This is a genomic window from Brevibacterium siliguriense, from assembly GCF_900105315.1.
GTDB lineage: Bacteria > Actinomycetota > Actinomycetes > Actinomycetales > Brevibacteriaceae > Brevibacterium > Brevibacterium siliguriense.
The window spans coordinates 575256-805941 of sequence record NZ_LT629766.1 but is presented as its reverse complement, the minus strand read 5'-3'; the positions used below and the strand labels follow the sequence as shown (position 1 = coordinate 805941).

General features: G+C 64.4%; 203 protein-coding genes, 3 tRNA genes and 4 pseudogenes (2 of these 210 only partly in view). 108 read left to right on the top strand and 102 right to left on the bottom strand.

Translation table 11 applies throughout. The annotated features are described in order from the left end of the window. The 7 genes from BLU88_RS03465 to BLU88_RS18070 form a co-directional block, all read right to left on the bottom strand. Positions 1-945: the 5' portion of a dihydrolipoamide acetyltransferase family protein gene (locus BLU88_RS03465; RefSeq protein ID WP_092010030.1), read on the bottom strand. Its footprint begins 480 nt before the window's first position; the window shows 945 of its 1425 coding nt (coding positions 1-945); the start codon lies at positions 943-945; its stop codon lies beyond the left edge, outside the window. 18 nt (positions 946-963) lie between these two features. Continuing rightward, positions 964-1941, bottom strand: coding sequence for an alpha-ketoacid dehydrogenase subunit beta (locus BLU88_RS03460; RefSeq protein WP_092010027.1), 978 nt, complete (start codon positions 1939-1941; stop codon positions 964-966). Continuing rightward, on the bottom strand, positions 1941-3095 hold the full coding sequence (gene pdhA, locus BLU88_RS03455) for a pyruvate dehydrogenase (acetyl-transferring) E1 component subunit alpha (RefSeq protein ID WP_092010025.1): 1155 nt from the start codon (positions 3093-3095) through the stop codon (positions 1941-1943). Before pdhA ends, BLU88_RS03460 begins: the two co-directional genes overlap by 1 nt. Before the next feature lie 421 nt (positions 3096-3516). Beyond that, positions 3517-5034 (bottom strand): hypothetical protein, encoded by a 1518-nt coding sequence (locus BLU88_RS03450; RefSeq protein ID WP_092010023.1) that lies wholly within the window; start codon positions 5032-5034, stop codon positions 3517-3519. Beyond that, entirely contained in the window at positions 5031-5834 is an 804-nt protein-coding gene (locus BLU88_RS03445) for a hypothetical protein (protein WP_092010021.1), read from the bottom strand. The genes BLU88_RS03450 and BLU88_RS03445 overlap by 4 nt, the downstream gene beginning before the upstream one ends. Continuing rightward, positions 5831-6076, bottom strand: a complete 246-nt coding sequence (locus BLU88_RS03440) for a hypothetical protein (protein ID WP_092010019.1) — start codon at positions 6074-6076, stop codon at positions 5831-5833. The genes BLU88_RS03445 and BLU88_RS03440 overlap by 4 nt, the downstream gene beginning before the upstream one ends. A 107-nt stretch (positions 6077-6183) precedes the next feature. After that, complete coding sequence (locus BLU88_RS18070; RefSeq protein ID WP_157688953.1) at positions 6184-6348, bottom strand: hypothetical protein; 165 nt, start codon at positions 6346-6348, stop codon at positions 6184-6186. Here BLU88_RS18070 and purB point away from each other — a divergent pair. Next, positions 6347-7780, top strand: coding sequence for an adenylosuccinate lyase (gene purB / locus BLU88_RS03435; protein ID WP_092010017.1), 1434 nt, complete (start codon positions 6347-6349; stop codon positions 7778-7780). The genes BLU88_RS18070 and purB overlap by 2 nt on opposite strands. A gap of 163 nt (positions 7781-7943) precedes the next feature. On the opposite strand, the gene BLU88_RS03430 is transcribed toward purB, so the two are convergent. Both BLU88_RS03430 and BLU88_RS03425 read right to left on the bottom strand, forming a co-directional pair. Beyond that, positions 7944-8747 carry a hypothetical protein gene (locus BLU88_RS03430; protein ID WP_092010015.1) on the bottom strand — a complete coding sequence of 268 codons (804 nt, stop codon included), beginning with the start codon at positions 8745-8747 and terminating at the stop codon, positions 7944-7946. A gap of 154 nt (positions 8748-8901) precedes the next feature. Further along, complete coding sequence (locus BLU88_RS03425) at positions 8902-10272, bottom strand: MFS transporter (protein ID WP_092010013.1); 1371 nt, start codon at positions 10270-10272, stop codon at positions 8902-8904. A 212-nt stretch (positions 10273-10484) separates the two neighbouring features. Here BLU88_RS03425 and BLU88_RS03420 point away from each other — a divergent pair, with 212 nt between their 5' ends. Next, positions 10485-11375 carry an alpha/beta hydrolase family protein gene (locus BLU88_RS03420; protein WP_092010011.1) on the top strand — a complete coding sequence of 297 codons (891 nt, stop codon included), beginning with the start codon at positions 10485-10487 and terminating at the stop codon, positions 11373-11375. Between the two features lie 55 nt (positions 11376-11430). On the opposite strand, the gene BLU88_RS03415 is transcribed toward BLU88_RS03420, so the two are convergent. Beyond that, positions 11431-12819, bottom strand: a complete 1389-nt coding sequence (locus BLU88_RS03415) for a D-arabinono-1,4-lactone oxidase (protein ID WP_231939568.1) — start codon at positions 12817-12819, stop codon at positions 11431-11433. Beyond that, positions 12816-14015 (bottom strand): amino acid deaminase/aldolase, encoded by a 1200-nt coding sequence (locus BLU88_RS03410; RefSeq protein ID WP_092010009.1) that lies wholly within the window; start codon positions 14013-14015, stop codon positions 12816-12818. The genes BLU88_RS03415 and BLU88_RS03410 overlap by 4 nt, the downstream gene beginning before the upstream one ends. A gap of 49 nt (positions 14016-14064) precedes the next feature. Here BLU88_RS03410 and BLU88_RS03405 point away from each other — a divergent pair, with 49 nt between their 5' ends. Beyond that, positions 14065-15666, top strand: a complete 1602-nt coding sequence (locus tag BLU88_RS03405) for a succinic semialdehyde dehydrogenase (protein WP_092010005.1) — start codon at positions 14065-14067, stop codon at positions 15664-15666. Between the two features lie 94 nt (positions 15667-15760). Here BLU88_RS03405 and BLU88_RS03400 read toward each other — a convergent pair whose 3' ends face one another. From BLU88_RS03400 to BLU88_RS03385, 4 genes are all read right to left on the bottom strand, one after another. Further along, positions 15761-17704: a penicillin-binding transpeptidase domain-containing protein gene (locus BLU88_RS03400; RefSeq protein WP_092010003.1), complete on the bottom strand. Its 1944-nt coding sequence runs from the start codon at positions 17702-17704 to the stop codon at positions 15761-15763. A 69-nt stretch (positions 17705-17773) separates the two neighbouring features. After that, positions 17774-18508: a response regulator gene (locus BLU88_RS03395; protein ID WP_092010001.1), complete on the bottom strand. Its 735-nt coding sequence runs from the start codon at positions 18506-18508 to the stop codon at positions 17774-17776. 112 nt (positions 18509-18620) lie between these two features. Continuing rightward, entirely contained in the window at positions 18621-20516 is a 1896-nt protein-coding gene (locus BLU88_RS18895) for a sensor histidine kinase (protein ID WP_092017123.1), read from the bottom strand. A gap of 115 nt (positions 20517-20631) precedes the next feature. Then, positions 20632-22575: an MOSC domain-containing protein gene (locus BLU88_RS03385; protein WP_092009999.1), complete on the bottom strand. Its 1944-nt coding sequence runs from the start codon at positions 22573-22575 to the stop codon at positions 20632-20634. A gap of 113 nt (positions 22576-22688) precedes the next feature. Between BLU88_RS03385 and BLU88_RS03380 the strand changes: the two genes are divergently transcribed. The 3 genes from BLU88_RS03380 to BLU88_RS03370 all read left to right on the top strand — a co-directional run bounded on the left by BLU88_RS03380 (position 22689) and on the right by BLU88_RS03370 (position 25483). Next, complete coding sequence (locus BLU88_RS03380) at positions 22689-22982, top strand: metal-sensitive transcriptional regulator (RefSeq protein WP_092009997.1); 294 nt, start codon at positions 22689-22691, stop codon at positions 22980-22982. A gap of 87 nt (positions 22983-23069) precedes the next feature. Then, positions 23070-23282 (top strand): heavy-metal-associated domain-containing protein, encoded by a 213-nt coding sequence (locus tag BLU88_RS03375; protein ID WP_092009995.1) that lies wholly within the window; start codon positions 23070-23072, stop codon positions 23280-23282. Further along, positions 23282-25483: a heavy metal translocating P-type ATPase gene (locus tag BLU88_RS03370; protein ID WP_092009993.1), complete on the top strand. Its 2202-nt coding sequence runs from the start codon at positions 23282-23284 to the stop codon at positions 25481-25483. Before BLU88_RS03375 ends, BLU88_RS03370 begins: the two co-directional genes overlap by 1 nt. A 188-nt stretch (positions 25484-25671) precedes the next feature. Here BLU88_RS03370 and BLU88_RS03365 read toward each other — a convergent pair whose 3' ends face one another. After that, on the bottom strand, positions 25672-25953 hold the full coding sequence (locus BLU88_RS03365; protein ID WP_092009991.1) for a hypothetical protein: 282 nt from the start codon (positions 25951-25953) through the stop codon (positions 25672-25674). Positions 25954-26462: 509 nt separating this feature from the next. On the opposite strand from BLU88_RS03365, the gene BLU88_RS03360 reads away from it, so the two are divergent. From BLU88_RS03360 to BLU88_RS03345, 4 genes are all read left to right on the top strand, one after another. Beyond that, the gene (locus BLU88_RS03360) at positions 26463-27008 is read left to right on the top strand and encodes a hypothetical protein (RefSeq protein WP_092017121.1); all 546 of its coding nucleotides are present in this window, start codon (positions 26463-26465) and stop codon (positions 27006-27008) included. Then, complete coding sequence (locus BLU88_RS03355) at positions 27008-27967, top strand: response regulator transcription factor (protein ID WP_092009989.1); 960 nt, start codon at positions 27008-27010, stop codon at positions 27965-27967. The genes BLU88_RS03360 and BLU88_RS03355 overlap by 1 nt, the downstream gene beginning before the upstream one ends. 4 nt (positions 27968-27971) lie before the next feature. Beyond that, positions 27972-29258 (top strand): sensor histidine kinase, encoded by a 1287-nt coding sequence (locus BLU88_RS03350; protein WP_092009987.1) that lies wholly within the window; start codon positions 27972-27974, stop codon positions 29256-29258. A gap of 224 nt (positions 29259-29482) precedes the next feature. Next, the gene (locus BLU88_RS03345) at positions 29483-30532 is read left to right on the top strand and encodes a M15 family metallopeptidase (RefSeq protein ID WP_092009985.1); all 1050 of its coding nucleotides are present in this window, start codon (positions 29483-29485) and stop codon (positions 30530-30532) included. Positions 30533-30616: 84 nt separating this feature from the next. Here BLU88_RS03345 and BLU88_RS03340 read toward each other — a convergent pair whose 3' ends face one another. Beyond that, a complete protein-coding gene (locus BLU88_RS03340; protein WP_092009983.1) occupies positions 30617-31243 on the bottom strand; it encodes a DUF1990 family protein in 627 nt (208 codons plus the stop codon). A gap of 168 nt (positions 31244-31411) precedes the next feature. On the opposite strand from BLU88_RS03340, the gene BLU88_RS03335 reads away from it, so the two are divergent. After that, entirely contained in the window at positions 31412-31864 is a 453-nt protein-coding gene (locus BLU88_RS03335; RefSeq protein ID WP_092009981.1) for a MaoC family dehydratase, read from the top strand. Between the two features lie 94 nt (positions 31865-31958). On the opposite strand, the gene BLU88_RS03330 is transcribed toward BLU88_RS03335, so the two are convergent. From BLU88_RS03330 to BLU88_RS03320, 3 genes are all read right to left on the bottom strand, one after another. After that, positions 31959-32855, bottom strand: coding sequence for a hypothetical protein (locus BLU88_RS03330; RefSeq protein WP_157688951.1), 897 nt, complete (start codon positions 32853-32855; stop codon positions 31959-31961). Positions 32856-33336: 481 nt separating this feature from the next. Further along, positions 33337-35982, bottom strand: coding sequence for a trehalose-phosphatase (gene otsB, locus BLU88_RS03325; protein WP_092009977.1), 2646 nt, complete (start codon positions 35980-35982; stop codon positions 33337-33339). Positions 35983-36017: 35 nt separating this feature from the next. Further along, a complete protein-coding gene (locus tag BLU88_RS03320; RefSeq protein ID WP_197678183.1) occupies positions 36018-36866 on the bottom strand; it encodes an HdeD family acid-resistance protein in 849 nt (282 codons plus the stop codon). Between the two features lie 128 nt (positions 36867-36994). Here BLU88_RS03320 and BLU88_RS18500 point away from each other — a divergent pair, with 128 nt between their 5' ends. From BLU88_RS18500 to BLU88_RS03305, 4 genes are all read left to right on the top strand, one after another. Continuing rightward, positions 36995-37339, top strand: coding sequence for a hypothetical protein (locus BLU88_RS18500; RefSeq protein ID WP_231939567.1), 345 nt, complete (start codon positions 36995-36997; stop codon positions 37337-37339). Beyond that, positions 37330-37623 (top strand): ArsR/SmtB family transcription factor, encoded by a 294-nt coding sequence (locus BLU88_RS18495; RefSeq protein ID WP_231939566.1) that lies wholly within the window; start codon positions 37330-37332, stop codon positions 37621-37623. The genes BLU88_RS18500 and BLU88_RS18495 overlap by 10 nt, the downstream gene beginning before the upstream one ends. A gap of 87 nt (positions 37624-37710) precedes the next feature. Next, positions 37711-38835 (top strand): serine hydrolase domain-containing protein, encoded by a 1125-nt coding sequence (locus BLU88_RS03310; RefSeq protein ID WP_092009975.1) that lies wholly within the window; start codon positions 37711-37713, stop codon positions 38833-38835. Further along, on the top strand, positions 38832-39206 hold the full coding sequence (locus tag BLU88_RS03305) for a hypothetical protein (protein ID WP_092009973.1): 375 nt from the start codon (positions 38832-38834) through the stop codon (positions 39204-39206). The genes BLU88_RS03310 and BLU88_RS03305 overlap by 4 nt, the downstream gene beginning before the upstream one ends. A gap of 3 nt (positions 39207-39209) precedes the next feature. Here the strand turns inward: BLU88_RS03305 and BLU88_RS03300 are convergent, their stop codons facing one another. Beyond that, on the bottom strand, positions 39210-39665 hold the full coding sequence (locus BLU88_RS03300) for a Rieske (2Fe-2S) protein (RefSeq protein WP_092009971.1): 456 nt from the start codon (positions 39663-39665) through the stop codon (positions 39210-39212). 214 nt (positions 39666-39879) lie between these two features. Here BLU88_RS03300 and BLU88_RS03295 point away from each other — a divergent pair, with 214 nt between their 5' ends. Together BLU88_RS03295 and recQ are read left to right on the top strand one after the other, a co-directional pair. Next, positions 39880-41091 (top strand): MFS transporter, encoded by a 1212-nt coding sequence (locus tag BLU88_RS03295; RefSeq protein WP_197678182.1) that lies wholly within the window; start codon positions 39880-39882, stop codon positions 41089-41091. Between the two features lie 108 nt (positions 41092-41199). Further along, positions 41200-43035 carry a DNA helicase RecQ gene (recQ, locus tag BLU88_RS03290; RefSeq protein WP_092017117.1) on the top strand — a complete coding sequence of 612 codons (1836 nt, stop codon included), beginning with the start codon at positions 41200-41202 and terminating at the stop codon, positions 43033-43035. Positions 43036-43166: 131 nt separating this feature from the next. On the opposite strand, the gene BLU88_RS03285 is transcribed toward recQ, so the two are convergent. Both BLU88_RS03285 and BLU88_RS03280 read right to left on the bottom strand, forming a co-directional pair. Next, on the bottom strand, positions 43167-43592 hold the full coding sequence (locus BLU88_RS03285; RefSeq protein WP_092009969.1) for a VOC family protein: 426 nt from the start codon (positions 43590-43592) through the stop codon (positions 43167-43169). Between the two features lie 192 nt (positions 43593-43784). Next, positions 43785-44345: an OsmC family protein gene (locus BLU88_RS03280; protein ID WP_092009967.1), complete on the bottom strand. Its 561-nt coding sequence runs from the start codon at positions 44343-44345 to the stop codon at positions 43785-43787. A 125-nt stretch (positions 44346-44470) separates the two neighbouring features. On the opposite strand from BLU88_RS03280, the gene kynU reads away from it, so the two are divergent. After that, positions 44471-45874: a kynureninase gene (kynU, locus tag BLU88_RS03275; RefSeq protein ID WP_231939565.1), complete on the top strand. Its 1404-nt coding sequence runs from the start codon at positions 44471-44473 to the stop codon at positions 45872-45874. 75 nt (positions 45875-45949) lie between these two features. On the opposite strand, the gene BLU88_RS03270 is transcribed toward kynU, so the two are convergent. Both BLU88_RS03270 and BLU88_RS03265 read right to left on the bottom strand, forming a co-directional pair. Next, positions 45950-46702 carry an MOSC domain-containing protein gene (locus BLU88_RS03270; protein WP_231939564.1) on the bottom strand — a complete coding sequence of 251 codons (753 nt, stop codon included), beginning with the start codon at positions 46700-46702 and terminating at the stop codon, positions 45950-45952. Between the two features lie 67 nt (positions 46703-46769). Beyond that, positions 46770-47944, bottom strand: a pseudogene (locus BLU88_RS03265) (MFS transporter). 235 nt (positions 47945-48179) lie between these two features. Here BLU88_RS03265 and BLU88_RS03260 point away from each other — a divergent pair. Both BLU88_RS03260 and BLU88_RS03255 read left to right on the top strand, forming a co-directional pair. Next, positions 48180-48749 carry a cysteine hydrolase family protein gene (locus tag BLU88_RS03260; protein WP_092009963.1) on the top strand — a complete coding sequence of 190 codons (570 nt, stop codon included), beginning with the start codon at positions 48180-48182 and terminating at the stop codon, positions 48747-48749. A 43-nt stretch (positions 48750-48792) separates the two neighbouring features. Continuing rightward, positions 48793-49215 (top strand): OsmC family protein, encoded by a 423-nt coding sequence (locus tag BLU88_RS03255; RefSeq protein WP_092009961.1) that lies wholly within the window; start codon positions 48793-48795, stop codon positions 49213-49215. 5 nt (positions 49216-49220) lie between these two features. Here BLU88_RS03255 and BLU88_RS03250 read toward each other — a convergent pair whose 3' ends face one another. From BLU88_RS03250 to BLU88_RS03235, 4 genes are all read right to left on the bottom strand, one after another. After that, a complete protein-coding gene (locus BLU88_RS03250; RefSeq protein ID WP_092009959.1) occupies positions 49221-50081 on the bottom strand; it encodes a polyphosphate kinase 2 family protein in 861 nt (286 codons plus the stop codon). 59 nt (positions 50082-50140) lie between these two features. Next, positions 50141-51046: a hypothetical protein gene (locus BLU88_RS03245; RefSeq protein ID WP_157688949.1), complete on the bottom strand. Its 906-nt coding sequence runs from the start codon at positions 51044-51046 to the stop codon at positions 50141-50143. A 104-nt stretch (positions 51047-51150) separates the two neighbouring features. Beyond that, positions 51151-51837 carry a trimeric intracellular cation channel family protein gene (locus tag BLU88_RS03240; RefSeq protein ID WP_062860326.1) on the bottom strand — a complete coding sequence of 229 codons (687 nt, stop codon included), beginning with the start codon at positions 51835-51837 and terminating at the stop codon, positions 51151-51153. Between the two features lie 247 nt (positions 51838-52084). Continuing rightward, positions 52085-52588 carry an OsmC family protein gene (locus BLU88_RS03235; RefSeq protein ID WP_092009955.1) on the bottom strand — a complete coding sequence of 168 codons (504 nt, stop codon included), beginning with the start codon at positions 52586-52588 and terminating at the stop codon, positions 52085-52087. A gap of 108 nt (positions 52589-52696) precedes the next feature. On the opposite strand from BLU88_RS03235, the gene BLU88_RS03230 reads away from it, so the two are divergent. From BLU88_RS03230 to BLU88_RS03180, 12 genes are all read left to right on the top strand, one after another. Beyond that, entirely contained in the window at positions 52697-54298 is a 1602-nt protein-coding gene (locus tag BLU88_RS03230; RefSeq protein WP_092009953.1) for a molybdopterin-dependent oxidoreductase, read from the top strand. 198 nt (positions 54299-54496) lie between these two features. Continuing rightward, positions 54497-55189: a fasciclin domain-containing protein gene (locus tag BLU88_RS03225; protein ID WP_092009951.1), complete on the top strand. Its 693-nt coding sequence runs from the start codon at positions 54497-54499 to the stop codon at positions 55187-55189. Between the two features lie 130 nt (positions 55190-55319). After that, the gene (locus BLU88_RS03220) at positions 55320-55982 is read left to right on the top strand and encodes a sigma-70 family RNA polymerase sigma factor (protein WP_092009949.1); all 663 of its coding nucleotides are present in this window, start codon (positions 55320-55322) and stop codon (positions 55980-55982) included. After that, on the top strand, positions 55979-56830 hold the full coding sequence (locus BLU88_RS03215; protein ID WP_092009945.1) for an anti-sigma factor: 852 nt from the start codon (positions 55979-55981) through the stop codon (positions 56828-56830). The genes BLU88_RS03220 and BLU88_RS03215 overlap by 4 nt, the downstream gene beginning before the upstream one ends. 47 nt (positions 56831-56877) lie before the next feature. Next, positions 56878-57468, top strand: coding sequence for a class I SAM-dependent methyltransferase (locus tag BLU88_RS03210; protein ID WP_092009943.1), 591 nt, complete (start codon positions 56878-56880; stop codon positions 57466-57468). Between the two features lie 113 nt (positions 57469-57581). Then, positions 57582-59006, top strand: coding sequence for a sensor histidine kinase (locus BLU88_RS03205; RefSeq protein WP_092009940.1), 1425 nt, complete (start codon positions 57582-57584; stop codon positions 59004-59006). Further along, positions 59003-59674, top strand: a complete 672-nt coding sequence (locus BLU88_RS03200; protein WP_092009938.1) for a response regulator — start codon at positions 59003-59005, stop codon at positions 59672-59674. Before BLU88_RS03205 ends, BLU88_RS03200 begins: the two co-directional genes overlap by 4 nt. Before the next feature lie 102 nt (positions 59675-59776). Then, on the top strand, positions 59777-60664 hold the full coding sequence (locus tag BLU88_RS03195; RefSeq protein WP_092009936.1) for an ABC transporter ATP-binding protein: 888 nt from the start codon (positions 59777-59779) through the stop codon (positions 60662-60664). Then, the gene (locus tag BLU88_RS18490; protein ID WP_231939563.1) at positions 60661-61194 is read left to right on the top strand and encodes an ABC transporter permease family protein; all 534 of its coding nucleotides are present in this window, start codon (positions 60661-60663) and stop codon (positions 61192-61194) included. The genes BLU88_RS03195 and BLU88_RS18490 overlap by 4 nt, the downstream gene beginning before the upstream one ends. Continuing rightward, positions 61182-61802 carry an ABC transporter permease gene (locus BLU88_RS18485; protein WP_231939562.1) on the top strand — a complete coding sequence of 207 codons (621 nt, stop codon included), beginning with the start codon at positions 61182-61184 and terminating at the stop codon, positions 61800-61802. The genes BLU88_RS18490 and BLU88_RS18485 overlap by 13 nt, the downstream gene beginning before the upstream one ends. Before the next feature lie 178 nt (positions 61803-61980). Next, positions 61981-62556, top strand: coding sequence for a GNAT family N-acetyltransferase (locus BLU88_RS03185; protein WP_092009933.1), 576 nt, complete (start codon positions 61981-61983; stop codon positions 62554-62556). A 174-nt stretch (positions 62557-62730) separates the two neighbouring features. Then, positions 62731-64203 carry an amino acid permease gene (locus tag BLU88_RS03180; protein WP_092009931.1) on the top strand — a complete coding sequence of 491 codons (1473 nt, stop codon included), beginning with the start codon at positions 62731-62733 and terminating at the stop codon, positions 64201-64203. A 73-nt stretch (positions 64204-64276) separates the two neighbouring features. Here the strand turns inward: BLU88_RS03180 and BLU88_RS03175 are convergent, their stop codons facing one another. From BLU88_RS03175 to BLU88_RS03165, 3 genes are all read right to left on the bottom strand, one after another. After that, positions 64277-65011 (bottom strand): ABC transporter permease, encoded by a 735-nt coding sequence (locus BLU88_RS03175; RefSeq protein WP_092009929.1) that lies wholly within the window; start codon positions 65009-65011, stop codon positions 64277-64279. Then, positions 65008-65847, bottom strand: coding sequence for an ABC transporter ATP-binding protein (locus BLU88_RS03170; protein ID WP_092009927.1), 840 nt, complete (start codon positions 65845-65847; stop codon positions 65008-65010). Before BLU88_RS03170 ends, BLU88_RS03175 begins: the two co-directional genes overlap by 4 nt. Positions 65848-65956: 109 nt before the next feature. Then, on the bottom strand, positions 65957-66592 hold the full coding sequence (locus tag BLU88_RS03165) for a TetR/AcrR family transcriptional regulator (RefSeq protein ID WP_157688947.1): 636 nt from the start codon (positions 66590-66592) through the stop codon (positions 65957-65959). A 161-nt stretch (positions 66593-66753) separates the two neighbouring features. Here BLU88_RS03165 and BLU88_RS03160 point away from each other — a divergent pair, with 161 nt between their 5' ends. The 6 genes from BLU88_RS03160 (at position 66754) to BLU88_RS03135 (ending at position 74252) form a co-directional block, all read left to right on the top strand. Continuing rightward, positions 66754-68034, top strand: a complete 1281-nt coding sequence (locus tag BLU88_RS03160) for a pyridoxal phosphate-dependent aminotransferase (protein ID WP_092009923.1) — start codon at positions 66754-66756, stop codon at positions 68032-68034. 119 nt (positions 68035-68153) lie between these two features. Next, positions 68154-70052 (top strand): helix-turn-helix domain-containing protein, encoded by a 1899-nt coding sequence (locus tag BLU88_RS03155; RefSeq protein ID WP_092009921.1) that lies wholly within the window; start codon positions 68154-68156, stop codon positions 70050-70052. A gap of 140 nt (positions 70053-70192) precedes the next feature. Continuing rightward, positions 70193-71467: a hydroxymethylglutaryl-CoA reductase, degradative gene (locus tag BLU88_RS03150; protein WP_092009919.1), complete on the top strand. Its 1275-nt coding sequence runs from the start codon at positions 70193-70195 to the stop codon at positions 71465-71467. Further along, on the top strand, positions 71464-72399 hold the full coding sequence (locus BLU88_RS03145; protein WP_092009917.1) for a hydroxymethylglutaryl-CoA lyase: 936 nt from the start codon (positions 71464-71466) through the stop codon (positions 72397-72399). The genes BLU88_RS03150 and BLU88_RS03145 overlap by 4 nt, the downstream gene beginning before the upstream one ends. A gap of 48 nt (positions 72400-72447) precedes the next feature. Beyond that, positions 72448-72870 (top strand): hypothetical protein, encoded by a 423-nt coding sequence (locus BLU88_RS03140; RefSeq protein ID WP_231939561.1) that lies wholly within the window; start codon positions 72448-72450, stop codon positions 72868-72870. After that, on the top strand, positions 72867-74252 hold the full coding sequence (locus BLU88_RS03135; protein ID WP_092009913.1) for a tripartite tricarboxylate transporter permease: 1386 nt from the start codon (positions 72867-72869) through the stop codon (positions 74250-74252). Before BLU88_RS03140 ends, BLU88_RS03135 begins: the two co-directional genes overlap by 4 nt. Positions 74253-74287: 35 nt before the next feature. Here the strand turns inward: BLU88_RS03135 and BLU88_RS03130 are convergent, their stop codons facing one another. Then, positions 74288-75292, bottom strand: coding sequence for a LysR family transcriptional regulator (locus BLU88_RS03130; protein WP_092009911.1), 1005 nt, complete (start codon positions 75290-75292; stop codon positions 74288-74290). Between the two features lie 91 nt (positions 75293-75383). Between BLU88_RS03130 and BLU88_RS03125 the strand changes: the two genes are divergently transcribed. The 3 genes from BLU88_RS03125 to BLU88_RS03115 all read left to right on the top strand — a co-directional run bounded on the left by BLU88_RS03125 (position 75384) and on the right by BLU88_RS03115 (position 80594). Beyond that, a complete protein-coding gene (locus tag BLU88_RS03125; protein WP_231939560.1) occupies positions 75384-76928 on the top strand; it encodes an aminotransferase class I/II-fold pyridoxal phosphate-dependent enzyme in 1545 nt (514 codons plus the stop codon). 259 nt (positions 76929-77187) lie between these two features. Then, entirely contained in the window at positions 77188-78822 is a 1635-nt protein-coding gene (locus BLU88_RS03120; protein ID WP_231939559.1) for a hypothetical protein, read from the top strand. A 233-nt stretch (positions 78823-79055) separates the two neighbouring features. Further along, positions 79056-80594: an MFS transporter gene (locus tag BLU88_RS03115; protein ID WP_092009907.1), complete on the top strand. Its 1539-nt coding sequence runs from the start codon at positions 79056-79058 to the stop codon at positions 80592-80594. Between the two features lie 293 nt (positions 80595-80887). On the opposite strand, the gene BLU88_RS03110 is transcribed toward BLU88_RS03115, so the two are convergent. Beyond that, positions 80888-81601, bottom strand: a complete 714-nt coding sequence (locus tag BLU88_RS03110) for a GntR family transcriptional regulator (RefSeq protein WP_092009905.1) — start codon at positions 81599-81601, stop codon at positions 80888-80890. A 208-nt stretch (positions 81602-81809) separates the two neighbouring features. Here BLU88_RS03110 and BLU88_RS03105 point away from each other — a divergent pair, with 208 nt between their 5' ends. The 8 genes from BLU88_RS03105 (at position 81810) to BLU88_RS03075 (ending at position 90175) form a co-directional block, all read left to right on the top strand. Continuing rightward, positions 81810-83930, top strand: coding sequence for an oxidoreductase (locus tag BLU88_RS03105; protein ID WP_092009903.1), 2121 nt, complete (start codon positions 81810-81812; stop codon positions 83928-83930). Beyond that, positions 83927-84985, top strand: coding sequence for a proline racemase family protein (locus BLU88_RS03100; protein WP_331712457.1), 1059 nt, complete (start codon positions 83927-83929; stop codon positions 84983-84985). The genes BLU88_RS03105 and BLU88_RS03100 overlap by 4 nt, the downstream gene beginning before the upstream one ends. A gap of 125 nt (positions 84986-85110) precedes the next feature. Continuing rightward, positions 85111-85581, top strand: a complete 471-nt coding sequence (locus tag BLU88_RS18065) for an ABC transporter permease (RefSeq protein ID WP_157688943.1) — start codon at positions 85111-85113, stop codon at positions 85579-85581. Continuing rightward, positions 85578-86048: an ABC transporter permease gene (locus BLU88_RS03095; protein WP_157688941.1), complete on the top strand. Its 471-nt coding sequence runs from the start codon at positions 85578-85580 to the stop codon at positions 86046-86048. The genes BLU88_RS18065 and BLU88_RS03095 overlap by 4 nt, the downstream gene beginning before the upstream one ends. Positions 86049-86059: 11 nt before the next feature. Next, positions 86060-86989 (top strand): ABC transporter permease, encoded by a 930-nt coding sequence (locus BLU88_RS03090; protein WP_157688940.1) that lies wholly within the window; start codon positions 86060-86062, stop codon positions 86987-86989. Between the two features lie 2 nt (positions 86990-86991). Further along, entirely contained in the window at positions 86992-87822 is an 831-nt protein-coding gene (locus BLU88_RS03085; RefSeq protein ID WP_092009897.1) for an ABC transporter ATP-binding protein, read from the top strand. Beyond that, complete coding sequence (locus tag BLU88_RS03080; protein WP_092009895.1) at positions 87819-88634, top strand: ABC transporter ATP-binding protein; 816 nt, start codon at positions 87819-87821, stop codon at positions 88632-88634. Before BLU88_RS03085 ends, BLU88_RS03080 begins: the two co-directional genes overlap by 4 nt. Continuing rightward, on the top strand, positions 88634-90175 hold the full coding sequence (locus BLU88_RS03075; RefSeq protein ID WP_092009893.1) for an ABC transporter substrate-binding protein: 1542 nt from the start codon (positions 88634-88636) through the stop codon (positions 90173-90175). The genes BLU88_RS03080 and BLU88_RS03075 overlap by 1 nt, the downstream gene beginning before the upstream one ends. Positions 90176-90184: 9 nt before the next feature. Here BLU88_RS03075 and BLU88_RS03070 read toward each other — a convergent pair whose 3' ends face one another. Together BLU88_RS03070 and BLU88_RS03065 are read right to left on the bottom strand one after the other, a co-directional pair. After that, positions 90185-91459 carry a hybrid-cluster NAD(P)-dependent oxidoreductase gene (locus BLU88_RS03070; protein WP_092009891.1) on the bottom strand — a complete coding sequence of 425 codons (1275 nt, stop codon included), beginning with the start codon at positions 91457-91459 and terminating at the stop codon, positions 90185-90187. Beyond that, on the bottom strand, positions 91456-92817 hold the full coding sequence (locus tag BLU88_RS03065; RefSeq protein ID WP_407922847.1) for an aromatic ring-hydroxylating oxygenase subunit alpha: 1362 nt from the start codon (positions 92815-92817) through the stop codon (positions 91456-91458). The genes BLU88_RS03070 and BLU88_RS03065 overlap by 4 nt, the downstream gene beginning before the upstream one ends. Before the next feature lie 154 nt (positions 92818-92971). On the opposite strand from BLU88_RS03065, the gene BLU88_RS03060 reads away from it, so the two are divergent. After that, positions 92972-93898: a LysR family transcriptional regulator gene (locus BLU88_RS03060; protein WP_092009889.1), complete on the top strand. Its 927-nt coding sequence runs from the start codon at positions 92972-92974 to the stop codon at positions 93896-93898. Here BLU88_RS03060 and BLU88_RS03055 read toward each other — a convergent pair. Beyond that, positions 93834-94226, bottom strand: coding sequence for a hypothetical protein (locus BLU88_RS03055; protein WP_092009887.1), 393 nt, complete (start codon positions 94224-94226; stop codon positions 93834-93836). The two genes, BLU88_RS03060 and BLU88_RS03055, sit on opposite strands and share 65 nt — an antisense overlap. Before the next feature lie 146 nt (positions 94227-94372). Between BLU88_RS03055 and BLU88_RS03050 the strand changes: the two genes are divergently transcribed. Then, on the top strand, positions 94373-95782 hold the full coding sequence (locus BLU88_RS03050) for an APC family permease (RefSeq protein WP_092009884.1): 1410 nt from the start codon (positions 94373-94375) through the stop codon (positions 95780-95782). 52 nt (positions 95783-95834) lie between these two features. Here the strand turns inward: BLU88_RS03050 and BLU88_RS18480 are convergent, their stop codons facing one another. Continuing rightward, positions 95835-96740 (bottom strand): flagellar basal body-associated FliL family protein, encoded by a 906-nt coding sequence (locus tag BLU88_RS18480; RefSeq protein WP_231939558.1) that lies wholly within the window; start codon positions 96738-96740, stop codon positions 95835-95837. A 173-nt stretch (positions 96741-96913) separates the two neighbouring features. Between BLU88_RS18480 and BLU88_RS03040 the strand changes: the two genes are divergently transcribed. Beyond that, entirely contained in the window at positions 96914-100165 is a 3252-nt protein-coding gene (locus BLU88_RS03040; RefSeq protein WP_231939557.1) for a hypothetical protein, read from the top strand. Positions 100166-100204: 39 nt separating this feature from the next. Here the strand turns inward: BLU88_RS03040 and BLU88_RS03035 are convergent, their stop codons facing one another. Together BLU88_RS03035 and BLU88_RS03030 are read right to left on the bottom strand one after the other, a co-directional pair. Then, positions 100205-101560, bottom strand: coding sequence for a D-serine ammonia-lyase (locus tag BLU88_RS03035; protein ID WP_092009882.1), 1356 nt, complete (start codon positions 101558-101560; stop codon positions 100205-100207). 31 nt (positions 101561-101591) lie between these two features. Further along, positions 101592-101918, bottom strand: a complete 327-nt coding sequence (locus tag BLU88_RS03030; protein ID WP_407922846.1) for an ABC transporter substrate-binding protein — start codon at positions 101916-101918, stop codon at positions 101592-101594. Between the two features lie 555 nt (positions 101919-102473). Between BLU88_RS03030 and BLU88_RS03025 the strand changes: the two genes are divergently transcribed. Next, positions 102474-103346 (top strand): siderophore-interacting protein, encoded by an 873-nt coding sequence (locus BLU88_RS03025; RefSeq protein WP_331712472.1) that lies wholly within the window; start codon positions 102474-102476, stop codon positions 103344-103346. 44 nt (positions 103347-103390) lie between these two features. Here BLU88_RS03025 and BLU88_RS03020 read toward each other — a convergent pair whose 3' ends face one another. Beyond that, complete coding sequence (locus BLU88_RS03020) at positions 103391-104344, bottom strand: DMT family transporter (protein WP_092009877.1); 954 nt, start codon at positions 104342-104344, stop codon at positions 103391-103393. An 82-nt stretch (positions 104345-104426) separates the two neighbouring features. Here BLU88_RS03020 and BLU88_RS03015 point away from each other — a divergent pair, with 82 nt between their 5' ends. After that, the gene (locus tag BLU88_RS03015; RefSeq protein WP_167356855.1) at positions 104427-105311 is read left to right on the top strand and encodes a LysR family transcriptional regulator; all 885 of its coding nucleotides are present in this window, start codon (positions 104427-104429) and stop codon (positions 105309-105311) included. 2 nt (positions 105312-105313) lie between these two features. Here BLU88_RS03015 and BLU88_RS03010 read toward each other — a convergent pair whose 3' ends face one another. Both BLU88_RS03010 and BLU88_RS03005 read right to left on the bottom strand, forming a co-directional pair. After that, a complete protein-coding gene (locus tag BLU88_RS03010) occupies positions 105314-106750 on the bottom strand; it encodes an FAD-binding oxidoreductase (protein WP_231939556.1) in 1437 nt (478 codons plus the stop codon). Positions 106751-106880: 130 nt separating this feature from the next. Beyond that, positions 106881-108245: an MFS transporter gene (locus tag BLU88_RS03005; RefSeq protein WP_092009873.1), complete on the bottom strand. Its 1365-nt coding sequence runs from the start codon at positions 108243-108245 to the stop codon at positions 106881-106883. Positions 108246-108440: 195 nt separating this feature from the next. On the opposite strand from BLU88_RS03005, the gene BLU88_RS03000 reads away from it, so the two are divergent. Further along, a complete protein-coding gene (locus BLU88_RS03000; RefSeq protein ID WP_231939555.1) occupies positions 108441-109466 on the top strand; it encodes a DUF2332 domain-containing protein in 1026 nt (341 codons plus the stop codon). Positions 109467-109565: 99 nt separating this feature from the next. On the opposite strand, the gene BLU88_RS02995 is transcribed toward BLU88_RS03000, so the two are convergent. After that, a complete protein-coding gene (locus BLU88_RS02995) occupies positions 109566-110747 on the bottom strand; it encodes a PucR family transcriptional regulator (protein ID WP_092009869.1) in 1182 nt (393 codons plus the stop codon). Between the two features lie 190 nt (positions 110748-110937). Here BLU88_RS02995 and BLU88_RS02990 point away from each other — a divergent pair, with 190 nt between their 5' ends. The 3 genes from BLU88_RS02990 to BLU88_RS02980 all read left to right on the top strand — a co-directional run bounded on the left by BLU88_RS02990 (position 110938) and on the right by BLU88_RS02980 (position 115496). Beyond that, the gene (locus tag BLU88_RS02990; RefSeq protein WP_092009867.1) at positions 110938-112269 is read left to right on the top strand and encodes an MFS transporter; all 1332 of its coding nucleotides are present in this window, start codon (positions 110938-110940) and stop codon (positions 112267-112269) included. A 94-nt stretch (positions 112270-112363) separates the two neighbouring features. Continuing rightward, complete coding sequence (locus tag BLU88_RS02985; protein WP_092009865.1) at positions 112364-114112, top strand: thiamine pyrophosphate-binding protein; 1749 nt, start codon at positions 112364-112366, stop codon at positions 114110-114112. Positions 114113-114230: 118 nt separating this feature from the next. Next, positions 114231-115496, top strand: a complete 1266-nt coding sequence (locus BLU88_RS02980; RefSeq protein WP_092017101.1) for a M20 family metallo-hydrolase — start codon at positions 114231-114233, stop codon at positions 115494-115496. Positions 115497-115525: 29 nt separating this feature from the next. Here BLU88_RS02980 and BLU88_RS02975 read toward each other — a convergent pair whose 3' ends face one another. After that, positions 115526-116113, bottom strand: coding sequence for a hypothetical protein (locus tag BLU88_RS02975; protein ID WP_092009863.1), 588 nt, complete (start codon positions 116111-116113; stop codon positions 115526-115528). A 505-nt stretch (positions 116114-116618) separates the two neighbouring features. Here BLU88_RS02975 and BLU88_RS02970 point away from each other — a divergent pair. Genes BLU88_RS02970 through BLU88_RS02960 form a run of 3 tightly spaced genes read left to right on the top strand, consistent with a single transcriptional unit; the run spans position 116619 to position 117982 of the window. Then, complete coding sequence (locus tag BLU88_RS02970; protein ID WP_092009861.1) at positions 116619-116849, top strand: hypothetical protein; 231 nt, start codon at positions 116619-116621, stop codon at positions 116847-116849. A 24-nt stretch (positions 116850-116873) separates the two neighbouring features. After that, positions 116874-117557, top strand: coding sequence for an NAD(P)-dependent oxidoreductase (locus BLU88_RS02965; protein WP_092009859.1), 684 nt, complete (start codon positions 116874-116876; stop codon positions 117555-117557). After that, positions 117554-117982, top strand: a complete 429-nt coding sequence (locus BLU88_RS02960; RefSeq protein ID WP_092009857.1) for a MarR family winged helix-turn-helix transcriptional regulator — start codon at positions 117554-117556, stop codon at positions 117980-117982. Before BLU88_RS02965 ends, BLU88_RS02960 begins: the two co-directional genes overlap by 4 nt. A gap of 36 nt (positions 117983-118018) precedes the next feature. Here the strand turns inward: BLU88_RS02960 and BLU88_RS02955 are convergent, their stop codons facing one another. From BLU88_RS02955 to BLU88_RS02940, 4 genes are all read right to left on the bottom strand, one after another. After that, positions 118019-119395 carry an NAD-dependent succinate-semialdehyde dehydrogenase gene (locus BLU88_RS02955; RefSeq protein ID WP_092009855.1) on the bottom strand — a complete coding sequence of 459 codons (1377 nt, stop codon included), beginning with the start codon at positions 119393-119395 and terminating at the stop codon, positions 118019-118021. A gap of 339 nt (positions 119396-119734) precedes the next feature. Continuing rightward, positions 119735-121672, bottom strand: coding sequence for a selenocysteine-specific translation elongation factor (gene selB / locus BLU88_RS02950; RefSeq protein ID WP_092009852.1), 1938 nt, complete (start codon positions 121670-121672; stop codon positions 119735-119737). Next, a complete protein-coding gene (selA, locus tag BLU88_RS02945) occupies positions 121665-122996 on the bottom strand; it encodes an L-seryl-tRNA(Sec) selenium transferase (RefSeq protein ID WP_092009850.1) in 1332 nt (443 codons plus the stop codon). Before selA ends, selB begins: the two co-directional genes overlap by 8 nt. Positions 122997-123059: 63 nt before the next feature. Next, positions 123060-123154: transfer RNA gene (locus BLU88_RS02940), tRNA-Sec, on the bottom strand. Between the two features lie 123 nt (positions 123155-123277). Between BLU88_RS02940 and selD the strand changes: the two genes are divergently transcribed. Next, positions 123278-124264 carry a selenide, water dikinase SelD gene (selD, locus tag BLU88_RS02935; protein ID WP_092009848.1) on the top strand — a complete coding sequence of 329 codons (987 nt, stop codon included), beginning with the start codon at positions 123278-123280 and terminating at the stop codon, positions 124262-124264. Here selD and BLU88_RS02930 read toward each other — a convergent pair. After that, on the bottom strand, positions 124236-124877 hold the full coding sequence (locus BLU88_RS02930; RefSeq protein WP_092009846.1) for a TetR/AcrR family transcriptional regulator: 642 nt from the start codon (positions 124875-124877) through the stop codon (positions 124236-124238). The two genes, selD and BLU88_RS02930, sit on opposite strands and share 29 nt — an antisense overlap. A gap of 167 nt (positions 124878-125044) precedes the next feature. On the opposite strand from BLU88_RS02930, the gene BLU88_RS02925 reads away from it, so the two are divergent. Continuing rightward, positions 125045-126310 carry an MFS transporter gene (locus BLU88_RS02925; RefSeq protein WP_092009843.1) on the top strand — a complete coding sequence of 422 codons (1266 nt, stop codon included), beginning with the start codon at positions 125045-125047 and terminating at the stop codon, positions 126308-126310. After that, positions 126307-127953 carry an amidohydrolase gene (locus tag BLU88_RS02920; protein ID WP_092009841.1) on the top strand — a complete coding sequence of 549 codons (1647 nt, stop codon included), beginning with the start codon at positions 126307-126309 and terminating at the stop codon, positions 127951-127953. The genes BLU88_RS02925 and BLU88_RS02920 overlap by 4 nt, the downstream gene beginning before the upstream one ends. A 77-nt stretch (positions 127954-128030) precedes the next feature. Here the strand turns inward: BLU88_RS02920 and BLU88_RS02915 are convergent, their stop codons facing one another. From BLU88_RS02915 to BLU88_RS02880, 7 genes and pseudogenes are all read right to left on the bottom strand, one after another. Next, positions 128031-128249 carry a hypothetical protein gene (locus BLU88_RS02915; RefSeq protein ID WP_231939554.1) on the bottom strand — a complete coding sequence of 73 codons (219 nt, stop codon included), beginning with the start codon at positions 128247-128249 and terminating at the stop codon, positions 128031-128033. Positions 128250-128461: 212 nt separating this feature from the next. Next, complete coding sequence (gene nrfD, locus BLU88_RS02910) at positions 128462-129754, bottom strand: NrfD/PsrC family molybdoenzyme membrane anchor subunit (RefSeq protein ID WP_092009836.1); 1293 nt, start codon at positions 129752-129754, stop codon at positions 128462-128464. Further along, positions 129751-130878 carry a 4Fe-4S dicluster domain-containing protein gene (locus tag BLU88_RS02905; RefSeq protein WP_092009833.1) on the bottom strand — a complete coding sequence of 376 codons (1128 nt, stop codon included), beginning with the start codon at positions 130876-130878 and terminating at the stop codon, positions 129751-129753. Before BLU88_RS02905 ends, nrfD begins: the two co-directional genes overlap by 4 nt. A gap of 386 nt (positions 130879-131264) precedes the next feature. Then, positions 131265-134450, bottom strand: a pseudogene (gene fdnG / locus BLU88_RS02900) (formate dehydrogenase-N subunit alpha); the annotation flags it as partial. Positions 134451-134623: 173 nt separating this feature from the next. Continuing rightward, a complete protein-coding gene (locus tag BLU88_RS02890; RefSeq protein ID WP_092017099.1) occupies positions 134624-135280 on the bottom strand; it encodes a class I SAM-dependent methyltransferase in 657 nt (218 codons plus the stop codon). A gap of 41 nt (positions 135281-135321) precedes the next feature. Beyond that, positions 135322-135759 carry a thioredoxin gene (trxA, locus tag BLU88_RS02885; RefSeq protein ID WP_039211761.1) on the bottom strand — a complete coding sequence of 146 codons (438 nt, stop codon included), beginning with the start codon at positions 135757-135759 and terminating at the stop codon, positions 135322-135324. A gap of 117 nt (positions 135760-135876) precedes the next feature. Continuing rightward, positions 135877-136968, bottom strand: coding sequence for an LCP family protein (locus BLU88_RS02880; protein ID WP_231939553.1), 1092 nt, complete (start codon positions 136966-136968; stop codon positions 135877-135879). Between the two features lie 624 nt (positions 136969-137592). Here BLU88_RS02880 and BLU88_RS02875 point away from each other — a divergent pair. Further along, a complete protein-coding gene (locus BLU88_RS02875) occupies positions 137593-137796 on the top strand; it encodes a cold-shock protein (protein ID WP_025776564.1) in 204 nt (67 codons plus the stop codon). Positions 137797-138299: 503 nt separating this feature from the next. On the opposite strand, the gene BLU88_RS02865 is transcribed toward BLU88_RS02875, so the two are convergent. Beyond that, a complete protein-coding gene (locus tag BLU88_RS02865; protein WP_092009824.1) occupies positions 138300-138944 on the bottom strand; it encodes a GNAT family N-acetyltransferase in 645 nt (214 codons plus the stop codon). A 98-nt stretch (positions 138945-139042) separates the two neighbouring features. Between BLU88_RS02865 and BLU88_RS02860 the strand changes: the two genes are divergently transcribed. Next, positions 139043-139669: an HAD family hydrolase gene (locus tag BLU88_RS02860; RefSeq protein ID WP_092009822.1), complete on the top strand. Its 627-nt coding sequence runs from the start codon at positions 139043-139045 to the stop codon at positions 139667-139669. Positions 139670-139691: 22 nt separating this feature from the next. Here the strand turns inward: BLU88_RS02860 and BLU88_RS02855 are convergent, their stop codons facing one another. Both BLU88_RS02855 and BLU88_RS19105 read right to left on the bottom strand, forming a co-directional pair. Then, entirely contained in the window at positions 139692-140285 is a 594-nt protein-coding gene (locus BLU88_RS02855) for a MurR/RpiR family transcriptional regulator (RefSeq protein ID WP_231939552.1), read from the bottom strand. 33 nt (positions 140286-140318) lie between these two features. Next, positions 140319-140534 (bottom strand): annotated as a pseudogene (locus tag BLU88_RS19105) (MurR/RpiR family transcriptional regulator); the annotation flags it as partial. A 111-nt stretch (positions 140535-140645) separates the two neighbouring features. Between BLU88_RS19105 and BLU88_RS02850 the strand changes: the two are divergent. From BLU88_RS02850 to BLU88_RS02840, 3 genes are all read left to right on the top strand, one after another. Continuing rightward, a complete protein-coding gene (locus tag BLU88_RS02850) occupies positions 140646-141563 on the top strand; it encodes an isoaspartyl peptidase/L-asparaginase family protein (protein WP_092009818.1) in 918 nt (305 codons plus the stop codon). A 55-nt stretch (positions 141564-141618) separates the two neighbouring features. Continuing rightward, a complete protein-coding gene (locus BLU88_RS02845) occupies positions 141619-143175 on the top strand; it encodes an AbgT family transporter (protein WP_231939551.1) in 1557 nt (518 codons plus the stop codon). 160 nt (positions 143176-143335) lie between these two features. Continuing rightward, the gene (locus tag BLU88_RS02840; RefSeq protein ID WP_092009813.1) at positions 143336-144559 is read left to right on the top strand and encodes an amidohydrolase; all 1224 of its coding nucleotides are present in this window, start codon (positions 143336-143338) and stop codon (positions 144557-144559) included. A gap of 45 nt (positions 144560-144604) precedes the next feature. Here BLU88_RS02840 and BLU88_RS02835 read toward each other — a convergent pair whose 3' ends face one another. Continuing rightward, positions 144605-144826, bottom strand: a complete 222-nt coding sequence (locus BLU88_RS02835) for a hypothetical protein (protein WP_092009811.1) — start codon at positions 144824-144826, stop codon at positions 144605-144607. 394 nt (positions 144827-145220) lie between these two features. On the opposite strand from BLU88_RS02835, the gene BLU88_RS02825 reads away from it, so the two are divergent. Further along, positions 145221-145778 (top strand): GNAT family N-acetyltransferase, encoded by a 558-nt coding sequence (locus BLU88_RS02825; RefSeq protein ID WP_092009809.1) that lies wholly within the window; start codon positions 145221-145223, stop codon positions 145776-145778. On the opposite strand, the gene BLU88_RS02820 is transcribed toward BLU88_RS02825, so the two are convergent. The 7 genes from BLU88_RS02820 to BLU88_RS02790 all read right to left on the bottom strand — a co-directional run bounded on the left by BLU88_RS02820 (position 145759) and on the right by BLU88_RS02790 (position 153348). Beyond that, positions 145759-146589: a uroporphyrinogen-III synthase gene (locus BLU88_RS02820; RefSeq protein ID WP_092009808.1), complete on the bottom strand. Its 831-nt coding sequence runs from the start codon at positions 146587-146589 to the stop codon at positions 145759-145761. The genes BLU88_RS02825 and BLU88_RS02820 overlap by 20 nt on opposite strands. 23 nt (positions 146590-146612) lie before the next feature. Next, positions 146613-147518: a LysR family transcriptional regulator gene (locus tag BLU88_RS02815; protein WP_092017095.1), complete on the bottom strand. Its 906-nt coding sequence runs from the start codon at positions 147516-147518 to the stop codon at positions 146613-146615. A 63-nt stretch (positions 147519-147581) separates the two neighbouring features. Continuing rightward, positions 147582-148253 (bottom strand): hypothetical protein, encoded by a 672-nt coding sequence (locus tag BLU88_RS02810; protein WP_092009806.1) that lies wholly within the window; start codon positions 148251-148253, stop codon positions 147582-147584. Further along, positions 148253-149590 (bottom strand): replicative DNA helicase, encoded by a 1338-nt coding sequence (gene dnaB, locus BLU88_RS02805; protein WP_092009804.1) that lies wholly within the window; start codon positions 149588-149590, stop codon positions 148253-148255. The genes BLU88_RS02810 and dnaB overlap by 1 nt, the downstream gene beginning before the upstream one ends. A gap of 196 nt (positions 149591-149786) precedes the next feature. Continuing rightward, positions 149787-151169, bottom strand: coding sequence for an FtsX-like permease family protein (locus BLU88_RS02800; protein ID WP_092009802.1), 1383 nt, complete (start codon positions 151167-151169; stop codon positions 149787-149789). A gap of 11 nt (positions 151170-151180) precedes the next feature. Next, on the bottom strand, positions 151181-152599 hold the full coding sequence (locus BLU88_RS02795; RefSeq protein ID WP_092009800.1) for an FtsX-like permease family protein: 1419 nt from the start codon (positions 152597-152599) through the stop codon (positions 151181-151183). Further along, complete coding sequence (locus BLU88_RS02790; RefSeq protein WP_092009798.1) at positions 152599-153348, bottom strand: ABC transporter ATP-binding protein; 750 nt, start codon at positions 153346-153348, stop codon at positions 152599-152601. Before BLU88_RS02790 ends, BLU88_RS02795 begins: the two co-directional genes overlap by 1 nt. Positions 153349-153519: 171 nt before the next feature. Here BLU88_RS02790 and BLU88_RS02785 point away from each other — a divergent pair, with 171 nt between their 5' ends. Then, on the top strand, positions 153520-153858 hold the full coding sequence (locus tag BLU88_RS02785; protein ID WP_197678181.1) for an ArsR/SmtB family transcription factor: 339 nt from the start codon (positions 153520-153522) through the stop codon (positions 153856-153858). Further along, positions 153855-154247: a VOC family protein gene (locus BLU88_RS02780; protein WP_092009796.1), complete on the top strand. Its 393-nt coding sequence runs from the start codon at positions 153855-153857 to the stop codon at positions 154245-154247. Before BLU88_RS02785 ends, BLU88_RS02780 begins: the two co-directional genes overlap by 4 nt. Before the next feature lie 62 nt (positions 154248-154309). Here the strand turns inward: BLU88_RS02780 and BLU88_RS02775 are convergent, their stop codons facing one another. After that, positions 154310-155626, bottom strand: a complete 1317-nt coding sequence (locus BLU88_RS02775; RefSeq protein WP_092009794.1) for a DUF445 domain-containing protein — start codon at positions 155624-155626, stop codon at positions 154310-154312. Positions 155627-155929: 303 nt separating this feature from the next. Between BLU88_RS02775 and BLU88_RS02770 the strand changes: the two genes are divergently transcribed. The 5 genes from BLU88_RS02770 to BLU88_RS02750 all read left to right on the top strand — a co-directional run bounded on the left by BLU88_RS02770 (position 155930) and on the right by BLU88_RS02750 (position 159355). Next, entirely contained in the window at positions 155930-156142 is a 213-nt protein-coding gene (locus BLU88_RS02770) for a hypothetical protein (protein WP_092009792.1), read from the top strand. 76 nt (positions 156143-156218) lie between these two features. Beyond that, positions 156219-157088 carry a class I SAM-dependent methyltransferase gene (locus BLU88_RS02765; RefSeq protein ID WP_092009790.1) on the top strand — a complete coding sequence of 290 codons (870 nt, stop codon included), beginning with the start codon at positions 156219-156221 and terminating at the stop codon, positions 157086-157088. 222 nt (positions 157089-157310) lie between these two features. After that, complete coding sequence (gene argE / locus BLU88_RS02760; protein ID WP_231939550.1) at positions 157311-158486, top strand: acetylornithine deacetylase; 1176 nt, start codon at positions 157311-157313, stop codon at positions 158484-158486. Positions 158487-158546: 60 nt separating this feature from the next. Next, positions 158547-158765: a hypervirulence associated TUDOR domain-containing protein gene (locus BLU88_RS02755; RefSeq protein ID WP_092009786.1), complete on the top strand. Its 219-nt coding sequence runs from the start codon at positions 158547-158549 to the stop codon at positions 158763-158765. Continuing rightward, a complete protein-coding gene (locus BLU88_RS02750; protein ID WP_092009784.1) occupies positions 158762-159355 on the top strand; it encodes a DUF488 domain-containing protein in 594 nt (197 codons plus the stop codon). The genes BLU88_RS02755 and BLU88_RS02750 overlap by 4 nt, the downstream gene beginning before the upstream one ends. A 175-nt stretch (positions 159356-159530) precedes the next feature. Here BLU88_RS02750 and rplI read toward each other — a convergent pair whose 3' ends face one another. The 8 genes from rplI to BLU88_RS02710 all read right to left on the bottom strand — a co-directional run bounded on the left by rplI (position 159531) and on the right by BLU88_RS02710 (position 168727). Beyond that, the gene (rplI, locus tag BLU88_RS02745; RefSeq protein WP_092009782.1) at positions 159531-159989 is read right to left on the bottom strand and encodes a 50S ribosomal protein L9; all 459 of its coding nucleotides are present in this window, start codon (positions 159987-159989) and stop codon (positions 159531-159533) included. Between the two features lie 16 nt (positions 159990-160005). Beyond that, positions 160006-160245, bottom strand: a complete 240-nt coding sequence (rpsR, locus tag BLU88_RS02740) for a 30S ribosomal protein S18 (RefSeq protein WP_025779604.1) — start codon at positions 160243-160245, stop codon at positions 160006-160008. Positions 160246-160291: 46 nt separating this feature from the next. Further along, complete coding sequence (locus BLU88_RS02735; protein ID WP_092009780.1) at positions 160292-160894, bottom strand: single-stranded DNA-binding protein; 603 nt, start codon at positions 160892-160894, stop codon at positions 160292-160294. Positions 160895-160928: 34 nt separating this feature from the next. Next, entirely contained in the window at positions 160929-161219 is a 291-nt protein-coding gene (gene rpsF / locus BLU88_RS02730) for a 30S ribosomal protein S6 (RefSeq protein WP_025779601.1), read from the bottom strand. Positions 161220-161327: 108 nt separating this feature from the next. Continuing rightward, on the bottom strand, positions 161328-162653 hold the full coding sequence (locus BLU88_RS02725) for a hypothetical protein (protein WP_092009778.1): 1326 nt from the start codon (positions 162651-162653) through the stop codon (positions 161328-161330). Positions 162654-162669: 16 nt separating this feature from the next. Further along, complete coding sequence (locus BLU88_RS02720; protein WP_231939549.1) at positions 162670-165069, bottom strand: transglycosylase domain-containing protein; 2400 nt, start codon at positions 165067-165069, stop codon at positions 162670-162672. Positions 165070-165436: 367 nt separating this feature from the next. Then, on the bottom strand, positions 165437-167143 hold the full coding sequence (locus BLU88_RS02715; protein ID WP_092009776.1) for an AMP-binding protein: 1707 nt from the start codon (positions 167141-167143) through the stop codon (positions 165437-165439). Between the two features lie 108 nt (positions 167144-167251). Further along, positions 167252-168727 (bottom strand): CCA tRNA nucleotidyltransferase, encoded by a 1476-nt coding sequence (locus BLU88_RS02710; protein WP_092009774.1) that lies wholly within the window; start codon positions 168725-168727, stop codon positions 167252-167254. 139 nt (positions 168728-168866) lie between these two features. On the opposite strand from BLU88_RS02710, the gene BLU88_RS02705 reads away from it, so the two are divergent. From BLU88_RS02705 to BLU88_RS02675, 7 genes are all read left to right on the top strand, one after another. Then, positions 168867-169355: an NUDIX domain-containing protein gene (locus BLU88_RS02705; RefSeq protein ID WP_092009772.1), complete on the top strand. Its 489-nt coding sequence runs from the start codon at positions 168867-168869 to the stop codon at positions 169353-169355. Continuing rightward, entirely contained in the window at positions 169352-171640 is a 2289-nt protein-coding gene (locus tag BLU88_RS02700) for a DUF6049 family protein (protein ID WP_231939548.1), read from the top strand. The genes BLU88_RS02705 and BLU88_RS02700 overlap by 4 nt, the downstream gene beginning before the upstream one ends. A gap of 3 nt (positions 171641-171643) precedes the next feature. Then, entirely contained in the window at positions 171644-173263 is a 1620-nt protein-coding gene (gene murJ / locus BLU88_RS02695) for a murein biosynthesis integral membrane protein MurJ (protein ID WP_092009770.1), read from the top strand. A gap of 22 nt (positions 173264-173285) precedes the next feature. Further along, positions 173286-175730, top strand: a complete 2445-nt coding sequence (locus BLU88_RS02690; RefSeq protein ID WP_092009768.1) for a protein kinase family protein — start codon at positions 173286-173288, stop codon at positions 175728-175730. A 135-nt stretch (positions 175731-175865) separates the two neighbouring features. Then, on the top strand, positions 175866-176852 hold the full coding sequence (gene trxB / locus BLU88_RS02685) for a thioredoxin-disulfide reductase (RefSeq protein ID WP_092009766.1): 987 nt from the start codon (positions 175866-175868) through the stop codon (positions 176850-176852). A 122-nt stretch (positions 176853-176974) separates the two neighbouring features. Continuing rightward, positions 176975-177292, top strand: coding sequence for a thioredoxin (gene trxA, locus BLU88_RS02680; RefSeq protein WP_039211718.1), 318 nt, complete (start codon positions 176975-176977; stop codon positions 177290-177292). Between the two features lie 104 nt (positions 177293-177396). Further along, complete coding sequence (locus BLU88_RS02675; RefSeq protein ID WP_231939547.1) at positions 177397-178533, top strand: N-acetylmuramoyl-L-alanine amidase; 1137 nt, start codon at positions 177397-177399, stop codon at positions 178531-178533. 2903 nt (positions 178534-181436) lie between these two features. Here the strand turns inward: BLU88_RS02675 and BLU88_RS02670 are convergent. Continuing rightward, positions 181437-182753, bottom strand: a complete 1317-nt coding sequence (locus tag BLU88_RS02670; RefSeq protein WP_231939546.1) for a ParB/RepB/Spo0J family partition protein — start codon at positions 182751-182753, stop codon at positions 181437-181439. Here BLU88_RS02670 and BLU88_RS18475 point away from each other — a divergent pair. Further along, positions 182704-183588, top strand: a complete 885-nt coding sequence (locus BLU88_RS18475; RefSeq protein ID WP_231939545.1) for a hypothetical protein — start codon at positions 182704-182706, stop codon at positions 183586-183588. The two genes, BLU88_RS02670 and BLU88_RS18475, sit on opposite strands and share 50 nt — an antisense overlap. On the opposite strand, the gene BLU88_RS02665 is transcribed toward BLU88_RS18475, so the two are convergent. The 7 genes from BLU88_RS02665 to rpmH all read right to left on the bottom strand — a co-directional run bounded on the left by BLU88_RS02665 (position 183505) and on the right by rpmH (position 187627). Beyond that, positions 183505-184401 carry a ParA family protein gene (locus BLU88_RS02665; RefSeq protein WP_039211713.1) on the bottom strand — a complete coding sequence of 299 codons (897 nt, stop codon included), beginning with the start codon at positions 184399-184401 and terminating at the stop codon, positions 183505-183507. The two genes, BLU88_RS18475 and BLU88_RS02665, sit on opposite strands and share 84 nt — an antisense overlap. Before the next feature lie 67 nt (positions 184402-184468). Continuing rightward, positions 184469-185149 carry a 16S rRNA (guanine(527)-N(7))-methyltransferase RsmG gene (rsmG, locus tag BLU88_RS02660; protein WP_092017083.1) on the bottom strand — a complete coding sequence of 227 codons (681 nt, stop codon included), beginning with the start codon at positions 185147-185149 and terminating at the stop codon, positions 184469-184471. Continuing rightward, entirely contained in the window at positions 185142-185687 is a 546-nt protein-coding gene (locus BLU88_RS02655) for a Jag family protein (protein ID WP_092009764.1), read from the bottom strand. Before BLU88_RS02655 ends, rsmG begins: the two co-directional genes overlap by 8 nt. 8 nt (positions 185688-185695) lie before the next feature. Next, entirely contained in the window at positions 185696-186649 is a 954-nt protein-coding gene (gene yidC / locus BLU88_RS02650) for a membrane protein insertase YidC (protein WP_092009762.1), read from the bottom strand. Between the two features lie 132 nt (positions 186650-186781). Then, positions 186782-187138, bottom strand: coding sequence for a membrane protein insertion efficiency factor YidD (gene yidD / locus BLU88_RS02645; protein WP_231939544.1), 357 nt, complete (start codon positions 187136-187138; stop codon positions 186782-186784). Then, positions 187122-187487: a ribonuclease P protein component gene (gene rnpA, locus BLU88_RS02640; protein ID WP_092009761.1), complete on the bottom strand. Its 366-nt coding sequence runs from the start codon at positions 187485-187487 to the stop codon at positions 187122-187124. The genes yidD and rnpA overlap by 17 nt, the downstream gene beginning before the upstream one ends. Before the next feature lie 2 nt (positions 187488-187489). After that, positions 187490-187627 (bottom strand): 50S ribosomal protein L34, encoded by a 138-nt coding sequence (gene rpmH, locus BLU88_RS02635; protein WP_039211706.1) that lies wholly within the window; start codon positions 187625-187627, stop codon positions 187490-187492. Between the two features lie 416 nt (positions 187628-188043). Between rpmH and dnaA the strand changes: the two genes are divergently transcribed. The 9 genes from dnaA (at position 188044) to BLU88_RS02590 (ending at position 199277) form a co-directional block, all read left to right on the top strand. Beyond that, complete coding sequence (gene dnaA / locus BLU88_RS02630) at positions 188044-189717, top strand: chromosomal replication initiator protein DnaA (RefSeq protein ID WP_092017081.1); 1674 nt, start codon at positions 188044-188046, stop codon at positions 189715-189717. 546 nt (positions 189718-190263) lie between these two features. Next, positions 190264-191403: a DNA polymerase III subunit beta gene (gene dnaN / locus BLU88_RS02625; RefSeq protein WP_197678180.1), complete on the top strand. Its 1140-nt coding sequence runs from the start codon at positions 190264-190266 to the stop codon at positions 191401-191403. Next, on the top strand, positions 191404-192540 hold the full coding sequence (gene recF, locus BLU88_RS02620) for a DNA replication/repair protein RecF (protein WP_092009759.1): 1137 nt from the start codon (positions 191404-191406) through the stop codon (positions 192538-192540). It abuts the gene before it with no gap. Further along, the gene (locus tag BLU88_RS02615) at positions 192537-193049 is read left to right on the top strand and encodes a DUF721 domain-containing protein (RefSeq protein ID WP_092009756.1); all 513 of its coding nucleotides are present in this window, start codon (positions 192537-192539) and stop codon (positions 193047-193049) included. The genes recF and BLU88_RS02615 overlap by 4 nt, the downstream gene beginning before the upstream one ends. A gap of 219 nt (positions 193050-193268) precedes the next feature. Further along, positions 193269-195266 (top strand): DNA topoisomerase (ATP-hydrolyzing) subunit B, encoded by a 1998-nt coding sequence (gene gyrB, locus BLU88_RS02610; protein ID WP_092009754.1) that lies wholly within the window; start codon positions 193269-193271, stop codon positions 195264-195266. A gap of 140 nt (positions 195267-195406) precedes the next feature. Next, the gene (gene gyrA, locus BLU88_RS02605) at positions 195407-197974 is read left to right on the top strand and encodes a DNA gyrase subunit A (protein ID WP_092009752.1); all 2568 of its coding nucleotides are present in this window, start codon (positions 195407-195409) and stop codon (positions 197972-197974) included. Continuing rightward, positions 197971-198801, top strand: a complete 831-nt coding sequence (locus tag BLU88_RS18470; RefSeq protein ID WP_231939543.1) for a DUF3566 domain-containing protein — start codon at positions 197971-197973, stop codon at positions 198799-198801. Before gyrA ends, BLU88_RS18470 begins: the two co-directional genes overlap by 4 nt. Positions 198802-198961: 160 nt before the next feature. Beyond that, positions 198962-199035: transfer RNA gene (locus tag BLU88_RS02595), tRNA-Ile, on the top strand. Positions 199036-199205: 170 nt separating this feature from the next. Continuing rightward, positions 199206-199277, top strand: a tRNA-Ala gene (locus tag BLU88_RS02590). Positions 199278-199377: 100 nt separating this feature from the next. Here the strand turns inward: BLU88_RS02590 and BLU88_RS02585 are convergent. Then, on the bottom strand, positions 199378-199905 hold the full coding sequence (locus tag BLU88_RS02585; RefSeq protein WP_092009750.1) for a CHAP domain-containing protein: 528 nt from the start codon (positions 199903-199905) through the stop codon (positions 199378-199380). Between the two features lie 453 nt (positions 199906-200358). Here BLU88_RS02585 and BLU88_RS02580 point away from each other — a divergent pair, with 453 nt between their 5' ends. From BLU88_RS02580 to BLU88_RS02560, 5 genes and pseudogenes are all read left to right on the top strand, one after another. Next, on the top strand, positions 200359-201807 hold the full coding sequence (locus tag BLU88_RS02580) for a DHA2 family efflux MFS transporter permease subunit (protein ID WP_092017075.1): 1449 nt from the start codon (positions 200359-200361) through the stop codon (positions 201805-201807). An 86-nt stretch (positions 201808-201893) separates the two neighbouring features. Next, positions 201894-202274: pseudogene (locus tag BLU88_RS02575) on the top strand (excinuclease ABC subunit A); the annotation flags it as partial. A 236-nt stretch (positions 202275-202510) separates the two neighbouring features. Then, the gene (locus BLU88_RS02570; RefSeq protein WP_092009748.1) at positions 202511-203818 is read left to right on the top strand and encodes a sodium:proton exchanger; all 1308 of its coding nucleotides are present in this window, start codon (positions 202511-202513) and stop codon (positions 203816-203818) included. A gap of 10 nt (positions 203819-203828) precedes the next feature. Further along, on the top strand, positions 203829-204503 hold the full coding sequence (locus BLU88_RS02565; RefSeq protein ID WP_092009746.1) for a metal-dependent transcriptional regulator: 675 nt from the start codon (positions 203829-203831) through the stop codon (positions 204501-204503). A 231-nt stretch (positions 204504-204734) separates the two neighbouring features. Continuing rightward, the gene (locus tag BLU88_RS02560; RefSeq protein ID WP_092009744.1) at positions 204735-205181 is read left to right on the top strand and encodes a MarR family winged helix-turn-helix transcriptional regulator; all 447 of its coding nucleotides are present in this window, start codon (positions 204735-204737) and stop codon (positions 205179-205181) included. 29 nt (positions 205182-205210) lie between these two features. Here the strand turns inward: BLU88_RS02560 and BLU88_RS02555 are convergent, their stop codons facing one another. Next, a complete protein-coding gene (locus tag BLU88_RS02555) occupies positions 205211-205366 on the bottom strand; it encodes an ATP-binding cassette domain-containing protein (protein WP_407922843.1) in 156 nt (51 codons plus the stop codon). 138 nt (positions 205367-205504) lie between these two features. On the opposite strand from BLU88_RS02555, the gene BLU88_RS02550 reads away from it, so the two are divergent. After that, positions 205505-205711 carry a hypothetical protein gene (locus tag BLU88_RS02550; RefSeq protein ID WP_092009742.1) on the top strand — a complete coding sequence of 69 codons (207 nt, stop codon included), beginning with the start codon at positions 205505-205507 and terminating at the stop codon, positions 205709-205711. A 231-nt stretch (positions 205712-205942) separates the two neighbouring features. On the opposite strand, the gene BLU88_RS02545 is transcribed toward BLU88_RS02550, so the two are convergent. Continuing rightward, positions 205943-207316: an aldehyde dehydrogenase family protein gene (locus BLU88_RS02545; RefSeq protein WP_092009740.1), complete on the bottom strand. Its 1374-nt coding sequence runs from the start codon at positions 207314-207316 to the stop codon at positions 205943-205945. A 101-nt stretch (positions 207317-207417) separates the two neighbouring features. Between BLU88_RS02545 and BLU88_RS19100 the strand changes: the two genes are divergently transcribed. Beyond that, on the top strand, positions 207418-207510 hold the full coding sequence (locus BLU88_RS19100) for a VOC family protein (protein WP_407922842.1): 93 nt from the start codon (positions 207418-207420) through the stop codon (positions 207508-207510). Between the two features lie 18 nt (positions 207511-207528). On the opposite strand, the gene BLU88_RS18275 is transcribed toward BLU88_RS19100, so the two are convergent. From BLU88_RS18275 to BLU88_RS02530, 4 genes are all read right to left on the bottom strand, one after another. Further along, positions 207529-207705 carry a hypothetical protein gene (locus BLU88_RS18275; protein WP_167356830.1) on the bottom strand — a complete coding sequence of 59 codons (177 nt, stop codon included), beginning with the start codon at positions 207703-207705 and terminating at the stop codon, positions 207529-207531. Between the two features lie 168 nt (positions 207706-207873). Continuing rightward, positions 207874-209160, bottom strand: a complete 1287-nt coding sequence (locus BLU88_RS02540; protein WP_092009738.1) for a Cmx/CmrA family chloramphenicol efflux MFS transporter — start codon at positions 209158-209160, stop codon at positions 207874-207876. Beyond that, entirely contained in the window at positions 209157-209816 is a 660-nt protein-coding gene (locus tag BLU88_RS02535; protein WP_092009736.1) for a TetR/AcrR family transcriptional regulator, read from the bottom strand. Before BLU88_RS02535 ends, BLU88_RS02540 begins: the two co-directional genes overlap by 4 nt. 190 nt (positions 209817-210006) lie before the next feature. Further along, a complete protein-coding gene (locus BLU88_RS02530) occupies positions 210007-210459 on the bottom strand; it encodes a DUF488 domain-containing protein (RefSeq protein ID WP_092017073.1) in 453 nt (150 codons plus the stop codon). Between the two features lie 185 nt (positions 210460-210644). Here BLU88_RS02530 and BLU88_RS02525 point away from each other — a divergent pair, with 185 nt between their 5' ends. After that, positions 210645-211895, top strand: a complete 1251-nt coding sequence (locus tag BLU88_RS02525) for a Dyp-type peroxidase (protein ID WP_092009734.1) — start codon at positions 210645-210647, stop codon at positions 211893-211895. Beyond that, positions 211892-212692, top strand: a complete 801-nt coding sequence (locus BLU88_RS02520) for a family 1 encapsulin nanocompartment shell protein (RefSeq protein WP_092009732.1) — start codon at positions 211892-211894, stop codon at positions 212690-212692. The genes BLU88_RS02525 and BLU88_RS02520 overlap by 4 nt, the downstream gene beginning before the upstream one ends. A 63-nt stretch (positions 212693-212755) precedes the next feature. Here the strand turns inward: BLU88_RS02520 and BLU88_RS02515 are convergent, their stop codons facing one another. The 6 genes from BLU88_RS02515 to BLU88_RS02490 form a co-directional block, all read right to left on the bottom strand. After that, on the bottom strand, positions 212756-213391 hold the full coding sequence (locus tag BLU88_RS02515) for a TetR/AcrR family transcriptional regulator (protein WP_092009731.1): 636 nt from the start codon (positions 213389-213391) through the stop codon (positions 212756-212758). Further along, complete coding sequence (locus BLU88_RS02510) at positions 213381-215075, bottom strand: AMP-binding protein (RefSeq protein WP_092009729.1); 1695 nt, start codon at positions 215073-215075, stop codon at positions 213381-213383. The genes BLU88_RS02515 and BLU88_RS02510 overlap by 11 nt, the downstream gene beginning before the upstream one ends. A gap of 86 nt (positions 215076-215161) precedes the next feature. Continuing rightward, positions 215162-215926: an SDR family NAD(P)-dependent oxidoreductase gene (locus tag BLU88_RS02505; RefSeq protein WP_092009727.1), complete on the bottom strand. Its 765-nt coding sequence runs from the start codon at positions 215924-215926 to the stop codon at positions 215162-215164. Positions 215927-215998: 72 nt separating this feature from the next. Beyond that, positions 215999-217144: an acyl-CoA dehydrogenase family protein gene (locus BLU88_RS02500; RefSeq protein WP_092009725.1), complete on the bottom strand. Its 1146-nt coding sequence runs from the start codon at positions 217142-217144 to the stop codon at positions 215999-216001. Between the two features lie 62 nt (positions 217145-217206). Continuing rightward, positions 217207-218040 carry an enoyl-CoA hydratase-related protein gene (locus tag BLU88_RS02495; protein WP_092009723.1) on the bottom strand — a complete coding sequence of 278 codons (834 nt, stop codon included), beginning with the start codon at positions 218038-218040 and terminating at the stop codon, positions 217207-217209. 412 nt (positions 218041-218452) lie between these two features. Beyond that, entirely contained in the window at positions 218453-221785 is a 3333-nt protein-coding gene (locus BLU88_RS02490) for a S41 family peptidase (RefSeq protein WP_231939542.1), read from the bottom strand. 87 nt (positions 221786-221872) lie between these two features. Here BLU88_RS02490 and argS point away from each other — a divergent pair, with 87 nt between their 5' ends. Together argS and BLU88_RS02480 are read left to right on the top strand one after the other, a co-directional pair. Continuing rightward, entirely contained in the window at positions 221873-223612 is a 1740-nt protein-coding gene (argS, locus tag BLU88_RS02485) for an arginine--tRNA ligase (RefSeq protein ID WP_092009719.1), read from the top strand. Positions 223613-223641: 29 nt separating this feature from the next. Next, positions 223642-224892: an MFS transporter gene (locus BLU88_RS02480; RefSeq protein ID WP_092009717.1), complete on the top strand. Its 1251-nt coding sequence runs from the start codon at positions 223642-223644 to the stop codon at positions 224890-224892. A 70-nt stretch (positions 224893-224962) separates the two neighbouring features. Here the strand turns inward: BLU88_RS02480 and BLU88_RS02475 are convergent, their stop codons facing one another. From BLU88_RS02475 to BLU88_RS02465, 3 genes are all read right to left on the bottom strand, one after another. Further along, on the bottom strand, positions 224963-225829 hold the full coding sequence (locus BLU88_RS02475; protein WP_231939705.1) for an IS3 family transposase: 867 nt from the start codon (positions 225827-225829) through the stop codon (positions 224963-224965). 8 nt (positions 225830-225837) lie between these two features. Beyond that, positions 225838-226407 carry a helix-turn-helix domain-containing protein gene (locus BLU88_RS02470; protein ID WP_092009028.1) on the bottom strand — a complete coding sequence of 190 codons (570 nt, stop codon included), beginning with the start codon at positions 226405-226407 and terminating at the stop codon, positions 225838-225840. Between the two features lie 190 nt (positions 226408-226597). Continuing rightward, complete coding sequence (locus tag BLU88_RS02465; protein ID WP_092009715.1) at positions 226598-227338, bottom strand: hypothetical protein; 741 nt, start codon at positions 227336-227338, stop codon at positions 226598-226600. Between the two features lie 176 nt (positions 227339-227514). Between BLU88_RS02465 and BLU88_RS02460 the strand changes: the two genes are divergently transcribed. Continuing rightward, positions 227515-228057 (top strand): peptidylprolyl isomerase, encoded by a 543-nt coding sequence (locus BLU88_RS02460; protein ID WP_092009713.1) that lies wholly within the window; start codon positions 227515-227517, stop codon positions 228055-228057. Between the two features lie 36 nt (positions 228058-228093). Next, positions 228094-228789, top strand: coding sequence for a rhomboid family intramembrane serine protease (locus BLU88_RS02455; protein WP_092009711.1), 696 nt, complete (start codon positions 228094-228096; stop codon positions 228787-228789). Between the two features lie 346 nt (positions 228790-229135). Here the strand turns inward: BLU88_RS02455 and BLU88_RS02450 are convergent, their stop codons facing one another. Further along, a complete protein-coding gene (locus tag BLU88_RS02450; RefSeq protein ID WP_092009709.1) occupies positions 229136-229855 on the bottom strand; it encodes a cell division protein CrgA in 720 nt (239 codons plus the stop codon). Positions 229856-230250: 395 nt separating this feature from the next. Here BLU88_RS02450 and BLU88_RS02445 point away from each other — a divergent pair, with 395 nt between their 5' ends. Then, positions 230251-230686, top strand: the 5' portion of a protein-coding gene (locus BLU88_RS02445; protein WP_092017071.1) for a class E sortase. 608 nt of this gene lie beyond the right edge of the window; only the first 436 of its 1044 coding nucleotides appear in the window; its start codon is at positions 230251-230253; the stop codon falls past the right edge of the window.

The following is a 230686-nucleotide window of genomic DNA, read 5'->3' as shown; positions in this document are numbered from 1 at the left end:
CCACGCCACGGCCTTGGCGACGATGAGCAGCGGTGAGACCTTGACGTCCTCGCCCAGGAACTTCGTCGACTTCAGGCGGCGGACCATCGCCATCGTCTCGGTGACGTCCACGTCGAGGAACTCGGTGACATGCGGCATCGTGAATGCCGAATCGACCATGGCCTTGGCCATCATCTTCGTCACGCCCTTGAACGGGATCCGCTCTTCGAGCGCTCCCTGATCACTCGCCGAGGCGGTCGCCGGTGCCGTCGCACCCGCCGTGGGAGCCGTCGCCTGATTGGCGGCGGCGTGCACATCGTCGCGGGTGACGTCCCCGCGGGGACCGGTCGGAGTCACCTGGGACAGGTCGACGCCCAGGTCCTTCGCAAGCTTCCGCACGGGCGGTTTCGCCAGCGGCTTGACCGGTGAGGCAGATGCCGATGCAGGCTGCGCCGGCGTGGCCGGAGCTGCTGCTGGTGCGGGCGGGACCGCCTCCGCAACAGGGGCCGCCTCCGCAGCCGGAGCGACGGCAGGAACCGGCGCTGCGGCAGCGGCAGGAGCCGGGACGGCGGCACCCTTGCGGGGACGACGCTTCGACGACGTCTCTTTCGCGCCATAACCGACGAGGGTGGCTCCGCCATCGGAGTCGCCGGACTCCGCGGCCGGCTTCTCAGCCGAATCGGAAGCCGGCGCACTAGCGGAGGCGGGGGCCGCCTCGGTGCCGGAATCATCTCCGCCGAACCGGATTATCGGGGTGCCGACCTCGATGGTCTGACCCTCCTCGACCAGGAGCGCACCGACGGTGCCGGCCTGCGGGCTGGGCAGCTCGACGAGCGACTTCGCGGTCTCGATCTCGACGAGGATCTGGTTGACGGTGACTGCGTCGCCGGGGGCGACCTTCCACGCGACGATGTCGGCCTCGGTCAGGCCCTCACCGACGTCGGGAAGAGGAAATTCGAATGACATTCTTAACTCTCCTCGAAATCAGTAGGACAGGGCCCGATCGACACCGTCGAAGATGCGATCGAGATCGGGAAGGTAATGCTCTTCCATCCGCGAACCGGGGTACGGGGTGTGGTAGCCGCCGACCCGGATGACCGGGGCTTCGAGGTTGAAGAAGCAGCGTTCGGTGATGCGCGCTGCGATCTCCGAGCCCAGACCCAGGAATGTCGGAGCTTCGTGGGCGACGACCAGCCGGCCGGTCTTCGTCACGGACTTCTCGATCGTGGTGAAGTCGATCGGATTGAGGCTGCGCAGGTCGATGAGTTCGACGCTTTTGCCTTCCTCGGCGGCCGCGGTGACCACATCCTGCGCGGTCGGGACGAGCGGGCCGTAGGCGACGAGAGTGACATCGGTGCCTTCGGATACGACGCGGGCATCGTGCATACCCAGCTCACCGCGGGCGGTGGTGTCGACGTCCCCGCGCATCCAATAGCGACGCTTGGGTTCGAAGAACATCACCGGGTCTTCGCTCTTGATAGCGTCCTGGATCATCCAGTACGCGTCGTGAGCGTTCGACGGGGAGACGAGCCGCAGTCCGGCGTGGTGGGCGAACACGGTCTCGGGGCTCTCCGAGTGGTGCTCGGGTGAGCCGATGCCGCCGCCGTAGGGCACGCGGATGACCAGCGGGATGTTCTCTTTGCCCAATGTGCGGTTGTACAGCTTCGCCACCTGGGTGACGATCTGGTCGTAGGCCGGGAAGATGAATGCGTCGAACTGGATCTCGATGACGGGACGGTAGCCGCGGATGGCCATGCCGATCGAGGTGCCGACGATGCCGGACTCGGCCAGCGGGGCATCGATGACGCGTTGGGGACCGAAGTCCTTCTGCAGTCCCTCGGTAACGCGGAAGACGCCGCCGAGTTTGCCGATGTCCTCACCGATGAGGACGACTTTCGGATCGTCCTCCATGGCCTTGCGCATTCCGGCGGTGATCGCCTTTGAGAGGGGCAGTTTCTCCATCAGGCCTCACCCGCATCGGCGAACGAGGCCTGGTATGCCAGGAATTCGGCACGTTCCTCGTCGACGAGGGAGTGGGGTTCCGCGGTGACGTGGGCGAACATCTCGACGCCGTCGGGGTTCTCCATGCTCATGCAGTTGTGGCGGATGCGGGCGGCCAGGGTGTCGGCCTCAGCGTCCACCTCGGCGAAGAATTCGTCGCCGGTTTCGGTGTGCTTGTCGAGGTAGGCCTTGAGGCGGGTGATCGGGTCGCGGTCCTCCCAGATCTCCTCTTCGGCCTTGTCGCGGTACTTCGTCGGGTCGTCGGCCGTGGTGTGGGCGCCGCGACGGTAGGTGAAGGCTTCGATGAGCATCGGGCCGTGGCCGGCGCGCACGGAGTCGAGGCTGGCGCGGGCGACGGAGTACATCGCGATGATGTCGTTGCCGTCGACGCGGATGCCGGGGACTCCGAATCCTTCTCCGCGCTTGGACAGGGGTGCAGCGGTCTGGACATGGGTGGGTTCGGAGATGGCCCACTGATTGTTCTGGCAGAAGAACAGGACCGGGGCGTGGAATGCTCCGGCGAAGGTCAGTGCTTCGGAGACATCGCCCTGCGAGGTCGCACCGTCGCCGAAGCACGCGATGGAGACGGTGTCGCGGTCGATGTCGCCGGTGCCGACGTCGCCGTCCATGGAGATGCCCATGGCGTAGCCGGTGGCGTGCAGAGCCTGCGAGCCGATGACGATGGTGTAGGTGTGGAACCGGTGCTCCTGTGGGTCCCAGCCGCCGTGGTTCTGACCACGGAAGATGCTGAGCAGGGTTTCGGGTTCGACGCCGCGGGTGTAGGCGAGGCCGTGCTCACGGTAGGTGGGGAAGACGAAATCTTGGGGGCGAGCGGCCCGGCCCATGCCGATCTGGGCAGCTTCCTGTCCGAACAGAGGCGCCCACAGGCCCAACTGTCCCTGACGCTGCAGGGCTGCTCCTTCGGCGTCGATGCGGCGAACCAGGACCATGTCCCGGTAGAAGCCGCGCAGATCCTCATCGGTGAGTTCTGCGGCGAAGGCATCATACTCACCGGATTCGACGCGATTTCCGTCCTCGGTGAGCATCTGGATCATTCTGGGTTCCGAGGACTGACTGTGGGCAGCGCCGGTTCCCACTGAAATGTTGGAGGTCATTTCAGTTCTCCTTTGTTCGAGGTCCATCTTCACCGGAGGTGACCAGTGGTGGACCGAGTCCGTCGGGCAGGCCCTCGGATGTGAGAACTCGCCCTCGAGTGATCTGATTCACAGGTGGTATCACAATACCGAATCCACTCACTGCTTGCCACTCTCCCCATGCGGTTCGAGTATCAAAAGTGCAGGTCAGGAACAGACTATGGCCCGAGCTCGACACATGTGGCCGAGTTCCAAAGCGTTCCGTGGACAATTGTCGATCACGGCAGAGATGCTCCATCGTCCGACCAATGCATGTCCGAGCACCGAAGCGGCCCTCCGTCGGTTGGTCGAGTGCAGGCTCCGTGACGTCCGTTCGTCACCGAGGTGGCTCTCCGTATCGATGGCGAGCGCCGTATCCGCGTGACCCTCCGCGTGACCGGGTTCAGCGGCGTTTGCGCTTGCCCTGGTAGTCGCGCGTCTTGGCGAGATCCCCGTTGAAGAATCCCGAGTTCTTCGAGGTGAAGCGGTCGAAGCCGGGATTCCCGGCCCTGAGAAGCAACCCGATCGAGGCGGCATAGGCGACGGAGGAGTGTGCCGCTCCGGCCGAAGCGAACATCTCATCGAGCTCGGCATCGGACTTGTCCGCGAGCTCGGGGACCTTGCGCAGTTCGTCAGGGTCGTAGTCGACGGTGATCGTCGACCAGTTCTTCGTCGCCGGGTTCTCGTTGCCGTCGAGGTCGGGCACGAGGTCCTGTTCGTGTTCGATCGAGAGCACGTCGATTTCCGAGTCGATGGCGAAATCGGAGACCGGAGCACCGACAGTCATCAGGGCTGTGACGTTGACATCGTCGAGGAATGCCGGGTCAGCGGCCAGGGAGCCGGCGGTGATCCCGCCCTGCGAATATCCGACGAGCATGACCTCTGCATCGCGTCCGATTCCGGCATCGGCGATTGCCTGGCGCACCATTTCGCGCATCACGGTGTCGTTGCCGGCCATTCCCTGCACGTTCGTCGTCAGGTCCGTCGTGTTGTCTCCGGACTTCGGAGACCAATCGGTGGTGGCCGGGACGTAGACGATGTAGCGGGTCGTCCCATCGGGTCCGACGACCTCCTCGATTCGGACCTGTCCGGAATCGGCTCCGCGGTGGCAGTTGGCTTCGCGGTTGAAGAGATCTTCGACGTCCCGGGGCGGCTCCTTGTGCGGTGGAGTCAGCCCTTTCGCCCTCCGCACCTCGACGTCGGAGGGCAGCAGCAGTCCGAACGCGTTGGCACCGGCCAGGACCCAGATCGTCATCGAAGTCGAGTCGTGCGGCCAGAACGCGTGGTCGCCATCTGCGCTGAGGACGAACGGAGGCAGTCCCACGAACCCGACGACGATGCCCGGCAACACGTGCTCGATGATGGCGCCCGAGACGTCGGATTGCTCGAACACGAATGTGATCAGCGCTTCCTTCGCTTGCGCCTTCGTCTTGCCCAGGTCGATGCCGAACTGTTTGGTGATGACATCGTCGAGTCCGGTGACGTCGAGGATCTTCGTGACCACGATGACCTGGGCGCCGATGACGAGCGCGACGGGAATGACGACGGGCAGGCTGAGTGCGATGATGCGCCCGGTCGCGTAGCCGAGAACGTCGAGCAGTCCGCCGAAGACTTCGCTGATGCCTTTCTCCGCCTGACGGTAAGCGAAGGCCGCGGCCCGAACGGCGAGCATTGTGGCCTCGAGCTCGAGCACCGAGGCGGTCAGCTGGCTGTGGAATCGGACCCGGCAGGCGTCGAGGTTGAGCGCTGTCACGGGGGCCGGAACCTGGGTGAGCAGGGTCGCGAGGTCGAAGTCTCCGACGGCTGCCTCGACGGACAGATCGCCGATGCCGGTGATGACTGCCTGCAACGCGTCTCCGCTGCCATCGGCGCGCTCGTCCACGGTGATCCGCCCGCCGCCGCGCGTCGTCGAATCGATCATCGCGGATCTCCTCTCATTTCCCGACCCCCGTCGCCGTCAATTCGGGCCCCTGTCGTCAGCGTCCGTGTGAGCACGGCGCTCAGCAGTCTTCGCACAGCTGCGTCTCCTGCGGCGACGTCGTCATCGACGGTGACGGAATCGCCGGCCCGCTCGATGACCGGACGCAACCAGGCCCCGCCCTTTCTGCGGAGGAACTCCAGTCCCGTGGAGCCCTTTCCGGACGCCCAGCTGAGCGTGAGCACGCAGTCCTGTTCGACGAGTTCGGCGAGATCCTCGACGACCTGCCCGATCCGCCCGGGTTCGATCCGGCGCAGCAGCTGGTGCTGCGCGAAGTCCTCAAGCCCCTCCCCCTCCAGCGCGAGGATCGCGAGCCCGACTCCCGGCCCCAGGCACAGCGCCAGGTGAACGGTTTCGACCCCCGAGGACACGACGACGCTGATGCGCGTGCTCACCCGGCCGAGTTCGGAGGCGAAGCCGCGCAGCCATGCGGTGAGCACATCGAGGTCCCGTTTCGCGCCTCCGCCCGATTCCGGAGCTGCCCTGTGAGGCTCCGGGGCGGCCTTGTCCGTTTCCGAGGGAGCACTGGCAGTTTCCGAGGCAGCGCTGTCAGTCTCCGAAGCCGCACTGGCCCGTCCCACCTTCGCTGAGGCGGCTCGAGAATCCCGTTCGACCCGGCGAGGGAGCAGATCGGGCGGCCAGAGTCGACACAGCCGTTCTGGCAGCTTGATAATCCGGTCGAGGTCGACGACGATCCAACTGTCGATTCCGGCTGTCTCGCGGGCGGCGGGTCGAGCGTTCACAGTTGGATCCGCCCTCCCACGGACACGACCTGCAGGTGGAGGTCATACGCCTCGGCGAGCTTTTCCGCTCGTTCACCCAACCGGTCGATCGATTCCGCGCACGAGGCCACCCGGTCATCGAGCAGCTTTCCCGCCGGGGAATCCCAGCCGTCGATCTGGCGGCAGCTCTGCGCCAAGGAGTGCAGCACCTCCGCACGCCGTCTCCACTGCTCGCGATTGCGCTCCAACTCGTCCGTGATCATGCCTCAGCCCTCCCACCTGTCTGTCCGGCATCCGAGCCCGAACCCGGCATTCGTGCCCGAATCATTCGACCGTAGGAGGGCGCGAGTCGGGGGTGGAAGCCTCGATCTCAGGGCTGGGGAAGAGCCTTGAGCATCCACAGGGCGCTGATGTCGAAGTCACCGTCGAATCCACATGCGGCAACGCCCGAGTCCCACTCATCTCCCGCACCTACCGCCCGGTAGCCGCGGACAGGTGCCGCCCCGTTTCTCCTCCCATGAGAAAATGAGGGCATGCCGACTGTTTCCCTTGCCGAAATCTCGCCCACCATCGCTCTCGGACCGCTTGATGGTCGCTACCGCAAAGACACCGCTGACCTCGTCGATCACCTCTCCGAGGCGGCTCTCAACCGCAATCGCATCACGGTGGAGATCGAGTGGTTCATCCACCTCGCCCAGAACTCGGTGATCGAAGGCGTTCGCACCCTCACCCCTGACGAGGTCGTCGGACTGCGTGCCTTCGCCGCCGACTTCGACGCCGACACCATCGCCACGCTGGCCGCCCATGAAGCCGTCACCGTCCACGACGTCAAGGCCGTCGAATACACAATCAAAGAAGCCTTAGTGAAGATCGGCGCCGAGGATCTCGGCGAGCTCGTCCACTTCTGCTGCACGTCCGAAGACATCAACAACCTCTCCTGGGCGCTGGGGATCAAGGGTGCCACCGAACAGGTGTGGCTGCCGCGAGCGAAGGCCCTCATCGACGCTCTCGCCGAATCCGCCGCAGAGCTGGCCGAGGTTCCGATGCTCGCCCACACCCATGGCCAGCCGGCCACCCCGACGACGATGGGCAAGGAACTCGCGGTCTTCATCCACCGCCTGCGCCGCCAGTACGAACGCATCGCCGCCACCGAGTTCCTCGGCAAGATCAACGGCGCCACCGGGACCTATTCGGCTCACCTGGCTGCCGTGCCGGGTGCCGATTGGCCGCAGATCGCTCGCACTTTCGTCGAAGACCGCCTGGGGCTGAGCTTCAATTCTCTGACCACGCAGATCGAGTCCCACGACTGGAACGCCGAGCTGTTCGCCGATGTCGCTCGGTTCAACCGGATCGCCCACAATCTGGCCACTGATATGTGGACCTACATCTCGATGAACTACTTCAAGCAGATCCCCGTCGCCGGTGCGACCGGTTCGTCGACGATGCCGCACAAGGTCAATCCGATCCGGTTCGAGAACGCCGAAGCGAACCTCGAACTCTCCTGTGCGCTGCTCGATTCCCTCGGCTCGACGCTGGTCACCTCGCGGATGCAACGCGACCTCACCGACTCGACTTCGCAGCGCAATATCGGTGTCGCCTTCGGCCACTCGGTGCTCGCGCTCAACAACCTGGTCAAGGGCCTCGGTGCCCTCGCGATCAACGAGGATGCTCTGGCCGCCGACCTCGACGGCAACTGGGAGGTCCTCGGTGAAGCCGTCCAGTCGGTCATGCGTGCAGCCGGCCTGCAGGGCGTTCCGGGAATGGACAACCCGTACGAAACCCTCAAGGAGCTCACTCGCGGCAAGCGCATCAACCAGGCCGATCTGCAGACATTCGTCGACGGTCTCGGTCTGCCCGAAGAGCGCGCCGAGCTGCTCAAGGCGCTGACACCTGCCACCTACACCGGTGTCGCGGCCCAGCTCGCCGAAGCCGAGGTCTCGGACTGGAAGGCATTCAGCGAAGGCTGACCAGAAACACTGACGACGCATCGAGGCCGGACTCCGATTTCGGAGACCGGCCTCGATGCGCCATTCGCTGATCGGCCGACACCGCCCGGCCGCAGACCTCATTGGTCACAATCTCAGCCCTCGCCGGCCGCAGCTGCAGTCCTCGTCGGGTCGGCCTCGAGGATCAGATGTTGGGGATGTCGAAAGTCTTCGTGTACTCCGGGACCTTCTCGTCGGTTCCCATCACCTTGCCGGGTCCGCGTTCGTAGCGGATCGTGTAAGTGTCCTGCTTCTCATTCGGAACATAGGCGAGCCAGCCCGTATGTGTTCCGCCGTCACGGCGATTGATGTCTTCGAAGGGCTCGAATCCGGCGACCCTCATCTCTTCTTTGAGGCCGTCGGTCTGGTCGTACCGGAAGTCCGAACCGCCGTCCTCGGAGATCTTCAGGGCTCCGGACTGGATGAGACCACTGTATTTCTGTCCCGGGGTGATCTTGACTTCGAGGAGGACGACTTCTCCTCCGAGCTCGATCGTCGTAGCCTTCTTGGACGAGTCGAAGTTCCTCACTGCCGAGAGCACCTCGATCTTGTCCTGCATCTCCGGGTCTTCGAAGCTTTCACCGATGTTGACCTGGCCCTGGCTGCCTGACGACGCTCCCGAGCCCGAACCGGACGACCCGTCAGAAGACGAGGACGAGGAGTTCGGGGCCGACTGATCGGAACTCGAGTCCTGACCATTCTGGTCGCCCTGGCCCTGACCGTCCTGGTCGGCGTTCGACTGCTGTCCGTTCTGGTCGGCGCTCGACTGCTGACCGTTCTGGTCGCCCTGGTCCTGGTTGCTCTGGTCCTGTCCGTCGGCGTTCGCCTGTTCGCCGGCAGTCCCGTCTTGGTCCGGAATAGCCTGGCCGATGAGCGAGCAGCCCGAGAAGGCGAGGGTGCAGCTGAGCAGAGCCGCAGCGGTGAAGGTGGCACGCTTCATGCGTTTCATGATGACTCCTTGATCGATCTCTCACACCCGGATACAGGTCGCCCGAATGCGTGTTCTGAAACCAACCTATGAGCTCAGCACGGTCGAGATGTGCGCACCGTGTGGCAGAACGGCAACGTCTGTCACCGATCCGCCGCAGACTTCGGCCACGTCATCAAGCGGGCACGAGATGCTTGTCTGCGTCCACCTCGGCGAGGGTCTTCTTGCCCATGCTGCGAGCGAGGATGAGGGTCGGGACTCCGGCGACGACGATGACGACGGTGGCGTAGATCGCCGGCGCCAGCGTGATTCCCGTCGACGACATGAGTGCCGTGGCGATGAGCGGCGAAAGCCCGCCGAAGAGGACGGTGGCGAGGTTGTAGCCGATCGCCATGCCGGAGAAGCGGCTCGTACCGGTGAACTGCTCGGGCACCATGGCAGCGGCCACCGCGCTCCACCCGGCCGCCGGAATCGCGAGGAACGCCGACCCTGCGATCGCGATGCCGGCCGACTGGTTGGACAGCAGCACATAGGCGGGAATCGTCGTGAAGACGAAGACGACCATGAGGGCCGCCAGGGCGGGTTTGCGCCCGAACTTGTCCGAGGCGAGGCCGAAGAACGGGGTGACGATGATCGCGACGACGGCCGCCACGGTGCCCAGGGCCAGTGAACCGGAGTTCGGAACCTTCGCCACTTCCTCGATGTAGGTGGGCACGTAGGTGATGTTGAGGAAGTAGCTGACCGAGCCGATCGAGGAGATGAGGAAGGCGACGAGGATCGCCCGCGGCTGCTCGAGGATCGCAGTGATGAGCGGAGAGCGTTCGAGACCGACGTCTTTCTTCTCCTTCTCCGCCTGCTGCAGCCGCTTGAAGGTCTCGGTCTCCTCCATCATCGACCGCAGCGGAACCATGAGGATGGCGAGCACCGCGCCGAGGACGAACAGCAGCCGCCAGCCCCAGGAATCCATCGCCTCGGGGCTGAGCGTATTCGCCAGAAGCGCACCGGATCCCACCGCCAGAAGCGCGCCGACCTCACTGTTGGCCGCAGCCCAGCTCGCGGCCAGGCCACGGCGCCCCGGGCCCGCCGATTCCATGAGGAAGACCATGATTCCCGTGTATTCCGCGCCGACGGAGAACCCGGACAGACAGCGCAGGGCGACCATGAGGACGCCCGCCCAGATGCCGATCGTGTCGTAGTTCGGGATCACCGCGATGCCCAGCATGGAAATGGCCATGAGGACTGCGGAGATGATGAGCGTGGATCGCCTCCCGATCCGATCGCCGAGGTGGCCGAAGACCATCGCACCCAGGGGCCGGAAGAGGAATCCCGCCGCCCCTACACCGAGGGTGAGCAGCAGCGAATCCGTCTGATCGCCGAAGAACTCCTTGGTCAGGGTCGTGGCGACGTAGAAGAAGATCGAGAAGTCGTACCATTCGACGACGGTGCCGAAGGCCGCGACGAACATCGACCTGCGCCGACCTCTCTCCCGCTCTCGGCTGGCTGCCTGGGCGGGTGATGCGGGATGGTTCCGATCCGACGCGGTCATGGCCCGAGCGTACCAGCACGCTCGGACATGGAAAGCTGCCGAGGATTGCTGTGAGCTGATGCCGAGGGGCACGCGGGGAGGGTGGGGACGAACCCAGTGATGATGGCGCCGAATACCCCGGCGGCAACGACAGCGACCAGAGTGCCGACAGCGACCAGAATTATATTACCGACCGGTAGAATCCTGGCACCGTGGTGATTATCCTGAATGCTATGGACTCACTTCTCCAGCAGGACGTGCGCATTCCGGTGCAGAGCCGGTACGGTTCCAGCGAACTCGACGGACATCTCCTCCTCCCCGCGGTCGAACCACACGCGGTGCTGACGATCCACCCGGCCACCGCGACTCCCGAACGCTTCTACTTCGCCTTCGCCGAGGCGGCCGCCGCGAGGGGATTCGCCGTGCTCACCTACGGCTTCCGCGGTGTGGGCGATCGGGCGGCGGCGCGCACCCATCGGCACATCCGCATGCGCGACTGGATCTCCGAAGATGTGGCGGCCGCGGGCACCTGGGCCGAAGAGAGATTCCCCGATCTTGCGCATACAGCGTTGGGCCACAGCGTCGGCGGGCACGCCCTGCTCCTGGGATACGGCGGTGGCCGGCTGCGCGGAATCGTCACAATCGCCACAGCGATGGTGGCGGCCCGCGATATCGCACCCCGCAGCGAACGCTTCCGAGTGGAAGTCGGCCTCGGGGTCTTCGGCAGGGTGGTCACGCGGCTGTTGGGATATATGCCCGGCAGTCGAGTGGGGCTCGGCGAGGACATCCCCGCGGCCGCCCTCTATGAGTGGACGAACTGGCTGCGCCGTCCCCACTTCTTCTTCGATGATCCGAGCTTCGACGCCGAAGCTCGCGCCTCCCGGCTGCGCACACCTGTACTCTCCGTCGGCACTTCCGACGATCCCTGGGCGACAGAGGCGTTCATCGACGCTCTCACCGATCGCCTGCGGCTGGCCCCGGTGACCCGCCGCACCTTCACTCCTGCGGAGCTCGGCACCGAGCTCATCGACCATCATGGCCTCTTGCGCCGATCCATCGCGGAGGCGGCCTGGCCGGAGATCCTCGACTGGCTCGAAGCGAAAGCAGCCACCGACATCCGCTAGGGCCCGCTTCTCGACAGCAGACCCGCGTCTCCGCTGCCCGCCCGGCGCCCGGCGCTCAGCGACCAGTGACGCCGAACAGCGAATCGGTGAAGCGGTTGCCGAACATGGCCTCCGGGTCCAGACGAGACCGCAGGTCGCAGAAGTCCGCGAAACGGGGATAGAGCTCATTCAGCTCAGCGGCCGTGCGTGTGTGGATCTTGCCCCAGTGCGGTCGGCCGCCGTGCCGGCACAGGATCTCCTCGACGACGCGGAAGTACTCGGCGAAGTCCTCCTTGATGAAGCGGTGGACGGCGATGTACATCGTCTCCCGCCCCATTGCCGTAGACAGCGGCACACCATCGGCAGCGGCACAACGGACCTCGAGAGGGAAGGAGATCGCCCACCCCTTGGCCTCGATGACATCGCGGATCTCGCGAATCGCCTCGGGCCCGGAGTCGAAGGGCAGGGCGTATTCCATCTCGTTGAACCGCACTCGCCGTGGGGTGACGAACACGTCGTAACCCGGCGCCCGGTACGTCCGATCGGCCACGACGGACTGGGCGATGCGATTGATCGCGGGCACCACGGCCGGGACCTTCGCCCCGAGCTCGACCGCCAATCGCAGCGCCCCGTTCTCCACCACTTCTTTGTCGAGGAGGTTGAGCCACCGATTGCGCACTCCCGCTTCGGCTAGGTGGCCCGGCCCGGCCTGCCCCGGCTCCACCCGGGTGTTCGTCTTCGTCAGCGCCGAATCGGTGTGCGGAAACCAGTAGAACTCGAAATGATCGGCCCCGCGCATCCGGTCGGTCAGCCCGTCGAGGAGTTCGTCGAATCCAGCCACCTTCTCCTCGGCGATGAGATCGAACGCCGGCACACACTGGAGTTCGACCTCGGTGATGACACCGAGGACGCCGAGGCTGACCCGCGCCAGGTCGAAGACCTCCGGTTCGGCCTCTGCCGACAGTTCCCGAACCTCCCCGTCGGGTCCCATCAGGCTCAGCCCGGTGACGGTCCCGGCGAACCCCGTGAACCCGATTCCGGTGCCGTGCGTGCTCGTCGAGATCGCACCGGCCAAAGCCTGCGGGTTGACGTCGCCCTGATTCTCCAGGGCCAGGCCGAAGGGTTCGAGCAGTGCGGGCATGTCCCGCAGCCGGGTGCCGGCGGCAAAGCGCACCCGCCTGCGCACCTCGTCGACGGCGATGATCCCCGACAGACCGTCGAGGCTGACCATGACATCATCACCGGCGGCAACGGGAGTGAAGGAATGCCCGGCCCCGACGACCCGCAGCCGGTCCCCCGCCGCTGCGGCTGCCGTGACGATTCCCGATAGTTCCTCCGCCGAGGCGGGACCTGAGAATGTGTGCGGATGCGCATGGACGTGCCCGCCCCAGTTCCGAAACGCGCGCCTGCCCTTCGCTGCCCCGCGACCGCTCCGTTCGCTGCGTCCCGTCTGCACTTCTCTCACAGGACGACCCCCTCTCCTCGATAGGTGGTCCAGGAATCGCCGATGCGGTCCTGGGACACGATCTGGAATTCGTTGAAATGTTCAGCCAACTCACCGGCTTTGGCGTGCCTGAACCACACGAGGTCCCCGATGCGCAGCGAGTCCGTGCCGGGTCCGGTCAGCGGAGTCTGCACCTCTCCGGGACCTTCGAGACCGGAGTACTCGAGGCCCGGCGGCCATGCGATCGTCGGCAGACGGTCGGGACCGGGGACTCCGGAGGCGATGAATCCGCCCTTGAAGACCGTCACCCAACCGGGAGCGGGCCGGCGCACGACGGGAGACACGAAGTACGCGGCCGGCTTGTGCCGGAAATGCGTATAGCCGTCGAAGAGCCCTGGTGAGAAGAGTCCGGATCCGGCGGCGAGTTCGGTCAGAGTGCCTTCGACGGAACTGGATTCGAAGGAGCCGGTTCCGCCGCCGTTGACGAATTCGAGGTCGGCGATCTCACGGACTGCGGCGATGACGGCGGCCCGTCGTTCGGCGAGTTCGGCGATCGAGGCCTTCTGCATGGCTCGCACGATAGTCTGCCGCACCGAGCGTCCCGCGTCGGCGGTGCCGGCGATCTGCCCTTCGTAGAACATCATCCCGACGAGCTCGAAACCGGGCCGCGCCGCAACCTGCCTGGCGAGCGCGACTGCTGATCGGGCATCACGGATCGGTGAGCGCCTGGCCCCGATGTGGATTCGGTCGCCCAACCATTCTTCGGCCGGGCGGAATGAGGAGTCGACGTCGATGCACACCCGCACCGAGGCGGCTCCCGCCTCGGAGACGCCCCGACGGACCTGCTCGATGACGTCGAGATGCTCCACGGAATCGATCATCACGGTGACGTTCCCACACGCTCCCGCCTCGTCGAACATCCGGGTCAGGGAGGGCCGGTCGAGGCTGGGATAGCCGATGACGATATCGCGGATGCCGCGGTCGTGGAGGAACAGCGCCTCGGGGACGGAATAGGCGAGCACACCCGAATAGGCGGGATGGGCGAGCGCCCGGTCGATGGCGGCGGGTACGCGCAGAGATTTCGTGGCGAGGCGGATCGGGAGTCCGCGAGCGCGCTCGGCCAGGGCGTCGAGGTTCGCGTCGAAGGCGTCGAGATCGATGACGGCGGTGGGTGCACCGGTGCCCTTCAGTGCACTCCGGAGACCATTCGAAACCATATTCGGTAGTCTAGCCTGCGATGACCTGCGTCACATGGATAGGAAACCGATGACAACAGAGACCACCGCCGACACCTCCGAAACAGTCGCTGCCGGGACCGCATCCGTGCATGTCACCGCAGCACTGCGGGACTTCCTCGGCACCGATCCGTACGCCGATGCCTCCGGCTCGGGCGAGGTGATGCGCGGCGTCGAACCGTTCACCGGGAAGGAGGTCGTTCGGTTCGCCCGAAACACTCCTGCCGATATCGAAGCCGCCTACTCCACTGCCCGCATCGCCGGCAGCGCGTGGGCCGCCCAGTCGATTCAGCACCGGACGAAGGTGCTGAATCGTCTGCATTCCGCACTGGTTCGGAATGAGGACCTGCTGCTCGACATCATCCAGTACGAGACCGGCAAGGCTCGTATCCACGCCTATGACGAAATCCTCGATACCTTCAATGTGCTGCGCCACTACGGGGTGATGGCTGCCCGTTATCTGCGGCCCGAACGTCGGCGCGGCGCGATCCCCGTGCTCACCCGCACTGAGCTCACACGCACTCCGCTGGGCGTCATCGGGTTCATCACCCCGTGGAACTACCCGCTGACCTTGGGCGCAACCGACCTGTTCGCGGCCCTGACTGCCGGCAACGCCGTCGTCCACAAACCCGATTCGACGACGACGCTGACCTCGGTGTTCATGCGCCGGCTGGCGATCGCCGCCGGTCTGCCTCCCGAGGTATGGCAGCTCGTGCCCGGCCCGTCCTCCGAGGTCGGGCCCGCGCTCATGGCCGGTGCCGACGGAATTTCGTTCACCGGTTCGACGGCCGCGGGCCGGTCGATCGCCGCCGAGGCGGGACAGCGTCTGCTTCCGGCCGCGCTCGAGCTCGGGGGAAAGAATCCCCTCATCGTGGCCGCCGACGCGGATCTGGACAAGGCCGTCGAAGGCGCCGTGCGCGGGTCGTTCTCCTCCGCCGGTCAGCTGTGCATCTCGATCGAGCGCATCTACGTCCACGACGACCTGTATGAGGACTTCTGCGCGCGTTTCGCCGAGGCGGCCCGGGCCTGCCATCTCGGAGCCGAGTTCGAGTACGGACCGGACATGGGCACTCTGGCAGGGCCGAAGCAGCTCGAGACGATCACAAACCACGTCGAACAGGCACGCAGCGTCGGAGCCACGGTGCTGGCCGGCGGACACCCGCTGCCGGATCTCGGCCCCTACTTCTACGCGCCGACAGTGCTCACGGACGTTCCCGCTTCGGCGGAGCTGCATCGCGAGGAGACCTTCGGTCCCATCGTCTCCATCTATTCGGTGCCGTCTGATGCCGCTGCGATCGCTGCTGCCAATGACAGTGACTACGGACTCTCGGCTTCCGTGTACTCCAGGTCCCATGGGCGTGAGATCGCGCGACAGGTCGAAGCCGGCATGGTCAATGTCAACGAGGTCTACCCGGCCACCTGGGGATCCATCGACGCCCCGGCCGGCGGAGTCAAGGCTTCGGGCCTGGGCCACCGGCACGGGCCCGAGGGCCTCTATCAGTTCATGTACTCCCACACGATCGCCGAACAGCGCCTCCACCCGATCGCGCCGACCGGCCCGCTCGATCAGAAGACGTTCGCGAAGGCCATGACCGGGGCGCTGACAGCCATGCGCTCCCTGCGCATGAAGTAAGGGGCACGTCCAAGTCGAGGCGCGGCAACTGCAGGGAACTGCGGTTGCCGCTGCCCTCGGCTGGGCCGCCTGGGTGGCCCAGCCTCGGTGGGGGTCAGTTGACGTTGTCGAAGAATTCGTGCGCCACCGGCACGGCCGCCTCGGCGCCGAATCCGCCGTCTTCGACTAGGACGGCCACGGCCAGATCCCCCTGGAATCCGGCGAACCACGAATGGGTGCGTGGAGGGGTCTCGTCGCCGTATTCGGCCGTTCCGGTCTTGCCGTGGACGGGATCGCCGGGAACGTCTTTCAGGTCGGTGGCGGTCCCCTCGGTGACGACCTTGCGCATCATCTCTGAGATCTCCTTCGCCGCGTCTGTGTCGAGTGTCGGGGCGTCGCCGTCGCTGCCGTCGTCTGCGCCCTGGTCGCCGCCCTTCGCCTCATCGAGGGCATCACCGAGGATGAGCTGCGGGGTGACCGTCTCCCCCGCCTCCACCGAGGCTGCCATCGTCGCCACGGCCAGCGGGCTCGACTGCACCTTGCCCTGACCGATCATCTGCGCGGCGTGCGTGACTTCGTCATCGTCGGCGGGCACCGAGGCCATCTTCGCGCCGATGGCCGAGGCGTCGCCGAGCATACCGAGCTGGGCGGCGGCGTCGGCGACCTCATCGCCGGTGACCTTCTCGGCGGAGGAGACGAATGCGGTGTTGCAGGAGTGTGCGAAGTCGTCGGCGAAGCTGACGTTGCCGAGCACTTCGTCTTCGGCGTTCTTGAAGCTCTTGCCGCCGATATTCACGGTCTTCGGGCAGTCGATGTCATCGTCGGGCTTCACCCCGGAGTCGAGGAGGGCCAGCCCCGAGGCGATCTTGAATACCGAGCCGGGAGCGTATTGGCCGCTCAGTGCTCGGTCCCAGGCCGCTCCTTCCGGGTCGTGGTTGGCCACGGCGAGCACGTGACCGTCGCTGGGGCGGATCGCGACGACGGCGGCGGGTTTCTTCGCAGTCGCAGCCGCCTTGTCCGCGGCGGTCTGGATGTCGACGTCGAGGGTGGTCTCGAGGTCTTCGCCGTCCTTCGATTCGAATGCGTACAGGCTGGTCAGCTTCGTCTTTCCGCCCTTGTCATCGGTCGAATCGCCTTTGGCGAAGACTTCGACGCTGCCGGGTCCTGCGAGGCGGGAGTTGAAGGTCTTCTGCAGTCCTGTGCGGCCGACGACGTCACCGGCGATGACCTTGCCCTTGGACTTCTTGATGTCATCGGCGCTGGCGGGCCCGGCCGAACCGAGCGTGGCCTGAGCGAACCCGCGGGACCGGGTCAGGGTCTGGGTGTCCTCGGTGAAGAGGACTCCCGGCAGATCGTGGATGGCGCTCTTGACCTCTTTGTAGTCGTCTTCGCGCAGGGTCACGACGGGCACGAGCTGGTTGCCTTCGGCGCCATCGACGGACTTCTCGAGGTCATCGGCGTCGAGGCCGAGGGAGTCGACTCCGTCGTTGAGCCCCTTGACGAGTCTGCTGATGGTGTCGGGTTCCAGGCGGTTCGGATGGATGCCGATATCGATGACCTTCCCCTCTTCCATGAGCACTTCGTCATCGGCGCCGAGGATCTTCCCACGTCCACCCGGATTCGCGCGCAGTGCGAAGCTGCCGCCCTCGCCGAGCTTCGGGTGGATGGCCTTCTCCGAGAGGTCCGCCCACCAGAAGAGTCCGTTCTTCTCCAGGGGCAGCTGTGAACTGTATTCCCAGGACTCACCGTCGTTGTTCGCCCAGGTCCAGTCGAGTGTGGCCACGGTCCGACCGTCGGCCTCGGTGATGTCGTCGACGGTGACCGACCGCAGGTCGACTCTCTTGCGCAACGACTTAGTGACCCGGTCGAACAGGCCCTGGGCGAGGTCCTTCTCGTGCCAGATGTCCGAGCTCAGCTGCTCTTCGGCGAGGTCGTGGGCGGCTGCCTCGGCGGCGGATGATTTCGTCATCGGCAGCCGGAAGAGAGCGAAGACTCCGGCTCCGGCGAGCAGCACGAGGACGAGTGAGACGGCCAGCCAGACCCGGGATTTCTTAGACATGGAACCATCCTCTACCGAGGGTTCCGCAATGTCCATTGCCGTGCGGCGAGGGCAGAGCCCTCAGCACGGTCAGCCGGCGTCGGCGACGACGGTGTATTCGAGGACGGGGCGTCCGGCCGAACCGTACCGGGGACGACGTTCGAGCAACCCGGCGTCGGCCATGGATTCGAGGTAGCGACGAGCGGTGACTCGAGAGACTCCGAGCCCCTCGGCCAGCTCTGCGGCAGACTGTCCGGGATTCTCATTGAGCAGGCTCTTCACCTCGGCCTGGACCGCATCGGGAACGCCCTTCGCGGTGGCCGCCACGGTGTGGGTGCGCAGGGCTGAAATCGCCTTGTCGACCTCGGTCTGCGTGACCTCACCGTCGTTCGAGTCCCCGCCGAGGCGGTTGCGGAAGGACGAGTACGCCTCCAGTTTGGATTTGAAGACGGGGAAGGTGAAGGGCTTGATGATGTACTGGGCGACGCCGTAGGACAGAGCCTCCTGCACGATCTGCATGTCACGGGCAGCGGTGACGGCGATGATGTCGACGTCGACGCGCTGACCGCGGATGGCGCGGCAGACCTGGAGCCCGTGCCCGTCCGGAAGGTTCATATCGAGGAGGACGAGGTGGATGCCGGAGGGGTCGAGGCCGTAGATCTGACCCGTGAGAGCGGCCATCGCCTGGGTGGCGTTCTTCGCCACTCCCGCGATGTGATAGCCGTCGATGCGGTCGATGTACTTCGCGTGAGCACGGGCGGCGACCACCTCGTCCTCGACGACGAGCACACCGATGCTCGATTCAGGCGCAGTTGTTTCCGACATGCCGCCAGTCTATCTTCACCCGCTTGACAGCGCCCCGAATCGTGTTGCAGTCCCGTCACATCCCGGTCTGGTCGACCTGACCGGAACCGGCCTGAGCGGCGACGCCCCGGCCCTATCCGGCTTGCCCGGTGCCGGTCTGCCCGCCACCCGAATGACCCGGACCGCTCGGGTCCGGCAGCCACACCGTGAGCACGGCGCCCTTGAATCGATCGCCTTCCTCTCCGTGGCCCTGCACGTCGACGGCTCCGCCGAGGCGGCGGATCGCCTGCACGACCAGGGACAGTCCGACCCCGCGGGTGCCCGTCTGCTGGCGTCCCAGCCCCTGGTCGGTCTCGACGCCGTCGTGCTTCGTCGACCAGCCGCGTTCGAAGATCGCGTCGAGGTGCTCCTCATCGATGCCCGGACCGTCGTCGCTGACTTCGATCGTGAATCCGCCGGGACCACCGGAACCGGAGAGCTCGACGTGGACCCTCTTGTCGTCGGACAGAACATCCTGCCTGCTCAGAGCGTCGAAGGCATTGTCGACGAGATTGCCGAGGATCGTTGCGAGGTCGCGATCGTCTCCGCCGAGGTTGCCCGTGAGGTCTGCGGTGTCCACCGTCATCTCGATTCCCGCCTCGCCGGCTTGGGCGATCTTGGACAGCAGCAGTGCGGACAGGACGGGGTGGTCGAAGGTCATCGACCCGTCCCCGTTGACCCGGTTGAGATCGTCGATGTCCTTGGCCGCGAAGTCGATGGCCTCATCGACGTGCCCGGTCTCGAGCAGGGATACGACCATGTGCAGCCGGTTCGCATATTCGTGGGTCTGTGCGCGCAGGGAATCGGAGAAGGACCGCACTGAGACGAGCTCGCCGGAGAGTTCGGCCAGCTCCGTGTGATCGCGCATCGTCACGACCCAGGTATCGCTGGCCGCCTCGGTCGGCTGCTGGTTGACGACGAGGACGCGGTCGTCGGTGTAGTGGATCTCGTCGCGGGCCCACCGCCCGGAGGCGAGCAGATCGTGCAGCGCCTTGGGCAGGTCGCGTTCGCGCAGCGGCATCTCCTCCGCCGAGGTGGGGCCCGGGTCCTCATCATCACCGACGGAAGGCATGCCCAGCAGTTCCCTGGCCTCGGTGTTGATGAGCACGATCCCGCGAGCTCGGTCGACGAGCAGCAGACCTTCGGACACCGCCGTGAGCACGGAGGAGTAGAAGTCGAGCATGCTGCGCAGCTCGTCGGCACCGTAGTCACCCGTGACTCGGCGCAGGCCGCGCGATGTCACCCATGAGGATCCTATGCCGAGGATGAGGGTGAGCACGGCAATGCCGATGAGCCATTTGCCCTGCGCCAGGAAGCCTTCGCGGACCGAATCGGCGGAGCTGCCGACGATGACGGCGCCGACCACCGTGTCGGACCTCATCCCGTCGACGCCGACGTGTTCGGCGTAGACCGGGGTGAGGACGTACATGGTGCCGTCGGCCGGGCCGCCGTCGTTGATGAAGCGCACGATCGATCTGCCCTCCTGCAGGGCCTTCCCGTCGATGGCCTGGGCCAGTTGGTCGATCGAATCCTCGGGGATCTTCCCTGAATCCGCCGAGGCGGTCTTCTCCTCCAGCGCCTGCTGCCGTCCGGGCGAGCCCAGGGTGGGCGGAGTGAGCAGGAAGTCGATGGGCACGACCGCGGCGATGTCGAAGCCGTATTGGCTGATGACGTTGTTCAGAAGCGTTTGGACATCGTCGCGGGATTCGGAGTCGAGGTAGTCGTCGTGGCTGGCCTCACCGGTGCCGACGAGGCCGAGCGACATCGAGATGTTGTCTGCCGCCGACCGCAGCAGGTCCTGTTCGCGTTTCGTGTTCAGCTGGGAGAGCTGAAGATAGAGCAGACTCGTCGTGAGCACCATGATGCCCACGAGCATGATCGAGTTCGCGAACATGATCCGCCCGGCCGCGCTGAGGCGAACCCACCGACTCAGGCGACCCACCGGTCCGGCGGGTCCCTTCGACAGCACGGTGCGCTTCTTCTTCGGCATGGAAACCATTGTGCCACCCGGTCAAGGGCCGCCCGCCGGGTCAGTCTGCCGGGTCAGTCTGCCGGGTCAATCAGGCGGGTCAGGCGGTCAGCCTGCCGGATGCAGAGAGCCGGGTTCAGAGCGCCAGACTGATGGGTCCGGCGGGGACCGCGGAGCACACGAGCACTTCGTCGTCCTCGACACGGGCGGCCGGTTCGATCGGGTAGAGCACTGACCCGGAGGCCAGGGACACCGAGCAGGTTCCGCAGGATCCGCCTCGGCAGGAGCTCGGGGATCGGAATCCGCGCGCTTCCAAGGATTCGAGCAGAGTGCCTTCCTGTGGTTGCCAGACGAAGCTCGTCCCCGATTCCTCCAGGGTCACCTCGGCAGGCGAACATGCTGCGATGGCCTCGCTCATTCCCGTGTTCGGCGAGGCGAAGGTCTCCTGGTGGACGGCGGGAACGCCGGCCTCGTCCGCGGCGGCGAGCACGGCCGCCGTGAAGTCGCGGGGTCCGCAGACCATGACGTTGTCGCAGCCGGCCACCCAGTCGACGAGGTCGCGGTGGCCGGGTCGGCCCGCCGTCGCGGTGTCGCGATGGTGGGTCTCGACGGGCACGGCACCCGAGTGGGCACGGTCCTGCAGTCGGTTCCACAGGCATGCGGTGCGGTGGTCGCGGTCGACGTGGAAGAGTCGGATCCGGTCCGTGGCGGGCAGGTCGGCCAAACCGTCGCTGCGCAGCAGTCCGAGGCTCGGAGTGATGCCGATTCCCGCGGTGATCAGGGCTGTTGTGCCACCGAAGACGCGGGAGGCGGTCATGGTTCCGTGCGGACCGGAGGTGAGGATCCGCTGCCCTTCTTCCAGCGAGGCCACGGCGCGGGAGCCCTTGCCCTGGGTGCGCACGGCGATGCGGACGATGTCGTCGTCGACGTCGATGATCGTATAGGTCCGCCAGAACGGTGCGCCGAGGTCGAGGTGGACGCGTAGGTTCGTGCCCGGTTCGTCGAACTCGCGGATCCATCCGAGGTCGTCGCGCAGGGCCACCTCGACGATGTCGTTGCAGATCTGCCGGCGGCCGACGACGGTCATGAACCGCGGGGTGCGCGCGACCTTGACCAGTTCGCGTGGGGCCAGGCCTTCGACGGTGATCTCGTCGCCGACCGTGACATCGCCGGTCTCGAGGATCTGCCCGTAGATTCCGCAGTGCAGGTGCCCGCAGGCGGAGTTGAGCAGGCGAGGCACATTGACGTCGACTTCGGTGGTGGTCGGGTTGATGGTCGTTGCCGGGCAGCGTTCGATCGTCGAGCGGATCGCCAGGCGCACGCCGCCGAGGCGGATGACCGAACCGATGAGTGCGAATTCCTCGAATGGGGCGAGTCCATCGACGAGGATGTTGCCGCGGAATCGCAATGGGTCGAGCTCGGCGGCAGGTTCGGTCGAGTCACCCGCAGCGGCCGCAGGATCGGCCGAAGTTGCCGCATCGGCCTTGGGATCGGCCAGGGCACCTGCATCGGCCGGCGTCGGGCCGGTCTCCTCGGCGCTCAGACCGAGGGCCGCGCGTCCTTCGTCCGTATCGGCGATGGCGGCGACCGTCGCGGGGTTGATGAGCGAGATCCCCGAGCGCTGCGAGTCGAACATCCCCTGATCCGCGACGGCCAGGCAGCGCGGGAATGTACCCTGAGGGGGTATACGTTCAGAGAGGAAGCTCGCCGAGGCGGCTCTGCCCTCTTCATCGCCGGTGGAGAAGGTCGTCGACTCCCCTGTCGGAGCCGTGAGAGTCACGGTCGCGGAGCCGACATCGGCTGCACCGTCTTGGTCGGCCGCCTCGGGGATAGCGCCGGAGTCGTCGGACGCCTCTGCGAGGGAGACGCCCACCTGCCATTTCTGCAGGTCGGTGTCGTTCTTGAGCACGGTGAAGGCGGAGTACGAGTGCCAGGCGTCGGCGGGAACGTCGAGGCTGCCGTTCGTGAACGCCGCGATCCGGTCGCCGCGGATTCCGCGGCCCTTGACCACCCGAGCTTCGGTGAGCTCCTCGGCGGGGAATCCCTTGACCGGGAACCGGAACAGTCTGGCAGCACGCATGATTCGATTGTAGGAGCCGGAGAACACGGACGGGGCGGGGTGAGAGCAATCGCACAGCCGCCTCGGCGAGGCTTGATCTTGATTTATACCCTATGGGGGTATACGGTGTGACCATGACTGAGCAACATGGATACACCCCGCAGAAGGACGCTCTCGCGCGGAGGATGAAGCGGATCGAAGGTCAGGTCCGCGGCATCGGGAAGATGATCGATGACGACAAGTACTGCATCGACATCCTCACCCAGGTCTCCGCCGCGACAGCCGCGCTGCACGCGGTCTCCATCAACCTCCTCGAAGAGCACATCGCTCACTGCGTGGTCGACGCCGCCGGGTCCGGCGACGAAGAGGAAGCGCGGAAGAAGGTCGAGGAGGCATCAGCCGCCATCTCCCGACTCATCAAGAGCTGAGCCGGAAGGCCGCGTCCGCCCGATCGGGGTGCGACGACGCCTGAGACTCGAACGTCGGGAAAATCTCACAGCTGATAGGAGAACACAATGACGACCACCACCATCACCGTTTCGGGCATGACCTGCGGACACTGCGAAGCCGCCGTCAGAGAAGAGCTCGGCGCGCTCAGCGGCGTGACCGAGGTCGCGGTCGACCTCAACGCCGGGGGCGATTCCCCGGTCACGATCACGTCGTCGGCCGAACTCGACGACGCGGCGATCCGTGCCGCAGTCGATGAGGCCGGCTACGAGGTGAAGTGATGCCGCGCGAGCTCGAACTCGACATCACGGGCATGACCTGCGCGTCGTGTTCGGCTCGGATCGAGAAGAAGCTCACCCGGCTCGACGGGGTCACGGCGGAGGTCAACCTGCCGCTGGAGACCGCGCATGTGGTCATCGACTCCGAACTCAGCGACGACGACATCACCGCCGCCGTCGAGAAGGCCGGGTACGGCGCCACGGTGCGCAGCCCCGGCACCGGCGGCGATGGCCCGCAGATCGTCGACTACGATCCCCGCCATCTGCGGCCGCGCTTCATCGGCTCGCTCATCCTGGCGGTGCCGATCGTTGCGATCTCGATGGTCATGAGCTGGCACTTCACCGGCTGGCAGTGGATCGTCGCGACCCTCGCCCTGCCCGTCGTCACCTGGGGCGCATGGCCGTTCCACTCGGCGGCGTTCAAGGCCGCGCGCGGCGGGTCGACGACCATGGACACCCTGGTCAGCGTCGGCATCATCGTCGCAAGCCTGTACTCCTACTTCACCTTGGGCCGGGCCGTCGCTGATGGCTTCGGCTGGTCGGTGCCGGCCGAATACCACGTGTGGTTCGAAGCGGCCGCGGCGATCACGGTGTTCCTGCTCATCGGCAAACTCACCGAAGACCGGGCGAAGAACCGGGCGACGGCCGCGCTCAAGGCACTCCTCGACCTCGGCGCGAAGTCCGCGACCGTGCTGCGCGATGGTGGTGAAGTGCAGGTGCCGACCGACGAGCTGGTGGCAGGCGATGTCTTCCTCGTGCGTCCCGGCGAGAAGATCGCCACCGACGGCGAGGTGCTGACCGGTCATTCGGCCATCGACGAGGCGATGCTCACCGGTGAATCCGTTCCGGTCGAGGTCGCCCCAGGCGATTCCGTCACCGGAGCGACGATCAACACCTCCGGCGTGCTCGAGGTCCGTGCCACCCGAGTGGGTGCGGATACGACGCTGGCGGCCATGGCTGACCTCGTCAGTCGTGCACAGAACGGCAAACCCGCAGTGCAGCGACTGGCCGACCGGATCTCGGCGGTGTTCGTGCCGATCGTCTTCGGCATCGCCGTCGTCACCCTGCTCACCTGGGCCTTCGTCACCGGAGACTGGGCGGCGGGACTGCATGCCGCGCTCACCGTGCTCATCATCGCCTGCCCCTGTGCACTGGGGCTGGCCACGCCGACGGCCCTCGCCGTCTCGTCGGGGCGCGGCTCCCAGTTGGGCATCCTCGTCTCCGGGCCAGAGGCGCTGGAGTCGACGCGGTCGATCGATACGGTCGTCCTCGACAAGACCGGCACCCTGACCACCGGAGTGATGCGCCTGACCGGGACCGAGCTCTCACCCGCGGACTTCGATTTCCTGGCCCGATTGGAATCGCGCAGCGAACACCCGATCGCCCGTGCCATCGTCGCAGCCGCTCCCGAGATCAACGGGGCGGATTCGACCGGGGCCGCCTCGGCGAATCAGGTGGGTACCGCGGCCGGGTCACCGGTCACGGATTTCGAGAACATCGCCGGCGGCGGGCTGCGGGCCACGATCGATGGCGCCGAGGTGCTCGCCGGTCGCCCGGACCTGCTCCGGGAACGCGGAATCACGGTCGACTTCGAGGCCGATTCGGTGCCGCGCGGGGCCACGATCGTCGCGCTGGCGATCGACGGTCAGTTCCGTGGACTGAGCTTCGTCTCCGATGAGGCCAAGCCGACGGCTGCGGCAGCGATCGCCGAGCTGCATTCGCTGGGACTGAGCACCGTGCTGCTGACCGGGGACAATGCCCGGGCCGCCGAGGTGGTCGCCGAGGCGCTCGGGATCACCGAGGTCCGGGCGGATGTCCGCCCGGAAGGCAAGGTCTCCGTGGTCAGCGAACTGCAGGGTCAGGGACGGGCAGTGGCCATGGTGGGTGACGGGGTCAACGACGCCGCCGCTCTGGCCGGTGCGGATCTCGGCATCGCGATGGGTTCGGGCACGGATGCGGCGATGGCGGCATCGGACGTCACCATGGTCAAGTCCGACCCGCTGCAGATCCCGCAGGCGATCCGGCTCTCGCGCCGGACCTTGGGGCTCATCAAGGGCAACCTGTTCTGGGCTTTCGCCTACAACACTGCGGCGATCCCGATCGCGGCGTTCGGACTGCTCGACCCGATGATCGCCGGTGCTGCGATGGCGTTCTCGTCGGTGTTCGTCATCCTCAACAGCCTCCGGCTGCTCCGCTTCAAGTAAGCGGGGGCGCTGACGGCTGACCAGTTCGCAGCAGAAACCAACGAGCCGCACGTCTCGACCGGGAGCATCCCTCACTGATAGCGCCATAACCCCCTGCCGGAACAGGGAGCTATGGCGCTTTCGGTGTCTGGCGCCTCAGCAGCTGCAGGAAAAGAGAGCCACGCGAGGTTATGCCGCGAAAGGTGGAGTCAGCGCATGACTGGGTAGGACTGGTTCTGGTTCTGCGTGTCCTTGCGCATCACCCAGTTGAGGTAGCTCGTGAAGCCCGACACCAGCACAAATGCCGCTCCGGCATAGATGAATGCGTAGCCGAAGGCGCGGCCGTCCTGCCACGCTCGGGTGACGATGATCGCGAGAACGAGGGTGACGATTGCGCAGACGACGCCGACTTTGATCGCGTCCTTGTAGGACACCGTGCTCGTGGGCTTGCCGCCTGTGGACTTCTTCTTCGGGGTGTTCGTGGGCGCCATGCCCCTCACTCTACCGGTCGGACCTGAGAGCCGACCCATCCTGTGGCCGAGATCAAACCCCATACGGCCATGCCTGGAACCTCGGCACCACCGTCACCGAGCCGGCCCAGACCAACCGTTGGCCCCACCGTCACCGAGCCGGCCCCAACCGACCGTCACCCCGCCGCACGGAGGTTGCCACAAGATGCCTTGAAGCCGACGGGAAGCGCGATACCCGGCCGCTCCGGGGACGGCTCCGAGCCGCCTGAGCCGATGACCAGGTGGACTACGGACTCCGAACAGGCAAAAATGAGAGTGTGCCCGTCACCATCCGACGCGCCTCCGGGGAGGCGCTGTGCTCGTTTCACTCCAGCCAGGCCCCGCCTGGCCGTGAACCATGCGCAGACGCCGCGGTCCCAATGACCACGGCAGGCAGCACAGTTCTCAGCCCAACTCCTCTCGGCAGTCCCCATTCGACATCGCTCCGTCGCACAGTCCGCACCTTCACGGCGATCCTCCTTGCGGCAGTCATGGCTTTCACTGTCACAGCATGCGGTCCCGATCGCGGCCTCAAAGTCTCGCCCGAGGGCAACCCCTCCCCTTCCCTCTTCGCCCCCAATACCGAGGCCGCCGGGGAGCCGAACGAACCGTTCTCCCTCGACGAGGTCCGCAAGGCCATCGAATCGTCGTCGGGATACGCCGTCACCGGCAGCGGCACGGAGGCGGCCAAGGTCGTCGCCGACTGCAAGGACTGCCTGAAGTTCTCGTCGCCGTTCCTCAGCGGCAAACAGAAGTTCCAACTCGTCACGGTGGCCAACCCCGAGCAGCGAGATGAGACCATCGCCGGCGCGGTCATCAGCGAACACAACGGCGAGCCCCGACTCGAGCTCATCGCCACCGGCAATCAGCTCAAGGTCGATCCCGGCAGAAATGGGACACTGGTGGTGCAGGAGGCTATGTTCGCCGACGGGGACAAAGCATGCTGCCCCTCCGGCTGGTCGGTGCAGGTGTATCGCATGCACGACGGTAGGTTTGAACCAGGTCAACGCTTCACGCGGCTTAATGGAGAAACGTAATGCATATAGTTCTGGTCGAGGATGACGAGGTCATCCGCGAAACGACGCAGATCGGACTCGAACGCTTCGATTACACGGTCTCGGCATTCGCCGACGGCCGCGAGGGGTACGAGTTCGTCTCCGCCAACGGCGCCGACGTCCTGCTGTTGGATCTCATGCTGCCGACGATGAACGGCGCCTCCATCTGCCGTGCCGTGCGCGAGCGTTCGACGATCCCGATCATCATCATCTCCGCTCGCTCCGATGCCATCGACATCGTCCAGGCCCTCGAGGCCGGAGCCGACGACTACCTCACCAAGCCCTTCGACATGCAGGTGCTCAACGCCCGCATCCGCGCGGTCGTCCGCAGATTCATCACCACCGGCACCGACAGGTTCGGCTACTCGCCCGCCCCCGAGGCGGATGAGCACCACGAAACCGTGATCGGTCCCGGCGGCATGGTCACCGGCGACGGCATCCCCGAAGTCCTCGGCGCCAGCCCCGGAATGGACACTCGGGATCGACTGCGAGCGCAGCTCGAATCCGATGACACCTACCTCGGTGCCGGGGGGAAGTTCACCACCGCCCCCGAGGCGGACGACGACGAAGAGGCCATCGGCGGGGTTCCGCCCCGCCCGAGCGGATCCCCCACGGTGGCCGCGGAGACGTCCGGCTCCGACAGCGGGCTGGGTCCGTTCCGCACACGACTGGGGTCCCTCGTCCTCGACACCGGACGCCTGACCGTCGAGGTCGACGGGGAGGAAGTCCACCTCACGCCGACCGAGCTGCGTGTCCTCCTGCTGCTGACCGAGCAGCCTGAGCACGTGTATTCGCGGGAGAAGATCGCGTTCACAGTCTGGGGTTACGAATGGGCCGGTGACTCCCGCGTCGTCGACGTCCACATCCAGCGCCTGCGGAAGAAGATCGGGGCGAACATGATCGAAACCGTTCGCGGATTCGGTTACCGTTTCGCAGGCTGATCGCATGTCGCTGCGCTGGAAGATCTCTCTGCTCATCGTCGCCTCGGTGATCATCGCCGTCCTGTCGTGTTCGATCGTGCTGCGCCAATCCGCGGCCCGGGCCGAGGACGACCGGATGCGGTCGACGGTGACCGAGCAGCTGACGAATGCGACGGCCATCTTCTCCGAGACCGGGGTACTCACCCTCAACGCCCGCATCGACGATCCGCAGCTGCCCCAGGAGGCGCGCAAGTCCGCCCTCAAAGGGCAGAGCGTGACGATCCGCTCCGAGGTCGACGGTGAGGAGATCGTGTGGGCGGCGGCTCCGATCGAGGTCGGCTCGCACACCCAGGTGATCTCCGTGCGAGCTTCGACGAAGGACAGCCAGGAGCTCATCGGCCGCATCGATCAAGCGCTGCTGGTCGGAATGATCGGCTCCGCACTCGTCGTCGGCGGTGTCGGATCCATCGTCGCCGGTCGCATCTCCCGCCGGCTGACCCTCGGCGCGCAGGCGGCCCGGAAGATCGCCGCGGGAGACACGACGACGCGCATCGCCGATGTCATCGACGAATCCGACCAGGAGGTGTGGGCCTTCGCCACGGCCGTCGACACCGCGGTCGCCCGACTGACCGAGCGCATCGACTCCGAACAGCGCTTCACCGCCGACCTCGCTCACGAGATGCGCACTCCGCTGACCGGGCTGGTCAATGCCGCGAATCTGCTCGAGGAGGATTCCCGCCCCGCCGAACTCGTCAAGGACCGAGTCGTGCGCATGCAAGTCCTCGTCGAGGATCTCCTCGAGGTATCCCGTCTCGATGCCGGCCGCGCCAATCCCGAGTTCACCCGCGTCGACGTCGATCAGACGATCCGATCCCTGCTGGGCACGATGGAGGCCTCGGGCGCCCTGGCCGGTCACCAGATCGACACTCACTTAGCGGCCCTGAACTCGACGCTGGTCACCGATGTCCGCCGCTTCGAGCGCATCGTGTCGAACCTGCTCGTCAACGCGATCAAGCACGGCGGGGATCCCATCCGTTTGGAGACGAGCACGCGCAGCATCGTCATCTCCGACTCCGGTTCCGGCTATCCGCCGGACATCGTCAACACCGGTCCGACCCGCTTCGTCTCCGCCGGCGGCGGCGGAATGGGCCTCGGTCTCGTCATCGCACAGGGGCAGGCCCGCCTGCTCGGCATCAAGCTGATCTTCAGTAACGATCCCGTTACAGGAGGCGCGCGGACCGAAGTGGTCTTCCCCGACGAAGAGGCCCAGGAACGCGCGCTCCGGCAGTATGTCGAGAGCCGTTCCGAATAAACTCGCCGAGGCGCGGCCTTGCTGCCCGTAAGGCGCTGACCTCGTGCAATGCCAGACATCTGGGGTTCCGCTGAACCCGATCTGAGCGTCGGCTGACCGGCCATGGGTGCGACTCGTCACTTAAATATGACAGGTTCTATATATTCCCGTTACACTTTTGTGATGTTGTATTGAAGTCGTCGAAACCTCGGCGGTCTTCGACGAGTCACACCACACGGAGAGTTATGTCAGAGTCATCATCGGCCACAGAACCGCAGGTGCGTCGACGGGATCTGCACAGGCGCCGCTCATCGTCCCCGTTCTCTCGCGCTCGCACCTCGACGCGCGAGACCGGGACACCGACCGTCCCTGCAGCCGCTGACTCCACAGCCGAGAACCTGTCGCCCAGGCGCTCAGCTATGGCCGCCGAAGCCCGGGCAGCTGAGACGTCCCCGCGTCGGGCCGCGATGGCTCGTGAAGCCGCCGCGGTTCCGCCGACCTTCGGCTCATCGTCTGCCCGCCGGGTCAGCGCAGGAGCCGCCGAGAGCCGCGGGTCCGATGGTGCGCTGCTCAAGTCCGTGCGCAAGCGGAAGCTGCGGACCGTGTCCACCCTGGCGGCCGTCTCCGTGGCCGGTGCCGCCACCGCTGTGACCATGCTGGTCAACAACCTCGGCGGAGGCGCCGAGGTCAAGACCGACCCGACCGCTGCCAGCGAACCCGCTGCCATCAACCCGGAGAAGGTCAACGCCGACATCCCCGAGGCCAAGGGGAAGTCGTCGATGGAAATCGGCGTGCCGAGCGCCAAGCAGAAGAAGGTCGAAGCCGCCTCCCGTGCGGTCGAGAAGAGTGCTCTGCCCGGTTGCGATGAGAAGCAGAACTTCGATCAGTCCGCCGGCAACGGCGAGCTGCCCGATGAGTGGTTGTGCGACCTCGGCAAGGAAGACCACCGACTCCGTGCGGACGCCGCCGTCTCCTTCGCGAAGATGAACGCCGCCTACAAGAAGGACACCGGCAAGGAACTTGAGATCACGGACTCCTACCGTGACATGGCCGGCCAGCTCTCTGTGGCCAGCCGAAAGCCGGGACTGGCCGCCAAGCCGGGAACCTCACTGCACGGTTGGGGAATCGCCCTCGACCTCGGCGGTGGAGTCGCCAACAAGACCGGAGCATGGAACTGGCTCGTCGAGCATGGTGACGAATACGGCTGGGAGAACCCCGACTGGGCCAAGGCGAGCATGTACGAGCCGTGGCACTGGGAATACACCCCTGCTCGGAGCTCGATCCCCGGCAAGTGACCCGCCACCTGAACGCGCGCCCGCGGCGATGCACCCGCATCCGGTTTCGGAGTGAGGTGACCTCACTGTACGAGCGCTTCTCGCTCAGCTGCGTCGGGTGCGCAATGCCCTGCTGTAGCGGCGTCGGTAGATGATCTGAGCGAGCCGGACGAAGGGTTCGCCGAGGCGCCAGATTCCCAACCCTGCCCGTGAGACCGACCTCAGAACGAGGAACACCCGGTCATCGGCGGTGCGGATGAGGATGAATGACTCTTCTCCAGTGATCGGATGTCCCGGCTTCGTTCCGTAGGTGAAACCGCACCGATCTTCCGTTTCGAAGACGTCGATGACGCGTGAGGGCTCAGGCAGTCGAAAGGGACCGAGACGCACTCGAATCGTCGGTTCCTGCCCCTGCCGCACACGAGGCGGTCGACCAGATCTCACTCCGTCCGCGCGAGCGTCGACATCGGCCGTCGACTCCGCTCCAGCCGCTCGACTGACCGCGTCCGCACTTCCGACGAGAATGGCGTCGACGTCCACATCGATGTCGAAGCCGCTGCGGATCTTGACCTCCCAGTGCAGGAGCTCCTCGGCGCAGCGGTCGAACGTCTCCTTCCCGCGGCCGACGAAGTACGCGGATTCGAAATGACGATAGCCGTCGGGACGCTCCAGCCACCTCGGTGAGAGGGGATGTGTCAGCGTCTCGGGACGGTCCTCGGAATAGCCTGCCATGCCTCCAACCTAAAGGAGTCGAACCGTCAACCTCACGGACTCGGATTTTGGGACTCACAGTCCGGACGGCGGGGTGGCGTCGCACGGCCGTACACGTATGATGCCAAGAACGGCGAACATCAATCGAATGTCCGCTCAGCATCTGATTCAGGATCAAAGGAGAACCACGTGCGCACAATCAACGGCATCGACGAGATCGAATCACTCATCGGCCAGGGGCTCGGCTCCTCCGAGTGGATGACGATGGATCAGGACGCCATCAACACCTTCGCCGACGCCACCGGCGACCACCAGTGGATCCACGTCGACGAAGCGCGCGCGGCCGAAGGCCCCTACGGTGCGACGATCGTCCACGGGTTCTTCACCCTCTCCCTCATCCCGAAGTTCTCCACGGAGGTCTTCACCATCGAAGGCGTGTCGATCCGCGTCAACTACGGACTCAACAAGGTCCGCTTCCTCCAGCCCGTCCTCGTCGGCTCCCGACTGCGCGGAATCATCAACGTCAAGGACGTCATCCGCGGCGAGAAGGGCACTCAGGTCATCCTCGAACACACGATCGAGATCGACGGACAGGATCGCCCCGCCTGCGTCGCTGAGGTGGTCACCCTCCTCGTAGAGTGAGGGTGCAACTACCGGCGACATTGAGTCGATAGTGGCGAAAAGTCTGAAATTCACGGTAGTTTCGGACTTTTCGCCACATTCAAAGAGACCCGACTCACAACAGACCCGCTCGGCGGAGGCGGTGTTCGACGATTCGACGGATGTCCGCCCAGTTCGAGCGTTTCGAGACTCTGAGAACGAACCACCCTTCGGCCTCCAACGCGGCGTTTCGCCGATTGTCTTCAGCGAACTGCGCCGGTGAACTGCGATGATGATCGCCTTCGTACTCGATGGCGAATCGGATGTCCGGGTATCCCATGTCCGGATGCAGCACCGAATCGATCAGGCCGCAGTACACGGCCGGATGCACGGACGGCTCGGGAAATCCGGCCGCGATCAACTGCAGGCGAAGGCGCGTCTCCGGGGGCGAGTCCACATCCTCACGGACCAATTCGATCGCTTTCTGTGCAGTCCGTCGTCCGACCAGCCGCGACCGAGCGGCCAGTTCGGCGCGGATCTCAGCAATCGTTGTGAGTGGGCCACAATGCCACCTGCCCACAGCAGCGTCACCGAGCTCGACCAGCTGCTCGGTCGTCAGCACTCCGGCGAGTTCCGCGAATAGTTGGGGCACTGAGATGAGCGGCAGGCCGAAGAAGTCATCTGCCCGTAGCCGGACATACCGGTGCAGGACCGCATCCCGCCGTCGCCGGGAAGCATTCGCCTCGCCGACCGCCACGTGCAGACGCCTATCGGCCGACCCCGGCAACGGCAGCCCGTACAAACGGGCTGCAGTGACATTGCATCCGACTGATCTGGGATCGACCCCGATGCCCGCAGTGAGCCTGACCTGGTCCCGCGCCCAGTCATCGTCTGCCCAGATCGGGGCGATGATGTCGGTTTCGGGTTCCGTGTCTATCCACATTCCATGTGTGATCTGCACATACCGTGAGCTGGTCAGCAGTTTGTAACGGGTCACCCCGCGCGCGGCCGCCTCGGTACGAGAGAAGGGCACAGGCGCCTTCATCAGCATCCGCGGCTTCTCAGTCCAGGGCAGGATGGGCCATTTCCGCGCAGGTTCCCTACCCGTCGGTGCCCGTCCCGATACCAGTCCGGACGTGGCCGCTGTCTTCTGCAGTCGTCCTGAGTCCATGACGAATGATCGTGCCTGTTCGGGCTGCCTCGCGGCCAGTGCAGAAGAAGTGCCTGTGGACAGCGGATATGCGTCCACAGGCACCAGCGCACGAGTGGAGAGCGGTGGCCGAATGGCCTACGGAAAGCGTGACCGACCCACTTCTCGCCGCGGATTTCTACGTCCGGTGCCGGCTCAGGGCCTGAAAAGTCTCACCAATCCCCGCTCCGGCAGAAGATGAGTGTGGCGAAAAGTCTGAATCCGCCAGGAATTTCGGACATTTTGCCACTATCAACAGGGCAGCGCGAGCAGGTGAGTCCACAGCCGCCGCGCGCCAAGTGCCTCGCCCGACCAGGTTCTGCGCTCAGCTGGGGCGGTGGGCGTCGAGCTGCTGGGCGACGCGGATGTAGCCGAGGTGTGAGTATGCCTGCGGGTGGTTGCCCAGGTGCATCTCGGCGACGGGGTCGTACTCCTCGGACAGCAGTCCGGTGGGCCCGAGCAGGTCGTCGACCTGCCGGAACAGGTCCCAGGCGTCGTCAATGCGGCCGACCTTGATGAAGGCTTCGATGAGCCACGTCGTGCAGATGTGGAACCCACCCTCGAGACCGGGCAGCCCGTCATCGTAGCGGTAGCGGAAGACGGTCGGACCGACCCGCAGCTCACGCTCGATCGCGTCGACCGTGGACACGAATCGCGGATCGTCGACCTCGAGCAGCCCCGAGAGCCCGACGAACAGCGCCGCCGCATCAAGGTCCGTCTCTCCGTAGGCGACGGTGAATGCCCCGACCTCCTCGTTAAAGCCGTGGGTGAGGACGTCGTGGGCGATCTCCTCACGCAGCTGCCGCCACGCACCGGGCGGCTCCCGATCAAACCGATCCGCGATCCGCAGCGCCCGATCGACCGTGACCCAGCACATCACCCGCGTGTACACGTTGTGCTTCGGGGCGCGCCTGGCCTCCCAGATCCCGTGATCAGCCTCGAACCAGCGTTTGCCCACGGCCTCGACCATCTGACAGGTGAGCGTCCAATAATCCTCGGGCAGCTCGCCGAGGTGGTCGCTGAGTTCATCGAGGAGCTCCGTGACCGGGCCGAACACGTCCAGTTGGACCTGATGTTCAGCGGCGTTGCCCACCCGCACCGGCCGTGATCCGGCGTATCCGGGCAGGTGGTTGAGCACCGCCTCGGTGGTCAGTGCCGAACCGTCGACGGCGTAGAGCGGGTGGAGCTGCTCGGGAGAGACCGTGCGCTCGAGGATGCCCGAAAGCCAGGTGAGGAATCCTTCGGCCTCGCCGGTGGACCCGAGGGCGAGCAGTGCGCGAACGGTCATCGATCCGTCGCGCAGCCACGTGTACCGGTAGTCCCAGTTGCGGACGCCGCCGATGCCCTCGGGCAGGGAGGTTGTGGGGGCGGCGAGGACTCCGCCGGTGGGCTCGTGGCACAGGGCGCGCAGGGTGATCGCGGAGCGGATGACCTCTTCGCGGTGGTGACCGGGCAGAGTGAGCGAGTCGACCCAGTTCGTCCAGAAGTTCAGGGCGCGTTCGCGCACATGATGCTCTCCGCCGGTGGCCATATATCCGGCGTCGCCCGTGCCTGATCCGCAGGCAAGGACGAGGACGACGGATCCGCCGGGCGCCTGCGAGGGAACGACGGTCGCCTCGGCGGTGTGGGAGTCGCCGTTCTCGACGATGTCGAAATCGATTCCGGGGGCGTGGAGTTCGATCGGCTCCGCGGTGCCGAGCACCGCCACTCCGTCATCGGTCCTGGTCATGCGGGTGGGAACCGTGGCGTAGTCGAGTCTGGGGGCGAAGCGAATACGGGTCGGGGCGTCGCCAGTGAGCACGCGGACGACGATTGTGTCGTCGCTGTGTCCGTCGACAGGAGCGAGGTAGTCGACGCAGCTCAGCCCGGCCCACCGGGTCTCGAGCAAGGTCGAGTTCCCGAGGTAGCGCTGTGTCAGCGGTGCGGCACCGTTGTCGGAGGCGACGGCGAAGAATCCGGCCGCCTCGGAGCCCAGGACCTCGGAGAACATCGACGCCGAGTGCGGCAGCGGGTGAGGCATCCAACAGATGCTGCCGGCGGGGTCGATGAGCGCAGTCGACTGTCCGTTGCCGATGAGGCTGTGCCGCTGAATCGGGGTGGCGCGGCGGCCGAAGAGCCAGGATTTGCGCAGTTCGAACAGGGCACTGAGGACGGTGGAGACCTCGGCAGGTGAGTCCAGTCGGAAGTCGGCGTGCGTGGGCGCGGCTTCGGCACCGACCTTGAGTCCGAGGTCATCGGCGCCGAGCGTCTCGAGCGCGAACTCGTCGGCGGTGTCGTCGCCGATGAAGACGACAGCTTCCGCTCCGGTCTGGCTGCGCAGTCGGGTGAGCGCGTCGGCTTTCGAAGAAGGCACGACGGAAAGGTCGATGACCTGTTTGCCGCGAGTGGGGTGGATCGGGTGGGCGGCGGCGAGCTTCTCGACGGCGGCTTCGATCTCGCTCCGGTCGGTCTCGTCGAATCCGCGCAGGTGCACAGCCGCGCCCGTGGTCTTGTGCTCAATTGCATCGCGCGGCAGGGTGCGGGTGAGGTCGGCTCGGAAATCTGCGAGGACCGCCCGCTGTGTTTCGGTGAGGGTGTCGATGGTGAATGTGTCAGTCTCACCGCCGTGGGACCCGAAGAGGTGGACCTCCCGGGGCAGGCGCGACATCGCCGCGAGGTCGCGCAGGCTGCGACCGGAGATCACCCCCGCCGAGGTGGACGGCAGCAAGGCGAGCGCGCGCAGTGAGTCGACCGAGCTCTCCAAGGGAAAGGCTTGGCTGGGGACGTCGACGATGGGGGCGATCGTCCCGTCGTAGTCGGTCGCCACCAGCAGCGAAGGGGAACGGGAAAGTTCGAAGAGACGCCGGAAGAGATCGGGGTCGAGGGCTCGGCTGGCTTCGGCCAGATCACCCAACAGCTCGGAGGACCTCACCGAGGCGGCGATGGTGGCCAATCGGGATTCGGTTGCGCTCTCGTGCTCGACAGTGCTCATCTCACCTCTGATGTCTCGGTTGGCTCAGATGCCGGTCACGGCTCTTTCTTCACTGGGGTATCACTGTCCGGATCGCCGGGATCCTCGGAATCATCGGCGTCGGCAGCGCGATCGGAATCGGCAGCGGCCTCGGCCGTTTCGACCGAGTCGGCATCGGCCGCTTCTGTGTCAGAGTCGCTGGAGCCGGCGGCATCGGAACGATCGACGGCTTCGGCGGGGTCGGCCGCCTCGACGGGGGTGTCGATCTGCTCGGGCAGGGCACCGAGCTTCGCCAGTTGGCGGCCCTTGCTCAGGCGGGAGTAGCCGCCGATGATGAAGATCACGCCGGCGATGAGGGTCGCGGCACCGGTGAAGCCGAGGATCGACAGCGCCTCCATGCCGTCACCGAAGACGAGGATGATGCCGAGCAGGACGTGGACTCCGGAGGCGATGAGGAAGTCCGAGGCCATGGGCTGGGAGCGCAGCTGTCGGTAGGCCCAGAATTCGAGAGCGCCGTGCAGCAGGGCCCAGATGCTCAGGGCCGCGCGCAGTTCGGCGGGCTGGTCGGCGAGGAAGAGGAAGACGATGGCCGGGATCGCGATGACTGCCTGTCCGAAGATCGCGGTGCGCACGTTCAACGGCGAGCGCACGGCCTGGAAGACCAGGGCCACGGCGAAGAGGATGAGGTAGGCGATGGCGAGGTGGTCGACGACCTCGGTCGGCAGGCTCAGCTGCAGAGGGTTGCTCGAATCGCGGGGCCAGAAGACGGTGACGATGCCGAAGACGACGCCGAGGATTCCGCGTACGACCATGGGCCAGCCGAGTCGACTCGCTGCGGCAATGGCCTGCGGGGCGGCTTCGTTACGCGGGGCTGTGGATTCGGTGCGCGGATCTTCGGTACTCATCACGGCACCAGTCTAGGTCGCCCGCCTGAGTCTGTCCGGTCAGCGTCGGCTCAGGGACGGGTGAGCGGGTGGCGCCACTTTGCATTTCATATATTTACGTAATTACGTATTTTCTGTATTATCGAGATATGGAATCGACACCCTCGGCAGAAGATCGACTCTCCGCTCTCGAACAGCGAGTTGCCGAACTCGAGACTGCGGCCGCAGAATCCTCCGCATCGCAGGAGCCTGGCGCGGCGCAGCAGAAGGCGGACAGAACGTCATCGATCAGCGCGGAATCACCGGCGCCATCCGGTACCCCGGAATCGTCAGTCCCACCCGACGCCCGGAACACAGCCCTGCCGGGCGACGCGGAGACGTTCTGGGCGCTGCACGGACTCGTCGACCACCTCGGCGAGGAGGGCGGAGTGACCTATACCGGGTACACGACCCCCCGGGCGGCAGCGGTCCCGTGGCGTGGCAGATGGGTCTGAGCAGCGCGGGGCTGGCGCAGATCGATTTCGCCGAGGCGGCCGGATCCTTGGCAGCTCTCGGCCACCCGGTCCGCCTGCAGCTGCTCCAGGCGATCTACGAGGGCACGAGCACCGTGGCCGAGCTGGGCAAGGATGAGCGGTTCGGCACGTCCGGCCAGATCTATCACCATGTGCACGCCCTCGTCGGGGCCGGCTGGTTAGAGAGTGCCCGCCGCGGACATTGGCGCGTGCCTGCTCAGCGAGTAGTTCCGCTGCTCACCCTCGTCCTCATCGGCACACACTGACAGAACCTCTCGCCCGTGTGCCACTCGCACACCGCGCAACCTGGCTCCGACCACCACCCATTCCGCCCCTGCTGACCAGGAGGAACGATGACCACCTTCGACAATCACCGCACATCTGTGGCTGCGGGAAGGCCGCCTCGGCGAATGTTGATCGCCGTGATCGCGGCAACCGTCACGGCCGCCGTGCTCGCGGCGATCACCCCGTGGCCGCGCGGATTCCAAGGTGCGCCGACGGGAGATGCCGAGCTCATGACCGAACTCGAGGACGCACTCGGCAGCCAGCATTGGCAGCATGTGGCCGCGGCCCGCATCGATGGCGACGAGGTGACCTTCGCGGGCACCGGAGCCGATGAACACACCGAGTTCGAGATCGGCTCGATCACGAAGACCTTCACGGCCGCTCTCTTCGCCGATGCGATCGACCGGGGCGAGGTGAAAGCGGACACCCGCCTCGGCGAGGTATGGCCGGAGCTGGAGGGAAAGGTCGCCGAGGTGACGCTCCAGTCGATTGCGATGCAGCGGTCGGGGCTGCCAGCCCAGGAACCCGCCCCGAGCTTCAGCGACGGGGTGATGAGCGTCCTGTCGAACTACCTCCACACCGACCCGTACCGCGGTGATGCCGCCGCCATCGTGGCCAGCCTCAGCAAAGTGGAGGTCGGCGATCCCGAACCCGAGTACTCGAACTACGGGTTCGCTGTTCTCGGCCAAGCCCTCGCCGAGGCGGCCGACCGGGACTATTCCGATCTCGTCCGCGACCGCCTCACCGAACCCCTGGGAATGAAGGAGACGTTCGTCCCGGAGTCCGTGGACGGACTGTCCCACGGGTTCACGGCATCGGGGCTGCCTGCCGCACCGTGGACTCTCGGCGGATCCGCGCCAGCCGGGGCGATCCGGTCCACGACGCATGACCTGACGATCTGGCTGCGAGCCGTGAGCGACGGAACCGCGCCGGGCGCCGAGGCGGCCGAACCTCGAACCGACTTCGAAGACGACCGCATCGGCTGGGCGTGGTTCACGACGACGCACGACGGCTCGACCATCACCTGGCACAACGGCGGCACCGGCGGCTATCGGTCGTATCTCGGCTTCGACCCGAAGTCCGGAGACGGCGTCATTGTGCTCAACGACTCCGCCAACGACGTCGATGCGGCCGCGGCGCTCATCGGTGCCGCATCCACGGACGCCCGCTCGATGGAGGGAGAACGCTCATGAGTCCGGACCTCGTCTCGACTGTCTTCGGGGCGCTCCTCGTGGCCTGGGGTGCGTTCACCGCGTGGCGGGCGCCCCGCGCGACGTCCCGGATCGGACTGCTCTCGGGGATGGTCACGGCGGTCGTGTTCGTGCTGCTCATCCGCCTCATCACACCGTTCGGAGGCTGGGAGACCTGGTTCATCTACGTCTGGCTGGTCGGAATGCTCGTCATCGTCGTCTCCGTCTTTCGTACCGCACTCGTGTGGCCGGATCTGCCGTGGCGTTCGGACGATGCGAAGGCGCGCCGGAACGAGGCGAGCGGGCTCGGCTTCTCCGCCCTGCTCGCACTGCTGTGTGCCGGAACCCTGGTCCTGCCCGGATTCTTTCTCTGAGCTCTACTTGCCCTTGACGGTCAGTGTGCCGCCGCTTTCGGTAACCTCGTACTTCGGCAGCGGTTCCTCGGCCGGACCGGACATCACCTCTCCGGTCGTGACCGAGAAGTTCGAGGAATGGCACGGGCAGATGATGGCTTCCTCGGTGATACGAGTGACCTGGCAGCCCTGGTGGGTGCACACCGATGAGAACGCGAAGAACTGGCCTTCCTTCGGCTGAGTGATCACGTAGGTGTCCTCGATGACGGTGCCGGAACCGACGGGAACGTCGGAGGTCGGCAGGCTCGAGTCCTTCGTCGGCTCCGCCTCATCCTCGGACGAACACGCCGAGGTGGCCGCCACGGAGCCGCCGATGACCGCCACCGTTCCGGCCACGCCCGCCGTCTTCATCACACGGCGCCGGGTCGGCTCCGCCGGTGCGTTCGGGTCGGCTTCGGCGGGGCTGTTCTGGGCCGTCATCGGAATCTGCTCCTTCTCGCGGGTGCGCACAATCCGCCATGTGCTCACGCAGGCATGGACTTTTCAGTTCCAGCGTACAATCGCAGTCGGTTCACCGCCTGCAGGCACCTGTCAGGATCAAGTGGCACCGGACCTGTCCTCGGACAATCGGGTCAACGGATACGGTGGACCGCCTCGGCGAGGGACGATTGCGGACAGAGAAAGGGGTGCGGCAGTGGCCGACGAAACGGCGGCAGCACACCGGCGGCGCCCGGAACCGCGGGTCGCGACGGGATGGGGTCTGGCCGCCTCGGTGTACGTGTTCGCCGTCGTCATGATGGGCACCACCCTGCCCACGCCCCTCTATCCGCTCTATGAGGAGCGGTTCGGGTTCGGCACCGCATTCACCACTCAGCTCTTCGCGATCTACGCGGTCGGGGTCATCGGCGCGCTCGTCGTCTTCGGTCGCCTCTCTGACTGGCTGGGGCGTCGGCCGGTGCTCAGCCTCGGGGTGGTCTTCTCGATCGCATCGGCGGTGCTCTTCCTCATCGGCTCCCACATCGGCCTGCTGTTGGCCGGCCGGGTCCTGTCCGGGCTGGCCGCGGGGATCTTCACGTCCACGGCCACCGTCACCGTGCTCGAGAACGCCCCGGCCGGTCGCGAACGGCTCGCCGGGTCCTTGGCGACGGCGGCGAATATGGGCGGGCTGGGACTCGGGATCCTGTCCTCCGGACTGCTCGCTCGCTTCGCTCCCGCTCCCCTGCTCACACCGTTTCTCGTCAACGCGCTCATGCTCGTCATCGCCGGCTTGGCGCTCATCTTCGTGCGGGACCGAATGCGGGGCGGGGCGACGGCTGTGCAGTTGCAGCTGCCGGGGATTCCCGCCTCGGCGAAGCGCATGTTCCTGGCCGCCTCACCTGGGGCGATCACCGGCTTCGCGGTGTGCGGGCTGTATTCGGCGATCGCGCCGAGCTTCATCGGTCAGACCCTGCACGTGACGTCGACCGCGGTCACCGGCACCGTCGTGTTCCTCCTCTTCGGCGCCTCGGCGACTGCGCAGGTGCTGCTGCGCGGGTTCAGCGACCGCCTGCTCATCGTCGGCGGGACCGTGACCATGATCGTGAGCATGGGTGCACTCGTCTTCGCACTCATAGCGGGATCGCTGCCGGTGCTCATCGTCTCCGCAGCGTTGGCAGGGGCCGGGCAGGGGCTCGTGTTCATGACCGGGATGCGCGCGATCACCGCGGTGACCGCGCCCGAGCACCGCACCGAGGCGACCACCTCATACTTCATCCTCGCCTATGTGTTCATGTCGGTGCCGGCGATCGGTGCCGGATTCCTCGCCGCCACGGTGGGACTGGCGAACGCGACCATGATCTTCGCCGTCGCTGTGGCTGTGGTGTGCGTGGCCGGGCTGGTCGGTGCCCGGAGGTTCGCGGCGCGGTAGGGCTGTCGGGTTGGTTCGGACGGTCGTGCCCGCAGTCGGTGCGGCAGTCGGTCCCGCGGTCGCACGGTGCTGAGATTCGAGTCAGTGAGGTGAACTAGGGTGGGTCTCATGACCTCCGCAGCCACGGCCTCCGCCCTCGATGTCCTCCACGATGTCTTCGGCTATGAGGAGTTCCGGGGTCAGCAGGCGGCCATCGTCGACCAGGTTGTCGGCGGTGGGGATGCGGTCGTGCTCATGCCCACCGGCGGCGGCAAATCCCTGTGCTATCAGATCCCGGCCCTGGTCAGGCCCGGTGCCGGGGTGGTCATCTCCCCGCTTATCGCACTCATGGCCGATCAGGTCGCGGCACTGGAGAACCTCGGAGTGCGGGCCGCCTATCTCAACTCGTCCCTCGACTTCGAGACTGCCCAGCAGGTCGAACAGCAGCTGCTCGCCGGAGAGATCGACCTGCTCTACCTCGCGCCCGAGCGTCTCGTCCTGCCGCGGACGATGCGGCTGCTCGAGCAGGCACAGATCTCCCTGTTCGCCATCGACGAAGCCCACTGCGTGTCCCAATGGGGCCATGACTTCCGCAGCGACTATCTGGGGCTCGGCGTGCTGGCCGAACGATTCCCCGATGTCCCGCGCATCGCCCTGACGGCCACGGCCACTCCGGCCACTCACGCCGAACTCACCGAGCGCCTCCACCTCCAAAATGCCGAGCACTTCGTCGCAAGCTTCGACCGCCCCAACATCACCTACCGGATCGAACCGAAGGCGTCGGCCAGGTCGCAGCTGCTGAACTTCATCACCACCGAACACCCCGGGGATTCGGGCATCGTCTACTGTCTGTCCCGGCGCGGGGTGGATCAGCTGGCCGAAGCACTCGTCGCCCGCGGCCTCACGGCCCTGCCGTACCACGCAGGGCTGCCCTCCGAGGTGCGGGCGGAGAATCAGGCGAGGTTCCTCCGGGAGGACGGCATCGTCATGGTCGCCACCATCGCCTTCGGCATGGGCATCGACAAACCCGATGTCCGCTTCGTCGCCCACCTCGATCTGCCCCGCTCGGTCGAGGGCTACTATCAGGAGACCGGTCGCGCCGGCCGTGACGGACTGCCCGCAGACGCGTGGATGGTCTACGGCCTCGGCGATGTCGTCTCCCAACGCCGGCTCATCGAATCCGGCGAAGGCGACCAGGTGTTCAAGCGCCGCCAGATGAGCCACCTCGACTCGATGCTCGCCCTCTGCGAGACCGTCGACTGCCGACGTGTGCAGCTGCTGCGGTACTTCGATGAGGAATCCGCACCGTGCGGCAACTGCGACACCTGCATGACACCCCCGGTGACCTGGGACGCGACCGTGGCCGTGCAGAAGCTGCTGTCGGCAGTCATCCGCCTCGACCGAGAACGCGGGCAGCGTTTCGGTTCGGGCCAAGTCATCGATGTGCTGCGCGGCAATGACAATGACCGGTCCCGGGCCTCGGACCATGAGAGCTTGAGCGTCTGGGGCGTCGGCGACGACCTGTCCGAGAGCCAGTGGAAGACCGTCATCCGGCAGGTGCTCGCTCGCGGCCTCCTCGAATCCCATGGTGATTACGGTGTGCTTGTGGTCGGTGAGAACGCCGGCCCCGTGCTGCGCGGAGAAGAGGAGATCTCACTGCGCGTCGACCCGGTGAAGAAAGCCGGAGGCAAAAAGGCCGGATCAAGTCGCCGAGGCGGCCCTGAAATCGAACTCGACCCCGCCGATGCCTCCCTGTTCGAGGCGCTGCGCGCCTGGCGAGGAGAGCAGGCGAAGGAGCAGGGCGTGCCCGCCTACGTCGTGTTCCCCGATGCCACACTCTATGGCATCGTCGAGGTCAAGCCGACGACGATCAGCAAACTCGGCCAGGTCAGCGGTGTGGGCCTGAAGAAGCTCGACCGCTACGGGGATGCTGTGCTCGAGGTGCTCGCCGCGCACGCAGGCTAGACCGCTTCGGCCCCTCAACCTCCCCATTTGCTACCCTACGGCGGCCCAGCAACCTCGCGCCAGGTTGCTGGGCCGCCGTCACGTAGTTCGGCGTCCCGTCTGGCCCCGGAGCGGCTTCGGGCTGATCAGGCTCAGTTCTGTTCGAAGGCCTCGGGCCCTTGTTCGGCTGCCGCCGGGTCCATCCACATGAACTCGAGGATGTTTCCGTCGAGGTCGGTCATGCTGATGCCGTACATGAACCCGAGATCCTGCGGTTCTTTGTTCTCCCCACCCCCGGCGTCGAGGATCGAGGCGCGCATCGCATCGACCTCGTCGCGGGATTCACGGCTCATCGCAGTCAGCGCCTGAGCCGCGGTGTGCGGGTCGACGATCGGCTTGTCCGTGAAGGTCGCGAGGTAGCCCCTGGTGAGGATCATGAAGAAGATGTCATCGGTCCATTTGATGCACGACGCATTGTCATCAGTGAACTCGGGCACCACCTCGGCGCCGATGGCTTGGTAGAAGGTCTTGGCACGATCGAGGTCGGTGGTCGGAAGGTTGACGAATATCTGGGTCATGACTGCTCCCTTGCAGTGACGGCGACGGATCGGGAGACGCGACACCGGACGGTCCACGACAGCCGGATGGCTGGACGCTGGGAATTCGATTCTTACCGCGCCCAGACCCCCTGTCAACACCCATTGCTACCTGACGGCGGCTGTGCAACCTGGCGCCAGGTAGCTGAGCCGCCGTCGGGTAGTCCTGGGACGTCAGTTGGTCTTCGTGACGGTGACGTCGATCGAGGTCGGGTTGGTGAAGATGTCGAAGACAGGGCAATGAGCGTCCACGGTCTCCTGCAGATTCTGGTAGTCCTCGTTGCTGTCGGGTCCGGCGATGTTGACGCTCACGCGCACGGACGAGAATCCGGGGCGCACGGTCTCATCGGCGCCGAAGAGTCCCCGCACATCCAGGTCGCCTTCAGCGCTGACATCGAGTTCGTCGATGGTCAGTCCGAGGTTCTGGGCGTAGAGGCGGTAGACGACGACCTGGCAGGAGATCAATGCGCCGAGGGCGTACTCGACGGGATTCGGGGCGGCGTCGTCCCCGGCCAGTGGGGTCGGTTCGTCGACAGTGAAGGTGTGGCGGCCGGCGGTGATGACCGAGGATACCGAACCGCGGGCGGTACCCGAGGCCGAGAACGTCAGCTGCCCGTTCTTCTCCGAGGCGGCCAGTCGTTCGCTCCATGCCTCTCCGGCCGTGGTCAGTCGCGTTGCGCGTTCTTCGTCGCTGATGGCGATGGTCGTGTCGAACTCGGTGGTGGCTGCAGTCATGAGGGTGGTCTCCTGATCGAATGGTCGAGCGTGTGGTCGAGATCGTGCGGGTCGGTGCTGATCTCAGACTAGAAACGATCGCCTGGCGGCGTCCTCCCCACCGTCGGCTGCCGTCGTCTGGCGTCATGAGCAGAACACAATTCGTCATCAGCCGACGCACGGTAGCCTGGAAGGCAGACGAACCCACCGGTTCCCTCACCACGCGGAAGGCGACGATGACGACCTCTGACCGAACAGCCACCTCGGCGAACTCAACTGGCTCCCCGAGGTCAATCACCCGCACAGACTGCGAACAACGCGATGCGAACGATCCTCTGCGTGATTGCCGCGAAGAGTTCCTGCTCCCGGAAGGCACGATCTACCTCGACGGGAACTCTCTCGGCCCCCGCACAAAGGGAGCCGCAGAGCGCGCCCAGGAAGTCATCACCGACGAATGGGGCACCGGCCTCATCGGGTCATGGAACACCGCCGACTGGTGGGATCTGCCAGCGGAATTGGGTGAGAAGGTCGCCGGACTCGTCGGCGGCGGGGCCGGGTCGACCGTCGTCACGGACACAACGTCGATCAATCTGTTCAAGGCCGCCTCGGCCGCGCTGAAGAGGCAGGCCGAGGACTCCCCGAACCGACGGGTCATCCTCACCCAGCGGGAGAACTTTCCCTCCGATATCTACATGCTCGAAGGATTGGCCGAGCAGCTCGGTGACGGATACGAAGTCCGCCTCGTCGACGATGAGGAAGTCACCGCAGGGTTCCCGACCACGATGACAGACGAGGTGGCCCTCGTCGTCCTCACCCATGTGAACTACCGGACGGGTCGGCTCTTCGATATGGGCACGACCACCTCGGCGATCCATTCCGGCGGAGCCATGGTCATCTGGGACCTGTGCCATTCGGCCGGTGCTCTGCCCATCGATCTGGCCGGAACCGGTGCGGACATGGCGATTGGCTGCACGTACAAGTTCCTCAACGGCGGTCCCGGTTCTCCCGCATTCATCTGGGTCGCCGAGGCGCTGCAGAACCGATTCAGCCAACCTCTGTCGGGGTGGTGGTCGCATGCGCAGCCCTTCGATATGGCCCCGGACTACCGGCCAGCCAACGGTATCCGCCGATACCTCACCGGAACGCAGGGAATCCTGTCGATGTCAGTGGCGGAGCTCGGCCTCGACATCCACTCGCGGGTGGACATGGAACAGATCCGTGAGAAGTCGCTGGCTCTGTCCGATCTGTTCATCGAGCTCGTCGATGCGCGCCTGTCACATCATCCCGTCGAAGTCGTGACCCCGCGCGAGCACGCGCAGCGCGGTTCGCAGGTCTCGATCACCCACCCTGAGGGATTCGCGGTGATGAGTGCGCTCATCGGCCGCGGCGTCATCGGCGACTACCGTGAGCCGGAGGTGCTGCGGTTCGGACTGACCCCGCTCTACATCGGTTTCGCCGATGTCTGGGACACCGTCGAGGCCCTGCGCCATATCCTCGACAACCGCCTCTGGGACACCCCGGCGCACAAGGTCCGCGGCGCCGTCACCTAACTGCTGCCCGACAGCGGCGCAGCAACCTGGCGCCAGGTATCCGGTCCGCCGTCACCTGCGTTGGGACGTGACCGCTCAGGTGTCCGGAGCCGCCGAGGTTTCGATGACCTCGGCATTGACTCCGAAGTACGGTTCACCCGCCTCATTTCGCGGGCGGCTGGCGACAAGCGTCTTGAGCAGATTGCTGCCCCGCTCCCCAGTGATCGGGTCGAGATCGAGGACAGCACACCTCGCAATCGGATCCCCGATCCGCACACGCAGCGCGCCGGCGTCCGGCACGTTCACCGTCACATCCCGGCCTCGCCAGGTCTCTTCGATGAAGGGTTCGTCCGTGTCGAGGACGAGGGTGGCACGAAAGCGGGCGGCCTCATCAAGCAGCTCATGGTGACCCGACCGATCGGCGAGTTCCCTCATCGAAGCGGTCGTGACTATCGACAGACCAGCACCGTAGATCACGTCTCCACGACGTGCGCGGGCCAGCCGAACCGGCTTTCCCAGCCACGCGGAGGCGAGCGCCGAATGCGGACCGTCAGTGAGTTCGAGGTCGACCGGTCGCTTCCAGTAATAGCAGGTCAGACTCTCACCCGAGCCGACTGGCACCCCAGATGCAGAGCGCCCGTCGGGCAGGGTGATCGTCAGCGTTCCGTCGACGAGTGAGGTGGTCATGCTGATGAGCCGAGGATTCTGCACGGTCTTGAGCACCTGCCGTCGCTCGACATCGATGAAGCAGAACACACGATCGCCGACCGGACCGTGAGCGTCGACGGCTGCTCCCGGTCGGGCCTCATGTCGTGTGCCTTTGACGTGGGCGAACCCGAGCGATGGCACACCGAATTCCCGCGCAGAAGCAGGTGACGGCGGCCCAGATACCTGGCGCCAGGTTGCTGCGCCCCCGTCAGGTAGCAATTGGGGCATGGGGGTTGTGTCTTCCTGTGACGGCGTAGGTGCCGATGGCCACAGCTCCGATGGCCAGAACCGTGCCGCCGATGATAACAGCTCCGGGGATCGTGGCGATCGTGCCGAGCACTCCCACGGTGACTCCGGAGAAGGTCTGCATCCCCGGCCCGAATGTCGCATAGGAGCCGATGACGCGGCCGCGGATCTCCGGCGGCGCTTCGAGTTGGATGATCGCCATCTCCGTCGACTCGGCGGTGATCTTCGAGACTCCGGCGATGACGAGCATGATGACCGCCACCCACAGGTGCGAGGTCAGGGCGAAGAACAGTGCGCTGAGGCCCATCGCCGCGGCGGCCAGAGCCGCCGCGGCCGGGACGGCCTTGATCCACCCGGTCGCCTCGAGTCCGAAGCCGCCGAGCACCCCGCCTGCACCCATGGCGAAGAGCAGCACGCCATAGGTGAAGTCGCTGTCGCCGCCGACCGGATTGAGGATGTCACCGAACACCGGCATGGCCGTCTGCAGCACCGCCCCGATCGTCGTCGAGGCGAGCGCGGCTAACAGCAGCATGCCGACGATCGCGCGATTGTGGCGGACGTCGATGAGCACCCGCAGCGACTGCACGAGGGTCGTCCGCGCGGTGCGCACTCCTCCGCTGCGCAGATGACCGGTGAAGGGGGTGCGGATGAGGAAGATCGTCAGCGGCAGATAGAAGACGATGTTGATGAAGATGCCCCAGGTGGCGCCGACCCGAGCAGCAGTGCAGAACCGACGACGGGGCCGAATAGAATGCCGAGGCTGCGGAACGTCGCATTGAGGCGGACCGCGCTCGGCAGCTCCTTCCGATCGACGAAGTCATGGAGCATCATCTGCTCGGCCGGACCCCACAGACAGCCGGCGAGGCCGTGGATGACGAGCAGCACGCAGGCCTGCCACAACTGCAGTGAGTCGGTGAGGAAGAGGATTCCCCAGCACAGGGACACGACCATGAACATGATCTGCCCGATCTGGATGAGGCGGCGGCAGTCGAAGCGTTCGGCCAGGGATCCGGCATAGACGGACAACAGCAGGAACGGCAGCCAATGGCTGATGAGCTGGAACCCGACGAGCGCCGGGGATTCGAACTTCTGCCACAGCACCCAGTAGGTGATGACGTGCTCGATGTTGTCGCCCATCATCGCCGTGCCCGACCCGATCAGGTAGGGCGCGGTCTTCCAACTGCGCAGCACGCTGAAACGGCGCGGACCGGACGCTCCACCAGCGCCTGCGCCGCCAGCGCCCGCCTCGTCGCCGGAGTTCTGGGGGTCATCGCTCACTCCCCCATTCTCACACCCGCGGAACTGACCGGCGTCGACCTCTTGTCTGCTGGGATCGAGGCGAGGACAATGATCCTCGATCAAGGAGGATCATATGTCCACAGCTCAGCCGCCGTCGTCCGCTCGCCCGAACTCCGCCCTTATCGTCATCGACGTCCAGAATGGCGTGATGCAGGCCAGCTGGAACTCCGAATCCGTCATCTCCACGATTTCCGATCTCGTCGACCGTGCCCGCAGCACCGGCACCGAGGTGGTCTGGGTTCGGCACAGCTCCGGTGAGCTGCCGATCGATTCCCCGCAATGGCAGATCGTCGACACGCTCTCCCCCGTCGACGGCGAATCGATCATCGAGAAGACCCACGGCAATACCTTCGAGGACACGGACTTCGAGGAGGTGCTCGCCGAAAAGGACGTCGGTCATCTCGTCGTCACAGGCGCCCAGTCGGATGCCTGCGTACGTTCGACCATCCACGGCGGATTCGCCCGCGGCTACGACGTCACCCTCGTCACCGACGCCCACACCACTGAGGATCTCACCGAATGGGGTGCCCCGCCGCCGGAGCACGTCGTCTCCCACACGAACCTGTATTGGCAGTTCGAATCCGGTCCCGGCCGGCAGGCTCGGGTGCAGGAATCGAGCGAGGTCGACTTCGCGAAACCGTGATCGCTGCCGCTCCGGCAGCTCAAGAGTCTGACATCATGGACTCATGAGTGAAGACATCCGCAGCATCGAACTGACCCGAATCGCCGAAAACCACTACCGCGCCACCGCTCCGAGCGGAGCGAGCATCGAATTCGGTCGCGGCGAAGGCCTCATGACCCCCGTCGAACTGCTCTTGGCCGCGGTCGCCGGCTGTTCGTCGATCGACGTCGACACCGTGACCAGCCGTCACACCGAACCGACGAAGTTCGACGTCTCGGCAACCGCGGACAAGATCGACGAAGACGGAGCCTCCCGTGTGGACAACGTCCACCTCGACTTCGACCTCGAATTCCCCGGCGATGAGGAGGGCCGGAAGGCCGACGCCCGCGTCGAACGCCTCGTCGGGCTCTCCCACGACAAGTACTGCACGGTCTCGCGCACCGTCGAACACCCCACGAAGGTCGACTTCAGCATCCGCCGCGACTGAGAATCTCAGCTCTCGGCGAGCCGCCTCTTCTCGACCTCGACGTCGAAATCGGCGGTCGGCCACCGTGGGTCGATGTCGCGCAACGTGTCGAGCAGCAGTCGCTGCACGGCCAGCCTGGCGTACCATTTCCGGTTCGCCGGCACGACGAACCAGGGTGCCGCCTCGGTGGAGGTGCGGTCGAAGACGGCTTGGTAGGCGTCCATATAGTCCGGCCACAGAAGTCGTTCGTCGACGTCGCCGGGGTTGTACTTCCAGTACTTGTCGGGTCGGTCAAGGCGTTCGGCCAGACGTTCTCTCTGCTCGTCCGGAGAGATGTGGAGCATGACCTTGATGATCCGCACTCCGGCCGCGACCAGTTCGGCTTCGAAGTCGTTGATGGCCGAGTAGCGGCGGTCGAGCTCGGAGTCGTCGGCGAGTTCACGGACGCGGCCGATGAGCACATCCTCGTAGTGGGAGCGATCGAAGACACCGATCATGCCGGGTCCGGGCACGCGCGGGCGGATGCGCCAGAGGAAATCGTGGGCGAGTTCCTCGTCGGTCGGCTTCTTGAAGGCGGCGAGTTCAACGCCCTGCGGATCGACGGCTCCGACGACGTGGCGGACGATTCCGCCCTTGCCGGCGGTGTCCATGGCTTGGAGGACGAGGAGGACGGCAGGGCCGGAATCATCGTCGTGGTGGGCGGCGAAGAGTCGTTCCTGCAGGTCGCTCAGTTCAGCGGACAGCGCCGCCAGATCGCTCTTCCCGCTCTTCTTGTCACCGTCGTAGCCGGGTGTGGAATCGGGATCGACCCCGCCGAGGCGGAATCCCTCTCCCACGCTCAGAAGTGGGGCAGGGTCGGTCGTCCAGTTGCTTCTCGGCTCACTCATGCGTTCATTTTTCCAGGTGGGAAAGGCCGCGTCCATACCGACGAGTCAGCTGCGAGCATTCACCGCTGCGGGCCGTGGGGAGTCTGCGGAGGAGAGGGAGGCTGCCGAGACGGATAGGACGGGCCCTGCCGAGGCGGCTGCCACGGCGGCTGCTGGGGTCCGTCGATGCCCGGCAGCGGATTCTCGTTCGTCAGTCCGCGCCGGCGTCGATCCGCCAGGTACCCTTGATAGGCCACATCGCGTTCAGCCGCGGTCATCCGGGCCTTCGGCTTGTCGATGACATTGCGCAGTGCCGCGAGCACTGTCAATGCTGCCAGACCGGTCAGCGCAATGGCCACCCAGAACAGCGTGGTGAGCAGGCTCGGCGGATTGTCGAAGACTCTCACACCGGCGAAGCCGATGAGGAAGACGAATCCGAGATACGGCAGCAGGAGCCACAGGGCGACCTTGTAGCCGCCGATCATCATCGGCATCATCAGGCACATGCTCCACGCCATTCCGCCGATGAAGAAGAGCAGGACGAGGAAGAAGCTCGCCGGATCGGCATTGAGTTCCGCCGCAACCGTTCCGGGAACGGCTCGCTCACCGAGGAAGAACGGCCAGACCAGCGCCACCAGAGAGCCGATCGCTGCGGAGGCGAGAACGTTGAGCAGAGCCAGCGGGATGAGGCCCTCACGCCGGAATCCGTCGTCCGGTCGCTTGTGCTTCATGAACAGGAATGGGAAGAAGAAGGCCAGAATTCCGGCGCAGATCCCCATCCAGACTGCGTTCGCTTCGATGACTTCGAAATTCTGCTGCAGCATCAGCCCGGTCGAGGCGAACCAGATGAGAAAGGTGAAGAAGAGCGCACCGACGAAGTTGAGGCCCAGGACGCGCAGAAAGTCGCGTGTCCACGTCGGGACCGGTTCCTCCTCGTGCAACGGAAGCGGCCCCGGTGGCGGTGGTCCGGGCGGTGTCTCACTCATGATTTCATCCTCGCACAAACACGGGCGACTGATACCGGTCTCGATGTTTCAGATCCGACACCGCGGACCTCAACCGGTCAAGCACCATCCCACAAGCCACACCCTCAGTCCGGTTTCCGGAAGACGGATGGCAGCTTCTTCTTCACCCGTTGCCCGGTGTCCCGGTACGACCATTGCCGCATCGGCTGCGGCACCCGCCATTGCAGCTTCCAGGCGAGCATGCGGAAGCCGAAAGCGGCAGCCGCGATGATGAGTGAGGCGATGGCACCCAACAGTCCGGTCACCTCGGCGATGATCGTCAGCCCCGAGCCGAACAGGGCGGGGATGAGGTAGAGGTCGGTGCCGCGGAAGATCGCCGGATCCTCACTGGCCACGGCATCGCGCATGAGTCCGCCGCCGCACGCGGTCAGCGCACCCATGAGCAGCGCCGCCGGATAGTTCGTCCCGGCGGCGAGCGCGATCGTCGTGCCGGTGACGCTGAAGAGGCCGAGGCCCATCGCGTCGAAGGCGACGATCCAGATCCGTGCCCGGGAGATGTGGGAGCCGATGATGTAGATGAGCAGGGTCGCAATCACCGGCGGGGCGAGGTAGATCGGTTGGCCGATGGCGTTGGGCACCCGGTCGAGAAGCACATCGCGGATCATGCCTCCGCCGATGCCCGTCATCGTGCCAAGCACCAACCCGCCGGTGATGTCGAAATTGCGTCGCGCTGCCAGCAGCACTCCGGAGACTGCGAAGACGAAGGTGCCGGTGAGATCGAGCGCGAGGAACAGGAACTCCTGCAGGTTCATCTCCACCTCGGCTCGTCTCGTCGATCCGTGCCCGGCTCGGTGCCGAACGTCCTACCAGCCACTGTAATCCGGTACAGCGGCAGGCTGGCCATTCACGGGCGAACCGTTCCCCCTCGCCGAGGCGGCCGTTCAGTTGGCGCAGATCTCCGCCGACGTTGCCGTGGAGTCCCGCAGGCAAAGCGCAAGTGCCGACGGAAGAGGCCCCGACCAGCGACAGTTGGGGCCTCCCCATTTCCGCTCAGCTGATTCAGCTGAGCTGGAAGTTGTCCGGGTTCTTGTACGGTTCGATCTCGACGACCGGGGTGCCCTTGCCCATGAGCAGTTTGGAGATGGGGCAGCGAGCGTGGGCGCGGGCGGCGTACTTCTCGGCGTCGGTGTCCGAGACCCCTTCGATGGAGATGAACGCCTTCGGAGCGAAGTAGAAGCCGTTTCCGGACGGTTCGTTATGCAGTTCGACCTCGACTCGCACGCGTGAAAGCGCCTCGATCTCATTGACCGCGAGGACGACCTTGAGCGTTTCGCCGAGGCACGTCGACCAGGCCATGGCGAGGAACTGTTCCGGGTTGTTGCCCTCTTCGACCCGTGAGGTCGGGGCGGTGGGCAGGGTCTGGCCGTCTTCGACGCGCACCTCACCCGAGGTGCCACCGAGGTTCTCGACCTTCGCGGTGTAGATCGGCGCACTCGAGCTCTTCGGCTCGTCCGCATCTCCGGTCGGAGCCTGCGGCTGGGCGTATCCGGGTTTCTCAGTCATTGCACCATGCTACGACAGGCACGCAACAAGGTCACTGGCGTTTCAGTGAATGGTCAGTAACGAATGCCGCAGACCCATCCGCCGTCCCTGTGGCTCCGAATGATCACTATGAATCGGAAAACCCGTCCAGCTCACCGTTTCCGCGGCGCCGTGTCAGGCATCGTCGCCGCAGTCATGATGTTCGGTCTCGCCGACCTCATCGCGCGTGCTTTCACCCCGAGCGCAGCACCTCTGCTCACCCTAGGTCAGGCGATCATCCCACTGGCTCCCCCGGCGGCTATCAAACCCGTCATCGCCCTGTTCGGTGACAACGACAAGCTCGTCCTCGTCCTCTCCACCGGCCTCGGTGCGATCGTCGTCGCGGGCCTCGTCGGAGTCCTGGCCGCCTCGCGCCGGCGTCTGGCCACGACACTGCTGGTCGTCGCCGGGCTCGTCCCAGTCATCGTCATCATCATCCGCCCCGAGGCGGGTGCCTTCGACGTCATTCCCACGCTCATCGGCATCGCCGTCGGCATCACGGTATTCATCCTGCTGCTGCGTCTCGGGGTACCGGCAACCCCCGCCGAGGAGGACGACCGTGCCGATGTCGCGCACAGTATTGCGCACGATGACGCGCGTAGTTCGCGAACCTCGGATCCGCTCAGCCGCCGCCGTTTCTTCGGCCTGGCCGGTGTCGTCGGTGCCATCGGGGCCGTCACCATCGCCACCGGCCAGACCCTCGTCTCCCTCACACAGGAGGCCGGAGCAGCGGTGGCCAAACTGGTTCTGCCCACCCCTGCGAAGAAGGCGGCCGCGATCCCTGTCGCCGCGAGCACCGACATCGAGGGGACGGTCCCCTTCGTCACCGAGGCGAAGGACTTCTACCGCATCGACACGGTGCTCTCACCACCGGTCATCGACCCGGAACAGTGGTCCCTGCGCATCCACGGCATGGTCGAGGAGGAGGTGACCCTGACGATGGCCGACGTACTCGATCTGCCGCTGGAAGAACACCACATCACGCTCACCTGCGTGTCCAATCCCGTCGGCGGGGACCTTGTCGGCAACGCGACCTGGCTCGGCTATCCAGTGCGCGAACTCCTCACCCGAGCACGCCCGAGCTCGCAAGCTGATATGGTTCTCTCCCACTCCTTCGACGGATTCACCGCCTCGACTCCGATCGGTGCGCTGACCGATGATCGCGCCGCCTTGTTGGCGGTGGGAATGAACGGCGAACCGCTCACCCCGATCCATGGATTCCCCGCCCGTCTCGTCGTTCCCGGACTCTACGGTTTCGTCTCCGCGACGAAATGGGTGACCGAACTCGAGGTCACCCGCTTCGATGAGAAGACCGCCTACTGGACCGACCGCGGGTGGGATGCCAAGGCCCCCATCCTCGTCGCTTCCCGCATCGAGGTGCCGGGGCCCTTGGCCAAGGTCCCTGCCGGCGACATCCGGGTCGGCGGCACCGCCTGGGCGCAGCGTTCAGGGATCGACCGCGTCGAGGTCAAGCTCGACGACGGCGAATGGACGCAAGCGGATCTGGCCGAGGAGGTCACGATCGACACCTGGCGACAATGGCGGGCCGAATTCGCCGAGGTGGCAGCGGGCTCACATACCCTCACCGTGCGTGCCACGGACAAGGACGGGACCGTGCAGACAGCGAAACGTCGGGATTCGATCCCGAATTCGGCCACCGGGCACCACCACATCCAATTCCGCGTCGAATGACGACCCCCCACGGAATCGTCTGGACGGAAACTCCCGGCTGAACCGCCAGGGCAGCCTCGGCGAAGAAACTCTTAAGATTTCCTCCCCATCCACCCATCCGAACCGGGCACCGCACCGAATACCCAGTACACAGCGAGCAATGGAGATCACTTCACAGCTGTGCGCGAATACGCATCACTGTTGATTAGGAGAAGAACAATGAAGACACTGCTTCGCACACGCACCGCCACCATTCTCTCGGCCGGCGCCATCGGCCTTCTGGCTCTGAGCGGCTGTGGCATGGATTCCGGCTCCGGAGGCGAGGAGTCCGGCTCGGATTCGGGCAGCTCCGAATCTCAGCCCGCTGACTCGGGCGAGTCCGAGATGCCCGAGGAATCCGGCGACGCCTCCATGGCCGATGCCGACCTCGTCGGCAAGGGCTGCTCGGCCTACGCCAAGGAGAACCCGGACGGGGCCGGATCAGTCGAGGGCATGGGCCAGGACCCCGTCGCCACTGCCGCCTCGAACAACCCGATGCTCACGACCCTGACCAAGGCGGTCTCGGGCAAACTCAATCCCGATGTCGACCTCGTCGACACCCTCAACGGCGACGAGTTCACGGTCATCGCCCCGATCGACGACGCCTTCGCCGATGTGCCGAAGGACGACCTCGATGCCCTGGCCAAGGATTCGGACCAGCTGACGAAGGTACTGACCTACCACGTCATCCCCGGACAGCTCTCCCCCGATGAGATCGCCGGTGAGCACGAGACCGTCGAAGGCTCGAAGGTGAAGATCTCCGGTGAGGGCGAGGACATGAAGTTCGACGATGCCGGACTGGTCTGCGGCGGAGTCAAGACCGCCAACGCCACGGTCTACATGGTCGACGCCGTGATGATGCCGGAGAAGTGACGACGACACACCGAACGGTGGTGGCCGGGGAACGATCAATGCTATCGCGATCGGGCCCTGGCCACCGTCTTCTTCCCCCACCCCCTGGACGGTCCACGACGCGAAGTCCGAGGGATGACATGATTGATCAATGAGCTCAGACGATCCGACGGCGTTTCGGCACGGGCCCCCAGGGTCCGATCGGCAGGAGAACCACCCACCGGCCTCCGCCGACGCCGGAATCGCCTCGGCGGAGGCGGCCACCGCATCGGACCCCAGCGGTGACCTGCTGCTGCGGATCGCCGCAGGCGATCGGTCCGCGTTCGACGAACTCTTCACCACCCAATCGCGCATCCTCATGGCCGTGATCCTCCGGATAGTCAGGAGCCGAACACTGGCCGAGGAGGTCCTGCAGGAATGCTTCACCGAGGTGTGGACGCGGTGTTCGGGCTTCGACCCGGCCCGAGGAACAGGCAGGGCATGGCTGGTCACCCTGTGTCGCAGACGGGCCATCGACTGTGTGCGCAGCGTTCAGTCCCAGCAGGACCGTGACTTCGCCGACGGGCTGCGCACCTCTGCGGAAGCGGTGGAGGAAGTCGAGCAGACCGTGATCGACCGGGCGGAGTCGGACCGCACGCTCTCGGCGTTGAAGATCCTCCCCGAGGAGCAGAGCAGGCCAATTGTCATGGCCTTCTATCAGGGTCTGACTCACGCTCAGATCTCGGAGGACCTCAAGGTGCCGCTGGGTACCATCAAGTCACGGATCAGGGACGGAATGAAGAAGCTGCGAGACGAGTTGGAGGCGAGTCGATGAGCACCGATCGTGATTATCTGGCCGCCGGCCTGGCCCTCGGCGGGCTCAGCGACTCCGAACTCGCCGAAGCTCGGGCACTTGCCGAGTCCGATGCCGACTTCCGCGCCGAGGTCGCCGCCTATTCCGACGTCATGGCCGAAGCAGCCGCGTCCGATGAACCGGTTGAGGTCAGCTCGGCGACTCGAGACGCGATTCTGTCGATCCCTGAGAACCACGCACAGGAGTCGGCACCGGAGACCTCACCCACTGTCGAGCCTGAGACTTCGTCGGTCGATGCGGATGCCCTCACCGATGAGCCGGCCGCTCCGGCATCGCTTGCCGAACATCGGGAGGCCCGCCGGTTCAATGCCCGCGCAGAAGGCGCTGGTGAGCCGCAGTCCGGCCGCAGTTCCTGGCTGCCCTGGGCGGCAGCTGCGGCGGCGATCGTTGTCGCCGCAGGACTCGGCGCCACCGTCTGGCAGCAGAATCAGCGACAGAATTCCTTGGAAGAGGACTTGGCCGCGACTCAGCAGCAGCTCGATGACTCGGCTCGCCTCATGGAAGCCAGCGACCTGAAGACGAGCACCTCAGACTTGCCGGAGGGCGGGTCCGTCACAGTGCTCTCCTCCGAGAGCGAGCAGCTCATCCGTCTCAGTCCGAAAGACATCGGGCAGCCACCGGCCGGAAAGTCGATGCAGATGTGGGTCATCGGCGCCGACGGCCCGGAAAGCGCCGGCCTGATGTCGGGCAAACCGGTGACCATCACCGGCGAGACGTTCGCCTCGGGCAGCGTCTTCGGCATCACCGTCGAGCCCGAGGGCGGCTCGAAGCAGCCGACCACGGATCCGATCGTCGCCATCGACCTCTGACAGGCGCGGGGAGTAAGCTTCCTGGCATCGGCGGCGAAGGGGCTGATATGTCCGATTTCGAGTGGGACCCGGAGACCTACTTGGCGCTCATGGCCGAAGAGATCCCCGACTACCCGCGCCTGCAGACCGAGGTGGCCGCTGCGGCGGTCACCGGAGCACCTGCGTCGATCCTCGATCTGGGCATCGGCAGCGGGCTGACCGCACAGCGCGTTCTCGAAGCCCTGCCGGAGGCGAAACTGCTGGGTGTCGACGCGAGTTCCGAGATGCTCGCAGCCGCCGAGGCGACTCTCGACCCGGAACGCACCCGACTGCAGTCGGGTCGCTTGGAAGAACCGCTGCCGGACGGGCCGTTCGATCTGGTCATGTCCATGCTCGCCGTCCATCATCTCGACGGCACCGGAAAGGCCGGCCCCTTCGCCCGCATCGCCGCGGTGCTCGAGCCCGGTGGGAGGTTCGTCCTCGGTGACCTCGTCGTACCCGCCGATTCGGCGGACGTCGTCACTCCGATCGACTGGATCGATGACACTCCCAGTTCCCTCGATGAGCAGCTGACCTGGCTCGCCGAGGCGGGACTGACCACCCACGTGCACTGGCAGCACCATGATCTGTCAGTCATCGTCGCTGAAAAGCAGAGTTGAGAGACAGCGCTGAGGTCTCGGTTCCCCTGCTCCACCACCGGTGGGAGCACCACTCCGCGAATTCCCCACTGCGGCGGATACCGGCCGGGCGCGGCACTGTCTAGGCTGGAAGGATGACGGAGGACAAGACGAGAGAACCACGGACCTCGGCATGCTTGTCGGCCGCGGCTCGCAAGCCGAACCGGTCCGACCTCTGGCTCGTCGCGGCGCTGGCCGCCGGCTCGCTCATCTTCGCCGTCCTCTATGAGGGAAGCGGGTTCTGGGAGTTCAAAGCACCGCTGTGGGTTGTCTGCGTGCTCTCCATCGCAGTCACCGTTCCCCTGCTGTGGCGTCGTCGTTTCCCGAATTTCGTCGCATGGTTCATCACCACGCTCTACGTCACCGCGCAGATCCTACAGATGATGGAACCCGGCGTCTCTCAGATCGTCCTCTTCACCTCGGTCTATGCGATCGGCGCGTTTCGCTACAGTCAACGTGCCGCGTTCATTTCACGCTGTCTGCTGTGCCTGGCCATACTCATCTATGTCATCGTCTCGGCGGCCCTGCAGTTCCAGGATCTCGGCGACCTGACTTTCGTCCAGTTCGCCGCGGCTACCGGGGTGACTTTCCTGATCAACACGGTCTTCTTCGGTGGAGCGTGGCTATTCGGCAACCGGGCGTGGAAGCAGCGGCGACTGCTCGAGGAACTCCGTGCGGCCAACGAAGAGGTCCGTGAACAGGAGCAGCAGTTGACTCGGCAAGCCCTCGACCTCGAACGGGTGCGCATCGCGAGGGAACTCCACGATGGAGTCGCCCACCATATCGCCGGGGTCGGCATCCACGCCGCCGCTGCACGTCGCAGCCTTGAGAAGAACCCCGACAAGGCCAAGGAATCGCTCCAGGTCATCGAATCCTCGACTCGCGAGACCGTCGACGAACTCCGAGCTCTCGTCTACACTCTGCGCGACACAGACTCGTCGACCGACGTCACCGCCGCCACAGGCGGCACAGCCGCGCCCGGCGGCCAAACGGCTGAAAATCTGGCCGACGCCGCTACGGCGGCATCGACGAAAGGCAACCCCAGCCTCGGCGACCTTCCGGAACTCATCGAATCGGCCAGGCGATTCGATCAAACTGTCGAGTACGCGACGATCGGGGAACCTCGCCCGCTCACTCCGATCACCGAAATGTCGATCTACCGCGTGATTCAGGAATCCCTGACCAACTGTTCTCGTTACGCGGGTGCCGGCGCCGAGGTGGATGTGCGACTGCGCTATGGCAGCACCGATCTTGAGGTGGAGATCAGCGATGCCCGCTCGGTCGGTGGCGCCGTCCGATCTGGTTCAACTGAGATCCCATCCGGCACCCAGGGACGGCCCAAGAGCGAAGGGCTCGGCCTGGGCATCGTCGGGATGAGGGAACGCATGAGCGCTCTCGGCGGCAACCTCGAGGCAGGACCGAAGTCCCGCGGCGGTTGGCTCGTCCGCGCCCGCATCCCCTACCCGCGCAGCACCGCAGATCACTTGTCCTCTGATACTCCAGCAAAGGCAGCCACATGATCCGAGTCCTCCTCGTCGACGACCAGTCGATGGTCCGCACCGGCTTCCGTACGATCCTTGAGTCCGAAGACGGCATCACAGTCGTCGGTGAGGCCGAGAACGGGCAGGTCGCCATCGATAAGGCGCTCGAACTGTCCCCGGATGTCATCTGCATGGATGTGCAGATGCCGGTCATGGACGGGCTCGAGGCGACAGAGGAGATCGTCCGCCGCGGCTCGGGCGGAGCCGTCCTCATGCTCACGACTTTCGACCGCGACGACTTCCTGTTCCGCGCACTCGCTGCCGGCGCCAGTGGGTTTCTGCTCAAGACCGCCGAGGCCGAGCAGCTCATCGACGCAGTCACCGCTCTGGCCGCCGGGGACGGTCTGCTCTCCCCCGAGGTCACCCGACGGGTCATCGAACGCTCCGTGTCCACCCCGGAACCGGCTGCACCGACCGCCCCGGACCTCGAGCAGCTCACCGAACGGGAGCTCGAAGTGCTGAGACTGGTGGCGACCGGGGCGAGCAACTCCGAGATCGCCGGGAGCCTCTTCGTCGGTGAGGCGACCGTGAAGACACACGTGTCGAACCTGCTGTCGAAACTCGGCATCCGCGATCGCATCCACGCGGTCATCTGGGCGTACGAGAACGGAGTCATAGCCATCGGTGAGCAGGACAGAACACAATAGGATCGCCCATCTGCCCATCTCTGTCCCCTCCCCCGCAATGAGGGCCCCGAATTCACCCTTAAGACTGATCCGCTCGCACCGGTCTCCGCATAGCGTTGAGACATGATCACCCTGGAGAACATCAACCGCAGCTTCGGCGACAAGCAGGTGCTGCACGACCTCAGCTTCGACATCGGCGACGGTCGGATGACCGGCTTCGTCGGCTCGAACGGCTCCGGCAAGACCACGACCATGCGGATCATCCTCGGCGTGCTGGCCGCAGATTCCGGGCGCATCCTCGTCGACGGCACCCCCATCGCCGCGGACCACCGCAGCGCGATCGGCTACATGCCCGAGGAACGCGGTCTCTACCCCAAGATGCCGATCATCGATCAGCTCGTCTACCTCGCCCGCTTCCACGGACTCACCCGCCAAACGGCGAAGAAGCGCGGACTCGAGCTCCTCGAACAGCTCGAGCTCAAAGGCGAACCCACCGACACCCTCGAATCGGTCAGCCTCGGCAATCAGCAGAAGGTCCAGATCGCCGCGGCCCTCATTCACGATCCGCAGGCGCTCGTCCTCGACGAACCGTTCTCCGGTCTCGACCCCGTAGCCGTCGAACGCACCCTGAACGTCCTCTCCGACTTTGCCTCCTCGGGTGCCCCGGTCCTCTTCTCCAGCCATCAGCTCGACCTCGTCGAACGCCTCGTCGATGATCTCGTCATCATCAATGACGGCCGCCTCGTCGCAGCCGGCACCACCTCGGAACTGCGCCGTCAGCGCAGCATGCCCGAGTGGACGCTGCAGACGGATGCCGACCTCGGCTGGGTGCGTGGCCTGCCCGATATCTCCGTCATCGAACTCGACGGCAACTGGGCCAGGTTCACGGCTCCTGATGCCGATTCTGCCGAGGCGGTTCTGCGCAAAGCGCTCACCGTCTCCTCAGTGTCGTCCTTCGCTCCGCACGAAGTTGCTCTCAATCGTCTCTTCCAGGAGGTCACGCAGGCATGAGCACCATCGATACGACCACGACCGCCGACAGCCCACGCACTCCCACCGCCGGCACGAACCGCGCCGGATTCACCACCGCGATCGGGCTCGTCATCGAACGCGAGATCATGGTGCGGCTGAAGTCGAAGGCCTTCATGGTCTCGACTATTCTGAGCATCATCCTCTTCGGTGTCCTCGTCGGGGTCTCCGGAGCGCTGCCCTCATTGTTCTCCTCCACGGACAAGGTGGCGGTCACCTCGGCGGGGGCGAAGGCGATCGAGGGGATCGAGGATATCGAAGCCGTCGCCGTCGATGACATCGACGAGGCGAAAGCCCTGATCACCTCCGAAAAGGTCGAATCAGCAGTCGTCGAATCGCAGAATTCGCCGACCGGGGTCGCGGTGCTGTCCCTGCGCTCGGCACCGGAATCACTCATCGGGGCGCTCAGCCTCACCCCGAGGTCGAGCTCCTCGATCCCGACGCCCCTGACCCAGCGCTCACCTACTTCATCGGGCTCGGCCTCGGTTTGGTGTTCTTCATGGCCGCGATGACGTTCGGGAACACGATCGCTTCGTCCGTAGTGGAGGAGAAGCAGTCGCGGATCGTGGAGATCCTGCTCGCGTCCACCTCGGCGCGGGTGCTCATGTTCGGCAAGGTCATCGCCTGTACGATCCTCGCTTTCGCGCAGATCGGACTCACCGCGGTCGCGGTCCTTGCAGGCGCCGCCATCAGCGGAAACGACCTCGTACTCGGCAAGGTCGCAGAGCCGATCGCCTGGTTCGTCCCGCTCTTCATCGTCGGCTTCGTCATGGTCGCCGCCCTCTACGCGGCCGCGGCGTCGATGGTCTCGCGCACCGAGGATCTGCCGTCGACGAGCACGCCGATCATGATGCTCATCTTCCTGCCGTACATGGGCGTCATCATCTTCTCGTCGAATGAAACTGTCATGGCGGTGCTGTCCTACATTCCGTTCTCCGCAGCGGTGGCAGTGCCGATGCGAGTCTTCCTCGGCACGATCGCCTGGTGGGAACCGCTGGTCTCCCTGCTCATCCTCATCGTCACCACTCTGCTGGCCCTGCTGCTGGCCACGCGGATCTTCGAGCGCTCGATTCTGAAGTCGGGACCGAAGCTGACGTGGGGGCAGGCGCTGAGGAAGTGACGACGCTCGGGCCGGACGGAGATTTGACTCAGGTGTCACGTTCTCTCTGCCCGTCTTGTGTGAGGACAGAGCAGCTTGGAGACCGTCCGCTCGCTCACCTCATCCACGCACCCGCGAAATCGTGCCATTCACCGGCATCGTTCGTCGTCTCCACAGGTCGACCTGGCAGAGTAGGCACATGGACCCACTTGATCTCCCGCTGACCACCGACCGACTGCGGTTGCGCACCTATGTCGAATCCGACGCCGAGGAGCAGCTGCGGATCTTCTCCCGCGAGGACGTCTCCCGGTTCCTCCTCGAAGATCCCTGGACCGCCGAGGTGGCCCGGACCAAGGTCTCAGAACGCATGCGGCGCACGGGGCTCGATACCGAATCGCGTGCCCTGGCCCTGGTCATCGAGACCGCCGACGGTCTCGACTTCCTTGAAGGCTCGCACGTCATCGGGGACATTGCGATCTGGCTCGAAGACGGCAGTGACGAGAAGGCCGAGATCGGCTGGATCCTCGACCCGGCGGCCAGCGGCCATGGATTTGCCACCGAAGCAGCCATCGCGGTCCTCAACGTCGCCTTCGACCATTACGGCCTCCACCGGGTGTTCGCACAGATGGATTCCCGGAACATCGCCTCGGCGAATCTGGCTCGCAGGATCGGGATGCGGGAAGAAGCGCACCTGCGCAAGGACTGGTGGTCGAAGGGCGAATGGACCGACACCCTCATCTTCGGGATGCTTTCCAGCGATCGGCAGACAGCCTGACTCTCGGCCGCCGGTCCGACCCGATTTTCTGAGATCTCGGACTCTTTGTGCCAGCTCCCGTATTGTCCCGCCACCTCGGTGTGAGAATCTGAGGTGGCCGTGGAGCCGGGTACGTCGATCGCATCGAGGCCGAGGCGGCCGCGGGCAGTCGAGAGAAGAGGACAGCAGACACCGATGGCTCCAGCCGACAAGGACCGCAACGAGGCGCTTCCCAGCGACGCAAACGCTGACGGACATGAAGAGAACGCCGGCCTGCACAGGGGCCTGACCGCCCGACATATCCGCTTCATGGCTCTCGGTTCCGCCATCGGCACCGGCCTCTTCATGGGCTCCTCGGAGTCGATCCAAGCCGCAGGACCGGCTGTGCTGCTCGCCTACATCATCGGCGGTGCCGCCGTCTTCATGGTGATGCGCGCCCTCGGCGAACTCGTCGTCCGCCACCCCGTCTCCGGCTCCTTCGGCCAGTATGCCTCCCGCTATATCCACCCCTTCGCCGGCTTCCTCGTCGGCTGGACCTTCGCCTTCGAAATGGTCCTCGTCGCCGTCTTCGACGCCACCGCGATCGGCGTATATATGGGCTTCTGGTTCCCGGGAGTTCCCCGCTGGATCTGGGTGCTCGCCGTCGTCTTCTTCATCGCCGCGATCAACATGATCGGCGTCAAGGTCTTCGGTGAGCTCGAATTCTGGTTCGCTCTCATCAAGATCGTTGCAATCATCGCCCTCATCGCCGCCGGGGTGGCCATCATCATCTTCGGCTTCGGCATTGCCGACCACGATCAGATGGGCCCGCAGGCCCTGTTCGACCACGGCGGCTTCTTCCCCAACGGGTTCTGGGGTCTGCTCTCATCATTCACCATCGTGATGTTCGCCTTCGGCGGTATCGAGATCATCGGCGTCACCGCCGGAGAGGCGCAGAATCCGAAGCAGGTGCTGCCGAAAGCCATCAACTCGGTGCCGGTGCGCATCCTCCTCTTCTACGTCCTCACCCTCGGCGTGATCATGTGCATCCTGCCGTGGAACCAGATCACCTCCGAGATCAGCCCCTTCGTCGCGATCTTCGACTCGGTCGGCTTCACTGCGGCGGCCGCCATTCTCCAGGTCGTCCTCATCACGGCGGCCCTGTCGGCCATCAACGCCGACATCTTCGGCGCCGGCAGGATGCTCCACGGTTTGGCCGAACAGGGGCAGGCTCCGCGGTCCTTCGCCCGCACCTCGCCGGGCGGCGTTCCCGTGATGACCGTGGTGACGATGATCGTCGCGCTGCTGGCAGGCGTCGTCCTCAACTATCTCTACCCTGATCAGGCTCTGTTCCTCCTCGGAGCGTTGGCCACCTTCGCCACGGTGCTCGTGTGGCTGATCATCCTCGCTTCCCATATCCGGATGAAGAAGGTAGTCGCCGAGGAGGCTCGCCTGCCCAGCGAATTCCCCATGCCGCTGTGGCCGGTGGGATCGTGGATCACCGTCGGGTTCATCGTCTTCGTCGTCGTCATGGTTGGCATCGTTCCCGACTCACGACCAGCCCTGTGGGTCGGTCTGCTGTGGGTCGTCGCGCTGTGGCTGTGCTATTTCGCCTTCATCCGCGGCCAGGGCCGCCGGCCCTACGCGCTCACCGACCGCACCGAGCCCATGGGGTCCGGACGGAACTGACGCCCCGGCTCCAGACAGCCGACCACACTGGACAACCAGCTGAAGAGTTAGGCAACCTAAGCGTCGTCACGCCTCACGGCGTCCGGCGACGCAGGGTGAGCGATCCGACGATGACGGCGCCGACGATCCAACAGGCGATGAAGAGCACCCGCAGCCAGATATAAGCGTCATCCTCATTGCCGGTCGACACCGCATCCAGGGCATCGATCGCGTGAGAGAGCGGCAGCCAGTCGCCGATCACCTCGAGCGCATCAGGCAGCTGATCACGGGGCAAGAAGATCCCGCCGAGCAGGATCTGCGGGAACACGAACACCGGCATGAACTGCACGACCTGGAACTCCGTGCGGGCGAAGGCGCTGGCCAGCAGGCCCAGGGCCGTGCCGAGCAGGGCGTCGGCGATCGCTACGACGAAGAGCAGTCCGACGGACCCCTCGATCTCCAGACCGCACACCAGAGTCGCGTAGCCGACGGCCACGGCCGTCTGAATGACGGCGAGCAGCCCGAATGCCAGGGTATATCCGAGGATGAAGTCGCCGCGGCCCAACGGCATCGACAGCAGCCGCTCCAGAGTTCCGCTGCGACGTTCGCGCAGGGTCGCGATGCTCGTGACGAGGAACATGACGATGAACGGGAAGAGCGCGAGCATCGCCGGGCCGATGTCGGAGAAAACCTCGGTCTCGTCGAAGATCCATGCCACCAGGCCGATCAGCAGGCTGGGCACGATGAGCAGCAGGGCGATCGTGCGCGGATCGTTGCGGATCTGTGTGAGCACACGCCCCGTCGTGGCCAGGGTGCGCATCGGGTTCATCGCCGACCTCCCTTCGTCGTCCCGCGGCCCCGCCGATCGTGGCTTGACCGACCGTTGCCGTTCACGTCTCGGGAGAGCAGATGGGTCCCCGACAGACGTCCGTGCCCGGCAGGTCGTTCATCGGCTGTGTCTTTCTCGATGATGTCGAGGAAGGCTTCCTCCGCCGAGGCAGCCCCTGTACCGGCGAGCAGATCGTGCGGTGTCGTATCGGCGATGATCGCGCCCTCGCGCATGAGCAGCAGCCGGTCACAGCGTGTGGCCTCATCCATGACGTGGCTTGAGACGAGCAGCGTGGCCCCCTCTTCGGCGAGCCCACGAAAGAGATCCCACAGATCATTGCGCAGCACTGGGTCGAGCCCCACCGTCGGCTCGTCGAGGACGAGCAGGTCCGGAGAACCGAGCATCGCCGCGGCCAAGGACACTCGATTAGCCTGACCGCCAGAGAGTGTCCGGGCCAACTGATCGCCCTGCCCGATGAGGTCCGTGCGTTCGAGCACCCGGTCGACATCGGCCTTCGGAGCTCCCTGCACCCGTGCGAAGTAGCGCAGATTCGCCCGCACGCTGAGGTCCTCGTAGATGCTCGCCGACTGGGTCATATAGCCGACCCGATGCCGCAGGTCCGCCGATCCGGCAGGCCGGCCGAGCACTTGCACACGTCCGCTCGCGACGATCTGCACACCGACAACGGCCCGCATAAGCGTCGTCTTCCCGCTGCCGCTGGGACCCAGCAGACCGACGATCGCGCCCCTGGGCACATCCAGATCCAGTGAGTCGATGACGGTCCGTCGCCCTCTCCGGATCGTCAGCCCTCGTGCTTCCACCGACTTATTCATCATGTGCTGAATATGACATCCGAGAGTGCTCCGGTCAAGGGTTCTCACGGAGAGATTTCATGTCTGCCGTCTCGTCACCGATGAGCGGTACCTGCACGGCCGCCGTTCGGGCTCACATCGAGTCGCCGACTCCATCGAGATGACCCTGCACCGCCGGCGTCAGGCGCGCAGTGAGGTCGTCGATCGGCATCGATGCCAGCGGTTCGAGTTCGAGGACATGGCGAAACATGAGCGCACCCGCCATCTGCGTGAGGACGAGCGTGGCCCGCAGATCTGCTTCGGCGCGGTCGACGCCTCCGTTCGCGATCCTTCCCGCCACTGCTCCTTTGAGCTCGCGCAGGAGAAATTGTCTGATCAGTCGGCCGGCTGCCGAATCGCTCACCGCAGAACGCAGAACGGTCACCCCGATCGACTTCACGCTTGTCTGCTCCCAGGCGCTGAGCACCGTGTGCACGAGTGATTCGCCGAGGCGGTCGACCGAGACGTCCAAGGCCGAGCGAATGATACGGTCCGGCCGCACGGGAAGCTTGACGACTTCCGCGAAGAGGCCGGCCTTGGACTCGAAATAGTGATGGACGAGTGCGGAGTCGACCTGGGCACGACGGGCGATGCCTCGGATCGACGCCTTGTCGTAGCCTTTCTCGGCGAATTCGGCCGAGGCGGCATCGGTGATCGCTGCCCGCGCGTCACTGCCGCTTTCCTTACGTGGGCGCCCCCTTCCGCGGGGCCCCGGCTTCACATTCGCCATGCTTCCCAGAGTATCGTGAGGCCCAGTTGCAAAAGGTCTGCACAACGGTCCTCCGAACCGCATAAAGGTCTGGGAAACGGGCCTCTGTTTGGTCAGAACCACCTCGGCGGGGGTCCTAGCGTGGATGTAGCAGCAGTCGTATGAAAGGTTTTGCGGTTCACATGTTCAGGCAGTCGTCGAAGTTGGCCAATGTCCTCTATGACATTCGAGGACCCGTCCTCGAAGAGGCCCAGGCGATGGAAGCCGCCGGGCACACGATCCTCAAGCTCAACATCGGCAACCCTGCCCCCTTCGGATTCGAAGCCCCCGAGGCGATCGTCCAGGACATCGCCGCGAACCTGCCTGAGACGCAGGGCTACTCCGACTCGCGGGGAATCCTGTCGGCCCGCCGCGCCGTCGTCCAGTACTACGAGACCCGCGGCATACACAACCTCGGCACCGACGAGGTCTTCCTCGGCAACGGGGTCAGCGAGCTCATCACGCTCAGCCTCCAGGCGCTGTGCAACCCCGGTGACGAGATCCTCGTGCCCGGCCCTGACTATCCGCTGTGGACCGCCTCGGTGGCGCTGTCCGGCGGCACACCCGTGCACTACCGCTGCGCAGAAGAAGACGCCTGGCAGCCTGACCTGGACGACCTCGAATCCCGGATCACCGAACGCACCCGCGGAATCGTCGTCATCAACCCGAACAACCCGACCGGTGCGGTGTACTCGAAGGAGACGCTGCAGAAGATCGCCGATATCGCCCGCCGTCACGGCCTCATCGTCTTCTCCGACGAGATCTACGAGAAGATCACCTACAACGGCGTCGAACTCGTCAACATGGCCACTCTCACCGGCGGCGACGTTCTGTGCCTGACCTTCTCCGGACTGTCGAAGGCCTACCGGGTCGCCGGCTACCGTTCCGGCTGGCTGGCGATCACCGGACCGCTGGACGAGGCGCACAGCTACCTCGAGGGCATCAAGCTGCTCGCGAATATGCGCATGTGCTCGAACGTTCCGGCCCAGCACGCGATCCAAGCGGCCCTGGGCGGGAAGCAGTCGATCGATGACCTCGTACTGCCGACTGGCCGCCTCGGCGCGCAGATGCAGGTCGCCTACGAGGGGCTCAACTCGATCGACGGCGTCTCGGCCCACCGGGCCGACGGTGCTCTTTACATGTTCGCAAAGCTCGATGTCGAGAAGTTCGGCATCACCGATGACGAGCAGTTCGCCCTCGACCTGCTGCGCGAACAGAAGATCCTCGTCTCCCACGGCACGGCCTTCAACTGGCCGAGGCCCGATCACTTCCGACTCGTCACCCTGCCCTCCGTCGAGGTGCTCACCGAGGCGATCGAACGCCTCGACACGTTCCTGTCCAGCTACCGGCAGATCGCTCCGACGACGTGCGAGCTGCCCGTCGTGCGCGAAACAGAGCACGCAGGAACGGCCGCAGCCGGCTGAAGCGCCGATCGTCGTATCGAGCAAGACGACAGTCTCTTGCTCGATACGACGTCGATCATCCCAGTCCTATCTGGGCGCCCGACGAGTGACACGTCCAGAGTCCCTGCGACACTGTAGCCATGGCTGAGGTTGATGATGCGATGAATACCGTGTCGGCGCGTGCTGTGTCCGAATTCCTGAACGCTCTCTCGCGTGGGATCGAGCTTGACCGATCAGCTATTTCAGACCAGTTCCGAAACAACCCGGATCTCGTCAGCTCATTCTCGGATCTGTCAGCGACTCTGACACGGTGGAAGCAAAAAGACCGTGAACGTTCGGCCTTACTCGAAAGCGCATCCGAACTCATCAGAGTCCGTGACACCAAGAAACTTCTGCAGAAGCTGGTCGACAGGGCCCGAACTCTCATCGGCTGCGACATCGCCTATCTGTCCCAGTACTATCCAGAGACCAATGATCTGCGGGTCCAAGCAAGCCGCGGCGCGATTTCGACCAAGCTCAAGACACTACGCGTGCCTCCAGGAATCGGACTGGCAGGACAGGTCGTGCACGACCGCGCCGCGCATTGGACCTCCAATTACGATCTGACCAGCCTGCCGCACGAAAGGCGCGTCGACTCCGCGGTGAGTGCTGAACGCATGGAATCGCTTCTCGGAGTCCCTATGGTTGTCGACGGGGAGGTTCTCGGAGCTCTCTTCGCCGCCAACCGCTACCCACATGATTTCACCAGCGACGAAATAACGTTGTTGTCAGCCCTCGCGGACCACGCCTCCGTTGTTCTCAAGACGGCACGCCTTATGGGAGAGCTCGCAGACGCTGCTCGAGCCTCTGCAGAAGCTGAAGAATCGGCTGCAGCGCGGGCCAGCACGCTCCGACGACTCGTTGAAGTCGAAGAACAGCTCACACAACTCGTGCTGCAGGGCCACGGAGTCTCCGCCGTCCTCGACGTCACTTCCGAAATGCTCGACGCTGCGCTGGTAGTCATCGAGAGTGGACGTCTCGATTCTCCGAATTTTCCGAATGACGAGGCATTCTTCGACGGCCTCAAAGTGAAGAAAGCTGACATCAACTCGGCGCTGAAACACAGTCGTGAGACCGGTCGAAGTGCGCAAGTCGCGGGCGCTGAACAGCTGTTCGCCGCCTCTGTTGTCACTCACCGTCGCCAGCACAGCGGTCTCTTCGTCCGCTTCAATGGTGATCCGGCAGACGGCGATGCGAACATCGTGGCCCAAGCGGCACAGTCTTTGGCACTTATCCGCATGAATGAACAGGCCCGCGCTGATGCTGACAACCGGGTCCGCGGAGAACTCGCAGTTGATATCATCGCCGGCACCCGACCGCTCAGCGAACTCGAAGCCCGTTCTCGGACTGAGACTTTCAGCCTTGCCGGCCCCTGGCACCTGATGACAATACAAGCCAACACCGAAGCAGACGATCGTATCGTGGCACGTCTGACACGGATCGAGCCACGGATTCTGATCACCCAGCGTTCTCCCGGGATCACGGTGCTCATCCCGAGTTCTGTGAGAAAAGAAAGACCCACCTTGGCATCACTGTTCAAAGAATCTGCTGCCCTAGACAGCTCGTTGGTCATCGTCTCTGAAACTGAGTATCCCCGCGCTCAGTTGAATAACGCCGAAAACGAAATGTGGTCGTGCATTCGAATTCTCAATTCACTCGGCATATACATGGGGCTCTATCCCACAGAAGACTTCGCCCCCTACACTGCGATGTTCGGCTCCGCTCCGGAACAAGTCGAAAGGTTCATGGACAACATGCTCGGGCCGTTACACCGATGGGATAGGGGACACTCTGCAGATCTGACCTCAACATTGCGCGAGTATTTTGAATCCGGCATGAACATCCGCCGAACGGCAAGTCGGATGTCCGTGCACGTAAACACCGTGAAACAACGGCTGGAGAGGGCTGATCTCGTGCTCGGCGAAGAGTGGCGAGCTCCAGAAATGAGTTTTCGCCTGCAGGTTGCTCTGCGTCTGGACAAACTGAGGTCCTCGCTATAGAACCCCATGTCTGTAACGGCCACTATCTTCTGTTTGATACGTCCGAAAGAGCCATGGAAGATTGAGCGTCGCAATGTTTGACTGATCTTCGCGGAGGAACTCCGACCAACAGCCAATGACGACCTGACTGGAGATACACGATGGCAGAGAACAGCCGAATTGCCGACTTCCGAAATATGTCGGTGGCCGAACGCAGAAATGCCGTCGCAGACACAACCGGGCTAGGCACTGAGCTGTTCGAACAGCTTGATTCGAATTCCTTCACTCCCGAGGACGCCGCTGACCTCAGCGAGAACATCTTCGGCGTATTCTCGCTTCCGCTCGGGGTAGCCACCAACTTCACGATCAACGGCTCCGACGCGCTCGTGCCCATGGCAACTGAAGAGGCGTCGGTCATCGCTGCCGCCAGCAACGCGGCGCGTATGGCACGCCCGAAAGGCGGCTTCTTCACAAGCTCGACCGAGCCCGTCATGCAGGCACAGATCCAGCTCATCAATGTGGCAGATCCGCAGGCCGCGCGCACACGTGTTCTCGAACGACAAGCAGAGATCATCGACCTGGCCAATGCGCAGGACCCCAAGCTCGTCGAGGTCGGCGGCGGAGTCAAGGGCCTTGAGGTCCGCCTCGTCGAGGCGCGGACGTCGACGTATGTTCTCGTCCACCTCCTCGTCGATGTCCGAGACGCAATGGGGGCGAACGCGGTCAACACGATGGCTGAGGCAGTCTCCGGAACCGTGGCAGCCATCGCCGGAGGCGACGCACTCCTGCGCATCCTCACCAACAAGGCCGACCGTCGGCTGTCACGCGCCCGTGCAACTTTCGACAAAGATCTGCTCGGCGGTGAAGAGGTCATCGATAACATCCTCCACGCCTACGAACTCGCCGCTGCCGACCCCTACCGGGCCGCCACACACAACAAGGGCATCATGAACGGCATCTCTGCGGTCGTTCTCGCAACGGGTAACGATACGCGTGCGGTCGAGGCCGGCGCCCACTCCCATGCGGTCGTAGACGGCCGTTACACTTCGCTGTCGACTTTCGAGAAGAATGCCGACGGAGACCTGGTCGGCACACTTGAGATGCCGATGCCGGTCGGGCTCGTCGGTGGGGCCACAAAGGTTCATCCAGCCGCGCGCGCAGCTCTGCAGATAGCCGAGGTGGCGAGCGCACAGGATCTCGCCGAGATGATCGTCGCCGCCGGCTTGGCGCAGAACCTCGCGGCACTGCGAGTGCTCGCCACCGAGGGCGTGCAGCGCGGACACATGTCACTTCATGCGAAGAACCTCGCTGCCTCTGCCGGAGCGAACGCCGAGGAGACCGCGATCATCGTGGACCGACTGATCGAAGAGAGGGCCTTCCGGTTCGACAGGGTCCAGTCAATCCTCGACGAACTCCGCTCCGGTGTGTCGCGATGACGGCACAGCTTCCCCAGCAGTTTACGTCGTCGAACCTGCCGACCGAGGTCAGCGTCTGCGAAGTCAGCGCTCGAGACGGTCTGCAGTCGCAAGCACGCACTCTTCCTGTCTCAACGCGACTCGAACTGATTCGGCGGCTCTCCGATGCCGGCCTGAAGACCATCGAAGCCGGAAGCTTCGTCTCTCCGCGGACCGTTCCCCAGATGGCCGACACCCGATCGGTGCTCGCCGGGCTCGACCTGGACTCCGAAATCGCGTTCCCCGTCCTCGTCCCGAATCGAAGGGGTCTCGATGATGCCGTTGCAGCGGGAACGAAAGACGCCTCGGTCTTCATCAGCGTCACCGAATCGTTCGCCCAGGCCAACCTCGGCGGTTCCGTTCAGCACACCACCGATCGCAGCCTCGAGGTGGCACGCGCAGCGACCGCTGCGGGCCTGCGGGTGCGCGGTTATCTGTCGATGGTCTTCGGGGACCCCTGGGAAGGCGCAGTCGATCCCGATCGCGTCGCCACGGCTGCGCGTAGCCTCGTCGATGCAGGATGCCTGACGATCTCGCTCGGCGATACCATCGGAACCGCGACTCCCGGTCATGTGACCGCTGTTCTTGATAGCCTGGTCGGCGCCGGGATTCCGATCTATCGGATCGCCCTGCACACCCACAACACCTATGGCCAGGCGCTTGCGAATGTCTACTCCGCGCTTCAAGCAGGTGTCAGTCAGTTCGACGCATCGGCAGGAGGGATCGGTGGCTGCCCCTTCGCCCGCACAGCTTCCGGAAACCTCGCCACTGAGGATCTTCTCTGGATGCTCCAGGGGCTGGGCATCTCCACCGGCGTCGACATCGACGCCTTGGCGTCGATCAGCCAGTGGCTGGGCGAGCAGCTCGGCATTGCGCTTCCATCCGCAACGTCCTCGGCCATCCTCAGCCGGTAGTTCCATCGTTCACGTTCCCGACAGTCGTCGGCCGACAGAAGGCAGGCAATGATGCCGCAATTGCTCGAGGTGTGGAATGACACCGTCGATCCCAGACATCTCATCGGCGGAATCGCCATAGCCGTCGGGACAGCAGTCCCGGCCTACCTCATCGCCGATCATCTCTTCGCCACCGGAGGCGATGAAGCGCTGGGTCACTCCTATGCGCTCCTCGTCGGCATCGTCGGCTGCATCGTCGGCGCCGTGGTCTCCGGGCTTCTGTTCAAACCCAAGAGAGTGATCACCACCTCGGCGGCCGACACCCGCAATCGGCAGGAGATCATCGACGAGGTCGTCGAGGAATACGGGGATCTCGGCGACCCCCGCGACCTCGGTCCGGGAGTTCAGGCAGAAGTCCGAGCCCTCGGTCTCTTCGACGCCCTCGTCGACAACCATGAGGCGCGCATCCGCGAGAAGGGCGGGCACAAGTGACCGCGGAACTCATCGAACCAGTACTGTGGGCCGTCGGGATGGCGCTCCTCTCCGGGGTGCTCTTCACCGGAATCGGACTGATCTCGGGAACAGACGAGACGGCGATCGTGGCACCCTTGGCGCTGCTTGTCATCCTCATCGGGGTGCCTCCTGCCGGGGTGCTCGCGTTCTTCCTCGCCGCGATCATTGCCAAACACATCTCCCACGCCGTACCGACGACTCTCCTCGGAATCCCCGGTGACACCACGGCGGTGCCGATGCTGCGTGAGGCGCAGCTGCTGAGGTCTCTCGGAATCCCGCATATCGCACTGCAGAAGGCGATCTCCGGTGGAGTCGTCTCAGTTGCCATTGCCATTCCGCTGTCGATCGTGTTCGCCCTCGTACTCACTCCTTTCGCCGAGGCGATCGGTGCTGCCGCTCCCTGGATCTTCATCGCCGCGGCCGTTCTCGTCGCCTACACCTCGAAGGGCAAGATCGCTGCGGTTGCGGGACTCGTCCCGTTCGTCCTGCTCATCGTCGGCCTGCAGGCCTTCATCATGGAGCAGAAGGAAGCGACCTTCACCACTTCGTTCTTCCTCGGCATCGCCACCGGTCCGCTCATCTTCGACCTGTTCGCTGCGCTCTCTCCTGCCGGACGCCGCTCGATGCAGCAGTCGGGCAAGCAGGAATTCAATCTTGCTCCCGACGTCCGGCCCGCAGGGGGTTCGAGGATGCCGAACCCCTTCACAGTGCTGACCGGAAAGCAACTGGCATACACCAGCGGTTCAGCGGCGATCACCTCGGCGACCTTCGTCTTCTCCCCCGTGGCCATGGCTGTGCTCATGGGCGAGATCGTCGGAAGCCGGGTCAAGAACGGGTACGAACGACTCACCACCGTCATCACTGTCCGCAACGGAACCACAGAGTCGACCTATATCGCCGAGACTCTCATCCCGCTCATCGCGATCGGCCTGCCTCTGTCACCGATGGCGGCCGGTCCCGCAGGACCGCTGTTCAACGCTCCTCCCGTCTACACCCTCGATGCTGAGACGGGAACGACGAATAATCTCCACGACCTGCTCACGACCGGTCAGTTCGCTCTCTTCGCCGTCATCGCCGCCGTCATCGCGGTCGCCATCGCCTACCCCTTCGTGATGACGAACGCCCATCGTGCTGCGACCTGGGTGATGAAGTCGGTCTCCCACGAAGCGATCATCGCCGGCTTCGCCGCCCTCATCTGCGTCATCTGCCTCTATGAAGGCGGACTGCTCGCCCTGGGGGTGACGCTCACCGTCGGACTCGTCGGCGGACTGTTCAACCGGTTCATCGGCATGCACGCCGGCGTCCAGTTCATGGGCTACTACGTCGCAGTGCTCACGGTGCCCGCGATCCTCGCGCTCTGAGACGCATTCTTGACCGCTACTCTGAAACCGCGGCGTCACCGCCACTGCCGGGTGACGGTGCGGACGTCGGCGACCACCTCGGCGATGGCGGAATTGTGCGCATCGACGATCGGATCGTGACGGGCGCGCACCTGCGGTCGCGAGGACCGGGAGACGAGCAGAACGTCACGGCGGCAGTCGCTCAGCGGCATCGGGATGACGGTGATGTCCGTGTCGGTCGACAGCGATGATTCGGGAATCATCGCCACCGCCAGGCCGGCGGAGATCATCCGGTTGATGGCTGCGTAGTCATCCATGCGCATCCCCACGCGAGGTTCGAATCCTGCGGACAGGCAGAAGGAGCGAACCACCTCGTCGATGGCGTCACCCGGGTCGATGCTGAACGCCCAGGTCTGCGAGACGAGCGCTGTGAGATCCGGCCGCCCGTGGTCGTCCACGCTGATCGGACCGATGGACTTCGGCACGCACAGGAAGAGCCGCTCCGAATACAGATGGGCGGCATTGAGTGTTGCCGGAATCCATGTCCGGTCGAGATCGGTCGACACGAGCAGCGCGAGATCGAGGTCCCCGGATTCGAGCCGGGAGACGAGCTTCGCGTGCTCGTCCATCGTCACGTCCAGGGCGGCGGTGAGCACCTCCGTCCGGTCCCCGGCGACCGCCTCGTCGCGGGTCTGCCACCTGGGGCGGGCCTGCAGCTGATCGTGCAGGCTCGGAATGACGCGCGCCCCGACCGTGGGGACGGCCCCGATGCGCACCGGCACAGCTTGGGATTCCCGCCAGAGGGCCACCTCGGCGCCGAGGCGCTGGCACAGTCCGAGGATCTCCACGGCCCGGGTCACGACGAGGCTGCCCACGGTCGTCGGCTGCGATCCGCGCGGAGTGCGATCGAGCAGAGTGGCGCCCAGAGAGCGTTCGAGGTTGCGCAGATGGTGATTGACCGTCGGCTGGCTCCACTGCAGCGCGTCGGCTGCCGCGGCGACGGATCCGGTGTCGGCCACGGCGCGCAGAGCGGTGAGGCCGCGGGTATCCAGAGGTTCCATTGATCTCCCTCATTGAGTTCAATACTGACTATAGAGCAATGGAGGAAAGTTGCTATTCTCTCGTACCTGCTCTCCTCCTTAATCTGGACACATGACCGTGCACCAGGACTCCCCCATGCCCCCGGCCCCGCACTCATCATCGGAGTCGCCGAGGTATCGTGCCCTCACACAGTCACGCGCGCCCTATGCCGAAGCTCTGGCGCACGCGGCCGACCGCAATTCGCTGTTCCTGTCCACACCCGGACACGGAGGCACGACCGAGGGCATCTCCGCAGGTCAAGCCGAATTCTTCGGCGAGCACACCCTCTCCCTGGACATCCCTCCGCTCTTCGACGGCATCGACCTCGGCGTCGACACCCCGAAGGACGAATCCCTGCAATTGGCTGCCGAGGCCTGGGGCGCCCGCCGCACCTGGTTCCTCACCAACGGCTCCTCGCAGGGCAACCGCATGGCCGCCCTGGCGATCGGCACCCTCGGCACCGGAGTCGTCGCCCAGCGCAGCGCGCATTCGAGCTTCATCGACGGCATCGTGCTGGCCGGACTCAACCCCGGCTTCGTCTACCCCAACGTCGACGAAGTCAACGGCATCGCCCACGGCGTCACCCCCGACGCCCTGCGCCAGGCCATCCGCAGCCACCCCGAGCCCGTGACCGCCGTCTACCTCGTGACCCCGAGCTACTTCGGCGCCGTCGCCGACGTCGAATCCCTCGCCGAGGCGGCCCACGAAGCAGGTGCGGCACTGATCGTCGACGCCGCCTGGGGTGCCCACTTCGGTTTCCACCCTGACCTGCCGGCCTCCCCCGTTACCCAGGGTGCGGACATCGTCATCATGAGCACGCACAAACTCGCGGGCTCACTCACCCAGTCCGCGCTCCTCCACCTCGGCGACACCGAATTCGCCGATCGCCTCGAACCGGCGCTGGCCAGGGCTTTCATGATGACCGCCTCGACGAGCGAGAACGCACACCTCATGGCCTCGATCGACCTGGCCCGCCGCGAACTCATGACCTCGACCGAGGCGATCGCAGAGTCACTGGAGAACATCCGCCACATCCGTGCGCAGATCGAGGCCACCGACCGCTATCACCTGCTGTCCGGCGAGTTCCTCGGCCATGCCGACGTCGTCGACATCGACCCCTTCCGCCTGCCCATCGACATCACCGCCACCGGACTCGACGGGCACACGGTGCGAAAACGCCTGGCCGAGGACTTCGACATCTTCCCCGAGATGTCGACGGCAACCACCCTCGTCGCACTCATCGGCATCGGAAAATCCCCGGACATCGGCCGCCTCATCGACGCCCTGGAGACCCTGCGCCTAGAGACCGCGGACTCCGCCACGGCGACGAGCCCGGCAGACGCTCTCCCGCCGCTGCCCACAGCCGGCCGTTTGGCGATGACCCCGCGTGAGGCGTATTTCGCCGACTCCGAACTCGTCCCCGCCGCGGAAGCGGTTGGTCGGGTGAGCGTCAGTTCACTGGCCGCCTATCCTCCCGGCATTCCGAATGTCCTGCCCGGCGAGGAGATCACCGCCGAGACCGTCGAATTCCTCCAGACCGTGGCGGCGAGTCCTTCCGGTCACGTCCGCGGCGCCGTCGATTCCGGCCTCGAGACCTATCGCGTCGTCAGGAACTGAGGGCTCGCCTCGGCACTCTGTGCATGCTGTCAGCGGCTCTGCGTCGCTTCCATCGGTGACTCCCCATGACCTCGCAGCGATTGGATTGATGACTGCATCATGACCCCTTCCTGACTCATCTGGTGATTCCGAATGCGAAATTCCGATCATTACGCTACGGTCCTCGGTGTGGACGTGTTCAAGCCCGTCCGACCTGCATTCGAGCGATCTTCCCCCTCTCTGTCGAACCGACGCAATGCGGGCAGCCGATCGACTCCCAGTGACACAGGACACGATGGACAAGAACGAACATCTCCCTGGAGACTCTCTCGCTGATTTCACGGAAGAGGAGCTCTTCTCCCTCATCGACGCTGGGACCACCGGAGCCTTCTCAGAGTTCTACCGTCGCCACATCGCCTCAGCTGCGACTTTTGCGGCTTTGACCGCCGCAGATACGCCGAACCCTCGCGCCCGGGCCGACGCCGCCTTCCTTGCGATCCTGAAATCGCTGCTTAACGGCAGCGCCGACAGGACCTCGAGCATTGTTGCCCTCATCTGTGACGAGATCAGCCGGGGACCCGACAGAGGCTCCGCTGCTTCATCGCCCGAGTTCGCCGAAGCAGAGCCGGAGGACCTCTCCTCCTCGGCCCTCATCGCCTCCTCGTTTTCGTCGTTGCCCGACAATTGGCAGCGGATACTCTGGCTGAGAGAAGTCGAGGGCCAGTCGGCACAGTCCGCCGCCGAATTGCTCGGCATCACCTCAGCCACGGCGGAGCGACTCACTGCTCGGGCCCACGAGGAGCTAGAGAACACGTGGGCGCAGACTCGTCCCGCTGACGGGCCGCGTTCGATCGCTGACCGTGCCGAGCTAGTTCCTGCCCTACTCACTTCGCCGATACTCATCGAACGCCTCTCCGACACTTTCGTCGCGGCGCCCCAGTCGGATCACGACACCGAGGCGGCAGCCGCAGGTTCGGTCGACACCGATGAGCTCCCCGCCGCAACCGAACCGCCCGATGCCGCATACTCCGGTGAGTCCGGCGCCGACGCCTCAGAGCCCTCGGCTGTCACCGCCGCCTCCGAAGCTCCGAAGGCAACCGGCGAGCCTTCGACAGAAACAATCGATGAAACTACCACGGCCGCAGCGGCAACTCTGCAGATGACGGCAGCGCCCTCAGCCTCAGCGCACTCGGCGAACTACCCTGCGGCCAAGTCCGATGGCCCAACCGACCACGACGAGAACGCGAAGTTCACTCTGCCGAAGCCGGTGCTCATTCCTCTCATTGCGGCGTGCCTCGGCCTGCTCTGCACCCTTCTCGGGTTCGCGATCCTGCCGCACGGGGCTTCCGAACCCGGCCCTCGCACAAACAGCACCACAGACGCAGGCACCGGTTCCACCCCTGACTCAGCGAGCACCACCGACGCAAGAGACGAAACAAGCGCCTCAACCGGGTCCGGTAGTTCCGCGTCCACTGACCCGGCGCACAGAGACGATCCGCCGAGTCGACGCGATGAAGACCGCGATACGTCGCCCCGGGAGGGAGACCGGGCCGCCGAGTCACCAGCAGACTCCTCCAGCTCGACCCCGACCGGCACTCCATCGAAACCTGCCGACTCCGATGACCCCACGACCCCGGAGGAGCCGTCGGCTCCGGATGAGCCGGAGTCGCCAGACACGCCTTCCCAGCCGGAGCCCACCGACGATCCCGGGACGCCGACCGAGCCCGGCACTCCTTCCGAGCCCGAGACCCCCGATGACCCCGGCACTCCCTCCGAGCCGGAACCCAGCGACGACCCCGGCACTCCCTCCGAGCCCGGATCCCCCAGCACGACTGGGGGATCCGCAACATCCGTTCGCCCCGAGCCCGAAGGCCCCAATCGACAAGGCCTCTGGACAAGAGAGATTGCGAATTAGACAAGATCGCTTTTGCGTATCTTCTGGACCGGCGGACGAATTCCAACGAAGGCAACTGCCCACAGGCGCATTCATCGTGAACTGTGTCACAATTTTTATTGACACTCGTTGAGTGCCACGCAAGGATGATCTGCATTGTCGAAATCCGACAGCAACTGCCGCGCAGAGTTCGCACCATTCCGGCGACTCGGCCCTGCAACTTGCCCAGCAGCAGCTGAAACGAGGAACCACTGATGTCAGAGGCCCACGACAGACCCGCGCAGAAAGACAAGAAGCCGACCCGCAGGGAACGGCGTGCAATCAAGAAACAGAAGCGGTTCGAGGCCGATGACTGCATCGTCGTCGAAACCAAATCGATCCGCACCGCCATCGGCGGCACCACAGTCGGCAACTTCATGGAATGGTTCGACTTCGGTGTCTACGGCTACCTGGCCGTGACGATGACCTCCGTCTTCACCGAAGGTATGGACCGACAGATGGGTCTGCTCGTGACCCTCCTCGGCTTCGCCGTGTCCTTCCTCGTCCGCCCGCTCGGCGGCATGGTGCTCGGCCCGCTGGGTGACAAGATCGGCCGCCAGAAGGTCCTGTTCTTCACGATGGCCACCATGGCCACCGCCACCGCCCTCATCGGCATACTGCCGACCGCAGCCCAGGTCGGCCTGTGGGTGATCGTCCCCCTCTATCTGCTCAAGATGATCCAGGGCTTCTCCACCGGCGGTGAGTACGCCGGTGCCACCACCTACGTCTCGGAGTTCGCTCCTGACAAGTCCCGCGGCTACTGGGCCTCGTGGCTCGATGTCGGCTCGTACCTTGGCTTCGCCGCCGGTGCCGGAACAGTGGCTCTCACGACCGTGATCACCACGTCCATCAACGGCGAGAACGCCATGCTCGACGGCGGCTGGAGGATCCCGTTCCTCATCGCCATCCCGCTCGGCGCCGTCGCCATCTGGTTCCGTCTGAAGATCCCGGAGACGCCGAGCTTCGAGGTGAGCGAGGAAGCCGGACGCGACGTCAAGATCAAGGACGACAAGTACGCCCGCCACGGCCTCATCGGCGTCATCCGCCACTTCTGGAAAGAGATCCTCATCGGCATCGCCGTCGTCGCAGGCTCCCAGACGGTCGGCTACGCCCTGACGAGCTTCATGCCCACCTACCTGGAAGAGACCGTCAAGGTCTCGAATGTCCAGGCGGCCGTGGCCACGATCCCGGTCCTCGTCATCATGTCGCTGTGCCTGCCGCTCATCGGCAAGCTCTCCGACAAGATGGGCCGCAAGTTCGTCTTCCTGGCAGCAGCCATCATGACGATCGTCCTCATCGTTCCCGCCTTCGCCGTTATGCAGATCGGTGAGATGTGGGCAGTGATGGTGGCACTGTTCATGGTCGCGCTGCCGGCCGGGTTCTACATCGCCTGCCTCGCCTCGACCCTGCCGGCACTGTTCCCGACCGCGTCGCGCTATGGAGCAATGGGCCTGACATTCAACCTCGGCGTCTCTCTGTTCGGCGGCACCACGCCGCTGTTCGCCCAGGCGCTCATCGATGTCACCGGCAACTCGTACATGCCCGCTTTCTACATCATGTTCTTCTCGGTCGTCGCACTCGTCGCCGTACTGCTCATGAAGGAATCGGCGCACCGGCCGCTGCCGGGTTCGTTCCCGACAGTGAACACCCACGAGGAGGCCGAGGAACTGGCTCGCACCCAGGCCGACAACCCGGACATGGATATCGAGGCGATGCCGATCGTCGACATCGACCCCGACAAGGCACCTGCCTGATCGAGGTCAGTACATGATCGGCAGTGATCGCTGATCGACGTTCGCAGACGCTGGGCCGTCCCGCTTCGGGACGGCCCAGCGTCGTTTCGTCGTTTCTCGGTGCAGTTCGTAGGCGCGGGCAGGCAGCCAAGGCTATTTCGGCACTGTTTTCTCTGAACTACCCACGTTCCTCCCTGTGCAGTTGAGAAGAATGTGTACCGATTCGCCGGATCGCATCGATGCAACGGAGCCGCAATCGCCTCGTTCAAGTCGCAGCGCGCCTGTCGAAAGGTGCAAGGCTCGACAGTGACGACTCAGCCTTCGGCTTCGGCCGCAGCCGGGACGCGCTTGAAGAAGTAGAGGTTCGACGTGACGAGGTCGGCGGCCTCGGCGGCCCTGCCTTCGTCGATGAGCTCGACGAGGACGGGCAGCTCGCGAGCGGAGTCGACGGCGATGGACCGATCGGCATTGCGGAAGAGACGGGACTGGTCGCGCAGGCGCAGGCTGATCTCAGCGGCCCGCCGGCCCAGCCCGTGTTCGAGCAGCGCTTCGTGGAAGCGTCGGTCCTGAGTATAGAACTCGGGCACATCCCCGGCTTCGGCGGCACTCACGGTCGCTTCGGCGAACCCACGCAGCGCTGCGATCGCCTCGGCCTTGGTCGTCGCCTCGCCCTCCGCGTCCGCACCGACCTCCTGGAGTCGTCCGACGACAGCGTCATCGGACGCTGCGGCGAGCTGCCGGGCGGCCGGAACGGCGAGGAGGACGCGGATGGCAATGATCTCCTCGAGGTCCGCCTCGGTGATGGCGACCAGACGGAACCCGCGATTGGGCACGGCTTCGACGGTCCCTTCGGTCACGAGCGCCATCATCGCTTCACGGACGGGGCTGAGTGACATGCCCAGCTGCTTGGCCAGGCCCGCGGCCGAGTAGATGCGGTCCTCGGCGAGCTCACCTGCGGTGATGGCGTCGCGGATGATGCCCAGCGCCTGTTCGCGCAGCGATTCGGCCTGCGGTCTCGCTCGCTCCATCTCACACCCCCGTTCGAATCATGGCCGGCAGCCCGCAGTCGCGCACCGCCTCCGGCGCCTTTCTGCGGCGACGGTCTGCCGGTCGGCTATTGACAGCATAACCGCGGGATCGCACCATTGAAGCAGGTAGTCGGTAATCGATTACCCATTTCGACTCCCCGAGCGGAGTCGTTCCCGCAATGCCGTTCCTGCAACGAAGGAGGAACCCATGACCGCCGAACCCGCAATCGGCACACCAGCACCGACAACATCTGCGGCTGACGCGTCCGCCGATCCGCTCCTCCAGCCCTTCTCACTCGGCAGACTCACATTGCGCAACCGCATCGTCTCGACCTCGCACGAGCCCGCGTACACCGAACTCGGCATGCCGAAGGACCGCTACCGCCTCTATCACCGGGAGAAGGCCCGCGGCGGTGTCGGACTGACGATGATCGGCGGTTCGGCCATCGTGTCGAAGGACTCGCCGGCCGCGTTCGGCAATATCGACCTCTCCACCGACGAAGTAGTTCCGTGGCTGTCCGCGATCGCTGACGACTGCCACGAAGAGGGCGCGGCGATCATGATCCAGGCGACCCATCTGGGCCACCGATCCTCGAACTTCGCCAGCGACTGGCTGCCGCTGGTCTCGGCCTCTCGGACCCGGGAGGCCGCGCACCGGTCATTCACGAAGGCGCTCGAGGACTTCGATATGGATCGCATCGTCGCGGACTTCGCGTCCGCCGCCGAACGCGTGGCCGCCGCCGGATTCGACGGACTCGAGGTCATGCATGCCGGCCATCTGCTCGACTCCTTCCTCGCCCCGTGGCTCAACGATCGCGATGACGAATTCTCCGGCGAACTGGAGAATCTCATCAAGTTCCCGATGCGCATCATCGACGCCGTGCGCGCGGCCGTACCCGACGATTTCGTCCTCGGCATCCGCATGGCCGTCGACGAGCGACGTGAAGACGGCATGGACGAGGCCAGAGCCACCGAGATCCTCCGGACCTACACCGATCACGGCATCGACTTCCTCAACCTCAATGTCGGGATGATCAGCTCGGACCGTCAGCTCGCCGAGGCGATCCCCGGCATGGGCACCCCCTCGGCGCCCTGGCTCGAGACCTGCCGCCGCATCCGCGGGGCCATCGACATCCCCGTCCTCCACGCCGCACGCATCTCCGACGCCGCGACCGCCCGGTTCGCGATCGCTGATGGCTGCCTCGACCTGGTCGGGATGACCCGGGCGCAGCTGGCCGACCCTCACCTGGCGCGCAAGGTGGCCGAAGGACGTGAGGACGATATCCGTCCCTGCGTCGGCGCCAACATGTGCCTCGACTCGATCTACACCTCCGGTTCGGCCACCTGCATCCACAATCCCGCTACCGGCCGGGAGGCCGATCTGCCGCAGGAGGTTCCCCACGACGTCACGACCGGACCCAAGCATGTCGTCATCATCGGCGCCGGTCCGGCCGGGCTCGAAGCCGCCCGTGTCGCGGCCGTGCGCGGACACCGGGTGACCCTGCTCGAAGCCGAGGACGCCCCCGGCGGGCAGGTCCGCATCGCCGCCCGCTCGCAGCGCCGCCGCGACCTCATCGGCATCATCGACTGGCGCGTCCAGCAATGCAGGAAGCACGGTGTCGACCTGCGGCTGAACACCTTCGCCGAGGCGGACGACATCCTCGCCCTCGACCCCGACGTCGTCATCGTCGCCACCGGAGGCGTCCCCGATGCCGGATATCCTTTCCGAGAGCAGGGACCTAGCTTCGACGTCTGGGACGTCATGGACGATCGGCTCAAGTCGAAGCAGCGGGTGCTCGTCTTCGACGATCACGGGTTCTACCCGGCGCTCGACGCCGTCGAACGTCTTGCCAGGGCCGGCCAGCAGGTCACCTATGTCAGTCCCGAACGCACGATCGGCATCGACGTGGGGTCGATGAACTCCCCCGCCTATCTTCAGGTATTCTCCGAATTCGGAGTCGAGGTCCGCCTCGGCGAACGTCTGAGCCGGAAGCCGCGGATCGAGGGGAAGGAGATCGTGGCGATGCTGCGCAACGACTATTCGGATCGGGAAGCGGAAGTCGTCACCGATGCGGTAGTCGTCGACTTCGGGACGACGCCCAATGATGAGGTCTATTTCGAGCTCAAGTCACGGTCGGCGAACCACGGAGCGACGGATCTCGAGGCGTGGGTGCGCGGACGGCCGCAGCCGAAATCCGATTCGAGTCCAGCGGACACCGGCGCCGAGACGGGTCACCCGTTCACGCTGTATCGGATCGGTGACGCTGTCGCCTCCCGCAATGTGCATGCGGCGGTGCTGGAAGGACTGAGAGTGGGAATGGGGCTGTGAGCACGATCTGCACGAGTGTCGACTTCCATACCGCCGGCGAACCGTTCCGGATCGTCGCCGAACCGCCGGTCGAGATCCCCGGTAGCAGTGTGGCAGAACGACGGGAACTGGCCGGGCCCGGTTCGGCGGCCGATGATCTGCGCAGGCTGCTGTGCTTCGAGCCGCGCGGTCATTCGGACATGTACGGCGGTTTCATCACCGAACCCGATGACGACGGGGCTGACTTCGGGGTCCTGTTCTGGCACAAGGACGGCTTCTCCACGGCCTGCGGCCACGGGACGATGGCGCTCGGCGCGTGGGCAGTGTCCTCCGGAATCGTCGCCGTCGATCCGTCCGGGACCACGGAGGTCACGATCGACGTACCCTCGGGTCGAGTGCGCGCGCAAGTGCACACGGACGCCGGGTGGCGGGCCGCCTCGGTGGACTTCGTCAACGTGCCCAGCCGGCTCGTCAGCTCTGGGATCACGGTGGACACGAGCCGGGGTCCGGTGTCGGTGGATCTCGCGTGGGGTGGGGCGATCTACGCGCTCGTCAACGTCGCTCATTTGGGAGCCGCCGGTTCCTCCCAGGACGCCGAGGTGGGCCACCTCGGTGAGGTGAGTTGCGAAGTCGCTCCTGAGAACCTCACCGCGCTCATCGCCTTAGGCAGGGAGATCAAGGCGGGTCTTGCCGATCACCCGGGCACCGTCCACCCCGAGGATGATCGGCTCTCCGGGGTGTACGGCACGATCTTCGTCGATCGGTTCGGCACGCTGCCCAGCGGCGAACTGCATCAGCGCAATGTCACGGTCTTCGCTGACGGTCAGGTCGACCGCTCTCCGTGCGGGTCGGGAACGGCGGCTCGAGTCGCCGCTCTCCATGCCAGCGGTGAGCTTCGCCTGGGGCAGACGCTCGTCCATGAGTCGATCGTCGGCACGCGATTCCGGGCGCGAGTGCTCGAAGAGACCGCCGACGGCGTCATCCCGGTCGTCACCGGCAGCGCCCACCGGGTGGCCTCCTTGACGTTCGAGGTCGACGAGCTCGATGATCTCGTGCCCGGGTTCGTGCTGCGGTGAGGAACTGCCCTCGCAGGATGAGAGCGGTCGACGCAGCAGACACGCCGATTCCCGCATCGCAACGACAAGACTTGTTGCGAATAGAATGACAGGTGTAATCCAGGTCACACTGCGAAGGGGTGGGTGTGGGCAAGTACATCCTCCGGCGTGTGCTGCTGATGATTCCGATCGTCCTCGGTGTCGCCACGCTGTCCTTCATCCTCATGAAGCTGGCACCGGGCGATCCCGCAGCCGCATACCTCGGCGATAAAGCCACTCCGGAGAACGTCGCTCAGCTTCGTCAAGCATGGGGCCTCGACGAACCGATGATCATCCAGTACCTCCAGTTCCTTACGGGCCTTCTCGCCGGTGACTTCGGGCAGTCGTTCATCTTCCAGACCTCCGTCCTCGAGCTGCTCAAGCTGCGGATGCCGGCGACGCTGCTGCTCATGCTCGTGTCTCTGGTGTTCGCTGTCGTCATCTCCGTCCCGCTGTCACTGTGGGTGGCGGCGAAACGATCTGCCGCCTCGGCGATCGTGTCCAGGGTCTTCGCCGCCACCGTCCAGGGCATGCCGGCTTTCTTCGTCGGCACCCTGCTCATCCTCGTCCTCGGGTGAACCTGGGCATCTTCCCGGTCGGCGGCTACGGCAGCAATTTCGGTGAGCACCTCTACTCCCTCGTCCTGCCCGGTCTCGCTGTCGCACTGACGATCTGCCCCGTGCTCATCCGCAGCCTCACGGCCGCACTGAACGATTCGATGTCGGCCGAGTACACGAACTTCGCCCTGTCGAAGGGACTGAGCAGGAAGCGAACAGTGATCGACTATGCCTTCCGCAACGCCGGAATCACGGGCGTTTCGATCCTCGGCATCCAGGTCGGCCACCTCGTCGGCGGTGCCCTCGTCGTCGAGAACGTCTTCGCGATCCCCGGTGTCGGCTCACTCCTCATGGAAGCCGTCCTCGCTCGCGACTACGACGTCGTGCAGGCGCTGACTGTGATCTTCGGTGTCCTCGTCGTCCTCGTCTACCTGCTCACCGATGTCGTCTACAGCATCGTCGATCCACGCGTACGGCTGGGGGCATGATGAGCGAACCGATGGCCTCCCCCGCGACGGCCGGCCCCGATGGACCGGGCGGGAAACCGCCGCGGACTCGCGGCGGCACCGCGTCCCGGGCGACCCCGACCGCGCGGTTCACGCTTCCCCTGCCGGCGTTCCTGCGACGGCACAATCTGCAGCTGTGGGTCGGCGCGGTCATTCTCGGTGCGATGGTGCTGCTGCTCGCCGTCGGACCGCTCTTCGTCACCGACGACCCCAATCGGCAGGACCTGCTCAACACCTTCGCCCCGTCTTCGGTCGCGCACCCATTGGGCACCGATCAACTCGGGCGAGATGTCCTCTCCCGCTTCCTTCACGGCGGTCGCGTCGACCTCATCGTCGCCGTCGTCGCCGTCATCGTGCCCTTCATCCTCGGCACCATCCTCGGTTCGCTGGCCGGCTACTTCGGCCGCTGGGTCGACATCGTCATCATGCGCCTGGCAGATATCGTCTCGGCCTTCCCGTTCTACGTCCTGGTCATCGTGCTCGTCTTCGTCATGGGCAACGGAATGGGCAGCATCTTCGTCGCCATCAGCGCCGTATCCTGGGTGGCCTACGCCCGCATCGTCCGCGGCGAGGTGCTCGTGCTCAGAGAGCAGGAATTCATCTCCGCCTGCCGTGCCTCGGGGCTGAGCACTCCCCGGATCCTCACCCGCCACATCATTCCGAACACCGTCAGCCAGGGCGTCATCTATGCGATGAGTGACATCGTGCTCAACATCGGCGTCGTCGTCACCCTCAGCTACTTCGGCATGGGCATCGTCCCGCCGACCGCCGACTGGGGTCAGATGATGAATGACGGCCAGCAGTACATGGGCACAGGCAACTACGGCCTCATCCTGTGGCCGGGATTCGCCGTCGTCATCGTGTCTTTTGCGCTGGCGTTCATCGGCGACGGACTGACGAACACGCTGAAGCCGAAGAGGTGACCATGCCCATCCTCGAAGTGGACTCCCTCACCGTCGACCTCGACGGAGAGGCCGGACGGCGTCGGATCCTCGACGACGTGTCGATCAGCCTCGAGGCCGGTGAGCCGATGGGTCTCGTCGGCGAATCGGGATCGGGCAAGTCGATGACGCTGCGCAGCATTCTCGGGATGCTCCCGCCCGGCGCCTCCGTCGTCGGCGGGGAGATCCGGTTCGACGGTCGCAATATCCTCACCTCCGGACCGGGTGGACAATTCGACCAGCGCATCCGCGGCACCGGCATCTCGATGGTCTTCCAAGAACCGGCCATCGCGCTCAACCCGGTGATGAAGGTCGGCCGTCAGATCACCGATGCCATCGCCGAGCGCAGAGGACTGTCGAAGAAGGAGGCTCACGACCTCGCCGTCGAGCTCATGAACCGTGTCGGCATCACCGACCCTGACCGCAGAGCCAGGCACTACCCGTTCCAGTTCTCGGGCGGAATGCGTCAGCGCGTGATGATCGCGGCGGCATTGGCGCAGGAGCCGCAGATTCTGCTCTGTGACGAACCGACGACGGCGCTTGACGTGACTATCCAGGCACAGGTGCTCGATCTCTTCCGCACCATGCAGCAGGACGAGGGCCTCGGTCTGCTCTATGTCACCCATGACCTCGCGGTCGTCGCTCAGCTGTGCTCCTCGATCAGTGTGATGAAGGACGGGCAGATCGTCGAACACGGTGTGCTGCAGGAGGTCTTCGACGATCCCCGGGAGGAGTACACGCGTCGACTGCTGACTGCGACTCCGCGAATCGATGAGGACGTTGACGATTCGGGCCTTGCCGAGGAGACACGATGACCGAGACTCAGCCGGCACCGGCGCGCGGTCTGCTCGCCGAGAACGTCACCGTCACCTTCGGCCGTGGTGACCGCGCTTTCACCGCGGTCAATTCCGCCGACCTGCAGGTCCGCCCCGGCGAGATCGTCGGACTCGTCGGCGAATCGGGTTCGGGAAAATCGACTCTGTCCCGAGTCATCTGCGGACTCCAGCGTGACTACGACGGCACGGTGAGCGTCGACGGTCGGGAGTTCGCACAGAAGCGCACGAGCGCTCAGTGGCGGATAGTGCAGATGGTCTTCCAGGACCCCTTCGCCTCCCTCGACCCCCGTTATACGGTGCGGGCCACCCTATCCGAGGTGATCCGCCATCATCGTCTCGCCTCCGGTTCCGCTGTGCGTGCCAGGTGTGCGGAGCTCATGGAGATGGTGCGGCTTCCCGAGGAATTCCTCGACCGCACCCCGACCGCTATGTCGGGAGGGCAGAGGCAGAGGGTGGCGATCGCCCGAGCGCTGGCCGTCGAGCCCAGCATCATCGTCGCCGATGAGGCTGTCTCCGCCCTCGACGTCAGTGTTCAAGCAGAGATCGTCGCACTCTTCGCCCGACTGCGCGAGGAACTCGACTTGTCGATCCTCTTCATCTCCCATGACCTGGCGGTCGTCAGGAAGCTGTGCGAGCGGATCTACGTCATCCACAACGGCCGTCTCGTCGAAGAGAACACCACCGAGGAGATCTTCACGTCCCCGCGCGACGACTACACGAAGACGCTGCTGAAGGCGATACCCACCTTCGACAGCGCTTACCTCGATCGGATCCGAAGAGGGGAAGGGTGATGACCAAGAGATTCGCAGCGGTGACTGCCGCGCTCTGCGCCAGCCTCCTGGTCCTCGCAGGGTGCAGTTCATCAGGAGAGAAGACCGCCCGGCCCGGGGGCGACCTCGTCTTCGCTCGTGCCGCCGATGCTACAACTCTGCTGCCACCGACGACGACCCAGAATGAAGACATCTGGACGCTGCAGCAGGTCTATGAGACTCTCACACTCAACAAGCCCGACGGGTCCGGGGTCGAACCGGGACTGGCAACCGATTGGGAGGAATCGAAGGACAAGATGTCCTGGACCTTCCACCTGCGCGAGGGAGTGAAATTCCACAGCGGCAAGACCCTCGACGCCGACGATGTCGTCTTCTCCCTGAACTATGCGCGGGATCAGGAGGATGAGAACAATCTCTGGGCAGCCGAATTCGACCCGATCAAAGACGTGAAGAAGGTCGATGACCACACGGTGCGCATTGATCTGAAGCAGCCGTGGGGTCCCCTGCCGAGTTATATGGCGCTGTTCGCCGCATCGATCTATCCTGACGACTTCGGCGGACACGACGCCGAGTACATGGCAGCGCACGCAGACGGCACTGGGCCGTTCGAGGTCGGCAGATGGAATAAGGGGCAGAGCCTCGAACTGGTGAAGAATCCGGACTACTGGCAGGACGGAGTCCCGTCTCTGGATTCCGTGACCTTCAACGTCGTTGCCGATGACAACACTCGTCGCCTGCAGCTGCAGGGCGGTCAGGCCGATATCAATCAGGAACCGGCACCGCTGAGCATGAGTCAGCTCTCGCGCTCACAGGACATCAATGCCCAGGCTTTCACCTCGACGAAGATTCTCTACTTCAACATCAACAACAAGGAGAAGGGACTCGACGATCCCAAGCTGCGCCGCGCCATGTCTTATGCGGTCGACCGCAAATCCATCGTCGAGGTGGTCTACGCCGGTTATGCCGAGCCTGCGACCTCGTTCATCTCACCGGGTCTTGCCGGTCATGCAGACAAGGTCGACAGCAGCCAGTTCGACATGGAGAAGGCCAAACAGCTGGTCAAGGAGTCTGATCATCCAGACGGAATCGACATCACCATTCAGATTCCCTCGGGTGTCGCCGATCGTGAGCTGCTGGCGCAGATCGCCCAGCAAGCATGGCAGGACATCGGCCTGACCGTTCACGTCCAAAAGCTCGACGATGCGACCCTGACGACGAACCGCACGAACGGCGACTTCCAAGTTCAGGTCAGCTATGCGACGTCCGACGTTTCTGACACTTCGCAGATGATCAACTTCCTCGCCGTCACCGACGACTCCGGGGTTCGTTCGGGCTATGCCAACCCCGACGTGGAGAAATGGGCCGAGCAGGCCGTGGCCGAAGAGGACCCGGAGAAGCAGAACCAGCTCTATGCCCAGATCCAGCAGCAGGTCGCCGATGACGCCCCGATCGTGCCGATCGCCTACCAGCGGGCACTGTACGGAATGAGCCGGGATGTCGTCGGCTTCGAACCCTACGTCCTCGGCACCTATGGGCTGAAGGAGACGAAGCTCAAGCACTGAGCAGGCAGCTCACCTCTCGATGACGAGGTCGGTCAGCGGAGTCGAGCAGCAGGGCAGGAACTTGCCCGCAGCGATCTCCTTCGGCCGGATGCCTCCCGCATGCTTCATCTCGACTTCGCCGCTGATGAGCACGGACTTGCAGGTTCCACACGCGCCTTCCGAGCAGGATGAGGGCACGGACAGTCCGGCGTCCAAAGCAGAATCGAGGACGGTCGTGGTCTCGTCGCAGTCGACTACGCGCCCGGAGACCGCGAACTCGACGACGTGGCTCACTCCAGTGCCGCCGACGACGCTGGCTCCGGCAGCTTTGGCTCTCGTACCTGCCTTGGCCAAACGGTCGGCAGGTGAAGTGGCGAAGCCGAACGACTCCTCGTGCATTCGCGCCGACTCCACCCCCGCCTCGGCGAGCAGGGGCCGTACCGCATCCATATACGGACCCGGCCCGCACACGAAGGCTTCGCGGTCGGCCGCGTCGGGGACCACCTCGGCGAGGGTGGACGCATCGATCCGACCCCTCCGACCGGCCCAGGTCTCGGTCTCGGATTCCCGGGAGCACAGAATGGTGACGCTGACTCCGGCGACCTCGGCGAGCTGTTCGAGCTCGGCGCGGAAGATGATATCGCGCGGCGTCGAGGCGCTGTGGATGAAGACGATGTCCGTGCCGAACGCTCCCTGTCTGGCCAGCAGACTGCGCACCATCGACATGATCGGAGTGATTCCGGAGCCGGCGGAGAGGAAGAGGTGACGTTCGGCCTGATGGAAGCTCGTGCTGAACAGCCCGTACGGCCCGTCCACGTGCAGCTGATCGCCGACCCGAACGTTGTCGTGCAGATGTGTCGACACCACTCCCCCGGGCACGCGCTTGACCGTGATGGTGAAGATGTTCGTGCCGAAGGGCGCCGAGGAGATCGAGTAGCAGCGCTCGAGTCCGAGCTCGGGGATGCGCATCGTCACGTACTGGCCCGGGGCGAAATCGACCGCAGCCATCCATCCCGCCCGCAGCTCGAAGGTCTTCACATCGTGGGTCACCTGGGTCATGCCGGTGACCTCGACGGGGCCGGTGAGCAGTTCGGGATCGAGCTGAAGTTCGGCGAACACAGGGCCAGCTGCCTCAGCGGGCGCCCGGTCGACCGGCGTGGCGAGCACAGGCTCGACTGCCGTATCGAAGACCGGCGAGGCAGCGGCCGCGGTTGCGGGTCTCCTGCCCCGAGTGGGCACTCGGAAAGTCGCCTTGCCCACCGGCGCGGACGCTGCCTGGGCGAATGTCGAATGGCGGTACCTCATCGTCGCTCAGCCCCTTCCAACTGCACGGTTCGCTGTTCTCGATGGGCCTTGAGGCGTTCGATGTACCAGGTGACGAAGTCATCGACCTGCGATTCGGTGGGGGCGTAGGGGCCCGGCACGTACGCCGGCGACGAGATTCCCAGCTGCCCGCGTTCGCAGAAGGTCGCGTCCTGTTCGTTCGTCTTGAGCCACACCGTCGTGAGGTTGTCGAGCTCGTAGTCGACACCCTCCTCCGCATCGGCGTGGACGAGCCACGTCGTGCGCACCAGCGTCTTGTCCTCAGCGAGCGGCAGCAGGCTGAACGTCACCACGTGGTCGCCCATTGCGTGGAACCACATATTCGGCTGCACGTGCAGCGACGCTCGGCCCAGAACGAAGGTGTCGAGGTCGCCCAATAATCTCGCCGAGGCGGCCGATCCGTCCATCGTGTATGACTCGCCCTTCCCGTCGAGGGCTGCCCGTTCGATCCGGAACCCGGTGGGACGTCCGCTCAGTTCCTCGACGAGTGCATAGGGCAGGCCATTGCGATCGCAGTCGGCATGCAGCTGCTCCTCGGCGTCGAGGTAGCGCTGGTAGGCCGGCTGCAGGCGCTTGGGGATCTCATCGGGTTCGTAGCCGTAGGTGGGAAAGAACGTGCAGGTCAGCTCCGGGTGCCCGGCTTCGCAGTGGTAGCACTCGCGGTTGTTCTCCATGACGAGCTTCCAGTTCGAGTCCTCGATGAGGTCACTCTGCGCAGCCACCTTCGTCCCGGCGATGTCATGACCGGACAGATAGGGCTCGATGACGTCGGCCACCTCGTCGATGTCATCAGGCGGGGTGGGACTGAGGCAGATGAAGATCAGCCCGCCGATGACCCGGAGGTTCACCGAGCGCAGCGAGAAGCAGGACCGATCGAAACCGGGGGCTTGGGCACCCGCGGAGATGAGTTCGCCCGACGGTGTGTACGTCCACTGGTGGTAGCCGCAGACGATGTTGCCCACCGAGCCGGACAGATCATTGAGCAGCCGAGTGCCCCGGTGACGGCACACGTTGTGGTGGGCGCGGATCTCACCGTCGTCATCACGGATGACGATGACGGAGTAGGCGCCGATGTCGATGGTGAGATAGTCACCGGCCTCGGGCACTTCGGCAGCAGAGGCAACGAAGATCCACGTCGAGGCGAAGATCGCCTCGATATCGCGCGCGAAGAACTCCGGACTGATGTAGAACGGCGCCGCCAGCGAATAGCCGGGCACACGTTCGTTGATGAGCCGGTCGATATCGGTCCTGCCGTGCCCGCCCGATCCGGCAGCCGCACCCGACCCGGCGGGTCCGCTCGTGCTGGAATCGGTCCGCTTCTGCTCTGGCGCCAGAGTCAATTCGTCCACCACCTCTTCGTAATGACTCGACCGCGTCTCGTCCCGGCCCCTTCGCCGGCCGCGCCCGGGAGTTCGTTCTCCTGCCCCCAGTGTCCGCCAGAGGTTTGCTGAAGAAAAGCGAATCTTCTTCATCCGAAACGTGCAATACTATTGCATGATTGATCCACGCCTCCACGTCCTTCGGGTCCTTGCCGAAGTCGGCACCCTCACCGAGGCGGCGCACCGCCTCGGATACACCCCTTCGGCCGTATCGCACCAGCTCAGAGGCTTATCAAAGGATCTCGGTGTGCGCGTCGTCGAACCGCGCGGCCGCGGCCTCGTGCTCACTCGCGCCGGCCAGCTCCTCCTCGAACGCTCGCAGGAGCTCTTCACCCGGTGGGAGGAGATCCGCGGTGAGCTCGACGGTCTCGACTCCGGGCTCGATACGCGCAACCGACGGCTGCGTCTGTGCGGGTTCTCCACGGCTGCGGCCGCTCTGCTTCCACCGACTGCCCTGACGGTGATGGAGCGGTTCCCGGGTGCCGAGGTCACGATCATCGAAGCCGATCCCGAGGAGTGCTTCGACCTTCTTGTCTCCGAACACGCCGATGTCGCCGTGGTCGTGGCCACCGACCCGCTGCCGCCGCGCAGCGATCCTCGCTTCGAGCAGTCGGCGCTGTTCAGCGATCGCCTCGATCTGCTGGTTCCCGTGGGACACCCTCTGGCAGAGAAGTCAGCGGTGGCGTTGAGCCAGGCCGCCGAGGAATCCTGGATCCTCGATCGGACGGGTTCGCCGTATCACCGCCTGGTGCGAACAGCGTGCGCGGCGGCAGGCTTCCAACCGGAACAGGCCCACCAGTCACGCGAATGGGAAACGGGAGCGTCGCTGGTTTCGGCGGGTCTTGGGGTCGCGCTCATTCCTCGCCTGGCGCGCCTGGCCGAAGGCTTCGATGTGGTGCGTGTGCCGCTGCGCGGTGATCCGGTGCCGTCGCGGAAGATCCTGTCGGGAATCCGCCGCGGTTCGGGCAGTCAGCCGATCATCGCCTCGGCGTTGGAGGGCCTCCGGGAGTCTGCTGAAACTGCGGCGCGCCAGGGGGCATGACCATCCAGACCTGCGGTCGCATTCTGCGTCGCCTTCTGGCGACGACAGTGGTGAGGACGATCCCGGCGATCAGCACCAGAACGGAGATGACGGCCACAACCAACCCGGTGGTATAGAAGCCCGCAGCGAAATCGTCGAAGGCATCGACGTTCCCACCGCCTCCGACCAGAAACAGGAACAGGGGGATGACGAGGATGCACAGCCCCACCCCGAGCCCGAGGGCTCCGGCGATGATGAGGAGGATTCCCGGAACCACAGACGGCTTCTTCGCAGGTCGCCCGGTCGTCGGGAACCCACCGGCTTGGGCCAAGTGAGGGTGATGCGTCATCTGCGCCTCCTTCGTCTCTCCCGATCCTATCGGGGACCGGAAACCACACCATGATCTGAGCGTAGAGTTGAAGCGCACGCACACCGAACGCACACAGCTCACGGAGCTCAGCGCATCGGGCCTCTTTTCGAAGGGACGTCACCACGATGGACGACACGACTGCCGACGACCGATCCGGAACCGGGACCGATCCGTCAGCGCCCGAGGACACGGCCGCCTCGGCGAACGGGGGACTCCTGCGGCGGACGATCGGGTTGAGCGAACTCGTCTTCTTCGGCCTCGTCTTCATCGGTCCCGCGGCCGCCGTCGGTGTGTTCGGCACGCTCGATGCCCGGTCGGGCGGGGCCGTCGCCCTGGTCTATATCGTCGCGACGATCGTCATGGCCTTCACCGCGGTCAGCTATATGCGCATGTCACGGGAGGTTCCGCGTGCGGGCACGGTATTCGCCTACGCCTCAGCGGGCATCGGGAAGCCGGCCGGCTTCGTCGCCGGGTGGATGATCCTCCTCGACTATCTCTTCATCCCCTCGGTCGCCTATCTGTTCACCGGGATCGCCCTGAACTCGATCTTCCCGGCCGTCCCCGTCTGGGTGTTCGTGGCCGTCGCCGTCGTCCTCACCACCGGCCTCAATCTCGCTGGGGTCAAGGTCGCCTCCCGTGTGATCACCGGAGTCGTCCTCGCCGAGGTGGCCGTCCTCGCTCTGGTCCTCGTCCTCGGCATCGCCTACCTTGTCCAGCATGGGCCGACGCGGGGATGGCTGACCCCTCTGACCGGGGTCGATACGTTCTCCGTGACCGCGGTGCTCGCGGCCGTGTCCGTGGCTGTCCTGTCGTATCTCGGCTTCGATTCGCTCGCGACGTTCTCCGAGGAGGCCAAGGGCGGGCCGCGGATCGTCGGCCGGGCCACGCTCATCTGCCTCGTGCTGGCCGGTGTCTTCTTTGTCGCCCAGACCTGGGTGGGCAGTCTGCTCTCACCACTGACCCCCGCGGAGCTGCAGGCCGATCCCGCGCTCGAGGGTGCCGCCTACTACAGCGCAGTCGACTCGACTCTGGGACCGTGGCTGCACTGGCTGCTCGCCCTGGCCAAGGCCGTGGGCGCGGCGTTCTCCGCGATGATCGGCCAGGCCGCCGGCTCCCGCATCCTCATGGACATGGGACGGTCCCGTCAGGTGCCGAAATTCCTCGCCGAGGTGGCCCCGAAGACTGGTGTCCCGTGGAAGGGAATCCTTGTGGCCGCCGGAAGCAATGTCATCGTGGCCGGGTGGGCGGCGACCCGTGCCGATGGTCTCGACCAGCTGACCTCGATCGTCAACGTCGGGGCGCTGACGGCGTTCGTGTTCCTCCAGGCCTCGGTGGTCGGATTCTTCCTCGTGAAGAAGCAGGGCAGTGAGGCTCCGAATTGGTTCAACCACGGTATCGTTCCCGTCATCGGCGCCGGTCTGCTCATCGCTGTGCTCGTCAGCGCGAATCCGCTGGCCCTCGTCATCGGAGCGATCTGGCTCGTCATCGGCATTGCGGTGTTCGCGGTGAACAATCGGAGCACGCTGCGAGCGTGAGATCTCGGCCCCCTGCCGAACCCACGGTCGGGCAGCCTCGGCGAGGTGGTCGTCAGTCCTGCAGGCGGGTCGTTCCGTCGTGACCGCCGGAGGTGTTGAGCTGTTTGGCGTAGCAGCTGTCGGCGCCGAGTCCGTGCGATGAGCACCAAGACAGGGCGTCTTCCGGGTCGTCGTAGCCGATGCCGACGACGGTGACCCAGAAGTTGTTCTCCTTGAAGCTGCTGAAGTCGCCGGACCAGATGAGTTTCACGCGGGGGAATTCTTCGCGCAGTCCTTCGAATTCTTCGAGGATCGCCTCTTCGTCCCAGGTCTTTCCTTCGGCTTTGAGGCCGACCTTCTTCGAACTCAGCTGCGGCACCCATTTGCCGTCGAGTTCGCTCTTCGCGGCCTGTCCGTCGGAATCGGCGAGCTGCTTGAGTGCCTTCTTCGGGTCGTCGGGAAGCGCCGATTCGGTCTCGGTGGGTTCGGGTGATTTGCTGGCTCCAGCCGAACTGTCATCACTGGCGGTGCTCGTCGGCTCATTCGTGGAGGCGACGGTGGCGGGATCCTCGGAGTCCTTCGAGAAGAAGTTCGCCGCGCCCCAGCCGATGCCTCCCGCGAGGACGATGCTGACGACGACGAGAAGAGCGATCAGTCCACCGCGCTTCTTCTGCGCAGGCGGTCCGGCCTGCTGATATGGTCCCGGCCCATAGCCGTAGGGCTGCTGGGGTGTTTGCTGACCGGAGCGAGGAGGCGGGCCGCTCTGCGGATGCGGAGTCTGGATATAGGGACGCTGCGGTTGCGACGACGAAGGAGGAGGCGGCGGAGGCGCGCCCCAGCCATTGCCCGTTTGAGGACTCGGCTGGGATCCCGACGGGGGTCCGGACTGGGATCCGGGCTGCGACGACCATTGGCTTCCCGACCGGTCGTTTACGTCCCATTCGTTCTCATCCCCGCGCCCGGGAGGGTTCGTACTCATCCGCAACTCCAGATCGATCACACCGTATTTCAGAAAAAGTCCCAATATAGAACTTCTCTTGCATTAACAGCCTAATATAAGTTGTGAACTACACATGCCTGATCTGCTCAGTTGATTGTTTCGATTTGAACTACATTGCGCAGCTGTCGGGCAACTGCACTTGAGGACTGGGTATGCACGACGAATCCGACGAGACGACACCAACCGCCGCCGAGGATCCGAAGGATCAGACCACCGAGGACCAGGCCGCTGAGGACCAAGAGCGTCCCGAGCCTTCTGAGGAGGCGAGCGCAGAGGCCGAGCCCGAAGAGCGTTCCGACTCCGACGCCCCGGACACCGCCGAAGCCCACGACGAGGAGACGACCGAGGTGATGGACCCCGCCTCCTCCGATTCCACCGAAGAGACTGCTCGTTGGGCGCCGCCGGAAGACGGCACACCCGCGGCCGAGCAGACAGTCGCCCCATATGAGAACGTCACCGAGGACGACTCTGTGAACACCGGCCCTCGGCCCCAGGCGGCCAGCGCGTACCCTCAGGGTCCGGATGCCCAACAGCAGCCACATCCACAGGGCGCAGGTCCGTACTACGCCCAAGGGCCCGGCCCCTACCAGCAAATCCCTCACCAGCAGGGCCCCTACCAACCCGGCCAATCCGGTCCCATGCCCTACCCCGCACCACCGGGTTACCCGGCGAATGCCCCGAAGTCGAAATTCGCCTCGGCGCTGGGGAAGGGATCCACGTGGAAGACTGCGCTGATCCCACCGGGGATCGCCCTCCTCGGCGGCATCATCGTCTCCATCATCCTCACTGTCATCCTCACGTCGATGTCAGAGTTCGGCTCCGTGACAGAGGAGACCGGCCTCAACCTCGACAGCCTCAACTACGCCCTGCCATTCATCTTCATGGCCCTGTCGCTGTTCGGTTCGGCGGCGCTGCGCCTGGACATCAACGCCCCTGACAGCTTCAATGCCCAGCTGAGCATCTTCACGACCGGAGCACCTCTGGTGGTCACCATCGTCACCGTGGGGTTGCTGTGGTGGACGACGAAGATCAGCGAACGCCGGTCCCCCGCACCCAATCGGGTGTCCACATGGATCCGCATCGGAGTCGCGACCCTGGCGATGACGCTCGTGCTCTTCCTCTTCCAGGTCATCTTCGCCGCCCGCGCCTCCGCCTTCGAAGAGGAGGGATCGTTCACCTTCACCTTCTCAGCGGTCACGGCCCGATCGTTCTTCCTGCCGCTGCTCGTCATTCTCATCGCGAGCATCGCCGGCCGGGTCGCCGGGCATTTCAAGGGCACCGAGGCGATCGGTGCACCATTCCTGCGCTGGGCCGTTCCGCCTCTGCTGGTGACCTGGATCCATCTGGCACTCAACGTGGCCGTGTTCTCGGTCGTCGCGCTCTTCGTCCTGCCGCTGTCCGTCGAGATGCCGGGCCAGCTGGTCCCGCTGACATTCATCAACATGGGACTCATCCTCACCTCACTGACCCACCTCGGCGGAATCAGCGCCACCGCCCAGGGCGATTTGGGCTTCTACTCGGACACCTTCAGCGAAAGCCTCACCCTGTTCAACCGTGAGGCTCCCGGACTGCTGTGGCTGGGGCTGCTCGTCGTCGCAGCCGCGGTGCTGATCGCAACGATCGTCGCCACCGTCACGCGGCGTCCGGCCTGGACCGTGATCGAGCAGGACAAACAGCAGTGGTCGAGCGCGTGGAAGCTGCCGGTGGCGTTCTGCCTCGTCTGGGGCCTGCTGTCGCTACTGGCCATTCCGGCGAACATGTCGATGTCCGGATCCGCCGAGGCGGCCATGTTCTTCGGCGGTTCCGGTGCGGCCCGTGCAGGAATCGGTCCGCTGGCGTGGACGTTCCTCATCTTCGCCATCTGGGGCGGAATCATCGAGGTGCTCTCGCGCACGCTGGGCCCACGTCTGGCCCTCACCTTCCCCGCGGTGGCACGGATCGCTGCCGGACGGACGGTGCACCCGCACTGGGGACCGTATCTGGGGATGAGCGAACCGCAGTTCGCATTCGTCCATCCCGATCTGGCTCAAGCCACGGCTCCCACACCGCCGCCGGTTGCTCCCGGACCCGGCGAAGTCGGTCCACAGGGTCCTGTCGGATATCAGGGTCAGCCCGCACCGCCGGAAGCATTCGGCTCACAGGGTCAGCCGCAGGCCCAACCGGGCGGTGCGCAGCAGGATCCCCAACATCTTTCCGCCCCGAGCTCTCCTCAGCAGGGTCCGCAACAGCATCCGACTCCGTCCGGTCAACAGGCCTATGCCTGGCCGCAGGGCTCTGCCGGGCAGCAGTCGTACTCGGCACCGCAGGGAATGTACGCCGCGCAGCCGTACGCAGGTCCGGCCCAACCTTTCGACAAGAAGAAGGCGAAGCTCGTCTCGGTCGTCGCCGGAGGTGCTGTCCTCCTCCTCGTGGCCGCCCTCATCGTCGTCACCCAGCTCAACGGACACATGTTCGGTCCCGAGGCGACGGTGGAGAAGTACTTCGGGGAGCTCTCCGACGGTGATGCCGAGGGCGCACTCAAGGTCGCAGACGTCGACGTTCCACAGGAGTCTCGAACCCTGCTGACCAACGACGTCCTCGGCGGCTCGAAGGCACTGCCCGACGATGTCACCGTCGAGGATGCCGAGATCTCCGGAGACACCGCGACGGTCGCAGTCACCTACGATGTCGGCGGTTCCAAGGGCAACAGCACACTGACCCTGCACAAGGCTGGGAAGAAGGCGCTGTTCTTCGACGACTGGGCGCTCAAGAGCCCGGATCTGCTCACCCTCACCGTCGATACTCCCGGCCTCAAGAAGGTCAAGGTCAACGGAATCGAAGTCGACAGCGACGGGTCGACCCTGTCCCTGCCGGCCTTCCCGGGTCTCTACACGATCGACCTGGCCGAGAAGTCCGATCTCATCACCGCCGACGCGGTTGAAGTTCGGGCGTTCCTCGGCGATGACGCGAACATGGAGGGTGAGGACACGCCGGTGCTCTCGGCTCACCCCTCGGACGCGTTCCGCACCGAGGTCGACAAGCAGGTCAAGACGCTCATCGACAGCTGCGCGAAGAAGTCCGTCGCCCAGCCCGACGGGTGCCCGTTCGGGTCCTCACTGGCCGAAAGCTATGACGCCACGGGCCTCACATGGTCGATCTCGTCATACCCGACGGTGACCGTCGCCGATGACTCCATGGGTGCCGACCAGTACTCGAACCCCGAGGACGCGATCGGCCCGAACGGCGGTCCGGCGTGGCTGATCTCCTCGGACACCTCCGGTGAGGCACTCGTGACCGGCAGCTACGACATGTTCGACGAGTCCGAACCCTTCGATGACACTGTGTCCTTCGACCTCAACGGCACGGCCGAGATCGTCGACGGGAAGATCGTCATCACCGTCAACGACGACCCCTGGGACTGGTGACCGAGACGGTGTGGCCCGACCCCGCCCGGGTCACTCGGTTCAGTCGACGAAGATCGCCGAGGCGTTGCTGCCGATCCGTTCCACGAGCCCGCGTCCTTCCTCGACATAGGCGATGCGTTCATCGTCGGGGACCATCGCCCCACCGGTGAGCCACATCAGGTGGATGCCGCTCGAGGATTCGGCCGCGGCGTCTCCCGTGCGCCATGGGATGGTCAGGCCGGCGGTTGCCGAGGGTTCGACGTCGATGCCTTCGGTCTCGTGAAGAATGCCGACTCCGGCCCGGATGACCTCGTCGGGGACTGTGGCGAAGCCGGAGATCAGGGGCCCGATCGTGGGTCCGATGAATCGTGATGGGCGGGCGACTGCCAGTCCGTCGGCAGCGGTGGCTCCGGACAGGCCGATGTCCTGAACGGCGATGTCGCTGTGCAGACCGGTGCGCACGCCGAGGAACATCGAAGGGGCTTGGCTGGGTTCGACGAAGACGCACCGCACCGCAGTGCCGAAGACGCGTCTGAGTCCGAAGGTCACTCCTCCGGGTCCGCCGCCGATTCCGCAGGGCAGATAGACGATGAGCGGATTCCGCTCATCGATGGTCACCCCGGCGGCCGCGAACTGGCGCTCCAGCCGCAGGGCAGCCACCGAATATCCGGCGAAGAGGCTCACGGAGTCCTCGTCGTCGACGAAGTGCGTGTTCTCGGCGGCCTCGGCAGATGCCCGGCCGGCTTCGACAGCTTCGACGAAGTCGCCGGCATGTTCGATGACGTCGACTCCGTGGTCGCGCAGCAGTGTCTTCTTCCATTCCCGAGCATCAGCAGACATATGCACCGAGGCAGCGAACCCGAGACGAGCGCTCAGGATCCCGATCGACAGCCCGAGGTTGCCGGTCGAGCCCACGACGATGCGGTGGTTCGCGGCGATCTCACGAAACTTAGGACTCGAATAGGTGGCAGGATCGAATGCGTCGAGGCCATGGTCGGCAGCGACCGCCTCGGCGAATTCGAGCACCTCATGGAAGCCGCCGCGAGCCTTGATCGACCCGCTCACAGGCAGGCTGTCGTCGCGTTTGAGCCACAGTTGTCCGGTCACTTCGGACCCGAACAGTTCGTCGAGGCGACGCTGTGCCGCAGTTGCCGGAACCAGGGGCGATTCGATCATTCCGCCGCCGGCTTCGGGGAACGCCTCGGCGAGCTCGGCCGGGACCGTCGACGTCTCCGGGAAGGTCGTTGCGAACCAGGGGGCGAACCGGTCGAACCGGGCCGCCGCGGAATCCATGACCGCGCCGAGATCGGGCAGGGCCGCCTCGGTGGGGGTGGAGCGGAGCCACGTGGTCGATCGGTCCGATGCCAGGGATCGGATGATCTCGTCGGTCTTCAGGTCGTCAGGCAGTTCGGTCATGCACCGATCGTAGCCCTGCGGGGTGCGGCCCTCAGTTCTTGACGATCTTCTTCGCGGAGTCGAGGACGTCGGCGAGTTCGTTCAGCCATTTCGCGTAGCCCTCATAGGTGTGGGCGCGTTTGTCGTCCCAGGTGCCCAGCTGTCCTGCCTCCACCGCGGGCAGCCGTTTGAAGACGGGATTGTCCTCATAATCGGTCGAGGCGTCGTGGACGAGGACGACGTCGGCCGGGTAGTCCGTCATCTTCTCCCAGGAGACTTCCGCCCAGCTGCTCTCTCCCGTGGCGTCGGGGCCGACGAGGTTGAGTCCGTCCTCGCTGAGCATCTCGGCGATGCCCAGGGAGTTCGAGGTGTAGTTGATCTCTCCGGCGAATACGTGAAGTTCGGAGCGCTTTCCGCAGCGCCGGAGGCACCGCCTCCAGCCTCACCATCGGTCTCGCCACGGCAGGCGACGAGAGCGAACGGGCCAGCACGGACAGGGCAAGAATCTGACGACGACGCATCGAGAGCCTTTCGCGGAACGTCCCCGCGGGGACGTTTGGACAAAGATGCACGGCGGAAGTGCTGGTCAGAGAGCTGAACTGCTGGACGGGCTGTGGACTTCTGCAGTGAGGCCGAAACCACCGTAGCACTATTCGGAAAGGCTAGCCTTACTGAATTAGAGTAGAGTAGTGTTGCGGATGTTCGCACATCCACGACTGCTGCACATATGAACAGAACGCGTCCCAGCGGGGACGACCTCACGACCACATGGTCGCTGGGGATGCGAAGGAGAATCAGTGTCACGAGCCCCCATCGGTGCCTTCGAAGCAGAGGTTCTCGCTGTTGAAGATCTCAGCCCGTCTTTCCGTCGGGTGACTTTCGGGGTGCGGGACTCGAGGAATTCGGCCCGAACACTCACCCGCGTGACCTCCGGATCAAGCTCGTCATCCCTCCTCAGCGTGCCGCCGCACCGCAGTTCGACTTGCCGACGTTCCTCACCGAGCAGGAGGCCGCCGGGGTGTCCTGGTATCAGGCCTGGCTGCAGGTCAGTCCCGAGGAGCGAGGCGCGATGCGCACCTACACCGTGCGCGAGTGGAACGACGCCGACCGCCGACTCGTCATCGACATGGTCCTTCACACCGATGAGCACGGTCACTCGGGCCCGGCAGCCGAGTGGGCCGAGTCCGCCGAGGTGGGACACCGCCTTCATATCATCGGCCCCTCCCGCGCCTCGGAGACTCCGTGCGCCGGAATCGAATTCGCCCCCGGCGATGCCCACCAGATCCTGCTCGCCGGCGACGAGACCGCCGTGCCGGCCATCGCCTCGATCCTCGATTCGCTCAAGGACAGCCGCACCCGAGGCAAAGCCGTTCTCGAGGTTCCGCGCGCCGAGGACATCATCGACATGACTGCTCCCGCCGGCTTCGAGATCGAATGGCTGCCGCGCGGGGAAGCCGAGTTCGGCCACCTGCTCGAACCCGCCGTTCGCGAGGCGGTCCGTTCGGAAACGCGGATCCCCGCCGAGGTGGGAGCCGGGTCAGCGGGCGGGCCGGACAGTCCTGTCCGGGACCTCGACGATGTCAACATCGACGAGGAGATCCTCTGGGATGTTCCCGCGGCCCTCACCGAAGCGGCTCAGGGCAGTTCGAGTGCCACGGAGAAGGACGACCGCCCCTTCTATGCCTGGATCGCCGGAGAGGCCGGACCGGTCAAGCGTCTGCGCCGCTACCTCGTCCAGGAAGTCGGGGTCGACCGCAAGCAGATCGCGTTCATGGGCTACTGGCGTCAGGGCAGGGCTGAAGGCTGATCCGAGGCCCGAGACTTGGGCCGAGACTGAGGCTGAAGCTGGGATCAGACCTGAGCCGGTGACCGTCGCAGGGCCCGCATGATCTGCGGCCCGATCGCGGCGGAGGCACCTGCCAAGCAGAGCACGCCGCCGACCGCGGCCAGCGGAGGCGGAACCTCTCCGAGAATGATCCAGGCCATTACCACGACGATGGCGGGGACGAGGAGGCTCGACGAGCTGAGCAGGCCCGCCGGCAGGAACTTCAGGGCGTATCCCCAGAGATTGAAGGCGATGGCGGTCGGGACGACTCCCAGGTAGACGACCTGCAGTGTCAGTTCGATGGGTGCCGCAGCCACCTCGTCGATGAGCCCGGGGGCGAAGATGAGACTGACGAGTGCACCGATGAGGATTCCCATCCAGGTGACGGTCACCGAGTCCTCCCCGGACAAGAAGTGCTTCTGCAGCAGCACGCAAGCGGCATAGAGCACCGCTGCGACGAGGCTGAGGACGAGACCGCCGACAGTGAAGAACCCGTTGAAGCTGGCGGCCGTGATCATCGCGATTCCCAGCAGGGAGACGAAGATGCCGATGAGCAGACGTTTCGGCAGCCCTTCGCCGAGGACGAGACCGGCGAAGACAGCGATGATGAGCGGTGCGATATTGACGATCATCGAGGCAGTTCCGGCATCGATCGACCGTTCGGCGGCGTTGAGGACGACGACGTAGGCGGAGAACCAGGCCACACCCCAGAGGGCGAGAATCAGCCAGACGACCTTGCCGGAGGGGAACCGCGGACGGCGGAAGAGCATCCAGACGGAGAGCACTACGGCGGCCGACGCGCCCCGCAGCAGCGCCATCGGACCGGGCGAGAACACTTCACCGGCATCGCGGATGACAACGAAGGACGACGCCCAGAAGGTCATGGTGAGCAGGGCAGCGATCCACGGGAGGACGCGGGGAGGTGTCGTCTGTCGGGGATTCGGACTCGCGACTCGAGTGCTGACAGCTGATCTGTTCATAAGGACGATTATTCGTCGCTTGATTATGAAAGAAAAGCGCACATTATTGCACGACTGTGCATAATATGCGTACGATTTGATCGTGTACAACGTCGCGCACCTGAAGTCGTTCAAATCGGTCGCACTCACCGGGTCCGTCCGTTCCGCCGCGCAGCATCTCGGCCTCTCCCCGTCCGCGGTCAGCCACCACCTCAAAATGCTTGAGCAGGAGACCGGTCTGACTCTGTTTCAGCGTCAGGGGCGCGGTCTGTGCCTGACCGATACCGGCTCGGCGATCATGTCCGACGTCGATTCCGTGCTCGAGAGCTCGGGACGATTGGGGCAGCGCATCTCGGATCTGCATGAGAATCGAATCGGACGCCTGTCGATCGGGTACTTCGCTACGGCGGGAACTCAGTGGCTGCCGGAACTCGTCGCCTACCTCGAGAACCGCCACCCAGATGTCACGGTCCGGCTCAATCTGGCCGAGGGGCCGTGGACCGAGTTCCACTACGATCTGCACCTGGTGATTTCGGAGACCGCGACACCGCAGTTCCCGCCGCAAGTGAAGGGGCATTTCCTCACCGAGGACCCGTACGTGGTCGCGGTGCCGGATGACCATCCGCTGGCCTCCCGGGCAGAGGTCAGTCTCAGCGAATTGGAGGGTCACCCATGGATCGACAATGACACCGGGGACGGCCCGTGCCGGACGATTCTCTTCGACGCCTGTGCCCGCGCGGGAGTGCGAGTGCACTTCAAACATGAAGCCCACAGCTTCGTCACGGCCCTGCACATGGTCGGTCGGGGTCTGGGTCTGACTCTGCTGCCCCGGCTCGGTGTCGAACCTCTGCCTCCCGGGGTGGCCGTCATCCCGCTGGCAGCGCCGGAACCGATCCGCTTCATCCACGCGATCAGCGATCCCGGCCACCCGCAGCAGGATCTCATCGCGGACGCGGTCATGGCCCTGTGCGAGCTCGCCGCGGACTGAGCTCAGATCTCGGCGAGCATCTTGCCGGGGTTGAGGATGCCCAGCGGATCGAGCGCGTTCTTCACGGCCAGCTGGATCCGCCGTGATCCTTCGTCGAGTTCATTCGGCAGCCAGGCGCGTTTGAGGAATCCGACCCCGTGTTCGCCGGTGATCGTGCCGCCGAGTTCGAGGCCGACGCGCATGATCTCCGCGAACACGCCCTCGGCTTTCTCCGTCTCCGCCGCGTCTGACGAATCGAAGAACACCGATGGGTGCATATTGCCGTCGCCGGCGTGCGCGACGAGGGCGATCTCGAGTCCGGAAGATGACCGCAGCTCGGCCAGACGGTCACAGAACTCGGGCACGGCGGTGCGCGGCAGGCATACATCGTCGAGCAGCTGACCGCCGCCGTGAGCGTTGGCGAATTTCTCGTAGGCCGGCTGGATCATCCGCCGTGCGGTGATGAGCGCCGCGGAATCGCTCGGATCGTCGGAGTACGCAACGTCGAGGGCACCGCAGCGCCCGGCCACCTCGGTGAAGGTCGACATCGCAGCTTCGGCATCGGCCGGGTTGTCGTCGACCTGCATGATGAGCATCGCTCCGGCATCGCCGTCGAGGCCGAAGTCGCCGAAGTCGTTGAGCATCCGCAGGCTGGCCCCGTCGAGGAATTCGAACAGGCTCGGTACCCCGCCTCCGGCCATGAAGTCAGCAACGGTCTGCAGTCCGCTGCGCTCGTCCGGGAAGGTCGCGATCGCGGTGAACGGCTCGGGCAAGGCGGGCACGAGGCGCAGGGTCGCCTCGACGACGATGCCCAGGGTGCCTTCGGAGCCGATGAAGAGCTGGCGCATGTCGAGTCCGGCCACACCCTTGGCCGTCTGCGGACCGAGAGTGGTGATGGTCCCGTCGGCGAGGACGACCGTGAGTGAGCGAACATAGTCCCTGGTCACGCCGTATTTCACGCAACAGAGTCCACCGGCGTTCGTTGCGATGTTCCCGCCGATCGACGACAGTGCCACCGAACCCGGATCCGGAGGGTAGGACAGCCCGAACGGGGCGAGGTGGTCCTTGAGATCCTGATTGATGATGCCCGGCTGAACGGTGACGAGACGCTCGGCCTCATTGACGGCCAAGACGTCCCTCATCTTCGACACGTTGAGCAGAATCGCTCCCGGTGAGGCATTCGCACCTCCCGAGATCCCGGATCTGGCCCCCTGCGGGACGACCGGCACCCGGTGTGCGCTGGCGAAAGCCATGACCTCTCGGACGTCGTCCACCGAGGCGGCCCTGACCAGGGCGATCGCGCCCTCTTGCGGGCAGAACAGGGCCTCGTCGCTGGAATGGGCGTCGATGACATCCGGATCGGTCGTCAGCGCTCCGTCACTCAGTCGTGCCGCGAGATCGTCGAGCGCCACCGGGTCGAGGGCGGGGAAGTCGGGTGCGGTGGACGTCGGGGTCGTCAATTCTGCTCCTCGGATCGGTGGGGCGAAGGCGGACGGCGGGCAATCACGGACGTGCCGGGCGGTCACGGACGTGCCGGTCACGCTCGGAACGGTCGGCCGCCTCGGCGAGGGGTGATGACCACGAAGGCCGTCACTTCAGCGTCGCGTCCAGGTTATCGGGTGCGGGAGCGGCTCTGAGGATGAGGGTGACGATGCCGGCGGCGACCATGGCTGCGCCGACGACCCACATGCCCGCGTTCTGGGTGCCGGTGAGGTCGGCCAGCCAGCCGGTGATGTAGGGGGCGAAGAAGCCCGCAGAGTTGCCGAGCGAGTTGATGAGCGCGAGTCCCGCAGCGGCACCGGCACCGGCGAGGAAGGTCTGCGGCAGCGGCCAGAAGGTGGGCAGGGCCGCGCAGATCGCCATGCAGGTGATCGTCACCGCGATCATCGTCGTGAACGGCGAGGACAGGTAGAGGGCGATGGGAATCGCCACTCCGCCGACGAACAGCGGCAGAGCGACATGCCAGACCCGCTCGCCGGTGCGGTCGCCGTGGCGGGACCAGAAGTACATGGCCAAGGCGCCGAAGACGTAGGGAATGGCCGTGATGAGGCCGATCTCGACGATCGAGTATTCGACGCCGAAGGACTCCTGGAAGCCCGCGATGATCGTGGGGAGAAAGAAGCTCATGGCATACAGTCCGTAGACCATGCCGAAGTAGACGAAGGACAGAGCCCACACGCGCGGCTGGAGCAGCGACCGGCGGACCGGGTAGTGGAAGGTCTCTTCCTTGCTCTTCTCCTCGGCGTCCATCGTCGACTGCAGCCAGTTGCGCTCTTCGACACTCAGCCACTTCGCATCACGCGGACGGTCGGTGAGGTAGAAGATGCACATGATGCCCAGGAGGACGGCGGGCACGCCTTCGATGATGAACATGAAGCGCCAGCCGGCGAAGTTCTCGAAGATCGCGTTGCCGCTGGAGATCAGCCACGACGACAGGGGCGAGCCGACGACGCTGGAGAGCGGGATGGCGAGCATGAACAGGGCCGTGGCCCGCGCGCGCATCGAGGTCGGGAACCAGTACGTGAGGTAGAGGATGATGCCGGGAAAGAATCCCGCCTCGGCGACGCCGAGGAGGAACCGCAGCACGTAGAGCCAGCCGTGGTTGGGCACGAACGCCATGGCGGCGGCGACGATACCCCAGCTGATGAGGATGCGGGCGAGCCAGATGCGGGCGCCGAACTTGTGCAGAGCGAGGTTCGAGGGCACCTCGAGGATGAGGTAGCCGAAGAAGAAGATGCCTGCGGCGAACCCGAATTGGGTCGCGTTCATCGCAAGGTCTTCGTTCATTCCGCCCGGGCCGGCGATGCCGATGTTCGTCCGATCGAGGTAGTTGATGAAGTACATCGCGATGACGAACGGGATGAGACGGATGAGGACCTTGCGCAGGGTCCGCTTCTCCAGCGCCGAATCGGCAGGGGTCTGTCCGCTGGTCGGCGGGCTCACCTCGGATGACATGCGATCTCCTTCGATCAGGACCGGCTGCTGTGGCAGCCGGGGTCATGCCGCGATCGCGGCTGTCGGCGCATTACGGCAACACATTACGACACCGGCCCGGTCACGCCTAGAGTTCGCGGCGAAAGTACCGAATATCGGGACCGCTTCCGACGACTACGATGGGAACAGACCGACGAAGGGACACCGATGCAGCCGATGACCGAGCTCGAAGCCGAGACTCTGCGCGACTACTACGGCAGGTTCGCCCGACTCGAGGCGGCCGAGACCTCCCCGATCTACGCCTCGTGGGCTGAGGGCGTGGCCGCGGACGATGAGGTCATCGCCCTCCTCGTCGAGCTTCCCCGACCGAAACGCCAAGCCAACCTTCTCTTCGCCGCGGCCCGCCACCTCGGCGCCGATGAAGGGTCCTACGCGGAGTTGCGGGTGTGGCTGTTTGACCACTGGGACGACATTCGAGAGCTCATGCTCGCGCGGTCCACGCAGACGAACGAGGCGGGTCGATGTGCGACGCTCCTGCCGGCGCTCGCGCGGATCGACGGGCCGCTCGCGCTCATCGAGGTCGGCGCTTCGGCCGGTCTCTGCCTCTACCCCGACCGATACAGCTACCGGTTCACCTCCGCCGAGGCGGCCGGGTCGTCCGGCGCGGAGTTCGAGCGGTCGACGACGCTCGACCCGGCGGATGGTCCAAGCCCGGTCGTGCTCGACTGCGAACTGACGAATGCCACGACACCGAAGCGCCTTCCCGAGGTCGCGTGGCGAGCCGGAATCGATCTCAATCCTCTCGATATCACCGATGCTGACCAGCGCGAATGGCTGACATCGCTGATCTGGCCCGAACATGAGTCGAGACGGGAGCGCCTCCTCGCCGCCGCCTCGGTCGCGGCCGCTGATCCCCCGCGCCTCGTCCGCGGCGACCTGCTCGAGACGATCGAATCCCTGATCGCCGAGGTACCGGCCGGCGCCCAGCCCGTCGTCTTCCACAGCGCGGTGCTCGCCTATGCCGAAGCGGAGACTCGTGCCCGTTTCGCCTCCCTCATGCTCTCGCGCGGTGACATCGTGTGGATGAGCAACGAGGGAGCCGACGTCCTCCCGGATACCCGCGCACAGCTCGAGGCGATCGGCATCGAGCCCGCTGGGCGATTCGTCCTCAGCGTCGACGGCCAAGCTGTCGCTCTGACCGGACCGCATGGGCAGAGCTTCACCGGGTTACCGCAGTCCTGATCAACGGTCGGGTGGCCTCGTTCAAGCCGCAGCGCGGATGTCTCGCCGTTCACGGGGCGATATCTGAGGGCCGCCTTGATCGACGCGCCGCAGCCCCGCTCACGCCCATCCGACGACGAGGCGGGCCGCCTCGGCGGGGATCATCGGATCGACGCCGGTGAGTTCGGCGAAACGGCGCAGACGATTGGCCACGGTATTGCGGTGGCAGAACAGTCGGCCTGCGGAGGCACCGATGCTCCCCGAGGACAGATAGGCGCGGACCGCTTCGACAAGGCGTTCTCGCTCAATCGGACCGCAGGCGGCTAGCGCCGACTCGACATCGGCGAGGATGGGATTGCCCGCGGCGTTGAGCGACCGGGCCGCCAGCCTGGCCCACCCGCTTCGCCACGTCATCGCGGACGTCTCATCAGCGGCGATGACATCGGCGAGGTCTCGGGCCGTCAGCGCGGAACGCCGCAGCGTCCCGATCCCGTCGGCGCGCACGTACCCCACCCTGGCCTCGACGATCCTGCCGGCGAGCGCCGCCGAGGTAGGGACGGAACCGCCCGGTACCGGACTGAATGCGATGAGAACCTCGCCGAGGTGGTGGGTGAATATGGTCCCGCCCGCGCGGACATGGTCGGAGATGATCACCCGCAGCGCCCGGACATCGTCTCCAGCGGCGGCGATGACGAGCAGCGGTGAGTCCACGTCGAGTCCGAGGCCGGTCGCGATCGTCGACAGACGCTCACTCGTCGGATCGGGATCGTCGAAGAGGCTCGCGATGAGTCCGGCGTGCACCGAATCCTCCTCCGCCCGCATCCGTGTGCGTTCGGCGGTATAGGCCTGCTGGACCTGCGAGACGTACTCATCGACGGTGGACAGGACGATGCCGGTGTGCCGGATGACGAGTTCCGCATCCTCCTGATTCGCCACCCTCGTGAGCACTTCCCAGAGCACATTGAAATCGTGGCGGATCGCGGTCATCAGCGCCTCGAGCGGGATTCCTGCCCGCGCCCGGGAGACCCCGACCTCCGTTGACACCGCCACTGACCCGTCGAACCCACCGGCTCGCAGTCCCTCGATGAGGGTGGAGAAGGAGAGCCGACCGGTCCGCCGCAGCTCCGAGACCGGAATCGGTGCGGGATCGTAGCCGGAGACCGTGACGACGCGGGTCATGAACCGATCAGTCAGCTCGTCGAGATCGAGAGCGTCGAGGAGCTCGAGCCAGCGACGTTCGTCTCCGGGCTCCGGACGGTCCCGAAGCTGTCGTGTGCCCGCAATTCCATCCTGTTCATCCATCACACCGTCCAGAATATGTGCATCTGCACAAGCATTGCCCACTTTTCGGCGACAAATGTGCCTGGATCAGGACATGTGGCACTCTGTAAGGTCTATATCTGCTGGTCGATCGCAACGATCGACCGCTGCACCACCCGCACCCGGACTCGGCCGACCAGGCCCAGGTCCCCGGACTCGACGGAGAGAATCCATGAGCGAGCAGAACACTACGGCGTCCGCCGAGCTCAACGCCACAACGGAACTGAGCGTCAAGGACGCAAACAAGGTCGCCGCCGGCGCCCTGATCGGCACCGCCCTCGAATGGTACGACTTCTTCCTCTTCTCGGCAGCGGCAGCCCTTATCTTCAACGTCCAGTACTTCACCAGCGAGAACGCCACGGCCGCCGCCATGGCCTCCTTCGCCACCTTCGGCGTCGGGCTGGCCGCTCGTCCCATCGGCGGTCTGATCTTCGGCCGCATGGGCGACAAGATCGGGCGCCGCAAAGTCCTGCTCATCACGATCATCGGCATCGGCGTCGTCACCGGACTCATCGGCCTCCTGCCGACCTACGCCGCGATCGGTTTCGCAGCCCCCGCACTGCTCGTGCTCCTGCGCATCCTCCAGGGTCTCTTCGTCGGCGGCGAATGGTCGGGGGCGATGACGCTCGTCGTCGAGAACGCCCCGCTCCACCTGCGTGCCCGTTATGCAGCGATCCCGCAGATCGGCTCCCCGATCGGCACGATCCTGTCCTCCGGCGGCTTCTTCGTCATGACCCTGCTGTTCTCGCAGGACAGCTTCAACTCCTTCGGTTGGAGGATCCCGTTCCTCATCGCCCTCCCACTGCTCGTCGTCGCCGTCTACCTGCGCTCCCGTCTCGAGGAATCCCCCGTCTTCCGCCAACTCGAGGAGTCCGGCGAGGTCGAGAAGAGCCCCATCCGCACCACTTTCCGTGATTCGTGGAAGCAGATCATCATCGGCATGGCCGCTGCCCTGCTCGGCGTCGGCGGCTTCTACCTCGTCACCGCATTCTGCGTCTGGTACGGCGTCAACATCCTCGGCTACGACGACTCGCTCCTCCTGCTCGGCAGCATGGTCGCGGCCGCCGTCGAAATCGGTGCCCTCATCTGGGGCGGCGTCCTGGGTACGAAGTTCGGGGCCTCGAAGGTCATCCTCTGGGGCGGAGTCGCCTCGGCGGCCGTCGCGGTTCCCGCGTTCTTCCTGTTCGAATCCGGCAACCCGGTCCTCGTCGTCATCGCCATGACCCTGGCCGTGTCCACCCTGTCACTGCCCTATGCAGCATCGGGCACGGTGCTCACCGGGCTGTTCCCCGCGACGACCCGCTACACGGGTGTGGGCATGGCGCAGAACGCCGCAGGCATGCTCTCGGGCTTCATTCCGCTGTTGGCCACGAGCTTCGTCGCCTCCGCCGGTGATCACTGGTGGCCGGCCGCCGCAATGCTCGTCTTTCTCTCCCTGTTCACGGCGTTCGCAGGCTTCGTCGCTCCCCGTATGAGCGTCGACCTGCCCGGCTTCAAACACTGAGAACCCGGAACCCAGAGCCACACTCCGCGCTGAGCACAGCACTGAGCCGGGCCTCCCGGACCTCTCACCACCCGATCGTCGAAAGGACATCCCAATGTCGCATTCCGCCGGCCACCTCATCGTCGACACCCTGGAGAGCGCGGGCATCGAACGCGTCTACGCGGTTCCCGGCGAGTCCTACCTCGACGTCCTCGACGGACTGTACGACGCGAAGATCGAGACCGTCGTGTGCCGGCAGGAGGGCGGTGCGGGGTTCATGGCGCTGGCCGAATCGCGGCTGACCGGCCGTCCCGGAATCGCCATGGTCACCCGCGGTCCGGGTGCGGCGAACGCGATGATCTCCGTCCACACCGCCTGGCAGGACGCGACCGCGCTCGTCCTGTTCGTCGGCCTTGTCCCTCTGGGCGACCGCTCCCGCGAATCCTTCCAGGAGTTCAGCCTGAGCGAGTGGTTCTCCTCGACGGCGAAGCGCGTGCTCACCATCGATGATGAGAACCGTGCCGGCGAGATCACCGCCGATGCCCTGCGCATCGCCGCATCCGGTCGCCCCGGTCCCGTCGTCGTCGGCCTGCCCGAGGATGTCCTCGTCCGTCTCACTAAGGCTCAAACCCCGGCCCTCGCCGAGGTGGCCCCGCCGACTCCTGCCCCCACCGTCATCGACGGGCTGGCATCGCGGATCGCGGCCGCCGAGCGTCCCGCGTTCGTCCTCGGCGGGGATGGGTGGCACAACGGCTGCGGAGCCGAGCTGGCCGGTCTGGCCGCCTCGGCGGGGGTGCCGATCTTCTGCGATTGGCGCGCCTACGATGCGGTTCCGCATTCCTCCCCGGCGTGGGCGGGGTGGCTCGGCTACGGACGCGCCGATGCGGTGGCGGCCGGGTTCGCCGAGGCGGACCTCATCGTCTTCGTCGGCTGCACCCGCTCCGACGTCGCCAGCGATGGGTACACCATCGGTTTCGACGCCGAGACGGTGATCGTCTCCCTCGATATGGAGGCCACCCAGCACGCGGGGCGCATCGATGAGCACATCATCGCCTCCCCCGACTCCTTCACCAGGGCCTTGACCAGGGCCGATGCCGGTGCGGCGCGGGATGCGAGTCCGCTGCGCGGCGCCCGAACGGATGAGTGGATGCAACGACGCGCGGACGTGCAGTCCCGGTTCGCCGCTCACCGCCCCGACGCCGAGGCGGCACCGGAGAACGCGGATCGTGCCGGAGTCGATCTCGGGGTGGCGTTCGGGATCCTCGATGACCGCCTCGGCGGGGATGCGATCCTCACCTATGGGGCGGGCAATGCCACGATCTGGGGGCACCGGTTCATCCGGCATGAGCGACCGGCCGGTCTCGTCGGAGCCCGCAACGGGGCGATGGGTCTCGCTGTTCCCGCCGCGGTGGCGGCCTCTCTGGTCAGCCCGGATCGGCGCACTGTCGCGATCTGCGGTGATGGGGACTTCCTCATGAATGGCCAGGAGATCGCCACGGCCTTCGCCCACGGTGGGACACCGCTCATCATCGTCGTCGACAACGGCATGTACGGCACGATCGTGTCTCACCAGGAGAATCATTATCCGGGCCGGCCCTCGGGCACGCGCATGGTCAACCCGAACTTCGCCGCGTGGATGTCGGCGTTCGACCTCAGCAGCTCCGGGGTCGCCTCGGCGAGTGACGCGTGCTTGACCGGAAGCGACACATCCGTGTCCGTGCTGACCGGGCATGGGGAACGCGTCGAGACGACCGAGGAATTCGGACCCGCCCTCGATAGGGCGCTTGCCCATGACGGGCCGGCGCTCATCCATGTGCTCATCGACCCGGCGACGATGCCGCCGGCCGCCGACGAAACCGCCTGATCCATCCTGGGTGCCCACCCGGCACCACCGACCTGACACCGGCACTGCCGGCGCCGCACCCCTCCCCCTCACAGTCGCAACCTACCCCACCGGCGACACCGTCTCGAAAGGACCCATCATGACCGTTTCACCCTCTCTGATCAGTTCCGATCGCGAGGCCGAGTTCCTCGCCGATTGGGCCGTGCATTCGCGTTTCGGCGCCATCGAGGGCACGAACGGGGTCGACCGGCAGGCGGCGAGCGCCGCCGATGGTCAGCAGCGGAAATGGTTCGAAGAGCTGCTCGTCAAGCACGGCTTCAGCGTCCACCGGGATGCGATCGGCAATCAGTTCGGGCTCCTCGAGCTCGTGCCCGGTGCCCCCTTTGTGCTCACCGGTTCGCACATGGATTCCCAGCCGACCGCCGGGCGTTTCGATGGGGCCTACGGAGTGATGTCCTCGGCGCATGCGTGCTTCGCCGTCGCCGATGAGCTGCGGGCTGACCCGTCGCAGGCGAAGTTCAACCTCGCCGTGGTCAACTGGTTCAACGAAGAGGGGTCCCGGTTCAAGCCCTCGATGATGGGTTCCAATGTCTTCACTGGCAAGGCCGAGCTGGAAGCGGCCCTGACCACGCGTGATGCTGCTGGAATCACCGTCGCCGAGGCACTCGATGAGCTGGGAGAACGGGGAGACTTCACGGTCCCGGAGATCGCCTCCTATGCGGAGATCCACGTCCAGCAGGGTCGCAGCATGGAAGAGGACGGGGTGGCGATCGGCCTGGTCAACGCCACGTGGGCGGCCCACAAGTACGAGTTCAAGGTCACCGGTGCTCAGGCGCACAGCGGGTCGACGCTCATGGCCGACCGGCAGGATGCCCTGCTCGGTGCGGCGCGTCTCGTCGTGACCGCTCGTGAACTCGTCGACGATTTCGAGCCCGGAACTCTGCACACCGCGTGCGGTCAGCTCACCGTCTACCCGAATTCTCCGGTCGTCGTCGCCAGCGAGGTCAGCCTGCTGCTCGATCTGCGCTCTCCCAGCGCCGAGGTGATCGCCGCCGCCCATGAGAAGCTCATGGCCACGATCGCCCAGGTCAGCGACGACGACCGGGTGGAGATCGAGATCGTCGCCGAACACAGCTGGGATCAGAACCCGTACTCCGAGGACGGGGTCGAGCTGGCACGGTCAGTCGCAGATGATCTGGGACTCACTTCGGCGAAGGTGATGACCGTGGCCGGGCACGATTCGACGAATATGAAGGACGAGGTGCCCACCGTCATGCTCTTCGTCCCCAGCGTCGACGGCGTCTCACACAGCCTGGCCGAGTTCACGAAAGACGAGGATCTCGTCTCAGGCCTCCATCACCTCACCGAGGTGGTCCGCCGGCTCGCCGCCGGTGCCCTGGCCTGACGGTCGGTGCTCCGGTCTGACAACCGAGGTCAGTCGATGGAGTCGACGTCCTGGTTCTCGTCGACGAGCTTCTCCGCCAGCGGTTCCCACTTCGCGTATTCGTCGGGGAAGGCGGAGCGCTGCACTTCCTGTGCGGCGGCACCGGGGTCGATGCTCTCCCAGTTGTCGATCTGGGTCAGTCCGGGATTGTCGGTTCCGGAGTCGACTCCGTAGAAGGCCTTCGATGCGTACACGGTGTCGGTGACTTCGTCGGTCGACCCCCAGCCGGCGGACGGCCGCTGCTGGAACGAACCGGCAGAATCACGGTCACCGCCGTCGAGGTCGTTGAGGCTCGATTCCTGCAGTGCGGTCATCACTGCGATCTTCTGGGCATGCTCGGACAGATCCGCACCCTTGCCGACACCGATGATCGTGCGCGCATTGTCGATCTGCTCTTCGCTCAGCTCACCCGGGTCGTCGATTCCGCCGGTCGAACCGGCATCCTGGGACTCGCCGGGCTGTTCAACGCCTCCGGAGATCGGGCCGGCGGAAGCCGAGGTCGCCGTTGCCAGGGAAACTCCTCCGGCGAGGACGGCGGCGGACAGTGCAGTCACTGCAAAGGTGCGCACACGATTCATAGGTTCTCACTTTCTCTTGATCGGGCCCTCGACCCGGTCGGCGACTCCCGGTGCTCGGCATCCGTGTTGTGTTCTGCGGCATTTGGCCTGTGATCGGCACAGGAACACCAGTGCAGAAGGTGCCGTGGAATCGCCCCACACAACACTGACGGACCGATCGGCCCTGTTCAATGCAGAGAGACTTCGAGGTGACTTACTCTCACCGCAACGAATCGTCATGGATCCGTGTGCATGCGATCAGAGTTCGCTGACCACCCTGCGGGGTCACCAGCGGCGCTCTCACCGGCCCGTGATCGGGGTCTCGATCGGCTCGTCGGGCTGTTAGCAGGCGTGAGCCAGGGAAATTTCAGGCGCTCGCACGCCCGAATCGCCGCCCCACCGCATGCTGGTTCCATGCCGCCGACCCTCCCCTCGGACGCCGCGAGCCCTGCTCCACCGACTGCTCACGTCCCCGCTCGGACTGACCGTCGGTACCGTTTCGTGGTGCGTAATCGGTCCCGCGCGCATGCATCGCACGCTCGCGACCGATGAGATCATCGGCAAGGAGGAAGCGGGTCGTCACGCATTGGACGCATTTCCTCAGCATGCCCCCATCACCGAGGTGGCCCTGGCCAAGGTACGGGGCGCGCGGATCCCATCCGCACCGTCGCGTCAGCAGTGGCGGGGGCTGACCGCCTCGGCGATGGAGGACATCATCGAGGACGCACTGGCTCTGGGCAACCCGCGGAGAAACTGATACGGTTCTCGTACTATATTAGGAATGATCAGACTCTTCGGGGTGGGACCCATGAACATCACGGTATTCGGGGCAAGCGGGCCCACCGGCCTGCTCGTCTGCAAGCAGGCCCTGGCCGCTGGGCACTCGGTGAGGGCGGTGAGCCGACGAGCCGATCGCCTGCCGCTGCCCAGGCATGACAATCTCGAGCAGGTGTTGGCCGATCCCGGCACGGGTGCCGGCGTCGATGGGGCGCTCGACGGCGCGCATGCCGCGCTGTCGGCGCTGGGAACCGCGTATACCCGCAAGCCGATCGACATCTACTCGACCGGAACCTCGAACATCGTTTCGGGTCTGCGGGAGCGAGCGGCCGGCCGGCGCCTCGTCGTGGTGAGTTCGGGCCTGACCTATCCGCCGCCGCGCACCAACATCTTCGGCGACCTGATCCTCTTTCCCCTGCTCCGCAATGTCATCGGCCGCACCCTCTACGCCGACATGCGGTCGATGGAGGAATTCCTCCGCACCTGCGATGACATCGACTGGACGGTGATGCGGCCTGGCAGACTCATCAACCGCGACCAGGTCTCTCGGTATCGACTCACGCCCGACGTCCTCGACGGCGGTTTCACTTCCCGTGCCGACCTCGCCGCTGCCATGATCGCCGAGCTCGAGGAACCGCAGCACATCCACCGTGCAATGGCACCGGCAACCGATCGCCGCGCAAAGTGAACGACGACACGACCAGGACCCAGAGCCTCAAGGATGCGATTCGCGAATTCCGGATCGAACTCGTCATCCTCAATGACCGGGTCGCCCGCTCCGTCGGGCTTCAGCCACGTGACCTCGACATCCTCGACGTCATCGACCGTGAAGGACCCTGCACGCCTTCGCAGATCGCCGGACGGATCGGCTGGAGCCGAGCGACGATGACCGGGGTGCTATCCCGGCTCGAGAAGGACGGGTGGATCGAGCGCGGCACCAACCCCTCCGACGGGCGCTCGATGACCATCCGCTCGACCACACGATTCGCCGAGCTCGACTCGGCCTATGCGAGTGCCGACCGTGCGGTCGACGAGGACGAGCCGAGTCCGGAGATCGTGGGGTTCATCGCCGAGGCAGCTGCGCGCCTGCGGGCGGTGAACCGCTCGGGCTGAGCGTCCGATGCTCCGCCGAGGCGGTTTCCCCTTCCCCTATTTCGCGATGAAGTGGAGGCGCTTATTCACGAACTCACCCATCCCGATCGGACCCATCTCACGACCGAAACCAGACCGCTTCACCCCACCGAACGGCAACTCAGCAGCCTCAGCAGCAATCGTGTTCACATGCGTCATCCCCACCTCAAGACGAGCAGCCACACGTTCAGCACGCCCCTCATCAGTCGAGAACACCGACCCACCCAGACCAAGGGCACAATCATTGGCCAACTCGAGAGCCTCCTCGTCACTGCTGACCTTGAACACTGTGGCCACGGGTCCGAAGATCTCCTCACCATACGACTCGGAATCCCTGGGCACATCGACGAGCACCGTCGGCGCATAATACGCCGCCGGGCCTTCTCCCAGCTCACCGCCGATGAGCACTCGAGCGCCTTCGGACACGGCCTTCTTCACCTGCGCGTCAACGGTTTCGGCAGCGGCACGGCTCGACAGCGGCACATACTCACCCTCACCCAGATTCATCGGATCCCCCGGCGTCAACCCGGTGCCGAGCCTCACGAGTTCGGCGACGAACTCGTCATAGATGTCGTCCATAACAATGAGGCGCTTGTTCGAGTTGCACACCTGACCGGCGTTATACGTCCGAAACTCCCACGCCTCACGCGCCACCGCAGCCACATCATAGGCGTCGAGGACGACCATCGGATCGATGCCACCGAGCTCGAGCACGGCCTTCTTGAGGTTCTGACCGGCCTGGGCACCGATGATCGCACCCGCCCGCTCCGACCCGGTCAGGGACACTCCCTGCACCCGGGGGTCAGCGATCATCGCAGCGATCTGGTCATGGTCGGCAAACAGGTGCGAGTACCCGCCTTCGGGGACACCGGCGGCACGGAAGATCTCCTCGATCAACAACGCCGACCGCCCACAGATGTCAGCGTGTTTGAGCATGATCGTATTGCCCAGCACCAGATTCGGGGCAGCGAACCGGGCCACCTGGTAGTAGGGGAAGTTCCACGGCATCACACCCAACAAGGCACCAACCGGCAGGGATTCGATCCGCGCGGTGCCGGGAATGGTCGACGGGATCTGATAATCCGTGGCCAGACTGGGACCGTGGACGCCGTAGTAGTCGATGATGTCGGCGGCGAACTCGACCTCGTCAACGGACTCGGCATACGACTTGCCCATCTCGACCGAGATCGTTCTGGCGAGTTCGTCTTTGCGTTCATGGAAGATCTCCGCAGCCCGACGCACAATCGACGCCCGCTCCTGGATGTCCGTATCTTTCCAGGTCAGATAAGTGGCGTGAGCGGCAGTGACGGTGGATTCGATCTCGACATCGGTCGCCTCGGGGAAGGTCTCGACGATTTCGCCGGTGGCGGGATTCTCAACACGATAGTTCGACATGGTTGCTCCTTCGCAGGCTCCGGTCGGGATTGCGAGCCCGCGACCGGAGACGGTCAATGGTGAGGATTTCGGGGTGCGGTCAGTGCTGCGCACCCGAGTATGGGGAACGTGAGGCGATGAATGGCGTCGCTGCGGCCCCATCACCGCAGTCAGTTATCACCCATACCATCGACGGAAGCGCCCGAATCGGCGCGAACGATCATTCCGACATGATCGTAGTACAGATCACGAAGATTCGCCCAGGCGGTCACTCAGCTTCCGCAGGCATCGATCCGTCATCGATCCGCCGGCGAGGCGACTCGGCCGTTGGTACCACGGCCGTTTGCGCCGCGTCCGTGCTCAGCGCATGACTTCGCGATGTGTGGTGTCGAGTCGGCGCGTCCATCCCCGGCCATCGAGGTGTTCGAGCAGAGGGATGACGACGCGTCGGGTCGTCCCCAGCGCCTGCCTCGCCTGACTCGTGGTGAAGGGTTGGTCGAGACCGGCGAGGATCCGCATCGCCCGCGCCGGGGTGCGCGGGGACACGATGATTCCGTCGCCGAGGCGCAGGATCCGTCCCGCCTTCTCGGCGACCGCGAGCTCCCGCGCTCCGAGGGCGAGTTCGCGCAGGTCATCGGCTTCCGGTGCGGCGAACGGGTCGGCTGCGAGTCGCTGTTCGATCTCGGCGATACCGGCTTCTGCCGCGCCGAGGCCGGCGACATGCCCTGGAGGGCGTACGATTCCGTCGACGGCTTCGAGCCCGGCTCGGGAGATGATCTCGCCCAGCAGTGTCCGAGTCGCTGTGCCCGTGCTTTCGGGCAGGGGGTGGGTCGACGGAGTCTTCCCGTTCGGCGAGGCATCGTCTTTGGTCTCTCCGGACCGTCTGCGGCCAGTTCCCGAGGTCCGGCGCAGTGCCTCGGCAACGGCCTTGACCGGCACACCTGCCGCCATCGGTGAGGCGGTGAGTTCGCGGCTGACCAGGGATTTCGCCGCCTCGACCCAGGTGGTCAGCGCCGGCGAGTGGACGAGCCAGCCGCCCATGTCTTCGACCTCGGCTGGCAGGGAGTCGTCGACGGGGATCTGCAGTCCGAACCGGGTGAGGACGTTGCGTTCGACGGCCCCGCGGCGGGCCACCTCGGCGAGGATTTCGCCTTCGCTGGGACGCTCGGCGAGCAGTTGTCCGCGTCTGGCGCCGTCGCCTCGCCGGGTCAGTTCGGGCGGGTCGACGTCGAGGACGAGGAGGCCGGCGAAGACGTTGCGGCTGCCCGGTGCGCGCAGCACGATCCGGTCGCTGACCTGCAGGGGAAGCGGTCGGTCGAGGGTGAGCCGGGCATGATCGGCGGCGAAGGATCGCAGTCTTGCGGGCACGGCGGCGGTGCCGATATGGGCCATGAGTTCGTGGATTCCGGAATCGAGGGCCTCACCCATGGTGCGGCGCACGTCGATCGTGTCGACGATCGGCCAGGCTTCTGGGGTGAGCAGGGCGTCGCCGCGGTGGAGGTTGTCGGCGGGGACGTCGCGGAGGTTGACGGCCACGCGGGCTTGCGGGACCACCTCGGTGGTGGTGGAGTTCCGGGACTGGAGGCCGCGCACGCCCACGGTCCGGTCGATGGTGTCTCCACGCAGTTCGACGGTATCGCCGGTGGTCAGGGTGCCTGCGGTGAGGGTTCCGGTCACGACCGTGCCGGCTCCCTTGATGCTGAACGCGCGGTCGATCCACAGACGCACCCTCCCCGAGGCGGACGGGGGCTCGGCTGTGGCCGTGACCTCGTCGAGGACGCTGATGAGCTCGGGCAGGCCCTCCCCGGTCGTGGCCGAGACCGTGACGATCGGGGCCGCTTCGAGTGTCGTACCACGCAGTTGGGCGCTGACCTGCTCCTTTGTGGTTTCAACGGAGTCAGGAACGAGGTCGGCGCGGGTGATGACGACGAGACCGTGAGTGATGCCCAGCGCATTGATCGCGTCGCGGTGGTCACTCGATTGGGCCTGCCACCCCTTGTCGGTGGCGATGACGAAGCAGGCGATGGGTGCGGGACCGAGTCCGGCGAGCATGTTCGCAAGGAACTTCTCGTGTCCTGGAACGTCGACGAACGCGAGTTCTCGCCCCGAGGGCAGGGTCGTCCAGGCGAACCCGAGGTCGATCGTCAGTCCGCGTTTCTTCTCTTCGGCCCAACGGTCGGGTTCCATACCGGTCAGGGCACCCACCAGCGTCGACTTCCCGTGGTCGACATGCCCGGCGGTGGCGATGACGAAGGTGCCGGGTGCAGCCGCATCGGCGGTCCGGGGCGTCTCAGTCATCGTCACCGACGCGGACGGATGTCACTCTGTCGATGGCATCGGCGACGCGCTGGTCGTCGGTTTCGGGCACGCAGCGCAGGTCGATGAGACATCGTCCCTGGTGGACGCGGGCGACGATCGCAGGGCTCCCAAGGCGCAGCGGTTCGGCGCAGTCTTCGGGCAGTTCGACGGCCCAGCCGGGCAGGGGCACTCCGGGGGCTCCCCCGCCGCCGACCCGGCCGTCGTGTTCGACGACCGTGGCGCCGACCGCCTCGGCGAGGGTTTCGGTGCGTTTCCGCAGGTGTTCTGCGTCGATGTGGAGGGCGTCGTGGATAGGGTTCGTCGCGTCGGTGATCGTGGCTTCGAGGGCGGCGAGGGTGAGTTTGTCCGTGCGCAGCGCTCTGGCCAGGGGGTGCTTGGCCAGTGTCTGCACCGCTTCGGTGCGACCGAGGATGAGTCCGGCCTGCGGGCCGCCCAAGAGCTTGTCTCCGGAGACGATGACGAGGTCGGCGCCGGCGCGCAGGGCTGTGTCGATGTCCGGTTCGTCGGGCAGGGCCGGGTCGGGGGTGAAGAGTCCGGAGCCGAGGTCGACGATGAGCGGGAGATCGTGCTTGTCCGCGAGTGTGCGCAGATCCGCCACGTCGACGGAGGAGGTGAATCCTTCGACGCGGAAGTTGCTGGTATGCACCTTGAGCAGGCTCGATGTGTTCGGGCCGATCGCTTCCGCGTAGTCGGTCAGGTGGGTGCGGTTCGTCGTGCCGACCTCGCGCAGCCGTGAGCCGGTGGTCGTCATGAGGTCGGTGAGGCGGAACCCGGCGCCGATTTCGATGAGTTCGCCGCGGCTGATGAGGATCTCACCGGAACCTGCACCGCGACCGCGCAGCGCAGTGACAGCCAGCAGCAGGGCGGCGGCACCGTTGTTGACGACGAGGGCATCCTCGGCGGCCGGGCAGGCCCGCAGCAGGGCGGCTTTCGCTCCGGTCCCCCGCTTGCTGCGTTTGCCGGTGCCGAGGTCCATTTCGACGTCGACGTAACCGGCCGCTTCGACGACTGCTTGCGTCGCCGCAGGTGAGAGCGGCGCCCGCCCGAGGTTCGTGTGGACGAGGATGCCGGTGGCATTGAGCACCGGGATCAGGGATGAGGCCGAACGGGAACTGAGCTTGGAGGTGATGGTGGGGACCACCTCGGCGACGGGGATCTCGCCGTTTCGGGCCGCGGTCTGCACCTCGGAGATGATGACCTTGATGGTTGCCTGATTGACGTGCTCGCCTGCGGCGATGACCTCCGGAAGGGCGAGGAGATGATCGGTTCGCGGAATGGATCGGCGCGGGTCGGACTCGACCATCTGACCTCCTCCTCGGTGCGGAATCATGGCGGTGACACCTGGCCGGCGTGACCACGGGACGGTTGGCGGAGGCGGACGGGAATCGAACCCGCCAGACCGAGATACTCGGTCTCACTGGTTTTGAAGACCAGGGTGCCCACCAGGACACGGACGCCTCCACCTGTCATCCTATCGCGGGACGACAGGTGCTCTCAGCGCCCGTTGAAGTGGGCCATCCGTCGAGATATGGACGCTCGTCGGACCTGGTGACGGCCCCACCACGCGAGTGTTAGTCTCCGGATATGACTGCGACTCATGACCGTCTGACCTCGTTCGCCCACGGTGGAGGATGTGCCTGCAAGATCCCGCCTGGCGAGCTCGAGGATGCGGTCCGCGGGCTGGTCGGTCAGCCCGGTCCAGATGTCCTCGTCGGCCTCGATGACGGCGATGATGCCTCGGCGGTGCGAGTCCGTGATGACCTCGCGGTGCTTTCCACGGCTGACTTCTTCACCCCGGTCATCGACGATGCCTACGACTGGGGACGGATCGCCGCAGCCAATGCACTCTCCGATATCTACGCGATGGGCGGTACACCGGTCACGGCGATCAACCTCGTCGGGTGGCCGCGGGAGAAGCTGCCGATGGAGCTGCTCACCGAGGTTCTGCGTGGCGGGCTCGATGTTGCGGCGCAGGCGAACTGCCCCGTCGCCGGTGGGCATTCGATCGATGATCCCGAACCGAAGTATGGGATGGCCGTGACCGGTGTGGCCCACCCAGATGAGCTCATGCGCAATGATGCCGCCGAGGCGGGACTGCCCCTGACCTTGACCAAGCCGATCGGCGTGGGAATCCTCAATAATCGACACAAGGTCACGGGTGATCGTTTCGATGAGGCGATTGCCACGATGACTGCACTCAATGCCGAGGCTGCGCGGGCGGCCGTGGCTGCTGGTGTGCGGGCGGCGACGGATGTCACCGGCTTCGGTCTGCTCGGCCATCTGTTCAAGATGGCCCGTGCCTCCGGGGTCGGAGCGGTCATCGATGCGTCTGCGGTGCCCCGCCTCGGCGGTGTCGACGAGTCGATCGCGGCCGGGTATGTGTCCGGCGGAACCCGGCGAAACCTCGACTGGGTGCGGCCTCATCTGACCACGGATGATTCTGTGACCGAGGACGACCTGCTGCTTCTGGCCGATGCACAGACCTCCGGCGGGCTGCTTGTCGTCGGCGAACTGCCTGGCCACCCGATCATCGGCGAGGTCGTCACCGGTTCGAGCGTGTACGTGCGGTGAGGGGCTGGGACTGGGGGATCCCCGCCTCGATGCCGGCGATGATGAAGTCGAGACCACGTCGGTATAGCAGGTGATTCCGCTCGGCGCCCGCAGGGTGATTCTCGATCAATTTGGTGAGCCGAGAATCCTCTGACTCAGGAGAGAAGATGACCTGCGGGGACAATGCGTCGAGCGCGGCTCCAAAGGCGAATGCGTCAAGCACCTCGATTGTCGTGAGAAGCTCAGTCTCCGGCACACCCGCACTGACCAACACGTCGATGAGGGACTCATAGAGAGTCAATGTCCTGGGCTCCTCAACCGTGACCCCGAGCAGGTGGATCATCACCCGCGGATGGTCCGAGTAGAGGCGCCATAGCGAATCCATCTTCGCCTTCAGATCTTCTTTCCAAGATCCCTGATCAGGGATGTTCAAGGCGTATTCGGCGCTGAGGACCTCGCGCATCGCGTGGATGACCCCCTCACGTCCGTCGACATGATGGTAGATCGAGGACAAACTGACCCCAAGCTCCTTGGCCAGCGGCTGGATCTTGAGCTCACCGCCGTCATCGATCATCCCGATTGCCGCGCGTCCGATCTTCTCCCGGCTCAGTAGTGGGGAACTAGGTCGTGCCATGAAGCGCTCACTTCCTCAAGGACGTCCGGACGCCCAGAGGGCCCGAACACTGGACGCATCGCGACTCGCGTACGCATTGACAAGGTCTCGTTGCATAGGCACTATTCTATGTAACCGAAAACTTTTCGTTTAATACGTGTGACTTTCACTGGCAAAGGGGCCGCCCTATGAGTTCCACCTTCACTTCCGCACCGCCGTCACCGGACGATCCTCGGGTGCCCCTCGGGCCGCGAAATGGAAGTGCGGTCTTCCTCGTCTCTCTCGCTGGACTCATGCTGGCCAACCTCGCCCCTCTGATCATGTCGGTCTTCGAGCAGATCGGATTCGACGTCGTCGCCTCAGGCAACATCCTCACCTGGGGACTCTTCACTTCGGCGATCATCGGGTTAGCGACCTCCCGTGCCGCAGCCGGGGCCAGGAGACGCACCATCGCCGTCAGCGGACTCGGCATTGCGACTATTGCCTTTCTCGTCGCTGCGCTGGTCACCGGACCCACAGCGCTCATCGTCGTCAGCTTCCTCATCGGCTCGGCGGGACTCGGCACTGCGGTATCGACCTCGGGCGCGGCGATTGCCGCACTGCGGAACCCCAACCGGGTCAGCGCATCGTCCGGAGTCGTCAACCGGCTCCTCGTCATGGTCGTCCTCGCCGTCATTCCCATCCTCGGCTTGGCCCAGACCACCGTTTTCGGTTCTCTGGCCCTGCTATCGCTGATCAGCCTCGCCGTGACGATTTGGCTGCCGAGCACACCTGAAACATCGACGACCGAGGTGCTCGCCGAAACCAAAGCCGAGGCGAAGCATTCGTCGAGTCGATCACGGTCCCCGCGCGCGGTCATCCTCGCAGGAATCGGCGTCCTCATCGTCTTCCCCCTATGGGGAACCAGCGAGGATTCGGTGTGGACACTGGCCCCGACCCTCGGTGATGCGGTCGGCATGTCCGATCAGACCCTCGGCTTCGCGCTCAGCGCGGCTGCGGGCATCGGTGCCGGAGCAATGCTCGCTGTGACCCTGCTCGGCAGCCGAATCGGACGCGCCCTGCCCTTGGGCATCGCACTGGCACTCGGAGGAGCGATCAAGATCTGGATCGGTGTGGAGACGGACCCCGCAATGCTCGCCACTCTCATCATCGCGGTGAACACCCTCTACGCCTTCGCCTTTACACTCTTCATCGCCACCGCCGCCGGACTCGACGCGCGAGGGACCTGGTCAGGACCGCTGGTCGGAGCCTACATCGTCGGTTCGAGCTTCGCCCCGATCATCGGAGCCTGGATCATCGACGGTGTCGGAATTCCGAACTTCGGACTGATCATGGGCACCGTCAGCTTCGTCCTCATCATTCCGACGGTGCTCATCGCACGGGTCTCGACCCGCGTAGAGAAGACGCTCAACAGCCTCGATCAGACCACAGAAATCCACGAAAGGACACCATGACCACGGTCTATGAGAATGCCGCTGTCTTCACCGGAGATCAACACGCGCCGATCGGTGAAGCGGTGGCAGTCGATTCCGGTCGCATCCTTGCCGTCGGTGAAGCCTCCGCAGTCCTCGAGATCGCGGGAGACTCCGCGCAGCGGATCGACCTCGAAGGCGGCCTCCTCGCTCCCGGATTCGTCGAGGGACACACGCACATGATGATGCTCGGCCAGACGCTGGACAAAGTTCAGCTGCGTGACTGCACGAGTCTCGAGGAGATCCAAGAGCGCCTGGCGCTCAAGCGACAGGAGCAGCCCGAGGCCCCGTGCGTGCTGGGCTCGGGTTGGATGTTCGACGCCATCCCCGGCGAGCGGCCCACGGCTGACATGATCGACGAGGTGGTCAGCGACGTCCCCGTGCTCCTCGACTCCAATGATGTGCATTCCGCTTGGGTGAATACAGCAGCGCTTGAGGCCATGGGCATCACAGAGGCGACACCGAACCCGCACGGCGGCGAAATCGTCCGGAATGGGCAGGGGCAGGCGACCGGGTTCCTGCTCGAGAATGCAGCCATCGAGTACGCATGGTCCTATCTCGAGTCCGTCACGACCGATGAAGATCGTGATCGTTTTCTCGACAGCGCTTTCCGCGTCTATCTGGAGAACGGAGTTACATCGGCGACCGACATGGCGGTGGGCGAGACAGAGGCGGCGACTTTCCGCCGTCGACTCGAGAGGGACGGACGACTGCCGTTTCCGGTTACCGCTCACTGGCTGCTTCGGCCCACCGGCGATCCGACCCGCGATCTCGCCGCTGTCGCGCGGGCCGCCGAGGTTCGCGACCAGTTCGCCGACCTCGCTGGCTCCGAATGGTTCCGCATCGTCGGTGTGAAGTTCATTCTCGATGGCGTCATCGATGCCTGCACTGCAGCCATGCGCGATCCTTATGTCGACGGCACTCATGCCGGGCCGATCTGGTCGTTCGAATCGGCGGCTCCGGTCGCTGTCGCTGCCGATGCTCATGGACTCGAGCTTGCAATGCACGCCATCGGTGACCACGCCAGTGAGATCGCTCTCGACCTTGTGGCCGAATGCGTGCGCGTCAATGGACCCCGAATCCGGTCCCCGCGGATCGAACACCTCGAGTCGGTGACCGATGAGACGATCGCACGCATGGCCGGCCTCGGCGTCGTTGCATCGATGCAGCCGGTGCACTGCGATCCGGCGATCATGGGCAATTGGATGACGGTGCTCGGAGGGCAACGCGCCGAGAGCGGGTTCCCGTGGCAGAAGTTCCGAAAAGCCGGAGTCCACATTGCTCTGGGCACGGATGCGCCGACGGCACCGCATCAGATGTCGCACAACCTCTTCATCGCCTTGACCACCCGCTCGGCACTAGAACCTGGGGATAGCAGCTATCATCCGGAGCGAGCCTTCACGCCAGCCCAAGCATTGGGTGCGCTCACGCATACCTCGGCGCTGGCAGGGGGATTCGCCGACGGCATTGGCCGGATCACCCCAGGGGGTCGTGCCAACCTCGTCGTTCTCGACGTCGATCCCTTCTCCGATGATCAAGACCGACTACTCGAGGCGCAGGTGCGTGCCACCTTCGTCGACGGTGAGGTGGTGTGGAGGAACACTGATTCAGTCGTAGATGGCTGACTTGGAAGAAGAGCCATTGCCCGCAGTCCGTTTCTTCAGATGGCGGGGCTGCGGCTCGGCGTCACCGCGATACCTGCTCAGCGTGGGGTGACGTCCTCGTCGCGGAACTGGCGGAAGCTGGATGTGAAGAACCAGTAGAAGGCGCCGGTGAAGAGGCCGCCCAACACTGTCTGCCACCAGTTGAATGAATCGTTGCCCCAACCGAGCAGATGCATGCCGAAGTAGACGAGTGGGAAGAGCAGTGCTATAAGCACAGCACTTCTCAGGCTCTGACGATCCTTGAGCAACTTCTTCATAGGACTCATCAGCCTACTCAGTACGTAGTATTTCGCAAGCTATATTGCCGGGTCGCGGCAGTCCTCCGGGCCTCGGTCACCATTAGCGACATAACCACCCGCTGCACCGAGGTGTTTTGGCGCGAACGGTGATGGAAGCTGAGCCATCTGTAGGAGGTGCTCCTGAGTGGAGGCGCCAGCACGAACGGTGCGGGATGCTTTCGCCCGCGCGCCTACCGGCCGGTAGTGATGGAGTCGTCGGTGATGCCGCGAGCCCGACGATCTTCGAGGCGGGCGCGCTGCGGTTCGACCACGTGGCGCGGGTCCTTCGTCGATTCGATTCCGGCCTCGAGTACTCCGAAACGCGTGTACGCCGAGGCGGCAGCAAGTGCCGCACCAGAGACGACGGACAGCCCTCGCAGGACGGCACGCGTCTTCCAACTCCGCTTGGCGACTCCAACAGAGCCTGCACTTCCGACAGCCTCGGCAACTGCGCCAGCCACACCCGAAGCACCCGTCGTACCGGAACCCCGGGCCAGCTTCTTCCCGAACACGCGCGCGCCCACCTCGACTGCGGCGGCACCGACGGCTCCGGCGATGAGCAGCTTCTCGGCGCGGTGGAGCTTGCGGCCCGGTTCGCCATCGTCCATCGGATCGACCTCGGCCGGGTGCATGTTCTTCTTCATCGCCGACATCGCATAGGCCTCACCGGCGGTACCAGCAAGAGCGAGCAGCCTGGCCGGTCCGGTCTCGGCCACCGGCGCCAATGCCATCGCGGCGCCTCCGGCAGCCATCGAAGCAGAGGATACGAACACGTACGGCAGACCATTGCGGCCGGCGGCGTTCCAGGTCGGAACGGCCGTCGCGCCCAGAAGCACGGCGGTATAGGCGGCAAGCGGTGTGGCAAAGAAAGCGGACTCAACTGCAGCAGACGTCTCCATGCCATGGAGCACCTTCCGCAGCGGCCCCAGGGGCAGCAGCTTCTCACCCGTGATCCGGTCGAGTTCGATCGCGAAGGTCACTCCCGATCCGACACCGAAGGCTGAGAGGATCCAGGTACCCAGGCTCATCGGCGAAGAGATCTTGACGACGCGCATCATGTTGAGGAACCGTTCGGGCCTGCCGAGGTCGGCCACGAGTGCAACGCCGCCGATGCCGGTCGCAGCGATCGCGGTCATCCTGGAGGCGATACGCAGACCCGGACGACCGGTCATCTGCGCGCCGAAGCCCAGCAGAGACGACCCCCCGGCCAGTCCTCCGAGGAACAGGTACGCACCGATCTCATCGCCCCACGGCGGAGCCTTGACGATCGGTCGACCGTAATACGAGGTGAACTCGACGTCCTCGACCATCGGCATCTCACGGTTGCCGTCAGCTCCGCGGTTCTTCCATCCGCCGCCGCGACCACCCCGTCGACCACCGGAACCGTCAGATCCGCCGGGACCTCCACGGCCGCCTCGGCGACGTTTCCTGCGTCCGCCTTCTGGCTCGGGTGGGCGGTAGGAATCGTATTCTGAGGTGCTCATGAACGGCGGCTCCCGAGGAACGCCAGTCCGGCCGCGGCGACCATGCCCAGCGCCGCGATCCCGGCGTTGGCGTACATCTTCGGCAGGTCCTTCGTCGCGACCCGCGGATCCGGCGGCAGACCGTAGACCTCGGGTTCGTCGAGGAGGAGGAACACGGATCCGGTGCCGCCGACCCCGTCTTTCGGGTTCGCGCCGTACAGGCGGGCCTCGGTCAGGCCCTTCGCATGGAGCTCGGCCACGCGGTCGTGCGCCTGGTCGACCATGTCCTGCCGATCGCCGAACTTGATCGACTGAGTCGGGCAGGTCTGGGCGCAGGCCGGTTCCTGACCCTCAACGAGGCGGTCGTAGCAGAGGGTGCACTTGTTCGCCGTGCCCGCGTTCGGCACATCCATGTCCGCGGCCTTGCGATCATCCCGGTCAGTGGGGGTATTGATCGTGCCGTCGTCTCGGCGTTCGATGACGCCGAAGGGGCAGCCGGCCACGCAGGTTCCGCAGCCGTTGCAGACATCATTCTGGACGACGACGGTGTCGAATTCGGTGCGGAAGAGCGCACCGGTCGGACACACGTCGAGGCAGCCGGCGTGCGTGCAGTGTTTGCACACGTCGGAGGACATCAGCCACCGGAAGTCCGCGGTGTCCGGGGGTGTCGTATCGACGTTCGACAGGTCGGTCGGTTCCAGGACTCCGGGTGCCAGCAGATCGACCCCCAGTTCAGGAGTCGTCGGCAGTCCGGCGGAGGTCCGTCCCTCGGCCGCGGCACCCAAGGCACCGTCCAGCGGCTGCGCACCGGCGTTCTCATCGGTGCGCGGGCGGATGGTGGGCATGCCGAGATTGACGAGCTTGCGTCCGGACTCCCGTGCCTTCTCGATGCGTTCGGAATCCTGTTCGATGAACGCGACGTGCCGCCAGGTGTTCGCGCCGAGGCTGCCCGTGTTGTCGTACGACGAGCCCAGCAGTTCGAAGGTGCCGTCCTGTGGGTTGTGGTTCCATTCCTTGCACGCGACCTCGCAGGCCTTGCAGCCGATGCAGATCGAGGTGTCGGTGAAGAATCCTTTGCGGCTGTGCGCGGAATCGTGCCAGTGGCCGTCCGCCAAGGTGCCATCATCGATCGTCGGTGTCGACATCAGTCGTCCTCCTCCTCGTTCTCCTGCCGTTCCCGAGCTGCGCGGGCGCGAGCTTCCGCCTCGGCCACCTCGGTTTCGGCGATCGCACTGCCGTCGGCGTGCCGTCCGTGGTCGGGTTCGCCGTCGCTGGGGTCCCCGTCGTCGGCGCGGTTCGCCACGGCCGTCTCGGCAGATTCGGAAGCCTCGGCGGGTTCGATGGTGATCCTGCCGCTGCGATCCTCGGCACTGTCGACCGTCGCCGAGGCGGTCGTGCCGTCCCGATCAGAGCGTCCCTGAGCTCCCCCGTCTAAGGTCCTGCCGGGGGTGACGCCGACGGCCGAATCACCGCCTCGGTGAGCGTGCCCACCGGCGCTGCGACCCTGTCCAGCGGCATTGGACGTCTCGACATCCTCGGCGGACACAGTGACCTGCTGGTTGCCGGATTCGGGGCTGAGTCCCGCCTCGCGTTGGTACTTCTCGACGAAGTCGACGAGTTCGGGTCCACGAGGGCGGCGGCCGGGCATGATCGTACCGGCCACGTACTTGCTATTCTGGATGTAGACGTTGGGGTCCATCGTCACACCGAGCAGGTCGTTGGCGGAATCGCCTTCGACAACGGCACCCTGACCGCCCACGCCCCAGTGGTAAGGCAGCCCGATCTGGTGGACCGTCTTCCCACCGATCGTCAGCGGGGTCATCCGCTTCGTCACGAGGACACGGGCCTCGATCGCCGCCCGCGGGGAGACCAAAGTCGCCCAACCGTAGGACTCGAGCCCCACCTCGGCGGCGAGTTCCGGTGAGATCTCGCAGAACATCTCCGGCTGCAGCTCCGACAGGTACGGCAGCCACCGGGACATGCCTCCGGCCGTGTGGTGCTCGGTGAGCCGGTAGGTCGTGAACACATAGGGAAAGACCTCGGATCCGGGCACCCCGGCACCGGGGGCGGACAGGTTGTCCTCACGGCGCATGACCATCCGGGTCGGACTGTTCTGCTGTGAGTACAGCGGGTTCGCGACCGTCGATTCCTGCGGCTCGTAGTGGGTGGGAATCGGCCCGTCGATCATGCCGCTGGGTGCGAACAGCCAGCCCTTGCCGTCGGCCTGCATGATGAAGGGATCGTCACCGTCGAGATTCGCGGGACCGCCATAGGCGGCATCCGAACGGGCGGCGGGTGCGCGGTCGATCGGGAAGTCGGGCACGTCCTTGCCCGTCCACTTCCCGGCCTCCTCGTCCCACCACACGAACTTCTTCCGCTCCGACCAGGGAGTTCCGTCGGGTGCGGCCGAGGCACGGTTGTATAGCACGCGCCGGTTCGCCGGCCATGCCCACGCCCATTCGGCGGCGGTCTCGTCCTGCTCGTCGCGCGGTTTGCGGCGGGCGGCCATATTCTGGCCTCCCGCGTAGACGCCGGCGTAGATCCAGCAGCCTCCGGCGGTGGAGCCGTCATCGGTCATCTGGTTGAAGTTGTCCAGCGGCTCACCGTCGCGGTCACCACCGATGAAGTAGCCGTTGATCTCCTTGACGACCGCCTCGGCGTCGACTTCGCCTTCCTCGTCGACTGGGTAGTCCCAGGTCAAGTCGAGCAGCGGCCGATCCCGCGGATCGTCGGAGTCCTTGAGTTTCTCGCGCACGGCTTGGCCGAGTTCAAAGAAGAAGTCGAGTTCGCTCTGTGCGTCCCCGGGCGGATTGACGGCCTTGTGCCGCCATTGCACGAGACGCTGGGTCTGCGTGAAAGTGCCGGCCTTCTCCGTGTGGTTGGCCGCAGGCAGGAAGAACATCTCGGTGTCGATGTCCTCGGTCTTCAGCTCCCCGGTCTCGATCTCGGGGCCGTCCTTCCACCAGGTGGCGGATTCGATGAGGCTGAAGTCGCGAACGACCATCCACTTCAGGTGGCTCATCGCCATGCGCTGCATGCGCCCGTTGGCCGATCCCACGGCCGGGTTCTGCCCGAGCAGGAAGTAGCCGTCGACACCGTCGTTGAGCATGCGCACCGCGGTCTGATAGGTGCCGTGCGCGCCGTTGATACGCGGCAGATAGTCGAAGGCGAAGTCGTTGTCCGCGGTGGCAGCATCACCCCACCAGGCCGTGAGCAGGCTGGTGGTGTAGGCACGGCCGTTGGCCCAATAACCCTTGTGGGTCTCCGGCGTGCCGACGGCGGCGACGTAGTCATCGAAGGTGTCGTGGACTCCGGAGCTGGGCATCGGCAGGTAGCCGGGCAGCAGATTGAAGAGGGTCGGAATATCGGTCGATCCCTGGATCGTCGCGTGCCCGCGCAACGCCATGATTCCGCCGCCCGGGCGACCCATATTGCCCAGCAGGAGCTGGAGGATCGACGCGGTGCGGATGAACTGCGCACCGAGGCTGTGCTGGGTCCAGCCGACCGCGTAGGCGAAGCACGTGGTCCGTTCCCGACCCGAGTTCTCGGTCACCGATTCGTAGAGGTAGTCGAAGTCTGCGGGTTTGATTCCGCAGTTCTCTTCGACCATCTCGGGCGTGTAGCGCGAGTAGTGGTGTCGCAGGATCTGGAAGACCGTCTTAGGGTCCTCGAGGCTCGGGTCTCTAAGCGGAGCACCGTGCTCATCCGTCTGGTACGACCACGTCGAGTTCTCGTACGAGTTCGTGTCCGGGTCGAAACCGGAGAACAGTCCGTCGAGATCTTCGGTGTCGACATAGTCGTCGCTGATGAGGTTCGCGGCGTTGGTGTAGGCGCGCACGTACTCGTCGAAGTAGCGGCCCTCGGTCAGGACACGGTTGATGAGCGCACCGAGCAGCACGATGTCGGAGCCGGCCCGGATGGGCACATGCTTATCGGCGATCGCGGTGGTGCGTGTGAATCGAGGATCGACGTGGATGACGCGGGCACCACGGGCCTTGGCCTCGCTCACCCATTGGAAGCCCACGGGGTGGCACTCGGCCATATTGGAACCCTGGATGATGATGCAGTCCGCATTCGCCATATCCTGGACGGGTTGTGTGGCGCCGCCGCGCCCGAACGAAGTTCCCAAACTGGGAACGGTGGCGGAGTGTCAAATACGCGCCTGGTTCTCGATCTGTATCGCCCCGGCCGCGGTGTAGAGCTTCTTGGCGAGGTAGTTCTCCTCGTTGTCGATGGTCGCCCCGCCGAGGCTGGCGATGCCCATCGTCCGCCGCAGCGGGTGGCCTTTGTCGTCGAAGTCCTCCCAGTGGTTGCGGCGAGCTTCGATGAATCGGTCGGCGATCATGTCGATCGCGGTCGACAGGTCGATCTTCGTCCAGTCCCTGGCCTTCGGAGCCCGGTAGAGGACGTCGGTGACACGACCGGGAGCGTTGACGAGCTGTTCGCTGGCTGCGCCCTTCGGGCACAGCCTCCCGCGTGAGATCGGTGAGTCCGGGTCACCTTCGATCTGCACGACCTTGTCATCCTTGACGAAGATCTTCTGTCCGCAGCCGACGGCACAGTACGGGCACACGGACTGGACGACCTTGTCGGCCGTGACCGTGCGTGGGGTGGTGTCCCGAGTCTGCTGGGACACGACGGATTCGCCGCGTCCCGTCTTATCCGACGTGCGCAGCTGCCGGAGTACCGGCCACTCGAGGAAGCTGAACCGAGCCATGGCACCACCATAGTCCCTCACAGGGCGGAAATGCACCAGGTGAGACCGGGTTTTCGACCCCATCTCAAGGGGTTGGGAATCGCCCGGTTCACCGAGGCGGCCGCGCGGTCATGATCGACCGCGCGCCCGCCTCGGTGCTGGGTGCCTTGTTCGGGTCTCTGGGTTCGCTGAGTTCAGACCCGGCGGGCCAGGAGGATCGCGTCCTCGAGTTCGGCCGGTTCGCCCGACGGCGAGGTCACCTGACGGGTGCGGGTGTCGGCGAGTTCGATCTCCCACCGGTGCGGGCTGGCGCCGATGAGGAGGGCGAAGTCCCCGTTCGGGCTGACCAGTTCATGGTGGTGGTCCATGCCGTGCTCGAACTTCTCGCTGTGTTCGGCCGCCCACGGCGGCATCGTCGCATGGGAGACGAGCAGGAGAGCCCCGCCCGGTGCCACGTGGGCGGCGACGCGGCTGAGGAGCTCTTCCCGGGTATCGGGCAACCGGGTGTGGAGGAAAGATCCGGTGACGAGGTCGAAGCCGCCTCGGCGGTCGGGGTCTTCCGGTTCCCAGGTGGAGACGTCGGCGACGGCGAAATCGGCGGATATTCCGCGGGATTCGGCGGCCCGGTGGGCACGGTCGATGGCCGTGGTCGAGAGGTCGATGCCGGTGGCGTCCCAGCCGTTCTCGGCCATCCAGATGACGTCGGCGCCTTCTCCGCAGCCGACGTCGAGGACGCGGCCGGGGGTCATCTCGGAGACGACGGCGACGAGGGATTCGTTCGGGTTTCCGGACCAGATGGCGTCGTCGGATTCCGCGTAGCGCTCTTCCCAGGCGGCAACGGAATCGGGCACGTCGGTGTTGTCGGAGTGATCGTTGTGGCTGCTTGTCGCGGTCACTTGTCGACGCCCGGGTCGGCGGGGATCGAATCGGGGGCGGCGCCGTCCGCGCCGTCGGTCTCTGCGGCAGCGGCGGCTTCCTGCTTGGCCAGTTCGGCACGGACCTCGTCCATGTCGAGTCCCTTGACGGCGGTGATGACCTGTTCGAGCTGCGGGGCGGCGAGCGCGCCGGGCTGGGCGAAGACGACGATGCCCTGGCGGAAGGCGACGAGGGTCGGGATCGAGGAGATCGCGAAGAGTCCGGCCAGCTGCTGCTGGGCTTCAGTGTCGATCTTGCCGAAGACGATGTCGGGGTTGGCCTCGGCGGCCTGTTCGAAGACCGGGGCGAACTGCTTGCAGGGGCCGCACCAATCGGCCCAGAAGTCGAGGAGGATGATCTCGTTGTCGTTGATGGTCGACTCGAAGTTGTCTTGCGTGATTTCGATCGTAGACATGCGGCCCAGTCTAGGAGCCGCGGATGAATATCGCCTGGACGGGGTGGGGCAGACGGCTGTGGGCCCGTTCGGTCGAGGTCGCCCGGTCCGTGTCGGGTCTCGGCCGGCCCGGCTCGCTCAGTCGAGGGCGTCGGTGATCGGCTCGTCGGCGTTGATGGCGGAGAACACGGCGTCGGCGTCGGCGGACTTGACCACTCGGTTGGGGTTCTCCGGTGCCGGTGCCCACGGCATGATCTCGAACGTGATGTCGTCTTTGTCCACGGAGGCCACCGTCGTCGCCATGGAGGCGAGCGCCTTCACCGAGTTGAGCTCGTCGTCGACTCCGAGGGTGGACGTCACCGCGTCGAGGAATCCGTAGAGCCGATCGGGTCGGGTGAGGACCTGACCGCTCTTGGCCCGGTCGATGATGGCCTCCATGACCATCTGCTGATTGCCCATGCGCGCGATGTCGCTGCCGTCGCCGACAGCGTGTCGGGTCCGGGCCAGGGCGAGGGCGTCGTCACCGCGAAGCGTCTGCTCGCCGGCGGGAAGGTCGAGGTTCGCCTTCGGGTCCTTGAGCGGTTCATCGAGGTCGACGGTGATTCCGTCCAGGGCGTCGACGATCGCTGCGAACCCGTCGAAATCGACGTTGATGAAGTGGTCGACGCGCATTCCCGTGAGCACCTCGGCGGCCGAGACCGAACAGGCCGGTCCGGCATTGAGGGCCGAATTGATCATCCCGTGCATGGCCTCGGAGGCCCCGTGGCCGGTGTCGTTGCAGGCCGGGATATCCATAATCGTGTCGCGCGGGATCTGGACGGCGTCGATCCGGCTGGCATCAGCGGACACGTGGGCGAGGATCATCGCATCGCTGCGGGCGCCTTCGGCGCTGCCGAATCCCTGCCCCGAGGCGGCCCCGCCGTCCCCGTCAGCATTCGGATCGGAATCTCCGGAACCGTCCTTCGTCGAAGCGAGGTCCCGGGTATCGGAACCGATGATGAGGATGTTCGATTCGTCCCCGAGCTTCTCCGGAACGTCACCATCGTGGGCACGCAGCGGAGAGGACGAAATGTTGGCACCGAGGTTGTGCACCGCCGCCGCGACCGTCACGGGCGCGCCGATGATGAGAACGGCAGCCATGGCGACGAAGGTGCGCCGCCGCCGGTATTTCGCGGCGAGGCGACGCTGTCGGCGGGGTCCTGGCGGCACTGGGGCCTCTCGGTTGTCCACGGTTCGGGTGCTCCTGCGTCCGGGGTCACGGTGGATTGCATACAAAACGGAATGTATACAATCCTAATCGTCTGTGCGGCCGGGAGCACAACCCTGTGTGCCATCTCTCGATCTTCCGAGCCGTCCGGTCCACTCCGGCCGGCACCCTGCATGCCGCATCGGTCGCAGACGCCGATTCCGCCCGTAATGACTCGGTCGAAATCACCAGCAGGACAATCACTCTGTTAAGCTGGGATCGTTCCCGCACAGAAATGTGCGGAGCAGATGGTGTTCGAAGAGCAGGTAGGTTCGCTCGTCACCATGTGTTTGTCCGTCGGCGCGTGTCTGCCTTCCGCGCCCCTCATGATTTTCCAGTTCCCAGTTCAGTCGTCTGACGACTTCCGTCCAGCACTTTCGAGCGCATGATCGAAACCGAGAATCCCCACGATTTCGTCTGAGACAGAGACCTCACATCAGAGAACTCATCCTCACCTTCGATTCCGCGCCCTCGGTTCACCCACAGATTTTCGTTGGATCTGCGTCTGAAGATCCAGTCCAGCCAGCGGGAAAGCCGGATCCAGCAATGGGTTCGACCATCACGATCGCAGCAGCGGTCATCAGTTAAAAAATAAGGATACAAAGATTATGGCAACAGGTACCGTGAAATGGTTCAACGCGGAAAAGGGTTTCGGATTCATCCAGCCTGACGACGGTTCGGCTGACGTGTTCACTCACTTCTCCGCGATCGAAGCCACCGGCTACCGTGAGCTCACCGAGGGTCAGAACGTCGAGTTCGACTCGGAGATGGGCTCCAAGGGCCTGCAGGCAACCCGCGTCCGCGGCCTCTGAGACTCTTTGAGAGTCTCACCTAGAGACTTCTGAGATTCACCAGCGACCCTGCGTTCACACACTTGGTGTGAACGCAGGGTCGCTGTCATCCCCTCCCCAATTACTACCTGACGGCGGCTGAGCAACCTGGCGCCAGGTATCTGGGCCGCCGTCACCGTCGTTGACAGGCGTACTTGCTCTATTTAGAGTCGGTGCCAACGACCGTGAACCGTGACCGCGGAGGAGCAATGAAGCACTCGAGACTCACGCGCTGGATCGTCGCATCAGTTCTGTTTGCCGCAGCCTGCATATTCAGTTCCCAGGTGACTACGTTCCATGACTTTGCCGCGCTCCTGTGGCTCGTCGCCCTCGTCCTACTGATCACCGCCACAACCCTCGCAATCATCCGCGAGCGCCGCCGACCCCGCCCGACCTGATCGCTGCTCCCGCATCTCTTGCTACCTGACGGCGGCTGAGCAACCTCGCGCCAGGTATCTGGGCCGCCGTCGGGTAGTAAAGAGGGATCAGTGGTGGGATAGGAAGGTGCGGAAGTCATCGACTCCGCTGAGTTCGATATCGTCGCGACGGCCAGCCTCCCAGGACTCGCGGGTCAGGCGCCAGCGTTGGATGAGTCCCGGTTCGCCTCGGCGGATGTCCCATTCCACGCCGTTGTGCTCATAACCCAAAGTTTCCGACACCTTGTTCGATCCGATGTTGTCGACGAAGGCATCGGATCCGGCCTCCCTGGCCCCGAGACCCGCGAACGCAAGATGGAGCAGCGCGCTGCGCATCTCCGTACCGAGGCCCCGTCCACGCACATCCGTCGACAGCCAGGAGAAGGAGGAGAACGTGCCGCAGGAGTCGAACTTCTCCGCAATAAGGTCCTGCATCCCCACGCCCTCGCCATCGACGAGCACGGCGAACCCCAAACGGAACTCAGCGGGAGAGAATCGTCCACGTCCGCGCCACACGCTCTGCAACCATCTGCTCACCCGCACGTCCGGGTCGGATTCGTAGAAGGACATCGGATCGTCGTAAGGCGCGGGTTCGGCGAAGACCTTGCCCTCTCGAACGAGAGGGGCAAGTGCTGCAAGCATCGCATCGTCGGCGCCGACGAGCTCGAGTCGGGGAGTCTTCACCCGGATCTGCAGTGGCGGGTAGCCGATCATGGAACCAACCTAAGTCAGCCGGATCGAATCCACAATGGTCCGGCGACTCCGGGTAGCGTGGAGATCGACTCCAGGATGCCGATGACAGGTGGTGGCCCATGACCGAACCCGAACGCCCGACCCCGACGACCGTTGTCTTCGACCTCGGAAACGTTCTCATCGGCTGGGACCAGACCGGACCGTTGGCCGATCGCATGAGTGCCGAGGAATGGCATTCCTTCGCCGAGGCGGCCGACTTCCCCAGCCTCAACACCGCAGCTGACTCCGGCGTTCCGATCACCGAAATCGTCGCTCGCGCCTCCGAGGCGGACCCCAGCCACGGTGAGATCGTCGCCGGCTACTACGAGAACTTCGTCAAGTCCCTGACCGGCCCGATCGACGGCATGGCCGAGGTCGTTGCGGAGCTGCGAGACTCCGGTGTCCGGATGTTCGGATTGTCGAACTGGTCAGCTGAGACCATCCACCATGCTCCGGTTGTGGCACCGGCGATCAGCGAACTCGAGGACATCGTCGTCTCGGGCGAAGTCGGCCTGGTCAAACCCGATCCGGCGATCTTCGAGCTGGCTCGCGACCGCTTCAGCCTCGACCCGGTCCGGACGCTCTTCGTCGATGATCTGCCCGCCAACGTGGAGGCGGCCGAACGACTCGGCTTCGTCGGGCACGTATTCACCGATGCTGCAACGCTGAGAGACGACCTTCGCCGACTGGAACTTCAAATCGGTTGAGTGTTCCGATCCGACACCAGAACTACTGTTCCCTGCTTGACGGTCGAAGCTCCTCCAAAGCACGGAGGCGGTCGATCGCCCCGTCGATCTTGGTGGCAGACTCGTGGACGATCGACTCCACCAGCGCCAGACAACCGACCTGGCTGTCGAAGAACGATACGTCGACAGCCGCCTGCAGTACGACGTCTGCGATGCCGGCGATCGGTGACAGCCACTGGTCGGTGACCAGGGCAACTGTGGCGGAGCCTCTCCTCGCAACCTCAGCTGCTTCGAACAGATGGTCCTGATAGCGCCTTACGTCAAGCACCAGCAGCACATCCCGGCGACGCAGGTCGGTCACTGCGTGCAGATCGCGCCCCATCGGGTCCTCGAGGAATTCCACACCTGGTCGCACCTTGGACAGCTGCAGTTGTGCCAATCGGCCCACGAGTCCGCTGTAGTGCCCCCCAACGACGACGACTCGGTTCGACACCTTGGACAGCAGATGAACAAGCCGATCGATTTCGGTTTTGGGATTCTGCTGGAAAGTGCGTGTGATGAGAGTTGCACGATCGGCTCCGATGCGGAGGTACTCGTCGGCAGAGTCTCCCCGAACCGACTCAGCTTCCGCTCTCACCAGCGGACTGGCTGATCGCGTCGTCAGCTCGGTTCTCAGGAGTTCCTGCATTTCGACAAAACTGTCGAACCCGAGGTGCGCACAGAACCTGATGACCGAAGCGGAACTCGAATTGGCCGCACTCGCCAGGGACGATGTCGTACCCAAGCCGGCGCTCGGATAGTCGGCAAGGAGCGCCCGAGCAATCCTTCGCCCAGTGGGGCTGAGCGAGTCCATTGACGATTTGACTCTCTCCGCGACCGTTTCCATCGTGAAGACCTTTCGATACATGAAACATACGTTCCAAATGTGATCTGAATTGCAGATATGAAATCAGTATGCCAAGCTGTTCTCGCTCAGCACAAATGAAGGGAACACGACATGCCCGAAACCGTCCTGCAGTCTTTTGGACAGGGAACCGAACCGCTTCTCATTGTCCATGGAGGCGCGGGTCACCGCTCGATGCCCTTGACCGCAGACGGTACGGCAAGCGCGCACGCCGCGCTGGAGAGGGTACTCGCAGCTGGCTACGCGGTACTCACCGACGGCGGATCCGCAGTCGACGCAGTCGTCGCCGCCGTCCGTGAGCTTGAAGACTCCCCAGACTTCAATGCTGGTCACGGTGCCGCGCTCACGGCGGCAGGAACCGCTGAACTCGATGCTTCAATCATGGCCGGCGATGGCGCATCGGGCGCGGTCACCGGTGTCACCACCGTGCGCAATCCCATCACTGCCGCAAGAGCAGTGATGGACGACTCCGAGCACCTCCTCTTCGCCGCACCGACGGACGAACAGTTGTCCACCTGGGAGATCGAGACTGCCGCCCCTGAGTACTTCATCACCGAAAGGAGGTTGCAGGAGCTCGCCGCTTTTCAGGAGCACCCGAATCCTGCATTCCAGCATGGCACGGTCGGTGCCGTCGCCCGTGATGCTCAGGGCAATCTCGCAGCGGCAACGTCAACCGGCGGGATCGTCAATCAGCAGCCTGGCCGGGTCGGTGACACTCCGCTGATCGGGGCCGGAACCTTTGCGGACAACCGAACGCTTGCGATCTCCTGCACCGGAACCGGGGAAGTCTTCATGACCGAAGTAGCAGCGCACAGCGTGCACGCCCGAGTTGCTGTCGGCGGATCTGCGCCAAACGAAGCTGTCGTCGCTGTCCTCGACCGAATCGCCGCACGCAATGGTATGGGAGGAATCATCGTCGTCCCGTCCGAAGGGGCGGGTCTAGCCGCTTACAACAGCGGCGATATGTTCTACGGGTCATCAGACTCGACAGGTTCGCACACCCACGTGTGATCCTCATCTGCAGCGCTGCAGGTAAGTGGTGCTCGATTACTGGGTTAGGAGAAATATGTCAGTTCAAGCACCAACCGACGAGGATAGGCAAGGTCGGTTGTCTCGGGCAGTGATGAAAGCCCTCGAAGCGGTGGACCGAGCAGGAAACAAACTGCCGCATCCGTTCTGGATATTCGTGGGCCTGGCTATTGCGATCGCTCTGCTCAGCGCATTGTTCGCTCGATTGGATCTGTCATCGGTCAATCCGACAAACGACGAGACCGTGGTGGTCAAGAGTCTGCTCACTACCGAGGGCATCCAGATGATGCTCGACGGCGCGATCGAGAACTTCGTGAATTTCCCACCCTTGGGGCTGATTGTCGTTGTCGCGTTGGGAGTCTCCGTGGCAGACGCGACTGGCTTGTTGCCCTCTCTGATGCGGGGGATGTTATCAACGGTCAATCCGCGTTATGTGACGTTCATGATCGCTATCACTGCCATGGCAGCCCAGATCGCTGGCGACGCGGCTTTTGCTGTGATGATTCCCCTGGCTATGATCGCTTATCGAGCGGTCGGTCGAAGCCCGATCATCGGAGCTGTCGTTGCTTATGTCGCCGTGGGTGGTGCGAGCAGTGTTGGTCTCATCCCCACCGGCACGGATGCCGTGTTTGCCGGCCTGACAACGGCAGCTGCTCACACGATCGATCCGAACTACAGTGTCAATCCTCTGTCGAACTACTATTTCTCGGCGTCGTCGTCGATCGTGCTGGCACTGTCGATCACACTGGTCGTCGAACTGGTCGTGGCCAAGAGAGTTGCTGCACTCGAGGCGGCTGAACCTTCGATCGACGCGGATCCGCTGCCGGATATGAAGCTCAAGGACTCTGAGCAACGTGGCATGATCGGCGCAGGCATTGCCACGGTCCTCTTCTTCGGTCTGCTCGTCCTCGCTGTCCTACCGACAGGGTCACCGCTGCGCGGCGACAACGGAAGCATCGTCGACTCGCCCCTGATGAACAATATCGCCGTCATCATGATGTTGTTCTTCACCACAGTCGGCATCGTCTACGGTGTCCTCGTCGGCGCGATCAAGAAGTTCAGTGACATTCCTGAACTCATGGCTCCTGGCGTGTCAGCTCTCGTGCCGGTGGTGGTTCTCTTCTTCGCTGCGTCACAGTTCCTGGCGTACTTCAAATGGACGAATATCGGCCAAGTCATCGCCATCGAAGGCGCTGGTCTGCTCGACCGACTAGGCGCCGCACCGATCGTCATATTCGTCGTCGCTGTGCTCTTCATCAGCTGCCTCAACCTCATATTGACGTCAGGGTCGGCCATGTACGCCTTCGTGGCGCCGGTTCTGGTCCCGATGCTCATGCTGCTGGACATTGCTCCAGAAACCACCCAAGCGATGTTCCGGATCGCAGACGCCCCAACGAACAGCCTGACTCCGATGAGCCCCTACTTCGTCCTCGCACTCGGATTCATCCGACAGCACAGACCCACGGCCGGCGTCGGTACTCTGATGTCGTTGGTTCTTCCGATCGCCCTGGTGAACCTCATCGTCTGGTTGGTGCTGTTCATCCTGTGGTATCTCATCGGACTGCCGTTGGGTCCGGGCGTATCTGCCCGATAGAGTCGCATCCGGTCCGGTGAACGATCACACCAGCAGGTCGGTCGTCTTTGCTGGAGGTCGCAGGGCTCCTCGTCCGTCGGTCGAGCCGTCGTTCAAGGCTGTTACCGTGAACTCATCCGCGTCAGGAGAGTCCACCCGCGCCCTGAGCACAGGAGACCAGGTGAAGACACCAGCATTCCTCGACTCCATTGATTCCCAGCTGGACTGGCAGCGTGCGGTCTACAAAGACCTTCACCGCCATCCTGAAGTCAGCCTCGCAGAACACAAGACCGCTGAGCGCATCGAGTCCGAACTCACTGGTCTGGGACTCGATGTCAAGCGTATCGGATGCACCGGTCGCGTCACGGTGATCGAGAACGGGGAAGGGCCCACCGTCCTGGCCCGAGCCGATATCGATGCTCTCCCCGTCACCGAGGACACCAGGCTCGACTTCGCGTCCGAGGTCGACGGTGTCATGCACGCCTGCGGTCACGATATGCATGCCGCCGCCCTCCTCGGCGCGGTCCGACTGCTCAATGAGAATCGTGATGCCTGGTCAGGCACGTATATCGCGCTCTTCCAACCGGCAGAGGAGAACGCGGCCGGAGCGAAGGCGATGATCGACGACGGGCTGACGGACAAGGTTCCGACCCCCGATGTGGCCCTGGCCCAGCACGTCATGCCGCTGTCGGCCGGCAAGATCTTCACCGCTGCCGGACCGGTGATGTCGGCCGGGGATTCGGTGAAGATCACGATCTTCGGCCGCGGCGCCCACGGGTCCATGCCGCACCTGTCCGTCGACCCCGTGGTCCTCGCGGCCTCGATCGTTCTGCGTCTGCAGACGATCGTGTCCCGGGAGACCGAACCGGGTGAGTTCGCCGTCGTCACGGTCGGTGCGTCGAACGCCGGATCGAAGTCGAACATCATCCCCGACCGGGCCGAGTTGCTGCTCAACGTCCGCACCTACGACACCGCGGTGCGCAAGCGGGTGATCGCATCGATCGAGCGGATCGTCCGCGGCGAATGCGAGGCCGCCGGAACCCCGAAGGAACCGACGTTCGAGTACTTCGACCAGTTCCCGCTGACGGACAACAGTGAGACCGTCAACGAGACCGTCACCGAGGCGCTCACCGAGTTCTTCGGCGCCGGGGCGGTGCTCGAGGCAACACCGGCGACCGCGTCGGAGGACTTCAGCGAACTGCCGAACGCCTTCGGCATCCCTTATACCTACTGGTTCGTCGGGTCGTTCGATGCCGAGAAGTACCAGGCCGCCGAGGAGGCCGGAACGGTCATCACGAATGTTCCGGCCAATCACTCGCCGTTCTTCGCCCCCGTCATCGAGCCGACTCTCGAGATCGCGACGAAGGCACAGGTCGTCGGCGCCCTGTCTTACCTGGGCGGCTGAGGGATACCCTGTCAGGGAACCTCTGAGCCGCGACGACGGTCCCTCCTACGAGAACTTCCCGTGTGGTTCGGGCATCCGGTCTCGGTCGTAGGCGATCGTCGAATACCCGTGGGGAATCGGAGTGCCGGCCTCATCGACCCCGACGAACACGATCTTGTCGATGCTGAGGATGGATCTGCGAGTGATCATATTGCGCACCCTCGCCTTCATCGTCAGTGAGATGCGTCCGAAGAGGGATCCGTTGGCGTTGAGGCCCTCGGGCCGCACCCATTTGCGGGTATGGAAGTCATCCCCTCCACATCGTGGCGGGCGGAGCTCTCTGTGGGCTGTGCGATCGCTGTCATGGGCTCGGGTTAGCGCGGCGTTGTTTCGCCCTCACTTCGATCGCGTCACCGCTTTTCGACGTCATCCTTCATCGCGGTGAGCCTCCGCCGGATGTTCAATCGCTGGAAGTCCGCGAAGCTCCGTCCCCGTGTGGCGATGTGGTCGCTCCGGTGTTCTCCGGACTCCATCGGGCCATCTGGGTCGGATCGGCAACCTGCTCCCAGAGCGCTACGGCGTCCGTTTTGATCATCAGGCTGTCGCTGATCTGCATCGTGCGTGTCATCGCTGTCCCTTCATCCCTCGTCCCACCCTAGAGGCACACGGTAGCCTGACGTCTATGCACCCTCCCCGGACGTCTCGGCTGCGACTGCGCGAGATGTCGATGACCGACCTCGATGACATGGCCGCCCTGCTCGGCGATTCCACGGTCATGGAGTTCTATCCGGCACCCAAGGATCGCGCCGAGGCGGCAGCATGGATCGCCTGGAACATGCGCAACTATGCCGAGCACGGGTTCGGACTGTGGATTGCGGAGACCCATGAAGGCGAGTTCATCGGCGACTGCGGCCTCACCTGGCAGACCGTGAATGGGACCCCTCATCTCGAGGTCGGATATCATGTGAGGACCGATGCTCAGTGTCAGGGCTTTGCCACCGAGGCGGCCCGGGCCTGCCTTGACCATGCTCGCGACCGCGGAGTCGCTCAGCACCTCGTCGCTGTCATCCACCAAGCGAACCGAGCGTCTCAACGGGTCGCCGCGAAGCTCGGCATGCAGCGCAACCCTGCGCTGCGGCACGCCTCACCGATCCACGAAGTGTTCTCTCTGGACCTGTCATCGCCTTCCGCCCCGCCGCAGAGTTCTCCTCAGACTGACATCACTCGGCAAGTTCGCTGATCAGCACGCGAGCAAGGGCTCCGAGACGAAATCGCTCGGGGATCACGGTTCTGATGCCCTGTTCATGCAGCGGCGCTGCGGTGACGTCGCCGACTGCTGCCGCCACCACCGATTCATTGAACGCCTCGATCACGGCCGGCAGCAGTCCCTGCTCCTCGGCTGCTGAGAGGAATGCTGCCGCCCCGGGTGCCGAGGTGAAGGCCACAGCATCGCACCTGCGCTCCGCGACCAATCGGACCGCGTCGACCACGGCAGCCGGGTCGGGGGCCGGACCCCACCGGTAGATGACGAGGGAGCGGACATCGGCGCCGGCTGCGGCGAAGACCTCATCAAGTCCGTCGGCGCCGGCACCGTGATGCTGTACGGCGATGCGCTGACCGTCCACACACTCTCCGAGGAGGACTTGCTGGATCTCTGCGCTCGTCTCGGATTCGGCGACCCAGTGAACCCTCAGTCCTGCCGCTTGGATCGCTCCGCGTGCCTTGGGGCCGCGGGCGAATATCCGTGCTCCGGCGAGCATCGAGTGCCACTCCTCGCGCAGACCCGCGGCTTCAGCCACGTCGCCCCAGCCGGTGAATCCGACTCCGGTCGTGACCACGACGATGTCCGGCCGGTCCTCGATGAGTTCACGGGTGCGGGTGACGAGTTCAGGGTCGTCGATATGCGGGATGACGGACAGGGTCGGGGCGTGCACGATCTTGGCACCGTGACGCTCGAGGGCGGAGGCAAGCTGTCCCGCGCGCCGCTGAGCTGTGAGCACGATGCGACGTCCGGCCAGTTCGTCGCCGACGTCAGTTTGGGGCTGGTTCATGCTCACATCCTGGTCGCGCCGCCTCACCGGGGCAACTTCCGGCCTTCGAGAGCAGCCTGGTGGGCGAGCATCTCATCCTGGAGTGCCTGAACGACCGCGGCGATTACCGGACGACGCATCGAATCGGGCCTGAGCACCATCCAGTAGGGCAAACGTTCGGCCACCGAGTCGGAGAAGAGCCTGACGAGGTCGGTGTGCTGGTCGGCCATGAAGCACGGGAGGAATCCGATTCCGGCACCCGCACGCGTCGCTTCGACGTGAACGAAGACGTTCGTCGAGGTCAGTGCATCCTTCATCTCGGGAAACAGCCGCCTCGGCGCATCGAGGTCGTCGACCTGGAGCATGGAATCGACGAAATAGACGAGCCGGTGGTCGCTGACTTCCTCGACCGTGGCCGGGAAGCCGTTGGCCGCCAGATAGTCGCGTGAGGCGTAGAGGCCGAGTTCGTAATCACCGAGCCTGATGGCCTCCGCCCGGTGCACGCGCGGTTCGCCGACGACGACCTCGATGTCGAGACCGGACCGCTGCTGCAGGGCCTGCCTGGTGACGGTGACGATCTCGACGCTCAGCCCGGGATGCCGACGTCGCAGCTTCGAGACCGCCGGGGAGGCGATATAGGCGCTGAACCCATCAGTCGCGGTCATCCGCACCACTCCGGACACCGTCTCCGGGCCCTGTCCGGGACTCTCGAGTTCGGCGACCGCAGTCTCCATCTGCTCGGCCACCGCGACGGCTCGCTCTCCGAGTTCGGTCAGTTCCCATCCATCATCCGAACGGGCGAGCACGCGTCCGCCCAAGGCCTTCTCCAAGGCGGCGATGCGGCGGGAGACCGTCGAATGGGTGAGCCCGAGATTGTGTGCCGCCGTCGTGAACTTTGCGGTGCGGGAGACGGCCAACAGCACAAGCAGATCGTTGGGAGTGGTGTCCATGTCAGCCATAGTGGCACACCCCCACGACCGACACCGGGTCGTCAGCGCCCTGACTTCGGGTCGTCAGCGCACGTGCTGCTGTGACGGCGCACGCGTCCAGCGCAGCAGAAGCACGATGAGGCAGATGAGGAATACGATCCCCGAGGTGACCAGCCCGGTGACTAGGATCCCGATATCGGCGGGCAGATCGACGTCCTCGGCCGGTTTGGTCGGTGCCTTCCCGCCCGGATCGATGAGGACAGAGATCGTATCGCCTTCGTCGAAGCCGTCGAATCCGTCCTTGCCGCGGTAGATCATCGGTTCGGCGACCGGACTGCCGTCAGTGCGTTCGAGAGAGTAGGTGTGCGTGTAGACCTTCCGAGCGTGCCTGCCGTTCGAATTGTGTTGGGTCGTCACGTCGACCTCGTGGTCGACGATGACCACTTCGGTGAGCTCGCCCGCCTCGGACAATGCCACATCCTCGGCGAGCATCACCGTGCCGATGAGCGCGATGGCGACGAACGGACCGGTGTACCAATACGCCCAACGCGTGCCCATGATCGCCCGCGTGGTCAACGTGATGCCGACGAAGAAGACGCACCCGAGGATGATGGTCACCAGCAGCACGGACGCGAACAGGTATCCAACGGTGAAGACCAGGCCGATGCCGATGAGGAAGACGACACCGGTGATGACGATGCTCAGCGGGTTCCGGCTGCCCTGGTTCCAGCGGCTGGAGCTCGCACTGCCGCTCATCACTGCGGCATGTTGACGAACCGGGACTTCGCGCCCTGGAACGCCACGGGGATGTCCATCGTCGGACCGGCACGGTGCTTGGCGACGATGATGTCGGCCTCACCGGCACGTTCGTGTTCCTTGTCGTACATGTCCTCACGGTGGATGAGGAGGACCATATCCGCGTCCTGCTCGATCGACCCGGACTCACGCAGATCGGAGATCATCGGCCGCTTGTCCGTGCGCTGCTCGCTGCCGCGGTTGAGCTGGGACAGAGCGATGACCGGCACCTCGAGCTCCTTGGCCAGCAGCTTCAGCGAACGGGAGAACTCCGAAACCTCCTGCTGCCTGGATTCGACGCGCTTGCCCGAGGACATCAGCTGCAGATAGTCGACGCAGACCATCTGCAGATTGTGCTGCTGTTTGAGCCGTCGGCATTTCGCGCGGATCTCGGTCAGTGCCATGTTCGGAGAATCGTCGACGAACAGAGGCGCATTGTTGATCCGGGCCTCGGTCGCGGCCAAGGTCGTCCAGTCGTGCGGGCTGAGTTCGCCGCGACGCAGGTTCTGCAGCGGGATCTCCGATTCGGCCGAGAGCAGACGCATGACGAGTTCGTTCTTGCCCATCTCGAGCGAGAAGAACACAGCGGCCGCATCATTGTGGATCGCGGCCGAGCGGATGAAGTCGAGCGCCAGAGTCGACTTGCCGACACCAGGACGCGCGGCGATGACGATCATCGTGCCCGGGTGCAGACCGTTGGTGAGGTTGTCGAACTCGGTGAAGCCGGTGGGCACACCGGCAGTCTGCCCGTCGGTGTTGCCGTTGCGTTCGATCTCCTGGGCCACCTCGCCGAGGATGTCGGAGAGAACGACGTAATCCTCAGTCGTATGGCGTTCGGTGACCTTGTAGATCTCCGCCTGAGCGGAGTTCACGACGTCATCGGTGTCACCCTCGGCGTCGTAGCCCATCTGCACGATGCGGGTGCCGGCCTCGACGAGGCGGCGCAGGACGGCCTGTTCGCTGACGATCGCGGCGTAGTAGCCGGCATTGGCGGCGGTCGGGACGGAGGAGATGAGGGTGTGCAGGTAGGCGGCGCCGCCGACGCGGGAGAGGTCACCGGTCTTCGTCAGGTAGTTCGCCACCGTCACCGAGTCCGCTGGCTCACCGCGGGAGTAGAGGTCGAGGACCGCCTCGTAGATGGTTTCGTGAGCGGGCTTGTAGAAGTCGTCGCCATTCATCGTCTCGACGCAGTCGGCGATGGCGTCCTTCGACAGCAGCATCGCACCGAGCACGCTCTGCTCTGCCTCGACGTCCTGCGGAGGGGTCCTCAGACCGTCATAGCCCTGGTCGTTGCTCACTCGATTTCCTCTTCCTCACAGCCGTGTCGACACACCCTCAATCGGTGCGCTCCAACTGTACCCGGAGACCCAATGCTGGTCCCACCGAACCGATGCCGACCATCGTAGGAGCCGCCACTGACTCGAAACCGAGACGGCCCACCCTCAACAGGCAGCCGCCTCGGCGACGGTCCAGGTCACGGGTCCGGTAGGCGACTTACTCCCGACTCCGCCCGGCCGTCGCCACGGAGTGCAGAATCGGCTTCGTCAGCTGCAGTCCGCCGCGGATGATGACGATGCCGATGACCACTGTGAGCAGGATCGTGAGGAATGTGACCGGTTTGAACACGAGCGCGGCACCCGCCAGGGGCAGAACGAGAAACAGTCCGAGTCCTCCGGCCAACAGGGACACCCAGACCGCCGGGGCCATGACGGCCCGCACCAGCGCCCGATGCAGCAGCTGCGGATCGGCGCCGGCAGCATAGAGGTCGGAGAAGGTGTCGGCCCTGTCGTAGATGTCGGCGACCTGGTTGATCACTGCCGAGACGGCGATGAGCACGATGGCGATGCCCATGACGAGCAGCACCCCGGTGAACAGGTCGTGGAAGAGATTGACCTCGGGGGCGCTCGCCGACTGCGGATCGCCGCCTGCAGCATCGAGCCCGACCTGCGTCAGCGCCACTCCGGATCCGCAGACGGCAGCGGTGAACGAGGCCATCGCCAATCCGGATACGCGTCGCCAGAACCGTTTGGGTTCGTCGGAGACCAGACGGGCCGCGATGAGGCGGGCGGGAGTCTTGGCGCGACCGCCGGACAGGTGTGCGAACCAGCGGACGAGGAGTCCGCCGAGGAGGTCGACGACGACGAGCCCGAGAACGAAGAATCCGACCACCAGGCTCAGCACGATCCCCGCGCCGAAACCACCGCTCTGGGTGAGCGCGTACACGACCGGCAGCAGGCAGATCGCGAGCATCGTGACGATGACCTTGGCCACGGGGAACTTCCGCTCCAGGCTCTTCGTCCGCACCCCTAGCGGGGAGACCGCGACCTTGCGCAGGCCCAGCAGCGCCGAACCCGCGCAGACCAGTGCGAGGAAGACGACCACGAGGAGGATGAGCCACGCAGGCATGAGCATGTTCGCGTACCCGATGGGTTCACCCATGAAGTGGATGAAGCTGACCGGCAGCGCCAGCCCGAGATACCCGAGCACCCCGAGGATGATGCCGGCCAGGGCGGGAATCAGCGGTTCGGCCACGGCGAGCGCGGTGATCTGGGAGCGCTGGGCCCCGAGCAGCGACATCGTCGAGAGGCGTTCATCCTGTCGGCGTGCCGACAGCGTCGCCGATGCCGAGGCCAGGGTGGAGGCGGGGATGATCAGCAGAGCCGTAGCCAGCCCGGCCAGGGTCTTGTACATGATGTCGAAGCCCTGCTCTGCGGGATCCGGGCTCGGTGGGACCTGGAAGAACATCCAGGCCCCGGCCGCCACGGTGAGGAACAGCGTGGCGCACGCGAAGAACGCCGCGGTCACGAGCACGGAGCTCGGCGACGTCAGCGATCTCCGTCCCAGGACGAGGGGAACTGCTGCGAAGGACGTGGACATGGTGTCTCCTCTCAAGCCACGGCCGCCTCGGCGGTGGCCCGGTCCTCAGGGGTCGCCTCGGCGAGGGTGCGGTTGTCGGGATCGATCTCGGTGACCCGGCGGACGAGCGGGCGGGTGGCCTGCAGTCCCAGCCACACCATCACGACCCCGGCCACGAGAACGGCGGCGACGGTTCCGATGGTGAATGGATCGCCGAGGTCGCTCACCGAGGCCATGAGCCAGGCGAGGATCCCGCCGAGGAACAGGGAGACGACGGTGACCAGCAGGATCGGCGACATCACGGCGTTGACGGTCACCCGGTGCATCATCTGCTGGGTCATTCCGGCGGCGTGGAGCTCACGGTAGGTGGTGGCGCGGTCGAGGATGTCGGCGGCCTGGTTGATCGTGGCCGAGACGATGACGAGGACGAATGCGATGACCAGGGTGAGGATGAGACCGGTGAAGATATCGTCGCCGAGGTGGACGTAGGGGTCCATAACGGCTCGGTCCTCCGCATTGAAGTCCTCCTGACCGCCGCGCATCATGGCCGTTCCCGCCCCGCCGACGACGGCGATGAAGGTGATCATCGACAGCCCCGCGACCCGACGCCAGTATTGGCCCGGGGCGTCGGCGATCATTCCTGCCGCCATCACCGAGGCGGGACCGCGGGCGATTCTGCCGGCGATGCCGGCGTGGATGCGGATGCACAGGACGCCGAGGACGCTGATGAGCAGGAGGGTGATGCCGATCGTGGCGATGCTGTACATGATCGTCACCGCCATCGGGAGCTCCATCTGGGTGGAGATATAGGTCGCGATGGCCACGATGAGGATGAGCACGATAGCGGTGATGACGCGGGCCAGGGGGAATCTCCGGGGCAGCGACCGGGTGCGCACGCCCAGCGGGGAGATCGTGATCTTGCGCAGGCCGATGAGCGAGGCGATCAGGCACACGGCCAGCAGGCCCGCGACGACTGCGGCGAGCAGCCAGACCGGCATGAGCAGGGCCTGAAAGCCCAGGGGTTCGCCGACGAAGGTGATGAAGCTGAGCGGCCAGGCGACCAGCAGGTAGCCGCCGATTCCGGCGAGGATGCCAAGCGAGGCGGGGATGAAGGGTTCGGCGACGGCGACGAGGCGAATGGTGCTGCGTTTCGCGCCGAGCAGGGACAGGGTCGAGAGTCGTTCGTCCTGGCGGCGAGCGCTCAATTTCGCCGAGGCGACCCCGAGGCTGGTCGCGGGAACGATGAGGAAGACCGTGGCGAGGACGGCGAGGAGCTGGTAGAGCTCGGCCACCTCGGCGTATCCGGAGACGTCGGGGCGGTCGACGAACGCCCAGGCGCCAGCGGCCACGGTGAGGAAGATCGTCGAGCAGGAGAAGAAGGCGATCCCGACGAGCCGCGACGTCATCGAGGTCAGGGTCTGCCTGGACAGGAGGATGGGAAGGATATTCATCACTGTGCGGCTTCCTGCATTGCCGAGTCGGCGACGATGCGACCGTCGGCGAGTCTGACGACACGAGAGCAGCGGGCGGCGACGTTCTCATCGTGGGTGACGACGACGAGAGTGGATCCGCGGCCGACGGTGGAGCCGAGCAGCTCGGAGAGGACTTCGGAGGAGGTGCGCGAGTCGAGGGCACCGGTCGGTTCGTCGGCGAAGGTGACGACGGGCTGGGTGACCTGGGCGCGAGCGATCGCGACTCTCTGCGCCTGGCCTCCGGAGAGCTGTCCGATCCGCTTGTTCACGTGCTCACTCAGTCCGAGACGATCAAGCCAAGCCCGGGCGTGCTGCGTGGCGTCCGCGCGATTCATACCTGCGAGCATGGCGGCGAGCGCGACATTGTCCACGGCCGTGAGCTCGGGCAGGAGCAGCCCCTGCTGGAAGACGAAGCCGAAGACCTCCCGACGCAGAGCTGTGCGGCCGGATTCCTTGAGGGAGGTGATCTCGGCGGCGGCGCTGCGATCGGTCGGCGAGAGGCGGATGCGACCGCTGTCGGGACTGATGATGCCGGCCAAGCAGTGCAGCAGCGTCGTCTTGCCGGAGCCGGACGGTCCCATGATGGCCAGGGATTCGCCGAGGCCGATCGTGAGGTCGACTCCGTCGAGAGCGTATGTCTGGTTGAAGTGTTTCGTGACGTTGCCGGCGGTGATGATGGCGGGGTGCTGGTTGACGGGCTGCTGTGCAGGGTTCGGTGAAGAAGTCATGTCTCTATGTTTTCGCCCAACGATCCTTGGCACTATGCGGTCAGCCAATCAGCCGGGGAGGGATTTCCCAACCTCCGTTGACGGAAACCCCCTTGCACGAAGGTCCGTGTCGGCGACTGTGCGCCGACGATCTATTGACAGGCAAGTGAATACTTGCCTATCGTTGCGGTTGTGGTTGACATCTACCGGGCCATCGCCGATTCGACGAGACGCACGATTCTCGATGAGCTCTGCGAAAGAGACGACCAGACGCTTTTCGAGATCTGCGCACGACTGACCAACAAACACGGGCTCGGCCTGTCGAGGCAGGCAGTGTCTCAACATCTTGAGGCACTGGAATCCGCCAGACTGGTCAGGTCGAGGAAAGAGGGCCGTTTCAAGTTCCACCAGATCGACCCCAGCCCGTTGGAAGAGATCACCGCTCGCTGGCCACGCAATGCGTCTCGATCTTCGCGCGGGGCGGCAGACGCCAAGAATCGACAATCCACCGAAACAGAGGAACAGTCATGAAGATCAACTGGACATCCATCTTCGTCACCGATCAGCAGAGGGCCTTGGACTTCTACACGGACAAGCTCGGCTTCATCCTCAAGCACGATATCGACATGGGCGGTCCCCGGTGGCTGACCGTGGTCACACCCGAGGAACCGGACGGAGTCGAGATCGTCCTCGAACCCAATTCGCATCCTGCGGTGGTGCCCTTCACCGAGGCGCTCGTGGCCGATGGGATTCCGATGAATCAGTTCGCCGTCGACGATGTCCAGGCCGAATACGAACGGCTGAGCAGCCTCGGCGTCACCTTCACCCAAGAACCCACGACGATGGGCCCGATCACCACGGCCGTGCTCGACGATACGGTCGGCAACCTCATCCAACTCGTCCATCAGTCCGAGGGCTGAGCAGCTGAGAAGGTCGAGCGGCCTGAGGGCGAGTATGCGTCAGCGCCTCATTCGGGTCGCACTCACCCCGGCAGCAGCACGATGACGGTGTGGATCACGAGGCCGACGAGCGCCCCGATGACAGTGCCGTTGATGCGGATGTACTGGAGGTCGCGGCCGACGTAGAGTTCGATGCGCTCGGCCGCTTCCTTCGCGTCCCAGCGCTCGATGGTGTCGGAGATGACGCTGGCGATCTCGGGGCCGAAGCTCTCGGCCAGATCACCGGCCGTGGTGGCGATCCGGTCGTCGATGCGGCGGGAGAAATCCGAGTCCGCCTGCAGCCGTTCGGCGAATTCACCGATGAGCTGCCAGATGCGGGCGCGGACTTCGCCGCTTTCGTCGATGATGGCCTCGCGCAGCAGCTGTTTGAGCGAACCCCAGATCTCGAGGACGGAGTCGACGACTCCCTCCTGACTGAGCAGGTCGTTGAAGATTTCTTCGGCCCGCTGGGACAGAGATGAGTCGGATTCGAGGTCGTCGGAGAGGTCGACGAGCCACGCATCCAGCGCCTGTCGCGCTTTGTGGTATTCGTTGTCGCGGACGTCGGCGATCCAGCCGAGCACCTCGCACTGCAGCCGATTCGCCAATTGTTCGTTGACGAAGTCGGGCACCCAGGAAGGCGCCCGATTATGGACGATCTCGTCGATGACCTGCGGATTGTCACCTAGCCAGGAGTATGCTTCGGCGACGATGAGGTCGACGAGTTTGTGGTGGGCACCGTCGAGCACGATCTGGCGCAGCAGCTGAGCCAGCACCGGGGTCTTCCGAGTGGCTACGAGCCGCGGAATGATGACGTTCCTGGTCAACGCTTTGATGGAGTCATCATCGATGCGCGCGAGCACATATTCGAGTCCTCCTGCGGCACGGTCGACGACGATGTCTCGGTTGGCGGGCTTGGCCAGCCATTTCCCGGCTCGATGGGAGATCGCGGCGGATCGGATCTTCGTCGATACCGCCTCGGCGTGGAGGAAATTCGCGGCAACGAAGGCCGACAGACTCGCACCGAGGGTGTCCTTCTTGCGCGGAATGATCGCGGTGTGCGGGATCGGCAGACCGAGAGGATGGCGGAAGAGCGCGGTGACGGCGAACCAGTCGGCGATCGCGCCGATCATCGCGGCCTCGGAGGCGCGGGAGACGAATCCCCAGACGCCGGTGTTGTCGGTGAAGAGGTGGGTGGAGAGGAAGATGAGGGTCGCGAGGATGAGCAGTGAGAGCGCGAGCGTGCGCATCTTCTTCAGCCCGCGAGCGCGTTCCTGATCCTCCGGCGTCAGCTCGGCAGGCCCGCCAATTCCGCTTCCGTCGCCGAAGCGCGGTACGGATGGTGTCTTCTCGATCGACATCGTTACCCCCTGCTCCACGACTTTAGCGAAACCCGGCGTCTCCACACGCATCCGCCGGCTGGTTCGCACCTGGGAATTCTGCGGAGAAGCCCGCCGTCCCTCACCGTTCCCTCACGAACACAGCCGACACCCCACGTCGTTCCTCTCATAACTCCCCGGTTCACGGACTTCACTCCTGAGCAACGGCAAAGCTGGGATCCACCCGAGCCCATTTCGAACGAACAGCGTCAGATCTGGCAACGCCGCCTCGGCGAGGTGATGGTCACCAGTCAATGCGACTGTGGAACCTGCCCGAGCATCGAAATGCGCCCGCGGAATCGCCTCGCCGATGAGCACTGCGACGACCAGGGCGGCGACGGGGACTGGTCGGATCGTGTGGTTCTCCATGCGGGCACACCTGGGGCGATGCTCCTGCTCTTCATTGATGACGACACCCCCAGCTATCTCGAGCTGGCACCTATCGATGATGACCTGAGCTTCGCGGAGTTCCCCGGCCCTGAGTCGATCTCGTTCTGATCCTTTCCGGTGCCGATGAATTCTCATCAACTCGCCGAGGCGGCCCTGCCCGACCGCGGAACGTTAGGCTTCGTGGATGGAATACTTCGAGAATCGAGAACGTGCGGAATCCTTCGGCGAGGTGGCCCACGACTACGATGCCTTCCGGCCGAAGTACCCTGTTGCGCTCATCTCAGCGATCATGCAAGCGGCCGCAATTGGCACCGACTCCCGAACGGATTCCTCCACCAGCGATCGAACCTCGGATGCCCCGCGCCTCCTCGATGTCGGGTCTGGCACCGGCATTCTCGCGGCCCAGCTCCGGTCAGCAGGCGCTGAGGTCCTCGCCGTCGAACCGGATGACGAGATGGCTGCGGTCGCTCGGTCAAAAGGTCTCGATGTGGACGTTTCGACGTTCGAGGACTGGGACCCGCACGGCCGGACCTTCGATCTCGTCAGCTTCGGTCAGTCCTTCCACTGGGTCGATCCTCTGGTTGCTCTGCCGAAAGTTCGCACGGTGCTCCGCCCCGGTGGAATTCTGGCTCTGGCCTGGAACGATATCGAACCCATCAGTGAGCTGAAGACCCGTCTCGATGCGATCGCCGGTCGCTTTCATGCCGACGGCACAACCGCGAGCCTCGGTTCGCTGGCATGTCGGGGCACCGCAGCGAACCCAGCGGCGGGCGCGAACAGCACGACGGCTGCGACCGTGCGGAAGGCTGAACCCGTCGAACATCCGGCTCTCACGCAACTGCGGGATGCCGGTTTCACCCCGAATGAGGCCACTTTCGTCGAAAACCTCCGCTATTCACGGCATGAGTGGCTGTCGATGGTCTTCACCTACTCGGCTCAGCTGACGATGGATCCGGTGAAGAGAGCGGTCATGCGCGAAGAGATGTCCGCCGAAATCCCCAACGACGGTCTCGATGCGCGGAACGAGGCACTTCTCGTCCTCGCCGGGGTCTGAACATGGGACGCTCAGGTTCAAAAGCTGCGCGCCCAATGCTGGGCAGTGCCCAACCACTGGGCCGACCCCACGCGCCACCAGCCCGGCACGTAGAGTGAGGAGAGTCTGGTCACCGCTGTCCTGCACGGGGACCACGTCCCCTCTGGGACCACCGCGGCCCTCCCGCAGATGCAGCGATCTGACCGAACCGAGACCAACCGCATCCGAGAGTCAGGAGCAGTCGTGCCAGCGACACCCGCCGACGCCACCATCACCGAGATCACGAATCTCATCACCTTTGACACGACGAGCCGGGACACGAACCTCCCGCTCATCGACCACGTCGAAGCCCGCCTCCAGGCCGCCGGCATCGAATCACGCCGGATCCCGAACCCGGAGGGTACGAAGGCGAACCTGCTCGCAACCATTCCCGCAGCCGACGGCACGACCACAGGCGGCATCGTCCTGTCCGGGCACACCGACGTCGTCCCCGTCGACGGCCAGGAATGGTCCTCGAACCCGTTTACCCCAGAGGTCCGCGACGAAAAGTTATATGCCCGCGGAAGCGCCGACATGAAGTCCTTCATCGGCGTCATCCTCTCCCGCCTAGAAGCGCTCAAATCCGCGAAGCTCAGCGAACCCATCCACCTCGCCTTCTCCTATGACGAAGAGATCGGCTGCGTGGGCGCCATCTCCCTCGTCGAGGCCATCACCGAGGAGGGCCTGGCGCCCCGCGGCTGCATCGTCGGCGAGCCCTCGAGCATGCGCGCCATCCGCGGCCACAAATCGATGAACGTCTTCCGCGTCGACTTCCATGGCGTCGCCGCCCACTCCTCGCTTACCCCCGAAGGCGTCAATGCCATCGCCTATGCCTCCGAATTCGTCGCCTTCGTCCACGCGGTCGCAGCCGAATTCCGAACCGAAGGGCCCTTCGACGAGGCCTACGTCGTGCCCTTCACCTCGGTTACGGCGAATACGTTCACCGGCGGCATCGCCGTGAACACCATCCCCGCCGAGGCGACCGTCCAGTTCGAGTTCCGATCTCTCGGTTCCGTGGACCGCGAGGCCCTCATCGAACGCTTCCGCGCCGAGGCTCAGCGTCTCGGTCGTGCGATGGCCGCCGAGAACGAGGCCGCCGGTGTCGACTTCACGATCGAAGCCGAAGCTCCCGGCTGCGAGACTCCGGCCGATGCGGACATCGTCTCGCTCGCCGCAAACTGGGGCGGGGTCGCCACTGATGACAAGGTCACCTACGGCACCGAGGCGGGACTGTTCTCTGAAGCCGGCATCCCGACCGTCGTCTGCGGTCCCGGAGACATCGCCCAGGCTCACGCTCCCGACGAGTTCATCGAACTCGACCAGATCGCCGCCTGCGAATCGTTTATCGACGCCCTCATCGCCGACCTCTCCGAGAACTGAGGAGGCGGGTTCAGGGTCGTACACTGCAGATAGGATCACAGACCCAGGCAAGGAGGAAGCATGGCAACCGAATACTCGGTCGGTGACCGCGTGGGCTGGAACTCCGAGGCCGGGAAGGTCTCCGGTCGTATCACGAAGGTCCACACTGCCGACTTCGACTACAAGGGACATCGTCGCCACACCTCGGCAGAGGACCCGCAGTACGAGATCAAGAGCGACAAGACCGATCACATCGCCGCCCACAAAGGCAGCGCTCTGCATCTCATCGACGACGAATGACGGGACGGGGCTCCGCGAAATCCCCCACCGCGTCGGCCGGCCCTGCCGACGCCGGTCTGCCGCGTCTGCTGACAGTCGGGCATTCGAATCGTGAACTGAACGAGTTCATCGAACTGCTCACGGACACCGGCACCGAGGTGGTCGTCGACGTCCGCAAGCTGCCTGGTTCGACGAAGAACCCATGGTTCAACGCCGACACACTTGAGAGCGACCTCGCCGAAGTGGGGATCGAATTGCGGCGCCTCGAAGGGCTGAGCGGTCGCCGGCCGGTCAGCCGGACGGTGCCCGTCGACGTCAACGCATGGTGGCAGAACCGCAGCTTCCACAACTATGCCGACCACTGCCTCTCAACGGCATTCCGCACCGACCTCGAAACTCTCATCGGCTGGAGTACGGAGGCGCGCTGCGCGATCATGTGCTCGGAGGCCGTGTGGTGGCGGTGTCACCGGAGGATCATCGCCGATCAGCTGCTCGCCCGGGATCTCCCCGTCATGCATATCCTCGGCGAAGGTCACTTCAATCCGGCGAAGCTGAGCGAAGGCGCCCGGATCGAGACGGACGGCACCCTCACCTATCCCGCTGCCAGCTGACCCTGTCCGCGGCCCGCGTCCGCGCCTCCTCCCGAAACGCCCAACCCCATGAAAAACGCCGAGGCGGCACCTGAACTCAGGTGCCGCCTCGGCGGTGGTGTGGTGGGGGTTCCCCGATCCGAAAAGGACAGAGCAGCTCCCCACCACGTCCGAATCATCCGGACGCAGGCCAGAATCAGGCCTTGCCGATGACCTCGAACTTGATCTTCGCGGTGATCTCGTCGCCGACGCGCACAACAGCGTTGTAGCTGCCGGGGGTCTTGACGTGACCGGTCAGAGCAACCTGACGGCGATCGAAGTCGCGTCCGGTCGCGGTCTGGAGGGCCTCGGCCACGAGAGCAGGGGTGACGGCGCCGAAGAGGCGACCGTTCTTGCCGGCTTTCATGTCGATGCGAGCCGTGGTCGACTCGAGTTCGCCCTTGACCTTGATGGCTTCGTCGTGATCGGCGATCTGCTTGGCCCGGCGGGCCTTGCGCAGAGCCTCGATGTGCTTCTCAGCGCCGGCGGACCAGGCAGAAGCCCAGCCACGAGGCAGAAGCAGGTTGCGTGCGTATCCGGCACGAACCTCGACGACGTCGCCGGCGGCACCGAGGCCGTCGACTTCCTGGTTCAGAATCACTTTGCGGTTAGGCATGTCTGTCTCCCTCCGATCAGCGAGCTGAGCTCGAGTAGGGCAGAAGTGCCATCTCGCGGGCGTTCTTGACGGCCTTTGCGATGACGCGCTGTTCCTGCACGGTCACACCGGTGACGCGACGTGCACGGATCTTGCCGCGGTCGGAAATGAACTTACGGAGCGTAGCGGTGTCCTTGTAGTGGATGTTCGCCGCTTCGCCCTTCTTGAGCGGATTAGCCTTCTTCTTGATAGGCTTCCGGATCTCTGGCTTTGCCATGAGTATCTCCTGTTAACGAATGTCTCGAAATGTCTTCAGACGTGGATCAGAACGGTGGTTCATCGGCGCCGGGGTTGCCCCAGCCGCCGTTGCCGCTCTGCGGGTTCGATGATGCCCACGGATCATTGGCGGGTGCGTTGTTGCCGCCCTGGCTGTAACCGCCCTGGCGCTGTCCACCCTGCTGAGGGTTGTTGCCCCAGCCGGAGGACTGCTGGTTGCCGAAGCCGCCCTGCTGGCCGCCTCCGCCGAAGCCGCCGCCTCCGCCGAAGTTTCCTCCGCCGCTGGGGTTGTTCTTCGACACCTGGGCGGTGGCGCGACGCAGGCTGGGGCCGACTTCGTCGACGTCCAGCTCCATGACTGTGCGCTTCTCGCCTTCCTTGGTTTCGAAGGACCGCGACTTCAGTCGGCCCTGAACGATGACCCGCGTACCGCGCTGCAGAGATTCGGCGACGTTCTCTCCCATTTCACGCCATACCGAGCAGCGCAGGAACAGGGTTTCCCCGTCCTTGAACTCGTTGGCCTGACGGTCGAAGATACGCGGCGTCGAGGCCACGGTGAAGTTAGCGACTGCCGCACCGTTAGGTGTGAAGCGCAGTTCGGGATCGCTGGTGAGGTTCCCGACGACCGTGATGACTGTTTCGCCTGCCATTGAATCTCCTTGAAGCGAGGTAGCTTAAGATGCCTTACTTGGCGTCCGGGCGGAGGATCTTCGTGCGCAGAACGGACTCGTTGAGTCCGAGCTGGCGGTCGAGTTCCTTGGTCGTTGCAGGCTCGGCGTGGAAATCAACCACGACGTAGTAGCCTTCAGACTTCTTCTGGATCTCGTACGCGAAGCGACGACGTCCCCAGATGTCCACGTTGTCGACGGTGCCGTTCTCAGCCGGGACAACCTTGATCAGGTTGTTCACGGTGTCAGCCAGCGTCCGCTCTTCGAGGTCGTTATCAAGAATGAGCATGAGCTCGTACTTACGCATATGTCACCCACCTCCTCTGGTCTTTGCGGCCATGGTCGGTCCATGGCAGGAGGGTATATGCATGTCCGTCCCGAATCCGTGATGGTCACGAAATGGGAACAGACCTCACTATTCTAATCGACTTGTGTGCTCACTGTCATGTCCGGATCCGTGCTCTTCCTTACGTCGCCGAGGCGGTCCCGCCGTGGCCGTGACTCCGCGGATGCCGCGCCGGTAGAGGTTCTCACCGGCCATGATGACGACGAGGACGAGGGCCAGGAGCCGCAGCAGGGTGAACAGGGCGACGAAGGTGGAGTCGAGACCCTCATCGACTTTGAAGCCGGACACATCGCCGAGTTGGATGGCGACGGCGAATACCGTCTCGGCCAGCGTCCAGACGATGAGCACCCACCAGCGGCGGATGGACAGCGCGATGAAGGGCAGCAGCCACAGGCTGTCCCAGGGCATGAGGCCCGGTGCCAGGAGCAGGCAGCCGCAGATGAGCAGGCATGCGGACACTGCCGGGTCGAGGCCGGTGCGGCGGACCATGTAGAGGGAGGCGGCGACGGCGAGGACCACTCCGGCGCTGACGATGATCCACAGCGGGGCCCAGACGGAGACGTCGCCGAGTTCGGCCATGAGCAGGATCGACGCGAAGGAGCCGCCGTCGACGGCATCGGAATACCAGTGGATGATCCGGTCGATCGCGCTGAGGTCGACGACGAGCAGCAGAGCCGAGGTGACTGTGGCCGCGGCGAGCATCATCCGAGGATTGCGCGGTTTCAGTCCCCGAGCGGGATTCGGTCCGGCTAGCGACAGGGCGAGGAGCACGAGGAGGGCGAGCGGGTTGATGAACGTCGCGATGCCCAGGAGCATACCGGCCAACCAGCCGCGTGGTCGCAGCGGAGGTGCTCCGAAGAAGCTGACCATCGCCCACACCGCCAGGGCGAGGGCGGTGGGGTCAAGTGTCGAGCCGAGTGTGAAGAGGATGAGCGGGGAGGCGAAGACCGCGACCAGCCACCCTCGGAAGCGAGCGAGGACGAGGAGTCCGGCACCGAGTGCCGCAACGCCTGCGGTATTGAGCAGGAGCACGACGACCATGAACAGCGAGACGTCGTTGGTGAACAGGTGGAACAGGTCGACCAGGCGGGCCTCCAAAGGGGCCAGCGCAGCCGCTCCGCCGTGTGCGCGTCCGAGCACCTCGGGATTGGTGTCTCCGAGGAAGGCTGTGGACAGCGGTCCTGCGCACATCCTCGCCGAGGCGGACGGCTGTTCGTATCCCGAGCTCAGACATGGGCCCTGCAGAGCCAGGGCGAGGAAGGTGGTGACGCCGAGGACCGCGGCGAGGATATACGCCTGCAAGCTGCGGAACCGGCGGCCGGCAGCACCGAGGTGAATGCCGACCGGACCGCCGAGCAGAGGCTCGGCGATCCGGGTGCTGGACTTCGAGGGCATGACTCGAGGTTACCGGTCAGCCGCCCGGGGTTGGGATTACAGGTAGCCCTCCGTCTTCGCTGCTGCCGTTTCCGGTGTCTCCGCCCGGTTTATCGTCGGATCCGCCCGTATCCTTGTCCTTACCGCCGCCAGGAGTGTCTCCATCGTCGTTGTCGTTGTCGGAGCCACCGCTGTCGGCGTCTCCGCCGTCAGCACCGTCGTCCGAGTCCTTCGACGAACCGTTGTCCTCGCGGCCGTCCTCGTCCTTCGAGTCCTTGCCGTCGTCCTTGGAGTCCGAGTCCTTGTTCTTGTCCTCGTCGTCCTTCGGAGTCTCGATCGGAGCCTTCGGCTCTTCCTCTTCGTCCCCGTCGCTGCCGTCGTTGCTGCCCGACGGTGCCTTGGGCTCGGGCTTCGGAGCCGGGGCCGGGTTCGAGTTCTTCGGCTTGGGTTTGTCGGGCAGTTCGCCGCGTGCCGGGAACTGTTCGACCTTCTCACCCTGGAGAGCCGTCTGCATGTAGTCCGTCCAGACCTGGACCGGGAACGAACCACCGGTGACTTCTCCGCGTCCGCCGTAGGCACCGATGGACACGGACTTGCCGTCGACCTCACGGTAGAGCACGACCGAGGTTGCGAGGTTCGGAGTGTAGCCGGAGAACCAGGCAGCCTTGTTCTCGTTCGTCGTACCAGTCTTACCGGCGGCTGGCCGGCCGAGGTTCTGGGCGTAGCTGCCCGATCCGCCGTTGATGACCTGCTGCAGCGCGTAGGAGGTCTCAGCACCGACAGCCTTGTCGAAGACACGCTTGCCCTTGGTCTCGGCCTTGTACACCTCTTCGTCCTCGGCGCCCTTCGTGACCTTCTTGATCGAGTGAGTCTCGTGGTGGACGCCATTGGCTGCGAAGGTCGCGTAGGCCGATGCCATATCAATGGGCTTGACGCTGGGTGTACCGAGCACATTCGAGGGGTTCGGAGTCAGGCCGATCGAGCAGCCTCCGGTATCCCCTGCTTCCATCTCCTTATCGGTGCAGTTCTCGCTCAAGCCCGCACGTTCGGCGACGTCGACGGTTTTGTCCGGCCCGACCTGTACATTGAGTGCCGCGTAAGCGGTGTTGATCGAGGACTGCGTCGCCTTGAGCAGGCTGACGGGCCCGTAACTCGAGCCACCGAAGTTGTTGACCGTCCACGGCGTGCCGTCATTGTTCAGCGTCGTCGGGCTGGCACCCGGATACGAGTCGGTCAGTCGAACGCCGTTCTCCAGACCCGCGACGAGAGCGAAGGGCTTGAATGTCGATCCGGCCTGCACATGGCTCTGTGTGGATGCGTTGAATGCCTGATCGAGGTAGTTCTTGCCGCCGTAGAAGGCTTCGATTCCGCCGTTGTCCGGGTCGATCGAGACAAGTCCGGCCTGCATGCCTTCGGGCTGGTCCTGTGGGAGCGTCTTGATGGCCTGTTCGGCCGCCTTCATCCGATCTTTGTCGAAGGTCGTAACGATGTTGTAGCCGCCGCGGTCAAGCTGAGCCTCGTCGATATCGAGCTTCCGCAGCGCCTCACGGCGGACGAAGTCCCACATGTAGCCCTTCTGGCCCGACAGCGAGGACTCCTTGTTCTGCTTCTTCACTTCGGGCATCTCGACCTTCGCGGCCTGTTCCTCGGTGATGAAGCCTTCGTCGACCATGTTCTTGACTACGTAGTTGAAGCGGTCCTCATATGCCTCGGGATTGTCCGAGGGGTCGGCTGCACCGGGGCGCTGGATCATCGCGGCCAGCAGAGCTGATTCGCTGACGTCGAGTTCCGAGGCTGGCTTGTCGAAGTAGTTCTGAGCGGCCACTTCGACGCCATAGGACCGGCGGCCGAGGTAGATGGTGTTGAGGTAGTTCGCGAGGATCTCGTCCTTCGACTGCTGCTGGTCGATCTTGAGCGAGATGAACATCTCCTTGACCTTGCGATCAAGCGAGTGCTCGTTCGTGAGGTAGAAGTTCTTCACGTACTGCTGGGTGATCGTCGAACCGCCGCCCGCGTACTGGTTCGTGGCCACACCGACGACGGCGCGGGAGAGACCCTTGATCGAGATGCCGCGGTTCTCGTAGAACGAGGTGTCCTCGGCAGCGATTGCGGCCTTCTGCATGGGTTCGGAGATCTCGTCGATCTCCACGGACTTGCGGTCCTCGACCTTGTACTGGCCGATCGGCGTCTTGCCGTCGCTGTAGTAGATCGTCGAGGTCTGACCGGTGGCCTCGAGGTTCGGCTCGGGGATGTCCGTTGCGGCATATCCGATGGCAAATGCCACGCACAGGGCGATGACGAGGCTGAGCCCGCCGACAACGAGTATGCGAATGCTCGGCAGGAAGCGAGTCCATCCGCTCACACCCGCTCTGGGGTAGTTGAGCAGATTCTTCGTATTCCTGCCGATGTTCTTGGCTGTGTGTTGTCCCTTAGCCACCCAAGGTCCTCCAGGTCAGTCAGCCTGCCGCAATGCGTGGCGACGAGGTCCGAAAAAGGTCAAAGACGCCAATCAGTCTCGCACGCATTCATTAGTAGAGGATGAAAAAGTGCTGAGCCTGACGCCCTGCAGACACGCCAGGTTACCGAATAGCCCTCAGAGTAACCCCGCATTCGGCATCTCACCAGGCATTTTAGTTCACCGACGGAGAATCAACTATGGCGAGTGCGTGTTTGCTCACATTCAACTTCCGACCGCAAGTCTCCACCTCGCACCGCCATTCAGCGCCCCGATCAAGCGGGAGCGTGCTTATCGGCCAGTGTACCGACCGAAAAGCGCGCTCCCGCTTCAGCGAGCAGCTGAGCCCTCAGCTCTTGAGATCGAAGTCCGTGTCGGCGTACTCGTTGCCCTCGACGACGGGTTCGCCGCTGAACGGATGCAGCTGGTCTTCGCGGGCCCGCAGCTCGACGCGACGGATCTTTCCGGAGATCGTCTTCGGCAGCTCGGCGAATTCGAGGCGGCGAATGCGCTTGTATGGTGCCAGGTGCTCGCGGCAGTAGGCGAGGATCGACCGCGCGGTCTCGGTATCGGCTTCGAACTTGCTCGAAACGACGACATACGCCTTGGGCACGGCCAGTCGCACCGGGTCCGGCGACGGCACGACGGCTGCCTCGGCGACAGCCTCGTGTTCGATGAGTACGCTTTCGAGCTCGAAAGGGGAGAGCCGGTAATCGCTGGCCTTGAACACATCGTCGGCGCGGCCGACATAGGTGATGTAGCCGTCCTCATCACGGGAGGCCACGTCACCGGTGTGGTAGACGCCGCCTTCGAACGCCTCGGCGGTCTTCTCCGGGTTGCTCCAGTATCCGGTGGTCAGGCCGATGGGACGGGGATCGAGGCGCAGGCAGATCTCTCCCTCGTCGCCTTCCTCACCAGTCGCCGGATCGATGAGCACGACGTCGAACCCGGGCAGAGCCTTGCCCATCGAACCGTATTTGAGCTCCTGATCAGGCGAGTTGCCGATCTGCAGGGTCGACTCGGTCTGACCGAAGCCATCGCGGATGAGCACGCCCCAGTCGCTGTGCACGCGGTCGATGATCTCGGGATTGAGTGGCTCACCGGCACCGAGGGCTTTCGTCGGAGGAGTCTTCAGGTGGTTCAGATCGGCCTGGATGAGCATGCGCCACACGGTCGGCGGGGCACAGAAGCTCGTCACTCCCACTCGGTCCATCGTCTCCATGAGAGCGTTGGCGTCGAAGCGCGAGTAGTTAAAGAGGAAGACGCAGGCTTCGGCGATCCACGGGGTGAAGATATTCGACCAGGCGTGCTTGGCCCACCCGGGCGAGGCGACGTTGAGGTGGACATCGCCGGGTGTCAGACCCATCCAGTACATCGTCGAAAGGTGACCGACCGGGTAGGAGACATGTGTGTGGGCGACCATCTTCGCCTTCGAGGTGGTGCCCGAAGTGAAGTAGAGCAGCATCAGGTCATCAGCGCGCGAACTGCCCTGAGGGTCGAATTCGGTGCTCTCATCATCGGCATCGGAGTAGCTGTAGTCCTGCTGGCGGGTGGGCTCGCCGCCGACGACGATACGGACGACTTCGACGTCGACATCATCGAACTTCGCGGCATCCTCGGCGCCGGCGACGACGAACTCGGCGCGACCGCGCTCAGCACGGTCGGTGAGATCGATGGGGCCCAACTGCGTGGTGGCGGGCATGAGCACCGCACCGAGCTTGATGCCGGCGAGCATCGTCTCCCACAGCTCGACCTGGTTGCCCAGCATGACCATGACATGGTCGCCGCGCTTGATTCCAGCCCGGCGGAGATGATTCGCCACCTGGTTCGACCGCGCGGACAGCTCCGCGAAGCTCCACTTGCCCTCGGAACCGTCCTGTTCGACGATCCACAGTGCCGGCTTGTCGTTGTTCTCGGCGATCTTGTCGAACCAGTCGAGTGCGAAGTTGAAATGATCGAAGCGGGGCCATTCGAACTCCTCGCGGGCGGCTTCGTAGTCGCTGCGGAGCTCGATCAGCTTGTCTCGGGCCGCGCGGAAGTCCTCGGTCACTGTCATTGTGGTCTCCTCACCTATCGCCACCGTCACATTCTGTGACGTCACACACAAATCTAAACGATAACGAAGCTATCAGCAGTGATCAGTCGGCGAGCAGGCGGGGGTCGGTCACTGACCGCGAGCCTCCCACCAGGAACGCAGCTCAGCCTCGGCACGTTCGGGTCCAAGCGGCCCGTGCTCCATCCGCAGTTCGAGGAGATGCTTGTACGCCTTACCCACCAGCGGCGATGGTTCGATATCGAGGATCGCCATGATCTGCCGACCGTCGAGATCCGGACGGATCGAATCGAGTTCCTCCTGTTTCGCCAGGGCCTCGATGCGCTCTTCCAGGTCGTCATAGGCGAACGCGAGCCGATCGGCCTTCCGCTTGTTCCGGGTGGTCACGTCCGCACGGGTGAGGATGTGCAGGCGGGAAAGCAGCCGTCCGGCGTCCGTGACGTAGCGGCGCACCGCCGAGTCAGTCCAGCCAGCATCGCCGTATCCGTAGAAGCGCAGATGCAGTTCGACGAGGCGGCCGACCGCTTTCGTCGTGTCCTTGTCGAAGCGCAGCGTCTTCATCCGCTTGGCCGTGAGCTTCGCCCCCACCGCATCGTGATGATAGAAGGTCACGGCACCGCCGGGCTGGAAGCGGCGAGTGGCGGGTTTGCCGACATCATGCATGAGCGCTGCGAAGCGGACGGTGAAGTCCGGAACGCGCAGGCGCTGCGGATCGTCGTCGGCCATCCCGGCTTTCTCCTGAGCAGCGGCGTACCGGTTCTCGAGCTCGACAGCCTGGCGCAGCACGGTCAGCGAATGCTGGTAGACGTCCTTGTGCCGATGATGCTCATCCGTCTCGAGCTGCAGTCCGGACACCTCGGGCAGGACATGATCGGCGACCCCGGTGCGCACCAGCAGGTCGATTCCGGCGACCGGATCGATGCCGGTGATGAGCTTGACGAGTTCGACCTGGACGCGTTCGGCGGAGATGATCTCGATCCGATCGGCCATCGCCGTCATCGCCTCTTCCACCTCGGTCACTGGGTCGAGCCCGAGCTGGGAGGTGAATCGGGCCGCGCGCATCATCCGCAGCGGATCGTCGGAGAACGAGTCCGCGGCCGCCCCGGGGGTGCGGATGCGACCGGCGATGAGGTCGTCGAATCCCTGGTGGGGGTCGACGAAGGTCTTCGAGGGCAGGCGGATCGCCATCGCCCCGATCGTGAAATCGCGGCGGACCAGGTCGGCGTCGAGATCTGTGCCGAAGGCGACCACCGGTTTGCGCGAGTCTTCTTCATAGGCTTCGGCGCGGTAGGTCGTGATCTCGATCTGCACACCGGACTTCACGGCCCCGATGGTGCCGAATTCGCGTCCGATGTCCCAGTGCGTGTCGACCCAGTCGGCGATCAGTCGGAGAATGTCGTCCGGGCGGGCATCGGTGGTGAAGTCGAGGTCGGGCATGGGGCGGCCGAGCAGCGCGTCACGCACGGATCCCCCGACGAGGGCGAGTTCGAAACCGGCTGAGGAGAACCTCTGACCCAGCGGGCCGAGGATGTGCTCGAGTTCGTCGAGCTTGTCGTGCAGTCGGTTGTGCGCGGTCAGCGGATCCACCGAGCTCCTTCAATTCTGATTTGTCTGCTCTTGCCCACGGGAACCCACCTCCCGCGTCCAGGCGCGAGTTCCGGTCTCCATAAGCCTACCGGGAGCCGATGACACGAAACTTCCAAGCTTCGCCTACTAAGGTAGGAGAATGACCACACCGATGCCCAAGCCGGGACCCCGCACGTCCCGCCGCACCACAGTGGAGGAGATCTCCGCCGGTGGCATCGTCGTCGACTTCTCTCATCCGAAGTTGGCTGTGGCCGTCATCGCGCGCATCAATCGCGCCGGCCGGATCGAATGGTGCCTTCCCAAGGGACATCTCGAAGGAACGGAGACCCCCGCCGAGGCGGCCCGCCGTGAGGTCGAAGAGGAGACCGGGATCGCCGGGCAGATCATCTGTCCGCTGGGAACCGTCGACTACTGGTTCACCGTGACCGGAATCCGAATCCACAAACTCGTCCACCATTTCCTGCTGCGTGCACAGTCGGGGACTCTGACCGTGGATAATGATCCTGACCAAGAAGCGATCGATGCGGCGTGGGTGCCCTTCAACGACCTGCGCTCGCGACTCTCGTTCGCCAATGAGCGCCGAATCGTCGCCGCCGCCCGACCGATGGTGTCCCGACTGGAGCAGTGAAACCCATTCCCATTCGCCGACTGCGATTCCTCACCGCCCTGCTGAGCACGCTCCTGCTGCTCGCAGGGTCGGTTTTCGCATACCCGCTGATGAACGCTGCCCCGGCCGTGGCCAGCACCGATGCGAACAAGAACGAAGTCTCGATCACCCTCGACGAGGTGACTCCGTGGATCGATGACGAAGGCACGCTGACCGTGCGAGGCAAGATCTCGAACGCGACGAAGAAGGCGGTCGAAAAGCCCGACCTGAGTCTGCAGATGTCGACCCGCAAGCTCGATTCCGAATCCCGCCTGACGTCCTGGAAGCAGGGACAAGCGCAGCACCGCACCGTCGCCGACCTCGAACATGATGGAACCGAGGCGAGAAAGAAGGCGAAGAAGGACAAGGGTGCTGATTCCGGTGACTCCTCCGGAAGCACCCTCGACACCTCGTTCGACGACACCATCGATCCCGGTGCCACCGCGGAGTTCACCTTCCGTGTGCCCGCCGACGACCTCGACCTGAGCAAGTCCTCACCTGTGAGTTCCTGGGGCCCGCGGGGCCTGGCGGTTCAGCTCGGCGACGAGACCGGTCTGCGGGCCTCTGCTTTCGGCTTCACCACGTGGTACCCGAACCCGGAATTCGATCAGACGAAGATCAGTATGCTCGCTCCCGTCACCCTGCCCGGCCATTCCGAGGGCGGACTCATCCCTGCCGACCGGCTCGATGCGGCCATCGCCGAAGGCGGTTCGCTCGACACGATCGCAAAGCTGCTGGAACACAAAGAGCTCGCGCTGGCGATCGACCCGCGCATCATCGCCTCCTTCGAAGCCGCGATCGCCGAACCGCCTCCCGCCGATGCACCGGAGGAGACCGACGAACCCGACAAGGGCAAAGGCGACGAGACCAAGTCACCGCCGGTCGGAGCACCCGAGAACCAAGACGCCGATTCCAGCGGCGCCGAGCTCGAAGCCGCAGAGGACCAGCGCAAGCGCCTCGACTCCTGGTATCAGAAGTTCGTGGAGGCGGCGAAGAAGCACACTGTCGTCGCCCTTCCCTATGGCGATCCCGACCTCAGTGCTCTGCGCGGGTCGAAGATCGACCGGCTGTCCACTTTCGCTCAGAAGCAGCGCGAGATCGTCAAAGACATCTTCCCCGATGCCCGCACGGACATCGCTTGGCCGGTGGCCGGAAGTGCGACGAAGAACGGACTGCGTGCTCTGAAGAAGTCCGGCAATTCAACAGCGATCATCAGCGACACTCAGCAGCCGTCGATCACCGGCATCCATGATGATGCGCATTCGCAGACGACGGTCACCGATGACGGGGAGTCGACGATCGACACCCTCGTCTCCGATTCGAAGCTCACGGATATGAGCGCCGAAGCAATCGCCGAGGACAACCCGGCCGGGGCGCTCTCCGAACTCGTCGCGGAGTCTGCGGTGATCCAATCCGAGGCCCCCTACCGCACCCGCAGCCTGTTCGTTCCGCTCCCGCGCGCGGCCGCCACGGCGAACTGGGAACAGACAGTTGAGGAACTGAGCTCGGCACCGTGGATCGCCCCCACCGGGGTCGACGAGATCCTCGACTCCGGCTCCGAGTCGCGCGGACTGCTGCGGACGGATTCCGACGCTCCGCACATCCGGAAGCGGGCCGTGAAATCCCTGGCCGAGACCCGGGCGAACCAAGAGGACTTCAACAGCGTCTTCACCGACCGTGACAGCGCCGATATCCGACTCGACCGCGAACTTCTCACCTGCACCTCGGCGGCGTGGACCCTGGGCAGGAACGCGAACATCTGCGCCGGACAGGCCCGCGAGCAGAGCGAGAAGCTCATGGACAGCCTCCACCTGCGCAAGGGCTCGTCCGTCCTCCTCGTCACCGGCGAGAAGACGACGATTCCCGTCACGATCGTCAATGATTCGCCCGCCGAGGCGACCTTGCGGATCCGGATGAAACCGAACACTCCGCAGCTGCGAGCGCAGGAGACGGAGACCGTACGCGTGCCCGCCGCGGAGACGATGCGCGTGGACGTGCCCGTCGAAGGCCTCGCCAACGCCGATGTGCCGACGACGATCGAGATGGTCACCGCCGACGAGGTGGTCCTGCCCGAGGAGGAATCACTCATGGTTCGAGTCCGCGCCGATTGGGAGAACATCGGCACCGCTGTGATCGGATTGGGCCTGGCAGTCGTATTCGTGATCGGCTTGATCAAGACCATTTCGCGTGGGCGACCGAAGATCCCCGAACAGCAGCTGGCCGATGCGATGGCCCGCGCCGAGACCGACGAGAACGAAAAGAGGTAGAGCGTGTCCAGCTTCTCATCCCTGGCCCGGTCCTCGGCCATCATGACCGCCGGCACCATGACTTCGCGTGTGCTCGGCTTCGTCAAAGCCTCGATGCTGGCCACCGCGATCGGCGTCACCGCGGTACAGGCCGATGCCTTCGACATTGCGAACAAGGTGCCGAACACGCTCTACATGCTGCTGGCAGGCGGTGTGGTCAATGCCGTGCTCGTTCCACAGATCGTGCGTGCCTCCAAACGGGAGGACGGCGGTGAGGACTTCACGAACCGCCTGCTGACCCTGTCGTTCCTCATCCTCGGTCTCGTCACCGTCGTCGCGACCCTGGCGGCACCGCTGCTCGTATGGCTCTACTCCTCGGGATGGAACCACGAACAGCTGGCCCTGGCGACGGCTTTCGCCTATTGGTGTCTGCCGCAGCTGTTCTTCTACGGCCTCTACACGCTGCTCGGCCAAGTGCTCAACGCGAAATCGTCGTTCGGTCCTTATATGTGGGCACCGGTGCTCAACAACGTCGTCGCGATCGCCGGACTCGCTGTCTTCATCCTCATCTTCGGCACGAACAATGCGTCTCCGCACGAGCTCGATACCTGGACCCCGGACAAGATCGCCCTCATCGCTGGGACAGCCACCCTCGGAGTTGCGGCTCAGGCGCTCATCCTCATCTGGCCGCTCAGGCGCATCGGGTTCAAGTACAAGCCGACCTTCGGGTTCCGCGGAGTCGGCCTCGGCTCCGCGGGCAAGGTCGCGTTCTGGACGTTCGCAGCGATGCTCGTCGGTCAGATCGGATTCCTCATCATCTCCCGTGTCGCCTCGGGGGCGTCGATCCCCGGCGACGGGAACGCCGCCAACACGGCATACACGAACGCCTACCTCGTCTTTATGCTCCCGCATTCGCTCATCGCGGTGTCCTTGGCCACGGCTCTATTCACCTCTCTGGCCAAGAATGCGGCCGATGAGGACACCGAGGCGGTCGTCGGAGACTTCTCGATGGGTGTGCGGATGGTCGGCATGATCAACACCTTCGCTCTCGCCGCCCTCGTCGTCCTCGCCTCTCCGGTGGCGATGATCATCGCCGGTCCTGGTCGTGAGCAGGCCATGGCCATCGGTCTGGTCATCATCACAATGGTCTTCGGTCTCATTCCCTTCAGCGCGAACTACCTCGCGCAGCGCGTGTTCTACGCCTACGGGGACGCGAAGACTCCATTCCTCATCCAGCTGCCGCAGATTATCTTCCAGTCTCTGGCGGTGCTCTCGGCATCGATCTTCCCGAAGTCGGTGACCGTGGCGATCATCGGACTGGTCATGAGCCTCGGATACCTCATGGCGATGATCATCTCGTTTGCGGTCCTGAAGAAGCGCCTCGGCGTCATCGACCTGCGTGAGATCCTCACTTCGCATCTGAAGTTCCTCCTGGCGGCGATCATCGCTGGAGGCGCCGGGTTCGGTCTGCTCTACTTCCTCTCGGACTTCTCTTTGGATGGACGCCTGTCGGCGTTCGTCACCACGGCCGTCGTCGGCACCGTGATGCTGCTGTTCTTCATCGGAGCTTGTTATTTGCTCAGAGTCAGAGAGTTGCATTCGATAATTGACGTAGCAGCTGGAAAACTAAGAAAAACAGCCTGAGTCCTTTGAATCCCCACCGGAGGTGGTCACCCTGATCGATATCGAACCCGGCATGGTGGTGGCCGGCCGTTATGTCGTATCGACCGTCGACCGCCAGTGGCTTCCCGAGAAGCCCGAGGTCGGAGCCGTCTGCACCGGACTCGATGCGATCCTCGATGAACCCGTGCTCATCCTCGTCGCCGATGCCGATGACTCCAACGACGTTCTCGAAGCCGCCCGTCGCGTATCGATCCTCGGTGACCCGCGCATCGCCCCGACGCTCGACGTCGGACATTCCAATGGGCTGGACTACATCGTCATCAAGCGCATCGCGGTGACGCCGTTCAATCAGATCCTGCCGCGGTCTCCGCTGCCCGTCGACGCCGCGTGCGCGCTCATCGGCGAGGTCGGATCAGCGCTCGTCACCTCGGCCAGGCGGGGACTGTTCCACATGTTCCTGCGGCCGAGTGTGGTCGGACTGACCTCGAAGGGTGCGGTGGTCATCGCAGGCATCGGCATCGATGCGGCACTGGCGCTGGACACCGGGCTCGTCGAGCAGAAGGACTACACGCCGACGAAGGCGTCACGGCGAGACGCCCTGGCTCTCGTCCAGCTCTTCTACACAGCTCTGACCGGGTACTGGCCCGGCGAGGAGTCGTTCGACGGCATTCCTCCTGCGGAGAAGGAGAACGCCCGGATCGCCCGGGCACAGACGCTCAACCCCGACGTCCCTGACAAACTCGATGATTTCGTCAGCGGAATCATCACGGGTTCGGATCCCGGACCGGGTTCGGTCGCCGAGGTCCTCGGCTACATCGATGACTGGGATCCCGAACTGCTGCGCTACGTCAATCGTGCTCCGGTGGCGGAGAACGAGAACCTGTTCGATCAGTCGCCGCGCAGCTTCGACGAAGCCACCAGCCTGCCCGCTCCACGGTCGAAGACCATCGGACCCGGTCCCGAAGGATCGGCCAGCGCCAGCGAAGATCAGGTGCAAGCCGCCCTGGTACGCATCGGCATCACCCGTCCGGGAACGCGGGGACTGGCGGCCGGAGTGGTCGGACACACCACGGGCCGGTATGCAGACCGGATGCAGATGCGCGAAGCTTCGAGCTTCCCGATCGCCAAGGAACAGCTCGACAGCGCCGCCCAGGACTGGGAGGAATGGCAGCCCGAGCAGACGTACTCCGAGTACTCGGAGTACGCAGAGCACGAATACGACGAGAACCTCACGACCCCGATCATGAGCCGGGATGACGATTCCGATCCCGATACTCAGGCACTCGAGATCGTCCCCGAGAACGACGACGAAGGTGACGAGAACGATACCCGCGTGATCATGGACGACGAGGATGAGGACGACGGTTCCTGGTTCCTCGGCGGTATGTTCGAAACCAACGAACAGCAGCGCGAACATCAGCGACGTGAGTACGAACGTGAACGTCGCATCGCGAAGGCCAAGGAGGACGAGGCGCGCAGGCGTCTTGCCGCTTTCGAGGCGAGTTCGGCAGCCCGTCAGCAGGAAGCCAATGCTGCCGCCCCGCCGAAGGAGATGCGTCGACTGTCTCCGGACTCCGTTGACGATCGCAGCGCAGCCGATGATCAGAACGCCGTTGACGAGACCGGCGCCGAAGCGACCGCGAGCTCCTCATCCATCCGTCCTGCCGAGCGCAAGGCCGGCAGACCACGCCAGCAGCACAGCGATTCGACCGATGCAGAACAGACTGCGTCTGCAAAGAAGCGAAACAAGACCGCCGGGGCAGCAGGGGCTGCCGTGGCCGGAGCAGCTGCGGCGGGAGTTGCAGCAGGCGGTGCCGGCGGCAGAGCTGCTTCCGGTGGTGCAGGAAGAGGTTCCGGAGGATCCGGTTCCGACGAGCGTGATCCCTCGGCCACTCGCAAGCCCTTCCTGTGGTTGGTCCTCGTCCTCGCGGTCATTGCCGCAATCGTGCTCAGCATCGTCATCATCGGATTCAATTCTGGAGACGAAGAGTCCACACCGGTCTCCGAATCCTCGGCGCCGAGTGAACAGCCGACGAAGAAGGAAGAGAAGAAGACTCCGAAGGCGGATCCGCCGAAGATCGAAACCGTCGAATCCCTCGATCCCGAGGGCGATGGTTCTGAACACGACAGTGAAACCGAGAACGTCATTCCCAAGACCGACGGGTCCTGGAATACCGACCGGTACAACTCCGCGAGCTTCGGCAATCTCAAATCGGGTGTCGGTCTGCTCTTCGAGTTCGAGGATAAGACCACCATCAGCAAGGTGAAGGTGAAGTCGGGGAACTCCGGAGGGAAGTTCGAAATCCGCGACGGAGACGACCCCGAGGACGCGAAGGTCATCGGCGAAGGCGTCTTCGATGCCGACGGAGGTGTCACGGTGGAGTTCGATGAGGAGGTCGAGACCGACAAGCTCATCCTCTGGATCACCGACCTGCCGCAGACCGATGGCGGCTTCAAGGCCACCATCAGCTCCGTGAAGTTCTACTGAACCGGCAGGCAGGTTTCGCACCGGATGCGGGTGCGGAATAGTCCTCGGCACCGTACCGTTATAGATACGAACGTCATTTCGCGCGGCATTCCGCGGCGCACCGAGCAGAGCAGATAGAAGCAGGGAAATTTTCACATGACTGATACTCAACTGGTGATCATCGGATCGGGACCGGCAGGTTACACCGCGGCCGTCTATGCGGCCCGAGCGAACCTCGCACCAGTCGTCATCGCCGGCTCGGTGACCGCCGGCGGTGAACTGATGAACACCACCGATGTCGAGAACTTCCCCGGATTCCCTGCCGGCGTCCAGGGACCGGAGCTCATGGAGAGCATGCGCGAGCAGGCCGAGAAGTTCGGTGCCGAGGTCATCTACGACGATGTCGAGACTCTCAAGCTCAATCCGGGTGCTCACCAGATCGAGACCGCTCTGGGCTCGCGCTACACCGCAAAGGCCGTGATCCTCGCGACCGGTTCGGCATACCGCGAGCTCGGCCTGCCCAATGAGAAGAAGCTCTCCGGTCACGGAGTGAGCTGGTGCGCCACCTGTGACGGATTCTTCTTCCGCGATCAGCACATCGCTGTCATCGGCGGAGGCGACTCCGCACTGGAAGAGGCCACGTTCCTCACCCGCTTCGCGTCCAAGGTCACCCTGGTTCACCGTCGGCAGGAGCTGCGCGCTTCGCAGGCCATGCAGGATCGCGCGAACGCCGATGACAAGCTCGAGTTCCTTCTCGACTCCGAGGTCGCCGAGGTCCATGGTGAGGACTCTCTCACCGGCCTGACCATCCGCAACACGGTCACGGGGGAGACCTCCGAACTGCCTGTGACCGGCATGTTCGTGGCCATCGGATCCGACCCGCGTACGAGCCTGTTCGCCGATCAGCTCGAGATGCGTGCAGACGGGTACCTCAGTGTTGACGGCCGCACTTCGAAGACGTCTGTCGAAGGCGTCTTTGCGGCAGGCGATGTCATCGACTCCGTCTATCGCCAGGCGATCACTGCGGCTGGTTCGGGATGTTCGGCTGCGCTCGACGCCGAACACTACCTCGGTGATCTCGAGGCGGCGTCCAAGCCTGCCCTGGCCGAAGCTGCCGCAGCCGAAGCTCCCGTCGCTTCCTGACTTCGGTCGGCCGCTCGTACCCCTGCACTCCCGAGCACTTCGGGCCGAGCGGATACGCCGGGGAATGAAAGAACCGGTTCCACTGTTCTGCTAGAGACATTCGTTGTGAAGGAAGGTTACTCATGTCGACAGAAGTCACTGACGCAACGTTCGAAGAGAACGTACTGAAGTCCGACAAGCCCGTGCTCGTCGATTTCTGGGCCCCTTGGTGCGGCCCCTGCCGTATGGTCAGCCCCATCGTTGACCAGATCGCTGAAGAGCATGGAGACAAGCTCAACGTGGTCAAGGTCAACACCGACGAGAACCTCGAGACCGCAAGCACCTACGGAATCACGTCGATTCCGGCTCTCTACGTGTTCAAGGACGGCGAGGTCGCCAAGACTATCATCGGCGCACGTCCGAAGCCGGCCCTCGAGGATGAGCTCTCCGACTTCATCTGATCGAGTTCTAAGGCGCCTGTTGTACTATCAACAGGCGCCTTAGGCATTTCTGGACGACACCCCACACTGACCCTCGAACCGCATCACCGAAGATTGGCACCGCATTGACGAACACGAACTTACCGCGCTATACGCGCGGCGACATTTCCGAGATGCTGCCGAATATCAAAGCGCAGATGGCCCGTTTAGGTCTAGACGTCGGAGAAACAGAGACGCCAGACTTCGATCGAGCCTTCGAACTCGGAGTCAGGCAGTTCCAACAGGACCGCGGAATCCTCTGCGACGGTGTGTTGGGCCCTGAGACCTTTTCGGAGCTCGAGCAAGCTCGCTATCAGCTCGGCGACCGTGTGCTGCGATTCGACCCCGTTAAGGTGCTGACAGGGGATGACGTCGTCAACCTCCAGACCAAACTCGCGGGACTGGGCTTCTACCCGGGCCGCATCGACGCTGAATACGCGGCACTGACCGAAACAGCCGTCAAAGAGCTCCAGATGAGCCTCGGCACGAAAGTCGATGGAGTGACCGGTCCGCAGACGTTGCGAGGCCTCAGCGCAATCGACCGCAACCAGGACACCGGCAACCTCTTCGCTCTCCAGGAGCGCGCACGGGTAGCGGCTTCGGGCACTTCGCTCGTCGGTCGCACCTTCGTCATCGAAGCGGCAACTACAGTTGTAGACTTCCAGAATCTCCCGATGACCGAAGAGCAATCAGCTTTCGAGCGCCAGATCACTATCGATATAGCAAGTCGACTTGTTGGCAGGCTGGAGGCAATCGGAGCCGGAGCGATCCTCCTGGAAGGCGATGCGGTCGAGGTCAATCGAGCAGATACTCTTGGCGCATCAGCGGTCATCACTGTGACGGCCGACGTCAGCAAGTCCAAGGACGCCAACGGGATCGCTACCTTCTTCTTCGGACACGAGCGCCAATCCGATCTCAACTCTCCGACGGGGCAGAAGCTCGCCGAACTCATTCAAGGCGAGGTTATCGCGCGTACGGGTATGCTCGACTGCCGTACCCATGCTCGCACGTGGTCGTCACTCAAACGGCTGAGGACTCCGAAGGTTCATGTCGTCAGTGGTTACCTCACCAATCAAAATGACCTCGAGAGCCTCCAGGACCCCCAGGTCCGGGAAGCCATCGCAGATGGCATTGCCGCTGCTCTCCAACGCCTCTACATCTTTGAGGAAAAAGACCCTCAGACCGGAACACTCAGTCTGGACGCAATCAAAGCACTGAATTAGTCACCGACCTACCACATCTGGTTCTTCCGGGTCGTGCTCGATTAACGGAATACGGCGCTCTACTTTTCGTGAATTCAAGCATGATCAACTGAGCGAATCCGACTCATTGCTCAATTCTCACGCCGTGCCCGCCCTCTGATGTCTGCACGAACTCGTGCCTGATCGTCAGGGGCGGAGGACACAAGGTATCAGCGGCCCAACCTCTCGCCCAGGCAATCGCTGTCCATTCTGTACACAATAGGAATCGAGTCTGAATAGGGCAACAGTCCGACATCGCAAAGAGCACTCTCGGCAATGGACTCGACTGAGACGATAACTCCGCAAAGACTCAGTCACTGTTCGTTCCACGTGAAACGCCGAGATGATGACCGCTCTATTATGAGGGTCGCTAACTGCCGCAACGAATGTCACCAGACGCAGAGTCCAGACTGCTCGGAACACTGTCCGAGAACTACCGCGACTACACAATGCCAATTCCTCAACGATCTGCATGTTCCACGTGAAACCTGATAAGTAGCCAAACAAGATTCCAACCCAGATGACTAAAGCGGACTGAAGCCGCTGGCCCAATGGTAGATCACTAAGATACTTCACCTGCTTCGAACGCTCATAACGCAAACCTTCAAGCTGCGTGGGTGCCATCCGCTCTCTATTCCTCGGGGCGACCGCGACCGGTGGCTCCATGGCGACGTAGGTATACGAATAACCTTAGTTCCCGTCCGTTTCACGTGGAACCAATCAGCTGCGCACATTGTCATGTACGACCAAACGCGCCGCACCCGCCTCTATAAGGTTTCCACCTGATTCGAAGACCGAACGCCGCAACTTCGCAAAAAATTCATCGCGCAGCTTCGCCATCATAAGTTCCGAACCCCTACAAAGCGACCACTGAATACGGGGTTCGGTAGAAAGTCTAGGTCCATACTGTGTCTGAACTATCCCTAGAGGTCGGTTGCGTGTAGACGAATTGTTCAGTTATACCAATCGCAAAGTAATCAATACCTGGATTACCTGCCGGCCGAGCAACTTAAGCACCGGATAGAGGAGTAGGTAGAGAATGCCCCGTGTTTCACGTGGAACTGTTTGCTACCAGATCAGCAACCGGAATATCTCAATCGTTACAGCTTAAGGATAGATCGGGTTCCACCATAAGGAGTTCGCTTCCCCACACAACTGTGGCCAAGTAGAATCAGAACTCATTCTGTCTGTAAAACACTGCATCATCTGGCGGGAGGGAAAACGAAAGTATCTGAAGAATAGGCAATTAACCATTGGAAAGTGTTTCACGTGAAACTGTTCACGTAAGCGGCTACTCAAATCGCGCGGAGAAGCTCCAGGAATCTCACCTAAGCGCCTAACTAATTCCCACGGCAGATTCGGAATAAGCTGCCCTCGACCCCAATTCGCGGCCGTGGTCAGTAAGGACCGAGCTCGTCGATACAGAAGGCAACAAATACCCGTGGATGTGTGAACGCATCGACACAACGAGAACATCCCTTCCATCCAGCAGCAAAGCTGGCCTGCAGCCAAACAATGATTTCAACGACACGACCAGCAGGAAGAAAGACGCAGAGCGCCTCGAGCCATGCGTTCATAATCACGTACCCATGGCTCGAGGAATAGTCGTCAACACCGTCATTGCGGCTGAGAGCGCGACGCCGGATCAGCCCAATGTAAGTTTGACCGATCCACACAGCAGACTGGTTCCACGTGAAACCTCTGAACCTGGACAACCAAGTAAGTAAAAGCGCATGATATCCACCTGTATCGGATCATGTGATCGGAATCTATTGAAGATGCCGGGTTAACGGGCTGAACTACCACTATTAAGAAGCAGCTTGGTGCCCTGACTTTCAGAGAGTACGGCACATCCAAAAGGTCCGAGTGATAGATCAGCCACGTGTTCACCAAATCTGATGAGTTGGTCCAGAAACACACTTCATACTAGAGTCGTGGCCATCTGCCACGGCGTTTCACGTGGAACGTTAGACATGCTCGGCCTTCCGACGATTGAGCGCCGATATATCGCTCGCTCACCACCTCAACAAGCCTATGCGCTAGTGCTCCCTCATGGGGTGTGCATGCATTCTGTCTACTAAGACATCGGTACAAATCCTCTGAGTAGCAATCTCCATGCATATGGACGCTCCAGTCGTGCCGAACAATCCACTACGTATCTGTAAACCCACGACGGCCCTGCGTTAGCAAGTCCGAGGGATTGAATGATTGGAGATTGGTTGGCCTTGCCAGCGAGGACTTAATTTCCTCCGGGCGCACACTGTCTTCAACAGTCTCTGAACCACGCTCACTGATATGCCCAAAACCATGTTCCACGTCAAACATAATCAACGGACCGATAGTCATACTGAAACTTGCAGAAGCCTGTCTTCCCCACGAATCTGTTCTCGCCGCAGCATATCGCAACCGCAGTGAGTCACGGTGTTTCACGTGAAACGAAGACTGTCGGAGGCTCGTGTCTGTTCTTTACAGCGATCACTTGTTCTCGTGGGTTGCAAAGATGCGATTTGAAACGTCGGTTTCACGTGAAACAGCGATGTGGAGTCATACGGCATTTTCAACGTTTGGTAACTCAATGCAGTGGACTCTTTGGGAGTTGAAGATAGGAACTGATCGGTAGATTCAGTATCTCGCTCGTTATAACAGTAAGCGGCCGCAGCAGGCTCGCGAGACCGTTGCACGTGAAACCACCATGGGAACGCAACGAGGTTGGCCGAATCACTGCTGCACAGACCAATTGTTGCGCCCCTCGCCTTTCGAACAGACCGTCTGGATGCCCGAGACTCAATCCGAGCAACCAACAACTCGCAGTCAGAATGCGTCATAGACGAGCACGGCCTCCGCGGGAACACCCGCGGAGGCCAACTTACTGTAATATTCTGAGTTCAAATGACTTCGTCGTTTGACACTCCCAATAGACCGAGGATGCGATCCAAGTCCTCCTGATTGGCGAACTCGACACTCAGTTTGCCTTTGCGCTTACCCACGGAGATGTTCACCTTAGTCTCGAGCCGATCACCCAGGCGTTCCGCTACGGCCAGGAATTCTGGAGCTACCTTCGTCGTTGCACGTGAAACATTGATTGAATCTCCGCGATTGAGCAGCACAACTGCCTCTTCGGAAGCTCTGACAGACAGTCCTTCAGCAACGATCCGCTGCGCGAGTACTTCCATATGTTCGGGATCCCGCAGACCGAGGATAGCTCGGGCATGACCGGCCGAAATGACTCCGGCCGCGACGCGACGCTGCACGAGAGGAGGCAAGCGCAGAAGACGCAGGGTATTGGAAATCTGTGGGCGGGAACGGCCGATACGCTCGGAGAGTTCCTCCTGGGTGCATCCGAAGTCCTCGAGCAGCTGTCCGTATGCTGCCGCCTCTTCGAGCGGGTTGAGCTCTGCACGATGCAGGTTCTCCAGAAGTGCGTCCCGCAGGAGATCCGTATCTTCGACGTAACGGATGATTGCGGGAATCGTTGGGAGGCCTGCATCCTTCGTAGCTCGAAGGCGCCGTTCACCCATGATGAGTTCGAAGCGTGAGCGGTCGCTCGGCTTCTGTCTGACGACTACAGGCTGAAGGACACCGATCTCACGAATGCTGTGCACAAGCTCAGCCAACAGATCTTCGTCGAAGACGGTACGTGGCTGTCTGGGGTTCGCATCGATGAGATCGACGTCGATCTCACCGAACTCCGTATCCGGGATCGATTCAACTCCGTCGTATTCACCGGCCTCGTTGTCTACAGCGTCCTCCGTTGACTCGGGTTCTCCGGGCTCCTTTTCGGAGTCAGAAGAAGTCTCGTTCACGTTGGATTCAGGAGAGGCCGTATATGAGTCATCCGCTGCAGATGCGGACGCCGGCTGGTTCTCGGACTCAACGTCTTCCGCCTCAGAAGAGACTACATTAGTAGTACCCATCTCGATCTCACCATCAGCGTCCTCCACCGGTGCCGTGTCGCCCTGCTCGCTGTCGTCATAGTTGCGACCAGAAGACGTGTATACGCCCGGGTGAGTCTCACGAACATCATCCTCGGGGGACGGCACCGAAGCAGCCGCCCGTGCAGATTCCGACTCCTGGGTTGCAGCAGCGTGTGAGGTGTCCACAACGACTGACAGGGTGCTATCCGTCTGAGCTGATTCGGATTCTGAACCTGCGTTGGACACGGTTGCCGAAACATCACTGTCGCTGGTTTCCGGGCCAGTCACGACAGCAGGAGGGGAAGTCTTCCGCGTATTCGCAGTTGGCGTTGTAGAGGCCTTCTCGGCATTATCAGCATCGGACGTGGTCGGAGATGAACCAGCCTTCGTCTTCGGTGCCGTCGTTTTGGCAGCAGACGATGGTTTCGACGAGCTGCCCGCGTTCGCCTTCGCCGCACTCGCCTCGACCAACGCGGACTTCGCCGGGGTGGACTTGGAAGAAGCCGTCTTCGAACCTGTCGCCTTAGAGGTCGATGACTTGGTGCCAGACGTCGTGGAACCAGCCGTCTTAGAGGCGGTCGCCTTAGAGGCGGTCGACTTCGAGCCTGAGGTTTTGGCCGCGGAAGTCTTGGCAGGAGTGGATTTCGTCGCTGCCGTATTGGAAGTCGCCGACTTCGTCCCTGCGGCCTTGGTCTCGGACGTCTTCGATCGTGTCGTCGTGGATGATCCACCCTTTGATGATCCCGGCCTTGCAGTCGTCGGCTTCGCAGCGGCCGTCTTCGACACAGGCGCCTTCGTCTCTGTGCCTGTCTCGGATGTTTTGGTCGTCGACCGTGATGTGCCTGCTGACTTCGGCTTGCGACGTCGGGAAGACTGCATGGAGGCAGCCGGGTCTGTGCGCGCAGTCCGTGACGTCTTCGTCTCTCCCTTGTCGTCTTCCGTGTGCCCACCCGAGAAGAAGACATCGACCGGACGGTCGTTGGAGTTAGCGTCGGGGATCAATGCTCCGAGCCCGCGTCCCAAGCCCCTCTTTTTGCGTTCAGCCACGACTTACTCCTCGATTTGCAATTTCTTCAGCAGCTTCCCGATACGACAGGGCACCGCTGGAATGTGGGTCATATGAGATCACGGTCTGACCATAGCTCGGTGCTTCGGAGATCCTCACCGAACGCGGAATGGCAGTGCCGAGCACCTGCTCCGGGAAATGAGTGCGCACATCTTCAGCGACCTGAGCGCTGAGGTTGGTCCGCCCGTCATACATCGTCAGCAGAATCGTCGTGATCGCAAGTTCGGGGTTGAGGTGCTTCTGGATGAGCTGAATGTTCTTCAGCAGCTGGCTGAGACCCTCGAGTGCATAGTATTCGCACTGGATCGGGATGAGGACTTCCCGAGCGGCCACGAAGGCATTCACCGTCAGCAGACCGAGGCTGGGCGGGCAGTCGATGATGATATAGTCGACACGGTCTCCGGCTGCTTCCTCCTCCTTCAGATAGATGCCCAAGGCACGCTGCAGTCGCTGTTCACGTGCGACAAGGGACACGAGTTCGATCTCCGCGCCGGCCAGGTCGATGGTGGCCGGCACGCACTTGAGGGTTTCGAAATCAGGGCACTGTGCCACAGCCTCACGCATCGGCACATCATCGATGAGGACGTCGTAGATGCTCGTGACCTCGGAATAGTGGTCGATTCCCAATGCGGTGCTCGCATTGCCCTGCGGATCGATGTCGATGAGCAGGACATTCAGCCCCTGGTTGGCCAGGGCTGCGGCGATGTTCACCGCCGTCGTGGTCTTTCCGACGCCACCCTTCTGGTTCGCGATCGTGAAGATTCGGGTCGAGTCCGGCCGTGGAAAGGTCGTCTGCGACAGTCGATCCGCACGCCGGCTGTCCCGTGCAATCGCGGCACCAATGGGAGACGACTCATCCATGATCGGCATAGGGCGCACTCCATCATCCATCGGTTTCACAGGGCTCTGATCCAGCCTAGACCAACTCTACTTCGTACTATTTCTTCACGATCTCGACGACACGACTCGGAACCTCGAGGATGCCGCCGCCATCGACGACATGGATCTGAGGCTGGGACAGTCGATATCGCTTGATCAGCTTCTTCGCCTTGACCAGTTCGCCTTCCACCGAAGCTCCCTTGAGGGCGAGGATCCGGCCTCCGGGGCTGATGACTTCGCGGGTCCATTCGATGAGAGTCGTCATCGCCTTCACCGCGCGTGCGGTGACGACAGTGAACATCTCCTCGTCGACGAGTTCCTCGACCCGTGCGCGAACGATGCGCACATTCTTCAGGCCCAGGTCATCGACGACCAAGGTCAGCCATTCGATGCGACGTTCCATCGGTTCGATGAGGACGATCTTCGCCTCGGGGCGCATCAGTGCAATCGGAATTCCCGGCAGGCCGGCTCCGCTGCCGACGTCGCCGACGACATCGTTCTCACCGATGTACTCGGCGACCACAGCGCAGTTGAGGATATGTCGGGTCCACAGGCGATCGACCTCGCGTGGGCCGATGAGGCCCCACTCGATACCGGTCGTGGCCAGGTGCTCGGCATACCGCTGCGCGGCAGGAAACGCCGCACCGAAGTACTCTTCGGTACCGGACGGAGGGGTCTCGATCTCCGCTGTCGTCGACTCGTTCGAGAGTTCGATGTCGTTCTCGGGCTGATCAGTCATCGGCGAGCCGGATGACGACATGACGTCCGTCGCCCTCGCCCTCGGACTCCGAGACCAGACCGGCGCGGGCCACCTGGTCATGGATGATCTTGCGCTCGAAGCTGTTCATCGGTTTGAACGCGAACTCTTCGCCGCCGTCCTTGACCTCGTCGATCGCCCGCTTGGCCTTCTTGATCAGCTCTTCGCGTCGGCTGTTGCGGAAGCCGTCGATATCGAGCATGAGCCACGAGCGCTGACCGGTCTGAGTCTGCACGGCCAGTCGACTGAGCTCCTGCAGCGCACCGAGGGTGCGCCCTTCACGGCCGACCAAAGTGCCGAGGTTCGAGTCATCGTCGTCTTCGCAGATGATGGACAGCTGTGCACGGCCGTCGGCGACATCGATATCGATGTCCCCGTCGATATCGGCCAGATCCATCAGCTCTTCGAGGTAGTCCGCAGCGATCTCGCCCTCTTCTTCGAGGAGTTCGGCACGGCTCGGCTTCGTCGAGGTCTCCTCCGGAATCTGTTCGGAAGTCTCGTCGATCTTCTCTTCGGTCATGTCTGTCCTCAGCGCTTCTTGTTCTTCTTACGGTTCTTGCTCACAGGCTGCTGCCGCTGGCCGCTCTTCTTCGGAGCCTCCTCGGTGACGGTCGATCCCTTGATCTCTTCCTGCTTCACAGTCTTGCCCTTGCGAGCCTTGCGCTCAAGCATCTCCTTCTCGGCCTTCGAGCCGGGAGCGGGCATATTGCGGATGACCATGTGCTGCTGGGCCATCGTCCAAGTGTTCGAGACCAGCCAGTAGATGAGGACACCGAGCGGGAAGTAGATGCCGCCGATGCCGAAGACGAGCGGCATGACGTAGAGCAGCATCTTCTGCGACTGCATCATCGGGTTGGCCATCGCCGACTCCGACATGTTCTTCGCCATCATCTGCTTCTGAGTGATGAACATGGTGGCGGCCATGACGACGATGAGGACGCCGGTCAGCAGCTTGACTGCAACGCCGGGGTCTGTGAAGACAGCCGAAAGGCTGATGCCGAAGATCGAGGAGTTCTCGGCCTGAATCGCCAGCTGCTGTGTGAATCCGCCGATGGCTCCCACATCACCGGAGGCGACCTTCGGCATGTTGTGGATGACGCGGAAGAGGGAGAAGAAGATCGGCATCTGCACGAGCAGCGGCAGACACGATGCCCAGGGGCTCGTCTTGTTGTCGCGGAACAGCGCCATCTGCTCTTCGGCCATGGCCTGGCGCGAGTACTGGTCCTTCTTGCCTTTGTACTTCGCTTGCAGGCGCTGGATCTCCGGCTGCAGCAGCTGCATCTTGCGCTGCGACTTGATCTGGTAGACGAAGAGAGGGATGAGGAGAGCGCGGATGACCACGGTCAGTCCGGCGATCGAGAGCACCCAAGTCCAACCGCTGTCGGCTTGGAGACCGATTGCGGTAAAGATCTCGTGGAAGATCGCGAGGATCCAAGCAACTACCCACTGCAGCGGGTAGAGCAGCTTGTCCATCCAGTCCATTCAGTTCTCCTCGTTACACCGATTCTTGCGCGAAGTTCATTTTGCCATTGTTCACAGGTCTGCGCGACACGACGTGTGGCCCCAGACAGTCCGCTTGATCGCGCTCGCGAGCGGACTGCGAATTCAGTATGTTCAGCTGTGTGCCTGACCGCGATGGATGGTCTTCGACCTGGCCTCCCGGGCCGATCCCGGCACATGGTCGACGCCACCGTGCGACCACGGATTGCAGCGCAGTATGCGCCACCCAGTTAACACCACTCCCTTGAGAACTCCGTGTATCTCGAAGGCTTCGAGACCGTACATGGAGCAGCTGGGATAGTAGCGGCACACTTGGCCGTAGAGAGGCGAGATCACGATCCGATAGGCGCGGATGAACCAAACGAACGGCATCCTCGGGCCGACCATGATTATCCAGCCGAGTGTGGGCCAGAAACCGGCCGGCCGACGAGGCACCTCGGAGACATGTTTCAGATCATGCTCGGCGTCCACGACGTTCCAGCTTCTTCTCTGCCTTGACCAGCAGCTCGTCGACCTCGGAAGACAGAACAGCGAAGTCGGTCTGTCCCGCATGCGGCAGCGCCCGGATGACGAACAGCTCTCCTGCTCTCAGCTCGCCGAGACGCGCACGCATGATCTCGCGCAGGCGACGCTTGGTGCGGTTGCGCACCACGGCGTTTCCGACGGCCTTGGATACGATGAAACCCACGCGCGCAGCGTGGGTATCATCGGTGTCTCTCAGGCTGTGCGCCATGAGATGCTCGGAGCGCACTCGGACCCCGGCTCTGAAGATTCGTCTGAAGTCTTCGCCGCTGCGGATCCGATGTGCCGCGTCAAGCATGCTCAGGCCGAAATGTCGGAACGTCCCTTGCGACGACGAGCAGCCAGGATCGAGCGGCCAGCGCGAGTGCGCATACGCAGGCGGAAGCCGTGCTTCTTGGCGCGCTTACGGTTATTGGGCTGGAATGTACGCTTGCTCACTTCAGTCTCCGATTTCTAGGTTGCGGATGAACGCCGGTGCGTTCTCACAAAAAACGGCGGTGCGAGTCTCGACCGCCGAGCACTCCTGTGCATAAGAGCCAAAAGATAATCAGGATAATCGGATGAAGCCCGGTACACAGGACACTCCATCTTAGCGAGGCGGAATCCGAGCGGTCAAACGGGATCCGCATGTTTCACGTCACGCTCGCCCGAAATTCATCACCGTACGCGTTTCCGTCACCAGAGCCCATCCACAAGTCACACCCATGTAGTTTTCCACAAGCTTATCCACGAGTGTGGAGATTCACTGGGCTGACTCGGCATTAGTCCACATTCTGTGGAAAACTATGTGGAAGTCATGCACAGGTGTGGATCACGCCAGAACGAAATTTTTTGAAAGCTGAGGAAATGTGACGGTGTCGAATTCCAAGAATGAGCTCATCAGCCGCTGGTACACGGTTGTCTCAAACCTGGAAAAGGACCCAGACCTCACGGCCCATCAGAAGGGGTTCCTCTCTCTCGCCGTGCCCAAGGCCCTCGTCGACAATGCCCTCGTCCTTCTCGCCGTGCGCGACGAACACACCCGCCGCACCATCGAGACCAGGCTGCTCGTCCCCCTGACCAGCGAGTTCTCCAAGGTCCTCGGTTTCGAAGTGACTTTCGGCTTCGTCGTCGATCCTGAACTCGACGTGCCGATCCGCTTCGAAGACCTCATCGGAGAGCCGACCCCGGGAACGCAGGTTCCCATCGATCCGGTCACCTCCACCTCGGCGACGGGTTCCCCTGAAACCACCCCCACCGAGGCGGCCGAATCGGTGCGGCCGACCCCCGCCGACCAGCCGACACCCGGATACGCCCAGCCGAATCAGGGCCAGCCCGCCGCACAGACTCCGCAGGCGCAGACAAGCACACCGCCGGCGACGCAGATGCCGACCCAACAGCAGCCTCAGGCTCCGTCCGAATCGGGGATGACCGACCGTGAGATGAAGATCGCCGAGGCGACCGCCGCCCCGATGGGTCCGCCCATCGATGCTCCCGGCGTCGCTCAGCTCAACCCGAAGTACACCTTCGACACCTTCGTCATCGGCGCATCCAACAGGTTCGCCCACGCCGCGGCATTCGCCGTCGCCGAGGCTCCGGCCAAGGCTTACAATCCTCTGTTCATCTATGGGGAGTCGGGACTGGGCAAGACCCACCTGCTCCATGCGATCGGCTACTACGCGACTCAGCTGTTCCCCGAGATCCGCGTGAAATACGTCTCGAGCGAAGAGTTCGTCAACGACTTCATCAACACGATCGGTTCGTCGAAGACCTCCAATGCCCTGCGTCCGGCCTTTCAGCGCCGCTACCGTGAGGTCGACATCCTTATGATCGACGATATCCAGTTCCTTCAGGGCAAGGATGCGACGGTCGAAGAGTTCTTCCATACCTTCAACGCTCTGCACAATGAGGCCAAACAGGTCGTCATCACCTCCGATCAGCCGCCGAAGATGCTCAAGGGCTTCGAGGAGCGGTTGCGCTCCCGCTTCGAATGGGGTCTGCTCACGGATGTGCAGCCGCCGGATATGGAGACCCGATTCGCGATTCTGCGCCGCAAGGCCGCAGCCGAAGCGCTCGACGTCCCCGATGACGTCCTCGAATACATCGCCTCCCGGGTATCCTCGAACATCCGCGAGCTCGAAGGCGCCCTCATCCGCGTCACCGCCTTCGCCAACCTCAACGATCAGCAGATCGACGTCTCCCTGGCCGAGACCGTCCTCAAGGACTTCATCACCCCCGATGACACTCCGGCAGTCACCGCCGCAGACATCATGGGCCAGACCGCTGCCTACTTCAGCCTCACCCTCGATGATCTGTGCGGAACCTCCCGGTCCCGGACGCTGACCACGGCCAGACAGATCGCCATGTACCTGTGCCGTGAGCTCACCGACCTCTCCCTGCCGAAGATCGGTCAGGCGTTCGGTGGACGCGATCACACCACCGTTATGCATGCGAACAAGAAGATTCGAACTCAGATGGCCGAAAGAAGGGCCGTCTACACGCAGGTCACCGAACTCACAAACCGCATTAAACAACAGCACCGCCTATAGAAAACGTCATACACATCTGTGGATAACCCTGGGGACAATTGCTCACAGCTGGGGACAGAGCGGTGGACAGAAGCGCCCAGTGGGTGGAAAGATGTGAACTACACGCTTGTGTTTACCCAAGCGCCCACGGACGGCTCCGTCGCGGTGCACATGACTTCCACAAGTCCATAACCGGTCAGAACCCTTGATTACTCTGGAGTAAACAGCACTTATCCACAATCTCCACAAGTGCTGATACTTCTACCAAGTGAATTCAACTCTCAAGAGGGCGACCGCCACCGACTGCTGCGGTGGGTGAGCTTCGAGCTCACGACCTCGAGTTCGGCACGACTTCAGAGCTGTCGGATATTCGAACACAGGATCTCAGCTGATTCTCGAATGCGAGATTCACCCTCTGAGCACCCTTTTCGGCTGGCACTCCTGAGGTGGGCACAAATCGGATAGGCTGTGTAAAGTTTTCCGAGCAGTATCGAGCCTGTGACTCGCAACCCGGAATCTTGTGCCAGATGCCCAGTGCAGGTCGGGTGGCCACCCCGAAGGAGTAAAGTGAACGCGGAAGCATCCCCCTTGAAGTTCAAAGTCAATCGCGACGTGCTCGCTGACGCTGTTGCCTGGGCGACCAAGACTCTGCCCAACCGTCCTTCCGCTCCGGTCCTCACCGGCATCCTCATCACCGCCGAAGCCGGTGGCAACGTGCGTCTGGCCGTCTTCGACTACGAGGTCTCCTCCCGTGTTGAGATCGTCGCCGATGTCGCCTCTGCCGGAACGGTCCTCGTCTCCGGTCGCCTGCTCGCAGACATCTCCAAGGCGCTGCCGAACCAAGAGGTCACTCTCGAACAGATCGATGCGAAGGTCGACGTCACCTGCGGATCCTCCCGCTTCTCGCTGATGACGATGCCCGTGGCCGAGTACCCCGATCTGCCGCAGATCCCCGAGGACTCCGGCACCGTCTCTGCAGGTGAGTTCCAGAACGCCGTCTCACAGGTCACGATCGCAACCTCTAAAGACGACACCCTGCCGATCCTCACCAGCGTGCGCGTCGAGATCGAGGGCGAAAAGGTCACGATGCTCGCCACCGACCGCTACCGGCTGGCCGTTCGCGAATTCACCTGGAACCCGGGACGTCCCGACGTCTCGGCCGTTGCTCTGCTGCGGGGACGCACACTCTCCGATGTCTCGAAGTCCCTCGGCGGAGATGTCACCATCGGTCTGAGCACCGACGCTGGCAAGGATCTGATCTCGTTCACCTCGGCGGGCCGAGTCACCACGTCGCTGCTCATCGAGGGCGAATACCCCAAAGTCCGGTCGCTGTTCCCGGATTCGGTTCCGATCCATGCCATCGTCGAGACCGCTGTACTGCGTGAAGCCGTCCGCCGTGTCTCTCTTGTGGCCGAACGCAACACTCCGCTGCGCTTCGAGGTCACCGACGGGATGCTCACCCTTCACGCCGGCACCGGTGACGACGCTCAGGCGTCCGAAGCTGTCGAAGCCACTCTCCAGGGCGACGAGATCACCGTCGGCTTCAACCCGCACTACATCGCCGAGGGCCTCGCCGCTGTCGAGAGTCCGTACGTCAACTTCTCCTTCACTCAGCCGATGAAGCCGGTCATCATCTCCGGGCAGAAGGAACTCGACGGTCCTGCCGACGAGTCCTATCGCTATCTGCTCATGCCCACGCGCATCTGAATGTGGATATCCCGACTCTCCCTGCGTGACTATCGGTCGTATCCGGAGCTCGACCTCGTGTTCTCCCCCGGAGTCACCACATTCGTGGCCGACAACGGGACCGGTAAGACCAATATCGTCGAGGCGATCGGGTACCTGGCACATCAGCGTTCGCACCGGGTCGCCTTCGACGCTCCGCTCGTCCATGACGGCCGACCGGCCGCGACGGTGTCCGCACTGGTCAACCGGGATCAGCGTCACGCCACCGTCGAGGTGACCATCCAGGCCAAAGGCGCCAACCGGGCCCGGGTCAATCGCAATGCCGTGAAACTCAAAGACATCCTGGGACTCGTCTCCTGCGTCGTCTTCGCTCCGGAGGACCTCAGCCTGGTGCGCGGCGAACCGGCCGAACGCCGATCCTGGATCGACACCCTCGTCGTGGCACGCAATCCCCGCTTCGCCTCGATCATCACCGACTTCGAACGAGCCCTCAAACAGCGCAATGCTCTTCTCAAACGGCTCCGCGAGGATCGCGATCCCGGCCTCGAGGCGACTCTCGACATCTGGAACATGGCCTACGCGGACTCCGCGGCCGAACTCGTCTTCGGTCGGCAGCGGATCCTCGCCGATATCGTCGAACCGCTGCAGACGAACTTCGCCTATATCGCCGCCGATGCCAGGCTGGAACGGCAAGGTGCCCATATCGCCTACGATTCGCGCATCGACTATTCGCAGGCCGAATCCGCTGCCGAATGCAGGGAACTGCTGCTCGAAGCCCTCGACCGTCGCCGGACGACGGAGATCGAACGCGGACTGACCCTGCACGGACCCGGCCGCGATGACCTGTCGCTGATGATCGGGACCCATCCGGCGAAGGGCTACGCCTCCCACGGAGAGACCTGGTCGCTGGCGTTGGCCATGCAGCTGGCTGGCTGGGATCTGCTCTCCGCCGATGCCGGGAGCGCCGCCGAACAGCCGATCCTCGTCCTCGACGACGTCTTCGCCGAACTCGACACAGGTCGGCGTCAGCGTCTGGCCTCCAGAGTGACATCGGCCGAACAGGTGTTCATCACCGCCGCCGTCGATTCCGATCTGCCCGACGGCCTCGAAGGAATCCGGATCGACCAGTCCCGGCTCCTGCAGAGCAGCGCATCATGAGCGGCATCGCCCGGGACTTTTCCACTCCCGTCGCCGCGCTCGAGGCCCTCGACCGAGTGAGGCGGATGGAGGTCAGCGAAGCGAAGTTCGTCCGCAGCCGGCGACGCTCCCGACTGCGCGGCGAAGTCGTCTACTCGGGATCGGGCAGAGACGGCCGTGACCCGAAGTCGGTGTCATCCGTGCTCGGCTCGCTCATCTCCGAACGCGGCTGGTCGTCCTCACTCGACATCGGCAAGGTGCTGGGTCGGTGGCCGGACCTCGTCGGGCCCCAGGTGGCCCAGCACGCGACTCCCGTCGACTTCTCTCCCCCGCTGCTCGTCATCGCAGCGGACTCGACGACCTGGGCGACCCAGCTGCGGGTTCTCAGACCGACGATCCTGCGCAAGCTCGAGGAAGGGCTGGGCTCGGCGACGATCACCGAGATCGAGATCAAGGGGCCGCAGGGGCGCAGTTTCAAACGCGGCCGACGTTCGGTGGCCGGCCGCGGACCCCGGGACACATTCGGGTGAACCGGACGGCCGCCTCGGCGAAATTCCGGGATGCGGCCCTGCATTTCTGAGAAGAACACAGAAGGCCTTAAACGGCCATAGGCGCTCCCTTACCTGTCAGGGGGTACATCTGCGGCACGAAAATTCCGGAAATATGCCTTCACAGGCCTCTTACGGGCATTTCAGCGCGCGGCGCGGTAGAATGGAGAGCTGATAGCGACCATCCGAACAAGGAGTCATATGACGACCGAGGATCAGCCTCATTATGATGCCGGCGACATCACTGTGCTCGAGGGTCTCGAGGCAGTCCGGAAACGACCCGGCATGTACATCGGTTCGACCTCGGAACGCGGTCTGCACCATCTCGTTCAGGAGATCGTTGACAACTCCGTCGACGAGGCGATGGCCGGCTATTGCGATCATATCGAGGTCACCATCCTTGCTGACGGCGGCGTCCGCGTCTCCGACGACGGCCGTGGAATGCCTGTGGCCATGCACCCGACGGAGGGCAAGCCGACAGTCGAGGTGATCCTCACGATCCTCCACGCCGGCGGAAAGTTCGGCGGCGGCGGATACGCCGTGGCCGGCGGTCTGCACGGTGTGGGTTCGACCGTCGTCAACGCCCTGTCCGAACGGCTCGAGGTCGAAGTCAAGCGTGACGGCTATGTGTGGACGATGGACTTCGTCCGCGGTGTGCCCACCGGCGAACTGCAGCGCGGCGAGGCGACCGATGCGACCGGCACCACCGTGACCTTCTGGCCGGACGGCTCGATCTTCGAGACCACGGACTTCTCCTACGAGTACCTTCGTGCGCGCTTCCAGCAGATGGCCTTCCTCAACAAGGGACTGAAGATCAGCCTCACCGATGAGCGTCAGAACGAGGTCGATGACGACGAGGTCCAGATCGACGAGGACGAGGCGAGCGAGTGGAAGCCGCGCACCGTCACCTACGAATACGCGAACGGCCTGCTCGACTATGTCGAGTACCTCAACTCGGCGAAGAAGGCCGATCTCGTCCACCCCGATGTCATCGTCTTCGAAGCCGAAGAGGGCGAACAGACCCTGGCGCTCGAGATCGCGATGCAGTGGACGACGTCGTACAACGAGTCCGTTCACACCTACGCCAACGTCATCAATACCCACGAGGGCGGCACTCACGAAGAGGGCTTCCGCACGGCACTGACCTCCCTGGTCAACGCGTATGCGAAGGAACAGAAGCTGCTGCGTGACAAGGATCCCAACCTCACCGGCGACGACATCCGCGAGGGACTCACGGCCGTCATCTCCGTCAAGCTCGGCGACCCTCAGTTCGAAGGTCAGACGAAGACGAAACTCGGCAACTCCGAGGTCAAGGGCTTCGTCCAGCGTGTGGTCCGCGACGAACTCGGTCACTGGCTCGAGTCGAATCCGGCTCAGGCCAAGGACGTCGTCCGCAAGGCGCTGCAGGCCTCCCAGGCGCGGTTGGCCGCCCGCAAGGCCCGTGAAGCCACTCGCCGCAAGGGACTGCTCGAATCCTCGGGCATGCCCGGCAAACTCAAGGACTGCCAGTCGAAGGACCCTTTCGTATCCGAAGTCTTCATCGTCGAGGGTGATTCGGCCGGCGGCTCGGCGACTCAGGGCCGCAACCCGAACACCCAGGCGATCCTGCCGCTGCGCGGAAAGATCCTCAACGTCGAAAAGGCTCGACTCGACCGGGCGCTGGGCAACAACGAAGTCCAGGCGATGATCACGGCCTTCGGCACCGGAATCGGCGAGGAGTTCGATCTCGAGAAGCTGCGTTACCACAAGATCGTCCTCATGGCCGACGCCGATGTCGACGGTCAGCACATCACGACCCTGCTGCTTACGCTGATCTTCCGGTACATGAAGCCTCTCATCGAGCACGGCTACGTCTACCTCGCCACCCCGCCGCTCTATCGCATCAAGTGGTCGAATGCCCCGCACCAGTTCGCGTACACGGACAAGGAGCGCGACGGACTGCTCGAGACCGGGCGGGCCGCTGGCAAGCGACTGCCCAAGGACCTCGCGATCCAGCGCTACAAGGGTCTGGGCGAGATGAACTACGAGGAGCTGTGGGAGACGACGATGGATCCCGACCACCGGCTGCTCAAGCAGGTGTCGCTCGACGACGCGATCGTCGCCGACGAGATCTTCACCGTCCTCATGGGCGATGACGTGGATTCGCGTCGTCGCTTCATCCAGGAGAACGCGAAGGACGTCCGCTTCCTCGACATCTGAGCCTCCGTCCTCACCGGGGCAGCCGCCTCGGTGAGGGTGGGGATCGGATGCACCACCCCCATACTTTGAACGTACCAATCGCCCCCGCACACGGCTGAGATCCAGCCGAACACGGTTCGAACACAAGGGAAGAGCCCACATTGGCCGACGAGAACGATATCGGAACAGAAATCAACCGGATCGAACAGGTTGATCTCAACCTCGAGATGCAGAGGTCGTACCTCGATTACGCGATGAGCGTGATCGTCGGCCGTGCCCTGCCCGACGTGCGCGACGGACTCAAGCCCGTCCACCGCCGCGTGCTCTACGCGATGTTCGACGGCGGCTACCGCCCCGACCGCAATTTCTCCAAGTGCTCCCGCGTCGTCGGTGATGTCATGGGCCAGTACCATCCGCACGGTGACACGGCGATCTACGACGCCATGGTCCGCCTCGTGCAGCCGTGGACGATGCGCTACCCGCTCGTGTCCGGTCAGGGAAACTTCGGCTCCCCGGGCGACGACGGAGCCGCCGCACCGCGTTATACCGAGTGCAAGATGGCGCCCCTGGCCATGGAGATGGTCCGGGACATCGAAGAAGGCACCGTCGACTTCCAGGACAACTACGACGGCCGCAACCAAGAACCGATGGTTCTGCCCTCCAGGTTCCCGAACCTGCTGGTCAACGGCTCGGCCGGCATCGCCGTGGGCATGGCCACGAACATTCCTCCGCATAACCTGCGCGAGGTCGCCCAGGGCGCCCAGTGGCTGCTGTCGCATCCGGAGGCGAGCAAGGAAGAGGCTCTTGAAGCCCTCCTCGGCATCATCAAGGGACCCGACTTCCCGATGGGCGCAACGGTCCTCGGCCGCAAGGGCATCGAGGACACCTATCGCACCGGGCGCGGTTCGATCACCCAGCGCGCCGTCGTCGAGGTCGAGGAGATCCAGGGTCGCACCTGCCTCGTCGTCACCCAGCTGCCGTACATGGTCAACCCGGATACCCTGGCCGCGAAGATCGCCTCCTATGTCAAGGACGGCAAGGTCGCCGGTATCGCTGATCTGCGCGACGAGTCCTCGGGTCGCACCGGTCAGCGCCTGGTCATCGTGCTCAAGCGCGATGCCGTGGCCAAGGTCGTGCTCAACAACCTCTACAAGCACACGTCGCTGCAGGAGAACTTCTCCGCGAACATGCTTGCCCTCGTCGACAGTGTGCCGCGCACGCTGAGCATCGACTCGTTCCTGCGTCTGTGGGTCAAACACCAGATCGAAGTCATCGTCCGTCGCACGCAGTTCCGTCTGCGCAAGGCCGAGGAACGCGCTCATATCCTGCGCGGCTACCTCAAGGCCCTCGACGCCCTCGACGAGGTCATCGCCCTGATCCGCCGCTCCCCGTCTTCGGACGAGGCGCGGACCGGACTGATGGAGCTGCTCGAGGTCGACGAACTCCAGGCCAATGCGATCCTCGACCTGCAGCTGCGCCGACTGGCCGCCCTGGAGCGTCTGAAGATCCAGGAAGAGGCCGAGAAGATCGAAGCCCTCATCGCCGAGTACAACCACATCCTGGCGACCCCGTCTCGTCAGCGCGAGATCGTGTCCGAGGAACTCGACGAGATCGTCGAGCGCTACGGTGACGATCGCCGCACGAAGATCCTCGCCGGATTCGACGGTGACGTGTCCATGGAAGACCTCATCCCCGAGGAAGAGGTCGTCGTCACGATCACCCGGGGCGGTTATGCGAAGCGTACCCAGACCCACCTGTACCGGGCCCAGCACCGCGGGGGCAAGGGCATCAAGGGCGCGGCACTGCGCGGCGATGATGTCGTCGAACAGTTCTTCGTCACCTCCACCCACAACTGGCTGCTGTTCTTCACGAACACCGGTCGCGTGTACCGCGCCAAGGCCTATGAGCTGCCCGAGGGCTCACGGGATGCCAAGGGCCAGCACGTGGCGAACCTGCTCGCCCTACAGCCGGGTGAGTCGATCGCACAGGTGCTGTCGATCCGGGACTACGAGGAAGCCGACTTCCTCATCCTCGCCACCCGTTCCGGTGTAGTGAAGAAGACCCGCCTGAGTGAATACGATTCGAACCGCACCGGCGGTGTCATCGCCATCAACCTGCGCGAATACAAGGGTCAGCCCGATGAGCTGGTCTCGGCTCGCATCGTCGGCGCCGATGACCACCTGCTGCTGATCTCGCGCAAGGGCATGTCGATCCGCTTCGCCGCCGATGACGAGTCGATCCGACCGTTGGGCAGGGTCACCGGAGGTGTCACCGGTATGAAGTTCAAGGACGACGACGAGCTGCTCACGATGGACGTCGTCCAGCCCGACACCTATGTCTTCGTCGTCACCGAAGCCGGGTACGCCAAGCGCACCCCCGTCGACGAGTACCGTCTGCAGGGCCGTGGCGGTCTGGGAATCCGGGTTGCGAAGATCACCGAACAGCGCGGAGACTTGGTAGGCGGGCTCATCGTCGAAGACGGTGAGGAGGTCCTCGTGGTCATGGAGCGCGGTAAGATCGTTCGGTCGAGCATCGATGAAGTTCCGGCAAAGGGACGCAACACCATGGGTGTGGTGTTCGCGAAACCGGACAAGAAAGATCGTATTATCGCAGTGACCCGTGGGCCCGAAGCCGAGGTCGAAGACGAGATCGAAAGCGAAGACGATGCCGAAGTCCCGGAAGGTGAGGTCGCAGAGCCTCAGGCCGGCAACGAGGATGTGGAAGAGTGAGCGATAGCAAACAGCCAGGCTCAGGAAAGATCATACGCACGTCGAGCGGCTCGACCCGTCTGACGGCCGGTTCGTCGAAGTCAGACGAGAAGTCGGCTGGCGCAACCGGATCGGGCTCGAACTCCGGGTCCGGTAGCGGCTCCTCGGGTCCGAACAGCCAGAACGCCACCGTTGTCGCACCTCCCGCACCGAAGGCATCGCCGAAGCCCAACCGCGCTCCCTCGGCCGGGTCGACTCCGTCGGCACACACCGGCTCCCAGGGATCGGGTGCCCAGACCGGATCTCAGGGATCCGGCGCACCGGCTTCCGGTTCGCAGGGATCGGGCTCCCAGGGATCGGGCGGCGGCAACCGCACCGCCACCTCGGTGATGGGAAATGCCGCGAACACCGTCCGCGCCAGCTCCGGCAGCGTGAAGATGGGTGTGAAGAACATGGTCGAGGGCGGGAAGGACAAAAAGAAGAAGGGCCCCCGAACCGTCCGCCTCACTGTCTCCGCGGTCGACCCGTGGTCGGTCATGAAGATGTCGTTCCTCATGTCCGTGGCGATCGGCATCGCCACGATCGTCGCCTTCGTCGTGCTGTGGGTCGTGCTGCAGGCTACGGGTGTGATGAGCGGCCTCGAGTCGACGATGAGTGAGCTCGCCGGCGCAGAGTCGGCCGAGCGGATCGTCGGCATCTTCGGCTTCGGCCGAGTCGTCGCGGCGGGCTTCATCATCGCGGTCATCAACATCGTTCTGATGACGGCGCTGTCGACCTTGGCAGCCTTCATCTACAATATCGGTTCCCTCATCGCCGGCGGATTCAGCCTCACCCTCACCGACGACTGACCCTCCCCACAATTGCTACCTGACGGGGGCTCAGCAACCTCGCGCGAGGTATCTGGGCCGCCGTCAGGTAGTTTTGTGAGGTGTGAGGGGTGTCACTGAGCATCGATTTGTGTTTGTCTGGCCTGGATGGGTATTGTTTTACTTCGGGTTCACCCGATAAGGGCCTATAGCTCAGGCGGTTAGAGCGCTTCGCTGATAACGAAGAGGTCCCTGGTTCAAGTCCAGGTAGGCCCACGTCCTGTCACAACAGGATTTCCTTTCGAGGAGGATCATGAGAAGATGGATTCTCAGCGGTCTCACGCTAGTGGGACTGGGAGTGTTCTTCGGGTGGCGGCACCAGAACCAGAGTGCCCAAGCCGAATGGTCCGAACACACCGACTCGGTGTGAGGGTGTGAACCCGTTCGGGGTATGGCGCAATTGGTAGCGCATCTGCTTTGCAAGCAGAGGGTTAGGGGTTCGAGTCCCCTTACCTCCACTCGAGTAGTTTTGAGACAGCACTCGTAGAACGAAGGCTCCGAACCGTGATGGTTCGGAGCCTTCGTCGTTGCCCCGGACCCCTCAAGGCCGAGCTCTCGTCAGGCTCGCCAATACCCGAGGCAGCCGTCGATGAGGCCGTCGTAGGTGTGCAGTGTGCGGTCGCCGTTGAAGTTCTGGTGCCACACCTGGCTTTCGTAGTAGATGCCGATATGGCCGTAGGCGGAGGTGTCGTTTCCATCGCCCCAGATGAGGATGTCACCGTTCGCGAACTTCTGGTCGGTGTGCCAAGTGAAGCCGTTTGCCTTCATCTTGTCCCCGCCGGAGCCGCCTTGCTGATAGTCGACGTCGTTGCCCCATGCTCCGTGGTCGACGCCGTGGACTTCTTCGAGGGCTCGGGAGATGAGGCTGACGCACTCTCCCTGGTACCCGCCCTGTGAGTTCGCCAGAGACTGGTCCTCGCAGTGCTTGAGGTAGTCCGCGATGCTCGAGAACTTCTTCTCCGCTTCCGGGCTCGCCGAGGCGACGCCGGATTCTGCGGCCGAGGCGATCGAATTGGAACCAAGCACAGCGGCTCCGGCGATCATCGCAGCTGTCATGGTCTTCGTGGTGACGTTCTTCAGAGTCATTCTCATCCGTTCGTTCCGCTTGACTGTGTGACTTCTGCTGACTTTCCGAAAGACGAGTCGCCACTGGGGCGAACCGTCTCCTCCGCCGACGCTATCGGCGCCGGAATGAACATCAGATACGTCGAATCGAAGAGAGAATGAACTGTGCGGCGACCGCTATCTCGTCGCCGCCGGCGACCATGGTTACCGCGTCGACACGTGCTGACGAGATCACGCCGCAGTGACGAAGATCGCTGTGATTTCGGGTTCTCCCCACTGTCGGCGGGAATCGGGAATACGTTAGTCTGAGTTGCTGTTAAGAGATTCGTCTGCGCGTCGACTCGGCATCTGCGTGCGGCCTCCGCCCACACCCAGGGCCCTATAGACACATCCGAACGGAGCACCGTTTTGTCCAGCGACAGCTCACCCGCACACGCGCAGACTCATCAGCCCGAGACCATCGACCCCGCAGGAATGAGGGTCATCTGGCTGCTGTTGGTGGCCGCCTTCGTGGCGATTCTCAATGAGACGACGATGGCCATCGCCATTCCCGAACTCAACAAGGCCCTCGGCATCCCTCCGGAGCTCGGCCAGTGGCTGACCAGTGCTTTCATGCTCACCATGGCCGTCGTCATTCCGACAACCGGCTTCCTCCTCCAGCGATTCACCACGCGTCAGATCTTCCTGGCCGCGATGATGCTCTTTTCTGCGGGCACGCTCATCTGCTTGGTCTCTCAGGGATTCCTGCTCCTCCTCGTTGGACGGATCGTCCAGGCCGCAGGCACCGGCATCATGATGCCCCTGCTGATGACGACGATGATGAACGTGGTCCCGCCGCACTCGCGCGGCCGGATGATGGGTCGAGTCGGCCTCGTCATCTCGCTGGCCCCGGCCATCGGACCGACGATGTCGGGCATCGTGCTCGATTCGCTGGGCTGGCGCTGGCTCTTCGGAATCATCCTGCCCATCGCGCTCATCGCCCTGTCACTCGGCGCGAAATGGATGACCAACCTCGGCGAGTCGACTCACGCCCCGATCGACGTCGTCTCCATCATCCTGTCCGTGTTCGCCTTCGGCGGCATCGTCTACGGCCTCAGCCAGTTCGGGGGCGGCCACGGCGGTGAGGCCGGCGGCGGGTCCACGACCGGACTGGCGTGGGCGACGATCGGCGGCGGAGTGGTCTTCCTCGCCCTCTTCGTCTGGCGCCAGCTCGTCCTGCAGAAGGACGATCGAGCCCTGCTCGACCTGCGTGTGTTCAATTCGCGCAACTACGTCTTCTCGGTCATCATCATGGCCGTCGTCGCACTGTCGATGTTCGGCACCTTCTCCCTGCTTCCGTTGTACCTGCAGAGCGTCGTCGGCCTCGGCGCCACCCAGTCTGGCCTGGTCCTCCTACCGGGGTCGGTGATCATGGGTCTGCTCGGACCCGTGATGGGTCGGATCTACGACGCCAGGGGTCCGAAGACGCTGCTCGTGCCCGGCACCATCATGATCGCCGTGTCGATGTTCGCGTATTCGACGGCCGGTGTGGGAACGCCGATCTGGCTGCTCATCATCGTTCAGATCGTCATGTCGCTGGGTCTGGCCGCATCGTTCACTCCGCTGTTCTCGGCCTCACTGGGATCGCTGGAGCGCCACCTGTACTCGCATGGATCGGCTGCGCTGAACACCCTGCAGCAGGTTGCGGGGGCCGCCGGCACCGCGCTGCTCATCTCGATCTACTCCGCGGCCCTGCACTCGGGCCAGGCTGAGGGCAAGTCCGTCCCCGAGGCGGGCGCCCCCGGAGGTCACGCCGCGTTCCTGCTGGCGACGGTCATCGCGATCGTCCCTATCGTCCTCGCATTCTTCATCCGCAAGCCGGAAGACCAGGAAGAGTATCCCGCCGAGGTGGTCGAACCTTCCGATGCCAGCCCCGCCGAATGATCGTCGGCCCCTGACAGCGGCCGAATGATCCGCACCGAACCCCTCGTTCCGAAACCCTCGGGGCGAGGGGTTCTGCGCTCAACTGCCTCGAATCCGTCGCTCCCTACGCCCGCAGGCTGATCGATCAGGCCGGGGTCCCGGACGTCGAATCGATCCCGGGACGCCGCCGCCCGTCACCCTGCAGCAGCGCGGCGGTCGCAGCGCCCGTTCGAGCGTCGGCGGCATCACGACGGTGTCCAGCCTCGTGCGCATGCTCTTCTCCCGCGCGGGGCACTATCCCGACGATCAGCCGATGCTGCTGGCTGAGGAGTTCTCGACGAACACCGTCGAAGGCGCCTGCCCGAATGCCATGGAATCGGCCGCGTCTACGAGGTAAGACGGTCCCGGATCCGACGCTGACGATCCGGGAGCGCGCGATCGACTCCTGGCCGAAGGCCTGGCACGGCCACCAGCTGCGCGATGCGCTCCCTGACCGCACTCATCGACGTCGGACTCGGCTACCTGCGTCTCGACCGGCACCCCCGCCGACATACCTCGCCGCAGCACTGTCCGAGCACCGGTGATCTGAGGCACAGGTCCCCATCCCGGCTGGCCGTGCGATCCGCGGAGACAAGCGGATCCCGGGACCCGCCGCAATTGTTGGAGACGTCTAAGTCTCAGATGTGCGTAGACACACCCGATTCACGGCGGGAAGTCTTGAAGCATGCCCACAGCACTTCTTCGCCGCATCGCGCTCTGCCTCATCATCGCCGCACCCGCCGTGGTGCTCCGAGCCACCGGTGTCGAACTCGCCCCGGTTCTCGAGCTCCTTGCGTTCGGTGCCGCCATCGTCGCGGCCGCTTTTCTGCTGGCCTGGGCAGCCGAGGCGGCACAGAAGGATATCTCGGGCGCTCTCGCGATCGCCCTGCTCGCCCTCATCGCAGTCCTCCCCGAGTACGCTGTGGACCTCTACTATGCGTTCCGCTCCGGATCCGATCCCGACTACCTGCACTTTGCGGCGGCGAACGTGACCGGATCGAACCGACTGCTGCTCGGATTCGGGTGGCCGCTCGTCGTCATCATCGCCCTCCTCGTCGCCCGCCGCATGGCCGAACGGACGAAGTCGCCCGCCCCGCATTCCCTGCGCATCGACCCGGGCAGCCGAATGGACATCGGCTTCCTCGTCATCCTCGGTGTGATCGCCTTCGCCATTCCGCTGCTTGGCAGCATCCCCATCTGGTTCGGCTCGGCCCTTGTGCTCATCTTCGCCGCCTACCTCTGGAGGGCAGGGCAGGCCGCGGGCGATGACGACGAGGAGTTCGTCGGCGCCGCGGCACTCATCGTCGTCATGCCGCAGACGGCTCGTCGTGTCACGGTGGTGACGATGTTCGTCGTCTCGGCAGCGATCATCCTCACCTCGGCCGAACCGTTCGCCGAGGCGCTCGTGGCCTCGGGCTCAGCATTGGGCATCGACAGCTATTTCCTCGTCCAGTGGCTGGCCCCGCTGGCCTCGGAGGCACCCGAGTTCATCATCGCCGCGATGTTCGCCCTGCGCGGCATGGGCGGGGCCGCCATCGGCACGCTCATCGCCTCGAAGGTCAATCAATGGAGCCTGCTCGTCGGTTCGCTGCCGATCGCCCACTTCGCCGGTGGCGGCGGCCTCGGGCTGCCTCTGGATGGGCGACAGATCGAGGAGTTCACGCTCACGGCCACGCAGACCATCCTCGGCGTCGCCATCATCCTGGCCCTGCGATTCCACTGGGCGCCCGCGCTGGGTCTCGCCGCGCTCTTCGGTCTGCAGTTCTTCGTCACGGACACCTTCGGACGCTACATCCTCTCCGCGATCCAAGCGGTGCTGGCGGTCGTCTTCCTCATCCTCCACCGGAAGGACATCCTCCCCACACTTGCGGCTCCGTTCCGCAGGCCCCAGACCAATTCCGATGAGCAGGACCCCGCCGAGGCGGCCGAACCTGACCGCGAATCGACAGTCATGATGTCCTCTGATCCGAATTCGGCCGGTACCCGCGCGTAGAATGACATTCATGCCGCGCCCCGCTGTCACTCGCATGGTCGAGGACTACGTCACCCTCATCTGGAAGGCCTACGAATGGCCCGGCGGTCGCCCCGCCACCACGGAGATGGCTGAGCGGCTGGGAGTCACCGCCTCCACTGTTTCAGCGAATCTCAAGAAGCTCGCCCGCGACGGCTATATCGACTACGAACCCTATGGGCAGATCGTGCTGACCGACGTTGGTCGGCAGATCGCCGTCGAGATCGTCAGGCGCCACCGCATCGTCGAGTCCTACCTCGTCGAGGCCCTGGGCCTGACCTGGGATCAGGTCCACGACGAGGCGGACCGGCTCGAACATGCCGTCTCCGATCTCGTGCTCGAACGGATGAACGCCGCATTGGGAAGCCCGCAGCGGGACCCGCACGGAGATCCGATCCCCGATGCCGATGGTCACACCGCCGACTTCCCGAGCAGGCGGCTGCAGGAGACCGCTCCGGGGATCGAGGTCGAGGTCGTGCGCGTCTCCGACCGGTCGCCTGAGCTGCTGCGTTACCTCACCGACCGCGGAATCGTCATCGGCACGAAGCTGCAGGTGAAATCGATCAGCTCGGCCGCCTCGGCGATTGCGGTCAGCATCGGCGACGAGAGCATCGAACTCGCCCTCGACGCCGCCGACGCGATCCGCGTCGGACCCGGCCTCGGCTGAGGATCAGCCGGGCGTCTGCAGATCGGCCTTGCGAGAGGCCTCAATCTGCGACCGATCATCATCTCGTAGTTGAGGGCGAGCAGTGCGAGAGGCATAAGGGAGTGCACCTTTCGAAGCGTATGCAATATAACTCTCCTGCAGTAGTCGCAGACGCAATAGACATAATTGCGCACGCGGCATATCTGCGCTAGTGATGTATGATCGGGAGAACGGATTGCTGAGGAGGATCCAGTGGGAATCAGGGATGACGCGGTCGAGGTCCGTGCCCGGGGTTGGCGTACGCTCGCGGCTCTGCACGGACTCATCGAAGTCGAGCTCGAGCGCAGCCTGCAGCGCGAGCACGGACTCTCCGTTGTCGAATTCACTGTCCTCGACGCACTCAGCCGTCAGGACGGGTGGCATATGCGCATGCGGCAGCTCGCTCGTGCCGCGGCTCTGTCCTCATCGGCGACGACGCGTCTGGTCACGCGCCTGGAAGACCGGGGGCTGCTGACCAGAGTGCTCTGCGCCGACGACCGTCGCGGAATCTATACCGAGCTCACCCCGGCTGGTGAGACGCTGCTCGCCCAGGCGCATCCGACCCACGACAGCGTGCTCGAAACGGCCCTTGACGAGGCCCGGGACTTGCCGGAGCTCGCCCCGCTCGTCTCTGCCCTCTATGCCGAATCGGCGCGCTGAGGACCGCAGGAACCATAGCGGTCAGGTGCTCACAGCGCCTTGTTGAGGAAGGATTTCGTCCCATCCGACTTCGAGGCCTTGAAGATCTGCTCTTCCTCGACGATGACGCTGTCGTCCATGAACAGCACCCGGTCGGCGACTTCGCTGGCGAAGTCCATCTCACGGGTGACGACAACCATGGTCATCCCCTCCTCCGCCAGCTGTTTCATCGCGACGGCGAGGACCTCGCCGACGAGTTCCGGGTCGAAGCTGCCGGCGGGGTGGCGTTCGACCTGAAAAACCGTTCGCCGCGGGGCAGGAAAAGTGGCGAGAGGAGAGTTGGAATGAAAGTTCAGAGATGGTCAAAGGTGTCTGCTTTCTCCAGCGTGAGGGTCCTCGGCGCTCTTGGGCTGAGCTCATGCGGACCGTCGCGCGACGAAGTCGATCCCGAGAGCCGCTCGTTTCGGATCAGCGGCGATGATCTGGGCATCGTCATGGATTCCGGGGTGACATCGCCCTGCGCCCCGGTGACGTCGACTCTGTTGAAGTGACGAGGTGGTTCACTGGGGACGCGGACCAGGCGACGTGGACGATGGCAGACGGCGAGCTCACTACCGAAAACGGCGATATCTCGCTCGAGTGACGACACCGAACCACCGAGACGTAGACGAGCCCGCCAGGCAACGAGACGATCGTTGCCTGGCGGGCTCGTTCTGTCGTGGCACCGTCCGGTCACCTCGGTGCCGGCGATCTCAGGAGTGAACCTGAGGTCTCACACCTGATCAGACGTGGACGCGGATGAGGTGTTCGTTGGTGAACGCCTGGAACGCCCACTGAGCGTTCTCACGTCCGTAGCCGGAGCGGTTGATGCCGCCGAAGGGGTATTCCGGTCCGGACTCCATGTGGCTGTTGATCAGCGTCATGCCGGCGTTGATCTTCTTTCCGAATTCCTGGCCCTTCTCCAGGTCATCGGTCCACACCGAGGACATGAGTCCGTACTCGGTGTCATTGGCCAGACGCAGAGCATCCTCTTCGTCCTTGGCCCGGTAGATCATTACGGCCGGACCGAAGAGCTCATTGCAGCCGAGGTCCGACTTCGGGTCGATGTCGGTGAGCACGGCCGGGGACATGAACCAACCGGGACGGTCGAGCTTCTTGCCTCCGGTGAGCAGGGTCGCACCCGCGGCCACACCCTTCTCGATCGCCTCGATGATCTCGTCGCGGGCGCCCTCGGAGGACACGGGACCCATGCCGACATCGGGGTCGTCGAAGTCGGAGATCTTCATGGCCTCGGCCGCCTTGACTGCCTCGGCGACGAATTCGTCGTAGAGTTCATCGACGACGATCATGCGCTTCGGCGAGGTGCAGACCTGGCCGGCGTTCGCCAGTCGGATCCCGACGAGCTTCTGCGCCACCGACGCCACGTCCTTCGAATCGAGGACGACGGCAGGGTCGTTTCCGCCGAGCTCGAGGACCGCGCGCTTGTAGTACTTTGCGGCGATCGCGGCCACCGACGCACCGGCACCCTCGGAACCGGTGAGCGAGAAGCCCTTGACGCGGAAGTCCTTGAGGACCTCCTCGGCGTGGGAGGAATCGAGGTAGATGTTCTGGTACACGCCCTTCGGCAGTCCCGCCTCGGTGAGGAGGTCCTCGAAGTACTGCGAGGACTTCGGGCAGATCGATGCCTGCTTCATGATGATCGTGTTGCCGACCATGAGGTTGGGCAGCACGAAGCGGGCGATCTGGTTGTACGGGAAGTTCCACGGCATGATGCCCAGCAGCACGCCCAGCGGCTGGTGCTCGACATAGCTGCTGGCGGCGCCGGCGGCGGCGAGGTGGGTCGTGGAGAGATGAGTGGCGGCGTTGTCGGCCATCCAGCGGGCGGTGCGGGCGACCTTGTCGACCTCGCCGAGCCCCTGTTTCTTGATCTTGCCCATCTCACGGCCGATGATGTCGGTCATCTCATCGGCGTTCTCATCGACGAGATCGGCGAATTTCCGCAGGATCGCCGCGCGCTCATGCAGCGGCGTCTCCTTCCATGCCAGATGTGCCTCATGGGCACGATCGATGTAGGCGGGAATCTCATCGACGGGTACGGAGGCGAACTCCTCTTCGACCTCGCCGGTGTTGGCATTGGTGAGTGCGAACTTGCTCATGGAACGTCCTTTCACGGGTTGACCATCTGTGCCCTGTAACAAACTACAGTCTCCCGACATTCCGCGACACTTGAGTCCATCCCTGGGACCACCATTCATCCATGGAGGAAGCGACCGGAACCGGGCGCGTCGGTTGGGTGAGCGACCCCGAAGCGAATCGGATCGAGCTGTGGGAACCGGAAGAAGACGGCTGAGTCGAATCCCGGCTGGAACTAGGCGGCCGCCTCGGTGGTGGGTTCCCTGCGATATGGAGCGGAATCATGAGGGCGCCAGGGGGCAGCATGGAATCCGGCGGCGGCGAGCAGGGCGATGAATGCGATGGCAGCGACCCACCAGGCGGGGTGGATCCGGCGGTGCCTCCGCGGCGCGGCCATATGGGGCTCATCCACGAAGCCTGTGGACACGAAACGACTCAGGGCGAGGTCTGCAGCGACTGCGGTGAACCTCTGGTTCCCGAACAGATGACCTGGGTCAAACCATGGATCGACAAGCGCGAGAGGTTGCGGCCGGCCGGGATTCTCAGCTCAGCCCTGCACGGACTGAATGGCACGCTGGGACTAGCAGGCCGCCTCGGCGAGGGTGGATTCCGATCGCAGCTCCCACGTCCGTTCGACACGGATCGCCACGGCCACCACGACGAGCGCAGCGAGCGCGAGGACGATGGCGGCGACAATCGTGGCGGGGAAGCCGAAGCCGGCGGCGATGACCCAAGCGCCGACGGCCGGGCCGAAGGCATTTCCGACGTTGAAGGCCGAGGTGTTGACGCTCGCAGCCAGTGTCGGAGCCTGAGTCGCGATCTGGAACACGCGGGCGTTGAGCGCCCCGGCGATGGAGAAGCCGCTGGCGCCGACAAGGACGATCATGACGACGGCGAGGATCGCGTTGTCCGCGACCAGCCGCAGGGCGCCGAGGCTGAGCGCCAGAGCCGCGAGGCTGCCGACGATATTGCCGAAGATGTTCCGATCGGCCAAACGCCCGCCGATGACGACACCGACGAATGCGCCGATGCCGAAGGCCGCAAGCACCGCGGGAACCAGGTCCGCGGGCAGACCCGCGACCCGTGTGAGCAGGGGTGAGAAATAGGAGAAAGACGCGAACACCGAAGCCTGGAACAGCGCGGTCGTGCCCAGGGCCAACCAGATTCGGGGTCCCCTGAATGCGGCGATCTCGGCACGCAGCAGGGTCCGCAATCCGGGAGCCGCCTCGGTGGGGGTGGGGGATCCTACTTCGCCAGGGTCGGTTTCGCCACGGTCACTCGGCTTCGCGTCCGACCGTGTGGTCACGGCGATGAGGACGGCGGCCAGGGCGGTGACGAGAGCGACGGCCCAGAAGGTCGAACGCCACCCGAACTGGGTGCCGATCCACGTTCCCATCGGCACTCCGACAAGGTTGGCGACGGTGAGTCCGCCGACGAGGCTGGCGAGTGCTCGGCCCTGCACGGCGGCGGGAGAGATGGCCGAGGTGTGGACGGCGGCGACGGCCCAGAAACCGCCGCACGCGAAGGCCGACAGCACCCGGGAGACCATGAGCAGCCCGTAGCTCGGTGACAGCGCCGCGAGGATGTGGAGGGCGGAGAAGCCGATGATCATGACGATCATCGTCGCCCGTCTGGGCAGGGTCAGCGTCAGCAGAGTCATGGCCGGCGCCCCGACGATCATGCCGACGGCGAAACCCGTGATGAGCAGGCCTGCCTGCGGGATCGTCACTCCCAGATCCGCGCTCAAGGGTTCGAGGATCCCGGCGATCATGAACTCGCTGGTGCCGAGGCAGAAGATCACTGCGGCCAGCAGATAGACCTGAGCGGGGACGCGGGCGGGAGCCGTCGAGGTGGTTGACTGGGTCATCGGGCAGTGCTGCCTTCCGTGTGGGAATCGAGGGAGGGTGCGGAATGGTCCGGCCCGAGCGCTGCCTGACCGGCAGGTGTGCACAGTCCTGCGACGAAAGCTCGCGCCTGGGCGAGGACTTGGTCCTCGGTCATGACTCGGGCGGCGATCCGCAGGCCAGCGAGCACGCTGTGGATGAGCTGGGCATGGACTCGGGCGTCGAGATCGGCACGGATGTGCCCTGCCTCCTGGCCGCGCTCGAGCACCGTCGAATAGGTGTCGAGCCACGCGTCGCGGTCGGGATCGAGGATCGAACACACCGCGTCGACCTCACGACCGAGCTCTGCCGCGGTGTTCGCGGAAAGGCAACCGGTCCGGTTCTCGTCTTCGCACTGTTTCTCCAGCGCGCCGCCGAGGCGGTGCATGAGAAGGACGGGTGCGGGCTCGGCACTGTGGTTGAGTTCCTCCCTGAGTGGGATGCCCGTGGCCGTGTAGTCACGCAGGGCGCGGAGGAAGACGGCGTCGAGGCTGTCGAAGGTGTTGTAGAAACTTGAGCGGCCGATGTTCGCGCGTTCGCAGACCAGCCCCACATCGGTTCCCGCATAGCCGTGTTCGCTGAATACGGCTATGGCGGCATCGATGACGGACTGCTCGTCGAAGCTCTTCTTCCTGCCCATGTGACGAGCCTAAAGTATTTTGGACACTGGTGTCCAGTAAACTCCGTCCTGTCTTCAGGCCCCGACGTCGCCGAGGTGGTGCCTGACTTCGTGGAGTCCGTGGAGCGTGAGTGAGGCGACGGTGAAGCCGCATTCGGAGCAGCCCCGGCGAGGACATCGGTCCAGTCGCGTGTATCCGGTTTGATCTCGCTTATCTGCTGTCCTTGCTGCTCGACTTGCTTCCGGTCTTCGTACCGGAATTCTTGCTGGCCGTCTTGTTGTAATTGAGGATCTCGGCGAGCACCGTGGCCTGGCTGATGTCGTCGCGTTTGGCCGCGGTGAGCAGGGTCAGAGTCCCTTTATGCGCACGTTCGCGCAGGTCGTCGAGGGCCCGCGCGGCCTCATCGCCTTTCAATTCCTCGCGGAAGCGACGGGAGAACTCGTCGAACTTCTCCGGGTCGTGGGAATACCATTTGCGCAGCTCGGTCGAGGGTGCGACGTCCTTGACCCATTCGTCGAGTTCGGCCTTGTCCTTGCTCACCCCGCGCGGCCAGACGCGATCGACGAGGACTCGGGTCCCATCGGACTTCTGTGCTTCGTCGTAGATGCGGCGGACCTGGACTGCGTGTGCGCTGCTCTTGGCGGAGCTCTTCTTCTCGGACATCGGCTGATGCTCCATTCGCTCGCTTCTCTTCGAGTGTACGACGCGAACACACATGCCGTGCCTGTCGACCGCCGACAAGGGCACCATGGCCAATCGTGGCTGGTGAAGCGTAGACTCCGAAACGTAGGTCACCTTGGTGTCCCGAGGTGCACCGCGCCGAATCCGTGAGCGGAGGAGATGATGCAGTGACCGTCTGGCAGCAGGCATTCCCCGATGGGAAGAGTCCGCAGCGGGTGCTGGTTCCGCCATCGCCGTATGCGATCTTCCTCGTCCTCACCGTCCGTACCGGATTCGAGAGCACGGCGAAGGACTTCCTGTCCGAGATCGCAGGGCTGACCCGAACCGTCGGCTTCCGCTCCCGCGAAGACGATCTCAGCTGTGTGACGGGCATCGGCGCGGACCTCTGGGACCGCATGTTCACCGCGCCCCGACCCTGGGGGCTCCATCCCTTCATCGAACAGCGCGGAGACGTCCACACGGCACCGTCGACTCCGGGCGATCTGCTGTTCCACATCCGCGCTCGCCGCATGGATATGTGCTTCGAGCTCGCCCGGCTCATCGGCGACGGTTTGGCCGGGGCCGTCGACGTCGCCGACGAAGTCCACGGCTTCCGCTATTTCGACGAACGTGACATCCTCGGCTTCGTCGACGGCACCGAGAACCCCGAGGACCAGGGCGCCGTCGACGCCGTGTTCCTCCACCCCGATGACGTCGCCGAGGATTCCGGCTCGGACTCCGCCGAGGCGGGACCCGAAGTCGCTGCGGCCGCTGCCGGAGCCGCCGAGGCAGGAGCCGTTCCCGGCGATGGCGCCCCCGGTCTTCCGGGCAGCACCTATGTGATCGTTCAGAAGTACACGCACGACATGCCCGCCTGGGACGACCTCAGCGTCGAGGAGCAGGAAGCGGCCTTCGGGCGGCACAAACTCTCCGACGTCGAATTCGCCGAGGAGGACAAGGCCGCGAACTCGCACCTCGTGCTCAATTCGATCGAGGACGAGGACGGCAATGACCGTGAGATCGTGCGCGACAACATGGTCTTCGGCTCGATCGGCTCCGAAGAGTACGGCACCTACTTCATCGCCTACGCCGCCGACGTGACGACGACCGAGCAGATGCTCGAGAACATGTTCATCGGCGACCCGGTAGGCACCTACGACCGGATCCTCGACTTCTCGACCGCGGTGACCGGCGGGCTGTTCTTCGTGCCCAGCCAGGATTTCCTCGACGATCCGGACGGGGAACTCGCCGAGGCGGGGCTCGGGATCGGAGGAGCCGCCTCGGCGAAGGTCGATTGTCCGGACATCGACGACGGAACGGACCCTGACCCGGCCGTTGTCGACGGTTCGGCCGGCGACGATGACTCGGCAGACGCAGACCCCTCAGCACCCACGGACGGCAGCCTGGGAATCGGCAGCCTGAACAGGAGACGACAGTGAACAACCTCTATCGCGAACTAGCTCCCATCACCGGCCCGGCCTGGGCGGAGATCGAGGAAGAGGCACGGCGCACCTTCAAACGCAATATCGCCGGTCGGCGCATCGTCGACGTCGAGGGGCCGAGCGGCTTCGAGACCTCCTCGGTGACCACGGGACATATCCGTCACGTGCAGTCGTATTCCTCGGGTCTGCACATTCGGCAGCGCATCGTGCAGGAATTCGTCGAACTGCGCGCCCCGTTCACAGTCACGCGTGAGGCGATCGACGATGTTGCGCGCGGCTCCGGAGATTCGGACTGGCAGCCGGTGAAGGATGCCGCGACGACGATGGCGCTGGCCGAGGATCGCACCATCCTCCACGGACTCGACTCCGCGGGCATCGGCGGAATCGTCCCGAACTCGTCGAACGCCGCTGTCACCCTGCCCGATTCAGTCGAGGACTACGCGGACGCGGTGGCGCAGGCGCTGTCGAGCCTGCGCACGGCCGGTGTCGACGGGCCCTACAGCCTTCTGCTGTCCGAGGCGGAGTACACGAAGGTCTCCGAGTCGACCGATCATGGGTTCCCGATCCGCGATCATCTCTCCCGCCAGCTCGGTGCCGGGGAGATCGTCTGGGCGCCGGCGCTCGAGGGTGCCCTGCTCGTGTCCACCCGCGGCGGCGACTACGAACTCCACCTGGGCCAGGACCTGTCGATCGGCTACCGAGGCCACGACAGCGAGACCGTCGATCTGTACCTGCAGGAGACCTTCGGCTTCCTCGCACTCACCGACGAATCCAGCGTTCCCCTGCACCCTTGAGCGGCACCCAGAGCGGGGTGCGGGTCGCTGCGCGGCCCCTGAGCGGCAGTGGAGCCGCGCTGACTAGCGGCGGGCACCCTCGCTGAGGTTGCTCAGCACGAGAGTGCTCACCTGCCGGTCGATGTACGTGTCGAGGTCGAGCCCGATCCGCTGGAAGTACCAGTGCTTGAGAGCCCACATGTGGGCTGTCGCCATGAGGTCATGCCCCAGCGTCTGCGCATCGACATCGCGCAGATCGCCCGCCTCGACGGCGGCGGTGACGACGTCGACGAGAGGCTGCAGGGTTTCGAGCTCCTGGTCCTGGATCGATTTCAGCCCCTGCTTCGACAGTGCCCTGGAGACCTGATAGGTGAGCACGACCGCGTGCCGCTGTTCGTCGACGACGTGGCAGAACTCGGAGAATGCGGCAATGACCTCGTCCACGGGGTCACCCGCCTCGGCGATGGCGGAAGGCACCCGCAGTCGGAACTCCTCGAGGACGCGAGTGATCGCGGCGAGCACGATCTGCTCCTTGTCGGAGAAGTACTTGTACAGCAGTCCGACACTGACCCCACAGGACTTCGCGATCGCCTGCATGGACACCGAGTGGGTGCCCTTCTCCTGCATCAGGCGCACGGCGGCATCGACGATCTGCCGCTCTCGGAATTCCGCGCGGGCTCCCCGGACGATCGCGTTGAGGTCTTCGGATTCAGCTGACATGCTCGGTGGCGACTTCCTCTCTGAGCTTGAACTTCTGAATCTTACCGCTCGGCGTGCGAGGGAACTCGTCGAGACACTGCAGGGCCTCGGGCCAGTACTGCTTGGCCACGCCCTTCGCGTCGAAGAACTCGCGCAGTTCGTCCATCGACAGGCTGTGGCCCTCGTTGAGGGTGACGACCGCGCACGCGATCTCCTGCAGCCGCGGATGCGGCACCGCGACGACGGCGACCTGGGAGACCGCGGGATGTTCGTAGAGGACGTTCTCGATATAGGCCACGGGGATGTTCTCACCACCGCGGATGATGATGTCCTTCGACCTCCCCGCGATCCTGATGAAGCCCTCGGAGTCCATTTCGGCGAGGTCTCCCGTATCGAGCCAAACACCCGCGAAAGCGTCTGCTGTGTGCTCCGGTTCATCGAGGTAGCCGACGAACATGAATGGCCCTGTGACCTGGACTTTCCCTTCGACTCCTGCAGCCACGGGCTCGCCGAAAGGATCGATGACGCGGACTTTCATCGAGCCCAGGGCACGCCCGTCGGTGCTCGTGACCTTCTCTTCCGAGTCGCCCGGTGCCGTCATCGTCACCAGCCCGCATTCCGTCTGCCCCCAGCCGCCGAAGACGTTGAGTTCCGGCAGCAGAGTGCGCGCCTCATCGACCATTACGCGCGGAATCGGGGCGCCCATGCAGCAGAAGTGCTTGAGGGAGGACAGATCGTGCTGCGTCGTTTTCGCCACCTCGAGCAGATCGTGGAGGAACGGAGTCGCCCCCGATGTGTGTTGGATCCCGTGGTCGGCGACGAGTCGGGCGAACTCCTCACCATTCCACACGTCCTGGAACACGCCCGAGCCGCCGATGAGCAGGGGCAGGCACACTCCGTACATGTAGCCGGTGAGATGGCCGAAGGTCGAGGCCATGTGGATGACCGAATCCTCGTTCAGGCCCAGGTGGTCCGGCCATGGCAGCGAGGCCGCGAGCACGTTGTTGTGCGTGTGCATGACTCCCTTGGGATTGCCCGTCGTGCCCGAGGTGAAGAGGATGAGGCCGACATCGTTGGGGTCCGGGCGACGGTCGTCCCAATCGATGGATTCGATCGCTGAGGCGGCCGACCGGGGTCCGTCCGAGCTTAAGTCGCGTTCTCCTCGGTTGAGGAAATCGGCCCACTTCTCGAAACCGTCCCGACCGGTGAAGGCTTCCTCGCCCGGGGTGTCGAGGACGATCGTGTGCTGCAGCTCCGGCAGGTTCGGTTGCAGCCGATCGACCATGTCGGGATAGTCGAACTTCCGGAAGCGATTGGGAACGAATAGGACGGAGACTTCAGACTTCTTCGCCATGTACCCGATCTCACGGTCCCGATAGATCGGGATGAGTCCGTTGGTCACGGCGCCGGCCTTGATTGCGCCGAGGTGGATGACGAGCCATTCGTACCAGTTCGGCAGTTGGATGCCCACCACGTGGCCGGGTTCGACCCCGAGGTCGACGAGCGCACGGGCACAGGTCTCGACATCCGAGCTGAGCTGGGCATACGTATGCGCTCCGTAGGGATCGCGGGTGACGACCGCGTCGGGCCGTTGTGCGCTCCAGTGCTCGAGGTGGTCGAGCAGGGTCTGGTTCTTCCAGTCCCCGGACGAGGTGAATTCTTCGATGAGGGAGTCGGTCAGGGTGGTCTCGAATCGTGTGGGCATAACAGGGCTCCTTTGCTCTGGTGTCGTACCTGTGACTCGGGTGGTGCCGGTGGTTGTTGGGACGAGTGAGCTCGTCGTCCTGTCGATCAGGCCATGGTCAGTCCGCCGGAGACGGACAGGGTCTGGCCGGTGACATAGGCGGAATCGGGGCGGGCGAAGAATGCCACGGCGTTCGCGAGGTCGTCGGGCTGGGCGAGCCGGCGCATCGGGATCGACTTCTCGAGTGCGGTGCGCAGCTTCGGGTTGTCTGCGGAGATCTCGGCGAACAGCGGGGTGTCGGCCGGTCCCGGGCACACGCAGTTCGCGGAGATCCCGTGCCGGGCGACCTCGCGGGCGAAGGTCTTCGTGAACGAGATGATCCCGCCCTTGGCCGCCGAGTACACGGCTTCGCCGCTCGACCCGACCCTGCCGGCATCCGAGCCGATGCTGATGACGGCGCCGGATCCGGCTGCGATCATGTGCTCGGCCGCCGACTGCGTGCAGTTGAGCGTGCCGAGGAGGTTGATCGCGATGACCCGCTGCCAGGTGATAGGGGTCGACTCCATGAACGGTTCGACCTTGTCCCAGCCGGCGTTGTTGACGAGCACGTCGATGCGTCCGAAGCGTTCGACCACCTCGGCGACCATGGCGTCCACGGCCGCACGGTCGGTGACGTCGGCGGCGAGTCCGATCGAATCATTTCCCAGCGCCGAGGCTGTGTCCGCGGCCTTCTGTGCGTCGAGGTCGGCGACGACGACGGTGGCGCCGTCGGCGGCGAGGCGGTTCGCGATGCCCTTGCCGATTCCGGAGGCGGCTCCGGTGACGATGATGATGCGGTCGGTCAGGGGTGCGGTCTGTGCGGGTGCTGACATGGTGGTGTCCTTCCGATTGTGTTTCGGATGCTGTGGTGTGTGTTCGTGCCTGTCCGCCTGTGTCGTTCCTGGTCAGGGGGCGAATTTCCGTCCGGCGGAGCTGCGGGCGATGATGAGCTTCATGATCTGGGCGGTGCCGTCGCCGATCTGCATTCCGAGCAGGTCGCGCAGTCGCTTCTCGACGTCGCGATCTTTCTTGTAGCCGTTCTGTCCGTGCAGGAGCAGGCATTGGTGGACCGCGTGGTAGGCCTCGAGCGGGGCCCACCACTTGCACATTGCCGCCTGCGAGGTGTGCGGGAGACTTTCGTCGCCGAGGCGCAAGGTGTCCAGGCACAGCAGACGCGCCGCCGCCATCTTCGTCTCCGCTTCGGCGAGCGGGAATGAGACCCCTTGGAACTTCGACAGCGGCTGGTCGAAGGCCTCACGTCCCTTGACGTACGCCCAGGCGTCCTCGATCGCACGTGTCGCGGTCCCCGTGCACTGCAGTCCGATGAGTGCGCGGGAGAAGTCGAATCCCTGCATGACCTGGGTGAATGCTCCGCCGATCTCGCCGAGGAGGTGATCGGCGGGCACGCGGACATCGGTGAAGTCCACGCTGCCGCGAGCAACGGCCGCCTGACCCATGTCGATGATGGGATTCCGGGTCACTCCCGGGGCGTCGAGGTCGACGAGGAAGGCCGAGATGCCCTTTCCACGTCCCGCCTCGGGGTCGGTGCGGGCAAAGATCACTGTGGCCGTCGAGGTCATGGCCAGCGACATCGACTTCGTGCCGTTGACGATCCAGTCGTTGCCGTCGCGTCGGGCCGTGGTCGAGGGATTGCCGGCATCCGAACCGGCCCCGGGTTCGGAGAGACCGATGGCCACCGTCTCGGCTCCTGTTGTGATGAGACGGCAGTAGTGGTCGGCCACCTCGGCGCCGGCATTGCGGGCGATGACCTGTCCGATGAGGGAGCCAACGACCTGGATATAGGCGACGGTGAGGTCTCCGCGGGCGATGGCCTCGGTGATGAGTCCCGCGGTGACCTTGGTCAGGCCGACCCCGCCGAGGTGGGTGGGCAGTTCCGGGGCGATGAGACCGGCGCGGCCCATCTCTCGGGTGATGTCGGGACCGATGCGGCCGGCGGCTTCGCGGTCGCTGGCCTCACTGATGAGCCGCTCCTCGAATCCGGCCGCCGCGTCGAGCAGGGTCTGGGTATCGGGGGTGAGAGTCGTATCCACGGGAATCCTCTGTGTTGGCAGGGTCTGTGCGGGTGGGGTGTGTGCCGGGGGCGCGTCGGTGGTCAGTACGCGCCGTCGAAGCGACTGAAGTCCGGGTCGCGCTTCTCGGCGAAGGCGGTCGCGCCTTCATGCGATTCCGGCGAGTGCGCGTAGAGGTCGAGGGCGCTCATGGCGAGGTTCGTGAAGCCAGTCTGCATCTCGGAATCGGCATTGAACGACTGCTTGAGGAAGCGCAGCGCGGTCGGAGCCTTGAGCCCGAGGGCCCTCGCGCGTTCCTTGGCGCGGGGCATGAGCTCATCGGCGTCGACGACCTCGTTGGCCAGTCCCCAGGATTCGGCCTTCTGCGCGTCGATGAGTTCGCAGAAGTACCACATCTCACGGGCGCGCTTCTCGCCGATGACGCGGGCGAGGAAGGCCGAGCCGTAGCCGGCGTCGAAGGACCCGACCTTGGGGCCTGCCTGGCCGAAGCGTGCGTGGGAGGCTGCGATCGTGATGTCGCAGAGGGTGGTGAGCACGTTTCCACCGCCGATCGCGACGCCGTTGACTGCGGAGATCACGGGTTTCGGCACGGACCGGATGACCTTGTGGAGTTCGGAGATGCGGAACATGCCGTAGCGGCTGGGTCCGTAGTCGCCGGTCTCCGCCTTCTGCTTGACGTCGCCGCCGGCGCAGAAGGACTTCTGTCCGGAACCGGTGAGGATGATCGAGCGGACGCGATTGTCTCCCCATGCCAGCGTGAAGGCTTCGATGAGTTCGTCGACGGTCTGCGAACGGAAGGAGTTGAAGGCCTCGGGCCGGTTGATCGTGATGACGGCGTAGGTCTCTTCCACCTCGTAGAGGATGTCGTCGAAATCCGTGGTCGTGGCCTGCTGAGTCGTGGGTGTGGCTGTGGGCATCCTTGCCTCCTCGAACGGAAAGTGAATCTAGGTTCACAACAAGTGAACATGAGTTCACGGTCAAGGTCAAGAGTGCCTGGGAGGGAAATTTCACGTGAGTTCGCTGGGAGGGTCGCCGCGAGGGCGATGCTGCGGCGGCTCCGGCCTTCATCCCGGTCGTCAGCGGAGTGATCTCGGGCTTCGTGCTGTTCGCCTTCGCCATGTGGGCCCTGGTCCCGACCGAGCGGTAGAGCCCCGCACGTATCGAGTTTCGTTCGGTTCCTCATCGGGTTCTGATCCAGCCATCGAGTTTTGTCCCGATGACTGGATCAGAACCCGGTGACTCCCCACGAGGCGGCCGGTTCGGGCGGACCCTCACGTCGCATAGCGTGCGCTCGTGGCCAGACCCTACCGGCAGGTGATGGGGCGTGGGTCAGTCCTCGTCGGGCTCGGCGCCTGGTGCCGCCGCCCCAGCACCGTCCTTCTTCAGCGGCTGCACGCGCGGGGGCGGGAACTCCGGAGCCTGAGCGGCGGGACGGGCCTCCAGGCCAGCGAATACCTCGGCGATGGCGCGATCGAGCTGCGGATCGTCAGCGGCGAAGAGCTGACCGGGATCGTGCTCGACCTCGATATCGGGTTCGACGCCGTAGTTCTCCACGCCCCAGCCCTTGCCTTCGATCCAGAAGGCATAGCGCGGCTGCGTCACCCCGGTGCCGTCGACGAGGTCGTAGCGACCGTCGATGCCGACGACTCCTCCCCACGTGCGCACACCGACGACCGGGCCGATGCCCTTGGCCTGCACACGCGCGTTGATGATGTCACCATCGGAGCCGGAGAACTCATTGGCCACGAAGACCACGGGCCCCCGCGGAGCATCCTCCGGGTCACGACCCATCTCGTCATAGCTGCGGGCCTGATTCCACGCCACGACCGTATCGGCGAAGCGTTCGGCCACGAGCGCACTCGTGTGCCCGCCGCGGTTGAACCGCACATCGGCGATGACACCCTCGCAGTCCATGGCCTGCCGCAGATCCCGGTGCAGCTGCGCCCACCCGTAGGAGGTCATGTCCGGAACATGCACATAGCCGATGCGGCCGCCGGACTTCTCGGCCACATACTCGCGGCGGGAGCGCACCCAGTCCTGATAGCGCAGCTTCTCCTCGCTGGCCAGCGGAATGACCGCGACCGTGCGGTCCCTGCGGCCGCGGCGCAGAGTGAGCTCGACGATCGTGTCCGCGGCCCCCTGCAGATGAGCGGCGGGACCGGCCGCCTCGTCGACGGGCTGACCGTTGACGGCGAGGATGACATCGCCGGCCTTCGCCCCGACACCGGCCTGCCTCAGCGGTGACCTGGCATCAGGTTCACTGCTCTCACCTGGGAGGATGCGCTCAATCGTCCATCCCTCCGGTGTCTTGGCCAGATCCACGCCGAGGAAGCCGAGCTTCCTCGCCCCATCGCCGAGCCCCGCCGGCGGGCTGACATAGGCGTGCGAAGTGTTGAGTTCGCCCACGGTCTCCCACAGCACGTCGACGAGGTCGTCATGGGTCAGCGCCTTCGCGGCCACGGCACGCCAACGCAGCGTGACCGACTCCCAATCCACCCCGTTCATGTCCTCGCGCCAATAGTGGTCGCGCATGATCCGCGAGTTCTCCTCGAACATCTGCAGCCACTCGGCCCGACGGTCGAGCTCGAACCGCAGACGCGTGACGTCGACGGAGACGAACTCATCATCGTCGGCCTCGACCTTCCGGTTCGCCGGGACCACGCTGATCGCTTCGTCGCTGGTCACGACGAGCAGCTTGCCGTCGCCGGAGATCGCATACTCGTCGGCCTTGTCGACGATGGTGGTGACCTTCCGCTTGGCGAAGTCGAAGAACTGGATCACCTCGGCGGGTTTGTCACCGGTATCTCCTGCTCGCTGAGTGCCGAGCTCACCGGCCTCGACATCGCCGGTGCGCATCCAGACGAGGCCGCCTTCGGCGGATTCGAGGTCCCGGAAGACCCCCGAGGCGACGGGGAACGGCACGATGCGTTCCTCCGCGCCCTCGAGTTCGACCTCGACGGTTGCGGCGGGCTTGTCTCCGCGACCACGATCGGACTTCGCATCCTCGGTGATGTCAGCGATCGCCCACCCGCCGGCGCTCGGCCCGAATGGTGCGGGCTCATCGGCGGCCAAGGGCAGCAGCCACGGTCGGGTGACGCCGTTGAACGACAGATCGAAGGAATGCTGGTTGTACGAGGGGTCGAAGGTGCGATCGGAGAGGAATGCGACGAACTTCCCGTCGCGGGTGAATGTCGGCGAGAAGTCGTTGAACTTGCCCGTCGTCAGCGGCTGGGCCTGTCGCTCCGACTTCACTTCGGCGATCATCAGCTGCGCGAGCAGCTCCTCACCCTGCGTCGGCTGCGACCACACGAGGTACTTCCCATCGGGTGAGAACCGCGGGTCCCGCGCCTCGCCGTGACCCGAATGCCCCACCAGGCGTGTGCGGCCGTTGCCCACCTCGACGGTCCGAATCGATCCGTCGTGGGAGATCGTGGCGAGCATCTTCCCCGCCGGATCCGCCTGCAGGTCGAGGACCCGTCCCAGGGCTCCGGCTCCGATTCGCCGAGGCGGCTTGTCCCCGGTCACGGACATGACCTCGATCGCGTCCTCCCCTTCGACATCGGTGATGAACGCGGCCAGACCGGTGTCCCCGAGGATGAGGGGTTCGCGGGTGCGGATCGACGAATCCGCGCACAGCGCTCGGACCGGGCCTTCGCGGTGGGCGATCCAGAAGGTCTTGCCGCGCCATTCCACGACCGAGGCGTTTCCCTGCCTGTCAGGGCTGATGTGGTTGAGTCCGGTCTTCGGATCGAGGCTCAGCGGCTGCACCTGAGTGCCAGGCAGGGTGACTGCGAGGGTGCGGACGGCCGCATCGAGGCTGTCGAGGATCCTGATCTGCCCGCGGGAGTGCCAGACGATGCGGGTGCCGTCGGTCGTGGCGTCACGGACATAGCCCTCGGCCTCGGTCTGATGAGTGAGCTGGCGCGGTTCGACCGCGACATCCCCATTCGCCGAAGTGGCCAGGCCGTCGATGATCCACAGGTTCGCCTGCTCGTCGGCATGGTGGGGGAAGGTCGCGGCCCGGTCGGAGGTGAAGACGAGGGAATCGCCGACCCACAGCGGATCCGTCAGCGAGGCCTGGTCCTCCCGCAGCAGGCGCTGCCACCGGGCGCCGGACCCATCGCCGATGCCGGAAACATTCGCGTTGCCGACCCGATCGAGCCACAGCCTCGGCGCGGTGCCTCCCCGGTAGCGCTTCCAGTGCGCGGGCGGACGGGAGAACGGCGTCGACAGAGCGGTCACTCCCGTATGGTGCCGGGCCAGACCCGAAGCACGACCGAACGACAGTCGATCGACCTCACCGTCGAGACTCACGGACTTCACGACATGGTTGCGGACCTCGAACTCCCCGGCATTCGCGCCGACGAGGACATGGGTCGGATCGGCCCACCCGAGCATCGTCATCGCACTCGACCCCAACCAGGTGAGCTGGCGCAGGGACCCGGTGGCCACCTCGGCGACCATGAGCTCCGGCTGGCCGGTGCGGAAGGACACGAACGCGACATGCGCTCCGTCGGGTGAGATCCTCGGAGACCGGACGGGCACATGATCGGAGGTCAGCCGCCAGGCGCGGCCACCGGAGGACGGAACCAGCCAGACATCGTCGTGGGCGGTGAAGGTGATGAGATCGGACTGGATATGGGGATAGCGAAGATAAGTCACGTGACCCACATTACAAGCTCGACTGTGCGGCGGCCGCGGGCCGGAACCGATGCCCAGGCAACTTGCACCCGGCAATAGAATGGGCACATGCCATCTCTGACTTCTGTGCTCACGGACCGTTTCGCCGCCGCCCTCACCCAAGCCTTCGGTGAGGACTTCGCCAGGCGCGATCCCGTCATCCGCAGCAGCCAGTTCGCAGACTTCCAAGCCAATGTGGCCCTGCCTCTGGCCAAGGAACTGAAGTCGAAGCCGCGCGATATCGCCGCACAGATCGTCGACAACCTCGACCTCGCCGGCGTCTGCGAGACCCCGGAGATCTCCGGCCCAGGGTTCATCAACCTCACTTTCACTCCCGAATTCCTCGCCTCCACTCTGACCGCAGGCGGAGTCGCCGCCGCACCGGAGAACACGGATCCGCAGACCATCGCCATCGACTATTCGGCCCCGAACGTGGCCAAGGAGATGCACGTCGGCCACCTGCGCACCACCGTCGTCGGTGACGCCCTGGCCCGTACCCACGAATTCCTCGGCAACACGGTCATCCGCCAGAACCACATCGGCGACTGGGGAACGCCGTTCGGCATGCTCATCGAGCACCTCCTCGACGTCGGCGTCGACTCCGACGAGGCCTCCGAAGTGTCCGAGAACCCGAACGCCTTCTACCAGGCGGCCCGCGCGAAGTTCGACTCCGATGAGGCCTTCGCCACCCGCTCCCGCGCCCGTGTCGTCAAGCTCCAGGGCGGCGACGAGGACACTCTGGGACTGTGGACGACGCTCGTCGGCTACTCCCGCGAGTACTTCAACCGCATCTACTCGCTCCTCGACGTCACCCTCACCGACGCCGATCTCGCCGGAGAGTCCACCTACAACGACGTGCTGGCCGAGGTCTGCGACGAGCTCGAGGCCAAGGGCCTGGCGACGATCTCCGACGGTGCGCTGTGCGTGTTCCCCGAAGGCTTCACCGGCCGTGAGGGCGAACCCCTGCCGCTCATCATCCGCAAATCCGACGGCGGTTACGGCTACGCCACGACGGATCTCGCCGCCGTGCGCAACCGGGCCGTCAACCTCGGCGTGAACAGGGCTCTCTACGTCGTCGGCACCCCGCAGGCCATGCACTTCGACATGGTCTTCACCGTCGCACGTGAGGCCGGCTGGCTGCCGGAGACCTTCAGCCCCGAACACGTGAAGATCGGCAATGTGCTCGGCTCCGACGGCAAGATCCTGCGCACCCGCTCAGGTGCCCCGCTGCGCCTGGCCGAACTCCTCGAAGAGGCCGTGGCCCGGGCGAAGACGACACTGGCCGAGTCGAGCGTGGACTTCGAGCCTGCGGAGGCCGACGAGGTCGCCCGCATCGTCGGCATCGGTGCGGTGAAGTACGCCGATCTGTCCGTCGCCCACGACACCTCCTACACCTTTGACCTCGACCGGATGCTCGCGCCCATCGGCAACACCGCCCCTTACCTCCAGTACGCCGGTGCCCGCATCCGCTCCATCGGCCGCAAGGCCGAAGCCGAAGGCGTCAACGCTTCCCAGGTCGCCAACGCTGCGATCAGCCTCGGGGAGACGGCCGAACGTGAGCTCGCGCTCAACCTCCTCGGTTTCGCCGATGTGGTCACCGAGGTGGCTGCCGGGTCGACGCCGCACCGTCTGTGCACCTACCTGTTCGATCTTGCCCAGGCGTTCACCTCGTTCTATGAGCAGTGCCCGGTGCTCATCGCCGAGACTCCTGAGCTGCGCGACTCCCGTCTGCGGCTCTCGGCGATCGTGCTCGAGGTCCTCCAGGCCGGTCTCGGGGTGCTCGGCATCCGCGTTCCCGAGCGGATGTGAGCTCGCCTCAGCGGCCACCCGCGAAGAGGATGCTGCCCTGGATCATTCTGGGCATCGTCATCCTCGCCCTCAACCTGCGCACCCCGATCATTGCGCCGACCGCGATCCTGCCTGACATCCAGGAGGGCACGGGATTCAGCGCGGCCGGACTCGGTCTGCTCACCGGCCTTCCGGTTCTGCTGTTTGCCCTGGCCACGCCGGTGGCGGGGAAGTTCATCACCCGCCTCGGCGCCGAAGCCACGGTTCTCGCTTGTTTGTCCGGTGTGCTGCTGGGCACCGTTCTGCGGTCGGTCGGCCCGTCCTGGCTCGTGCTCGTGGGCACCGGCATCATCGGCCTGGCAATCACCTTGGGCAATATCGTCGTCCCCGTCCTCATCCGCCGCGAGGTGCCGTGGGAACAGGTGTCGATGGTCACCGGCCTGTACTCGGCGATGATGAACGTCGGGTCGATGGCCACCCTCATCGGCACCGGTCCGTTGGCCGAGGCCTTCGGCTGGCGCTGGGCCCTGGCCGCATGGGGAGGACTCGCCTTCGCGGGCCTCGGATTCTGGATGGTGCTCATTCGCGTGCGCGTGCGCCGCGACGGGGAGGCCGCCCGCGCCGCCGCAGCCGAATCCGCCGATGATCCTTCCACCGTCGAGGCGACCGCCCCCGCCGCGAAGCAGTCGTGGGCCGAGGCTCCCGCTTCCTTCCGGTGGATCATCGCTCTGCTCATCATCACGTTCTCCGGGCAGTCGACGGCCTACTACGTGACGACGACCTGGCTGCCGAGCTACCTCGGGGACACGATCGGGCTCGCCCCGACCGCCGCCGGAAGCACGGCGTCCCTGTTCCAGATCGCTGCGATCCTCGGTGCCTTCGGAGTGCCGCTGCTGGCCGTGAAGACGAAGCCGTGGGTGCCCGTGGCGATCGTCGCCGTGCTCTGGCTGTCCCTGCCCGTGGGCCTGCTTATGGCTCCCGGCGCCTACTGTCTGTGGGCGTCCACCGGCGGCATCGCCCAAGGTGGTGGGTTCACGGCGATCTTCTCGATCATCGCCCGCACCGCCGGAAGCGATGCGCAGACCGCGTCGGCATCGGCGCGTGTGCAGTTCGGCGGCTACCTCGCAGCGACCTTGGCCCCGCCGTTCGCCGGTTGGCTCAACACGGCCACCGGAGGGTGGACGGCACCGCTGCTGCTCATCCTCGCCGCCACGCTCGCGTTCACGATCACCGGGCTGTTAGCTGCTCGCCGAGCAGGAGGCCTCCCGCGCGGCGGACGTGAGATCCTCGACCCCGACTAGGCTCTTGCTACCTGACGGCGGCCCAGCAACCTGGCGTGGAGTGGTCCCCAATAGTTGGACTGCTGTGGGGTCAGCATAGAGCGGTTACGGCCTCTGTGGCATTGGCGGTCTTGGTCCGATACTCCATCGGAGCAAGACCGCCAAGTCGTGTCGAGATCCTCTCAAAGTTATACCAGTGAATGTACTCATCGATCGCGGTCTTGAGGTCCTCGACAGTGTCGAACTTCTGCAGATAGAACATTTCAGACTTCAATTGCCCGAAGAAGTTCTCCGCGACCGCGTTATCCCAACAATTTCCCTTCCGCGACATCGACGGGCGTGCACCATACTCGGCCAAGATCGCCGCCCACGACACGTGCTGGTACTGAAACCCCTGGTCCGTGTGCACCAACGGTGCCTGACCCGGCCGAAGCCCCTGGCATGCCCTGATCAGTGACTCGTTCGTCAACGCCGTGTTCGGTGACGTCGACATCGAGTACGACACCACACTGGTATCGAAGAGATCAATGACCGGTGACAGATACAGTTTCTGATCCGCCACAGCGAATTCCGTGACGTCAGAGACCCATTTCTCATTCGGTTCCTCAGCAGTGAAGTCCCGGTTGAGGACATTGCCAGCCACACGGCCGACCGTGCCGCGGTGGGAGTTGTACCGCTTCCGGCGCACCTTGGTCTTGATCCCCATGTCCTGCATCAACCGCAGCACGGTCTTCTTCGCAATCGACAGGCCCTCTTTGACCAAGACAGTCATAATCTTGCGGTGCCCGTAGCGTTCGTTGCTGTCGGTGAAGATCTCCCGGATCCGGGCCCTCACCTGCACATACGGGTCAGGTCTCTGACCGAAGCGTTTCTGGTGATAGAAAAACGTCGACCGCGCCAACCCCGCAATGCTCAGCAGCAGTGACAGTGGGTAGTCCGCCTTGAGACTGGCAACAATGCGTGCTTTTACAGCTGCCCGTTCTGCCTCAAGGCCTTCAGTTTTTTTAAGTACGCGTTCTCCGCTTCCGCCCGCAGCAGCCGGTCTTGTAACTGCCGGTACTCGGCCAGGCTGATGTCCTCGACCCGAGTCTTCTTCGCCATCACATCCGGCTTCGACGGTGCCGGGTCGGCATCCGGGTCCTGCCCGTGATCGATCGCGCGCATGCGAGCTGTTTTGCCCTTCCCCGATGCTTTGCGTGGGGTGAAAGCGTCCTCGCCCTTGTCTCGGTATTCCTTGACCCAGTCGAGGATCGGTCGCGATGATGCCAGGCCGAGTTCCTTGGCGAGTTCGACTTTGTGTTCACCGTCGAGGTATCGCTTCGCGGTCGCGATCTTCTGCTCTGCTGGTATGCGCCGGGGCTGGTGGGGTTCCATGACCGATATTGTTCCACGCACTAACCACCGGTCGTGGAGGAGTTTGAGTGTGGGTTTGTGGACGTCGAGCTTCGTGGCTGTCGCAGCGTATCCGTAGCCGTGGTCGAACAGTTCGATCGCGGCACGGGCTTGGACGTTGGTGATCAGACAGTCCTTGCGCATGGAGTAGTCCCTTCAAGTTGGTTTGTGTTGATCACAGTCCAACTTTCGGGGACCACTCCAGCGCGAGGTTGCTGGGCCGCCGTCAGGTAGCAAAAAGGGCTCAACGCTCATAGAAACACCGAGGCGGCCCACCACGATGGTGGGCCGCCTCGGTGACGGTCACGCGAATCCGATGATTCGCCTGAGTGACTCAGTGCTTGGCGTCGGAGCTCTCAGCAGGCTTGACGGCCGGCTTCGGGGCCGGGACCTCGTCCGTGGCCTCTGCCTTGGTCGAGGGCACAGCGGTCTGCGAGACCTCAGTGGCAGTCGCCTGGCGCGAAGCCGGGGTCGAACCGACTGGACGGGCGTCGGCGGGACGGTTGTTCGGCAGCGGGGTCGACCAGGGATCCTCGACTGGCTGGGCCTTCTTCCACACGTAGTAGCCGATTCCGGCGGCCGAACCGATGACGAGGGTCCACACGAGTGCGGCCTTTCCGCCACCGGACTTGCGAGCGGTGTCCTTCTCGATGCGCTTGCCGGCATTGGCGAGAGCCTTGCGGGCCTTCTTCATGGCCTTCTTGTCACCGGTGAGGCGGACAGCCAGGTCATCGATGAGCTTCGGGGTCTCGGCCGCGGACAACGAAGACGCGGCGTTCGATGCGAACTTGCCTGCGCGTTCGGTCGCTTCGGGACGGTAGGACTCGAGCTTGTCGGCCCAGGAGTGGACCTGGCCATTGGCCTTGTCTGCCAGAGCTTCGACCTGCGGACGTGCCTTCTCAGCGAACTCTTCGGCCTTGCCTGCCAGCGCCTCGACCTGCGGGCGAGCTTTGTCGGCGGCCTCACGCAGCTTCGGGGCTGCGTTCTCGCTGGCATCTGCCAGGACTCGGAGTGACGTCTGCTTCGCGGAATCGAGCTTCGAAGTGAGCTGATCTCGGGTGGGCTTCTTCGACATAAACTGTTCCCAATCCTTAGATGTCGGTGGTCAAGCTGATCACAGACCAGTCTACGGCCTAGGCGCAAACCTGTGGACAGCGGATGTCATCGAATTGCCTGCGGATCGCCTGACAGGTTGGGCAATGGACCTGGTGCGAAACTGCATTTGCCGCCTCGGCGTGGAAGAATGAAGTCATGACTACAGCCTCAACGCATACCGCAGTCCTGCACACGAACCACGGTGACATCACCATCAACCTCTTCGGCAACCATGCTCCGAAGACTGTGGCCAACTTCGTCGAACTGGCCCAGGGCGAGCGTGAGTTCACCGATCCTTCGACCGGCGAGCCGACCAAGCGCCCCTTCTTCGACGGACTCGGCTTCCACCGCATCATCTCGAACTTCATGATCCAGGGCGGCTGCCCGCTGGGCACCGGCACCGGCGGACCTGGCTACACCTTCGACGACGAGATCCACCCCGAACTGCAGTTCGACCGCAAGTACCTGCTGGCCATGGCGAATGCCGGCAAGCAGATGGGACGCGGCACCAACGGCTCGCAGTTCTTCATCACCACCGCCGAGACCCCGTGGCTCAACGGCAAGCACACCATCTTCGGTGAGGTCGCCGACGAAGCCTCGCAGCGCGTCGTCGACGAGATCGAAGGTGTGCGCACCGCTGCGATGGACAAGCCGGTCGAGCCGGTCGTCATCGAGAAGGTCGACATCACCGCGAAGTGAGTCACCGTCCGCAGAAGGACTGAGTACCATGGTGTGATGGACACACCTGAGGAGGGCTCGGCACGGGAAACCGGCCGGGCCCTCTCTGCATCCCCGCCGCTGATCACCCGTACGCTCCTCATCGTCACCATCGTGGCCTTCCTCGCGGAGCTCATCCCCGGCCTTGACCTGCTGCGAAGGCTGAGCTTCGTTCCCGCACTCTCGCTCGAACAGCCGTGGCGGGTGCTTTCGGTCGCCCTCGTCCACGAGGAGCCCTCACCGTTCCACCTGCTGGCGAACATGATCGGGCTGTTCTTCTTCGGATCCTTCGTGGAGCGAGCCTTGGGGCACTGGAAGTTCCTGGCCGTCTACGTCATCGGGACCGCCGGTGGTTCAGCCATGGTGCTTCTGCTGGCCGATCCCTTCGACGTCGATTGGGTGACGAACCACATCGGAGCTTCGGGCGCGGTGTTCGCTATCGTCGGCGTCCTCCTGGCCCCTACCCGCCGCCTCGATCGGAACATCACCGGGGTCCTCGTGTTCGTTGCGCTCAACTTCGGCTACGGGTTCCTCGTGGCGGGAGTGTCTTGGGAGTCCCACCTCGGCGGTCTGATCACCGGTTTCGTGCTCGGGTGTGCGGGGCTGCTGGGACCACAGCGGTCACGGACGCTGGTGTTCACGCTGACCTCGGTCGGACTGGTAGTGCTCATGGCCGCCGGCGGAGCGTGGAAGATGGCCGACCTCGGTCTCTGAAACCTGGCCAGATCACTGAATTCGGCGCTGTCAGGCTCTTACCAGACAAAAGCCGATTTGTGTGCACTTTGCGGTGGAAAATTCTTTGTCCACAAGTTATATCCACAACGTGGATAACTTACACCTGTGTGTTTAGACTGGTCAGAGGCCTAAAATAAGTTTTCCACAAGCGACGCACCCGGCTTGGGTATAACTTCGTGCTTGTGGATTGTTGAGATCGGCCTGCGACTGTTGGGGTGAATGTGAGTCCCCGTGAATGCAGATTGTCTGGTCGATCCGCGGTGATTCTGAGCTCAGAATCACCGCGGATCGACCAGACAATCGAAGCGATTGCGGCCGGGACCGGCTACCGCCAGCGTGTGGACATGATCAGACCCGCCACGAAGAAGGCGAAGCCGATGAGGATGTTCCAGTTGCCCCACGCTTCGACGGGGAAAGCGCCCTGGGTGATGTAGAAGGTGACGAGCCAGATGAGGCCGACAAGCAGCAGCCCGATGAGGACCGGCAGGAACCAGCTCGGGTTCGGCTTGATCGTCTGCTGGCCCGAGGTCGAGGTATAGCTCGCGGTCTTGCGTCCCTGCGGCCGCTTGGCCGGATTGCCCGAACGGGACGTGCGCTTGGCAGCAGCACCCTTCGAACCAGTGGACTTGGAAGTCGAGGTCTTCGACGACTTCGCATCCTTGGCCGAGCCGGACTTCTTGGTGGGCTTCTCATCCCCGGTTGAGTCGGCCCTCTCGTCCTTCGATGCTTTGGTCTTCTTCGCGGCAGCCGCCGTCCCGGAGTCCTTCTTTGAGTCCTTCGCAGAAGTCTTGTCGGAGGCCTCTGCGTCCTTGTCTGCGGAATCGTCCTTCAGATCGTCCGCAGCAGTTTCGGTCGCATCCGATTCTTCGTTCGCATCCTCGGCGACTTCCGTGTCAGCAGCATCGGAGACATCGGTGTCGAGCGAATCGGTCTCGAGTTCCTCGACCTCGGTCGCCTCGACCGCTTCAGCGGACTGGGTCTGCTTGGCCTTGGCCGCCGACGAAGTGCGAGAAGTGCGCTGGGGGCGTCCTTTGGACTTGGCCACAAGTACTCCTTTGTCGGTCGACCGTCATTGGGGTCGCCGAATGAATGGTTGGGGACGATCGCAGACCAGTCTACTCGGGGCAGGGGTCACAGTGAAAAACTCCGACTACCCTGAAAGCGGCCAGAGTGCGCCCCGAACGTTGATTCTCATAGGATAAAGTGCATAGGGGTGTCCCCGCCTGTCATCTTCGACGGCCCCCCCGACAATGCAGTGACAGTCACGGAGCAGAAGTGGTGAATAGTTCCTCCTCGGGTAACGAACCGGGCGTGAATCCGCCCTCGCGACCCACTATCCGGCCTGCTCAGAGACGGCAGGCTCCGGCTGACTCCGGCGGCCATCAGCTCGGTCACTCCGCTGGCGGTTCCGGCGATCAGCCGCTGCCCAGCCGACGCGAGATGCGACGCAGAGAAGCCGAAGCCGCCGCGGCCCAGGGCGAACCGACCGCCGTCTACTCCGACGCCCCTCCCGTCTACCAACAGCCCCAACAGCCCGCACAAGGCCAGCAGTACGGCGAGACCACTCAAGCTATGCCCGCGGTCCCGCAGAACGCTCCCGCCGCAGCCGGAGCTGGATACGCGGCCGCGCCCCAGCAGGGCGGACAGGCCACACACGGACAAGCCGCGCACGGCCACCTCGGCGAGGATCAGCCTCAGGGTCGCCCCGCGACCCGCCGTCAGCGGCGTCGTCAGCGCGTGGAGCGCGAACCGCTCGGACCGATCCGCGGGACCGTGCGCACCTTCGGTGAACTGTGCATCACGGCCGGTCTCGTTCTCATCCTCTTCGTCGTCTGGCAGCTGTGGTGGACGGACATCCAGGCCAACCGCGACAACG

What these genes read in the sequence shown, in the direction of transcription:
- recQ (WP_092017117.1), top strand. Translation starts at nt 41,200, where the DNA reads ATGACCTCCGCAGCCACGGCCTCCGCCCTCGATGTCCTCCACGATGTC.
- BLU88_RS03225 (WP_092009951.1), top strand. Translation starts at nt 54,497, where the DNA reads ATGAAGACACTGCTTCGCACACGCACCGCCACCATTCTCTCGGCCGGC.
- BLU88_RS03105 (WP_092009903.1), top strand. Translation starts at nt 81,810, where the DNA reads ATGACCGCCGAACCCGCAATCGGCACACCAGCACCGACAACATCTGCG.
- BLU88_RS02800 (WP_092009802.1), bottom strand. Translation starts at nt 151,169, where the DNA reads ATGTCCACGTCCTTCGCAGCAGTTCCCCTCGTCCTGGGACGGAGATCG.
- BLU88_RS02495 (WP_092009723.1), bottom strand. Translation starts at nt 218,040, where the DNA reads ATGCCCACAGCCACACCCACGACTCAGCAGGCCACGACCACGGATTTC.
- BLU88_RS03385 (WP_092009999.1), bottom strand. Translation starts at nt 22,575, where the DNA reads ATGCGTGCTGCCAGACTGTTCCGGTTCCCGGTCAAGGGATTCCCCGCC.
- BLU88_RS03085 (WP_092009897.1), top strand. Translation starts at nt 86,992, where the DNA reads ATGCCCATCCTCGAAGTGGACTCCCTCACCGTCGACCTCGACGGAGAG.
- BLU88_RS02980 (WP_092017101.1), top strand. Translation starts at nt 114,231, where the DNA reads ATGACCGTTTCACCCTCTCTGATCAGTTCCGATCGCGAGGCCGAGTTC.
- BLU88_RS02550 (WP_092009742.1), top strand. Translation starts at nt 205,505, where the DNA reads ATGAAAGTTCAGAGATGGTCAAAGGTGTCTGCTTTCTCCAGCGTGAGG.
- BLU88_RS02975 (WP_092009863.1), bottom strand. Translation starts at nt 116,113, where the DNA reads ATGAATCGTGTGCGCACCTTTGCAGTGACTGCACTGTCCGCCGCCGTC.
- otsB (WP_092009977.1), bottom strand. Translation starts at nt 35,982, where the DNA reads ATGAGCACTGTCGAGCACGAGAGCGCAACCGAATCCCGATTGGCCACC.
- BLU88_RS02770 (WP_092009792.1), top strand. Translation starts at nt 155,930, where the DNA reads ATGCGCCCGCGGAATCGCCTCGCCGATGAGCACTGCGACGACCAGGGC.
- BLU88_RS02995 (WP_092009869.1), bottom strand. Translation starts at nt 110,747, where the DNA reads ATGGATGAACAGGATGGAATTGCGGGCACACGACAGCTTCGGGACCGT.
- BLU88_RS03145 (WP_092009917.1), top strand. Translation starts at nt 71,464, where the DNA reads ATGACGGCACAGCTTCCCCAGCAGTTTACGTCGTCGAACCTGCCGACC.
- BLU88_RS18070 (WP_157688953.1), bottom strand. Translation starts at nt 6,348, where the DNA reads ATGCCCTCATTTTCTCATGGGAGGAGAAACGGGGCGGCACCTGTCCGC.
- BLU88_RS03300 (WP_092009971.1), bottom strand. Translation starts at nt 39,665, where the DNA reads ATGACGGCCCAGAACAGCCCCGCCGAAGCCGACCCGAACGCACCGGCG.
- BLU88_RS02455 (WP_092009711.1), top strand. Translation starts at nt 228,094, where the DNA reads ATGGACACACCTGAGGAGGGCTCGGCACGGGAAACCGGCCGGGCCCTC.
- BLU88_RS03070 (WP_092009891.1), bottom strand. Translation starts at nt 91,459, where the DNA reads ATGAGGTACCGCCATTCGACATTCGCCCAGGCAGCGTCCGCGCCGGTG.
- selB (WP_092009852.1), bottom strand. Translation starts at nt 121,672, where the DNA reads ATGACTGAGACGCCCCGGACCGCCGATGCGGCTGCACCCGGCACCTTC.
- BLU88_RS03035 (WP_092009882.1), bottom strand. Translation starts at nt 101,560, where the DNA reads ATGACCGAACTGCCTGACGACCTGAAGACCGACGAGATCATCCGATCC.
- BLU88_RS02555 (WP_407922843.1), bottom strand. Translation starts at nt 205,366, where the DNA reads ATGACCATGGTTGTCGTCACCCGTGAGATGGACTTCGCCAGCGAAGTC.
- selA (WP_092009850.1), bottom strand. Translation starts at nt 122,996, where the DNA reads ATGGTCGAGTCCGACCCGCGCCGATCCATTCCGCGAACCGATCATCTC.
- BLU88_RS03130 (WP_092009911.1), bottom strand. Translation starts at nt 75,292, where the DNA reads ATGGAACCTCTGGATACCCGCGGCCTCACCGCTCTGCGCGCCGTGGCC.
- BLU88_RS18485 (WP_231939562.1), top strand. Translation starts at nt 61,182, where the DNA reads ATGGCCGCGATGACGTTCGGGAACACGATCGCTTCGTCCGTAGTGGAG.
- BLU88_RS02750 (WP_092009784.1), top strand. Translation starts at nt 158,762, where the DNA reads ATGACGGGACGGGGCTCCGCGAAATCCCCCACCGCGTCGGCCGGCCCT.
- BLU88_RS02585 (WP_092009750.1), bottom strand. Translation starts at nt 199,905, where the DNA reads ATGACTCTGAAGAACGTCACCACGAAGACCATGACAGCTGCGATGATC.
- BLU88_RS03240 (WP_062860326.1), bottom strand. Translation starts at nt 51,837, where the DNA reads ATGAACCTGCAGGAGTTCCTGTTCCTCGCGCTCGATCTCACCGGCACC.
- purB (WP_092010017.1), top strand. Translation starts at nt 6,347, where the DNA reads ATGCCGACTGTTTCCCTTGCCGAAATCTCGCCCACCATCGCTCTCGGA.
- BLU88_RS02505 (WP_092009727.1), bottom strand. Translation starts at nt 215,926, where the DNA reads ATGTCAGCACCCGCACAGACCGCACCCCTGACCGACCGCATCATCATC.
- BLU88_RS02825 (WP_092009809.1), top strand. Translation starts at nt 145,221, where the DNA reads ATGCACCCTCCCCGGACGTCTCGGCTGCGACTGCGCGAGATGTCGATG.
- BLU88_RS02655 (WP_092009764.1), bottom strand. Translation starts at nt 185,687, where the DNA reads ATGACCGAAGAGAAGATCGACGAGACTTCCGAACAGATTCCGGAGGAG.
- rpsR (WP_025779604.1), bottom strand. Translation starts at nt 160,245, where the DNA reads ATGGCAAAGCCAGAGATCCGGAAGCCTATCAAGAAGAAGGCTAATCCG.
- BLU88_RS02915 (WP_231939554.1), bottom strand. Translation starts at nt 128,249, where the DNA reads ATGAAGAAGTTGCTCAAGGATCGTCAGAGCCTGAGAAGTGCTGTGCTT.
- BLU88_RS03205 (WP_092009940.1), top strand. Translation starts at nt 57,582, where the DNA reads ATGACGGAGGACAAGACGAGAGAACCACGGACCTCGGCATGCTTGTCG.
- gyrB (WP_092009754.1), top strand. Translation starts at nt 193,269, where the DNA reads ATGACGACCGAGGATCAGCCTCATTATGATGCCGGCGACATCACTGTG.
- BLU88_RS03250 (WP_092009959.1), bottom strand. Translation starts at nt 50,081, where the DNA reads ATGAGTGAGCCGAGAAGCAACTGGACGACCGACCCTGCCCCACTTCTG.
- rplI (WP_092009782.1), bottom strand. Translation starts at nt 159,989, where the DNA reads ATGCCTAACCGCAAAGTGATTCTGAACCAGGAAGTCGACGGCCTCGGT.
- BLU88_RS02570 (WP_092009748.1), top strand. Translation starts at nt 202,511, where the DNA reads ATGCCCACAGCACTTCTTCGCCGCATCGCGCTCTGCCTCATCATCGCC.
- BLU88_RS03305 (WP_092009973.1), top strand. Translation starts at nt 38,832, where the DNA reads ATGAGTCCGGACCTCGTCTCGACTGTCTTCGGGGCGCTCCTCGTGGCC.
- BLU88_RS03355 (WP_092009989.1), top strand. Translation starts at nt 27,008, where the DNA reads ATGCATATAGTTCTGGTCGAGGATGACGAGGTCATCCGCGAAACGACG.
- BLU88_RS03125 (WP_231939560.1), top strand. Translation starts at nt 75,384, where the DNA reads ATGACCGTGCACCAGGACTCCCCCATGCCCCCGGCCCCGCACTCATCA.
- BLU88_RS02470 (WP_092009028.1), bottom strand. Translation starts at nt 226,407, where the DNA reads ATGCGCAAGGACTGTCTGATCACCAACGTCCAAGCCCGTGCCGCGATC.
- BLU88_RS02985 (WP_092009865.1), top strand. Translation starts at nt 112,364, where the DNA reads ATGTCGCATTCCGCCGGCCACCTCATCGTCGACACCCTGGAGAGCGCG.
- BLU88_RS02715 (WP_092009776.1), bottom strand. Translation starts at nt 167,143, where the DNA reads ATGACAGTGACCGAGGACTTCCGCGCGGCCCGAGACAAGCTGATCGAG.
- BLU88_RS02810 (WP_092009806.1), bottom strand. Translation starts at nt 148,253, where the DNA reads ATGAGCGGCAGTGCGAGCTCCAGCCGCTGGAACCAGGGCAGCCGGAAC.
- BLU88_RS02875 (WP_025776564.1), top strand. Translation starts at nt 137,593, where the DNA reads ATGGCAACAGGTACCGTGAAATGGTTCAACGCGGAAAAGGGTTTCGGA.
- BLU88_RS03400 (WP_092010003.1), bottom strand. Translation starts at nt 17,704, where the DNA reads ATGTCTAAGAAATCCCGGGTCTGGCTGGCCGTCTCACTCGTCCTCGTG.
- BLU88_RS02845 (WP_231939551.1), top strand. Translation starts at nt 141,619, where the DNA reads ATGTCAGTTCAAGCACCAACCGACGAGGATAGGCAAGGTCGGTTGTCT.
- BLU88_RS03060 (WP_092009889.1), top strand. Translation starts at nt 92,972, where the DNA reads ATGATTGATCCACGCCTCCACGTCCTTCGGGTCCTTGCCGAAGTCGGC.
- BLU88_RS02820 (WP_092009808.1), bottom strand. Translation starts at nt 146,589, where the DNA reads ATGAACCAGCCCCAAACTGACGTCGGCGACGAACTGGCCGGACGTCGC.
- BLU88_RS03255 (WP_092009961.1), top strand. Translation starts at nt 48,793, where the DNA reads ATGAGTGAAGACATCCGCAGCATCGAACTGACCCGAATCGCCGAAAAC.
- BLU88_RS03180 (WP_092009931.1), top strand. Translation starts at nt 62,731, where the DNA reads ATGGCTCCAGCCGACAAGGACCGCAACGAGGCGCTTCCCAGCGACGCA.
- recF (WP_092009759.1), top strand. Translation starts at nt 191,404, where the DNA reads ATGTGGATATCCCGACTCTCCCTGCGTGACTATCGGTCGTATCCGGAG.
- BLU88_RS03080 (WP_092009895.1), top strand. Translation starts at nt 87,819, where the DNA reads ATGACCGAGACTCAGCCGGCACCGGCGCGCGGTCTGCTCGCCGAGAAC.
- BLU88_RS03020 (WP_092009877.1), bottom strand. Translation starts at nt 104,344, where the DNA reads ATGAACAGATCAGCTGTCAGCACTCGAGTCGCGAGTCCGAATCCCCGA.
- BLU88_RS03425 (WP_092010013.1), bottom strand. Translation starts at nt 10,272, where the DNA reads ATGACCGCGTCGGATCGGAACCATCCCGCATCACCCGCCCAGGCAGCC.
- trxA (WP_039211761.1), bottom strand. Translation starts at nt 135,759, where the DNA reads ATGTCTACGATCGAAATCACGCAAGACAACTTCGAGTCGACCATCAAC.
- BLU88_RS03460 (WP_092010027.1), bottom strand. Translation starts at nt 1,941, where the DNA reads ATGGAGAAACTGCCCCTCTCAAAGGCGATCACCGCCGGAATGCGCAAG.
- BLU88_RS02540 (WP_092009738.1), bottom strand. Translation starts at nt 209,160, where the DNA reads ATGACCCAGTCAACCACCTCGACGGCTCCCGCCCGCGTCCCCGCTCAG.
- BLU88_RS02795 (WP_092009800.1), bottom strand. Translation starts at nt 152,599, where the DNA reads ATGAATATCCTTCCCATCCTCCTGTCCAGGCAGACCCTGACCTCGATG.
- BLU88_RS03155 (WP_092009921.1), top strand. Translation starts at nt 68,154, where the DNA reads ATGGCTGAGGTTGATGATGCGATGAATACCGTGTCGGCGCGTGCTGTG.
- BLU88_RS03185 (WP_092009933.1), top strand. Translation starts at nt 61,981, where the DNA reads ATGGACCCACTTGATCTCCCGCTGACCACCGACCGACTGCGGTTGCGC.
- BLU88_RS02515 (WP_092009731.1), bottom strand. Translation starts at nt 213,391, where the DNA reads ATGTCAGCTGAATCCGAAGACCTCAACGCGATCGTCCGGGGAGCCCGC.
- BLU88_RS02850 (WP_092009818.1), top strand. Translation starts at nt 140,646, where the DNA reads ATGCCCGAAACCGTCCTGCAGTCTTTTGGACAGGGAACCGAACCGCTT.
- BLU88_RS03235 (WP_092009955.1), bottom strand. Translation starts at nt 52,588, where the DNA reads ATGACTGAGAAACCCGGATACGCCCAGCCGCAGGCTCCGACCGGAGAT.
- BLU88_RS03450 (WP_092010023.1), bottom strand. Translation starts at nt 5,034, where the DNA reads ATGATCGATTCGACGACGCGCGGCGGCGGGCGGATCACCGTGGACGAG.
- BLU88_RS03200 (WP_092009938.1), top strand. Translation starts at nt 59,003, where the DNA reads ATGATCCGAGTCCTCCTCGTCGACGACCAGTCGATGGTCCGCACCGGC.
- BLU88_RS02905 (WP_092009833.1), bottom strand. Translation starts at nt 130,878, where the DNA reads ATGTCGACACCGACGATCGATGATGGCACCTTGGCGGACGGCCACTGG.
- BLU88_RS02965 (WP_092009859.1), top strand. Translation starts at nt 116,874, where the DNA reads ATGATCAGACTCTTCGGGGTGGGACCCATGAACATCACGGTATTCGGG.
- BLU88_RS02665 (WP_039211713.1), bottom strand. Translation starts at nt 184,401, where the DNA reads ATGCCGATCATGGATGAGTCGTCTCCCATTGGTGCCGCGATTGCACGG.
- BLU88_RS02735 (WP_092009780.1), bottom strand. Translation starts at nt 160,894, where the DNA reads ATGGCAGGCGAAACAGTCATCACGGTCGTCGGGAACCTCACCAGCGAT.
- BLU88_RS03320 (WP_197678183.1), bottom strand. Translation starts at nt 36,866, where the DNA reads ATGAGTACCGAAGATCCGCGCACCGAATCCACAGCCCCGCGTAACGAA.
- selD (WP_092009848.1), top strand. Translation starts at nt 123,278, where the DNA reads ATGACTGCGACTCATGACCGTCTGACCTCGTTCGCCCACGGTGGAGGA.
- BLU88_RS02815 (WP_092017095.1), bottom strand. Translation starts at nt 147,518, where the DNA reads ATGGACACCACTCCCAACGATCTGCTTGTGCTGTTGGCCGTCTCCCGC.
- BLU88_RS03110 (WP_092009905.1), bottom strand. Translation starts at nt 81,601, where the DNA reads ATGGAGCGAGCGAGACCGCAGGCCGAATCGCTGCGCGAACAGGCGCTG.
- BLU88_RS03000 (WP_231939555.1), top strand. Translation starts at nt 108,441, where the DNA reads ATGACCGAGCTCGAAGCCGAGACTCTGCGCGACTACTACGGCAGGTTC.
- BLU88_RS02615 (WP_092009756.1), top strand. Translation starts at nt 192,537, where the DNA reads ATGAGCGGCATCGCCCGGGACTTTTCCACTCCCGTCGCCGCGCTCGAG.
- BLU88_RS03395 (WP_092010001.1), bottom strand. Translation starts at nt 18,508, where the DNA reads ATGTCGGAAACAACTGCGCCTGAATCGAGCATCGGTGTGCTCGTCGTC.
- BLU88_RS03055 (WP_092009887.1), bottom strand. Translation starts at nt 94,226, where the DNA reads ATGACGCATCACCCTCACTTGGCCCAAGCCGGTGGGTTCCCGACGACC.
- BLU88_RS02755 (WP_092009786.1), top strand. Translation starts at nt 158,547, where the DNA reads ATGGCAACCGAATACTCGGTCGGTGACCGCGTGGGCTGGAACTCCGAG.
- BLU88_RS02970 (WP_092009861.1), top strand. Translation starts at nt 116,619, where the DNA reads ATGCATCGCACGCTCGCGACCGATGAGATCATCGGCAAGGAGGAAGCG.
- BLU88_RS03370 (WP_092009993.1), top strand. Translation starts at nt 23,282, where the DNA reads ATGCCGCGCGAGCTCGAACTCGACATCACGGGCATGACCTGCGCGTCG.
- BLU88_RS02790 (WP_092009798.1), bottom strand. Translation starts at nt 153,348, where the DNA reads ATGACTTCTTCACCGAACCCTGCACAGCAGCCCGTCAACCAGCACCCC.
- BLU88_RS03410 (WP_092010009.1), bottom strand. Translation starts at nt 14,015, where the DNA reads ATGGTTTCGAATGGTCTCCGGAGTGCACTGAAGGGCACCGGTGCACCC.
- BLU88_RS02765 (WP_092009790.1), top strand. Translation starts at nt 156,219, where the DNA reads ATGGAATACTTCGAGAATCGAGAACGTGCGGAATCCTTCGGCGAGGTG.
- BLU88_RS03430 (WP_092010015.1), bottom strand. Translation starts at nt 8,747, where the DNA reads ATGAAACGCATGAAGCGTGCCACCTTCACCGCTGCGGCTCTGCTCAGC.
- BLU88_RS02565 (WP_092009746.1), top strand. Translation starts at nt 203,829, where the DNA reads ATGCCGCGCCCCGCTGTCACTCGCATGGTCGAGGACTACGTCACCCTC.
- BLU88_RS03215 (WP_092009945.1), top strand. Translation starts at nt 55,979, where the DNA reads ATGAGCACCGATCGTGATTATCTGGCCGCCGGCCTGGCCCTCGGCGGG.
- BLU88_RS02955 (WP_092009855.1), bottom strand. Translation starts at nt 119,395, where the DNA reads ATGTCGAACTATCGTGTTGAGAATCCCGCCACCGGCGAAATCGTCGAG.
- kynU (WP_231939565.1), top strand. Translation starts at nt 44,471, where the DNA reads ATGAGCAGAACACAATTCGTCATCAGCCGACGCACGGTAGCCTGGAAG.
- BLU88_RS02545 (WP_092009740.1), bottom strand. Translation starts at nt 207,316, where the DNA reads ATGAGCAAGTTCGCACTCACCAATGCCAACACCGGCGAGGTCGAAGAG.
- BLU88_RS03350 (WP_092009987.1), top strand. Translation starts at nt 27,972, where the DNA reads ATGTCGCTGCGCTGGAAGATCTCTCTGCTCATCGTCGCCTCGGTGATC.
- BLU88_RS03440 (WP_092010019.1), bottom strand. Translation starts at nt 6,076, where the DNA reads ATGATCACGGACGAGTTGGAGCGCAATCGCGAGCAGTGGAGACGGCGT.
- BLU88_RS03150 (WP_092009919.1), top strand. Translation starts at nt 70,193, where the DNA reads ATGGCAGAGAACAGCCGAATTGCCGACTTCCGAAATATGTCGGTGGCC.
- BLU88_RS02775 (WP_092009794.1), bottom strand. Translation starts at nt 155,626, where the DNA reads ATGTCGATCGAGAAGACACCATCCGTACCGCGCTTCGGCGACGGAAGC.
- BLU88_RS03260 (WP_092009963.1), top strand. Translation starts at nt 48,180, where the DNA reads ATGTCCACAGCTCAGCCGCCGTCGTCCGCTCGCCCGAACTCCGCCCTT.
- BLU88_RS03195 (WP_092009936.1), top strand. Translation starts at nt 59,777, where the DNA reads ATGATCACCCTGGAGAACATCAACCGCAGCTTCGGCGACAAGCAGGTG.
- BLU88_RS02535 (WP_092009736.1), bottom strand. Translation starts at nt 209,816, where the DNA reads ATGGGCAGGAAGAAGAGCTTCGACGAGCAGTCCGTCATCGATGCCGCC.
- BLU88_RS03210 (WP_092009943.1), top strand. Translation starts at nt 56,878, where the DNA reads ATGTCCGATTTCGAGTGGGACCCGGAGACCTACTTGGCGCTCATGGCC.
- BLU88_RS03115 (WP_092009907.1), top strand. Translation starts at nt 79,056, where the DNA reads ATGTCAGAGGCCCACGACAGACCCGCGCAGAAAGACAAGAAGCCGACC.
- BLU88_RS02920 (WP_092009841.1), top strand. Translation starts at nt 126,307, where the DNA reads ATGACCACGGTCTATGAGAATGCCGCTGTCTTCACCGGAGATCAACAC.
- BLU88_RS02480 (WP_092009717.1), top strand. Translation starts at nt 223,642, where the DNA reads ATGCTGCCCTGGATCATTCTGGGCATCGTCATCCTCGCCCTCAACCTG.
- BLU88_RS02930 (WP_092009846.1), bottom strand. Translation starts at nt 124,877, where the DNA reads ATGGCACGACCTAGTTCCCCACTACTGAGCCGGGAGAAGATCGGACGC.
- BLU88_RS18490 (WP_231939563.1), top strand. Translation starts at nt 60,661, where the DNA reads ATGAGCACCATCGATACGACCACGACCGCCGACAGCCCACGCACTCCC.
- BLU88_RS03165 (WP_157688947.1), bottom strand. Translation starts at nt 66,592, where the DNA reads ATGGCGAATGTGAAGCCGGGGCCCCGCGGAAGGGGGCGCCCACGTAAG.
- BLU88_RS02580 (WP_092017075.1), top strand. Translation starts at nt 200,359, where the DNA reads ATGAGGGTCATCTGGCTGCTGTTGGTGGCCGCCTTCGTGGCGATTCTC.
- BLU88_RS02925 (WP_092009843.1), top strand. Translation starts at nt 125,045, where the DNA reads ATGAGTTCCACCTTCACTTCCGCACCGCCGTCACCGGACGATCCTCGG.
- BLU88_RS03170 (WP_092009927.1), bottom strand. Translation starts at nt 65,847, where the DNA reads ATGATGAATAAGTCGGTGGAAGCACGAGGGCTGACGATCCGGAGAGGG.
- BLU88_RS03230 (WP_092009953.1), top strand. Translation starts at nt 52,697, where the DNA reads ATGAATCGGAAAACCCGTCCAGCTCACCGTTTCCGCGGCGCCGTGTCA.
- BLU88_RS02465 (WP_092009715.1), bottom strand. Translation starts at nt 227,338, where the DNA reads ATGTCGAAGAAGCCCACCCGAGATCAGCTCACTTCGAAGCTCGATTCC.
- BLU88_RS02860 (WP_092009822.1), top strand. Translation starts at nt 139,043, where the DNA reads ATGACCGAACCCGAACGCCCGACCCCGACGACCGTTGTCTTCGACCTC.
- nrfD (WP_092009836.1), bottom strand. Translation starts at nt 129,754, where the DNA reads ATGAGCACCTCAGAATACGATTCCTACCGCCCACCCGAGCCAGAAGGC.
- pdhA (WP_092010025.1), bottom strand. Translation starts at nt 3,095, where the DNA reads ATGACCTCCAACATTTCAGTGGGAACCGGCGCTGCCCACAGTCAGTCC.
- BLU88_RS03220 (WP_092009949.1), top strand. Translation starts at nt 55,320, where the DNA reads ATGAGCTCAGACGATCCGACGGCGTTTCGGCACGGGCCCCCAGGGTCC.
- BLU88_RS03140 (WP_231939561.1), top strand. Translation starts at nt 72,448, where the DNA reads ATGATGCCGCAATTGCTCGAGGTGTGGAATGACACCGTCGATCCCAGA.
- BLU88_RS03375 (WP_092009995.1), top strand. Translation starts at nt 23,070, where the DNA reads ATGACGACCACCACCATCACCGTTTCGGGCATGACCTGCGGACACTGC.
- BLU88_RS03310 (WP_092009975.1), top strand. Translation starts at nt 37,711, where the DNA reads ATGACCACCTTCGACAATCACCGCACATCTGTGGCTGCGGGAAGGCCG.
- BLU88_RS03175 (WP_092009929.1), bottom strand. Translation starts at nt 65,011, where the DNA reads ATGAACCCGATGCGCACCCTGGCCACGACGGGGCGTGTGCTCACACAG.
- BLU88_RS02460 (WP_092009713.1), top strand. Translation starts at nt 227,515, where the DNA reads ATGACTACAGCCTCAACGCATACCGCAGTCCTGCACACGAACCACGGT.
- argS (WP_092009719.1), top strand. Translation starts at nt 221,873, where the DNA reads ATGCCATCTCTGACTTCTGTGCTCACGGACCGTTTCGCCGCCGCCCTC.
- BLU88_RS03360 (WP_092017121.1), top strand. Translation starts at nt 26,463, where the DNA reads ATGGCTTTCACTGTCACAGCATGCGGTCCCGATCGCGGCCTCAAAGTC.
- yidC (WP_092009762.1), bottom strand. Translation starts at nt 186,649, where the DNA reads ATGGACTGGATGGACAAGCTGCTCTACCCGCTGCAGTGGGTAGTTGCT.
- BLU88_RS03380 (WP_092009997.1), top strand. Translation starts at nt 22,689, where the DNA reads ATGACTGAGCAACATGGATACACCCCGCAGAAGGACGCTCTCGCGCGG.
- BLU88_RS02510 (WP_092009729.1), bottom strand. Translation starts at nt 215,075, where the DNA reads ATGCCCACACGATTCGAGACCACCCTGACCGACTCCCTCATCGAAGAA.
- BLU88_RS03420 (WP_092010011.1), top strand. Translation starts at nt 10,485, where the DNA reads ATGGACTCACTTCTCCAGCAGGACGTGCGCATTCCGGTGCAGAGCCGG.
- BLU88_RS03345 (WP_092009985.1), top strand. Translation starts at nt 29,483, where the DNA reads ATGTCAGAGTCATCATCGGCCACAGAACCGCAGGTGCGTCGACGGGAT.
- BLU88_RS18895 (WP_092017123.1), bottom strand. Translation starts at nt 20,516, where the DNA reads ATGCCGAAGAAGAAGCGCACCGTGCTGTCGAAGGGACCCGCCGGACCG.
- BLU88_RS03285 (WP_092009969.1), bottom strand. Translation starts at nt 43,592, where the DNA reads ATGACCCAGATATTCGTCAACCTTCCGACCACCGACCTCGATCGTGCC.
- BLU88_RS03005 (WP_092009873.1), bottom strand. Translation starts at nt 108,245, where the DNA reads ATGTCATCCGAGGTGAGCCCGCCGACCAGCGGACAGACCCCTGCCGAT.
- BLU88_RS02865 (WP_092009824.1), bottom strand. Translation starts at nt 138,944, where the DNA reads ATGATCGGCTACCCGCCACTGCAGATCCGGGTGAAGACTCCCCGACTC.
- BLU88_RS03245 (WP_157688949.1), bottom strand. Translation starts at nt 51,046, where the DNA reads ATGAGTGAGACACCGCCCGGACCACCGCCACCGGGGCCGCTTCCGTTG.
- rpsF (WP_025779601.1), bottom strand. Translation starts at nt 161,219, where the DNA reads ATGCGTAAGTACGAGCTCATGCTCATTCTTGATAACGACCTCGAAGAG.
- trxA (WP_039211718.1), top strand. Translation starts at nt 176,975, where the DNA reads ATGTCGACAGAAGTCACTGACGCAACGTTCGAAGAGAACGTACTGAAG.
- BLU88_RS19100 (WP_407922842.1), top strand. Translation starts at nt 207,418, where the DNA reads ATGGAGGAAGCGACCGGAACCGGGCGCGTCGGTTGGGTGAGCGACCCC.
- BLU88_RS03040 (WP_231939557.1), top strand. Translation starts at nt 96,914, where the DNA reads ATGCACGACGAATCCGACGAGACGACACCAACCGCCGCCGAGGATCCG.
- BLU88_RS02705 (WP_092009772.1), top strand. Translation starts at nt 168,867, where the DNA reads ATGACCACACCGATGCCCAAGCCGGGACCCCGCACGTCCCGCCGCACC.
- BLU88_RS18495 (WP_231939566.1), top strand. Translation starts at nt 37,330, where the DNA reads ATGGGTCTGAGCAGCGCGGGGCTGGCGCAGATCGATTTCGCCGAGGCG.
- BLU88_RS03050 (WP_092009884.1), top strand. Translation starts at nt 94,373, where the DNA reads ATGGACGACACGACTGCCGACGACCGATCCGGAACCGGGACCGATCCG.
- BLU88_RS02530 (WP_092017073.1), bottom strand. Translation starts at nt 210,459, where the DNA reads ATGTCCGAGAAGAAGAGCTCCGCCAAGAGCAGCGCACACGCAGTCCAG.
- rsmG (WP_092017083.1), bottom strand. Translation starts at nt 185,149, where the DNA reads ATGACTGATCAGCCCGAGAACGACATCGAACTCTCGAACGAGTCGACG.
- BLU88_RS03090 (WP_157688940.1), top strand. Translation starts at nt 86,060, where the DNA reads ATGGCCTCCCCCGCGACGGCCGGCCCCGATGGACCGGGCGGGAAACCG.
- BLU88_RS03365 (WP_092009991.1), bottom strand. Translation starts at nt 25,953, where the DNA reads ATGGCGCCCACGAACACCCCGAAGAAGAAGTCCACAGGCGGCAAGCCC.
- trxB (WP_092009766.1), top strand. Translation starts at nt 175,866, where the DNA reads ATGACTGATACTCAACTGGTGATCATCGGATCGGGACCGGCAGGTTAC.
- BLU88_RS03280 (WP_092009967.1), bottom strand. Translation starts at nt 44,345, where the DNA reads ATGACTGCAGCCACCACCGAGTTCGACACGACCATCGCCATCAGCGAC.
- BLU88_RS02780 (WP_092009796.1), top strand. Translation starts at nt 153,855, where the DNA reads ATGAAGATCAACTGGACATCCATCTTCGTCACCGATCAGCAGAGGGCC.
- BLU88_RS02990 (WP_092009867.1), top strand. Translation starts at nt 110,938, where the DNA reads ATGAGCGAGCAGAACACTACGGCGTCCGCCGAGCTCAACGCCACAACG.
- BLU88_RS03340 (WP_092009983.1), bottom strand. Translation starts at nt 31,243, where the DNA reads ATGGCAGGCTATTCCGAGGACCGTCCCGAGACGCTGACACATCCCCTC.
- BLU88_RS18500 (WP_231939567.1), top strand. Translation starts at nt 36,995, where the DNA reads ATGGAATCGACACCCTCGGCAGAAGATCGACTCTCCGCTCTCGAACAG.
- BLU88_RS03160 (WP_092009923.1), top strand. Translation starts at nt 66,754, where the DNA reads ATGTTCAGGCAGTCGTCGAAGTTGGCCAATGTCCTCTATGACATTCGA.
- BLU88_RS02725 (WP_092009778.1), bottom strand. Translation starts at nt 162,653, where the DNA reads ATGCCCTCGAAGTCCAGCACCCGGATCGCCGAGCCTCTGCTCGGCGGT.
- BLU88_RS03405 (WP_092010005.1), top strand. Translation starts at nt 14,065, where the DNA reads ATGACAACAGAGACCACCGCCGACACCTCCGAAACAGTCGCTGCCGGG.
- rnpA (WP_092009761.1), bottom strand. Translation starts at nt 187,487, where the DNA reads ATGCTTGACGCGGCACATCGGATCCGCAGCGGCGAAGACTTCAGACGA.
- BLU88_RS18480 (WP_231939558.1), bottom strand. Translation starts at nt 96,740, where the DNA reads ATGAGTACGAACCCTCCCGGGCGCGGGGATGAGAACGAATGGGACGTA.
- BLU88_RS03075 (WP_092009893.1), top strand. Translation starts at nt 88,634, where the DNA reads ATGACCAAGAGATTCGCAGCGGTGACTGCCGCGCTCTGCGCCAGCCTC.